Origin of the sequence: Amycolatopsis sp. NPDC049253, from assembly GCF_040678995.1 — a bacterium.
Classification (GTDB): domain Bacteria; phylum Actinomycetota; class Actinomycetes; order Mycobacteriales; family Pseudonocardiaceae; genus Amycolatopsis.
Genome location: NZ_JBFAQX010000009.1, coordinates 111688 through 337116 on the forward strand (window position 1 = coordinate 111688; position 225429 = coordinate 337116).

General features: G+C 70.5%; 219 protein-coding genes and 4 pseudogenes (2 of these 223 cut by a window edge). 102 read left to right on the forward strand and 121 right to left on the reverse strand.

The genetic code is table 11. The features are described from left to right. On the forward strand, positions 1 to 92 hold the 3' end of the coding sequence (locus tag AB0K15_RS21960; RefSeq protein ID WP_364053248.1) for an NBR1-Ig-like domain-containing protein. It extends 775 nt beyond the left edge of the window; only the last 92 of its 867 coding nucleotides appear in the window; its start codon lies off the left edge, out of view; its stop codon occupies positions 90 to 92. 161 nt (positions 93 to 253) lie between these two features. Here the strand turns inward: AB0K15_RS21960 and AB0K15_RS21965 are convergent, their stop codons facing one another. After that, positions 254 to 1237 carry a helix-turn-helix domain-containing protein gene (locus AB0K15_RS21965; RefSeq protein WP_364053251.1) on the reverse strand — a complete coding sequence of 328 codons (984 nt, stop codon included), beginning with the start codon at positions 1235 to 1237 and terminating at the stop codon, positions 254 to 256. Positions 1238 to 1307: 70 nt separating this feature from the next. Between AB0K15_RS21965 and AB0K15_RS21970 the strand changes: the two genes are divergently transcribed. Then, positions 1308 to 2006 carry an NAD(P)H-dependent oxidoreductase gene (locus tag AB0K15_RS21970; RefSeq protein WP_364053254.1) on the forward strand — a complete coding sequence of 233 codons (699 nt, stop codon included), beginning with the start codon at positions 1308 to 1310 and terminating at the stop codon, positions 2004 to 2006. Positions 2007 to 2144: 138 nt separating this feature from the next. On the opposite strand, the gene AB0K15_RS21975 is transcribed toward AB0K15_RS21970, so the two are convergent. Continuing rightward, the gene (locus AB0K15_RS21975; protein ID WP_364053257.1) at positions 2145 to 2693 is read right to left on the reverse strand and encodes an NAD(P)H-dependent oxidoreductase; all 549 of its coding nucleotides are present in this window, start codon (positions 2691 to 2693) and stop codon (positions 2145 to 2147) included. Positions 2694 to 2769: 76 nt separating this feature from the next. Here AB0K15_RS21975 and AB0K15_RS21980 point away from each other — a divergent pair, with 76 nt between their 5' ends. Continuing rightward, positions 2770 to 3186: a MarR family transcriptional regulator gene (locus tag AB0K15_RS21980; protein ID WP_364053260.1), complete on the forward strand. Its 417-nt coding sequence runs from the start codon at positions 2770 to 2772 to the stop codon at positions 3184 to 3186. A gap of 23 nt (positions 3187 to 3209) precedes the next feature. Here the strand turns inward: AB0K15_RS21980 and AB0K15_RS21985 are convergent, their stop codons facing one another. Next, positions 3210 to 4016, reverse strand: a complete 807-nt coding sequence (locus AB0K15_RS21985; RefSeq protein ID WP_364053263.1) for a GNAT family N-acetyltransferase — start codon at positions 4014 to 4016, stop codon at positions 3210 to 3212. Between the two features lie 70 nt (positions 4017 to 4086). Between AB0K15_RS21985 and AB0K15_RS21990 the strand changes: the two genes are divergently transcribed. Together AB0K15_RS21990 and AB0K15_RS21995 are read left to right on the forward strand one after the other, a co-directional pair. Beyond that, the gene (locus tag AB0K15_RS21990; protein WP_364053266.1) at positions 4087 to 5721 is read left to right on the forward strand and encodes an acyl-CoA carboxylase subunit beta; all 1635 of its coding nucleotides are present in this window, start codon (positions 4087 to 4089) and stop codon (positions 5719 to 5721) included. An 8-nt stretch (positions 5722 to 5729) separates the two neighbouring features. Next, complete coding sequence (locus AB0K15_RS21995) at positions 5730 to 5948, forward strand: acyl-CoA carboxylase subunit epsilon (protein ID WP_364053269.1); 219 nt, start codon at positions 5730 to 5732, stop codon at positions 5946 to 5948. Positions 5949 to 5954: 6 nt separating this feature from the next. Here the strand turns inward: AB0K15_RS21995 and AB0K15_RS22000 are convergent, their stop codons facing one another. Continuing rightward, entirely contained in the window at positions 5955 to 6560 is a 606-nt protein-coding gene (locus tag AB0K15_RS22000) for a TetR/AcrR family transcriptional regulator (RefSeq protein ID WP_364053272.1), read from the reverse strand. 97 nt (positions 6561 to 6657) lie between these two features. On the opposite strand from AB0K15_RS22000, the gene AB0K15_RS22005 reads away from it, so the two are divergent. Continuing rightward, positions 6658 to 7968, forward strand: coding sequence for an MFS transporter (locus AB0K15_RS22005; protein ID WP_364053275.1), 1311 nt, complete (start codon positions 6658 to 6660; stop codon positions 7966 to 7968). 581 nt (positions 7969 to 8549) lie between these two features. Here the strand turns inward: AB0K15_RS22005 and AB0K15_RS22010 are convergent. Further along, the gene (locus tag AB0K15_RS22010) at positions 8550 to 9035 is read right to left on the reverse strand and encodes a helix-turn-helix domain-containing protein (protein WP_364053278.1); all 486 of its coding nucleotides are present in this window, start codon (positions 9033 to 9035) and stop codon (positions 8550 to 8552) included. 192 nt (positions 9036 to 9227) lie between these two features. On the opposite strand from AB0K15_RS22010, the gene AB0K15_RS22015 reads away from it, so the two are divergent. The 7 genes from AB0K15_RS22015 to AB0K15_RS22045 all read left to right on the forward strand — a co-directional run bounded on the left by AB0K15_RS22015 (position 9228) and on the right by AB0K15_RS22045 (position 17350). After that, complete coding sequence (locus AB0K15_RS22015) at positions 9228 to 10082, forward strand: enoyl-CoA hydratase/isomerase family protein (protein ID WP_364053281.1); 855 nt, start codon at positions 9228 to 9230, stop codon at positions 10080 to 10082. Positions 10083 to 10223: 141 nt separating this feature from the next. Further along, positions 10224 to 11135: an alpha/beta hydrolase gene (locus AB0K15_RS22020; protein WP_364053284.1), complete on the forward strand. Its 912-nt coding sequence runs from the start codon at positions 10224 to 10226 to the stop codon at positions 11133 to 11135. 96 nt (positions 11136 to 11231) lie between these two features. Next, positions 11232 to 12080 (forward strand): MBL fold metallo-hydrolase, encoded by an 849-nt coding sequence (locus tag AB0K15_RS22025; RefSeq protein WP_364053287.1) that lies wholly within the window; start codon positions 11232 to 11234, stop codon positions 12078 to 12080. Positions 12081 to 12351: 271 nt separating this feature from the next. Continuing rightward, positions 12352 to 12972 (forward strand): helix-turn-helix transcriptional regulator, encoded by a 621-nt coding sequence (locus AB0K15_RS22030; protein ID WP_364053290.1) that lies wholly within the window; start codon positions 12352 to 12354, stop codon positions 12970 to 12972. Then, on the forward strand, positions 12953 to 14578 hold the full coding sequence (locus AB0K15_RS22035) for a DHA2 family efflux MFS transporter permease subunit (RefSeq protein ID WP_364053293.1): 1626 nt from the start codon (positions 12953 to 12955) through the stop codon (positions 14576 to 14578). The genes AB0K15_RS22030 and AB0K15_RS22035 overlap by 20 nt, the downstream gene beginning before the upstream one ends. Positions 14579 to 15303: 725 nt before the next feature. Continuing rightward, entirely contained in the window at positions 15304 to 15933 is a 630-nt protein-coding gene (locus tag AB0K15_RS22040) for a nucleoside triphosphate pyrophosphatase (RefSeq protein WP_364053296.1), read from the forward strand. 91 nt (positions 15934 to 16024) lie between these two features. Further along, positions 16025 to 17350 (forward strand): dicarboxylate/amino acid:cation symporter, encoded by a 1326-nt coding sequence (locus tag AB0K15_RS22045; protein ID WP_364053299.1) that lies wholly within the window; start codon positions 16025 to 16027, stop codon positions 17348 to 17350. Positions 17351 to 17393: 43 nt separating this feature from the next. Here AB0K15_RS22045 and AB0K15_RS22050 read toward each other — a convergent pair whose 3' ends face one another. Then, a complete protein-coding gene (locus AB0K15_RS22050) occupies positions 17394 to 18131 on the reverse strand; it encodes a hypothetical protein (protein ID WP_364053302.1) in 738 nt (245 codons plus the stop codon). 50 nt (positions 18132 to 18181) lie between these two features. On the opposite strand from AB0K15_RS22050, the gene AB0K15_RS22055 reads away from it, so the two are divergent. The 8 genes from AB0K15_RS22055 (at position 18182) to AB0K15_RS22090 (ending at position 24930) form a co-directional block, all read left to right on the forward strand. Beyond that, the gene (locus tag AB0K15_RS22055) at positions 18182 to 18472 is read left to right on the forward strand and encodes an SAV_915 family protein (RefSeq protein ID WP_364053305.1); all 291 of its coding nucleotides are present in this window, start codon (positions 18182 to 18184) and stop codon (positions 18470 to 18472) included. A gap of 93 nt (positions 18473 to 18565) precedes the next feature. Continuing rightward, complete coding sequence (locus tag AB0K15_RS22060; protein ID WP_364053308.1) at positions 18566 to 20365, forward strand: acetyl/propionyl/methylcrotonyl-CoA carboxylase subunit alpha; 1800 nt, start codon at positions 18566 to 18568, stop codon at positions 20363 to 20365. A 54-nt stretch (positions 20366 to 20419) separates the two neighbouring features. Continuing rightward, a complete protein-coding gene (locus AB0K15_RS22065; protein ID WP_364053311.1) occupies positions 20420 to 20989 on the forward strand; it encodes a DUF1707 domain-containing protein in 570 nt (189 codons plus the stop codon). Positions 20990 to 20999: 10 nt separating this feature from the next. Further along, positions 21000 to 21395: a DUF1707 domain-containing protein gene (locus tag AB0K15_RS22070; protein ID WP_364053314.1), complete on the forward strand. Its 396-nt coding sequence runs from the start codon at positions 21000 to 21002 to the stop codon at positions 21393 to 21395. Between the two features lie 72 nt (positions 21396 to 21467). Further along, on the forward strand, positions 21468 to 22694 hold the full coding sequence (locus tag AB0K15_RS22075) for a sensor histidine kinase (protein ID WP_364053317.1): 1227 nt from the start codon (positions 21468 to 21470) through the stop codon (positions 22692 to 22694). Then, positions 22691 to 23308: a response regulator transcription factor gene (locus AB0K15_RS22080; protein ID WP_364053320.1), complete on the forward strand. Its 618-nt coding sequence runs from the start codon at positions 22691 to 22693 to the stop codon at positions 23306 to 23308. Before AB0K15_RS22075 ends, AB0K15_RS22080 begins: the two co-directional genes overlap by 4 nt. Positions 23309 to 23379: 71 nt before the next feature. Beyond that, a complete protein-coding gene (locus AB0K15_RS22085; protein WP_364053323.1) occupies positions 23380 to 24372 on the forward strand; it encodes a hypothetical protein in 993 nt (330 codons plus the stop codon). 27 nt (positions 24373 to 24399) lie between these two features. Continuing rightward, positions 24400 to 24930, forward strand: coding sequence for a GNAT family N-acetyltransferase (locus tag AB0K15_RS22090; protein WP_364053326.1), 531 nt, complete (start codon positions 24400 to 24402; stop codon positions 24928 to 24930). A gap of 115 nt (positions 24931 to 25045) precedes the next feature. Here the strand turns inward: AB0K15_RS22090 and AB0K15_RS22095 are convergent, their stop codons facing one another. Beyond that, positions 25046 to 26758 (reverse strand): glycerol-3-phosphate dehydrogenase/oxidase, encoded by a 1713-nt coding sequence (locus tag AB0K15_RS22095; RefSeq protein ID WP_364053329.1) that lies wholly within the window; start codon positions 26756 to 26758, stop codon positions 25046 to 25048. A gap of 154 nt (positions 26759 to 26912) precedes the next feature. Here AB0K15_RS22095 and AB0K15_RS22100 point away from each other — a divergent pair, with 154 nt between their 5' ends. Beyond that, complete coding sequence (locus AB0K15_RS22100; protein WP_364053850.1) at positions 26913 to 27863, forward strand: MIP/aquaporin family protein; 951 nt, start codon at positions 26913 to 26915, stop codon at positions 27861 to 27863. 49 nt (positions 27864 to 27912) lie between these two features. Further along, the gene (gene glpK / locus AB0K15_RS22105; RefSeq protein WP_364053332.1) at positions 27913 to 29418 is read left to right on the forward strand and encodes a glycerol kinase GlpK; all 1506 of its coding nucleotides are present in this window, start codon (positions 27913 to 27915) and stop codon (positions 29416 to 29418) included. Between the two features lie 88 nt (positions 29419 to 29506). Here glpK and AB0K15_RS22110 read toward each other — a convergent pair whose 3' ends face one another. The 5 genes from AB0K15_RS22110 to AB0K15_RS22130 all read right to left on the reverse strand — a co-directional run bounded on the left by AB0K15_RS22110 (position 29507) and on the right by AB0K15_RS22130 (position 33944). Beyond that, entirely contained in the window at positions 29507 to 30301 is a 795-nt protein-coding gene (locus AB0K15_RS22110; protein ID WP_364053335.1) for a VOC family protein, read from the reverse strand. 99 nt (positions 30302 to 30400) lie between these two features. Next, the gene (locus AB0K15_RS22115; protein ID WP_364053338.1) at positions 30401 to 31003 is read right to left on the reverse strand and encodes a class F sortase; all 603 of its coding nucleotides are present in this window, start codon (positions 31001 to 31003) and stop codon (positions 30401 to 30403) included. A 100-nt stretch (positions 31004 to 31103) separates the two neighbouring features. Further along, positions 31104 to 31742, reverse strand: coding sequence for a hypothetical protein (locus tag AB0K15_RS22120; protein WP_364053341.1), 639 nt, complete (start codon positions 31740 to 31742; stop codon positions 31104 to 31106). A gap of 232 nt (positions 31743 to 31974) precedes the next feature. Further along, a complete protein-coding gene (locus AB0K15_RS22125; protein WP_364053853.1) occupies positions 31975 to 32442 on the reverse strand; it encodes a hypothetical protein in 468 nt (155 codons plus the stop codon). Positions 32443 to 32540: 98 nt separating this feature from the next. Beyond that, a complete protein-coding gene (locus tag AB0K15_RS22130) occupies positions 32541 to 33944 on the reverse strand; it encodes an NAD(P)H-quinone dehydrogenase (RefSeq protein ID WP_364053344.1) in 1404 nt (467 codons plus the stop codon). Between the two features lie 130 nt (positions 33945 to 34074). Here AB0K15_RS22130 and AB0K15_RS22135 point away from each other — a divergent pair, with 130 nt between their 5' ends. Next, the gene (locus tag AB0K15_RS22135; protein WP_285970451.1) at positions 34075 to 34527 is read left to right on the forward strand and encodes a gamma-glutamylcyclotransferase; all 453 of its coding nucleotides are present in this window, start codon (positions 34075 to 34077) and stop codon (positions 34525 to 34527) included. 396 nt (positions 34528 to 34923) lie between these two features. Here the strand turns inward: AB0K15_RS22135 and AB0K15_RS22140 are convergent, their stop codons facing one another. The 3 genes from AB0K15_RS22140 to AB0K15_RS22150 all read right to left on the reverse strand — a co-directional run bounded on the left by AB0K15_RS22140 (position 34924) and on the right by AB0K15_RS22150 (position 38158). Next, on the reverse strand, positions 34924 to 36225 hold the full coding sequence (locus AB0K15_RS22140; RefSeq protein ID WP_364053347.1) for an amidohydrolase: 1302 nt from the start codon (positions 36223 to 36225) through the stop codon (positions 34924 to 34926). Positions 36226 to 36419: 194 nt separating this feature from the next. Continuing rightward, positions 36420 to 36734 carry an LPXTG cell wall anchor domain-containing protein gene (locus AB0K15_RS22145; protein WP_364053350.1) on the reverse strand — a complete coding sequence of 105 codons (315 nt, stop codon included), beginning with the start codon at positions 36732 to 36734 and terminating at the stop codon, positions 36420 to 36422. 452 nt (positions 36735 to 37186) lie between these two features. Next, positions 37187 to 38158 carry a zinc-dependent alcohol dehydrogenase family protein gene (locus tag AB0K15_RS22150; RefSeq protein ID WP_364053353.1) on the reverse strand — a complete coding sequence of 324 codons (972 nt, stop codon included), beginning with the start codon at positions 38156 to 38158 and terminating at the stop codon, positions 37187 to 37189. Between the two features lie 119 nt (positions 38159 to 38277). On the opposite strand from AB0K15_RS22150, the gene AB0K15_RS22155 reads away from it, so the two are divergent. Continuing rightward, on the forward strand, positions 38278 to 38862 hold the full coding sequence (locus AB0K15_RS22155) for a CGNR zinc finger domain-containing protein (RefSeq protein ID WP_364053356.1): 585 nt from the start codon (positions 38278 to 38280) through the stop codon (positions 38860 to 38862). A gap of 229 nt (positions 38863 to 39091) precedes the next feature. Here the strand turns inward: AB0K15_RS22155 and meaB are convergent, their stop codons facing one another. Genes meaB through AB0K15_RS22170 form a run of 3 tightly spaced genes read right to left on the reverse strand, consistent with a single transcriptional unit; the run spans position 39092 to position 44121 of the window. Further along, on the reverse strand, positions 39092 to 40087 hold the full coding sequence (gene meaB, locus AB0K15_RS22160; RefSeq protein ID WP_364053359.1) for a methylmalonyl Co-A mutase-associated GTPase MeaB: 996 nt from the start codon (positions 40085 to 40087) through the stop codon (positions 39092 to 39094). Positions 40088 to 40090: 3 nt separating this feature from the next. After that, on the reverse strand, positions 40091 to 42259 hold the full coding sequence (gene scpA / locus AB0K15_RS22165) for a methylmalonyl-CoA mutase (protein ID WP_364053362.1): 2169 nt from the start codon (positions 42257 to 42259) through the stop codon (positions 40091 to 40093). Then, positions 42256 to 44121, reverse strand: a complete 1866-nt coding sequence (locus AB0K15_RS22170) for a methylmalonyl-CoA mutase subunit beta (protein WP_364053365.1) — start codon at positions 44119 to 44121, stop codon at positions 42256 to 42258. Before AB0K15_RS22170 ends, scpA begins: the two co-directional genes overlap by 4 nt. 209 nt (positions 44122 to 44330) lie before the next feature. Here AB0K15_RS22170 and AB0K15_RS22175 point away from each other — a divergent pair, with 209 nt between their 5' ends. After that, positions 44331 to 46043 carry a serine/threonine-protein kinase gene (locus AB0K15_RS22175; protein WP_364053856.1) on the forward strand — a complete coding sequence of 571 codons (1713 nt, stop codon included), beginning with the start codon at positions 44331 to 44333 and terminating at the stop codon, positions 46041 to 46043. A 4-nt stretch (positions 46044 to 46047) separates the two neighbouring features. Here the strand turns inward: AB0K15_RS22175 and AB0K15_RS22180 are convergent, their stop codons facing one another. Further along, entirely contained in the window at positions 46048 to 46674 is a 627-nt protein-coding gene (locus AB0K15_RS22180) for a MerR family transcriptional regulator (protein WP_364053859.1), read from the reverse strand. 153 nt (positions 46675 to 46827) lie between these two features. Between AB0K15_RS22180 and AB0K15_RS22185 the strand changes: the two genes are divergently transcribed. The 3 genes from AB0K15_RS22185 (at position 46828) to AB0K15_RS22195 (ending at position 49296) form a co-directional block, all read left to right on the forward strand. Continuing rightward, positions 46828 to 47778 (forward strand): hypothetical protein, encoded by a 951-nt coding sequence (locus AB0K15_RS22185; RefSeq protein ID WP_364053368.1) that lies wholly within the window; start codon positions 46828 to 46830, stop codon positions 47776 to 47778. 310 nt (positions 47779 to 48088) lie between these two features. Next, the gene (locus tag AB0K15_RS22190; protein ID WP_364053371.1) at positions 48089 to 48514 is read left to right on the forward strand and encodes an ABA4-like family protein; all 426 of its coding nucleotides are present in this window, start codon (positions 48089 to 48091) and stop codon (positions 48512 to 48514) included. After that, on the forward strand, positions 48511 to 49296 hold the full coding sequence (locus AB0K15_RS22195) for a purine-nucleoside phosphorylase (protein ID WP_364053374.1): 786 nt from the start codon (positions 48511 to 48513) through the stop codon (positions 49294 to 49296). The genes AB0K15_RS22190 and AB0K15_RS22195 overlap by 4 nt, the downstream gene beginning before the upstream one ends. Before the next feature lie 40 nt (positions 49297 to 49336). Here the strand turns inward: AB0K15_RS22195 and AB0K15_RS22200 are convergent, their stop codons facing one another. From AB0K15_RS22200 to AB0K15_RS22230, 7 genes are all read right to left on the reverse strand, one after another. Next, the gene (locus tag AB0K15_RS22200; protein ID WP_364053377.1) at positions 49337 to 50488 is read right to left on the reverse strand and encodes a glycosyltransferase; all 1152 of its coding nucleotides are present in this window, start codon (positions 50486 to 50488) and stop codon (positions 49337 to 49339) included. A gap of 540 nt (positions 50489 to 51028) precedes the next feature. Further along, positions 51029 to 52180, reverse strand: a complete 1152-nt coding sequence (locus tag AB0K15_RS22205) for a DUF993 family protein (protein WP_364053380.1) — start codon at positions 52178 to 52180, stop codon at positions 51029 to 51031. 38 nt (positions 52181 to 52218) lie between these two features. Further along, positions 52219 to 53445, reverse strand: coding sequence for an MFS transporter (locus AB0K15_RS22210; RefSeq protein WP_364053383.1), 1227 nt, complete (start codon positions 53443 to 53445; stop codon positions 52219 to 52221). Between the two features lie 122 nt (positions 53446 to 53567). Continuing rightward, positions 53568 to 54290, reverse strand: coding sequence for an SDR family oxidoreductase (locus AB0K15_RS22215; protein ID WP_364053387.1), 723 nt, complete (start codon positions 54288 to 54290; stop codon positions 53568 to 53570). Next, positions 54287 to 55555, reverse strand: a complete 1269-nt coding sequence (locus AB0K15_RS22220) for a CoA transferase (RefSeq protein ID WP_364053390.1) — start codon at positions 55553 to 55555, stop codon at positions 54287 to 54289. Before AB0K15_RS22220 ends, AB0K15_RS22215 begins: the two co-directional genes overlap by 4 nt. Beyond that, positions 55552 to 56025 carry a MaoC/PaaZ C-terminal domain-containing protein gene (locus AB0K15_RS22225; RefSeq protein WP_364053393.1) on the reverse strand — a complete coding sequence of 158 codons (474 nt, stop codon included), beginning with the start codon at positions 56023 to 56025 and terminating at the stop codon, positions 55552 to 55554. Before AB0K15_RS22225 ends, AB0K15_RS22220 begins: the two co-directional genes overlap by 4 nt. A gap of 125 nt (positions 56026 to 56150) precedes the next feature. Then, positions 56151 to 57086: a LysR family transcriptional regulator gene (locus AB0K15_RS22230; RefSeq protein ID WP_364053396.1), complete on the reverse strand. Its 936-nt coding sequence runs from the start codon at positions 57084 to 57086 to the stop codon at positions 56151 to 56153. Positions 57087 to 57182: 96 nt separating this feature from the next. On the opposite strand from AB0K15_RS22230, the gene AB0K15_RS22235 reads away from it, so the two are divergent. Continuing rightward, complete coding sequence (locus AB0K15_RS22235) at positions 57183 to 58814, forward strand: phospho-sugar mutase (protein WP_364053399.1); 1632 nt, start codon at positions 57183 to 57185, stop codon at positions 58812 to 58814. Here AB0K15_RS22235 and AB0K15_RS22240 read toward each other — a convergent pair. Further along, entirely contained in the window at positions 58774 to 59097 is a 324-nt protein-coding gene (locus AB0K15_RS22240; protein WP_364053402.1) for a hypothetical protein, read from the reverse strand. The genes AB0K15_RS22235 and AB0K15_RS22240 overlap by 41 nt on opposite strands. A gap of 85 nt (positions 59098 to 59182) precedes the next feature. Here AB0K15_RS22240 and AB0K15_RS22245 point away from each other — a divergent pair, with 85 nt between their 5' ends. The 8 genes from AB0K15_RS22245 to AB0K15_RS22280 all read left to right on the forward strand — a co-directional run bounded on the left by AB0K15_RS22245 (position 59183) and on the right by AB0K15_RS22280 (position 66350). Next, complete coding sequence (locus AB0K15_RS22245) at positions 59183 to 59635, forward strand: NAD(P)H-dependent oxidoreductase (protein ID WP_364053405.1); 453 nt, start codon at positions 59183 to 59185, stop codon at positions 59633 to 59635. A 346-nt stretch (positions 59636 to 59981) separates the two neighbouring features. Then, a complete protein-coding gene (locus tag AB0K15_RS22250) occupies positions 59982 to 60386 on the forward strand; it encodes a helix-turn-helix transcriptional regulator (protein ID WP_364053408.1) in 405 nt (134 codons plus the stop codon). After that, entirely contained in the window at positions 60383 to 60907 is a 525-nt protein-coding gene (locus AB0K15_RS22255; protein WP_364053411.1) for a hypothetical protein, read from the forward strand. The genes AB0K15_RS22250 and AB0K15_RS22255 overlap by 4 nt, the downstream gene beginning before the upstream one ends. Further along, on the forward strand, positions 60904 to 62007 hold the full coding sequence (locus AB0K15_RS22260; protein WP_364053414.1) for an MAB_1171c family putative transporter: 1104 nt from the start codon (positions 60904 to 60906) through the stop codon (positions 62005 to 62007). The genes AB0K15_RS22255 and AB0K15_RS22260 overlap by 4 nt, the downstream gene beginning before the upstream one ends. A 3-nt stretch (positions 62008 to 62010) precedes the next feature. Then, positions 62011 to 63159 (forward strand): amidohydrolase family protein, encoded by a 1149-nt coding sequence (locus AB0K15_RS22265; RefSeq protein ID WP_364053417.1) that lies wholly within the window; start codon positions 62011 to 62013, stop codon positions 63157 to 63159. A gap of 110 nt (positions 63160 to 63269) precedes the next feature. Beyond that, positions 63270 to 63890, forward strand: a complete 621-nt coding sequence (locus AB0K15_RS22270; RefSeq protein WP_364053420.1) for a TetR/AcrR family transcriptional regulator — start codon at positions 63270 to 63272, stop codon at positions 63888 to 63890. A gap of 1 nt (position 63891) precedes the next feature. Further along, positions 63892 to 65559 (forward strand): FAD-binding dehydrogenase, encoded by a 1668-nt coding sequence (locus AB0K15_RS22275; RefSeq protein WP_364053423.1) that lies wholly within the window; start codon positions 63892 to 63894, stop codon positions 65557 to 65559. Further along, on the forward strand, positions 65556 to 66350 hold the full coding sequence (locus AB0K15_RS22280; protein WP_364053426.1) for an alpha/beta hydrolase: 795 nt from the start codon (positions 65556 to 65558) through the stop codon (positions 66348 to 66350). Before AB0K15_RS22275 ends, AB0K15_RS22280 begins: the two co-directional genes overlap by 4 nt. A 529-nt stretch (positions 66351 to 66879) precedes the next feature. Here the strand turns inward: AB0K15_RS22280 and hisS are convergent. Both hisS and AB0K15_RS22290 read right to left on the reverse strand, forming a co-directional pair. Then, entirely contained in the window at positions 66880 to 68175 is a 1296-nt protein-coding gene (gene hisS, locus AB0K15_RS22285) for a histidine--tRNA ligase (protein WP_364053429.1), read from the reverse strand. Between the two features lie 30 nt (positions 68176 to 68205). Beyond that, on the reverse strand, positions 68206 to 68589 hold the full coding sequence (locus tag AB0K15_RS22290) for a hypothetical protein (RefSeq protein WP_364053432.1): 384 nt from the start codon (positions 68587 to 68589) through the stop codon (positions 68206 to 68208). A gap of 158 nt (positions 68590 to 68747) precedes the next feature. Here AB0K15_RS22290 and AB0K15_RS22295 point away from each other — a divergent pair, with 158 nt between their 5' ends. Continuing rightward, positions 68748 to 69584, forward strand: a complete 837-nt coding sequence (locus AB0K15_RS22295) for a class I SAM-dependent methyltransferase (protein ID WP_364053435.1) — start codon at positions 68748 to 68750, stop codon at positions 69582 to 69584. A gap of 91 nt (positions 69585 to 69675) precedes the next feature. Here the strand turns inward: AB0K15_RS22295 and AB0K15_RS22300 are convergent, their stop codons facing one another. From AB0K15_RS22300 to AB0K15_RS22340, 9 genes are all read right to left on the reverse strand, one after another. Then, positions 69676 to 70854: a HAMP domain-containing sensor histidine kinase gene (locus AB0K15_RS22300; RefSeq protein WP_364053438.1), complete on the reverse strand. Its 1179-nt coding sequence runs from the start codon at positions 70852 to 70854 to the stop codon at positions 69676 to 69678. A gap of 2 nt (positions 70855 to 70856) precedes the next feature. Next, positions 70857 to 71504 (reverse strand): response regulator transcription factor, encoded by a 648-nt coding sequence (locus AB0K15_RS22305; protein ID WP_364053441.1) that lies wholly within the window; start codon positions 71502 to 71504, stop codon positions 70857 to 70859. An 87-nt stretch (positions 71505 to 71591) separates the two neighbouring features. Further along, entirely contained in the window at positions 71592 to 72872 is a 1281-nt protein-coding gene (locus tag AB0K15_RS22310) for a cation:proton antiporter (protein ID WP_364053444.1), read from the reverse strand. Continuing rightward, positions 72872 to 74239, reverse strand: coding sequence for a cytochrome P450 (locus tag AB0K15_RS22315; protein ID WP_364053447.1), 1368 nt, complete (start codon positions 74237 to 74239; stop codon positions 72872 to 72874). Before AB0K15_RS22315 ends, AB0K15_RS22310 begins: the two co-directional genes overlap by 1 nt. Then, positions 74236 to 75279: an alpha-hydroxy acid oxidase gene (locus tag AB0K15_RS22320; RefSeq protein ID WP_364053450.1), complete on the reverse strand. Its 1044-nt coding sequence runs from the start codon at positions 75277 to 75279 to the stop codon at positions 74236 to 74238. The genes AB0K15_RS22315 and AB0K15_RS22320 overlap by 4 nt, the downstream gene beginning before the upstream one ends. A gap of 3 nt (positions 75280 to 75282) precedes the next feature. After that, positions 75283 to 76839 carry an NAD(P)-binding domain-containing protein gene (locus AB0K15_RS22325; RefSeq protein ID WP_364053453.1) on the reverse strand — a complete coding sequence of 519 codons (1557 nt, stop codon included), beginning with the start codon at positions 76837 to 76839 and terminating at the stop codon, positions 75283 to 75285. Positions 76840 to 76996: 157 nt separating this feature from the next. Continuing rightward, positions 76997 to 77998, reverse strand: a complete 1002-nt coding sequence (locus AB0K15_RS22330; protein ID WP_364053456.1) for an aldo/keto reductase — start codon at positions 77996 to 77998, stop codon at positions 76997 to 76999. A 66-nt stretch (positions 77999 to 78064) separates the two neighbouring features. Then, positions 78065 to 79045 carry an aldo/keto reductase gene (locus tag AB0K15_RS22335; RefSeq protein ID WP_364053459.1) on the reverse strand — a complete coding sequence of 327 codons (981 nt, stop codon included), beginning with the start codon at positions 79043 to 79045 and terminating at the stop codon, positions 78065 to 78067. Then, a complete protein-coding gene (locus AB0K15_RS22340) occupies positions 79042 to 79443 on the reverse strand; it encodes a MerR family transcriptional regulator (protein ID WP_220246259.1) in 402 nt (133 codons plus the stop codon). Before AB0K15_RS22340 ends, AB0K15_RS22335 begins: the two co-directional genes overlap by 4 nt. 214 nt (positions 79444 to 79657) lie before the next feature. Here AB0K15_RS22340 and AB0K15_RS22345 point away from each other — a divergent pair, with 214 nt between their 5' ends. The 4 genes and pseudogenes from AB0K15_RS22345 (at position 79658) to AB0K15_RS22360 (ending at position 80900) form a co-directional block, all read left to right on the forward strand. Next, entirely contained in the window at positions 79658 to 80248 is a 591-nt protein-coding gene (locus AB0K15_RS22345; protein ID WP_364053462.1) for a TetR/AcrR family transcriptional regulator, read from the forward strand. A 29-nt stretch (positions 80249 to 80277) separates the two neighbouring features. Next, a pseudogene (locus tag AB0K15_RS22350) lies at positions 80278 to 80586 on the forward strand (SAM-dependent methyltransferase); the annotation flags it as partial. Then, positions 80544 to 80738, forward strand: a pseudogene (locus tag AB0K15_RS22355) (class I SAM-dependent methyltransferase); the annotation flags it as partial. The pseudogenes AB0K15_RS22350 and AB0K15_RS22355, both read left to right, overlap by 43 nt. Positions 80739 to 80750: 12 nt before the next feature. Continuing rightward, entirely contained in the window at positions 80751 to 80900 is a 150-nt protein-coding gene (locus tag AB0K15_RS22360; RefSeq protein ID WP_364053892.1) for a hypothetical protein, read from the forward strand. Positions 80901 to 81009: 109 nt separating this feature from the next. Here AB0K15_RS22360 and AB0K15_RS22365 read toward each other — a convergent pair whose 3' ends face one another. The 4 genes from AB0K15_RS22365 to AB0K15_RS22380 form a co-directional block, all read right to left on the reverse strand. Further along, entirely contained in the window at positions 81010 to 82248 is a 1239-nt protein-coding gene (locus AB0K15_RS22365; protein WP_364053465.1) for a hypothetical protein, read from the reverse strand. Then, a complete protein-coding gene (locus AB0K15_RS22370) occupies positions 82245 to 82820 on the reverse strand; it encodes an RNA polymerase sigma factor (protein WP_364053468.1) in 576 nt (191 codons plus the stop codon). The genes AB0K15_RS22365 and AB0K15_RS22370 overlap by 4 nt, the downstream gene beginning before the upstream one ends. 77 nt (positions 82821 to 82897) lie before the next feature. Beyond that, positions 82898 to 83521 carry a uracil phosphoribosyltransferase gene (gene upp / locus AB0K15_RS22375; RefSeq protein ID WP_360597295.1) on the reverse strand — a complete coding sequence of 208 codons (624 nt, stop codon included), beginning with the start codon at positions 83519 to 83521 and terminating at the stop codon, positions 82898 to 82900. A gap of 5 nt (positions 83522 to 83526) precedes the next feature. Next, on the reverse strand, positions 83527 to 83859 hold the full coding sequence (locus AB0K15_RS22380) for a hypothetical protein (RefSeq protein ID WP_364053471.1): 333 nt from the start codon (positions 83857 to 83859) through the stop codon (positions 83527 to 83529). Here AB0K15_RS22380 and AB0K15_RS22385 point away from each other — a divergent pair. Next, a complete protein-coding gene (locus tag AB0K15_RS22385; protein ID WP_364053474.1) occupies positions 83846 to 84715 on the forward strand; it encodes a helix-turn-helix transcriptional regulator in 870 nt (289 codons plus the stop codon). The genes AB0K15_RS22380 and AB0K15_RS22385 overlap by 14 nt on opposite strands. Further along, complete coding sequence (locus tag AB0K15_RS22390) at positions 84712 to 84951, forward strand: DUF397 domain-containing protein (RefSeq protein WP_364053477.1); 240 nt, start codon at positions 84712 to 84714, stop codon at positions 84949 to 84951. Before AB0K15_RS22385 ends, AB0K15_RS22390 begins: the two co-directional genes overlap by 4 nt. Here AB0K15_RS22390 and AB0K15_RS22395 read toward each other — a convergent pair. Then, the gene (locus AB0K15_RS22395; RefSeq protein WP_364053480.1) at positions 84935 to 85381 is read right to left on the reverse strand and encodes a protein tyrosine phosphatase; all 447 of its coding nucleotides are present in this window, start codon (positions 85379 to 85381) and stop codon (positions 84935 to 84937) included. The genes AB0K15_RS22390 and AB0K15_RS22395 overlap by 17 nt on opposite strands. Before the next feature lie 107 nt (positions 85382 to 85488). Between AB0K15_RS22395 and AB0K15_RS22400 the strand changes: the two genes are divergently transcribed. The 5 genes from AB0K15_RS22400 to AB0K15_RS22420 all read left to right on the forward strand — a co-directional run bounded on the left by AB0K15_RS22400 (position 85489) and on the right by AB0K15_RS22420 (position 90190). After that, the gene (locus tag AB0K15_RS22400; protein ID WP_364053862.1) at positions 85489 to 86115 is read left to right on the forward strand and encodes a DUF1707 domain-containing protein; all 627 of its coding nucleotides are present in this window, start codon (positions 85489 to 85491) and stop codon (positions 86113 to 86115) included. After that, positions 86112 to 86765, forward strand: coding sequence for a hypothetical protein (locus tag AB0K15_RS22405; protein WP_364053483.1), 654 nt, complete (start codon positions 86112 to 86114; stop codon positions 86763 to 86765). Before AB0K15_RS22400 ends, AB0K15_RS22405 begins: the two co-directional genes overlap by 4 nt. Before the next feature lie 156 nt (positions 86766 to 86921). After that, positions 86922 to 87896, forward strand: a complete 975-nt coding sequence (gene deoC / locus AB0K15_RS22410; protein WP_364053486.1) for a deoxyribose-phosphate aldolase — start codon at positions 86922 to 86924, stop codon at positions 87894 to 87896. A gap of 1 nt (position 87897) precedes the next feature. Continuing rightward, complete coding sequence (locus AB0K15_RS22415; protein ID WP_364053489.1) at positions 87898 to 89331, forward strand: aldehyde dehydrogenase family protein; 1434 nt, start codon at positions 87898 to 87900, stop codon at positions 89329 to 89331. Beyond that, on the forward strand, positions 89324 to 90190 hold the full coding sequence (locus AB0K15_RS22420) for an aldehyde dehydrogenase family protein (RefSeq protein ID WP_364053492.1): 867 nt from the start codon (positions 89324 to 89326) through the stop codon (positions 90188 to 90190). The genes AB0K15_RS22415 and AB0K15_RS22420 overlap by 8 nt, the downstream gene beginning before the upstream one ends. A 69-nt stretch (positions 90191 to 90259) precedes the next feature. Here AB0K15_RS22420 and AB0K15_RS22425 read toward each other — a convergent pair whose 3' ends face one another. Both AB0K15_RS22425 and AB0K15_RS22430 read right to left on the reverse strand, forming a co-directional pair. Beyond that, positions 90260 to 90829 carry a DUF4232 domain-containing protein gene (locus AB0K15_RS22425; protein WP_364053495.1) on the reverse strand — a complete coding sequence of 190 codons (570 nt, stop codon included), beginning with the start codon at positions 90827 to 90829 and terminating at the stop codon, positions 90260 to 90262. Positions 90830 to 91050: 221 nt separating this feature from the next. Further along, positions 91051 to 91683, reverse strand: coding sequence for a helix-turn-helix domain-containing protein (locus AB0K15_RS22430; RefSeq protein ID WP_364053498.1), 633 nt, complete (start codon positions 91681 to 91683; stop codon positions 91051 to 91053). 200 nt (positions 91684 to 91883) lie between these two features. On the opposite strand from AB0K15_RS22430, the gene AB0K15_RS22435 reads away from it, so the two are divergent. From AB0K15_RS22435 to AB0K15_RS22455, 5 genes are read left to right on the forward strand one after another with little or no spacing between them, the layout of a single operon-like run. Next, positions 91884 to 93095: a cytochrome P450 gene (locus AB0K15_RS22435; RefSeq protein WP_364053501.1), complete on the forward strand. Its 1212-nt coding sequence runs from the start codon at positions 91884 to 91886 to the stop codon at positions 93093 to 93095. A 10-nt stretch (positions 93096 to 93105) separates the two neighbouring features. Next, on the forward strand, positions 93106 to 94302 hold the full coding sequence (locus AB0K15_RS22440; RefSeq protein WP_364053504.1) for a cytochrome P450: 1197 nt from the start codon (positions 93106 to 93108) through the stop codon (positions 94300 to 94302). Between the two features lie 10 nt (positions 94303 to 94312). Next, positions 94313 to 95518 (forward strand): cytochrome P450, encoded by a 1206-nt coding sequence (locus AB0K15_RS22445; protein ID WP_364053507.1) that lies wholly within the window; start codon positions 94313 to 94315, stop codon positions 95516 to 95518. Continuing rightward, entirely contained in the window at positions 95519 to 96679 is a 1161-nt protein-coding gene (locus AB0K15_RS22450) for a cytochrome P450 (RefSeq protein WP_364053509.1), read from the forward strand. A 40-nt stretch (positions 96680 to 96719) separates the two neighbouring features. After that, entirely contained in the window at positions 96720 to 96914 is a 195-nt protein-coding gene (locus AB0K15_RS22455) for a ferredoxin (RefSeq protein WP_204091560.1), read from the forward strand. Position 96915: 1 nt separating this feature from the next. Here the strand turns inward: AB0K15_RS22455 and AB0K15_RS22460 are convergent, their stop codons facing one another. The 5 genes from AB0K15_RS22460 to AB0K15_RS22480 form a co-directional block, all read right to left on the reverse strand. Beyond that, positions 96916 to 97689: a class I SAM-dependent methyltransferase gene (locus tag AB0K15_RS22460; RefSeq protein WP_364053865.1), complete on the reverse strand. Its 774-nt coding sequence runs from the start codon at positions 97687 to 97689 to the stop codon at positions 96916 to 96918. A 1078-nt stretch (positions 97690 to 98767) separates the two neighbouring features. Further along, the gene (locus AB0K15_RS22465) at positions 98768 to 99613 is read right to left on the reverse strand and encodes a carbohydrate ABC transporter permease (protein WP_364053511.1); all 846 of its coding nucleotides are present in this window, start codon (positions 99611 to 99613) and stop codon (positions 98768 to 98770) included. Next, on the reverse strand, positions 99610 to 100548 hold the full coding sequence (locus tag AB0K15_RS22470; protein WP_364053513.1) for a sugar ABC transporter permease: 939 nt from the start codon (positions 100546 to 100548) through the stop codon (positions 99610 to 99612). The genes AB0K15_RS22465 and AB0K15_RS22470 overlap by 4 nt, the downstream gene beginning before the upstream one ends. Then, positions 100545 to 101885, reverse strand: a complete 1341-nt coding sequence (locus AB0K15_RS22475; RefSeq protein WP_364053515.1) for a sugar ABC transporter substrate-binding protein — start codon at positions 101883 to 101885, stop codon at positions 100545 to 100547. The genes AB0K15_RS22470 and AB0K15_RS22475 overlap by 4 nt, the downstream gene beginning before the upstream one ends. Then, positions 101878 to 102882, reverse strand: coding sequence for a zinc-dependent alcohol dehydrogenase family protein (locus AB0K15_RS22480; protein ID WP_364053518.1), 1005 nt, complete (start codon positions 102880 to 102882; stop codon positions 101878 to 101880). Before AB0K15_RS22480 ends, AB0K15_RS22475 begins: the two co-directional genes overlap by 8 nt. Before the next feature lie 131 nt (positions 102883 to 103013). Here AB0K15_RS22480 and AB0K15_RS22485 point away from each other — a divergent pair, with 131 nt between their 5' ends. Then, positions 103014 to 103997 carry a sugar-binding domain-containing protein gene (locus AB0K15_RS22485; protein ID WP_364053521.1) on the forward strand — a complete coding sequence of 328 codons (984 nt, stop codon included), beginning with the start codon at positions 103014 to 103016 and terminating at the stop codon, positions 103995 to 103997. Between the two features lie 174 nt (positions 103998 to 104171). Here the strand turns inward: AB0K15_RS22485 and AB0K15_RS22490 are convergent, their stop codons facing one another. Both AB0K15_RS22490 and AB0K15_RS22495 read right to left on the reverse strand, forming a co-directional pair. Beyond that, positions 104172 to 104786 (reverse strand): LysE family translocator, encoded by a 615-nt coding sequence (locus tag AB0K15_RS22490; protein WP_364053524.1) that lies wholly within the window; start codon positions 104784 to 104786, stop codon positions 104172 to 104174. Positions 104787 to 104863: 77 nt separating this feature from the next. Next, a complete protein-coding gene (locus tag AB0K15_RS22495; RefSeq protein ID WP_364053527.1) occupies positions 104864 to 105175 on the reverse strand; it encodes a helix-turn-helix domain-containing protein in 312 nt (103 codons plus the stop codon). A gap of 66 nt (positions 105176 to 105241) precedes the next feature. Between AB0K15_RS22495 and AB0K15_RS22500 the strand changes: the two genes are divergently transcribed. After that, on the forward strand, positions 105242 to 105835 hold the full coding sequence (locus tag AB0K15_RS22500) for an NAD(P)-binding domain-containing protein (protein ID WP_364053530.1): 594 nt from the start codon (positions 105242 to 105244) through the stop codon (positions 105833 to 105835). A 55-nt stretch (positions 105836 to 105890) separates the two neighbouring features. Continuing rightward, positions 105891 to 106517: a hypothetical protein gene (locus AB0K15_RS22505; protein WP_364053533.1), complete on the forward strand. Its 627-nt coding sequence runs from the start codon at positions 105891 to 105893 to the stop codon at positions 106515 to 106517. 15 nt (positions 106518 to 106532) lie between these two features. Here the strand turns inward: AB0K15_RS22505 and AB0K15_RS22510 are convergent, their stop codons facing one another. Continuing rightward, positions 106533 to 106664, reverse strand: coding sequence for a hypothetical protein (locus tag AB0K15_RS22510; RefSeq protein WP_364053536.1), 132 nt, complete (start codon positions 106662 to 106664; stop codon positions 106533 to 106535). Between the two features lie 94 nt (positions 106665 to 106758). Beyond that, positions 106759 to 109266 carry a DUF3516 domain-containing protein gene (locus AB0K15_RS22515; RefSeq protein ID WP_364053539.1) on the reverse strand — a complete coding sequence of 836 codons (2508 nt, stop codon included), beginning with the start codon at positions 109264 to 109266 and terminating at the stop codon, positions 106759 to 106761. A 155-nt stretch (positions 109267 to 109421) separates the two neighbouring features. Between AB0K15_RS22515 and AB0K15_RS22520 the strand changes: the two genes are divergently transcribed. Further along, positions 109422 to 110669 carry a primosomal protein gene (locus AB0K15_RS22520; protein WP_364053542.1) on the forward strand — a complete coding sequence of 416 codons (1248 nt, stop codon included), beginning with the start codon at positions 109422 to 109424 and terminating at the stop codon, positions 110667 to 110669. A gap of 68 nt (positions 110670 to 110737) precedes the next feature. Here the strand turns inward: AB0K15_RS22520 and AB0K15_RS22525 are convergent, their stop codons facing one another. The 3 genes from AB0K15_RS22525 to AB0K15_RS22535 all read right to left on the reverse strand — a co-directional run bounded on the left by AB0K15_RS22525 (position 110738) and on the right by AB0K15_RS22535 (position 113846). Beyond that, complete coding sequence (locus tag AB0K15_RS22525) at positions 110738 to 111241, reverse strand: hypothetical protein (protein WP_364053545.1); 504 nt, start codon at positions 111239 to 111241, stop codon at positions 110738 to 110740. 187 nt (positions 111242 to 111428) lie between these two features. Then, positions 111429 to 112643, reverse strand: coding sequence for an MFS transporter (locus AB0K15_RS22530; protein WP_364053548.1), 1215 nt, complete (start codon positions 112641 to 112643; stop codon positions 111429 to 111431). Between the two features lie 111 nt (positions 112644 to 112754). Next, positions 112755 to 113846 carry an adenosine deaminase gene (locus AB0K15_RS22535; protein WP_364053551.1) on the reverse strand — a complete coding sequence of 364 codons (1092 nt, stop codon included), beginning with the start codon at positions 113844 to 113846 and terminating at the stop codon, positions 112755 to 112757. A gap of 211 nt (positions 113847 to 114057) precedes the next feature. On the opposite strand from AB0K15_RS22535, the gene AB0K15_RS22540 reads away from it, so the two are divergent. Continuing rightward, positions 114058 to 115185, forward strand: a complete 1128-nt coding sequence (locus tag AB0K15_RS22540) for a PA containing protein (protein WP_364053554.1) — start codon at positions 114058 to 114060, stop codon at positions 115183 to 115185. A gap of 177 nt (positions 115186 to 115362) precedes the next feature. On the opposite strand, the gene AB0K15_RS22545 is transcribed toward AB0K15_RS22540, so the two are convergent. The 7 genes from AB0K15_RS22545 to AB0K15_RS22575 form a co-directional block, all read right to left on the reverse strand. Continuing rightward, positions 115363 to 115752: a hypothetical protein gene (locus AB0K15_RS22545; RefSeq protein WP_364053557.1), complete on the reverse strand. Its 390-nt coding sequence runs from the start codon at positions 115750 to 115752 to the stop codon at positions 115363 to 115365. Positions 115753 to 115909: 157 nt separating this feature from the next. Further along, entirely contained in the window at positions 115910 to 117187 is a 1278-nt protein-coding gene (locus tag AB0K15_RS22550) for a thymidine phosphorylase (protein WP_364053560.1), read from the reverse strand. Then, positions 117184 to 117573 carry a cytidine deaminase gene (locus AB0K15_RS22555; protein WP_364053563.1) on the reverse strand — a complete coding sequence of 130 codons (390 nt, stop codon included), beginning with the start codon at positions 117571 to 117573 and terminating at the stop codon, positions 117184 to 117186. Before AB0K15_RS22555 ends, AB0K15_RS22550 begins: the two co-directional genes overlap by 4 nt. Next, on the reverse strand, positions 117573 to 118811 hold the full coding sequence (locus AB0K15_RS22560; protein ID WP_364053868.1) for an ABC transporter permease: 1239 nt from the start codon (positions 118809 to 118811) through the stop codon (positions 117573 to 117575). The genes AB0K15_RS22555 and AB0K15_RS22560 overlap by 1 nt, the downstream gene beginning before the upstream one ends. 41 nt (positions 118812 to 118852) lie before the next feature. After that, a complete protein-coding gene (locus AB0K15_RS22565; protein WP_364053566.1) occupies positions 118853 to 119950 on the reverse strand; it encodes an ABC transporter permease in 1098 nt (365 codons plus the stop codon). Then, complete coding sequence (locus tag AB0K15_RS22570; RefSeq protein WP_364053569.1) at positions 119950 to 121515, reverse strand: ABC transporter ATP-binding protein; 1566 nt, start codon at positions 121513 to 121515, stop codon at positions 119950 to 119952. The genes AB0K15_RS22565 and AB0K15_RS22570 overlap by 1 nt, the downstream gene beginning before the upstream one ends. A 78-nt stretch (positions 121516 to 121593) precedes the next feature. Further along, positions 121594 to 122739 (reverse strand): BMP family ABC transporter substrate-binding protein, encoded by a 1146-nt coding sequence (locus AB0K15_RS22575; RefSeq protein ID WP_364053572.1) that lies wholly within the window; start codon positions 122737 to 122739, stop codon positions 121594 to 121596. Between the two features lie 694 nt (positions 122740 to 123433). Here AB0K15_RS22575 and sdhC point away from each other — a divergent pair. The 5 genes from sdhC to AB0K15_RS22600 all read left to right on the forward strand — a co-directional run bounded on the left by sdhC (position 123434) and on the right by AB0K15_RS22600 (position 127953). Continuing rightward, complete coding sequence (sdhC, locus tag AB0K15_RS22580; RefSeq protein WP_360597353.1) at positions 123434 to 123877, forward strand: succinate dehydrogenase, cytochrome b556 subunit; 444 nt, start codon at positions 123434 to 123436, stop codon at positions 123875 to 123877. A gap of 2 nt (positions 123878 to 123879) precedes the next feature. Then, entirely contained in the window at positions 123880 to 124296 is a 417-nt protein-coding gene (locus tag AB0K15_RS22585; RefSeq protein WP_364053575.1) for a succinate dehydrogenase hydrophobic membrane anchor subunit, read from the forward strand. Between the two features lie 33 nt (positions 124297 to 124329). Continuing rightward, positions 124330 to 126084: a succinate dehydrogenase flavoprotein subunit gene (gene sdhA / locus AB0K15_RS22590; protein WP_364053578.1), complete on the forward strand. Its 1755-nt coding sequence runs from the start codon at positions 124330 to 124332 to the stop codon at positions 126082 to 126084. Next, positions 126084 to 126854 (forward strand): succinate dehydrogenase iron-sulfur subunit, encoded by a 771-nt coding sequence (locus tag AB0K15_RS22595; RefSeq protein ID WP_360597357.1) that lies wholly within the window; start codon positions 126084 to 126086, stop codon positions 126852 to 126854. Before sdhA ends, AB0K15_RS22595 begins: the two co-directional genes overlap by 1 nt. Positions 126855 to 127071: 217 nt before the next feature. Then, positions 127072 to 127953: a hypothetical protein gene (locus AB0K15_RS22600; RefSeq protein ID WP_364053581.1), complete on the forward strand. Its 882-nt coding sequence runs from the start codon at positions 127072 to 127074 to the stop codon at positions 127951 to 127953. 228 nt (positions 127954 to 128181) lie between these two features. Here the strand turns inward: AB0K15_RS22600 and AB0K15_RS22605 are convergent, their stop codons facing one another. Next, positions 128182 to 128436 (reverse strand): hypothetical protein, encoded by a 255-nt coding sequence (locus AB0K15_RS22605; RefSeq protein ID WP_364053584.1) that lies wholly within the window; start codon positions 128434 to 128436, stop codon positions 128182 to 128184. Positions 128437 to 128524: 88 nt separating this feature from the next. Here AB0K15_RS22605 and AB0K15_RS22610 point away from each other — a divergent pair, with 88 nt between their 5' ends. After that, on the forward strand, positions 128525 to 129706 hold the full coding sequence (locus AB0K15_RS22610; RefSeq protein WP_364053871.1) for a serine hydrolase: 1182 nt from the start codon (positions 128525 to 128527) through the stop codon (positions 129704 to 129706). Positions 129707 to 129713: 7 nt separating this feature from the next. On the opposite strand, the gene AB0K15_RS22615 is transcribed toward AB0K15_RS22610, so the two are convergent. The 5 genes from AB0K15_RS22615 to AB0K15_RS22635 form a co-directional block, all read right to left on the reverse strand. Next, positions 129714 to 130727, reverse strand: coding sequence for a YhjD/YihY/BrkB family envelope integrity protein (locus AB0K15_RS22615; RefSeq protein ID WP_364053587.1), 1014 nt, complete (start codon positions 130725 to 130727; stop codon positions 129714 to 129716). Positions 130728 to 130783: 56 nt separating this feature from the next. Next, positions 130784 to 131296: an AAA family ATPase gene (locus tag AB0K15_RS22620; RefSeq protein ID WP_364053590.1), complete on the reverse strand. Its 513-nt coding sequence runs from the start codon at positions 131294 to 131296 to the stop codon at positions 130784 to 130786. Further along, complete coding sequence (locus AB0K15_RS22625; RefSeq protein WP_364053593.1) at positions 131297 to 132529, reverse strand: hypothetical protein; 1233 nt, start codon at positions 132527 to 132529, stop codon at positions 131297 to 131299. It lies immediately after the preceding gene. Positions 132530 to 132573: 44 nt separating this feature from the next. Further along, on the reverse strand, positions 132574 to 133596 hold the full coding sequence (gene trpS / locus AB0K15_RS22630; RefSeq protein ID WP_364053596.1) for a tryptophan--tRNA ligase: 1023 nt from the start codon (positions 133594 to 133596) through the stop codon (positions 132574 to 132576). 83 nt (positions 133597 to 133679) lie between these two features. Then, positions 133680 to 134012, reverse strand: coding sequence for a hypothetical protein (locus tag AB0K15_RS22635; RefSeq protein WP_364053599.1), 333 nt, complete (start codon positions 134010 to 134012; stop codon positions 133680 to 133682). A gap of 462 nt (positions 134013 to 134474) precedes the next feature. Between AB0K15_RS22635 and AB0K15_RS22640 the strand changes: the two genes are divergently transcribed. Continuing rightward, positions 134475 to 135194, forward strand: coding sequence for a chitinase (locus tag AB0K15_RS22640; protein WP_364053602.1), 720 nt, complete (start codon positions 134475 to 134477; stop codon positions 135192 to 135194). A 96-nt stretch (positions 135195 to 135290) separates the two neighbouring features. Here AB0K15_RS22640 and AB0K15_RS22645 read toward each other — a convergent pair whose 3' ends face one another. Then, the gene (locus tag AB0K15_RS22645) at positions 135291 to 136106 is read right to left on the reverse strand and encodes an exodeoxyribonuclease III (protein WP_364053605.1); all 816 of its coding nucleotides are present in this window, start codon (positions 136104 to 136106) and stop codon (positions 135291 to 135293) included. A 343-nt stretch (positions 136107 to 136449) separates the two neighbouring features. On the opposite strand from AB0K15_RS22645, the gene AB0K15_RS22650 reads away from it, so the two are divergent. Then, positions 136450 to 137019, forward strand: a complete 570-nt coding sequence (locus AB0K15_RS22650) for a TetR-like C-terminal domain-containing protein (protein WP_364053608.1) — start codon at positions 136450 to 136452, stop codon at positions 137017 to 137019. A gap of 115 nt (positions 137020 to 137134) precedes the next feature. Beyond that, on the forward strand, positions 137135 to 137692 hold the full coding sequence (locus tag AB0K15_RS22655) for a permease (RefSeq protein ID WP_364053611.1): 558 nt from the start codon (positions 137135 to 137137) through the stop codon (positions 137690 to 137692). Between the two features lie 30 nt (positions 137693 to 137722). On the opposite strand, the gene AB0K15_RS22660 is transcribed toward AB0K15_RS22655, so the two are convergent. Next, a complete protein-coding gene (locus tag AB0K15_RS22660) occupies positions 137723 to 138037 on the reverse strand; it encodes an SH3 domain-containing protein (RefSeq protein WP_364053613.1) in 315 nt (104 codons plus the stop codon). Positions 138038 to 138274: 237 nt separating this feature from the next. Beyond that, positions 138275 to 139498: an NADP-dependent isocitrate dehydrogenase gene (locus AB0K15_RS22665; RefSeq protein WP_360597379.1), complete on the reverse strand. Its 1224-nt coding sequence runs from the start codon at positions 139496 to 139498 to the stop codon at positions 138275 to 138277. A gap of 229 nt (positions 139499 to 139727) precedes the next feature. On the opposite strand from AB0K15_RS22665, the gene AB0K15_RS22670 reads away from it, so the two are divergent. Genes AB0K15_RS22670 through AB0K15_RS22680 form a run of 3 tightly spaced genes read left to right on the forward strand, consistent with a single transcriptional unit; the run spans position 139728 to position 141245 of the window. Next, positions 139728 to 140216 carry a hypothetical protein gene (locus tag AB0K15_RS22670; RefSeq protein ID WP_364053617.1) on the forward strand — a complete coding sequence of 163 codons (489 nt, stop codon included), beginning with the start codon at positions 139728 to 139730 and terminating at the stop codon, positions 140214 to 140216. 32 nt (positions 140217 to 140248) lie between these two features. Next, entirely contained in the window at positions 140249 to 140611 is a 363-nt protein-coding gene (locus tag AB0K15_RS22675; RefSeq protein WP_364053620.1) for a DUF2203 domain-containing protein, read from the forward strand. Between the two features lie 34 nt (positions 140612 to 140645). Beyond that, complete coding sequence (locus AB0K15_RS22680; RefSeq protein WP_364053623.1) at positions 140646 to 141245, forward strand: class I SAM-dependent methyltransferase; 600 nt, start codon at positions 140646 to 140648, stop codon at positions 141243 to 141245. A gap of 60 nt (positions 141246 to 141305) precedes the next feature. Here the strand turns inward: AB0K15_RS22680 and AB0K15_RS22685 are convergent, their stop codons facing one another. From AB0K15_RS22685 to AB0K15_RS22700, 4 genes are all read right to left on the reverse strand, one after another. Next, entirely contained in the window at positions 141306 to 141821 is a 516-nt protein-coding gene (locus AB0K15_RS22685; protein WP_364053626.1) for a hypothetical protein, read from the reverse strand. A gap of 614 nt (positions 141822 to 142435) precedes the next feature. Continuing rightward, on the reverse strand, positions 142436 to 143020 hold the full coding sequence (locus AB0K15_RS22690; protein ID WP_364053629.1) for an HhH-GPD-type base excision DNA repair protein: 585 nt from the start codon (positions 143018 to 143020) through the stop codon (positions 142436 to 142438). After that, positions 143010 to 143588, reverse strand: a complete 579-nt coding sequence (locus AB0K15_RS22695; RefSeq protein WP_364053632.1) for a hypothetical protein — start codon at positions 143586 to 143588, stop codon at positions 143010 to 143012. The genes AB0K15_RS22690 and AB0K15_RS22695 overlap by 11 nt, the downstream gene beginning before the upstream one ends. Then, entirely contained in the window at positions 143570 to 144214 is a 645-nt protein-coding gene (locus tag AB0K15_RS22700) for a spermidine synthase (RefSeq protein WP_364053635.1), read from the reverse strand. The genes AB0K15_RS22695 and AB0K15_RS22700 overlap by 19 nt, the downstream gene beginning before the upstream one ends. 74 nt (positions 144215 to 144288) lie before the next feature. Between AB0K15_RS22700 and AB0K15_RS22705 the strand changes: the two genes are divergently transcribed. Beyond that, positions 144289 to 144471 (forward strand): DUF1918 domain-containing protein, encoded by a 183-nt coding sequence (locus AB0K15_RS22705; protein ID WP_364053638.1) that lies wholly within the window; start codon positions 144289 to 144291, stop codon positions 144469 to 144471. Here AB0K15_RS22705 and AB0K15_RS22710 read toward each other — a convergent pair. Continuing rightward, positions 144468 to 145667, reverse strand: a complete 1200-nt coding sequence (locus tag AB0K15_RS22710; RefSeq protein ID WP_364053641.1) for an MFS transporter — start codon at positions 145665 to 145667, stop codon at positions 144468 to 144470. The genes AB0K15_RS22705 and AB0K15_RS22710 overlap by 4 nt on opposite strands. A 108-nt stretch (positions 145668 to 145775) precedes the next feature. On the opposite strand from AB0K15_RS22710, the gene AB0K15_RS22715 reads away from it, so the two are divergent. Continuing rightward, positions 145776 to 146099: a metalloregulator ArsR/SmtB family transcription factor gene (locus tag AB0K15_RS22715; protein ID WP_364053644.1), complete on the forward strand. Its 324-nt coding sequence runs from the start codon at positions 145776 to 145778 to the stop codon at positions 146097 to 146099. A gap of 193 nt (positions 146100 to 146292) precedes the next feature. Continuing rightward, positions 146293 to 147477, forward strand: a complete 1185-nt coding sequence (locus AB0K15_RS22720) for an MFS transporter (protein ID WP_364053647.1) — start codon at positions 146293 to 146295, stop codon at positions 147475 to 147477. A 69-nt stretch (positions 147478 to 147546) separates the two neighbouring features. On the opposite strand, the gene AB0K15_RS22725 is transcribed toward AB0K15_RS22720, so the two are convergent. Together AB0K15_RS22725 and AB0K15_RS22730 are read right to left on the reverse strand one after the other, a co-directional pair. After that, the gene (locus AB0K15_RS22725; protein WP_364053650.1) at positions 147547 to 147852 is read right to left on the reverse strand and encodes a DUF3017 domain-containing protein; all 306 of its coding nucleotides are present in this window, start codon (positions 147850 to 147852) and stop codon (positions 147547 to 147549) included. 2 nt (positions 147853 to 147854) lie between these two features. Continuing rightward, positions 147855 to 148712: a bifunctional methylenetetrahydrofolate dehydrogenase/methenyltetrahydrofolate cyclohydrolase gene (locus AB0K15_RS22730; protein WP_364053653.1), complete on the reverse strand. Its 858-nt coding sequence runs from the start codon at positions 148710 to 148712 to the stop codon at positions 147855 to 147857. 275 nt (positions 148713 to 148987) lie between these two features. Here AB0K15_RS22730 and AB0K15_RS22735 point away from each other — a divergent pair, with 275 nt between their 5' ends. Then, positions 148988 to 152086, forward strand: a complete 3099-nt coding sequence (locus tag AB0K15_RS22735) for a glycohydrolase toxin TNT-related protein (RefSeq protein WP_364053656.1) — start codon at positions 148988 to 148990, stop codon at positions 152084 to 152086. 44 nt (positions 152087 to 152130) lie between these two features. On the opposite strand, the gene AB0K15_RS22740 is transcribed toward AB0K15_RS22735, so the two are convergent. The 5 genes from AB0K15_RS22740 to AB0K15_RS22760 form a co-directional block, all read right to left on the reverse strand. Beyond that, positions 152131 to 153546: a phenylacetate--CoA ligase family protein gene (locus tag AB0K15_RS22740; protein ID WP_364053659.1), complete on the reverse strand. Its 1416-nt coding sequence runs from the start codon at positions 153544 to 153546 to the stop codon at positions 152131 to 152133. 62 nt (positions 153547 to 153608) lie between these two features. Beyond that, complete coding sequence (locus AB0K15_RS22745) at positions 153609 to 154196, reverse strand: pentapeptide repeat-containing protein (RefSeq protein WP_364053662.1); 588 nt, start codon at positions 154194 to 154196, stop codon at positions 153609 to 153611. Positions 154197 to 154260: 64 nt separating this feature from the next. Continuing rightward, complete coding sequence (locus tag AB0K15_RS22750) at positions 154261 to 157602, reverse strand: error-prone DNA polymerase (RefSeq protein ID WP_364053665.1); 3342 nt, start codon at positions 157600 to 157602, stop codon at positions 154261 to 154263. An 83-nt stretch (positions 157603 to 157685) separates the two neighbouring features. Next, entirely contained in the window at positions 157686 to 159254 is a 1569-nt protein-coding gene (locus AB0K15_RS22755) for a DNA polymerase Y family protein (RefSeq protein WP_364053874.1), read from the reverse strand. Between the two features lie 349 nt (positions 159255 to 159603). Further along, entirely contained in the window at positions 159604 to 160326 is a 723-nt protein-coding gene (locus AB0K15_RS22760) for a hypothetical protein (RefSeq protein ID WP_364053668.1), read from the reverse strand. A 943-nt stretch (positions 160327 to 161269) separates the two neighbouring features. Between AB0K15_RS22760 and AB0K15_RS22765 the strand changes: the two genes are divergently transcribed. Further along, positions 161270 to 161776: a GNAT family protein gene (locus tag AB0K15_RS22765; RefSeq protein WP_364053670.1), complete on the forward strand. Its 507-nt coding sequence runs from the start codon at positions 161270 to 161272 to the stop codon at positions 161774 to 161776. Between the two features lie 45 nt (positions 161777 to 161821). Here AB0K15_RS22765 and purH read toward each other — a convergent pair whose 3' ends face one another. The 7 genes from purH to AB0K15_RS22800 form a co-directional block, all read right to left on the reverse strand. Next, positions 161822 to 163384, reverse strand: a complete 1563-nt coding sequence (gene purH, locus AB0K15_RS22770; RefSeq protein ID WP_364053673.1) for a bifunctional phosphoribosylaminoimidazolecarboxamide formyltransferase/IMP cyclohydrolase — start codon at positions 163382 to 163384, stop codon at positions 161822 to 161824. Continuing rightward, positions 163381 to 163998 carry a phosphoribosylglycinamide formyltransferase gene (purN, locus tag AB0K15_RS22775; RefSeq protein ID WP_364053676.1) on the reverse strand — a complete coding sequence of 206 codons (618 nt, stop codon included), beginning with the start codon at positions 163996 to 163998 and terminating at the stop codon, positions 163381 to 163383. The genes purH and purN overlap by 4 nt, the downstream gene beginning before the upstream one ends. A gap of 77 nt (positions 163999 to 164075) precedes the next feature. After that, on the reverse strand, positions 164076 to 165722 hold the full coding sequence (locus tag AB0K15_RS22780; RefSeq protein WP_364053679.1) for a DUF6350 family protein: 1647 nt from the start codon (positions 165720 to 165722) through the stop codon (positions 164076 to 164078). 326 nt (positions 165723 to 166048) lie between these two features. Further along, complete coding sequence (locus AB0K15_RS22785) at positions 166049 to 166759, reverse strand: DUF5336 domain-containing protein (RefSeq protein WP_364053682.1); 711 nt, start codon at positions 166757 to 166759, stop codon at positions 166049 to 166051. A 210-nt stretch (positions 166760 to 166969) separates the two neighbouring features. Further along, the gene (gene sucD / locus AB0K15_RS22790; RefSeq protein WP_364053685.1) at positions 166970 to 167857 is read right to left on the reverse strand and encodes a succinate--CoA ligase subunit alpha; all 888 of its coding nucleotides are present in this window, start codon (positions 167855 to 167857) and stop codon (positions 166970 to 166972) included. 1 nt (position 167858) lies between these two features. Continuing rightward, positions 167859 to 169028: an ADP-forming succinate--CoA ligase subunit beta gene (gene sucC / locus AB0K15_RS22795; RefSeq protein WP_364053688.1), complete on the reverse strand. Its 1170-nt coding sequence runs from the start codon at positions 169026 to 169028 to the stop codon at positions 167859 to 167861. A gap of 117 nt (positions 169029 to 169145) precedes the next feature. After that, positions 169146 to 171881 carry a hypothetical protein gene (locus AB0K15_RS22800; RefSeq protein ID WP_364053691.1) on the reverse strand — a complete coding sequence of 912 codons (2736 nt, stop codon included), beginning with the start codon at positions 171879 to 171881 and terminating at the stop codon, positions 169146 to 169148. Between the two features lie 694 nt (positions 171882 to 172575). Here AB0K15_RS22800 and AB0K15_RS22805 point away from each other — a divergent pair. Then, positions 172576 to 173259 (forward strand): M23 family metallopeptidase, encoded by a 684-nt coding sequence (locus AB0K15_RS22805; protein ID WP_360597819.1) that lies wholly within the window; start codon positions 172576 to 172578, stop codon positions 173257 to 173259. A gap of 347 nt (positions 173260 to 173606) precedes the next feature. On the opposite strand, the gene AB0K15_RS22810 is transcribed toward AB0K15_RS22805, so the two are convergent. Together AB0K15_RS22810 and pcrA are read right to left on the reverse strand one after the other, a co-directional pair. Further along, positions 173607 to 173789, reverse strand: a complete 183-nt coding sequence (locus AB0K15_RS22810; RefSeq protein WP_364053694.1) for a hypothetical protein — start codon at positions 173787 to 173789, stop codon at positions 173607 to 173609. 452 nt (positions 173790 to 174241) lie between these two features. Next, the gene (gene pcrA / locus AB0K15_RS22815) at positions 174242 to 176656 is read right to left on the reverse strand and encodes a DNA helicase PcrA (RefSeq protein WP_364053697.1); all 2415 of its coding nucleotides are present in this window, start codon (positions 176654 to 176656) and stop codon (positions 174242 to 174244) included. 125 nt (positions 176657 to 176781) lie between these two features. Between pcrA and AB0K15_RS22820 the strand changes: the two genes are divergently transcribed. From AB0K15_RS22820 to AB0K15_RS22850, 7 genes are all read left to right on the forward strand, one after another. Further along, positions 176782 to 177216, forward strand: a complete 435-nt coding sequence (locus AB0K15_RS22820; protein ID WP_364053700.1) for a DUF1707 domain-containing protein — start codon at positions 176782 to 176784, stop codon at positions 177214 to 177216. Between the two features lie 164 nt (positions 177217 to 177380). Next, positions 177381 to 177677, forward strand: coding sequence for a chorismate mutase (locus AB0K15_RS22825; RefSeq protein ID WP_220246175.1), 297 nt, complete (start codon positions 177381 to 177383; stop codon positions 177675 to 177677). Positions 177678 to 177740: 63 nt separating this feature from the next. Further along, entirely contained in the window at positions 177741 to 178046 is a 306-nt protein-coding gene (locus tag AB0K15_RS22830) for a hypothetical protein (protein WP_364053703.1), read from the forward strand. Between the two features lie 335 nt (positions 178047 to 178381). Next, positions 178382 to 180337, forward strand: coding sequence for a hypothetical protein (locus AB0K15_RS22835; RefSeq protein WP_364053706.1), 1956 nt, complete (start codon positions 178382 to 178384; stop codon positions 180335 to 180337). 290 nt (positions 180338 to 180627) lie between these two features. After that, positions 180628 to 181521, forward strand: a complete 894-nt coding sequence (locus AB0K15_RS22840; protein WP_364053709.1) for a hypothetical protein — start codon at positions 180628 to 180630, stop codon at positions 181519 to 181521. 212 nt (positions 181522 to 181733) lie between these two features. Beyond that, complete coding sequence (locus tag AB0K15_RS22845) at positions 181734 to 183374, forward strand: serine/threonine-protein kinase (RefSeq protein WP_364053712.1); 1641 nt, start codon at positions 181734 to 181736, stop codon at positions 183372 to 183374. A 13-nt stretch (positions 183375 to 183387) separates the two neighbouring features. Beyond that, on the forward strand, positions 183388 to 184518 hold the full coding sequence (locus AB0K15_RS22850; protein ID WP_364053715.1) for a serine/threonine-protein kinase: 1131 nt from the start codon (positions 183388 to 183390) through the stop codon (positions 184516 to 184518). Between the two features lie 22 nt (positions 184519 to 184540). On the opposite strand, the gene AB0K15_RS22855 is transcribed toward AB0K15_RS22850, so the two are convergent. Then, positions 184541 to 185443: a LysR family transcriptional regulator gene (locus AB0K15_RS22855; RefSeq protein ID WP_364053718.1), complete on the reverse strand. Its 903-nt coding sequence runs from the start codon at positions 185441 to 185443 to the stop codon at positions 184541 to 184543. Positions 185444 to 185547: 104 nt separating this feature from the next. Between AB0K15_RS22855 and AB0K15_RS22860 the strand changes: the two genes are divergently transcribed. Continuing rightward, positions 185548 to 186468 carry a DMT family transporter gene (locus AB0K15_RS22860; protein WP_364053721.1) on the forward strand — a complete coding sequence of 307 codons (921 nt, stop codon included), beginning with the start codon at positions 185548 to 185550 and terminating at the stop codon, positions 186466 to 186468. Here AB0K15_RS22860 and AB0K15_RS22865 read toward each other — a convergent pair. Continuing rightward, positions 186465 to 187172, reverse strand: coding sequence for a response regulator transcription factor (locus tag AB0K15_RS22865; protein WP_364053724.1), 708 nt, complete (start codon positions 187170 to 187172; stop codon positions 186465 to 186467). The two genes, AB0K15_RS22860 and AB0K15_RS22865, sit on opposite strands and share 4 nt — an antisense overlap. A gap of 7 nt (positions 187173 to 187179) precedes the next feature. Beyond that, the gene (locus AB0K15_RS22870; protein WP_364053877.1) at positions 187180 to 188424 is read right to left on the reverse strand and encodes a PspC domain-containing protein; all 1245 of its coding nucleotides are present in this window, start codon (positions 188422 to 188424) and stop codon (positions 187180 to 187182) included. Between the two features lie 302 nt (positions 188425 to 188726). Here AB0K15_RS22870 and AB0K15_RS22875 point away from each other — a divergent pair, with 302 nt between their 5' ends. Then, a complete protein-coding gene (locus AB0K15_RS22875; RefSeq protein ID WP_364053727.1) occupies positions 188727 to 190034 on the forward strand; it encodes a PspC domain-containing protein in 1308 nt (435 codons plus the stop codon). Further along, positions 190027 to 190239, forward strand: a complete 213-nt coding sequence (locus tag AB0K15_RS22880) for a hypothetical protein (protein WP_364053730.1) — start codon at positions 190027 to 190029, stop codon at positions 190237 to 190239. The genes AB0K15_RS22875 and AB0K15_RS22880 overlap by 8 nt, the downstream gene beginning before the upstream one ends. Before the next feature lie 63 nt (positions 190240 to 190302). On the opposite strand, the gene guaA is transcribed toward AB0K15_RS22880, so the two are convergent. Then, the gene (guaA, locus tag AB0K15_RS22885; protein ID WP_364053733.1) at positions 190303 to 191859 is read right to left on the reverse strand and encodes a glutamine-hydrolyzing GMP synthase; all 1557 of its coding nucleotides are present in this window, start codon (positions 191857 to 191859) and stop codon (positions 190303 to 190305) included. 130 nt (positions 191860 to 191989) lie between these two features. Between guaA and AB0K15_RS22890 the strand changes: the two genes are divergently transcribed. After that, positions 191990 to 192538 (forward strand): DinB family protein, encoded by a 549-nt coding sequence (locus tag AB0K15_RS22890; protein ID WP_364053736.1) that lies wholly within the window; start codon positions 191990 to 191992, stop codon positions 192536 to 192538. A 54-nt stretch (positions 192539 to 192592) separates the two neighbouring features. On the opposite strand, the gene AB0K15_RS22895 is transcribed toward AB0K15_RS22890, so the two are convergent. Continuing rightward, positions 192593 to 193204 (reverse strand): rhomboid family intramembrane serine protease, encoded by a 612-nt coding sequence (locus tag AB0K15_RS22895; RefSeq protein WP_364053739.1) that lies wholly within the window; start codon positions 193202 to 193204, stop codon positions 192593 to 192595. A gap of 137 nt (positions 193205 to 193341) precedes the next feature. Between AB0K15_RS22895 and AB0K15_RS22900 the strand changes: the two genes are divergently transcribed. Next, positions 193342 to 194376, forward strand: a complete 1035-nt coding sequence (locus tag AB0K15_RS22900; RefSeq protein ID WP_364053742.1) for an alcohol dehydrogenase catalytic domain-containing protein — start codon at positions 193342 to 193344, stop codon at positions 194374 to 194376. A gap of 73 nt (positions 194377 to 194449) precedes the next feature. Next, on the forward strand, positions 194450 to 195895 hold the full coding sequence (locus AB0K15_RS22905) for an aldehyde dehydrogenase family protein (protein ID WP_364053745.1): 1446 nt from the start codon (positions 194450 to 194452) through the stop codon (positions 195893 to 195895). Here the strand turns inward: AB0K15_RS22905 and AB0K15_RS22910 are convergent. Then, entirely contained in the window at positions 195876 to 196994 is a 1119-nt protein-coding gene (locus AB0K15_RS22910) for an MFS transporter (protein WP_364053748.1), read from the reverse strand. The two genes, AB0K15_RS22905 and AB0K15_RS22910, sit on opposite strands and share 20 nt — an antisense overlap. Between AB0K15_RS22910 and AB0K15_RS22915 the strand changes: the two are divergent. After that, a pseudogene (locus AB0K15_RS22915) lies at positions 196987 to 197154 on the forward strand (hypothetical protein); the annotation flags it as partial. The gene AB0K15_RS22910 and the pseudogene AB0K15_RS22915 sit on opposite strands and share 8 nt — an antisense overlap. A gap of 46 nt (positions 197155 to 197200) precedes the next feature. After that, a complete protein-coding gene (locus tag AB0K15_RS22920) occupies positions 197201 to 197365 on the forward strand; it encodes a hypothetical protein (RefSeq protein WP_364053895.1) in 165 nt (54 codons plus the stop codon). A gap of 19 nt (positions 197366 to 197384) precedes the next feature. Here AB0K15_RS22920 and AB0K15_RS22925 read toward each other — a convergent pair whose 3' ends face one another. The 5 genes from AB0K15_RS22925 to AB0K15_RS22945 are packed head-to-tail and all read right to left on the reverse strand — an operon-like array spanning position 197385 to position 202515. Continuing rightward, positions 197385 to 198842 carry an FAD-dependent oxidoreductase gene (locus AB0K15_RS22925; RefSeq protein ID WP_364053751.1) on the reverse strand — a complete coding sequence of 486 codons (1458 nt, stop codon included), beginning with the start codon at positions 198840 to 198842 and terminating at the stop codon, positions 197385 to 197387. 59 nt (positions 198843 to 198901) lie between these two features. Beyond that, on the reverse strand, positions 198902 to 199459 hold the full coding sequence (locus AB0K15_RS22930) for a hypothetical protein (RefSeq protein ID WP_364053754.1): 558 nt from the start codon (positions 199457 to 199459) through the stop codon (positions 198902 to 198904). A gap of 12 nt (positions 199460 to 199471) precedes the next feature. Then, a complete protein-coding gene (locus AB0K15_RS22935; protein ID WP_364053757.1) occupies positions 199472 to 200029 on the reverse strand; it encodes a hypothetical protein in 558 nt (185 codons plus the stop codon). Between the two features lie 54 nt (positions 200030 to 200083). After that, entirely contained in the window at positions 200084 to 200776 is a 693-nt protein-coding gene (locus AB0K15_RS22940) for a maleylpyruvate isomerase family mycothiol-dependent enzyme (RefSeq protein WP_364053760.1), read from the reverse strand. Positions 200777 to 200808: 32 nt separating this feature from the next. Further along, positions 200809 to 202515, reverse strand: coding sequence for a GMC family oxidoreductase (locus AB0K15_RS22945; protein ID WP_364053763.1), 1707 nt, complete (start codon positions 202513 to 202515; stop codon positions 200809 to 200811). 172 nt (positions 202516 to 202687) lie between these two features. Between AB0K15_RS22945 and AB0K15_RS22950 the strand changes: the two genes are divergently transcribed. Continuing rightward, the gene (locus tag AB0K15_RS22950) at positions 202688 to 203275 is read left to right on the forward strand and encodes a GNAT family N-acetyltransferase (protein ID WP_364053880.1); all 588 of its coding nucleotides are present in this window, start codon (positions 202688 to 202690) and stop codon (positions 203273 to 203275) included. Between the two features lie 45 nt (positions 203276 to 203320). Here AB0K15_RS22950 and AB0K15_RS22955 read toward each other — a convergent pair whose 3' ends face one another. Then, positions 203321 to 204460, reverse strand: a complete 1140-nt coding sequence (locus tag AB0K15_RS22955) for a GuaB3 family IMP dehydrogenase-related protein (protein WP_364053766.1) — start codon at positions 204458 to 204460, stop codon at positions 203321 to 203323. A 180-nt stretch (positions 204461 to 204640) separates the two neighbouring features. Here AB0K15_RS22955 and AB0K15_RS22960 point away from each other — a divergent pair, with 180 nt between their 5' ends. Beyond that, the gene (locus AB0K15_RS22960) at positions 204641 to 205918 is read left to right on the forward strand and encodes an MFS transporter (protein ID WP_364053769.1); all 1278 of its coding nucleotides are present in this window, start codon (positions 204641 to 204643) and stop codon (positions 205916 to 205918) included. Here AB0K15_RS22960 and AB0K15_RS22965 read toward each other — a convergent pair. Both AB0K15_RS22965 and guaB read right to left on the reverse strand, forming a co-directional pair. Beyond that, positions 205821 to 206318, reverse strand: coding sequence for a hypothetical protein (locus tag AB0K15_RS22965; protein WP_364053772.1), 498 nt, complete (start codon positions 206316 to 206318; stop codon positions 205821 to 205823). The two genes, AB0K15_RS22960 and AB0K15_RS22965, sit on opposite strands and share 98 nt — an antisense overlap. 250 nt (positions 206319 to 206568) lie before the next feature. Further along, complete coding sequence (guaB, locus tag AB0K15_RS22970; RefSeq protein WP_364053775.1) at positions 206569 to 208080, reverse strand: IMP dehydrogenase; 1512 nt, start codon at positions 208078 to 208080, stop codon at positions 206569 to 206571. A 129-nt stretch (positions 208081 to 208209) separates the two neighbouring features. Between guaB and AB0K15_RS22975 the strand changes: the two genes are divergently transcribed. Beyond that, positions 208210 to 208605: a DUF5319 domain-containing protein gene (locus tag AB0K15_RS22975; protein WP_220247349.1), complete on the forward strand. Its 396-nt coding sequence runs from the start codon at positions 208210 to 208212 to the stop codon at positions 208603 to 208605. A gap of 373 nt (positions 208606 to 208978) precedes the next feature. On the opposite strand, the gene AB0K15_RS22980 is transcribed toward AB0K15_RS22975, so the two are convergent. The 5 genes from AB0K15_RS22980 to AB0K15_RS23000 all read right to left on the reverse strand — a co-directional run bounded on the left by AB0K15_RS22980 (position 208979) and on the right by AB0K15_RS23000 (position 213456). After that, positions 208979 to 209911, reverse strand: coding sequence for an anti-sigma-D factor RsdA (locus AB0K15_RS22980; RefSeq protein ID WP_364053883.1), 933 nt, complete (start codon positions 209909 to 209911; stop codon positions 208979 to 208981). Between the two features lie 54 nt (positions 209912 to 209965). After that, on the reverse strand, positions 209966 to 210538 hold the full coding sequence (locus AB0K15_RS22985; protein ID WP_364053886.1) for a sigma-70 family RNA polymerase sigma factor: 573 nt from the start codon (positions 210536 to 210538) through the stop codon (positions 209966 to 209968). Between the two features lie 420 nt (positions 210539 to 210958). Then, entirely contained in the window at positions 210959 to 211555 is a 597-nt protein-coding gene (locus AB0K15_RS22990; RefSeq protein ID WP_020662719.1) for a response regulator transcription factor, read from the reverse strand. 131 nt (positions 211556 to 211686) lie between these two features. Further along, a complete protein-coding gene (locus tag AB0K15_RS22995) occupies positions 211687 to 212544 on the reverse strand; it encodes a hypothetical protein (RefSeq protein ID WP_364053780.1) in 858 nt (285 codons plus the stop codon). A 9-nt stretch (positions 212545 to 212553) separates the two neighbouring features. Then, positions 212554 to 213456 carry a MerR family transcriptional regulator gene (locus tag AB0K15_RS23000; protein ID WP_364053783.1) on the reverse strand — a complete coding sequence of 301 codons (903 nt, stop codon included), beginning with the start codon at positions 213454 to 213456 and terminating at the stop codon, positions 212554 to 212556. 229 nt (positions 213457 to 213685) lie between these two features. Here AB0K15_RS23000 and AB0K15_RS23005 point away from each other — a divergent pair, with 229 nt between their 5' ends. Continuing rightward, the gene (locus AB0K15_RS23005; protein WP_220246148.1) at positions 213686 to 214006 is read left to right on the forward strand and encodes a WhiB family transcriptional regulator; all 321 of its coding nucleotides are present in this window, start codon (positions 213686 to 213688) and stop codon (positions 214004 to 214006) included. A gap of 6 nt (positions 214007 to 214012) precedes the next feature. Here AB0K15_RS23005 and AB0K15_RS23010 read toward each other — a convergent pair whose 3' ends face one another. Further along, on the reverse strand, positions 214013 to 214669 hold the full coding sequence (locus tag AB0K15_RS23010; protein WP_364053786.1) for a TetR/AcrR family transcriptional regulator: 657 nt from the start codon (positions 214667 to 214669) through the stop codon (positions 214013 to 214015). A gap of 92 nt (positions 214670 to 214761) precedes the next feature. Between AB0K15_RS23010 and AB0K15_RS23015 the strand changes: the two genes are divergently transcribed. Then, positions 214762 to 215502 (forward strand): SDR family NAD(P)-dependent oxidoreductase, encoded by a 741-nt coding sequence (locus tag AB0K15_RS23015; protein WP_364053789.1) that lies wholly within the window; start codon positions 214762 to 214764, stop codon positions 215500 to 215502. Between the two features lie 181 nt (positions 215503 to 215683). Here AB0K15_RS23015 and AB0K15_RS23020 read toward each other — a convergent pair whose 3' ends face one another. The 6 genes from AB0K15_RS23020 to arsM form a co-directional block, all read right to left on the reverse strand. Next, positions 215684 to 216193, reverse strand: a complete 510-nt coding sequence (locus AB0K15_RS23020; RefSeq protein ID WP_364053792.1) for a PadR family transcriptional regulator — start codon at positions 216191 to 216193, stop codon at positions 215684 to 215686. Between the two features lie 26 nt (positions 216194 to 216219). Continuing rightward, positions 216220 to 216891, reverse strand: coding sequence for a hypothetical protein (locus AB0K15_RS23025; RefSeq protein ID WP_364053795.1), 672 nt, complete (start codon positions 216889 to 216891; stop codon positions 216220 to 216222). Positions 216892 to 216971: 80 nt separating this feature from the next. Further along, positions 216972 to 218588, reverse strand: coding sequence for a chaperonin GroEL (gene groL / locus AB0K15_RS23030; RefSeq protein ID WP_360597472.1), 1617 nt, complete (start codon positions 218586 to 218588; stop codon positions 216972 to 216974). 97 nt (positions 218589 to 218685) lie between these two features. Next, entirely contained in the window at positions 218686 to 218979 is a 294-nt protein-coding gene (gene groES, locus AB0K15_RS23035) for a co-chaperone GroES (protein WP_009072407.1), read from the reverse strand. A gap of 216 nt (positions 218980 to 219195) precedes the next feature. After that, positions 219196 to 219774 (reverse strand): cadmium resistance transporter, encoded by a 579-nt coding sequence (locus AB0K15_RS23040; RefSeq protein WP_364053799.1) that lies wholly within the window; start codon positions 219772 to 219774, stop codon positions 219196 to 219198. A 28-nt stretch (positions 219775 to 219802) separates the two neighbouring features. Next, positions 219803 to 220534 carry an arsenite methyltransferase gene (gene arsM, locus AB0K15_RS23045; protein ID WP_364053802.1) on the reverse strand — a complete coding sequence of 244 codons (732 nt, stop codon included), beginning with the start codon at positions 220532 to 220534 and terminating at the stop codon, positions 219803 to 219805. 85 nt (positions 220535 to 220619) lie between these two features. On the opposite strand from arsM, the gene AB0K15_RS23050 reads away from it, so the two are divergent. The 4 genes and pseudogenes from AB0K15_RS23050 (at position 220620) to AB0K15_RS23065 (ending at position 224486) form a co-directional block, all read left to right on the forward strand. Continuing rightward, positions 220620 to 220985, forward strand: a complete 366-nt coding sequence (locus AB0K15_RS23050) for a metalloregulator ArsR/SmtB family transcription factor (RefSeq protein ID WP_364053805.1) — start codon at positions 220620 to 220622, stop codon at positions 220983 to 220985. Between the two features lie 101 nt (positions 220986 to 221086). Then, positions 221087 to 221473 (forward strand): annotated as a pseudogene (locus tag AB0K15_RS23055) (arsenate reductase ArsC); the annotation flags it as partial. Between the two features lie 260 nt (positions 221474 to 221733). Beyond that, positions 221734 to 222216 (forward strand): hypothetical protein, encoded by a 483-nt coding sequence (locus AB0K15_RS23060; RefSeq protein ID WP_364053808.1) that lies wholly within the window; start codon positions 221734 to 221736, stop codon positions 222214 to 222216. A 350-nt stretch (positions 222217 to 222566) separates the two neighbouring features. Then, complete coding sequence (locus AB0K15_RS23065) at positions 222567 to 224486, forward strand: N-acetylmuramoyl-L-alanine amidase (protein ID WP_364053811.1); 1920 nt, start codon at positions 222567 to 222569, stop codon at positions 224484 to 224486. A 51-nt stretch (positions 224487 to 224537) separates the two neighbouring features. On the opposite strand, the gene AB0K15_RS23070 is transcribed toward AB0K15_RS23065, so the two are convergent. Beyond that, positions 224538 to 225429: the 3' portion of a glycosyltransferase gene (locus AB0K15_RS23070; RefSeq protein ID WP_364053889.1), read on the reverse strand. The gene runs 437 nt beyond the window's last position; the window shows 892 of its 1329 coding nt (coding positions 438–1329); its start codon lies beyond the right edge, outside the window; the stop codon is at positions 224538 to 224540.

The following is a 225429-nucleotide window of genomic DNA, read 5'->3' on the forward strand; positions in this document are numbered from 1 at the left end:
GCTGGATCGGCTGGAAGATGGTCGACGCGGCGGGCACGGAGTTCTTCTCGACGAAGCGTCCGGTGTACGTGCTGGTGACCGTCGTCCCCTGACGCTGTCAGATTCTGTAAGACCTGGTCAGGTCGGTACCGAACACCCCCGTGCCCGCCGGAAAATGGATCGCAGCGAAGGCGTCCCTCCCCCGTCTTCGACGGATTCTGGGGGTCGGTCCGTGGGGTGGCCCGGGCTCGGGGTGCCCCACGGACCGCCGATTTCACGCCGTGCGGCGGAACGTGCTCCGGTAGGCGCTGGGCGAAACCCCGAGCGCGCTCTGCAGGTGCTGGCGCAGCGACGCCGCCGTGCCGAAGCCGCAGTCGGCCGCGATGCGGTCGACCGGCAGGTCCGTCTCCTCCAGCAGCTGCCGCGCGCGTTCCACGCGCTGCTGCGTGAGCCACTGCAACGCCGAGACCCCGACCTCCTCGCGGAAGCGCCGCGTGAACGTACGCACGCTCATCGCCTCCTTCGACGCCAGGTCGCGCAGCGTCAGCGGCCGGTCGAGGTGTTCCAGCGCCCACCCCCGCGCGGCGCCCGTCGACGCGGTCTGCGGCTCGGGCACCGGGCGGCGGATGAACTGCGCCTGCCCGCCCTCGCGGTGCGGCGAGACGACGGTGCCACGCGCGACCTCGTTGGCCACGGCCGCGCCGAAGTCGCGCCGGATCAGGTGCAGGCAGAGGTCGATGCCGGACGCGACGCCTGCGGAGGTGAAGACGTTGCCGTCCTCGGTGTAGAGGACGTCCGGGTCGAGTTTCACCCGCGGGTACTCCAGCTGGAACTCGCAGGCCGAGCGCCAGTGCGTGGTCGCGCGGCGGCCGTCGAGCAGGCCCGCGGCCGCGAGCACGAAGGCACCGGTGCAGATCGACGCGATGCGGGCCTCAGGCCGGATGCGGTCGATGGCGCCGGCCAGCGGCGGCGGGTACTCGCGGCCCGTCGGTTCGTACTCGAGCGACGACGCCGGGATCACCACCGTGTCGGCCTCGTCGATCGCCTCCGGCCCCACCGCGACGGGGATGACGATGTCGGAGTCGGTGCGGACGTCGCCCGGCTCGGGTGTGCACGTGACCACCTCGTAGAGCGGCTCGTCCTCGGCCGTGCGTGCCTGGCCGAACAGGCGGTGCACGATGCCGAGCTCCATCACGAGCATGCCGTGGCGCACGAGCACCGCCACGTGGTGCCTCTCCGGGTGCCGGAAAACGGACATGGCCCGATTCTTGCACAGGTTGTCCATCGGGCCACTTTTTCCGGTTCGGCCCGCGAGCGACCCTGACGGCATGAACGTGCTCTGGCTCTTCGCCCACCCCGACCCGCACTCCCTCGGCGGCGCGCTGCGCGACGAGGGCCTGGCGACGCTGCGCACCCTCGGCCACGACGTGCGCGAGTCGGACCTGTACGCCATGCGCTGGAACCCGGTCGTCGACGAGATCGCCGCGGTCCCGGACGACGTCGCGGCCGAACAGGCCAAGCTGACCTGGGCCGATGCCGTGGTCTTCCAGTTCCCGCTCTGGTGGTACGGCACGCCCGCCATGCTGAAGGGCTGGTTCGACCGCGTCTTCGTGAAGGGCTACGCCTACGACGTCCGAGGCGCGGACGGCCGCACCCTCCGCTACGGCGAAGGCGCCCTCGCCGGCAAACGCGCGCTGGTCGTCGTCACCACCGGCTCGCCCGCCCCCGCCCTCGGCCCGCGCGGCGTCAACGGCAACCTGCCCGACCTGCTCTTCGGCCTCCAGCACGGCACGCTCTTCTACACCGGCATGTCGGTCCTGCCGCCCTTCGCCGTGTACGACGCGGATCGGATGACGCCGTGCGCCTTCGCTTCGGCCGTTTCGGCGCTGCGCACGCGCTTGCGGGACCTCGCGTGTACCGAGCCCCTTCCGTTCCGTCCCCAGAACGGCGGTGACTACGGCCGCGACCTGGTGCTGCGGTCAGAAGTCGCGCCGGGCCGTTCAGGTCTGGACGTCCACCTCGGCTGAGGCTGCCGGATCACCTCGACGAGGTGCACCAGCCCGAGCGCGTTGATGTCCACAGAGGACACTTCCGCGCGGTAGTCCCCCGACGCCACCGACCCGGGTCCGCCACCGCTCGCACCCGAGGCGTGCGGCCGCTGCCGCCTACCCGGTGAAGAACGACGCGGCCGACTTCATGGCCGTCTCGTCGGCCACCACGTCACCGGGCCTGCTGCCATTGCCCAGCAGCACGCCACCCCAGTTCATGCCGAGGTACGCGGCGGTCTTCTCCAGCGTGCCCACCAGCGGGTCGGCCTGCTCGGGCCCCTCGCTCAGCACGCTGACGCCCCACAGCGTCTTGCCCTTCATGCGCGCCTTGAACTCCGCGCCCGGCACCCGCAGCCACCCCGACCAGTAGTCCAGATACAGCTTCACGCTCGCTGCCACCGAGTACCAGTACACCGGCGAGGCGATCACCAGGTCCGTGGCCGCGAACGTCGCGTCCATCAGCAGCTTCTCGTTGCCCTCCGGCTCCGGGTGCTCGCCGTAGCCGTGGCGCCGGTCCTCGAACGCGGGCAGCGGCACCTCCGGCAGCCGGATCCACGTTTGCTCGTACTGCCGGGGGATCTCCCTGGCAGCCCGCCGGGCCAGCATCTCCGTGTTGCCCCCGGCGCGAGCGGCCGCCACCAGGAACAAGAAGCTCCGATCCGTCATGATCTCTCCCCAGTCATCTATGCATGTACATTCAAATGTTGTCACTGCATGTAGTCTGGCGTCAAGGGGAGGACCGATGAGCAACGACGAAGACGCCTGGGGCCGGCTGCTCACGCTCCACGCCCGGGTCGAGCAGGAGCTGGCGAAAGCCTTGCAGCGCAAGCACGGCATCGGGTTGTCCGAGTACCGCGCGCTCGGCAAGCTGGCCGCCGCCCCCAAAGGCGAGCTGCGGATGCAGGAGCTGGCCGAGGCGGTGGGGCTGAACCAGAGCTCGGTGAGCCGCATGGTCGCCCGCCTGGAGGACCGGGGCCTGAGCGTCCGCGATCTCTGCGAAGACGACCGCCGCGGTGTCTACTCCGTGATCACCGAAGCGGGCCGGGCCCGGCACGCCGAGGTCGAGGCGACCTACCGCACCACGCTCACGGCCGCGCTCGACAAGGCGGGCGCCGACCCTTCACTCGCGGCCGCGATCGCGTCGGTCCGAACCGCCTGACTCCGGCCCGGGCGCCCGGGAACTCAGCCCAGCGCGCGGTTGTACGGCGCGAACCGCCGCGCCGCGTCGCCCGGCAGCGGCCTACCGCCGCGGACCAGGCGGGGAGCCGGGGCGATCGGGAGCAGCCCCGAAGCGCGACACCACTCCGAGAGGCCCGCCTGGGTCAGATCCACGTCCACGCGGATCCGCCCGCCGGCCGCACGCGCGATACCGCGGATCAACGCCCGGGCCTGTTCCTCGTCGGGCGCGACCACCGGGCCGATCACGGTCACGCCGTCCAGCACCGTGCCCAGCGCGAACCCGTCGTCGGTCACGTGGACGTGCTCGGCCTCGAACAGCAGCCGGTCCAGCAGCGCCTCCCGCGCGAAGCCCTGCGCGCCGGCGTCGAGCGAGTAGACCCGAGCCACGTCGGCCGGCGTGATCGGCCGCGAAACCGGACCGCCGTCGTCGGTGAGCACGCCGATGTGGCCTTCGCAGCCGCCGTCGGCCACGAAGCCCAGTGACTCGTAGAGCCGCAGCCCGAAGTCGCTCGCGTGCAGGAACACCGTGGCGTCGCCGGCGGCCGCGACGGCCTCCGACGTCACCCGGCCGCCCAGGCCCTGGCGCGCGAAGCGGGCAGCGACCACGACCATCGAGATCGACGCGACCGGTCCCGTCTCGACCAGGATCGAGGTGGCGGCGAGACCGCCGTCGGGCGCGTCGATGCCGAAGCCGCGGCCGACGTCGAGCAGGATCGACCACTTGCGGTGCTCCCGCGGCCAGTCGCGATCGGCTCCGAGGTCGAGGCAGGCGGACAGGTCGGCGGGCCCCAGCGGGCGGACGGGAAGCACGGCGCCAGCCTATGCCCGGGGAGGCGTACGCCACACGCGAAGCGACCTGGCGGTAGCTAAGCTCCGCTTCATGAGCAGTGCGACGCAGCCGCTCGGGACTCCGCCCGAGGAAGAACCGGACATCCACACCACGGCCGGCAAGCTCGCGGACCTCTACCGCCGCTACGACGAGGCCGTGCACGCCGGATCCGAGCGTGCCATCGAGAAGCAGCACGCCAAGGGCAAGAAAACGGCCCGCGAGCGCATCGACCTGCTCCTCGACGAGGGGTCGTTCGTCGAGCTCGACGAACTGGCGCGCCACCGCTCCACGAACTTCGGGCTGGAGAAGAACCGCCCGTACGGCGACGGCGTGGTCTCGGGCTACGGCACCGTCAACGGGCGGCCCGTGTGCGTGTTCTCCCAGGACGTCACGGTCTTCGGCGGCGCGCTCGGCGAGGTTTACGGCGAGAAGATCGTGAAGGTCATGGACCTCGCGATCAAGACCGGCTGCCCGATCATCGGCATGAACGAGGGCGGCGGCGCGCGCATCCAGGAAGGCGTGGTGTCCCTCGGTCTCTACGCCGAGATCTTCCGCCGCAACACCCACGCGTCGGGCGTGATCCCGCAGATCTCGCTGATCATGGGCGCCAACGCCGGCGGGCACGTCTACTCCCCCGCGCTCACCGACTTCGTGGTGATGGTCGACGAGAAGTCGCAGATGTTCATCACCGGCCCGGACGTCGTGAAGACCGTGACCGGCGAGGACGTGACCTTCGAGGAACTCGGCGGCGCGCGCACGCACAACACCAAGTCGGGTGTCGCGCACTACCTCGGCTCCGACGACGAGGACGCGATCGCCTACGTCAAGGAACTGCTGTCGTACCTGCCGCAGAACAACCTGTCCGAGCCGCCGGCGTTCGAGCCGGGTGAGCCCGCCGGGTTCTTCGACGACGTGACCGACACCGACCGCGAGCTCGACACGATCATCCCCGACTCGCCGAACACGCCGTACGACATGCACGAGGTCGTCACCCGAGTGCTCGACGACGGCGAGTTCCTCGAGGTCCACGAGCTCTTCGCGCCCAACATCCTCGTCGGTTTCGGCCGCGTCGACGGGCAGAGCGTGGGCGTGGTCGCGAACCAGCCGACGCAGTTCGCCGGCTGCCTCGACATCGCGGCGTCGGAGAAGGCCGCGCGGTTCGTGCGCACGTGCGACGCGTTCAACATCCCCGTGCTCACCTTCGTGGACGTGCCCGGCTTCCTGCCCGGCACCGACCAGGAGTGGAACGGCATCATCCGCCGCGGCGCGAAGCTGATCTACGCGTACGCGGAGGCCACGGTCCCGCTGGTCACCGTGATCACGCGCAAGGCCTACGGCGGCGCGTACGACGTGATGGGCTCCAAGCACCTCGGCGCCGACGTCAACCTGGCCTGGCCGACCGCGCAGGTCGCCGTGATGGGCGCGCAGGGCGCTGCGAACATCGTGCACCGCAAGACGCTCGCGGCCGCCGCGGCCGAGGGGCGTGACGTCGACGCGCTGCGCGCCGAGCTGATCCAGGAGTACGAGGACACGCTGCTGAACCCGTACGCCGCCGCCGAGCGCGGGTACGTCGACTCGGTGATCGTGCCGGCGCACACGCGCGGCCACATCACGAAGGCGTTGGCACTGCTGAAGACCAAGCGCGAAACGCTGCCGCCCAAGAAGCACGGCAACATCCCCCTGTGAGGTCTCCCGTGAGCGATCGCCCTCTGCTCCGCGTCGTCCGCGGCAACCCGGACGACGCCGAACTCGCGGCTCTCACCGCCGTTGTCGCGGCGGTGGCGGCGGCGTCCTCGGGTGGCTCTCCCGCGCCCCGGCGTCGAACGTCGTGGTGGAACGACCGCGCGACGCGGCTGGGCACGACGCCGCAGCCGGGCGACGGCGCGTGGCGGGCTTCGGCGCTGCCCCGCTGACCCTGGCTATCGGCAGCTGTCCACGACGCGGTCGGCCAGCGCGTCGGTGAACTCGCGCGTGACCGGCGCACCCGTGACCAGCACGCGGTAGTGGACGGGCCCGATGGCCTGCTCCACCAGGCGGTCGAGCTCGGTGTCGGCGGGGAGCTCGCCGCGGGCGACGGCGCGTTCGAACGGCAGCCGGTCGCGTTCGTGCTGCCCATGGATCTGTTCCGCACGCAGGCGCGCGGCCAGCTCCGGGTCGTGCTGGGCCTGGCCGATCAGCGCGCGGAAGACCGCGCCCGCGTCGGCCGTGGTCAGGAAAGTGGCGACGGCCGCGAGGTGCTCCCGCAGGTCGCGGCGCAGGTCGCCGTGGTCGGGCGGCACGAGCTCCTCGGCGAGGTCGTCGCCCAGCGCGTCCAGCAGGATGTCCACTTTGGATGGCCACCAGCGGTAGATCGTCTGCTTCGCGACGCCCGCGGCGGCCGCGATCCGCTCGATCGTGAGCCCGGCGAACCCGTGTTCCACCAGCAGGTCGTCGGCGGCCTCCAGCACGGCGCGGCGTGCGTCTTCGCTGCGGCCGTAGCGGTTCCCGTGGTGCCGGCGCGTGTCCGGCGCGGTGGTGTTTCCCACGTCGGCGAGCCTAATCGGCTTCTAGACAAGACGCAACGTCGCGTCTAGCGTAGGCCGCGGCAAAAGGGGGTCACTCGACATGTGTTCCGCGTGTGGCGTGCCGACGCACGTCCTGGAGGAAGGCGGCGAGAACGGCGCGGTCGCGACCGCGCCGCGCAAGTTCGCCGCGCTGTACAACAAGGACTGCCGCCCGTATCTGTTCGGCGCGGCGCTGGCGATGATGGCCGACAACATCGAGCACGTCATCACGTACTGGGTGCTGTGGGAGAAGTTCCACTCGCCCGCGCTCACCGGCTTCGAGGTGATCAGCCACTGGGTGCCGTTCCTGCTGTTCTCGGTGTACTTCGGCGGGCTGGCCGACCGGCACGACTGCCGGCGGATCATCCAGGCCGCGCAGGCGTTGTTCATGCTCGTGTCGGCGCTGTGGGGCGTGCTGATCCTCACCGACACGCTGCAGGTCTGGAGCGCGTGCGTACTGCTGATCTTGCACGGCATCGCGGGCGCGGTCTGGGGCCCGGGTGAACAGCTGATGCTGCACGACTTCGTCGGCCCCGCCGAGCTGCCGAGCGCGGTGCGGCTCAACGCGACCTTCCGCAGCCTGGGAATCCTCTTCGGCCCGGTCGTCGGGTCGGCCCTGCTGCTCGGGCTGGGACCGGTGGCGGGGATCTTCGTGAACGTCGCCTTCTACCTGCCGCTCACGTTCTTCTTGTTCCGCACCAAGTTCACCGGCCACACGCGCGACGGCGGCATCGTGGCGCGGCCGCGCGTGGGGCTGTTCGACTCGGTGCGGGTGCTGCGCGAGGTCGGCGCGAACCCGACGATGGTCGGGATGATCATCCTGGCCGGGCTCGGCGCGTTCTTCGTGGGCGCTTCCCTGCAGAGCTCGATGCCGATCTTCGCCCAGGACCTGGGCGCAGGCAGCGCCGGCACGGCGTACGGCGTGCTGCTGTTCGCCAACGGCGCCGGCGGCGTACTCGGCGGCATCCTGCTGGAGGCGACGGGCCGGATCAAACCGAGCGTGTTCGCGGCGGTGGTCAGCACGGCGATCTACGGGTTGTCGAGCCTGTTCTTCGCGATGACGGCGAGCTACCCCCTCGCGCTGGTGCTGCTGGTGATCGGCGGCGTCGCGAACCTGGCGTCCATGTCGATCGGGCAGACGGTCGTGCAGCTGCTGGCGAAACCGGCCGAACGCGGCCGCGTGATCGGCGTTTACAACGTCTCCGCCAACGGCCTGCGCGCCGGCAGCGGGTTCACCGTCGGACTGCTCGGCGCGGCGGTGGGGGTGCACTGGTCCCTGGGCCTGAGCGCGGCCGCACTGACGGTCGGCACCGGGATCTCCGGCTGGTACTCCCTGTGGGGAAAGCGGGCGCGGGAGGCTCGGAAGCAGCTGCAGCACGTGGCTGATTGAGGTTCGGGCGGCGAGTGTTCCGGTTGGCGACGGGTCAGCGAGCGTGTTCCGGTGAAGCTTCCCCCACCTTTTCGTGGTTCCCGATCAAGGAGCAGCGGTCGCCAGGTCCGGCATGACGGGTCACAAGTCTGATCCGGGGGCGTGGACCCCTCGGTCTGAATTTCGCTGTTGCGCGCTGGCCCGTCAGGCAGCCGCTTCCCATCCGGGTCCCACCGACCGCGTGGGCTTGGTGATCGCGGCAAGGTTGCGGCGGCCGGCCTGAGCGATGCCGGTCGGTCCGCCGCGGCGGGACAGGATCTCGAGCACTCGTCGTCGCGCCGAGGTGACCGGTTGCCGCCCTTGGAGGCAAGGTCGACCGCGACCCGAACGCCGGGATCGGGGTCGCCGTTCGCAATGATCGCCTTTGCCGCACACACTGCGACGGGTCGACATCGGCGACGACGCGTTTGCCGAGTAACCGGTCCCCGGGCGGATGCCGGTGAGGAGGCCGCGGATGCGGTTTGCCGAGGCGGGTGGCTTCGCCGGCCAAGTCGTCGTCGAACCCGGTCAGCACTTCCAGCTCGGCCAAGGTCCCTCGCCGGTCACGATGCGGCGGGTGCTTCGTCGCCAGCAAGGCGGACCGCACCAGCGGCCGACTGGATCCCGACGTCGTCGACCGAGAGCACGCGCCCGTCGTGGGCCCGCAGCTCGAGTGGAGCCACCGGCTCGCCGTCGCGGACGTCGACCAACTGCAGGCGCTCCTCCCGGTCGTCGAACAGATGAGCCTCCCCCCACTGACGCAGGGCGACCAGGACGATCCGAAGGGCTTTGCCCTTCTCCGTCAGGCGGTACTCGTGGTAGGGGCTTCCGTCGGAGGCCGGCCCGGTCGTCATCACCCCGGCCTCCACCAGCTTGGCCAGCCGGGTGCTGAGGATGTTTCGCGCACATCCCAAGCTGCGCTGGAAATCACTGAACCGGCTCACCCCGTTCAAGGCGTCTCGGACGATCAGCAGCGACCACCAGTCGCCGACCTCGCCGAGCGACCGGGCGACCGGGCAGGTCTGACCGCTGAAATCCGTCTTCCGCATGGGCGCGTCCCTCCCTCACCCGCATGAGAGTTTCAAATTTAAACCATACCGGGCGCCGCCGCGCGCCGCTGCCACCCCCGCTCCAGGAGCCCCCGGCATGCGACACATCTCGTGTGGTTGCATCTTTAAACCGACTCGGTTTACGCTGACTTCCGACGGCGCCCACCGGGGCCCGCCCAGGGAGGATGTGAAATGCCCGAAGAGCTCCCGCCTCAGCCGAAAACGATCCGCCTGCGCGCCGACGGCGGTGTCCTGTACGCAACGCTCGACGCCCCACCGCTCAACCTGATCGGACCGGAATTCGTCCGCGACCTGGTCCGGCTCATCGACTACCTGAGCGGGCCCACCCCCTTCTCCGTGGTCGTGTTCGACAGCGCCGACCCGGACTTCTTCATTCCGCACGTGGATCTGACGAAGATCGCCGAGTACACCGCCGAAGCCGCCAAGGCCGGCGGCCCCGGCGACGCCTCGCTCGGCATGCTCTTCCAGCGCCTGAGCCGACTGCCGGTCATCACAGTCGGCAAGCTGCGTGGCCATGCCCGCGGCGGGGGCAGCGAGTTCCTGCTCGCCTGTGACATCCGCTTCGCCTCACAGGAAAAAGCGATCCTCGGCCAGCCCGAGGTCGGCATGGGAGCCCCGCCCGGCGCCGGCGCCGTACAGCGGCTCACCAGACTCCTGGGCCCCGGCCGCGCTCTTGAGGTCATCGTGGGCGCCGACGACTTCACCGCCGACGTCGCCGAGCGCTACGGCTGGATCAATCGCGCCGTACCCGACAGCGAACTCGACACCTTCGTCGAACGCTTCGCCCGCCGGGTCGCGGGTTTCCCCGCGGACGCGATCGCCGCCGTGAAGCCGGCTGTCCACCTCATCAGCGCGCCGTCCGACGAGGAGATCCGCGCCGCAGCCGTCGTCTTCCAGGACCTGGTCCGCCACGGATCGGTCGGCTCCCGCGCGGCGTGGCTCCTCGAACAGGGGCTGCAGACGCGCGGCACGACCGAGCTTCAGCTGGGCGAGATCGTTGCCGACATCACCCCCCACCAGACCTGACGCACGGCGCTGCCTGCCTCAGCGCGACGACGCGCCGCCCGCCCCGACCGCCGTGCTCTCGAAGCCCTGGCGAGCACCGAGCCACCCCCCGATCCCCAGCCGCGACCTGACAGCAACCCGGCCACAACTCAAGGAGTCACCATGACCCGACGCATCGACGTGCGCATCCCCCTGCCCGACGGTATCGAGCTGGCCGCCTGGCTCTTCCTGCCCGACGAAGCAACGCAGCCCCTGCCCGCCATCACCATGGCCCATGGTTTCGGCGGCACCCGCTACCACGCCATCGAGCCCATCGCCCGCCGCATCAGCGAAGCCGGCTACGCCGTCCTCCTGCACGACCACCGCAACTTCGGCGACAGCGAAGGAACCCCCCGCCACGACATCGATCCCCACCAGCAGCTCGCCGACTGGCGCTGGGTGATCACCTACCTCGGCACCCGAGAGGAAGTCGACGAACAGCGCATCGGTATCTGGGGATCCAGCTACGCCGGCGGCCACACCCTCGTCCTCGCGGCCACCGACCGCCGCATCAAGGCGGTCTTCGCGCAAGTCCCCACCGTCAGCGGCTACGAGACCGGCCTGCGCCGGGTGCCGCCACACGAAGTCCGTGCCCTTGAAGCGCGGTTCAACCAGGACGAGCGTGACCAGCTGGCCGGCAAGCCGCCCGTCTACGTGCCGTTCGTCGATGCCGACCCCGGCAACCAGGCCGCCTACCGCCAGCGCGACGCGGTCGACTTCTACCTGAACTGGGCTCCCGAGGACAAGTGGACCAACGAGGTCACGCTCCAGTCCAACCGCCGCGCCCGCGCCTACGAGCCCGGCCTGTGGCTGCCACGCATCGCGCCCACTCCGCTGCTGATGCTCGTGGCCACCAACGATGACGTCGCTCCCACCGACCTCGCCCTCGACGGCTTCGAGCGCGCCCGTGAACCGAAGAAGCTCGTCATCATGGACGGCAACCACTTCTCGCCCTACGTCCAGCAGTTCGAGTTCTCCTCCTCGGTCGCCATCGACTGGTTCGACACGCATCTCAAGGCCGGGCACCAACACTGAGAACCGGAGCTCGCTCGAACGGACCGCCGCAGTGCAGCCCGCCGCGAGCGGACCCCGCAGAACCGTCCTGCCCTTCGGCTCAAGGAGCACGATCCGATGACACTCGCCTACGACGTCCTGGTGACGCTGCCACCGAGAGCGGTGCTGCCGGACGGCACCTCGGTGCGGCCCTTGCCGGCGTGGTCGCCGATCTCCTCGACCCTGATCCACGGCGAACGGGACGCCATTCTGGTCGACGCTCCGCACACCACCGAAAAGGCCCGCGAAGTCGCCGACTGGGTGGTGGCCTCCGGCAAGAACCTCGTCGCCATGTACGCCACCCACGGCCACGGTGACCACTGGTTCGGCTTCGCCGAAGTCGCCCAGTGCTTCCCCGGTGTGCCCATTCTCGGCACCGAAGGAACCGTCGCGCTCGCCCAGTACCAGGCCACCGGCCGCATGGACTTCTGGACCAGCCAGTTCCCCGGCCAGATCGTCGAAAACGTCATCGTGCCCAGCGTGATCGACAGTCACACGTTCCTCCTCGAAGGGCACGAGGTCCGCTTCGTCGAAGCCGGGGACAGCGACACCCAGGACACCACTTTCGTCCACGTCCCCGACCTCGGTCTCGTCGTCGCCGGCGACATCGTCTACAACGGAGTCCACCCCTTCCTCGCCGGAGGAGACGCACAACGCCGACGCGACTGGATCGCCGCGATCGACAAGATCGCGGCGCTGGACCCCGCGGCCGTCGTTGCCGGGCACAAAGCGCCCGGCAGCGACGACGATCCCCGGCACCTCGACCGCACCCGCGACTATTTGCGCGATGCCGAAGAGATCCGCGCGACAGCGCGCGATGCCAAGGAATTCGCGGACCTGATGACCTTGCGGCACCTCGCTCGCATCAACCCCACGATCCTGGCTCAATCCGCGGAACACCTGTTCCCGGGAACCACCGTCACCTGAGACCGGGAACCGGCGTCAGTTCGCCGAACTCCGTCCACGTTCGGATCGATCGTTTCATCGTTTGCGCTGGGCACACGCAGCGAGCGCGGTTTTTGTCGGTATCCGCCGCTAGCGTGTTCTCCTCGGGTCCCAGCGTTGCCATCACCGTGCGCGACAGCGTGCTCACCAGCGTGAATCGCACTGGACCCAGCCGTACTCGAAGCCGTACAGTCCTGCTGCATATAGTCCACATGGAATAACCACACTGGATCACTCGAAAGGATCAACAGCCATGGTTGCGGCGAAGCTGACCGCTCTGGGGGTGGCTGTACTGGAGCTCCTTCACGAAAAGCCGATGCACCCCTATGAGATGGCTCAGCTCATGCGCGAGCGCTACGTGGATCAGCGCGTGAAGCTGAAGGCCGGGTCGCTCTACCACACCGTGGAACGGTTGCAGCACAACGGTTTTGTCGAGATAGTCGACACTCAGCGCGACGGCAGGCGGCCCGAGCGGACCGTGTACGCGATGACGGCGGCCGGCAAGGACGTGTTCGAGCAGCGAGCGCGGGAGATGCTGGGCGACGTCGCCCAGGAGTACCCGGAGTTCCTCAGCGGGCTGGCGGTCATCGACGACCTCGGCCGGGACAAGTCGCTGGCCGAGCTGGAGCACCGCGTCACGCTGCTGCGCGCGAGCGTCGCGGCGGATCAGGTCATGTTCAAGCGCGTCCGTGACGACGCGGTCCCCGAGATCTACTGGCTCGACTTCCGGTACGCGGCCGCCCACCGGGCTTTCGAGCTCGAGTGGTGCGAACGCCTGCACGCCGAGCTTTCCTCAGGGCGCATCCGGTTCCAGGACGAGAAGCCCTCCCTCAGCCTCATCACCAAGGAAGACCATGAACGCAAGACAAGCTAACCCGTGGGCCGCGCTGAGCGCGCTGTGCCTGGGGTTCTTCATGATCCTGCTGGACACCACCATCGTGTCCATCGCCGTGCCGAATATGCTGAGCAAGCTCAACACGGGCTTGAATTCCGTGGTGTGGGTGATCAGCGTCTACCTGCTGACCTACGCCGTGCCGATGCTCTTCACCAGCCGCCTGGGTGACCGCTTCGGGCCGAAGCGCGTGTTTCTCGCCGGCCTGATCGTGTTCACGGGCGCGTCGCTGTGGTGTGGCCTGTCCGGCAGCGTCGAGATGCTGATCGCGGCGCGCGCCGTGCAGGGTCTCGGCGCCGCGCTGATGACGCCGCAGACGCTGGCGTTCATCACGCACCTGTTCGCGCCCGCCAAGCGCGGCCCGGCGATGGGCGCATGGGGCGGCGTCGCCGGCCTGGCCACCATCGCGGGCCCGCTGCTCGGCGGCGTGCTGGTCGACCACCTCGGCTGGGAGTGGATCTTCTTCGTCAACGTGCCGATCGGCGTGATCGCCATCGTGCTGACGGTGCTGCTCGTGCCCGACTGGCAGCCGAAACACGCGCACGCGTTCGACTTCATCGGCATCTTCCTGTCGGCGGCGGGCCTGTTCTGTCTGGTGTTCGGCGTGCAGAACGGCCAGCAGTACGACTGGGGCACGGTCTTCGCCGGCATCACCGTGTTCGAGTTCATCGGCGCCGGCGTGGTGCTGCTCGTGGCGTTCGTGCTGTGGCAGAAGTACAACCGCCGCGAACCTCTCGTGCCGCTCGCCGTGTTCGGCAACCGCAACTTCTCCGCGGGCACGCTCACGGCCACGACGGTCGGCTTCACGATGACCGGCATGTTCCTGCCGCTGATCATCTACATCCAGACGGTGCTCGGCCTGAGCCCCACGCTCGCCGGTGTGCTGACCGCGCCGATGTCGCTGCTGTCGGGCGTCATCGCGCCGTTCGTGGGCCGCGCGTCGGACCGCATCAACGGCAAGTACCTCGTGATGGGCGGGCTTTCCCTGCTCGCGCTGGGCATCGGCATCATCGCCGTGCAGGCCCGCCCGGACACCAGCCCGTGGGCGCTGATCCCGGCGCTGCTCGTCTGCGGTCTCGGCATCGGCTGCATCTTCTCGCCGATGAGCAACCTGACCATGGCCTCGGTCCAGCCCCAGCTCGCCGGCACCGCGTCGGGCATCTTCAACACCGCCCGCCAAGTCGGCGGCGTCCTCGGCAGCGCGGCCATCGGCGTGCTCCTGCAGGCCCGCATCAGCGCCTCCATCGCCGACGAGGCCACCACCGCCGCGACTCAGCTGCCCGAGCAGTACCGCCAGCCCTTCGCCGACGGCATCGCCCACGCCGCGGCCTCCACCGGCGAGTTCGGCTCCTCCGCGGGCCCCGCACCCATCCCGGGCCTCCCCGCCGACATCGCCGCCCAGGCGGGCCGCCTCGCCTCCGAAGCCGTCCACAACGGCCTCACCGACGCCGCCCGCGCCACCCTGATCCTGCCGATCGCCGTGCTGATCCTGGGCGTCGGTTCGGCCTCCTTCCTGCGCCGCGTCACCCCCCGCCCCGCCCCGACGCCGACCAGCCCGACCTCATCGGAAACCCCGGTCACCGCCTGACATGGCAGCCAAGCCTCGCGAGCCGGGCTTCAACTGGCGCTCGCGAGGCTTGGCGGGGTATGGCAATAGCACCGCGGCTCATTCGATCGGGTACCGGCGGCACGGCACTCAGGCGCAAGGCCACACGGCGGCGAGGCTGCCCCGTCAGCAGCGGCGATCGCGGACAACCGGATGCGCGTACCGGCCTCGCTGCATCGGCAAACCAACTCGACCGACGGCTGGCCGCTCCGGCAGCGCCGCTCGTGAGTGCGCATGGGCCTCAGGCCGCGGCACGAAAAAACATGCTGCCCCTCGGCCACCGGTGCGGGAGCCGGGGCCGAGGGGCGGCACGTTTACCGCGGGAGAGAAAGTCGAGGAGGTCAACGTCGGATCAGGCGGGCGTCGGGGAGCAACAGCCAGGTGGGACCAGCCGCAGCCGGTCATCGGCACAGCTCACCCGCGCAAAGGTGGGGAGCCCTTCGAAGCCTCAGCACTACCAGCACGAACAGGGTCGCGGTGTTTCGGCGCGCGCAGGCGTGCCCACCACGCGGAACGCAGCCTGGTCGGCGGCGTGGATTCCGTCACCCGGACCGTCATGCGGCACCGTGGTCCCTTCCCGGCATCTGCCTTGATACCGTCGAGGCGAGCTGAGGCCGATATGTTGCGAGCAACAACAAACTAGCTCCACGATCGGGTGTTGCAGGTCACAATTCGGCAACTCTCGCTACGCGCGGTAGCTTTCACCCGTGCGTCTCGTACTTGCTTCCCAGTCCCCCGCCCGACTCGCCTTGTTGCGCGCCGCCGGGGTTGAGCCGAGTGTCGTGGTGTCCGGTGTCGATGAGGACGCCGTGGCGGCGGCGCTGACCGATCCGGCGCCCGACGAGCTGGTGATGGCGCTCGCCGCGGCGAAGGGCAACGCCGTGTTCGCCGAGGTGGCCGGCATCCACGCCGACGCGGTGATCGTGGCCTGCGACTCGATGCTGTCGATCGGCGGCGAGATGGTCGGCAAGCCCGGCACGCCGGAGGTCGCGCGGCGGCGGTGGGAGGCGATGGCCGGCAACTCCGGCGAGCTGCTGACCGGCCACGCCGTCATCCGCGTCGAAAACGGCCACCGCACCAAGGAAGCCGCCGGCACACAGCGCACCACCGTCCACTTCGGACGGCCCAGCGCCGAGGAGCTCGACGCTTACATCGCCACCGGCGAGCCGCTGCAGGTGGCGGGCGCGTTCACGCTCGACGGGCTCGGCGGCTGGTTCGTCGAGGGCATCGAGGGTGACCCGTCGAGCGTTATCGGGCTCAGCCTGCCGCTCGTGCGCCGCCTGTTGACCGAGGTCGGCGTGAGTGTCGTGGATCTCTGGAAGCCTCCCACATCCTGAGAAGACTTTCACCCCACCGAGTGATCGAAGAAAGTTCATGTTCGGCCCGGTTCGGGCCCGAACGGGAACTTTCGACCTCTGGGGTGGCTTCGTGTCCTTCCTCCGCGCGTACACCAAACCTCGAATCTTCGCGGCCGCGGTGATCGGCTCGCTCGTCGTGGGCGCGGCGCTCGGCGTCCTCGCCCGGACGACGGGCGCCGCCACGCTGACCAACGTCCTCCACGAAATCGGCGAAATCTTCACGACGCTGCTGCAGATCGCGGTGATCCCGCTGGTCTTCACGGCGATCGTGGTCGGCATCACCAGCCTGCGCGGCCTCGGCGGCGGGCGCACGGCCGCGCGGCTCGGCGGCCGCACGGTGCTGTGGTTCGCCATCACGTCGTTCATCGCCTCGCTCATCGGCATCGCGATCGGCAAGCTGTTCAACCCGGGCTCCGGCGGCCTCGGCGCCGGCATCGCGGCCACGGCGAAGAACGCCGACAAGGCCGCCAAGAGCGTGAGCAGCTGGGGCTCCTGGGACGCCTTCATCGACGGCCTGCTCCCCCAGAACTTCTTCTCCGCCTTCGCCGAGGGCAACACCCTGCAGGTGCTCTTCCTCGCCGTGCTGATCGGCGCCGCCGCCTACAGCCTCGGCGACAAGGCGAAGCCGTTCGTCGACTTCACCACGAGCGTCTTCGAGATCATCCAGCGCTACCTCGGCTGGATCGTGCGCCTCGCCCCGCTCGGCATCGCCGGCCTGATCGGTGCCGCCGTGTCCAACTACGGCGACGCCCTCTTCCGCCCGCTGCTCTCCACCACGGCCGCGGTCTACGTCGGCTGCCTGCTGGTGCTGTTCGTCGTCTACCCGATCCTGCTGAAGTTCGTCGCCAAGATCAGCCCGGCCACGTTCTTCGCCAAGGCCGGCACGGCGATCCAGTTCGCGTTCGCCTCGCAGTCCTCCGCCGCGACGCTGCCGCTCACCCGCCAGGCCGCCGTGAACCTGGGTGTCGAACCGTCCTACGCCGCCTTCGCCACCCCGCTCGCCAGTGCGACCAAAATGGACGGTTGCGCGGCCGTTTTCCCGGCCATCGGCACCATCTTCATCGCCAACCTGGCCGGTGTGCAGCTGAGCATCGGGCAGTACGCGGGCATCGTCGTGGTCGCCGTGCTCGGCGCGCTCGCCACCGCGGGCACCACGGGCTGGCTCACCGCGCTCACGCTCACCACCGCGTTCATCGGCCTCGACGCCAAGCAGGTGGCGCTGGGCATCGCGCTCATCTACTCGGTGAACCCGATCATGGACATGATGCGCACGGCCACCAACGTCGCCGGCCAGATCGTGGTCCCGACCATCGTGGCCCGCGTCGAAGGCCTGCTCGACGACACGGTGCGCGACACCCCGGCCCCCAGGGCGAAGGCCCAGCCGGTCAGTGCCTGACCGACCCGCCTGATCCGACGCGACGGCGGCTGGGACGAACAGCTCAGCCGCCGTCCGCACACGGCCGCAGCTCCGAGGCCCGCACCTCGACCTGCGGCCACCCCCGCAGATCCGAAGGCGACACCACCGTCCGAGTGCAGCCGAGCTCCGTACCGCTGAGCTGGTAGACCTCGGCGAGCACCGGCGCGGCCTGGCACTTGGGCGTGCCCGGTGTCGCATCCGGACACTCGTGCCGGACGACGATCACGTCGGGCCGGCCGTCGGTGTCGACGTCGAACAGCGAAAGCGTGCCGGCATCGGCGAAGTAGGGCTTCCCGAAGTCCCGCCACACTCCGCCCGAGCCGATGAGCAGCTCGCCGTACGCGCCGCCCGCGCCGTCACCGCCGCCGACGTCGCCGGTTACCAGGCACGCCGACGTCTCTCCCGCAATGCAGTGCAACGACTGCGCGGTGAGCTTCGCCCCCATCGTGGTGATCGCGAGCTCGAACTCCATGCCCGGCTGCGGCCCCACCTGCACCCGCCCCCAGCCGCCGGACGCGTCGGAGAGCAACACGACCGGGGTACCGCCCACGGTCATCGCGGCCAGCTGGCGGCACGCGCCGCTGCCGCAGGTCGCCATGGTGGGTGCCGCCGGCTCCAGGCTCACGGGCGGAACGCCGGGCGCACCGTCGGGTTTCGGGCGCAGCACGACGACGACCACCAGCGCCGCCACCGTCACCACGGCGGCGAGCACCGCCGTGAGCAGCGCGGACCACGGGGTCCGGGTCGGCGAAGTCCGCATATCCGAGACTGTAGGCGACCTTGCAGACGGTGGCCGTCTATGTTGTTCCCGTGACGAACCCCAACCTCCCCCCGGCCTTGTACCTGCCGACCGGCCCGGTCTCCGCGACCACCGACGGCGGCACCGGTGCCAACATCGAGCTGCGCCGCACGCCTGACGGCCGCGTGGCCCTGGTCGCCTTCACCGCGCTCGACCGGCTGATCGACTGCTGCGGCGAGCACCAGCCGTGGATCATGATCAACACCGAGCACCTGCCGAAGATCCACCAGGTCAACCCCTACGACGTGATCGTGCTCGACTCCGAACTCCCGGTCGAGCTGCGCCACACCGCGCGGGTATAACGAAACCACCGGGTGGTCCAGCTCTCATCCCAGCGGGTAGTGCGGTCCGTAGACTCCGGGACACCAGGCAGTGGAGCTCACGGGAGGTACCGGGTGACCGAGCAGGACGTCGCGAGCACGGGTGGTCCGGTGACCAAGATCCTCGTCGCCAACCGCGGTGAGATCGCGGTCCGCGTGATCAGGGCGGCGAAGGACGCGGGTCTCGAAAGTGTGGCCGTGTACGCCGATCCCGACCGCGACGCACCCCACGTGCGCCTGGCCGACGAAGCGTTCGCGCTGGGCGGCACGACCGCCGCCGAGAGCTACCTGTCCATCGACAAACTCCTCGACGTGGCCAAGCGATCCGGCGCCGACTCCGTCCACCCGGGATACGGGTTCCTGTCGGAGAACGCCGATTTCGCCCAGGCCGTACTGGATGCCGGGCTCACGTGGATCGGCCCGAGCCCACAGTCCATTCGCGACCTCGGCGACAAGGTGACCGCGCGGCACATCGCGACGCGCGCCGGCGCGCCGCTCGTGCCCGGCACCAAGGAGCCGGTGAAGAACGCGGACGAGATCATCGCGTTCGCCGACGAACACGGCCTGCCCGTGGCGATCAAGGCGGCGTTCGGCGGCGGCGGGCGCGGCCTCAAGGTCGCCCGTACGCGTGAGGAAATCCCCGAGCTGTTCGAATCCGCCACGCGCGAAGCGGTGGCCGCCTTCGGCCGCGGCGAGTGCTTCGTGGAGCGCTATCTCGACAAGCCGCGCCACGTCGAGGCGCAGGTGCTGGCCGACCAGCACGGCACCGCGATCGTGGTCGGCACGCGCGACTGCTCGCTGCAGCGCCGCCACCAGAAGCTCGTCGAAGAGGCGCCTGCACCGTTCCTCACCGACGACCAGCGCGCCCGGATCCACGAGTCGGCCAAGGCGATCTGCAAGGAGGCCGGCTACTACGGCGCCGGCACCGTCGAGTACCTCGTGGCCACCGACGGCACCATCTCGTTCCTCGAGGTGAACACCCGCCTGCAGGTGGAGCACCCCGTCTCGGAGGAGACGACGGGCCTCGACCTCGTGCGCGAGATGTTCCGCATCGCGCGCGGCGAGAAGCTGCGCATCACCGAAGACCCCGAGCCGCGAGGGCACTCCATCGAGTTCCGCATCAACGGCGAGGACGCCGGTCGCGGCTTCCTGCCGGCGCCGGGCACCGTCACGAAGTTCATCTCGCCCAATGGCCCCGGCGTGCGCGTCGACTCCGGCGTGGAGTCCGGCAGCGTGATCGGCGGCCAGTTCGACTCGATGCTCGCGAAGCTGATCGTCACCGGTTCCGACCGCAACAACGCGCTCGAGCGCAGCCGGCGCGCGCTGGCCGAGTTCGTGGTGGAGGGCATGGCGACCGTGCTGCCCTTCGACCGTGTGATCGTGGACGACCCGGCGTTCGTCGGCGACGAAAACGGCTTCTCCGTGCACACGCGCTGGATCGAGACCGAGTTCGACAACAAGATCGAGCCGTTCGACAACAACACTGTGCCTGATTCCGAAGAAGAAGCGCCGCGGCAGAACGTGGTGGTCGAGGTCGGCGGCCGGCGGCTCGAGGTGTCGCTGCCGGGTGGCTTCGCGCTCGAAGGCTCCGGCGGCGGCGCGACGGCCACGAAGGCCAAGCCGCGCAAGCGCTCTGGCGGCGCGAAGGCAGCGGTGAGTGGCGACGCCGTCACGGCGCCGATGCAGGGCACGATCGTGAAGATCGCGGTGGAGGAAGGCCAGCACGTCGAAGCGGGCGAGCTGATCGTGGTCCTCGAGGCGATGAAGATGGAAAACCCGGTCACGGCGCACAAAGCGGGCACCGTCACGGGTCTTTCGGTCGAGGTCGGCGCCGCCGTGACCCAGGGCACGCAACTTCTCGAGCTCAAGGACTGAAGTTGTGCCGAATGTCGTGGGTCCGCGGACCCGCGGCGGCATACCATCATCGGTGTGACAGAGGTGCCGTCTCCGCAACTGCGGATCAGCGACCAGGAACGGGAATCCGCGCTGAATGCGCTCGGTGAGCACATGAGCGCGGGGCGGATCGACATCGACGAGTACGGCGAGCGCTCGGCGCGCATCACCGCGGCCAAGACGCGGGGTGAGCTGGCGGGTCTGTTCGACGACCTGCCCGCTCCGCACCCGGTGTACGGCGGTGCGGCGCCTCTCGCGCCCGCGCCTGTTCCCGCTGCGCCTCCGGTTCCCGCCCCTGCTCCGCAGACGGCGGTGGCCCGGCCGCAGGGCTGGAACGGTGGCCAGCGAGCGGCGGCGGCGTTGGTGCCACTGGTGTGGATCGCGACGATCGCGCTCATCGCGAGCTCGACGCTGCCGGCCTTCCCGCTGATCCTGGCGCCGATCGCGCTCACAGTGGTCGGCCGGGCGTTGTGGGGCCACGGCTGGGACCACCGCGGCGATCGCGACCGGGTCCGGCGCGAACACCGCATCGACCACCGCGAAGCCCGGCGCGAGATGCGTGACGAGATGCGCGACGAGTTCCGTCGCCGACGAGACCGCTGGTAAGGCGCACCCCGTGCCCGACATGCGGCTGAGCGACGAGGAACGCCAGGACGCGCTCGACGTGCTTTCCGAGCACGTCCGCACCGGCCGCCTGGACGTCGACGAATACGGCACCCGTTCGGCCAAGGTCACGGCCGCCAAGCGGGTCAGCGACTTGGAACCCCTGTTCGACGACCTGCCCTCACCTCGGCCGAGCGCGCTGCTGGCGATTCCGCGGGCCGGGGCCACGGCCGTGCCCGCCCCGAGCCCTGCCGGCGACAGCGCGTTGATGCGGTTCGCCCTGCGGTTCGCCGTGCCGATCGCGGTGGTGGTGGCGATCGCGGTGTTCGTGCTGTCGCGCGGGCGGCTCATCCTGGTCTTCGCGCTGCCCTTGGCCATCCTGCTGATCACGGGTTGGCGCCGGCGCTGATCCACCGATCGGTGGAGGCCGGCGTCGAACGGTGGACCCCGGCGTGCGCTTCGAGCTGCGAGAATCGCGCCCATGATGGGTGTGGTGCCGGGTGCCGTGCACGCGCGCGGGGAACGGCTGGCCGGGCCGCTGTTCGCCGCGATCGGGATCGTGGCGCTCGCCGTGTGCACGATCTGGGCGGCGACGGGTGGCCACGTCGGTTCGGTGACGCTCGTCGTCGCGGGCCTGTCGGCGGCGTGGCTGCTGCTGCTCGTGCCGCTGTTCCCGCGGCGGGAGCAGCACCCGTGGCTCGCGGTCGGGTTCTTCGCCGGCCTGCTGGCCGGGGCAGCCGCCCTCACGACGCTCGACACCACGTACACGGCGTTCGCGTCGGTCGGCTACCCCATCGCGTTCGTGCTGTTCGCCGCGCGCTGGAGCATCTTCGCCGTGACCGCGACGGCCGTGGTTCCCTTGCTGGCCAAGGGAATCTGGGGCACGGACACGCCGACGCCGGCCTGGGTGTTCGTCGCCTCGGTGGTCGGGCCGATGCTGTACGCCGCGTGGTTCGTCGGCGCGGAGAACGACAAGCGCCGGCGCGCCAACGCGGCTCTCGCCGAGGCCAACGCGCGGCTCGAAACCGCGCTCGAGGAGAACGCCGGGCTCCACGCGCAGCTGCTCACGCAGGCGCGTGAGGCCGGCGTGCACGACGAACGTCAGCGCATGGCGCGCGAAATCCACGACACGCTCGCGCAGGGGCTCACCGGCATCGTCACGCAGCTGCAGGCGGCGGACCGGGCCTCGTCCGCGGAGTCCCGGCAGCGGCACCTCGCCCAGGTCCACACCCTCGCCAAGGACAGCCTCACAGAGGCCCGCCGCGCCGTGCAGGCGCTGCGGCCCGAGCCGCTCACGGACTCGCGGCTGCCCGACGCGCTGGCAGAGCTGGTGCGGCGCGTCACGGACACTTCGTGCGTCGCCGTGACCGCGGAAACGAGTGGCGAACCCGTGCCGCTGCTGCCGGAGCTGGAGGTGACGCTGTACCGCGTGGCGCAGGAAGCCTTGGCCAACGCGGAAAAGCACGCGCGCGCTTCGCGGATCGCCGTCTCCCTCACCTACGCCGGCGACGTCGTCCTGCTCGACGTCCGCGACGACGGCACCGGCTTCGACCCCGCGGCACCGGCGCGTGGTGACGGCACCGGCTTCGGCCTGCAGGCGATGCGCCAGCGCGTGCGGCGCGTGGCGGGGACGTTCACGCTCGAATCGGCACCCGGCGAAGGCACCGCGGTCAACGTGCAGCTCCCGGCCATCCCGGCGGACCGATGATCCGCCTGCTGCTCGCCGACGACCACCCGATCGTCCGCGACGGCCTGCGCGGCGCGTTCGAGGGCTGCCCCGACATCGAGGTGATCGGCGAGGCCGCCACGGGCGTCGAGGCGCTGGCCTTCGTCGCGCGCCACCACCCCGACGTCGTCCTCATGGACCTGCGCATGCCCGAGCTCGACGGCGTCGGCGCGATCCGCCGGCTCGCCACCGAGCACCCCGCCGTGCGCGTCCTGGTCCTCACCACGTACGACTCCGAGGCCGACGTCCTGCCCGCCATCGAGGCGGGCGCCACCGGTTACCTGCTCAAGGACGCGCCCGTCGCCGACCTGCAGCACGCCGTCCGCGCCGCCGCGCGCGGCGAGTCGGTGCTGGCGCCCGCGGTGGCCGCCCGCCTGATGGCGCCCCTTCGGCGTCCTGCGCCGGGCGCGCTGACGTCCCGCGAGCTCGACGTGCTGCGCCTGGTCGCGGCGGGCGCGACCAACCGCGCGGCGGCGAACCAGCTGTTCATCAGCGAGGCGAGCATCAAGACCCACTTGCTGCACGTCTACGCCAAGCTGGGCGTGAACGACCGCGCGGCCGCCGTCGGCGAGGCTTACCGGCGCGGGCTGCTCTGACCTTCACCCATTTGCCAGGCAACGTCCGGTTCGTCTGCTTCGTGAACTCTCCGACAAAGGGGAGGAATCACATGAAGCTCAAAGCACTGGCGGTCGCGGCGGCCGCTGTCGTCGTGACCGGCCTGGGGGCGGTCCCGGCGAGCGCGGACACCTGGCACGCGACCCTGCTGCCCCTGCCCGAGGGACACGAGGACGCGACCGGCTTCCTCACGGGCACCGACGGCCACGGCGGCTTCGCCGGCGAGTTCGCCATCGACGGCACTTCACAGGTCGTGACGTGGACCAACGGGCAGCCCACCGTGCGTGGGCTCCCGGCGGGTTACGAGTTCGCCTCTGTGCGCGACGAGAACAGCTCCGGCGTGGTCCTCGGCGACGCGGTCGACTACGACACCGGCCTCACCCGCGGGTTCGTGCTGGACGGCAACGGTTTCCACCTCCTGCCGACCGTTCCCGGCTATGTCAGCACCCAGGTCACCGCGCTCAACAACCGCGGCGACGTGCTGGCGCGCCTCTTCGCCGGCGACCCGGCCAAGGACGCGGTCGCGCTGTGGCCCGCCTTCGGGCAGGGCCCGATCATCGTCGGCCACACCGGCGACTGGCCCAACGAGGTCGACCTCGACGAAGACGGCACGGTGCTGTTCACCGATCACCTCTGGCGCGACGGGACCGTGCTGCCGCTGGCGGTTCCGGACGGTTACTCCTCGGTGTTCGGCAGCGCCATCCGCGACGGCGTGGTCGTCGGGTCCGGGATCTCGGAGTCCGCCACGCCCAACCAGGCGCTGCGCTGGACCAGCCCCGGCCACCCCGAGGCGCTCCCGGACGGCGACGAAGCCACCGACCTCAACGGCTCCGGGCTGATCGGCGGCCAGCTGCCGAACCGGGAGATCCCCAACGCCGGAGCGCCTTTCGTGTGGCAAGGCACCTCTCCCGTCGGCAAGCTTCCGCTGCCCGACGGCTACGGCAGCGGCAACATCCACGCCGTCGGCGAAGACGGCACCGTCGTGGGAATCGTGTCCAACCGGCCGCTCGACGAGGGTGGCGCACCCGTCATCTGGGCGCGCTGAGGGCCCGACTCTGGTTACGCTCGTGGCGTGGAACCCGTGGAGATCAACGCGGGCGCGTATTACCTGCGCCAGCTGCGGGCGGACCGGCACCTCGACGACCGGGCCGCGCTGATGGAGGCGTTCGCCGATCCGGAGCACCGGCGGTACGTGCTGAACTACCGGCTGCGAACGCTCGACGAAGCGACCGAGTACATCGCGCTGCGCACGGCGCAGTGGTCGTGCGACGAGCGGTGCTCGTGGGCGGTCGCGGAGCCGACGACCGGGCGGCTGCTCGGGGAGGTCGGGTTGCGGGACCTGGACCTGACGTTCGACACGGCCGAAGCTTCCGTCTGGACGCATCCCACTGAGCGGGGCAAGGGCGTGGCGAGCACGGCGCTGAGCGCGGCTCTGCGCTACGGCTTCGGCGGGCTCGGGCTGCAGGAGATCAGTTACCGCCACGAGGAGAGCAACGTCGTGTCGGCTTCGGTCGCCGCGAAGTGCGGGTTCACCTACGTGGGGCCGGAGCGGACACCGGCGCCGACGGGTGAGCCGTTGATCCGATGGATCCGCAAGGCCTGAACCAGCGGTGAAAATTCAGCGAAGGGCGCCGCGGCCGAGCCAGGGCTCCCTCCGGGCAACGCCGTGAAGGGCATCTCGAGGAATTCCGAGTCCCTCGAGGTGCCCTTCACGGACCTCAGCTCACCGGCTCGATGATCCCCGACCGAGCCTCGGGCGCCGAAGCGCGCAACGCGTCCGCCGACTCGTCCGTCGGCTGCGACTGCGATTCGCGTTCGGCCTGCACACGGGCCGTGTAGACGTCGACCTCGCGCTTGATCGTCTCCGCGGACCAGCCGAGCACCTCGCCGACGAGGCGCGCGACCTGGTCGGCGCAGTCGGCGCCGCGGTGGGCGTACTCGATGGAGATGCGGGTGCGCCGCGCGAGCACGTCTTCCAGGTGCAGCGCGCCCTCGTGGCTGGCGGCGTACACGACCTCGACGCCCAGGTAGTCGGGCGCGGAGTCGATCGGCTTGAGCAGCTCGGGACGGCCGTCGGCCAGCGCGAGCACCTCGTGGACCAGCGAGCCGTAGCGGTCGAGCAGGTGCCGCACGCGGTACGGGTGCAGGCCGTGCTGCGCGGCCAGGTGGTCGGCCTGGTTCACGAGCGCGTGGTAACCGTCGGCACCGACGAGCGGCACCTGGTCCGTGATGGACGACGGTGGCCGGCCCGGCAGATCCACCACGGCGGCGTCGACGGCGTCGGCTGCCATCACGCGGTACGTCGTGTACTTGCCGCCCGCGATGGCCACCAGCCCGGGCGCCACGCGCGCGACGGCGTGCTCGCGGGACAGCTTCGACGTCTCCTCGCTTTCGCCCGCCAGCAGCGGACGAAGGCCGGCGTACACGCCCTCGATGTCATCGTGCGTGAGCGGCGTGGCCAGCACCGTGTTCACGTGGTCGAGGATGTAGTCGATGTCGTGCTTCGTGGCCGCCGGGTGCGCCAGGTCGAGGTGCCAGTCGGTGTCCGTCGTCCCGACGATCCAGTGGTTGCGCCACGGGATGACGAAGAGGACGGATTTTTCAGTGCGCAGGATCAGCCCCGACTCCGAGACGATCCGGTCGCGCGGCACCACGATGTGCACGCCCTTGCTCGCGCGCACGCGGAACCGCCCGCGCCCGCCCGAAAGGCGCTGCAGCTCGTCGGTCCACACGCCGGTGCAGTTGATGACCGCGCCGGCCTGGATCTCCGTCTCGCGCCCGTCCTCGACGTCGCGCACCCGCACGCCCGAGATGCGGTCGGCCTCGCGCAGGAAACCCACCACCTGCGTCGACGTGCGCACCACGGCGCCGTAGTGCGCGGCGGTGCGGGCGACGGTCATGGTGTGGCGGGCGTCGTCGGACTGCGCATCGTAGTAGCGGATGCCACCGATCAGGGCCGACCTTTTCAACGCGGGAACCATCCGCAAAGCACCCGCGCGGGTGAGGTGCTTCTGCCCCGGAACGGACCGCGCGCCGCCCATCGTGTCGTACATCAACAGACCCGCGGCGGTGTAGGGCCGCTCCCACCCGCGGTGGGTCAGCGGGTACAGGAAGCTCACCGGCTTCACCAGGTGCGGGGCCAGCTTGGTCAGCATCAGCTCGCGCTCGTGGAGCGCTTCCCGGACCAGCCCGAACTCCAGCTGTTCCAGGTAGCGCAGACCACCGTGGAAGAGCTTGCTCGACCGGCTGGACGTGCCGGATGCCAGGTCACGGGCCTCTACGAGGGCCACGCGCAGGCCGCGCGTCGCCGCGTCGAGTGCCGTCCCGGCACCCACGACCCCGCCACCGATCACGACCAGGTCGAAGGTCTCCTTGCCGAGGCGCTGCCAGGACTCCTCACGCGCCGCCGGTCCCAGCTTCGCTTCCGTCACAGCGCCTGCCCTCCTTGCAACTTACGGTTGTACACACTCCCAGCATCGCACGAGGACCGAGCGTTCCGCCCGGCCGGAAACTTGTCCGTTCCGGCGAGGCAGAGCAGCATGGTAGGTCTCGACGCAAGGAGGCGTCGAATTGAGAGGGGAAGCGATGAGCGAGCAAAACTCTCAGAGGTCAAACGCTTGGAGCCGATTACGCTCGAACATTGGCGGCGAAATGCTCGCCGAGTTTCTCGGGACAGCCGTCATCATCCTGCTCGGCTGTGGCTCGGTCGCGGTCGCGGTGGTCGGTCTCCCCGGATCCGGCCGGCAATCGGTCGATTTCGGTGCGTCCAACTGGCTGATCATCGCGTTCGGCTGGGGCTTCGCGGTGATGTTCGCGGTCTACATGACAGCCGGCGTCAGCGGCGCGCACCTCAACCCGGCGGTGACTCTGGCCTTCGCCGTGCGGCGGAAGTTCGCCTGGGCCAAGGTGGTGCCGTTCTGGGTCGCCCAGGTACTCGGCGCGCTGGCCGGCGCCGCGGTGGTCTACGCCGTCTACCACGACGCCATCGACGCCTTCAACGCAGCGCAAAACCCACCGCTGTCGCGACCGGACTCATTGGGCACGTTCTCGATCTTCGCGACTTTCCCGGCCGAGTACTTCGGCGGCGGGGTGTGGGGACCGCTGATCGACCAGATCGTCGGCACCGCGATCCTCGTCGGGATCATCGCGGCGTTGATCGACAACCGGAACAACGCCCCGGAGAGCAACCTGGGGCCGGCCCTGATCGGCTTCGTAGTCGTGGGGATCGGGCTGTCGTACGGCACGAACGCCGGTTACGCGATCAACCCCGCGCGTGACTTCGGACCGAGGCTGCTGACCTTGTTCGAAGGGTGGGGGAACAAGGCTTTCCCCGGCAACGGTGACTGGTTCAGCAACTACTGGTGGATCCCCATCGTCGGGCCACTCGTCGGTGGTTTGGTCGGCATCCTGATCTACGACCTGCTCATCGGCCAGGTCCTCACGGCGCGGGAGAAGGCTCCCGGTGAGTTCCTGCCTGAGCCGGGACGGGTCCCTGCCGACCAGTCGGCGGAAGGCCAGCGGACGGCCGCCGAATGACCGGCAAGATCGCCGTTCCGACGGATCTCGCCAGAGCGAGGGAGCAACGATGACTTCGTACGTAGCCGCGATCGACCAAGGCACCACGTCGACCCGCTGCATGATCTTCGACCACTCCGGCCGGGTGGTCGCCGTCGACCAGCGCGAGCACGAGCAGATCTTCCCGAAGGCCGGCTGGGTCGAGCACAACGCCGAGGAGATCTGGGAGAACACGCGCGCCGTCGCCGCGGGCGCGCTCGCCAAGGCGGACCTGACGTCGAAGGACATCGCCGCCGTCGGCATCACCAACCAGCGCGAGACGGCGCTGGTGTGGGACCGGACCACGGGCAAACCGGTGTACAACGCGATCGTCTGGCAGGACACGCGCACGGACAAGATCGTCGGCGAGCTCGGCGCGCTGGGCGGTGGCCAGGAGCGCTATCGCCAGAAGGTCGGCCTCCCGCTCGCGACGTACTTCTCCGGCCCGAAGGTCAAGTGGATCCTCGACAACGTCGAGGGCGCCCGCGCGAAAGCCGAGGCCGGTGACCTGATCTTCGGCAACATGGACACCTGGGTGCTGTGGAACATGACGGGAGGCTCCGACGGCGGCATCCACGTCACCGACCCGACCAACGCGTCTCGCACGCTGTTGATGGACCTCGACACGCTGCAGTGGGACGCGGACATCGCCGCGGAGATGGGCATTCCGCTCTCGATGCTGCCGGAGATCCGCTCGTCGTCGGAGGAGTACGGCAAGGTTCGCGAAAAGGGCGCGCTCGCGGGTGTGCCGATCGCCGGGATCCTCGGCGACCAGCAGGCCGCGACGTTCGGGCAGGCCTGCCTCTCGCCCGGCGAGGCCAAGAACACCTACGGCACCGGCAACTTCGTGCTGCTCAACACCGGCACTGAAAAAGTCATGTCGGACAACGGGCTGCTCACCACGGTCTGCTACAAGATCGGCTCCAACGACACGGTGTACGCGCTCGAGGGTTCGATCGCCGTCACCGGTTCGCTGGTGCAGTGGCTGCGCGACAACCTGGGCATGATCGCTTCGGCCGCGGAGATCGAGGAGCACGCCCGCACGGTGGAGGACAACGGTGGCGCGTACTTCGTGCCGGCGTTCTCCGGTCTGTTCGCGCCGTACTGGCGCTCGGACGCGCGCGGCGCGATCGTGGGCCTCACGCGGTTCGTCAACAAGGGCCACCTCGCGCGGGCCGTGCTCGAGGCGACCGCGTTCCAGTCGCGTGAGGTCATCGACGCGATGAACGCCGACTCCGGCGTGCCGCTGAAGTCGCTGAAGGTCGACGGCGGCATGGTCGTGAACGAGCTGCTCATGCAGTTTCAGGCCGACATCCTCGGTGTGCCCGTGATCCGGCCGGTGGTGGCCGAGACCACCGCGCTGGGCGCGGCCTACGCGGCCGGGCTGGCCGTCGGGTTCTGGGAGTCGGAGGACGACATCCGCACGAACTGGGCGCAGGACAAGCAGTGGGACCCGTCGATGGACGAGTCGCGCCGCGAGTCGGAGTACCGCAACTGGAAGAAGGCCGTGACGAAGACGTTCGACTGGGTCGACTGACCGCGCTTTCGTTTCGGCGAACGGCCCCCGTCCGGCTTCGGACGGGGGCCGTTCGCCTTCCTGGCTACGGCACTACGGCTGGTTCGGCTCAGGCGCCCCAGCCCTCTTGGGTGCCGGACTGCTCGTTGGGCGCCATGAGCTGGAAGGACGCGCCCTGGTTGTCCTTGGCCATGAGCATCCGCCCGAACGGCGTGTCCACCGGGTTCTCGGTCACGGTGCCGCCCAGCTCGGGGATCCTGGCGGCGGCGGCGTCGACGTCGGCGGACCAGAAGTAGGTCATCCAGCCCGGTTCGTAGTCGCCGTTCGCCTGGCCGAGGCCACCGGTCGGGCGGCCGTCGATGTCGAGGGTGGCGTAGGTGAACTCGTCGTTGGAGATGTCGTTGAACGAGTAGCCGAAGACGTTGCCGTAGAAGGTCTTGGCGGCGGCGAAGTCGCGGGACATGTTCTCGTTCCACGCGATCGCGCCCGGTGCGAGCGTGACCTCCGTGCCGTAGTGCCGACCGGCCTGCCAGAGGCCGAACACCGAACCCGTCGAGTCCGTCGCGATCGCCATGCGGCCCTGGGTCATCACGTCCATCGGCGGTGCGACGACGTGGCCGCCGGCCCCGGTGATGGCGGCCACGGACTTGTCCACATCGGACACCGCCAGGTACGTGGTCCACGCGGCCGGCATGCCCGCCTGCTCGGCCGGGATCTCCCCCACGCCGGCCACCGGACGCCCGGCGAGCTGCGCCATGCCGTAGTAGCCGGTTTCGGCGCCGCCGAACTGGATATCCCAGCCCAGCAGGCTTTCGTAGAACTTCGCGGCCGCGGTTCTGTCGGGCACCATCAGGTCGACCCAGCACGGCGTGCCGTCGGGCCAGCGTTCGTCGCGGAACAACATCTGCACTCCCCATGATCAGTTGCGATGCGGATTGTGTCTGCGGCCACAGTCTTGCACCGGCCACCGACAAACCGGAGAACCGTCACGAACGAGCAGCGATCAGTGACCGTCGGCGACGAGCCGCGCGTAGACGATCACGTTGTCCTCGTAGTTGTGCGCCGCGCGGTCGAACGCGCCACCGCACGTGATGAGCCGCAGCTGCGCGTCGGGAGTGTCGCCGTACACCGCGTCGCTCGGGAACACGTCCTTCGGCACCTGGTCCACCTTGGTCACTTCGAACCGCGCCGTGGTGCCGTCTTCCCGCTTGATCGACACCTCGTCCCCGGGCGCCATTTCCTTGAGGTGGAAGAAGATCCCCTCGTGCTTGTTGCCGTCCACGTGCCCGAGCACCACCGCCGGCCCGCGCTCCCCCGGCGTCGGCGAGTACTCGTACCAGCCGGCCTGCAACGGTGTGCTCACCGGCGGTACCTGCACGGTGTTGTCGGCGTTGAGCCCGAGCGGGACGAGCGTGGAGTGCGCGTCGATCTTCGGGATGTCCAGCGACACCGGTCTGGACTTCGGCAGCACCACGGCCGTCTCGGGCGCCGGCAAGGTCACGGAATGCCCCACCGGCGGTGGCGGGGACGACGCGGACGGCGCGGCGCAGCCACCGAGCACGGCCAGTGCCGCCAGAGCCACCGCGGCGAAAGTCTTTCCGAGCATGTCTCCCCCTTCGGGTCCCGAGGGCGCACTGAGCACCCAACCAGGTGACCGAGCGCGGTCGCCGGAGGGGCCACGACTCCCCTCCGGCGACCGGGTTTCGTCAGCCGCGCGAGCGCCGCCGCGCCAGCACCATCCCCGCGCCGCCGACGGCGAGCACGCCCATCGCACCCGCGGCCACCGCGAGCCCGGAGGACGAGTCGTCGACCGGACCGTCGGTGCCACCGGTCTGCGGCGCCCCCACCGGCACCTTGGTGACCTGCTTCGGTGCCGTCGGCGTGGTCACCGCGGCGTCCTCGGCCGGCAGGACCTTGAAGCTCTGCCTGAGCGCGGCCTTGCCGCAGAGGAACGTGACGGTGTAGGTCCCCGGCTTCGCGTTCTTGTTCACGTCCGCCAGCGTCTGGTGGACGTACGCGGTCTCGGGCGGCTGCTCGGTCCCGACGGCTTCGAGCTCCCCGAACGTGACCACCGGCGAAGACAGCTTCATGCTCGTCTTCGGCGGGCACACCACGCGCGCCGTGACCGAGTCACCGGCTCTGGCCGCGCGCGGCAGGACCGTCAGCGACGGCTTGGGCGGCCGGTGGTCGCCCGTCGGCGGCGTGGGCTTGTCCGACGTGGACGGGACCGGCGTCGAGGTGCTCGACGGCGGCTGCTCCGGCGTGGCGGACTCGGCCGCGAAGGCGGGCGCCGCACTGAGCAGGCCGACCGCGAGAATCGACGAAAAAACGGCAATGCGTTTCATGGAATTTCCCCTCAGCTGATTTTCCGCAACGGAGAACAGTGGATTCCGCAACCTCGCGCGTACAGTTCCCCCTGCCGCGCGGCCGTGCTCCTCCGACACCATGAAGACGTCTCTGACCTGCACCGGGCTGTCAGGCAGGGTAACGATTGGAGCACGTCGGGAACTCGGGCCGGCGCGCACGAAAAAGCCGCCGGAAATGGTTTCCGGCGGCTTTTTTGTGGGACTGGCTGCGCTATTCGGCGAGGCTTCCGTCGCCCGCCTTGGCGGCGCCCGCCGGAACCGTCGCGACCTGAGCGGCCGGCACGGTGAACGTGGCGGTGTAGGTCTTTCCGCCGCACGCCACCGTGAGCGGGTAGTCACCGGCGGCGGTGCCGGACAGGAGGTCGGCGTCGGCGGAGACCGTGGCGTGCACGCCGAGGAAGGGGCCGAAGTCGTAGTTCGCGAACTTCAGCACGGGTGAGCTGAACGTGGTCGAGCCGGCCTTGGCGCCGGGGCAGTCGGCGAGAGCCACGTTGGACTCGCCGCGCTGGAAGTGGTTCACCAGCCCGTGCAGGGCCGCCGTGTCCTGGTTCAGCTGCACGGTCACGGCCGGCGCGGGCGCCGCCGCGGGCGCGGGCCCTCCGGTCGCCGCCACCGCTTGGCCCGCCACGGCGACCGTCCCGATCGCCACCGCCGCAACGAAAACCGCCCTCTTGCGCACCCTCGGCCCCTTGTCCCGCTCAGTCATCAGCCTGTCACCGCACAAGACGCGGCGAGCCACGTGGGGTTGCGCGGGAACGGAAAAACCTTCGAACCAGATCAGTCGAGGTCGTCGTGGCGCATCAGCTGGCGCCCGGCCTCGGTGATCGAACCCGACAGCGACGGGTACACCGAGAACGTCAGCGCCAGGTGGTCCACCGTCAGCTGGTTCTGCACGGCCAGCGCGATCGGCAGGATCAGCTCGCTCGCCGACGGCGCCACGACCACACCGCCGACCACCACACCGGTGGCGGGGCGGCAGAAGAGCTTCACGAAACCGCGGCGCAGACCTTCCATCTTGGCGCGCGCGTTGGTGGCCAGCGGCAGCATGATCGTGCGCGCGGGCACCTCACCGGAGTCGATGGCGTGCTGGCTGATGCCGACGGTCGCGATCTCCGGGTGCGTGAAGACGTTGGCGGCCACGGTCTTCAGCTTGATCGGCGCGACGCCCTCGCCCAGCGCGTGCCACATCGCGATGCGGCCCTGCATGCTCGCCACGGACGCGAGCATCAGCACGCCGGTGCAGTCACCCGCCGCGTAGATGCCGGGGACGGTGGTGCGCGAAACGCGGTCGACGGTGATGAACCCGCCGGGGCCGGGCTCGATGCCCACGCGGTCGAGACCGATGTCGGAGGTGTTCGGGATGGACCCGACGGTCATCAGCGCGTGGCTGGCCTCGATCACGCGGCCGTCGGCGAGGTGCACCTCCACGCCCTTCTCGGTGCGCTCCACGCGCTCGGCGCGCGCGTGCTTGGCGACGGTGGTGCCGCGCTGGGAGAACACCTCTTCCAGGACCGCGGCGGCGTCGGCGTCCTCGTGGGGCAGCACGCGGTCGCGGCTGGACACGACGGTGACCTTCACGCCCATCTCGGTGTAAGCGGAGGCGAACTCGGCGCCCGTGACACCCGAGCCGATCACCGCGAGGTGCTCGGGCAGCTCGGTGAGGTCGTAGAGCTGGCGCCAGTCGAGGATGCGCTCGCCGTCGGGCACGGCGCCGGGCAGCACGCGCGGGGTGGCGCCGGTGGAGATGAGGACGACGTCGGCCTGCAGGGCCTCGGTGGTGCCGTCGGCGTGGGTCACGGCGACCTTGTGCGTCGCCAGACCCGGCTCTTCGTCGCAGAAGCGGGCGGTGCCGTTGACCACGCGCACGCCCTCGCGCTGCACGCGGGCGCGGATGTCGGCCGACTGCGCGAGCGCGAGGCCCTTCACCCGGCCGTGGACGGTCGGCAGGTCGACGCTCGTGTCGGCCAGATCGGTGTTGATGCCCAGCTCACCGAGGTCGTGCATCTTCGCCAGCGCGCCGGACGACGCGATGAACGTCTTCGACGGAACGCAGTCGTAGAGGACACAAGCGCCGCCCAGGCCGTCACGCTCGACGATCGTCACGTCGGCGCCGTGCTGCGCGGCGACCAAGGCGGCTTCGTAACCCGCCGGGCCCCCGCCCATGATCACGATCCTGGTCACCTGAGGTCCTCCTCGATACGCGTGTGGCCGGTGGTCACAACGTTACGCGGAGGGGTCCGCCACCAGCGAAGTGGCCGGACACGGCATGCGCATCCGCTTGCGCGTGGAGCGGGTCGCTAGGCTGTCGCCCGTGCCGTTGTATGCCGCTTACGGATCGAACATGGAGCCCGCCCAGATGCTGGAGCGCGCCCCGCACGCACCGATGGCCGGCACCGGCTGGCTGGAGGGCTGGAGGCTGACCTTCGGGGGCGAGGACCTCGGCTGGGAAGGCGCGCTGGCCACCATCGTCGAGGACCCGGCGTCCCGGGTCTTCGTGGTGCTCTACGACGTGACCTCGCTCGACGAGGCCGGGCTCGACCGCTGGGAAGGCGGCGAGCTCGGCATGCACAACAAGATCCGCCTGCGGGTCCAGACCATGGACGGCTCGGTGCTCGCCTGGCTGTACGTGCTCGACGCGTACGAGGGCGGCCTGCCGTCTGCGCGCTACCTGGGCGTGCTCGCCGACGCGGCCGAGGCCGCCGGAGCCCCCGCCGACTATGTGGATGACCTGCGCACCCGGCCGTGCTCCGGGATCACCGGCTGACCACCGCCCTGTGGACAACTCGGCCGATTCACGCGCCCACCTGGGCATCATGAACGGTGTTCACCATCAGCCGGTAAAGCTCTGACACCGCTCCACGTTTTCTGCTTGCGACGCTTTGTTTTGCGGCCGTCGCGCGAGTTGTCAAAGGTGGCTATAGGCAGCGTGAATCCACTGGGGTGCAAGTAAAAACGCTCGTTTCAAGCACTTTCCCGGAAGCGCCCCGGTGACTGTCGATCACCCGCTGTGAATAGGCGGCCCGGCGGCTCGATGAGGGTTCACGAGACCGGGTGAAATAGGTGTTCACAGGGCTTTGCTCACACGCAAAAACCACCCGCTTGAGTTATCCACAACTTGACTGGGCTGTGGATAACTCAAGCGGGTGAGGCTGTGGACAACTTAGGCCAGAGCGGCCAGTGCGGTGTGGACCAGCGTGCGGACACCGACCATCAGCGCCCGCTCGTCGAGGGTGAAGGTGGGGCGGTGGATGTCGGCCTGAGGGGCCGGCGGGCCGGGCCACACGCCGAGGCGGGCGAAAGCGCCCTGGACGTGCTCGAGGTACCAGCCGAAGTCCTCGCCGCCGGAGGACTGCTCCGTGCCGGCAAGGCCTTGCTCGCCGAGAGCGGCTTCGACGCCCGCGCGCAGCAGTGCCGTGGACTCCGGGTCGGAGACGACCGGGGGCACGCCGCGGCGGTAGTCGAGCGAGAAGCCGACGCCGGTCGGCGCTAGCAGCGACTCCACGGACGCCGCGACGAGCGGTTCGAGCGCCGTCCACACCTCGTGGTCGGCCGTGCGCAGGGTGCCGCGCAGCACGCCGTCCTGCGGGACCGCGTTGGCGGCCTGGCCGGCGTGCACCGCGCCCCACACGAGCACCGTGCCCGAGCGCGGGTCGACCCGGCGGGACAGCACCGACGGCAGCGACGTAATGACCGTGCCCAGCGCGTACACGAGGTCCGCGGTGAGGTGCGGCCGCGACGTGTGGCCGCCGGGCGAGGTGAGGCGCAGCTCGATCAGGTCGGCGGCCGAGGTCAGCGCGCCCACGCGGGTGCCGATCTTGCCGACCTCCAGCCGCGGGTCGCAGTGCAGGCCGTAGATCCGCTCGACGCCTTCGAGCGCGCCCGCCGCGATCATGTCCAGCGCGCCGCCGGGCATGACCTCCTCGGCGGCCTGGAAGATCAGGCGCACGCGGCCGGGCAGCTCGGGAGCGCCGGCCAGCGCACGGGCCGCGCCCAGCAGGATGGCCGTGTGGGCGTCGTGCCCGCACATGTGGGCCGCGCCCTCCGTGGTGGAGGCGTAGGGCAGACCCGTGTCCTCCGTGAGCGGCAGCGCGTCCATGTCGGCGCGGAGAGCGACGCAGCGCTCGCCCTGGCCGATGTCGCACACCACGCCGGTGCCGCCGGGCAGCACCCACGGCTTGAGACCGACGGCGCGCAGCAGCGACACGACCAGCTCGGTCGTCGCGAACTCGTGCCGCGACAGCTCCGGGTGGGCGTGGATGTGCCGACGCCACGCGAGCACGTCGGTGACGTTGGCCCGCAGCCAGTCATCCAGCCAGAACGGGCCGCGGCCCGCACCGAGATCCTCCACAGGTGCCATGCTGACGCCGGCTTCGGTGATCAGCGCGGTGGGCGCCTCGATCGGGTTGGCCATGCGCCCCTCGGAATCACCTGGAACGTCCGGACGTGAATCAAGCACAGTCACGCCGCACCTCCTCCCGCAACACGGGTGGTGCCTGGGGACCCGCACCGTGCCGTTCGATCTGTCATACGCATTTGCAGATGATCGTGCACCATGCAGGTGGCAAGCCGCTCGCCGCGACCGGGGACCCGAGACGGCCGGTACCGGATCTGCGTTGAACGGCCCGACGGAATTCGGTCAGGGTGAACCGGGCCGATTCAGCCGTTGCCCTTCTTCCGCTTCCGGCGCCCGAAGAACACGATGGCGAGCAGCACGATGGCGATGCCGCCCGCGATCAGCTTGTTCCGCGTCTTCTGCGCGTTGGCCTTGTCGGTCTGCGTCGGGTCCAGCACCGGACCCGGCGCCGCTTGCTGCGGGGCCGGGAGCAGCGCTTCCGCAGGTGCCGCGGTCTGCGCCTGGACCTGGACGCCGGCCTGGGCCGGCGCCTCGACGACGGCCGCCTGCGCCGGAGCCGCGCAGTAGAACAACGCGCCCAGCAGGCCGACCAGCAGCAGTCCCCGCACCTTCGCCATGACATCCCTTCTACGGCACTGCGTCGCATTCTGCCCGCCGAACGGCCGGGACGTCAGCCGCCACGCGGTGGAGCCGCTCCGCTCGGCCCGCGCCACCGCCCGCCGACCGCATCTCCACACGGTGACCGGTCGTCACGGATCGTGGAGCGGTCGTGAGGTCAGACCAAAGTCACTTCGAGGGGCCGTTCGTCAGCCGAACGGGGCCGGTGGCCCACCGAGGGTGGGTCCGGTGGGCTTTTCTTCGCTTCGCCGGCTCTAACGGGGGTTGGCGGTGGTTCGGCATTCATCCACACGGTGCGTGCGGCCGGCGGAGTTGTCCCCCAGGTTCCGTTTTGGCCGTTTTTCAAGGTCGGGGCCGAGGCACCGGGGGCGGGGACGGCCGGAACCGGCGACGCCGGCACGTCTCGCCACGATCCCGCACGGCATGGATCACGGCCGCCCCGGACGCGTCTTCAGCCGGCCGCCTTCACCGCGAGCAGGATCTTTCCGGTACCGCGGTGCAGGTGGTCCAGAGCGGCGCCGATCTCGTCCAAGGGGTAGACCCCGGCTACCGGAACGGTCAGTTTCCCGGCGGCGATCAGCGGGGCAACTTCGCGGATGGCGGGCGCCACCTTGGTGGCGTAGTCCCACTCGCCGGCGAAGAACCCGCGGGCCGTCAGGTGCTTTCCGGTCAGGTGGGCATACGGCACCGACAACGCCGAGCCGGACTCGGCGGAGTACGCGACCAGCGCACCGCCGTCGGTCAGCAGCGCGGTCAGGTTCTCGGTGGAGGGCCCGCCCACGGCGTCGATCGCGACGCGAACCGGTGCGTCGCCGATGAACTTCCGCGCGGCGTCCACGGATTCCGGCCGATCTGGCAGAACGAGGTCAGCGCCGGCCGCGGTCAGTTCGGCGAAGGTCGCCTCGTTGCGCGCGAAGCTGACCGTGCGCAGGCCACGCGCGTGCGCGACGGCGATCATCGAGCGACCGACCCCTGAGTTGCCGGCGTTCTGCACGACGAACGAGCCGGGCCGGACGTCGACGAACTCGGTCAAGGCGAGGACCGCGGTGGGCGGGTTGCTGCCGATCATCGCCAGCTGCCGCGGGTCCGCCGCCGGCAACGGGAACATGCCGTCGGCCGGGACCGCCAGCTGTTCGCGCCAGGTGCCGCGCATGAGCGGCAACGCCACCCGGTCGCCGACCCCGACGTCGGTCACCCCCTCCCCCACGGCGGACACGATGCCGGTTCCTTCATTGCCGGGAACCCACGGCGGGGACGGCACCGGCAGGTAGCCGCCGATGGCCAGCAGGTCGTGCTTGTTCAGCGGGGCGTACTCCACATCGACGACAACCTCGCCGGCCGAAGGGCCGGCCGGCGGTTCGAGGTCGGTGACGCGGAGGACCTCACGCGCGTCGCCCGCGGCGACGGCCTGCACAGCTTTCACAACATGCTCCAGTGGGGTTCGGCGGGTTTTCAGCACTCGATCTTGTTACGACCATAATCAGTATGGTTGTAACTGTCCAGTGATCGTATGCTGGCCGTCGGGCCGAGGAGGTGAGCGGGATGACGAACGAGCCGACGTGGCACGACGTGAACGACCGGTACGGCGCGCAGCTCGCCCCGCCGGATCTGCGCATCACGCAGACGCTGGCGAACTCGTCGGCCCGCACGCCGGAGGACTACGACCCGCTGCACGATCTCGCCACGGCCCAGCCGTGGCTGGACGCTCTGACGCGCGAATGGACCACCGTCCACGGTGGACCGGAGCCACGGATCAAGCTGAGCCGATCGGGACTGGAGGACCTGCGCCGGCTGCGGACCACTGTGCGAGCGATCCTGCTGCGGGACGACGAAGCCGATCCGGTGAGCCTGCGCGTCCCGGTCGACGCGGCGATCGCCGGCGCACGAGCCGAGCTGGTCCCCACCGGCACCGACGGGCACTGGCTGGAGTCCGCGGTCGGCGCCGAGCTGGTCCTGGCCCACCGGGACGACACCCTGCGCCGCCTGAAGCTGTGCCGCGAGCCCCTCTGCCGCACCGCGTTCTACGACCTGTCCAAGAACAACAGCAAGGTGTGGCACAACCTGGACACGTGCGGCACCCCCCAGCGCATGCGCGAGTACCGGCAGCGCCTCCGCAACGCCGACTGACGGCCCTACCGGACCGGACCCCACCCCACCGGAGTCCCGGCCGACGGGCCATTCGACACCCCGCGATCCCCTGGCCCCGGGCCGGTGACGTCGTGCTCGTGACGTCGTGCTCGTGCACACCCCCGGTCGGCCGCGGCGGCCCGCCGCTGGGCGACACCTACCCCGCCCGCGGGATGGCTGCCGGGCGGCCGGCAACGCCAGGTGGCGGCCACCCGAAGAGGAAGGCGGTTCAGCCGTCCGTCGGCTCCGCGAACGCCGTCAAGATCCGCTCCGCCGCCAGAGTCGCCGTGAGCTCACCCTCGCGGACCGCCCGTTCGACGTCCGCGACCTGCGCCCGCACCGACGGGTGCGAGGTCAGCCGGTCCAGCAGCTGTTCGCGGACCATGGACCACGTCCAGTCCACCTGCTGCTGGCGGCGGCGGCCGGAAAGCTCGCCCGACTCCTGCATCAGCGTGCGGTGGCGGCCGATGGTTTCCCAGACCTCGTCCAGGCCGGAGCCCTCCAGGGCGCTGCAGGTCAGCACGGGCGGCGTCCACGGCGCGTCCTTGCCGTAGATCATGCGCAAGGCGCCCGAGAGCTCGCGCGCGGCGCGGGCGGCGTCGCGGGCGTGCGGGCCGTCGGCCTTGTTCACGGCGATGACGTCGGCCAGTTCGAGCACGCCCTTCTTGATGCCCTGCAGCTGGTCGCCCGTGCGGGCCAACGTCAGGAACAGGAAGGAGTCGACCATGTTGGCCACCGCGACCTCGGACTGCCCGACGCCGACGGTCTCCACCAGCACCACGTCGAAGCCCGCGGCCTCCATCAGCACGATCGTCTCGCGGGTGGCCCGCGCGACGCCGCCCAGAGTCCCCGACGTCGGAGACGGCCGGATGAAGGCGCGGGGGTCCACGGCGAGCCGCGACATGCGCGTCTTGTCGCCGAGGATCGAGCCGCCCGTGCGGGTGGAGGACGGGTCCACGGCAAGCACGGCGACGCGGTGACCGGCCGCCGTGAGGTCCGTGCCCAGCTGGTCGATGAAAGTCGACTTACCGACACCGGGCACGCCTGTGATGCCGACCCGCTGGGCGCCCCCGGCGTGCGGCAGCAGCTCCACGAGCAGCTCCTGCGCCTGCGCCCGGTGGTCCGCCCGGTGCGACTCGACCAGCGTGATCGCCTTGGACAGGGTGCCACGGTCGCCCGCGAGCACACCCTTCGCGTACGCGGCGACGTCGATCCTGCGCGGCAAGGCTCAGGACTCCTGGTGCGCGAGCTGCTCCAGCAGGCCGATCGCCGCGTCGGCGATGACCGTGCCCGGCCCGAAGATGGCGGCGGCACCGGCGGCGCGCAGCTCGTCGTAGTCCTGCGGCGGGATGACACCACCCACGACGACCATGATGTCCGACCGCCCGAGCTCGGCCAGCTCGTGGCGCAGCGCCGGCACGAGCGACAGGTGCCCGGCGGCCAGCGAGGACACGCCGATCACGTGCACGTCGGCCTCCGACGCCTGCCGCGCCACCTCGCCGGGCGTGGAGAACAGCGGGCCGACGTCGACGTCGAAGCCCAGGTCGGCGAAGCCGGTGGCGATCACCTTCTGGCCGCGGTCGTGGCCGTCCTGCCCCATCTTCGCGATCAGGATACGCGGCCGGCGCCCCTCGTCCTCGGCGAACTTCTCGACCAGCGAGCGCGCCTTCTCGACGTTGTCCGACTTCCCCACCTCTTCCCGGTACACGCCGGAGATCGTGCGGATCTGTCCGGAGTGGCGGCCCCAGATCTTCTCCAGCGCGTCGGAGATCTCGCCGACGGTGGCCTTCGCGAGCGCCGCGTCGATGGCCAGCGCGAGCAGGTTGCCGCCGTTGCCCGCCCCCTCGGTCAGCCGCCGCAACGCGTCCTCGGTGGCCTGCGAGTCCCGCTCGGCGCGCAACCGCCGCAGCTTCTCCAGCTGCTGCGTGCGCACGCCGGCGTTGTCGACCTTGAGCACGTCGATCTGCTCGTCGTCGGTGACCTGGTACTTGTTCACGCCGATCACGGGCTGGCGGCCGGAGTCGATGCGCGCCTGCGTGCGCGCGGCAGCCTCCTCGATGCGCAGCTTCGGGATGCCCTCGTCGATCGCGCGCGCCATGCCGCCCGCGCTCTCGACCTCCGTGATGTGGCCCCACGCCTTGCGCGCGAGGTCGTAGGTCAGCTTCTCGACGAACGCGCTGCCGCCCCACGGGTCGATCACGCGCGTGGTGCCCGACTCCTGCTGCAGCAGCAGCTGCGTGTTGCGGGCGATGCGCGCGGAGAAGTCGGTGGGCAGCGCGAGCGCCTCGTCGAGCGCGTTGGTGTGCAGCGACTGCGTGTGGCCTTGGGTCGCGGCCATCGCCTCGACGCAGGTGCGCGCGACGTTGTTGTACACGTCCTGCGCGGTCAGCGACCAGCCCGACGTCTGCGAGTGCGTGCGCAGCGAAAGCGACTTCTCGCTCCGGGGATCGAACTGCTTCACCAGCTTCGCCCACAGCAGCCGCGCCGCCCGCAGCTTCGCGACCTCCATGAAGAAGTTCATGCCGATCGCCCAGAAGAACGACAGCCGCGGTGCGAACTTGTCCACGTCCAGCCCCGCGTCGACGCCGGCGCGGATGTACTCGACGCCGTCGGCCAGCGTGTACGCCAGCTCCAGGTCGGCGGTCGCCCCCGCCTCCTGCATGTGGTAGCCGGAGATCGAGATCGAGTTGTACTTCGGCATGTTCTGCGAGGTGAACGCGAAGATGTCGGAGATGATCCGCATCGAGGGCTGCGGCGGGTAGATGTAGGTGTTGCGGACCATGAACTCCTTGAGGATGTCGTTCTGGATCGTCCCCGCGAGCTGCTCCGGCTTCACCCCCTGTTCCTCCGCCGCGACCACGTAGAGCGCGAGCACCGGCAGCACGGCGCCGTTCATCGTCATCGACACGCTCATCTTGTCGAGCGGGATGCCGTCGAAGAGCTGGCGCATGTCGTAGATCGAGTCGATCGCCACGCCCGCCATGCCGACGTCACCCGACACCCGCGGGTGGTCGGAGTCGTAGCCGCGGTGGGTGGCCAGGTCGAACGCGACCGACAGGCCCTTCTGCCCGGCCGCGAGGTTGCGGCGGTAGAAGGCGTTGGACTCCTGCGCGGTGGAGAACCCGGCGTACTGGCGGATCGTCCACGGCTGGTTCACGTACATCGTGGGGTAGGGCCCGCGCAGGAACGGCGCGATGCCAGGGTACGTGCCCAGGAAGTCCACATCGGACAGATCGTCGGCCGTGTACACCGGCTTCACGCCGATGCCCTCGGGCGTCTCCCAGGCCAGCGCGTCGGGGCCCTTGCCGGTGGCCTCCTGCACGGCCTGCGCCCACGCGGCGCGATCTCCCGGCTCGGGGGTGCCGAGCGGCACATCGGCGAAGTTCGGGATGCTCATGCGGACACTCCCAGCTTGACGTGGATGCCGGTCAGGACTTCGAGCGCGTCGCAGCCGGCGAAGACGTTGCCGCTCACTCCGGGGTAACTCGCCTTGCCGGCGAGCAGCACCGTCTCGGCGCCGAGCGACGCGGCGACGTCGGCCGCCTGCTCCTCGTACGCGGCGTCGGTGCCGCAGAGGCACGCGACGCGCGCACCGCTTTCCCGGAACGCGGCGGGCAGATCGTCGGTCGCGCCCGGGTTCACGGCCTCGAGGCCACCGGCCTGGAACAGGTTCGCGGCGAAGCCGGCGCGCGTGGTGTGCGCGGCAACGGGACCGAGCGTGGCCAGGAAGACCTTCGGCCGTTCGCCGTGCTCGGCCAGGTACTTGTCCGACGCGTCGCGCAGCTTTTCGAACGCTTCGGCGTAGCGGTGGCGCGGCAGGCCACCGTCCGAAGTGGACGGCAAAGCGGCGCGGCTCACGGGTTTCTCCGCCAGGTTCGGAAACTCGCTCACGCCCGTGATCGGGTCACGGCGCGTGGCCAGGCGCTTCGCGCGCTTGTCCCACGTCGCGGCCAGCCGCGCGGCCAGCGCGCCCGACGCCAGCTCGGCCTCGACGCCGCCCGCGCCCTCGATCGCGGTGAACTCGGCCCACGCGGCTTTCGCCAGCTCGTCGGTGAGCTGCTCGACGTACCAGGAGCCGCCGGCCGGGTCGATCACGCTGCCCAGCTTCGACTCCTCCAGCAGCACCGCGTTGGTGTTGCGGGCGATGCGCGCGGAAAACGCGTCGGGCAGGCCGATCGCGGAGTCGAACGGGAGCACGGTCACGGCGTCCGCACCGCCGACGCCCGCGGCGAAGCACGCGACGGTGGTGCGCAGCATGTTCACCCACGGGTCGCGCTGGGTCAGCATCGCGGGCGAGGTCACGGCGTGCTGGTGCATACCACGCGCTCCGGCGGGCGCGCCCGAAACTTCGAGCACGCGGTCCCACAGCCGGCGGGCGGCGCGGAACTTGGCGATGGTGAGGAACTGGTCGGCCGTGGCGGCCAGACGGAACTCCAGCTGCGCGGCCGCGGCGGAGACGTCCAGACCGGCTTCGGTCAGCGCCCGCAGGTACGCGACGCCGACGGCGATCGTCGCGCCCAGCTCCTGCGCGTCGGATCCACCGGCCTCGTGGAACGGCAGGCCGTCGGCCACGAGTGTGCGCACCTTCGGGTACTTCGCGACGACGCGCGCGGCCAGCTCGGCGGCCGGGGCGACGGGCAGCGCTTCGCCGGTGCGCGCGCCGACGCCGATCGGGTCCGCACCGAGCACTGCGACGGCCTCACTGGGCGGAATTTCACGCTCGGCCAACACGTCCAGCAGCGCTTCGGCAGCGGCGGCGTACTCGGCGCCGGCGTCGAGGACCACCGGCGCGAGGTCGAGGTAGACCTCGTTGAGCGCGTCGGCCAATGCGTCGAGCGCGAGCGCTTCCCCGCCGACGCGCAGCCATACGGAGGTGGCGCCGCCTTCGAGGTCGGCGAGGATCGCGGTGTTGGTGGCCTTGGCGTCGGCTCGCAGGTGGCGCACGCGCACGTCCCACCCGGTGCCGATCACGCCTTCGGGCCGCGCGCCGCGGACGAACGGCGGCAGCCCCGGGTAGCCGGGCTCGCCGACGGCGTCTTCGCGCGTGTACAGCGGCTGGATGTCGATGCCGTCGTACGTGTGGGTGACGAGTTTGCTCTCCGGCGCCCCCGCGAAGTCCTCCGGCAGGCGGCCGCTCTTGCGCAGCACTCCCGCCACGAGTTCCTGCCACCGGGCCCGGTCGGCGGCCGGAAACTCGGCCGCCAGCGCGAGCTCGGGTTCGGAGATCGGCACCGACTCCGGCCCAGCCACGTTCGTCATACCCAGTGATGGTAGAGGCACGCCAGTGCCGGCACCTGTGACTCTAGTCGCCCCACCAGAGTGTTCAGGGGTATCCGCGGAACACGGGTGGGCAGGTCTTGCACACTGGGTCGAACAGTGTCGGTGCCTTACGACACAATCAGGGGGTGTCCTCCTCGAAGGAAGAGCCGACCCCAGCAGAGTCGGGTGCGGCCGAGCCGCGGTCCCGTGTGGTCGCCGGGCGCTACCGGCTGCGATCCGTGCTCGGCTCGGGGTCGATGGGCACGGTGTGGTCGGCCTACGACGAGTTCCTGCACCGGCCGGTGGCCGTCAAGGAGATGAAGCTGCCGCCGGGCGTCCCGGCGTCGCAGGCGGACGAGTTGCGTGAGCGGACGCTGCGCGAGGCGCGCGCGATCGCGGTGCTGTCCCACCCGAACGTGATCATCCTCCACGACGTCGCGCGCGACAACAACGAACCGTTCGTGGTCATGGAGCTGCTGCCCTCGCGCAGCCTCGCGCACATCCTGCGCGACCACGGGCCGTTGAGCGTGGAGCAGGCCGCCGCCGTCGGCATCGCCGTCGCCGCCGCGCTCGAAGCGGCGCACGACGCGGGCATCACGCACCGCGACGTCAAGCCGGGCAACGTGCTCGTGGCCGGCGACGGGCGGATCAAGCTCACCGACTTCGGCATCGCGCGCAACGTCTCCGAAGCCACGATGACGCGCACCGGGATCATGCTCGGCTCGCCCGCCTACATCGCGCCGGAAGTCGCGTCGGGCGGCGCGGTCACGCCGGCGGCCGACCTGTGGGGGCTGGGCGCGACGCTGTTCGCCGCCGTGGAGGGCGCGCCGCCGTACGACGCGGACGGCGATCCACTGGAGACAGTCGGCAAGGTCGTGAACGGCTCGGTGCCCAAGCCGAAGCCGGGCCCGCTGGCCGACGTGATCGCCGCGTTGATGAAAAAGGAGCCGGAGAAGCGGATCTCGCTGCGCGAGGTGCGCCACCGGCTGTACCCGTTGCAGGGCAAGACGGCGCTGGACCTGTTCGGACCGGAGCTGTTCCGCACGCCCGACGGCAAGAAGACCTCGGCGCAGCTCGACGCGACCGACACGCAGGTGCTGGAGACGGTGGCGCCGACCGACAAGAAGTCGGAGGCCAGTGGCGCGCTCGCGGCGGACCCGGGTCCGTTGCCGTTCCTGCGGCAGGGCGTGGCTCCGGCTCCTGCTGTCGCTGTTCCGGTTGCTTCCGCTTCGCGGCGACGCAGCCCGCGGGCGTCGGCGTTGCTGGCCGTCGCGGCGGTGGTGCTGTTCCTCATCGCCGGCGTCGGCGGGTTCGCGCTGGCGCGGCTGATCAGCGGGCAGTCGCTGATCCCGCCCACCGGCAGCGCGGCCTCCGCCGGTGCACCGGGCACGACGGCGCCGCCACAGGACCTGAAGCTGGTGGAGCAGCGCGGTAACGCGAGCGAAACGGCCAACGCCACGCGCGAAACCGAGTACGTCGTCTCGGTGCCGGAAGGCTGGCAGCGCTTCATCGCCGCGCGGTCCTCGACCATCGTCGGCGCGTCCACGGTCGTGCAGTACGTGTCGCCGGACGGGCACCAGTCGCTGCGCATCGAACGCTTCCCGAACTTCCTCAAGAAACACGACGTCTCGAACTACGAACTGAGCCTGCGGGCCGGCAGCGACCCGGGCGGGTTCGCCTTCGCCAAGGTCCCCGCGCAGACCGACGCCGGGACCGAGATGATCTACCGCACCGTGGAACACGGTGATTCCGGGCGGCGCGGCGCCGACTCCTCGATCACCCGCACGACCTTCGCCTTGCTGAAGACCTCGGGCGAGTCGCTGTGGGCCGTCTCGCTCACCGTGCCGCCGGAGATCGAGCCCGACGGCGCCGCGACGTGGGACCGGATCAAGCAGACGCTGTCGTTCCCGGGCGACCAGTAGCGCCTCAGCCCAGCCCGCCCGGGTAGCGCCGGCCCGACTCGGCCGCCTGCGCGAAGCGGCGCAGGCCCGCGAACAGCCGGTCGCCCAGTACCGTGCCGACCACGGCCGCCTCCACGATCCGGTCCAGCGACGGATGCGCGGCGAGCGTGTCGAGGTCGACCTCGGCGATGCGGTCGGCGAGTGTGGCGTAGTCCTCGATGCGGTCGAGCAGAGCGGGGTGACCGAGTGCGCGGATCGTGCACAGGGTGGTGATCAGCCCGGGCGCCGCGGGGTGCTCGGGACCGAACTTCCAGCCGTGGGCCGCGGCCAGCTTGTGCAGCAGGTCCAGCGCCCACGCGCGGGCCTCCTCGTCGACGTCGCTCGCGCCGCCGACGAGGGCGCGCTGGGTGACGCCGAGGACCTCGTTGGTGGGCTCGCGGGCGTCGATCGCCGCCAGCACGCCGCCGACGGTGGCCACCGACAGACCGCCGACGTCGAGCAACGCGCGGATGAGCTTGAGCCGCTGCACGTGGTCGTCGCCGTAACGCGCCTGGTTGGGGCTGGTGCGCTCGCCCGGGTGGAGCAGGCCTTCGCGCAGGTAGTACTTGATCGTCGCGACCGGCATGCCGGACTCGGCGCTCAGTTCGGCCATCCGCACGGCCGCATCAACTCCTTGGTGTTCCACGTTCCGGGACCCCGGCTTTTCAGGACCGGGTCAGTTCAGGGACATCCCTGAGGACTTCTCAGCTTGGATAGTCTAGCTTCCCATAATGGATACTGTGACTATCCATCCTGGGAGGGCATCATGACCTTGCTTCCGAGCCGGACGAACACCTGGCACCGGCCGTCGACACTCTTCGCGGCGGGACTCGTCGTCACCGCGCTGGCCTGCGTCGTCGCGATGGTGGTGGACCAGCGCACGGTGCTCGGCGCGCCCGTGTGGGCGAAGCTGCTGAAGTTCGCCATTTCGGGTGCGCTGTACTTCTTCACGTGGGGCTGGCTGGTATCGCTGCTGCCCCGCTTCCGCCGGACCGCCCACGTCGCCACCAACGTGGTGATCGTGCTGTTCGCCGCCGAGTACGTGGTGATGGTCTTCCAGGCGGTGCGCGGCCGGCCCAGCCACTTCAACAACGCGACACCCCTGGACAACAGGCTGTTCCAGCTCATGGGCGGCATGGTCGCCACCATCTGGGTCGCGACGCTCGTGCTCACCGTGCTCCTGATGTTCACGCGCCTCGAAGACCGCGCAACCCACTGGGCTGTGCGCACCGGCGCGGTGATCTCGCTCATCGGCATCGGCCTCGGCGCCCTCATGACTGGCCCGACGGCCGCCCAGCAGCAGGCCTTGAACACGACCGGTGTGTCGGCCCTCGTGGGCGCCCACAGCGTCGGCGTCCCCGACGGCGGTCCCGGCCTGCCCATCGTCGGCTGGAGCACCACCGGCGGCGACCTGCGCATCCCGCACTTCACGGGCATGCACGCGCTGCAGCTGCTGCCGTTGGTGGCCCTGGGGCTGGGCCTGCTCGCGACGCGGGTGCCGCGTCTTCGCGACAGCGCGGTCCGCGTCCGCCTGGTGTGGGTCGCGACGTTCGGCTACGCGGGCCTCGTCGCCCTCGTGACCTGGCAGGCGCTGCGCGGTGAGTCGCTGATCCACCCCACCGCCCCGACCCTCGCGGCCGCCGGGATCCTGCTCGCGGCGGTGACACTGGGCGGATTCGCCTCGGTGTACCGCCCGACCCGGGAGCTCGTGCGATGACCGCGCGTACGGACGCCCGGGCCGCCGGGGATCACGCGATCGGGTGGTCTCGGATCGCAACGCCCGCGGCTCTCGGCTGCTGGACCGGACAGCGGCGTGGCCCCACCACGCGAAGCGGCGCGCGAACTCGCGCAAGGGCCGGGACCGCGTCCGTAGCCGGCAGGCCTTCCCGCGCGCCGATCCGGTCAGGAACTCGTGCGATGCCCGCGCTCACGGTCGCCCTCGGCGGCCGGGGCGCGCGACCGCTCACCATCCCGCCGCGGCGCGAGGCCAGTGCCGCCACCCACCCACCCCACCGGGAGCCCGCGCGATGACCCAGCAGCTGTTCACCTGGACCTTCCCGCTCGCAGCGCCGTTCTGGGCGCTGATGATCTTCGCTCCCGCCTGGCGGTGGACGCGGCGAATCATGGCGTCGCCGTGGGTGCCGTTGCTGCCCTTGATGTGCTACTTCGCCATCGCTATCCCGCACTTCGGAGACCTGTGGCAGGCGGTGAGCCGGCCGGATCTGTCCCTGCTGCAAGCGTTTGCGGGGTCGTCGGCGGGGGCGGCGTTGCTGTGGGCGCAGCTGATCGCGTTCGACCTGTTCCTCGGGCGGTGGATGTTCTTCGAGGCGCGCGAGCGGGGCATCCCGTGGTGGCAGGTCAGCCCGGTGCTGGTGCTGACGATCTTCCTGTCCCCGTTCGGGCTGGTGGTGTTCCTGGCGCTGCGCAGTGCCCGGATACGCTCGGCGCCATGACCAACCACGAGGAAGCGGCCGCGGCCGCCATCGCCGAGCGGACCGGCGTCGACAAGCACGACATCGCCGTGGTGCTGGGCTCGGGCTGGCGCCCGGCCGCGGACGTGATCGGGACGGCCGAGGCGGAGATCCCGTTCGGCGAGCTGCCCGGTTTCACCACTCCCGGCGCCGTGGGGCACGGCGGGACCGTCCGGTCGCTGAAGATCGGCGACAAGCGCGCACTGGTGCTGCTGGGCCGCACGCACTTCTACGAGGGCAAGGGCATCGACCCGGTGGTGCACAACGTGCGCACCGCCGCGGCGGCCGGCGCGCGCACCGTGCTGCTCACCAACGCGGCCGGCGGCCTGCGCGAGGGCTTCAGCGTCGGGCAGCCGGTGCTGATCTCCGACCACCTCAACCTCACGGCCCGCTCGCCGATCGTCGGCGCCAAGTTCGTGGACCTCACCGACCTCTACTCCGCCCGCCTGCGCGGCCTCGCGAAGGAGATCGACGCTTCGCTGGAGGAAGGCGTCTACGCGGGCCTCACGGGTCCCCACTTCGAGACGCCCGCCGAGATCCGCATGCTGCGCACGATGGGCGCGGACCTCGTCGGCATGTCGACGGTGCTGGAGGCCATCGCGGCCCGCGCCGCCGGGGTCGAGGTGTTCGGGCTGTCGCTCGTCACCAACCTCGCCGCCGGCATGACGGGCGAGCCACTCAACCACGAAGAGGTCCTCGAAGCCGGTCGCCAGGCGGCCACGCGCATGGGTTCGCTGCTCAAGGAGCTCATCGCCCGCGCGTGACGAGTGACGGGCACCTCGACCGGGTGCCCGTCACCGATCGTCAGACGTAGTCGGGCAGCTGCGCGGCAACCTCGTCCGGTGACGGCATCGCCGCCACCTCCGCCGCCAGCGCCCGCACGGCATCGGCCACGGCCGAGTCGGTCAGCAGCCGCTGGGCCTTCTCGCGCACGGCTTCGGTCGTCACCGCGTCGCCCACCAGCTGGTCACCCACCCCCGCCGCGGTCACGGCCTCGGCGTTGCTGAACTGGTCCGCCCCCTGCGGCAGCACGAGCTGCGGTACCCCCGCGGTGAACGCGCCCAGCGTCGTGCCGCTGCCGCCGTGGTGCACCACCAGATCCACGTGCGGCATGAGCTCCGACTGCGGCACCCACGCCTCCAGCCGGACGTTCGCGGGCACCTCACCGAGCGACGACACCTCGACCGACGGCCCGGTGGCCACGAGCACGTCGGCCTCCAGCGCCGCCAGCGCGGTGATCGCCGAGGTGAGGATGTGCGCCTGGCTCATCGGCGTGGTGCCCAGCGTCAGGTAGACCAGCGGACGGCCGCGGTCACGGCCCGCGACCCCCACCGGCAGGTCCCCCGGCTCGCTCCAGCCGACCGGCCGCAGCGGCAGCCGCCGCGCGCCCGCCAGGAACTCCGGCGACTGCACCGACGGCGGGCAGATGTCCACGAACGGGTTACCCCAGGACAACCGCTCCTCCCCGGCGATGCCGAGTTCGACGGCGTGTTCTTCGACCGACTCGCGGATCCCGTCCGCGATCCCGCCCGTCGCGACCCGACCGAAGCCGTGGCCCATCGCGGGAATCCCGGCCCTCATCGCCGCGAACGCGCCGCCGGGATTGCCGATTTCGTAGACCACCAGGTCGGGCCGCTGCTTCGCGAACACCGCGTCGAGATCCGCGATGAAGCGATCGGGCAGCACCCGGCTGAACACCCGGGCGATGGTCGCCTCGAGCGCGGCGGGCGGCACGTCGTTGCGCTTGCGCAAGTCGCCGTCGTACTGCGCCATGAAGGCGTCCTGGATGGTGAGTCCGACGTCGACGGGCTCCAGCCCGGCCTTCTCCACCGTCGGGTGGAAGTCGGCCGCCGTCGCGAACACGACGTCGTGCCCGGCCTTCCGGGCGGCGACGGCGAGCGGGAGCAGCGGGTAGAGGTGGCCGTAGGACGCGAGGGAGGTGAAGATCAGTCGCACTTTCCCGAGGGTAACGACTTTCCCCGCCACCGCGAGGCAGTTTCCGGCAGAACCTCGACGGTTCTCCGTTGCGCGGCGACAGGTCGTTGGGGCGAAAAGAAGAATTCGGTCACGCCGGTGTCGTGCAGCCGCGCCACCGGCGTGGCCAGGGCTTCCTCGCCACCCACCACCGCCACGTCGCCCGCCCCGGTCACGTGATCCTCGCGCCGGCGTCAACCGGCGAAGGCGAAGCAGTTTCCGGCGGGCGCGCAGCAGGCGGGCGAGGCGCACGAAGCCACCGGCATCGAAGACCCTTTTGCTGCTCGTCGACGCGATCTCGCCGGCTGGAGAGGACGACGCGGGCCGCGCCGACGCCCCGCTCGCGCCCTCGTCGTGGCCGGAGTGCGCCGGGCGAAACCCGTCGGCTGACCGGTGCAGAACACGACGAGGTCGCCGACCGAATGGCGGGACCGCTCGAGTTCGGCACGGCCGGCGTGCGCGGCCGCGAGGGCGAAGGCGGCGCAGATCCCGACGGAACCTCGACAGTTCTTCGCTGCTGGTCTACACGCCGTGCAGAGCCAGCAAGGCGTTCCACCGCGCGGCGGCCAGGTCTGGGCGTTCCAGTGCTCCGGCCGCGTCGGCGAGGGCGACCGTCGCCGAGAGGTGCGGAAGGCTGCGGGCGGCGTGCATGCCGTTGAGCATGGAGAAAGACCGCTGGTGGCCGTTGAGCCACGACAGGAAGGCGATGCCGGTCTTGTAGTGGTAGGTGGGCTTGGAGAACAGGTGCCGGGACAGCGGAACCGTCGGCTCCATCAGTGTCCGGTACCGCGCGGGTGACGGGGAGCCGAGAGCGTCGAGGGCGGCCGCGGCGACCGGTGCGAAGGCGGAGAACGCGCCGAGCAGGGCGTCGGAATGCCGGGTGCCGTCGCCTTCGATCAGTTCCGCGTAGTTGAAGTCGTCGCCGGTGAACATGCGGACGCCGTCGGGGAGCCGGGCGCGCAGCCGGCGCTCGCGGTCGGCGTCGAGGAGGCTCAGCTTGATGCCGGTGACCTTGTCGCGGTGCTCGGTGATGATCCGGACGACCGTGTCGGCGGCCGCGTCCAGGTCCGGAGAACCGAAGTAGCCGTCGAGGTTCGGGTCGAACGCCGGCCCGAGCCAGTGCAGGACGACGGGTGCCGCGGCTCGCTTCAGCACCTCCCCGAGCACGTGCTCGTAGTCGGCGGCCGACGTCGCAGCCCGGGCCAGGTGCCGGCTCGCCATCAGGACCGCGTCGGCGCCGTGGTCCTCGGCGTGGTGGAGCTGGAGCAGATAGGCGTCGATGATCTCGGGGAGCGGCACCGATTCGTCCTCGACATGATCGGTGCCCACCCCGACCAGCAGCTTGCCGCCGACGGACTTGGCCTCGGCCGCGCTCCGGGCGATGAGTTCGCGGGTGGCGGCCGGGTCCAGCCCCATGTTCCGTTGCGCGGTGTCCATGGCGTCGGCCACGCCCAGCCCGCAGGCCCAGAGGTGGTGGCGGAACGCGAGGGTGGTGTCCCAGTCGATTTCCGCGGGGGCGCCCGGCGTGTTGTCGCCGGAGACGACGGGGACGACGTGCGGGGCGGCGAAGGCGATCCGGGATCGGATTCGGCGGTCCGGCGCCGCGGGGAGTGGTTCTCGCAGGTCCAGTTGCGACACTCCGCCGTCGGCGGCGAGCAGGGTGACGGTGTTCACCGGTCAGCTCCGGGTTTCTCGAAGGGTGGTGCCGCGCCTCACGGATGGACGGTTTCGATGCGGCGGTGCAGGTTCGGATCACGCCGGAGCGTCAGGATGGTGATGATCCCGATCAGGCAGGTCGCGAACACGAACCACGCCGGCGACAGGAGGTTGCCGGTGATCCGGACCAGCCAGGTCGCGACGTAGGGCGCCGAGCCACCGGCCACGACGACGGAGATGTTGGTCGCCAAGGCCATACCCGTGTAGCGGACGGACGCGTCGAACAGCAGCGGCGAGAGCGTGTACGAAGCGACCTGGAGGAAGGCGATGGGCACCATCAGCATCAGGTAGCCCACGACGACGAGGCCGAAGCTGCCCAGCCCCATCAGCACCAGCGCCGGGAAGACGAGGACCGCGTAGCCGGCGATGCCGATCACGGCCACCGGCAACGCGCCGATCCGGTCGGTCAGCCGCCCGGTGAACGGCATGAGGGCCACGGCGAAGACGGTGACAGCGGTGGTCAGCCAGTACACCGGCTGCTTGCCGTAGTGGAGGTTGTTGACCAGGTAGATGGTGATGTACGTCAGGCTGATGTACGCCCCGCCCTGCACGGCGATGCCGATGCCGATGCCCTTGAGCAGCGCCCGCGGATACTTGCGGATGACCTGGAGGATCGGCACCCCGGCGTGCTTGTGCGCACCCGCCACCGGCTCCTCGACCGGCACCGAGCGCCGGGCCAGGAAACACACGATGGTCAGCGGAAGTCCGAGCAGGAACGGAATTCGCCAGCCCCACGTGGACATCTGCTGGTCGCCGACCGCGAAGGCGACGAGGCCGGCCACCGCCGAGGCCACCGCGAACCCGGCGTTGGTCCCCATCGGCGTGAAGGCCGACCACTTGCCCTTGCGGCCCGCCGGAGCGGCTTCGGAGATGATCGTGGCCGCTCCGCCGACCTCGCCGCCGGCGAAGAACCCCTGAGCGCACCGGACCAGCACGAGCAGCAAGGGTGCCGCGACCCCGGCGGCCGCGAACGTGGGCAGCAGCCCGACCGCGGTGTTGGCCAGTCCGATGCCGACCACGGTCACGAGCAGGGCGGTGCGCCGGCCGAACCGGTCGCCGATGTGGCCGAACGCGATGCCGCCGAGCGGCCGGATGACGTAAGCCAGGGCGAACACGGCGAGCGTCGACAGCAGTGCCGCCGTCGGATCGCTGCCGGGGAAGAAGATCGGCGCGATCACCACCGCGAGGTAGCCGTAGAGCGCGAAGTCGTAGTACTCGATCAAGGTTCCGATACCGCCCGCGAGGGCGACTCGGCGTACGGAGGACGTTCTGTCCTCGACACGAGCAGGTGCGGTGCTGGACAACGTTGTCCCTCTCTATCGGGAAACAGCTCGGCTCTGCCTGGTCACAACATGACTCCGCCCCCGTTGGGGGACAGGGTCTGCCCGGTGAAGAACGACGCCTCCTCCGAGAGGAGGTACGCGATGGCACTGCTGACCTCGCCCGGTTCGCCGAACCGGCGCATGACCTGGCGCGAGGTCTTCTGTTCCACCCAGCCCGGGACGTCGGCGAAGGCCGCGGTCATGGGGGTGTTGATCGGGCCCGGCGCCACGGTGTTGACGCGGATCGCCGGCCCGAGATCCCGCGCGAGCGCCCGGGCGAACCCGAGCAGCCCCGCCTTGGACGCGCTGTAGGCGACCGCGTTCGGGCCGCCGGAATAGGCCAGCTGCGAGGTGAGCAGCACGATCGCCGCCGAGGGAGAGCGGTCGAGCAGCGGCAGCGCACCGGCGACGGTGCGGTACGCGCCGTCGAGGTTGACGCTGAGGGTGCGCCGCCACCCGTCCTCGCCCAGCTCCCGGAACGGGACGTCCTCCAGCACGCCCGCGGCCACGACGAGCCCGTCCAGCCGGTCGGTGACCTCGCCGACGCTTGCGAACAGGTCCGTCACCGAGCGCGTGTCGGTGACGTCGACGCCGAACGAAGCGACGGCGGGAGAGGCCTCGTCGGCGGCTTCGCCGGCCGCGATCGCCGCGATGACACGGTGGCCCCGGCGGGCGAGATCGGCGACGACACAGCGGCCGATGCCGCCCGAGGCCCCGGTCACCAGAACCGCCGGCTGGTCGCTCACCACTGCCGGTCCTGCCCCGCCACGTGGTTCCGGTTCTCCGAACCCACGACACCCGCGTCCTGAAGCTCGCCGATCAGCTCGGCCGAATATCCGAGCTCCCGCAACAGCGCCTCGTTGTCCTGGCCGACCGGCGGCGGTGCTTTCCGCAGCGTCCCCGGCGTCTCCGAGAGCCGCACGGGCATGCCGACCAGCTGGATCTCCCCGACGTCGGGGTGCTCGGTCCGCAGGACCATGCCGTTGTGCAGGATCTGCGGATCGGTGAACACCTCGTCGTACTCGTTCACCGGCGCGGCGAGGACGTCTTGCTCGGCCAGCCTCGCCAAGGCCTCGTCACGGGTGAGCCGCGCGAACGCGGTCTCCAGGATCCCGACGGTCTCCGCGGTGTGGGCGAGCAGGCCGTCCTGGGTCTGGAAGCGGGGATCGTGACCGATGCTGTCGGGCAGCTCCAGCGCCTTGCAGACCCGCTGCCACGGCGTGTCGACGAAGAGCTCGCCGACGAGCACGAGCTGCCGGCCGTCCGCGGTCTGGTAGGTCGCGTAGAGCGCGCTCGTGTTGGCGTGGGCGATGCCGTGCTCCGGTCGCGGATACGCCCGGCCGGTGTTGAGGTGCGTCGTGCCCTCCTGCAGGTGCAGCGCGACCGCGGAGCTGAGCAGGTTCGCGTCGACGAGCTGCCCGCGCCCGGTCCGCTCGCGAGCCGCCAGCGCCGCCATCATGCCCTGCGCGAAGTGCATCGCCGCGACGTAATCGACGGCGTAGGTGCCCAGTGCCACGGGCCCGGACTGCGTGTTGCCGGTGAGGGCCATCAAGCCGCCGAGGGCCTGGGCCACGAGATCTTGACCACGACGGTCGCGGTAGGGCCCGTCCTGGCCGAAGCCGGAGGCGTACGCCGAGATGATCCGGGGGAAGCGCGCGGAGAGCTGCTCGTGCCCCAGGCCGAGCCGCTCCATGACGCCGGGCCGGAAGTTGCTGGCGACGATGTCCACCGTCGGCAGGATCCGGTCGAGGATCTCGCGCGAACGCGGATCCTTGAGATTGAGCGACAGGCTCAGCTTGTTGCGGTTGTTCGCCGCCCAGTGCGGGCTCATGCCGCGCACCCGCGGGTGGTGGTCGCGGCCGATCTCGCCGACGTCGATCCGCTCCACTTTGATCACTTCGGCGCCGAAGTCGGCCAGTACCTGCGTGCCCGAAGGCCCCTGCTCCAGCTGCGTGAAGTCCAGGACGCGCACGCCGGCGTAGGCGGCCGGATTGGTGGTCGCGCTGCTCATTCCTCGCTCTTCCCGTTGCTCGTGGACATGAACAGGACCTTGCGGCCCCGCTGGACGAGCACGTCGTCCTGGTTGAGAACCTCGACCTGAAAGGCCAGAATCCCCTTTCCCGGGCGGCTGCGGCTCTCTCGCTTTTCGACGACCGAGAAATTCACTTTGATCGTGTCGCCGAAAAACACCGGAGCGACGAATTTCCAGTCCGATATCCCGGCGAAAGCGTCGACGGATCCGCGCAGCAGGCCGTCGCCGAGCATCAGGCCGTGGGCGCACGAGAGGACGAGCAGACCGTGGGCGATCTGCCGCCCGAAGGCGCCTTGAGCTGCGACGACGGCACTCGTGTGGTGCTCGGCGTGGTCACCGGTCAAGCCGGCGAACGTCCCGACGTCTCCGGCGGTAATGGTCCTGGTCGGACTCGAAAACGTGGTTCCGTTCTCGATTTCGTCCCACGTCAGACTGAGCGTTGTCCGCAACTGTTCCACCTTTGACTGGGATGCGTTGCGAACAAGCTATTTGCCGGACATCGCTCCTTCAAGACCTGCCGGACGAGGCGTCGATGCGCTTTGCGCAAGGACGGTTCCACCTGGCGCAAAGCGCCTCAGCGGGGCTGAACACCCGCCGGGAGCCGAGCGTCCTGCCGCAGCGCCGTCCGGACGGCCGCCACGAACACCGTCGCCGCCGGCGACAGGCTGTGTTCGGCGAGGTGGACGATGCCGAGCGTCCGCTCGGCGACGGGCTCGGTCAGCGCGACGGCGACCAGGTCATGGAGCCCGTACCCGGCCAGCTCCAGCGCCGGTAGGACCGAAACCCCGATCCCGCTGCGGACCAGGCCCCCGACGGTGGCCACAGTGGACGCCTCCGCCGCGAGCTCACCCTCGGCACCCGTCACCGCGGCCCTGGTGACGTCCACGATCGACCGGATGCTGGTCCCCCGGCGCGTGGTGATCAGCGGCTGGTCGAACAGCTCCTGCCACGTCACCGAGTCGCGCTGCCCCCACGGCGACGGAGCCGCCGACACCGCCACCAGGCGCTCGCGCAGCAGCGGGATCTCGGTCAGGTCCTCGTCGTCACCCGTGCAGGCGGTCAACGCCACCTCGGCCTTGCCCTGGCGCAGGTGGGCGAGGACCTCGTCGGCCGGGCCGTCCCACGTGCTCAGCCGGAGCCCGGGGTGGCGAGCCTGCAGGTCGGGCAGCACCAGCGGCAGCACCACCGCCGCCACCGACGGCAGCATCGACAACCCCAGCACTCCCCATTCGACCCGCAGGAACGCGTCGACCGTCGACATCCGGCTGGTGTGCACCTCGAGCACCGTGTCGATCGCCTCGAGCAGCCGTAACCCCGCCGGCGTCGGGACGACGGTACGTGACGTGCGATCGAGCAGTTGAGCCCCGACGATCCGCTCGGCTTCCTTGATGAGGCGGGTGAGAGAGGACTGGGACACGAACAGATGCCGCGCAGCCGTCGTGAAACCGCCACACCGGGCGACCTCGCGGATGGCCCGCATGTGCCACAACGTGAGCTCGGCGGCCGACATCCGGTCAGTCTAAGCGGGCCGGGGCGGCCGGGCCCGGGGTCGAGCCGAGGGCCGTCGTGGCCGGAGCGCGACGCCCGAAACCCGTAGGCTGACCCGGTGCAGAACACGATTACCCCCGAGCTGCGCGACGCCGCCCACCGGTGGATCGCCGAAGACCCCGACCCGTCGACGCGCGAAGAGCTGCAGTCGGTGCTCGACCGCGCCCTCGCCGGTGACGCCACCGCGGCCGACGAGGTCGCCGACCGGATGGCGGGACCGCTCGAGTTCGGCACGGCCGGGCTGCGCGGGCCGGTGCGAGCGGGACCGAACGGGATGAACGTCGCCGTCGTCACCCGGACCACCGCGGGCGTGGCGCAGTGGCTCACGGGCAAGGGCCTCGCGGGCGGCGTGGTCGTGGTCGGGCGCGACGCGCGGCACGGATCGGAAGCCTTCGCGCAGGCGGCCGCCGAGGTCCTCACCGCGGCGGGCTTCGCCGTGAAGACGATGCCGCTGCCGCTGCCGACACCCCTGCTCGCGTACTCGGTGAAGCACTACGGCGCGATCGCCGGGATCCAGATCACCGCGTCGCACAACCCGCCCGCGGACAACGGGTACAAGCTCTACGACAGCACCGGCGGCCAGATCGTGCCGCCGTCCGACGGCGAGATCGAGCACGCGATCCAGGCCGCGCCCGCCGCGGTCGACGTGCCGCGCGCGCCCGGCGCCGAGGTCGTCGACCCGCGCGCCGCGTACCTAGCCGACGTCGCGAACCTGCCCCAGAGCCCGGAGCGCGAGCTGCGGATCGCCGCCACCGCGCTGCACGGCGTCGGCGCGGCGACGCTGGAAACGGCGCTCACGCAGGCCGGGTTCACCGACGTGCACTTCGTCGCCGAGCAGTCGCGGCCCGACGCCGACTTCCCCACCGTCTCGTTCCCCAACCCCGAGGAGCCCGGCGCCACCGACCTGCTGCTGGCGCTCGCGTCCGAAGTGGACGCCGACCTCGCCGTGGCGCTCGACCCGGACGCCGACCGCTGTGCCCTCGGCGTGCGCGGCCGCGACGGCGAGTGGCGCATGCTGCGCGGCGACGAAACGGGCGTACTGCTCGGCTCGCACCTGCTGTCCACAACGGACAATCCCGACCCGCTCGTGGCCACCACCATCGTGTCGTCCTCGCTGCTCGGCGAGCTGGCGAAGGCCGCGGGCGCGCGCTACGCCGAGACGCTCACGGGCTTCAAGTGGCTGGTGCGCGCGGGCGAAGGCCTGATCTTCGCGTACGAGGAGGCGCTCGGCCTCTGCGTGAACCCGGGTTTCGTGCGGGACAAGGACGGCATCGCCGCGTCCGTGTTCGCCGCCGGGTTCGCCGCGGCACTCAAAGCCGAGGGCCGGACACCGCTCGACGTGCTCGACGACATCGCCACCCGCCACGGCGTGCACCTGACGGACCAGGTTTCCTTGCGCGTCACCGACCTCGCCGTGCGCGGCAAGCTGATGGCGGGCCTGCGCGCCGAACCGCCGGTGACACTCGGCGGCACTCCTGTCACGCAGGAAGACCTCCTGCCCGACGCCGACGTGCTGCGGCTGCGCGGCGACGGCCTGCGCGTGGTGATCCGCCCGTCGGGAACCGAGCCGAAGCTGAAGGCCTACCTGCAGGTGGTCACGCCGGTGACCGGCGACCTGGCAGCGGCGCGCGAAACCGCGACCGCGCGGCTCAGCGCGGTGCGGGAGGACATAAGCACACTGCTGAGCTGATCGGGACCGGGATCCCGGGTTCGACGTCGCGGCCGAGCAGGCTCGGTCCGAGCAGGCCGACGACGTCGACCAGCAGCAACACCACGAACGCCGCGATGTACTCCCGCCGCCGCAAGACGATGGCGACGAGCAGGCCGACCACCGCGGGCACCATCCACGGCCACAGCCGGTCCACCTCACTGGTCCAGCCGCCGGGCGCGAAGATCGCGTCGGCGAACGCGGCGAAGACCAGCGACAGCGTGCTGACGAGCCCGGCCAAGCCGAGCAGTACGAGTGCGGCCACGGCAAGACGGGGCCGCAGTCTCTCCCCCATCACCGGACCCAGCCTGCCCGCGCGTGAGCACGGGCACAAGTGGCAGGCTGCGCTCATGGCCACGCTGTTGTTCGTGCACCACACCCCGTCGCCGTCGATGCAGGCGATGTTCGAAGCCGTGCTCGCCGGTGCGAAGCACCCGGACATCGAAGGCGTCGACGTCGTCCGCCGCCCCGCACTCGGCGCGACCGCCGCCGACGTGCTGGCCGCCGACGGTTACCTGCTCGGCACACCCGCGAATCTCGGCAGCATGAGCGGCGCCCTCAAGCACTTCTTCGACACCGTCTACTACCCGTGCCTCGACTCGACGCGGGGCCGCCCGTTCGGCGCGTATGTCCACGGGAACAACGACACGGCCGGCACCGCACGCCAGCTCGCGTCGATCACGACGGGGCTGGGCTGGACTCAGGTCGCGGACCTCGTCCTGCTCACGGGCGAACCCGACAAAGCGGCACTGGAAGCGTTGCAGGAGCTGGGCGCGACGGTGGCCGCGACACTCATGGACTGACCGGCCGCTCATCGGCTGGCCCCGACACGACAGACCCCGGAAAAGGCAGACCCCGGAAAAGTAAGGGGCCTGTCACCGGAAGCCCTGGGGGTCGACCTCCGGCAACAGGCCAGATCAAGGGTTCGCTACGAGGCGATCAACCTTGACCACGCAAGCGTACTACAAATGGCTGATCACGGCGAGCCAGGCGCAGGACAAGATCCCGCTCCGGGTTCCGAACACCCCCAGAGTGCGGACGTGTCCGAAGCGGGACGCGGCCACTGTAAACCACTGCATACAGGTGGTGTCAACAGGTGCGTACAGTGGACACGGCGCTAGTATCCGGACAACGGAGAAGGGGGCGGTGATGCCACGGCAACGCACCTTCGCGGAGAAGCTGAGCTCGCTCATCGACTCGTCCCGGGCCGACGGCCGCGCACCGCACAGCTACCGGGAGATGTCGGCGGCGATCGAGCGCGCGGGTGGGCCCGCGATGTCGCCGGCGTACCTGCAGCAGCTGGCCACCGGCAAGCGGATCAACCCGAAGATCCACTACGTCGAGGCGTTGGCGAAGCTGTTCGGGGTGCCGGTCACGTACTTCTTCGACGACGAGGACGAGCGCACCGCCGGTGACGCGCCGGCCGTCGAGGCCAAGCTGATGGCCATGCGCGCGCAGGAGCTCTCGCCGCAGGGCCGCCGTCAGGTCATGGACCTGCTCGATCTCGTCGAGCGCTACGAGCGTGCCGAACGGGAAGGCCACAGCGGACCGTGAAGGAACGCGAACTGCGCAAACGCTGCCGGCGACTGCTGAAGGACCTCGACATCAGCCCGCCGCTCGACGTCGGCCAGCTCTGCGAACGCCTCGGCGAGCGCCGCGGCCGCCCGATCCGGCTCATGGCCTACCCGCTCGAGGTGCCCGGCCCGTTCGGCTGCTGGATCGCGACCGCCGTGGCCGACTACGTCTTCTTCCAGCAGGAAACCACAAAAGCCCACCAGGACCACATCATCCTGCACGAGCTCGGCCACCTGCTCGCCGACCACGAACCCGGCGGCGACGCGGAACCGGCCGACTTCCTGCGGGGCCCGGCCGTGGAGAGCCTCGACGGCGACGCCGTGCGCCGCGCGTTGCGGCGCACCTCCTACGACGAGGCCCACGAGTGGGAGGCCGAGACAGTCGCCACGATCATCCTCGAGTGGGCGTCGGTGCTGAACTACACGATCCCGCGCGCCGCGGCCGACCACGGCCTGCGGCGCATCCAAGGCACGTTGGGCGACCACCAGGGCTGGCTGTGACCGCCGCGTTCTTCGTCCTCTTCACCGCCGCGCTCGCCTGGCGCAGCTACCAGCTGGTGCGCTCGCCGCGGCTGCCGAACTGGGCCGTCACGGTCACCATCGCCGCGTTCGCACTGGCGTTCCTCGTGCAGCAACGCGCGGTCACCGCGTGGTTCGACGGCCTGACCGCGCCGGGCGGCGCGCGGCTGGCGAACAACGTGCTGCTCTCCTGCGGCGTGTGCGCACTGCTGATCTTCTTCCTCGGCTCCGCGCTCGGGCCGCGGCAGGCGCGCCGCGTTGCCCTGGAGCTCGTGCCGCCGGCCGTCGCGATCGCCGTGATGACGTTCGCGCTGGCGATCACGCCGGTGCCGCTGCGGGGCGCCGCACTCGGGCCGGACACGGTGCACGAGCCCGGGATCGCATTGTTCTTCTTCGGTGGCGGGGCGTACCTGATCTACGCGATCACGGCGTGCGTGGTGTGGATCGTGCGCTACCAGCGCGTGGCCGACCCGCACCTGCGCACGGGCCTGCGTATCGGTGCGGCGAGCCTCGTCGCGGCGGCCGTCGGCAGCGTGTTCCGGGCACTGTACCTGGTGGTGGCGTGGGTGTTCGACGTGACCGTGCCGGCATTGCTGTGGCTCGGCGTGCCACTGGTGATCCTGGGCAGCGTGCTGTTCCTCGCGGGCATCACCTACCCCGGCGTGCGAGCACGGATCGCCGCCGTGGTCCGGCGGCGCCGGCACCGGGCCGACCACCACCGGCTCGCTCCACTGTGGACGCTGCTGGTGACCGCGTACCCGAGCATCGTGCTGCGCACCCCGTCGGGCAACGGCCTGCGCGACCGGTTCGCCGTGCACCGCCGCTACTACCGGCGCGTGATCGAGATCCGCGACGGCCTGGTGCAGCTGAGCCCGTACCTGGAGACGGACCTGGCCGCGCTCGCGGCCGACGATCCCTCCGCCGCGGCTGCCGCGCTGCGGGCCGCGCTGGCCCGGCAGGCGTCGGGTGCGGTGAGCGACGGGCGGGCCAAGCTCGTGCTGCCGGCCGGCGGCACGGACCTGGAATCGGACGTGCGGCCGCTGCTGTCGCTGTCGGTTTCGTTGGCGGGAAAGGAAAGCTGAACGTTGGACACCCTCATCACGGCCGCCCGGGTGCTGCCCCGGCCCTCGACCCCGATCGACGGCGGCGCCGTGCTCGTGCGCGACGGCGAGATCGTCGCGGTCGGCCGGCCGGACGACGTGGCGGCGGCGGCCGTCGACCCCGTGGTGCGCGACTTCCCGGACGCGACCGTGCTGGCGGGGCTGTTCAACTCCCACGTGCACCTGTGTTTCGACGCCACGCGAGAGATGCTGCCGAACTTCCTGGCCGCCGACGACGCCGATGTCTCGGCCGGTGCGGAGGAACGGCTCGGACAGCTGCTGCGCAGCGGCGTCACGACCGTGCGCGACCTCGGCGGCCGCACCGTGGTGAAGCCGGCAGGCGGACCGCGGGTGCTCGCGGCCGGGCCGCCGCTGACCGTCCCGGATGGACACTGCCACTTCTTCGGCGGCGTGGTCTCCTCCGACGCCGAGATCCGCGCGCGGATCGACGCCAACGCGGCCGCGGGCGCCGACGTGATCAAGGTGATGGCGGGCGGCGGCCAGATCACGCCGGGCGGCGCCCAGATGTGGGAATCGCAGTTCGACGCGCGGCAGCTCGGCGTGGTCGTCTCGCAGGCGGCGCGCCGCGGCCTGCCGGTCGCCGCGCACGCCCACGGCGCCGCCGCGATCGCCGACTGCGTGGAGGCCGGCGTCTCGACGATCGAGCACTGCACGTTCATGACCGGCCCGCAGCAGACCGACCTGCGTCCGGAGGTCGCGCGGCGCATGGCCAAGGGAGGCGTCGCGGCGTGCTCCACGAGCAGCCGCAACTGGCGGATGATGGTCGAGCGCATGGGCGAGGAGCTCGCGCGGCGCGTCTACGGGCGACTGCCGTGGCTGGAGGAACACGGCGTGCGCCTGCTCTCGGGCACCGACGCGGGCCTGCCGGGCTCCACGTTCGACGACCCCGTGGGTGCTCTCGAACTGTACGAATGGCTGGGCTTCTCGCGGCGGCGGATCCTCGAGATCGCCACCGAGGACAGCGCGGCGGGCCTCGGGCTGGGCTCGGTCACGGGACGGCTGGAGCCCGGGCTGGCGGCCGACCTGCTGGTGGTCGACGGTGACCCGCTGGCCGAGCTGTCGGCGCTGGGCAAGCCGCTGCTGGTCATGGCGCGGGGCGTCGCGGCCGCCTGAGCTGCTCGTTCACTGAAGTACTGAGCAGGGTCCGGTCTTGACCTTGATCACGCTCCCTTTCGATACACGGACGTATTGAGTACGCTGATGTATCGAAAGCGGGAGGCCTGATGATCGAACCGACGGCGGACCGCGTGCCGCGCCGTCGCGCGGAGACCCGCCGGCGCCTGCTCGAAGCCGCGCTCCCGGTGTTCGCCGAAGAGGGCTTCGGACGGTCCACAGTGGAGCAGATCTGCGAGCGCGCGGGCTACACACGCGGTGCGTTCTACTCGAACTTCGCCTCGCTCGACGAGCTGTTCCTGGCCATGTGGGAAGGGCGGTCGGCGGCGATGATCACGGCCGTGCGCGCGGCGTTCGACGCGTTCACGCCGGTCGAGCTGCCCGACGTGCGGGCGGTCGTCGAGCGCGTGCTGCCCGCGATCCCCGTGGACGACGCGTGGTTCCGCGTGAGCGCCGAGTTCACCGCCCACGCCCTGCGCAACCCGGGCCTGCGGCGCGTGATGACCGCTCGCGAGGAAGCGATCGCCGAGGCGCTGATGCCGCTGATGGTCGAGCTGCTCGCGCGGGCCGGCCGCTCGATTCCCGACCCCGTGGCGCTGGGCCAGGCGCTCGTCGCGACGCACGACGGCACGAGCGTGCAATGCCTGATGGCCCCCGACAACCCGCTCGTGTGGCAGCGGCGCCGTGACCTGTACGTGCAGGTGATCACGGCTTACACCGAGGAGACTTGAGTTGGACGCCTTCGAAGCGGACGCGATCGTGGTCGGCGCGGGTCTGGCCGGGCTCGTCGCGACCCACGAGCTGGTGAAGGCCGGGCGCCGTGTGCTCGTGCTGGACCAGGAGAACCGCGCGAACCTCGGCGGCCAGGCGTTCTGGTCGCTGGGCGGCCTGCTGTTCGTGAACAGCCCCGAGCAGCGCCGGCTGGGGATCAAGGACTCCTACGAGCTGGCGTTGCGCGACTGGCTCGACTCGGCCGGCTTCGACCGTGCGGACGAGGACCGGTGGGCGCGCAAGTGGGCCGAGGCGTACGTCCGCTTCGCCACGTACGAGAAGCGCGACTACCTGCACGAGCTGGGCCTGCGCGTGACACCGCTGGTCGGCTGGGCCGAGCGCGGCAGTGGCAAGGCCGGCGGGCACGGCAACTCCGTGCCGCGGTTCCACCTGACGTGGGGCACCGGGCCCGAGGTGGTGCGGGTGTTCGCCGAGCCGGTGCTGGCGGCGGAGCAGCGCGGTCAGGTGCGCTTCGCGTTCCGGCACCAGGTCGACGAGCTGGTGGAGACCGACGGCGTGATCACGGGCGTGCGCGGGACCGTGCTGGAGCCGAGCGATCTGCCGCGGGGCAAGAAGTCCTCGCGCGTGGCAGCCGGTGAGTTCGAGCTGTCCGCGCCGGCCGTGCTGGTGAGCTCCGGCGGCATCGGCCACAACCACGAGCTGGTGCGGCGGAACTGGCCCGTCGACCGGCTGGGTCCGGCGCCGCGGACGATGATCCCCGGCGTTCCGGCCCATGTGGACGGTCGCATGATCGGCATCAGCGAGGCGGCGGGCGCGCGCGTGGTGAACCGCGACCGGATGTGGCACTACGTGGAGGGCATCCACAACTGGGACCCGATCTGGCCGGACCACGCGATCCGGATCATCCCCGGACCGTCGTCGATGTGGTTCGACGCCAACGGGGTGCGGCTGCCCGCGCCGAACTTCCCGGGGTTCGACACGCTGGGAACGCTGAAGGCCGTGCTGTCGACCGGGTACGACTACTCGTGGTTCGTGCTCACGCAGTCGATCCTCGAGAAGGAGTTCATGCTGTCGGGCTCCGAGCAGAACCCGGACATCACGAGGAAGGACCTGAAGCAGACGTTGCTCAGCCGCGCCGCGAAGGGCGCGCCGGGGCCGGTGGACGCGTTCAAGCGTCGCGGCGTCGACTTCGTGGTGGCTGACGACCTGGCGACGCTCGTCGACGGGATGAACAAGATCGCACGCGGGCCGGCGCTGGACGTCGCGACGCTGGAGCGTCAGATCGTGGCGCGGGACCTGGAGGTCGGGAACCGGTACTCGAAGGACCTGCAGCTGATGGCGGTGGCCAACGCGCGCAGGTTCGTCGGCGACCGTGTGGCGCGCGTGGCGAAGCCGCACCGGATCCTCGACCCGGCGCACGGGCCGCTGATCGCCGTGCGGCTGAACATCCTCACGCGCAAGACTTTGGGCGGCGTGCAGACCGACCTCGACTCGCGCGTGCTGCGGGCCGACGGTGCGCCGCTGCCCGGCCTGTACGCGGCGGGCGAGGTCGCGGGCTTCGGCGGCGGTGGCGTGCACGGCTACAACGCACTGGAGGGCACGTTCCTCGGCGGCTGCATCTTCTCCGGCCGCGCGGCCGGGCGCGCCATGGCCCGGGCGGTGGAGTGACGCGCCGCCCGACCGGCACGGTGCTGGACGTCGGCGGGACCGCCCTGCACCTGCGCGAGGACGGCCCCGCCGACGCGCCGGTGGTACTGCTGGTGCACGGCTTCAGCGGCTCGCTGCACTCCTACGACCGCCTGGCGCCCCTGCTGGCCGACCGCTTCCGCGTGCTGCGCCCCGACCTGCGCGGCCACGGCTGCACGGGCGGCCACACCGGCCTCGACGCCGTTTCCCAGGCCACGACCCTGGCCGGCGCGTTGAAGCTCGTGGGCGCGGAACGCATGACCGCCGTCGGGCACTCCTTCGGCGCCGACGTGGTGCTGGCGCTGGCATCGCTTTCGGGGGCGGTGACCCGGACCGTCCTCATCGGACAGGCGCCGGACTACCGCCACGCCACTTTCCCGCCGGGCAACGGTTTGCTCGCGGCACCGTTCATCGGGCGTTCGCTGCACCGTCTGGTTTCCCTGGCCCCGCTCGGTTTCGTGCTGCGCCCGACCCCGCTGCGCCAGGCCCACGCCGACTTCTCCGCCACCAGCCCGGCCATGGCCCAGGCCATCCTCACCGAACGGCGCCGCCTCCTGGCCACCCACCCGCTCGACGCGCAGGTCTCCGCGCTCGGCCTGCCCACCCTCGCCATCCTCGGCCGCCGCGACCGCCTCTACGACCACACCGGCAGCGCGACCCGCTACCGCGCCGCCGGTGCCGATGTCACGTTCCTCGACGCCGGCCACACCCCGTTCGCCGACCAGCCGGCCGAAGTCGCCTCGCTGGTCGCCTCCTTCTCCCGCCAGCCCTGACCCGGCCCCGCCGAGGGGGCGGGACCGCTGCGGCGGCTGCACGGGAGACACGGAACAGCCCCGCCGGGCTTTCGCCTGGCGGGGCTGTTTCGGTTTCGGTGGAAAGGAAGGGCCCGACGAGGTGAGCCGTGTCGCCCGGCGGGATTCCCTGCCGGCCGACCCGAGGCCGGACTCGCGGCAATGCTGTGCGCAGCAACCTCCACTGGCGGGACTTGCCTGCAGGCGAGGTGGCCGCACGCACCAGCGTGAGCGACGATCGACCCGGCTAGCGCGGGCCGCAGTCGGCCCGCCGAGGAAGCGGCCGCCGCTCATGCACGCGGGTGAGCAGCCCGCCACCAGCCCGCGAGGTTGCCCTTCCCAGGAATCAGCGCAGTCCATGGACTCAACGTGCCATCGGCGGCCAAGCGCACCGCTGGTGCCGGCGCAGGGCGGCCGAACCCCGGAGTGGCGTTTCGCCGGCCTCGAAACGGAACAGCCCCGCCGGGCTTTCGCCTGGCGGGGCTGTTTTCGATGATCTACCACGAGAAACTCAAGCCGGCGTGACCAGACCACCGACCGTCGCGGCGACGTCCGCCAGCGCGACCTGCTGCTGTTCCCGCGTGGCGAGGCTCCGGACGGTCACGTTGCCCGCGTCCCAGTCCTCCTGGCCCACGATCACCACGGCCGCCGCGCCGGCCTTGTCGGCGCGGGTCAGCTCCTTGCCGAGCTTGCGGTGCTCAAGCGGGGTCGACGTGCGGAGGCCGGCCCGGCGCATGGAAGTCGCGACCTGGCGGGCGGCGTCGGCGAGCTCCTCCGTGACCGGGATGACCATCACATCCACCTCGTTGCGCGGGGCGGGCGTGAGGCCGTGGGTGTCGAGGAAGTCGATGAGCGTGACGTCGCCCATGCCGAAGCCGATGCCCGGGATGCGCTCCTTGGTGAAGAGCGACGCGAGGTCGGCGTAGCGGCCGCCGCCGAAGAGGGCGCGGCGGTTCTTCGGCGAGGTGTCGAAGACCTCGAACACGGTGGACGTGTAGTACGCCAGCCCGCGCACGATCATCGGCTCGAACTGCACCAGGCTCGCGGCCGAGCTGGACAGCACGCGCACCAGGTTGGACTGCTCCTTGACCTCCGCGGGCAGCTCGTCGAGCAGCGCGGCGCCGGAGCCGAGGGCCTCGGTGAGCTTCTCGAACTGCTTGTCCGTGAGCCCGATCTCCTCGGCCGACGTCGCGTGTTCCTCCGCCGACGTCTTCTCCCAGCGGTCCACCAGGCCGAACACGGCCGGCAGGTGCTCCGGGGAGACGCCCACGACGTCGGTGAGCGCCGACGTCAGCAGGTTCCGGTCGTTCACCCGCACGGCGAACATGTCCGAAGACGCGCCCACCGACTCCATGAGGTCGTGGATGAGCTCGAACATCTCGATCTCGCAGTTCGCGCTCTCGGAACCGAAGATGTCCGCGTTGATCTGCCAGTGCTCGCGCACGCGGCCGCGCTGCGGGCGCTCGTAGCGGAAGCAGTTCGGGTGGCTGTACCAGCGCACGGGGAACGACAGCGACTTCGCGTTGCCGGCGATGATCCGGGCCACCGACGGCGTCATCTCCGGGCGCAGCGCGAGGCGCTCGCCGCCCTTCGTCGTCAGCGTGTAGAGCTGCTGGTCGGCGATCTCCTGGCCCGACTTCCGCTCGTAGATCTCGGCGGGCTCCAGCACGGGAGCGTCGTAGCGGAGGAAGCCGTAGCGCTCCAGGACGTCGTAGAGATGGCCGAACACCTGCGTGCGAACGGACATTTCGGCGGGGACGAAGTCTCGGGTCCCCTTGACAGGCGCGGTCGACAGGTATTCAGGCACGTCATCAAGCTTAACGACCGCGCCCAACCGTTAACGGAACGCCACCCCATACGCGGTGAGCAGCATCGCCGCACCCAGCAGCACGGCCCCGGCCGTGGTGATCGCCATGCCGAGGCGCGTGCGCAGCATCGCCAGGAAGAACCCGCCGGACTGCGCCAGCACGCCGAACAGCAGCAGGAAGCACGCGACCCACCGCCCGGTGTCACCGAGCCCGCTGCGGTCGAGCACCTGCAACGCCACCAGCGCGAGCACGAGCAGCACCCCGGCGTGCGCGTGGCCGGCACGGAAGAGGCTCTTCTGCCGGTCGTCGAGCACCCCGCGCTTGAGCAGCCCCATCAGGGCGTAGCCCCCGTACATCACGGTGGGCAGCGACACGAGCGCGATGACGGTGAACAGCTGGACCGGTCCGTGCATGGCTTTCTCCTCCCAGAGCGTTTCCGAACGTAACCATAACACTGTTTTAAAACACTGTCACACTACGTCCTTCGCAACACCCACCGGCACGCTCGGCCGACGTCGGCGGCGGCGCGGCGCCGAAATTCGGTCGCCGTCCCGGCGAATAGGGTCGACCGATGACTTCACGACCTTCCGTCGAGCGGTTCCTCCGGACCTTTCACGACCGTGACCCGGGCAAGCAGTCGGTGAGCATTCGCGCAGTCCTGACTTCGGACGGCCGCACGGCGTACGAGGCGTTCGCCGACCGTGTCGGCGACGCGGATCGGGTGCTCGACCTCGGATGCGCGGACGGGGAGCTGCTGTCCGTGTTCGCCGATCGCGGAGCGCGGCGGTTGGCGGGGATCGATCTTTCGGCGAACGAGCTCGCGTTCGCACGCCGGCGGCCGGAGCTGCAGTACGCGGATCTTCGCGTAGGTCGGGCACAGGAGCTGCTCTGGAAAGACGAGTCGTTCGATGCGGTGGTGTCGCACATGGCGTTCATGCTGATGAGCGAGCCGGAGCAGGTTGCCGCGGAAGCGGCGCGCGTACTGCTGCCCGGTGGGCGGTTCGCGATCGCGGTCGGAAGCGGTGGCGCCGAGGGAAGTGCCGCCCTCGAGGTGTTCCGATCGCTCGCCCTGCCGCTCTTCCGGGCTGCTCGCGAGCAAGGGCTGCTGCCGAGTTTCGGTGATCGGCGCAGTCGGACCAGGGAGGGGCTCGACGAGATCCTCGGGCCGGTGGGGTTCGCGCCGGTGACATGGGAACGGATCACCATCCGGCACCGCAGTACCCCGCTGGCGGTGTGGCAGGACAACGCGGAGACGTTCTACGAGTTGTCCGTGGTGGGAAAGGATGAGGTGGCCGAGTTACGGGAGAGGTTCCTGGCGCAGGTCGAACCTCTCGCGGTGGATGGCTTGGTGCCGTGGGCGATGAGGATCAACGTTGCTGCTACTCGGCTCGTGGGCGGTGGTGCGTAGTCGCAGACGGCTCGGGAACGAGCTCGACCACAGTTGCCGGGCGTGAGGTGGAGGCGGAGCAGCCGGGGGCCGGGGCGCCGGCCGCTCCGGCTCAGGCCCGCGTGAACCTCAACGTGAACGTCGCCCCGACACCCGGCACCCCGGCCGCCGCGATGGTTCCGCCGTGGCCCGTCACGACTTCGTGTACCAAGGCCAAGCCGAGTCCGAACCGGCGGCCTTCGCCCTGGCCGCCGTGGGCGAACCGTTCGAACAGCCGCTCCGCGTCCCGTTGCGCGAAGCCGACGCCGGTGTCGGCGACGCGGATCTCGACGTGCCGGTCGTCCGGGTTCTCCAGGGTCACCTCGATCGACCCGCCGGGCGGCGTGTGGCCGATCGCGTTGTCCAGCAACGCCGAGAGCACCCGCCGCAACGCCGCCGGCACGCCCGGCACCACGTCGAGCAGCCCCGGCGAGCGACGCACCTCGATCCGCACGCGCCGGTCCCCCGCGCGCACGGCTTCGGCCTCCACCGCCTGCTCCGCCAGCAGCCCCAGCTCCACCGGCTCCAGCAACGGCCGCTCGTTGCACGCCTGCGTCGACAGCAGCAGGTCCTCCACGACCTCACCCAGCTCGCGCGTGCCGGACACCAGCAGGTCCAGGTCGTCCGACGGCACCGGCGCCATCCGGGCCCGCCGCGCCAGCAGCTGCGCGCGCGTGTGCAGGCGGGTGAGCGGCGCGCGCAGCTCGTGCGACGCGTCGGCGACGAAGGTGCGCTGGCGCCGCAATGCCTCGCCCAGGGGCCGGATCGCGCGCGCGGCGAGGACGTAGCCGCTGAAGACGGAAACCAGCAGCACCACCAGTTCCGCGATCACCAGGCCCATCAGCAGCTGCTGCCGGTCGGCGGCCTGGTAGCGCTGGTCGACGAAGACCTGCCACACCTGGCCGCCGTGGTCCACCGCGCGGACCGTGTACGTCGAGCCGGCCAGTTCCTGTTCCGCGGTCACGGAACCGCCGGGCGGCACGGCGGGCGCGGGCGGCGGCGCGAACGGCAGCGCGGCGGGCACGTGCCCCGCCGGCGTCACCAGGAACACGCAGCCCGGCGGCGTCGCCGAAAGGCCCTGGCCCAGCGTGTATTCGATCTGCCGGTCGACCTCCTCGCGCTGGCCGTGCACCAGCACGCAGTACGCGATGGCGCCGGCGGCGAGCACGACCAGCGTGATCACCACGGCGATCTGGCTCGCGATCGTCCGCCGCGCGCGCCGCAGCGCCCGCGCGTCGGGATCGACGATCACCGTCACATGGCCCCGATCTGGTAACCCAGGCCGTGGACGGTCTTCACCACCTCGCGCCCCAGCTTGCGCCTCAGGTAGTACACGTAGGTGTCCACAATGGATTCCCCCGTCGAGTCGGCGAACACGTGGGTGCGCAGCGCCTCCCGCGGGTGGATGGCCTTCGGCCGCTGCGCGAGCGTGCGCAGCAGCTCGAACTCGCGCCCCGACAACGTCACACGCTCGCCGCGGGACAACACGACCTCGTGGCGCAGCAGGTCGAGCGCCGCGGTGCCGAGCGGCAGGCATTCGGCGCCGTCGAGGTCCCGCCGGCACAACGCGCGCAGCCGGGCCAGCAGCTCGTCGGTCTCGAACGGTTTCACCAGGTAGTCATCGGCGCCGGCGTCGAGGCCGTGGACGCGGTCGGCCAGCTCGCCCAGCGCCGAGAGCACCAGCACGCGCGCGGTCACGGCCCGGCGCCGCAGCCCGGCGAGCACCTCGAGCCCGTCCATCACCGGCAGCCGCCGGTCGAGGATGATCACGTCGTGGTTCCCGGTGAGGCCGCGGTGCAGGCCGCGCTGGCCGTCATGGGCGAGCTCGACCTCGTAGCCCTCGTCGGTGAGCAGCTCGGACAACATCCCGGCCAGTTCACGATCGTCCTCCACGAGGAGCACTCGGGCTGCGGTTCCTGCCTCTTCGTGCACGTGTCCATACTCGCAGTCAGAGCGTCGATTGAACCCTCAACTTTCGTAGGGAATCGATCATTTACCCGCCGGTTGAGCCGAAAGGAGGAACTCCGGCAGCTGATCGGCGGAGTACTTGCGCCGATCCCGGCGGTCGAGCCAGCCGAGCACCGACGAGGTCATGATCGTCGTCACCAGAGCCACCAGCACGAGCACGGTGAACAACGCGGGCGACACGATCCCCGCGGCCAGCCCGACGTTCAGCGCGATCAGCTGCATGAGGCCCCGCGCGTTCACGAGGACCCCGACGCGCAGCGCGATCGGCTGCGGCTCCCCCGCCAGCCGCGCCGCGCCCCACGAAGCGCCGAGCTTGCCGATCACCGCGACCACCACGCAGACCACCGCGAACAGCAACAGGTTCGGGTCGGCCAGCAGCGCGAACCGGGTGTTGAGCCCGGAGTAGGTGAAGAACAACGGCAGGAACACGATCTGCCCGAGCGGCATCATCTTCGCGAGCACCTTGTCCGCCGCCTCGCCGCGGGGGAACGCGATGCCGATCACGAACGCGCCGAACACCGCGTAGAGCCCGATCGTGTCGGTGAACCACGCCGCCGCGAAGAGGATCATCGCCGTCACGAGGATGCGCTGGCTTTCGCTCACCCGCGGGCTCGCCATGGTCTTCACGAGCACCCGCCGCACCACGAGCCACACGAGCAGCGCGAACAGCACCCCGCCACCGATCGCCGTCACGACCGGTCCCGCGGAGCCGGCGTGCATGCCGAGCACGACCGCCAGCAGGATCCACGCCAGCACGTCGTCGAGCGCGCCGCACGCGAGCGCGAGCGAGCCGAACCGCGTGCTGCCGAGGCCGCGTTCGGTGATGATCCGCGCGAGCATCGGGAACGCGGTGATCGCGATGGCCACCCCGACGAACGCCGCCGACACCACGGGCGACACACCGGGCTTGAGGATCCCGACCCAGCTCGCGCCGAGCACGCTGACGCCGACACCGAGCGCGAGCGGCACCACCGTGCCCGCGGCCGAAACCGCCGCCACCGACCGGGCCGAGTCCTTGATGGATCCCACGCGGAACTCGTAGCCGGCCCCGAACATGTAGATCACGAGCCCGATCTGCCCGCCCAGGTACAGCAACGTGCGGACCGTGTCGGGGAACAGCGCCGCCTGCACGTCGGGCAGCACCAGCCCGAGCAGCGACGGCCCCAGCAGCACCCCGGAGATCATCTCGCCCACCACCGGCGGCTGGCCCACCTTCACCGCGAGCGCGCTCACCAGCCGCACCACGGCGAGGATCACCACCACCGCCAGGAAGAACGCCGGCGCGGCCTCGGTCGGGGTCATCATTCGCCTCCGTGGTTCGCGAAGTAGTTCACGCACAAACGCTTCTGCCGCGCGTCGAGCACCATGTAGGTGCCGAACACGAGCTGGGCGAGGCTGCGCCACACGTCTTCCCAGCGGTCGCGCACGGCGAGGTACGCCAGCGGGCCGCGGGTCGAGCGCGCCGAGCCGCGCGGAGTGAGGAACACCGGGCCGCGGTTGGGGATCGAGCGCGTGTGGGCCGCGCTCGACGCGACGGAGTAGCGGCGCAGGAACTCCCGCGTCACCACGCGCATCGTGATCGGCGCCAGCCCGCGGGCCGGGCACGCGCGGTTCTGCGCGACGCCGAAGGGCAGGAAGTTCGCGTCTTTCTTCGACAATCCCGCGTGCGCCGGGCAACCGGCCGGCGGCTCCCACCGCGACGGGTCGAACTCGTCGGGCCGCTCGAAGCCCGCGTGGTGGAAGTCGGGGTAGCTGAACAGGAGCACGGTGCCGGCGTCGATCGTCGTGTCGTCGAGCTCGATGTCACCAGTGGTGATGCGGTGGGCGATGCCGAACAGCGGGTACGTGCGCAGGCCCTCGTCGATCACGCGGTCGAGGTACTCGTCGTCGTCCGGGTTCGCCACCAGCCGCTGCTGCACGTCCGGGTGCTGGGCGATGATCATCAGCAGGTGCGCCATCGCCTCCGACATCTGCACCACGGCGGTGTTGAAGAACGTGCCCTGCAGGTAGAACACCTGCTCGTCGCGCGTGAGGCGGGTCGGCAGCGCGTGCGGGATGTCGCCGAGGCGGCGCCGCAGGTACTTCGTGAGCTTCGCGCGGCGGCGCATGTTGCGGGGCCGGACGCACTTCAGCGCCGAGACGACGTCGTCGGCGTGGCCCACGATGAGATCACGCGCCTCGGGCGGGCACGGCTCGCCGAACACGAGCTCGTAGTACAGCTCGGCCCAGATCGGCATCATCTCGTCGCGCAGCCGGATGTACTTGCCGTCGCCGATCTCCAGGCCGTCGAGCACGTGCTCGGTGACGCGGCGCGTGAGCTCTTCGGACTCCGCGCGCGTCTTCACGAGGATGTGGCGCGTGGTCTTGGCGACCTCGTCGTAGCGCGGACCGGCCTCCAGGTGCTCCTGGTGCACCTCCGGGCCGGGCGCGAGCCAGTACCAGAACAGGTCCGACAGCGCCGCGCCTTTGCTGCGGCCATTGGCCGCCGGGTCGGCGTACACGCGGCGGAAGTCCTTGACCCCGAAGCGTTGCCCGGGGATCGGCAGGCCTTCCTCGCCGTTGACCAGCGCGAAGATCTTCACCCGCAAGGCGACCACGCGGCCGGGCAGCCACTTCGGCAGCGAACCGACGAGCCCGGCGGCCAGCGCGGCCGTGAGCAGCCGCCTCATCGGACGAGGTCCGCGGTCAGGTCGGCCGGCGCGGCGGCCCCGCACAGCGCGAGCGTGTGGTCGGTCTCTTCCCGGAGGCGTTCCAGCACTTCCGTCACCCCTTCCTCACCCGCCGCGGCGAGGCCCCACAGCACGGGCCGGCCGACGCCGACGGCGGTGGCGCCCAGCGCGAGCGCCTTCACCACGTCGGTGCCCCGCCGCACGCCGCCGTCGAGCACGAGCGGGATCGCGCCCGCGACGGCCTCGGCCAGCGCGGGCAGAGCGTCCACAGTAGACACGGCGGTGTCGAGCTGACGGCCGCCGTGGTTCGACACCACGAGCCCGTCGACGCCCGCCTCGACCGCGAGCCGGGCGTCGTCCGGGTGCAGCACTCCCTTGAGCAGCACGGGAAGCGCGGTCGTGCGTTTCAGCCAGGCCACGTGCTCCCACGTGAACCCGGCCGACATCTCGATGTCGCGCACGCGGCCCGAGCCGTCGCGCAGGTTCTCCACGACCAGCCCGGGCGGCAGGTCGTGGAAACCGTTGCGGTGGTCGCGTTCGCGCCGGCCGAACACCGGCGAGTCGACCGTGACCACGAACGCCCGCACGCCCGCGCGTTCGGCCCGGCGCACCACGGACTCCGTGAACTCCAGATCCGGCTGCAGGTAGAGCTGGAACCACAGCGCCGGGTCGGCCGCGGCCTGGCGCGCGGCGTCGGCGATGTCCTCCACCGCCGTGGTCGCGGCCATGCTCACCACCAGCACCGTGCCGGCTTTCGCGACCGCTTTCGCCGTCGCCGCCTCACCGTCGGGGTGCGCGAGCCGGTGGAACGCCGTCGGCGACACCAGCACCGGCATCGACAGCGGCGAGCCGACCAGCTCCGTCGCCAGGTCGCGCTTGGCCGCGCCCCGCAGCACGCGGGGCACGAGCACGCGCCGGGAGAACGCCTCTTCGTTGGCCCGCAGCGTCAGCTCGTCGCCGGCGGCACCCGCGTAGAAGTCGTAGTGCACCGGGTCGAGCCGCTCGCGTGCCGCGGCTTCGAGCTCCGCGATCGTGCGCACGGCTCAGGCCAGCTGGTCGGTGAAGAACTTCGTGAGCGCCTCCACGTGCACGGGGCGATCCCACTCGTTCTCGAGGTTCTCCGTCACGTGGTGCGTGGCCACGAGCTCGCCGCGCCGGTAGTGGCGGACGATCGGGTGCAGGTAGTGGCCCTCGCCGTTGTCGTTGGCGACGTCCTGGCTCGCCCGCTTCACGGTGAAGTCGAACGGGTCGACCTTGTCGTGGTCGGGGCCGTAGTCGAGCGTGATGAGGAAGGCGTTTTCGGCGTCGCTGAGCGGGGTGTCGGCGAAGCGGGCCACCGGCATCTCTTCGAGGTAGCGGGCCTGGCCGCCCTCGACGACGAGGATGTCGGCGAGGAAACCGAACTGCTGGAACAACGCCGACGTCCGGTTGATCCGCTTGAGCACGGCGTCCACGAGCTCGCCGGTCTCGGCCTTGAGCACGGTCTGCGGCCACTCGTTGTCGTGGTAGCGCTCTTCGAGCACCTTCGACAGCGCTCGCACGCCGTAGCGGAAGCCGTGGATGAAGCCGCTGGTGGCCTTCTTGAAGTCGCGGGCCTGGGTGATCGTGCCGGCGAAGTAGAGGCCGGGCACGTTCACCGACTCCCACGACGACGTCTGAGCCGGGAAGCGGTCGTTGATCGTGAGCTCGGGGCGGCAGTCCTCGTCGAACATCGAGGCGTCGAAGCGGAAGCCGGTGGCGGCGATCACGCGGTCGTAGCGGATCTCCTTCACCACCTCGTCGGCACGGGTGAAGGCGAACTTCACGTGGTAACCGTCTTCGTCCTTGCGGATCTCGCGCACGTCGCCGTCGAGGATCGCGTGCTGCAGCTTGAGCTGGTACATGTCGAGCACGCCCGCGTTGAACGCGCGCAGGTGGCCGACGAAGTGCGTGCGCCAGGCGAGCTTCACCGGCCGCGGACCGGCGACGTGCAGCACGGCCGCGTAGGCGTTGATGCTGTCGGCGGTCTCGAAGGCCGAGTTGGCCTTGCCGAGGATGAGCACCCGCTTGTTGGTGAACTGCGCGGGGTCGGTGTCGAAGTCGGCGTACTGGTCGACGAGCTCCATGCCCGGAACGTCGGGGATGTACGGCTTGGTCACACCGGTCGCCATGATCAGGCGCTTCGTGGAGTAAGTGTTTCCGTCGCCGTCGGTGAGCGTGAAGAGAGCGCTTTCCACGTCACGGCTGATCCGCGTCACCCGGGTGTCGTAGCGGATGGCGATTTTGTGCTTCGCCGCGTAGTCGGCGGTGTAGCGGACGAACGTCTCGGCCGGCGGGAAGAGCTCGGCGCTGTAGTCGGTGAACAGCAGGGGGTCGGGACCGTCGTCGAGGAGTGAATTCCAGTCGACGCGCAGGTTGAGCTCCGGGTCCGTCCAGCCCGTGTGCTTCTTGTTGATCGAGATCAGCGTGCGGTGACGCGGGAACCTGGTGAAGAACGTGGCCGGCGTGGGACCCGCTTCGAGCAAGAGGTAGCGGTGACCCGCCCGTTCGAGCTGCCGGCCGAGCTGCAGGCCCGCGGGCCCCGCGCCGACCACCAGATAGTCCAGAACGTCGTCCACCACACCGGCCTCCAGCCTCGATCTTCGCCTGACGGCCGACAGCCTGAACCGGAGATCTCAGAAAAGGCTCAGAGATCCCGATCAGCGGGTGGGCGAAAATCCGGGAAGGGCACCTCGGGGGAATCCGCGTCCCTCGAGGTGCCCTTGCCGGTCGGGTGGCTCAGCGTGACAGGAGCTTCATCGCCGTCTCGGAGTAGCGCGGGCCGGCCACCTCGGCGGCGGGCACGGCGGTCTCGATCGCCCGGATGTCCTCTTCGGACAGTTCGAGCGCGACGGCGGCGACGTTCTCTTCGAGGTACTTGCGCCGCTTCGTGCCCGGGATCGGTGCCACGTCCTCACCCTGCGCCTGCACCCAGGCGAGCGCGAGCTGACCCGCGGTCACACCCTTCTTCTCGGCCAGCGCACGCAGCGCCTCGACCATCGCGAGGTTCTTCTCGAGGTTCCCCTCGGCGAAGCGCGGCTGCGTCTGACGGCGGAAGTCGTCCTCGCCGAAGTCCGCGGCCGAGGTGAACTTGCCGGTCAGGAACCCGCGGCCGAGCGGCGAGTACGGCACCAGGCCGATGCCGAGCTCGCGGCACGCCGGCACCACGGCGTCCTCGATGTCGCGCGACCACAGCGACCACTCCGTCTGCACGGCCGAGATCGGGTGCACCGCGTGGGCGCGCCGGATCGTCTCGGCGCCGGCCTCGGACAGGCCGAGGTGGCGCACCTTGCCCTGCCGCACCAGCTCGGCCATGGCCCCGACCGTCTCCTCGATGGGCACGTTGGGGTCCACGCGGTGCTGGTAGTAGAGGTCGATGTGGTCGGTCCCCAAGCGCCGCAACGAGTTTTCGACGGCTTCGCGCACGTACGCCGCGTCGCCGCGCACCCCGCGCTTGCTCGGGTCTTCGCGGTCGCGCACGAAGCCGAACTTCGTGGCGAGCACGACCTGGTCGCGCCGGTCGGCGATCGCGCGGCCGACGAGCTCTTCGTTGTCCCCCATGCCGTACATGTCGGCGGTGTCGAGCAGGGTCACGCCCAGCTCCAGCGCGCGGTGGATGGTGGCGATCGACTCGGTGTCGTCACCCTCGCCGTAGAACTCGCTCATCCCCATGCAGCCGAGGCCCTGCGCGCTCACTTCGAGCGTGCCGAGGCGGCGCACAGGCAGTGTCGATCCAGCCATGTTCTCTCCTGGAGTTCGGTCTGTGAAGGGCCCCGGAATGTCCTGGGGCCCTTCACGGAACGGGGTTTACTTGCCGGCCGCGCGCGCGAGCCGCTCGGGGTAGCGCGCCCCGGCCACGGCGTCGGCCGGCGCCGCCTGCTCGATCGCGGCGAGGTCCTCTTCGGACAGTTCGAGCTGCGCCGCGGCGACGTTCTCTTCGAGGTACTTGCGCCGCTTCGTGCCCGGGATCGGCACCACGTCCTCGCCTTGGGCCTGCACCCAGGCGAGTGCGAGCTGTCCGGCGGTCACGCCCTTCTTCTCGGCCAGCGCGCGCAAAGCGTCCACAATGGCCATGTTCTTCTCGAAGTTCCCGTCGGCGAAGCGCGGCATCCCGCGGCGCATGTCGTCTTCGGGCAGGTCCTTCATCGACGTCACGGCTCCGGTCAGGAAACCGCGGCCCAGCGGCGAGAACGGCACCACGCCGATGCCCAGCTCACGGCAGGTCGCGAGGATATCGTCCTCGATGCCGCGCGTCCACAGCGACCACTCGCTCTGCAGCGCCGTGACCGGGTGCACCGCGTGGGCGCGCCGGATCGTGTCGGCATTCGCCTCGGAAATCCCGGCGTAGCGGATCTTCCCGGCGGCCACCAGCTCGGCCAGCGCGCCCCACGTCTCCTCGACAGGAGTGTCCGGGTCCACGCGGTGCTGGTAGTAGAGGTCGATGTGGTCGACGCCCAGACGCTGCAGCGACTCGTCGCAGCACTGCTTCACGTACGCGGCGTCGCCGCGCGCGCTCATGCCGCCGTCCTTCCACACGATGCCGAACTTCGTGGCCAGCACCACCTGGTCGCGCCGGTCCGCGATCGCGCGGCCGACCAGCTTCTCGTTCTCCCCCGCCCCGTACACGTTGGCCGTGTCCAGGAGCGTCACGCCCAGCTCCAGCGCGCGGTGCACGGTGGCGATCGACTCGGTGTCGTCGTCCCGCACCCCGTACGCCTGGCTCATCCCCATGCAGCCCAGGCCCTGGGCGCTTACTTCCAGCTCACCGAGTTTCCTCGTAGCGATCACGCGGAGATCTCCTCCATGGCGGATACGTGGCCGAGGACCTTGCGTTCCACCTGGTCGTAGTTGCTGATCTTGTAGTCCAGAATGTCCAGGCACCCCTGGAGCTCGGCGATCCGGTCGGCCACCGACTGGCGTTGCTCGACGAGGATCGCCTTGCGGCGCCCGGCGCTCGCGACGCCGTGGCGCCGCAGTGACGCGTACTCGCGCATGCTCTTGATGGGCATGCCGGTGAGCCGCAGCTTGGTGAGGAACCCGAGCCAGTTCAGATCGTCGTCCGAATACGCGCGTCGCCCCGCCGCGTCGCGGGCCGGCGGGTCCAGGAGCTTGATCCGCTCGTAGTACCGAAGGGTGTCGATCGACAGGCCGCTACGTCGTGCGGCTTCCGCTATCGAGTAGCTCATACGCTCGACAGTACGACCTGGAGTGCGCTCCAGGTCAAATCCCGACCGGGTGGGGTGATGCCTGGATTGCGCAGGTCAGCAGGCGACGAGCGCCACAATGCCGGCCGCGTGGAGCGGATCGGCCGAGGCGTGACCGTCCCGGAACCGCTCCCCGAGTACCGGATCACCCTTCGAAGGGTCGCGTACCGTAACACCGTTGCGTTACGCTGAGCGCATGCCCCGTCCCCGTACGCACGACGAAGCCCTCCGGCTGAAGCTGCTGGACCGGGCCGGCGAGCTGATCTCCGCCGACGGCCCGAAGGCCCTGTCCCTGCGCAAGCTGGCCGCCGACGCCGGGACGTCGACCACGGCCGTGTACTCACTGTTCGGCAGCAAGCCCGACCTGGTCAACGCGCTGTACGTCGAGGGCTTCCGCCGCTTCGGCGAGCGGCTGAACGCCGTGGAGCGGACCGGCGACGCCGTCGCGGACCTGGTGCGCCTCGGCGTCGCCTACCGCGCCAGCGCGCAGGCCGATCCGCACCTGTACGCGATCATGTTCACCCGTTCCGTGCCCGGCTTCGAGCCCAACGCCGAGGCCGACCGCCTCGCCCGCGCGACCCTCGAGCCGCTCGAGGACACCGTCCGCCGCGGGATCGCGTCGGGGCAGTTCGCGGACGTCGCACCCGAGGCGATCATCGTCAGCTCGTGGGGACTCGTGCACGGGCTGGTGTCGCTGGAGCTGTCGGGGAACCTGCCGCCGGAGTTCAGCGTGAGCGGCGCGTACGAGGAAGCCCTGCGCGCCAACGCTTCCGGCTGGCTGAAGTGACCGAGCCCGGCGTGAGCGCCACGGCGCTGATGATCGCCGCCGCCCGCGCCATCGAGACCCACCGCCCCGACGGCCTCATCCGTGACGAATGGGCCGAACGCTTCGTCCGCGCGGCCGAAGACGTCCGGCTGCCCACCCGCATCGAGGACGTCGAAGGAGGCGACGCCGACCCGCTCTGGGGTCGCGGCGGCAGCTACTCCGGCCTGCGCACCCGCGCCTTCGACGACTTCCTCCTGGCCGCGAGCAAGACCGTCACCCAGGCCGTGCTCCTCGGCTCCGGCCTCGACACCCGCGCCTGGCGCCTCGACCTGCCCGCCGGCCTGCGGTTCTTCGAGCTGGACCGCGCGCCGACGTCCTCGGCTTCAAACGCCGCGTCCTCGCCGGAGCCCCGCCGCGCGTCGAGCACCGCTTCCTCGTCGCCGACCTGGCCGAAGGCTGGGCCGCCGTGCTCGCCGACGCGGGCTTCGACCCCGCCGAGCCCACCGCCTGGCTCGTCGAAGGCGTGCTGCCCTACCTCTCCGGCGCCGCCGAGGCCCGGCTGATGGCCGACGTCGACCGCCTTTCCGCACCCGAGAGCCAGATCGGGTACGAAATCGTGCTCGGCCAGGAAGACGACACCCTGCGCTCGCACGACCTCTACACCGCCATCTAGGCCGGCACCGGCACCGACATCGGCCGCCTCTTCGACGACGGCACCCGCCCCGGCCCCGCCGTCGTCGACCCGATCACCCGGATCCGCTGGGTGTTCGGGTCGAAGCCGCTCAGAACAGCTTGAGCGACGCCTCGATCACCACGTTGCCCGCGGCGTCGTAGGCCTTCACGTTCGCCCTCGCGTCCACAGTGGACGAATTGTCGGCGTCGCTGTGCCAGATCGCGAACGTTCCGTGCGCCACCGTCGCATCCTTCGGCGTCCCTCCCGGGTAGGTGACCGAAACCCTCGTCACGTTCTCGGGCACGCCCCCGGCGAACACGAGCCGCTCCGGCTCGCCCGTGTCCTTCACCGGCGCCAACACCGGGACAAGCGCACCGCCGGCGGCGCCCGCCTTCAGCTCCTGCGCCGAGGATGGGTCGATCGCGTAGTAGGTGGCTCCGGCCCTTCCCGGATACGGACGCGCCGAGCAGGTCAGCACGTGCTGCCCCAGCCGGGCGACGACCAGCTTGCGGTCGTTCCAGGTCAGATACGCCCCGGCGACGTAGGCACCTCGGTCGGGCACCTGCTGCGGAGCGGACGCGAGGCATTCGTCGAGGAACCGGCCGGCCTCGGACCGGCGCTCCGCCGGCACCGGCCGGTCGACCCTGACGGTGAGCGCGGCCGGGGCCGAGACGAGGGCGGACGGGTCCACCTCGCTGCCCTCCGGCCCCAAGGCGAGCCGCACCGCCGGGCCCGCGCCGGTGAACACCGCGAACTGGTGCGACAGCGGCGAGACCCACGCTGCCGTCGGCCCGTCCGGCTGCAGCGTCACGCCGGGCGTGACGGCCCGCACGCCCCGCCACATCGGGTCCGCCAACCCCGCCACCAGGCCATCGGCCGTGCGCAGGTACACCTTGGCCTGGGACCCGGGCACGGGCGAAGGAACCGCGTCGGGGTCCGAGACGGTCACCGTCGTGGCGGTCGTCTCGCAGAACAGCGGCCGGCCGTCGATCATCGCCGCCGTCACCGTCGCGCCGCCGTGGTTCAGGATGAACGGGATGTCCCAGGCGCTCGGATCGGCGATGGTCGGGTAATAGGGCTTCATCGCGTTCCGGCAGCGGTCGAGTATGTCGTGACCCGGGTCGCGCCTTGCGGCGGGAGCGAGCGGTCCCGCCGAGTCGCCGCGCGGTACGCCGGCCGCGAACACGACACCGGTGGCCACCACCACGACGGCCGCCGCGACGAGCCACGCGGAACGCCGCCGGTGAGCCGGCTGCTTTTCCTCGGCGAGCCCGGCCCGCACCCGCAGCCGGATGCGGTCGCGCACCTCGGGCGGGAGTTCGCGGCGCGGCGGGAGGTTGTCGATCATTTGTCCTCCAGAGTCTTCTCGTCGAGGAGGGCACGCAGGTGGGCTCGCGCCCGGGACAGGTGCGAGCGGACGGTGACCTCCGCGACTTCGAGCAGCGCCGCCGCATCGGCGGTCGGCAGGTCGCCCAGGAGGCACAGCTCCACGACCTGGCGCTGCGCCTTGGGCAACCCGGAGACGGCCGCGATGACTTCTTTCAGGCGTGCTTCGCCGTCGAGCTGGGCCGCGACTTCGTCGGCGTGGTCCGACACCGCCGGCGGCTCGGGAATGCGCGTCAGCAGTTTCAGGCGACGGCGCGCGCCGCGGTGTTCCGTGCGGGCGAGGTTGCCCGCGACGGTGTACAGCCACGGCAGCGCGCTGTCCCTGATCAGCTTCAGCTCGGCCCGCTTGCGCCAGGCGATCAGGAACGTGTTCGACGTCAGGTCCTCGGCGAGCGCCCACGACCCGGTCAGCCGGTAGGCGTGGTTCCACACCGCCTGCGCATGGCGTTCGAACAGCTCGCCGAACGCCCTCTCGTCCCCGCCCGCCGCGCGCCCGAAGAGCTCGGCGTCCACGGCTTCCCCTTGGATGGTCACACCGGGAAGTGGCCGGGAACGTCGGAAGTGTTGTGGGTGTTTTCTCGTGGTTCAGACCGCTGGGTCAGGCGGCTTGGTCAGACCGCGCCGTACTGGCGGTCTCCCGCGTCGCCGAGCCCGGGGACGATGAAGCCGGAGTCGTTGAGCCGCTCGTCGATGCTCGCGGTGACCACGCGCACCGGCAGCCCGGTCTTCTCCAGGTGCTCCAGACCTTCGGGCGCGGCCAGGGCGCAGATGGCCGTGACGTCGGTGGCGCCCCGGTCGGTGAGCAGCCGGATGGTGTACTCCATCGAGCCCCCGGTGGCGAGCATCGGGTCGAGCACCATCACGGGCCGGTCGGCCAGCGACTCCGGCAGCGACTCCAGGTAGGGCGTCGGCTTGAGGGTTTCCTCGTCACGCGCGAGCCCGACGAACCCCATCTGCGCGTCGGGGATCATCTTGTGCGCCTCGTCGGCCATGCCCAGGCCGGCGCGCAGCACGGGGACCAGCAGCGGCGGGCTGGCCAGCCGGTAGGCCTCCGTGCGCGCGACGGGCGTGTGGATCCGCTCGGTGCGCACCGGCACGTCTCGGGTGGCTTCGTACACCAGCATCACGGTCAGCTCGTGCAGCGCGGCCCGGAACGCCGCGCTGTCCGTCCGCGCGTCACGCATCGTGGAGAGGCGGGCCTTGGCCAGCGGGTGATCGACGACGTGCACATCCATGCCGCCTAACTTAGCTGCCTGGTGTCGTCCGCGTCTCGGCTCATCTCGTAGTAGTTCACCGCCTCGAAGAAATGCCCGACGACCGGAGCCAGCTTGTCGAACGGCCACGCCGGCACATCCGCGACGTTCGCATCATCCGGCGGCTCGATGCAGACGATCATCCTCCAGTTGGCGTACGATCCACTGATCTTCCAAGACTGGCGCATGGGTTTCCTCCTCCGCGAGAACACGAGCCAAACGTTCTCCCGATGCCAGAACCGCACGCAACCTTCCTTCAGGTGAGCGATCTTTCGTGCCACCATGGCAAGAGGACAAAGTGTGCCCATGACGAAGAACAAAGGGGTCTCCGTTCGGCAGCGGAGAGTTTCCGGAGAACTGCGCCGCCTGCGGTTGCTGCGGAAGATGACCTGCAAACAGGTGGCCGAAGGCGTGGACTTCTCGGAGAGCAAGATCTCCCGCATGGAAACGGGCGACCGCGGCCTGTATCCCGACGACGTCGCCGCGATCCTGGGTTTCCTGCAGGCCCCGTCGGATCTGCGGCAAGAGCTCATGGCCCTCGTGAGGGGCGGCGAGGAGCGCAACTGGCATGAAGTGAACGGGAAATTGCCACCGACGTGGAAGGACCTGATCCGGTTCGAGGAGCAGGCTTCGGCCATCAAGAACTATGAGACTCTGCTGATCCCCGGCATCGCGCAGATCCCCGAGTACACCCGAGCGCTGCTTCACGGTGGCGATCACAACCTGACCGACCCTGAACTCGAAGGACTAGTCGCCGCCCGGATCAAGCGCCAGCTGATTCTGAGCCGAAGAGACGCTCCTGCCTTCCATGTCATGGTCGATGAGATGGCTCTGCACCGACCGATCGGCGATCAGGAAACCATGCGCGCCCAGCTTCGCCACCTCCTGACCCTTGGGCGCAGATCGAACGTCACGTTCCAGATCGTGCCCTTTTCAACTCGTGCACATGCCGGGCTTCGCGGTCCATTCGTTCTCCTCGAGTTCTTCAACGAACCCACGCTGGCACACGTCGAGAGCCGAGGGACAAGCAGCTTCCTCGAAGAGGATGACTTTGTCGACAACGTCAAGGCCGCTTGGCGTGATATTCGCTCCATCGCGCTGTCAACTGGCGACTCGGCCCGGATGATTGCCGATATCATCGGCGAGCCGACACCAGCTGAGGAGTACGAACCATGATCGCCCCAGACTTCGCCCAGGCCGCGTGGCGCAAGAGTTCCTACACCACGAACGACTCCAACTGCGTCGAGTTCGCGGCCTGGCACAAGAGCTCGCACAGCACAGACCAGTCGATCTGCGTCGAGGTCGCCACCTCACCGGTCGAGATCGGGATCCGCGACACGAAGGACCGCGCGGGCGGCCACCTCACCGTGTCGCCGGCCGCGTGGACTGCGTTCCTCAGCTCCGCGCGCTAGCGAACCAGCGAACCCACCGCCGCTGCCAGGCCGTTTCGACGGCCCGGTGGTGGTGGTTCTCGCGTACCCACTCGATGGCGTCGTCCGGGGACAAGCCGGCAATGGTGGCAAGGCAGGCGAGGACCGTGCCGGTGCGGCCGACGCCTCCGTAGCAGGCCACCTCCACCGATTCCCCCGCCAGCGCGCGGGCGTGCAGCGCGAGGATCTTGCGCCGCGCGTCGGCCCAGTTCAGCGGTAGCAGGAAGTCCGGCCAGCGGATCCAGTCGTGGTCCCAGGTGAGACTGTCGTCGTGTTTGCGGCGCAGGCGGTTCGACCCCAGGTAGAGGCCGTAAGTCGGAGCCGGGCCCTCGGGCGCGGGCCGGCCGAGTCCGCGGCCACGGACCTGAGCGCCGTCGGGCAGTGCGAGGGTCCCCACCAGTGCAGATGCCATCGCCCCATCTTGGCCCTTATCCGTCGTTCGATGGACCCCGGACCACCCCCGATCGGGCTAGGCTGCCCCGGGTGAGTGACGACGCAGCCCTTCCGAGCCCCGACCAGATGCGGGCCTCCGACGCCGACCGCGAGCAGGTCGCGCAGGTTCTGCACCAAGCGCTGTCCGAGGGCCGCATCACGATGACGGAGCTCGAGGAGCGGCTCTCCACTGTCTACGCGGCGAAGACCATCGGCGAGCTGAAGCCCGTGACCCGCGACCTGCCGATCGGCGCCACGCCGTCAACGCCCTCTTCGGCTCTGCAGCCGGCCACCAGCCGCGCCCTCGGCCTCCCCGACAGCCGCATCGGCGGCCACCCGGGCTCGAACGTCTCGATCGGCGTCCTCTCCGGCGCCGTCCGCAAGGGCAGCTGGGTCCTCCCGCCGCAGCACACCAGCGTCGCCTTCTGGGGCGGCACGGAGATCGACCTCCGCAGCGCCCGCTTCGCCGACAAACAGTCAACCATCACCGCCGTCGCCATCATGGGCGGCATCGAGATCACGGTCCCCGACGACATCAACGTCGACGTCACCGGCCTCGGCCTCATGGGCGGCTTCGTCCTCGAAGACAAGTCCGGCGCCCCACCCGCCCCCCCCACCGCCCCCACCCTGACCATCAACGGCCTCGCCTTCTGGGGCGGCGTGGTCGTGTACCGCAAGAAGGCGAAGAAGGACAACCGGCAGATCGAGTCGTGAGCGCGTTGTCTAGAAGTGAGCATGTGAATCCGGGCATCGCCGCCGCCCGCCGTCTGGCCGAGCTGGGCTGCTGCACCATCGCGCCCGGTCTGACCGACGCCGAATTCGCCCGCATCGAGGCCGAACACGGCTTCGAATTCGCCGACGACCACCGAGCGTTCCTCGCGGCCGGGTTGCCGATGAACAGCCCGTTCGTCCCGGAACCGGATACCTGGACCACCTGGGAAAAACCGTGGCCCGAGTGGCGCGACGGCGACCCCGTCGAACTCCGCAAGCAGCTCGATTGGCCGGTCGACTACCTGCTGTGGGACGTCGAGAAGATCGGATACTGGCGCCCGGACTGGGGCACTCGGCCGGAGTCGCTCGAGGCAGCCCTTCAGGTGGCCCGCCTGGCCCTGGCCGACGTGCCGAGGCTGGTGCCTGTCTACGCACACCGCTTCCTCCCCGCCGGCCGCGGCACTTCCGGACACCCCGTCCTGTCAGTACGGGGCACGGACACCATTTACTTCGGCACCGACTTGGCCGAATACATCGACCGGGAGTTCGAAGAACCCACACCCGAACTTCCGGACGACTGGTCGCCCCAAGCCACGGTCCCGTTCTGGCGCGACTACGTCGCTCCGCCATTCACCGGCCGCACAACCACGTGATCCGAATTCCAGTCGCGCCTTCGATCTAGCCCGGTGGTTCACCGGCTCGGCAAGCCCCGGTCGGGATCTGTGGACAACTCCCCCGACCCCGGGTGGTCATCCCCAGATTTCCGTGAGTGACCCGGCACAGGACGTGGCCCACCTACACTCACAGGCATGACCACAACCACCAGCCCGAACGCGGCGCCGGACACCCCGGCGCCGCTGGCGGACGTGACTCGCGACGAGGCGAGCCTGCGGCGGTTCCTGCACGGGCTGCTCGGCGTCGACCAGGTCGGGGTCGAGCAGCGAGCGGCGGCCTTGGGCACACGCAGCATCAAGAAAGACGCCAAGCGCTGGGCGATCGACACCGCCATCTCGATGGTCGACCTGACCACGCTCGAAGGCGCCGACACACGGGGCAAGGTCCGCGGGCTCGCGGCGAAGGCCCTGCGCCCGGACCCGGAGCGGCAGGATTGCCCGCGCGTGGCCGCCGTGTGCGTGTACCCCGACATGGTCGAGGCCGCGGTCGACGCGCTCAAGGGCAGCGCCGTGCACGTGGCGAGCGTCGCGACCGGGTTCCCGTCCGGGCGCACCAGCCGAGAGGTCAAGCTGGCCGACACGCGCCTCGCCGTGGAGTACGGCGCCGACGAGGTCGACATGGTGATCGACCGCGGCGCGTTCCTCGAGGGCCGCTACATGGACGTCTTCGACGAGATCCGCGCGATCAAGGCGGCGTGCGGCGAAGCGCACCTGAAGGTGATCCTGGAAACCGGCGAGCTGGCCACGTACGACAACGTCCGCCGCGCGTCGTGGCTCGCGCTGCTGGCGGGTGGTGACTTCATCAAGACGTCCACCGGCAAGGTCTCCCCCGCCGCGACGCTGCCGGTCACCCACGTGATGCTGCAGGCGGTGCACGACTGGCACGAGCAGACCGGCGAGCTGCGCGGCGTGAAGCCCGCGGGCGGCATCCGCACGACCAAGGACGCGATCAAGTACCTGGTCGCCGTGCACGAGGTGGCCGGCGAGCAGTGGCTGACCCCGGACCTGTTCCGCTTCGGCGCGTCCAGCCTGCTCAACGACCTGCTGCTACAGCGGCGCACCCAGGTGGACGGCCACTACAGCGGCCCCGACTACGTGACGGTGGACTGACATGGGCATCTTCGAATACGCCCCCGCGCCCGAGTCGCGCGACATCGCGAACCTCAAGGACCACTACCGGCCGTTCATCGGCGGCGAGTTCGTCGACGGTTCGGGCGAGCCGCTCAAGACGGTGAACCCCGCCACCGAGGAGATCCTCGCCGAGGTCGGCACGGCGTCGGTGTCCGATGTGGACACTGCCGTGCGCGCGGCCCGCGCCGCCTACGAGACGGTCTGGTCGCGGATGCCGGGCAGCGAACGGGCGAAGTACCTGTTCCGCATCGCACGCCTGATCCAGGAGCGCTCGCGTGAGCTGGCCGTGCTGGAGTCGCTCGACAACGGCAAGCCCATCAAGGAATCGCGCGATTCCGACATCCCCACGGCCGCCGCGCACTTCTTCTACCACGCCGGCTGGGCCGACAAGCTGGCGTACGCGGGCTACGGCCCGAACCCGAAGCCGCTGGGCGTCGCGGGTCAGGTGATCCCGTGGAACTTCCCGCTGCTGATGCTGGCGTGGAAGATCGCTCCCGCGCTGGCCACGGGCAACACCGTCGTCCTCAAGCCGGCGGAGACCACGCCGCTCACCGCGCTGGTGTTCGCGGAGATCTGCCAGCAGGCCGAACTCCCGCCGGGTGTCGTGAACATCCTGCCGGGCGCCGGGGACATCGGCGCGGCCGTGGTGGAACACGGTGACATCGACAAGATCGCGTTCACCGGCTCCACCGAGGTCGGCAAGCTGATCCAGCGCACAGTGGCGGGCACGCGCAAGAAGCTCACGCTGGAGCTGGGCGGCAAGGCGGCCAACGTCGTGTTCGACGACGCGCCGCTCGACCAGGCCGTGGAGGGGATCGTCAACGGGATCTTCTTCAACCAGGGCCACGTCTGCTGCGCGGGTTCGCGGCTGCTGGTGCAGGAATCCGTGGCCGAGGAGGTCCTGGAAAAGCTGCGCTACCGCGTCTCGACGCTGCGGATGGGCGACCCGCTCGACAAGAACACCGACATCGGCGCCATCAACTCCGCCGAGCAGCTGGCGAAGATCCGCGGACTCGTGGAATCGGGCGACGCGGAGGGCGCGCAGCGCTGGACCAGCCCGTGCCCGGTGCCCGACCGCGGGTTCTTCTTCGCTCCCACGGTGTTCTCGGACGTGCACCAGTCGATGCGGATCGCGCGCGAGGAGATCTTCGGGCCGGTGCTGTCGGTGCTCACGTTCCGCACGCCGGACGAGGCCGTCGCGAAGGCCAACAACACGCCGTACGGGCTGTCGGCCGGCATCTGGACCGAGAAGGGCTCGCGCATCCTCTGGATGGCGAACAAGCTCCGGGCCGGCGTCGTCTGGGCCAACACGTTCAACCGCTTCGACCCCGCCGCGCCGTTCGGCGGCTACCAGGAGTCCGGGTTCGGCCGCGAGGGCGGGCGCACTGGGCTGGAGGCCTACCTCGATGTCTGACCGGATCTCAGTCGCCAAGACGTACAAGCTCTACATCGGCGGGGTCTTCCCCCGCTCGGAGTCGGGCCGGGTCTACCCCGTCACCGACCCGCAGGGGAAGTTCCTGGCCAACGCGGCGCACGCGTCGCGCAAGGACGTGCGCGACGCCGTGGTGGCGGCGCGCAAAGCGTTCCCCGGCTGGTCCGGTGCCACGGCCTACAACCGCGGCCAGGTGCTCTACCGCGTCGCCGAGATGCTGGAGGGCCGGCGCGAGCAGTTCGTGAGCGAGGTCGCCGCGTCGGAAGGTCTCGCGCCGAGCCGGGCGGAGTCCCTTGTGGACGCCGCCATCGACCGCTGGGTCTGGTACGCCGGGTGGACGGACAAGATCGCGTCGGTGCTCGGCGCGGCGAATCCCGTTGCGGGGCCGTACTTCTCGTTCACCGTGCCCGAGCCCACGGGCGTGGTCGGCGTGCTCGCGCCACAGGAGTCGTCGCTGCTCGGCCTGGTGAGCGTGCTGGCGCCGGTGCTGGCCGGTGGTTCCACGGCCGTCGTCGTGTCGAGCGCCGAGCGTCCGCTGCCGGCGATCACGCTGTCGGAGGTCCTGGCGACGTCCGATCTGCCGGGCGGCGTCGCCAACGTGCTGACCGGCCGCGCGGCCGAGCTCGGCCCGTGGCTGGCCTCGCACGGTGACGTCAACGCCCTCGACCCCACCGGCGCCACGCCGGAGGACCGCATCACGCTGGCGCGCGAGGCGGCGGGCACCGTCAAGCGGGTGCTCACGGTCCCCGACGCCGAACCCGACTGGACGCCGACGCCGGATCTCTCCCGGCTGCGGCGATACCTGGAGGCGAAGACCGTCTGGCACCCGCTGGGCGTCTGAGCCGGCCCGGACCAAGAGAAAGGCGGGCGGCACCCCCTGGTGTGCCGCCCGCCCCTGGAACAAGAGCTGTCACGCAGTCGGCGCGAGCCCCCGCGTCACGGCGCCGACGTCGATGGTGTGGCTGACCGAGTCGGCGTCGACCACGCCGAGGGTCCAGTCCACGGTGACGTTCGGGTTGATGTAGTCACCGTGCTGGTTGGAGTCGGACGGCGCCACGACGTTGACCGCGTTGGGCGTCTGCTGCTGCGCGTAGGGCTCGATGCCGGTCCAGTGCAGCGGCACGTAGGCCGAGGAACCGTCGACGAGCGCCACTGCGGGCGCGTCCGCCGGGGCCGTGTTGTTGATCAGCACGTTGTGCGCGCCGACGAGGTCCACCTCGAGGTTGCCGGGCAGGTAGCAGCGCTCGCCCGGGTTGGCGGTGAACTGCAGGGCGCCGTAGCGGTTGCCCGCGCCCGCACCGCCGTAGACGAGCTTCGAGGTGAACTGGTTCGACGTGCACGGCTGAACAGACGACGCAGGCGACGCAGACGAAGCAGGCGCGGCGCTCGCGGTCCCGGCGGCCAGAGCCGTTGCCCCGGCGGCGATCCCGGCCACGGCGACGGCGGCGGCAACGCGGCTGATGGTCTTGCGTGTGGTCATTTCGGACTCTCCCCTTGTTCGAACCCCGGGCGGCCTCTCCGCCCGGCAGAACGACCGTTTTGGTGATTCATTCCCCTCGGTCGCTCTCACCGGGAAAGACGTCCACGTCACAGTCGGGATGTCCGATTGTGGGATCAGCCGCAGAAACGCAACCCCAGCCACCCCGAAGCGTCACAAAGAGTGAACGCGCGCGCGGGCGCGGTTCAGTTGATCAGCGCGCTTCAGTTGATGTCGTGCCGCCCCAGCGGCCGGCCCGGCAACGGCGTCCCGGGCCGGGCCTGCAGCCCGTCGATCATGATCGCGATGCTGCGCTCGGTGGACATCCGGGCGACTTCCGGCGAACGAGACTCCAGCTGACGCAGCAGCAGCGCGAACAGCATGGCCACGTCGCCCTCCGCGACGTCCGGGCGCAACGTCCCCTCGTTCTGCGCGCCCCGCACCATCGCTTCCAGCTCGACCAGCAGCTCTTCGCGCAGCGTCGCGATCGCCGGGTCTTCCTTCAGGATCTCGTGCGCCTTCTTCGACAACATCGCCAGCTGCACGGAAAGGTGCAGCTCAACGGACTGGTGCAGCAGCCGCACCAGCGCGCACCAAGCGGTGGGCTCCTGCTCGGCCGCCTCACGCGCGTCGTCCAGCACCCGCGAGAAGTTGTCGACGGCCACCGCCCGGATCAGCGCTTCGCGGTCCGGGAAACGTCGGTACAGCGTGCCGACGCCGACGCCGGCCGCGCGCGCGATCTCCTCCATCGGCACCTCAGGCCCGAACTCCGCGAAGATCGTGCGCGCCGCGGCGATGATCTGGTCGCGGTTGCGCCGCGCATCCGCGCGCAAGGGGACCTGGGGATCCGCGCTCATGGCCCACCTTCCGCTCGCCGGGAACTCGTTACGCGCGCAAATTCTCGCATGGACAGCGCTCCACGCACTGCGACCACAGCCCGTCACCCCTTTGCTAGTGGACGAAGATCCTCCGTTTCGGTACCGTGGGCAATGAACCGGAATGTAATCCTCCACATACATTGCGTAAAGGTTCGAAACCACCAAAAGGGGATCCCACCATGACAGAAGTTGCCGAACCCGAGCTCGCCAGCTTCCCGATGGCGCGCACGTGCCCGTTCGCGCCGCCGCCGGAGTACAAGCGTTTCGAGGACGAGCGCGCGAAGCTCGTCGAGCTCGACTCCGGGCAGCGCGCCTGGGTGCTGTCGAAGCACGAGGACGTGCGCGCGATGCTGAACGACCCCAGGTTCAGCTCCAACCGCTTCAACCCCGGCTTCCCGGTCCTGTTCCGCGACGGAGCCCCGCGGCGCGAACGCAAGCTCAACCCGTCGCTGATCAACATGGACGCGCCGGAGCACGGCCCCGCGCGCCGCGAGGTCGTCGGCGAGTTCACCGTGAAGCGGATGAAGGCGCTTCAGCCGCGCATCCAGGAGATCGTCGACGAGCACATCGACGCGATCCTCGCCGGCGACAAGCCCGCCGACCTGGTTTCGGCGCTGTCGCTGCCGGTCCCGTCGCTCGTGATCTGCGAGCAGCTCGGCGTCCCCTACGCCGACCACGACTTCTTCCAGAAGCACAGCTCGCGCATCCTCAGCCGCGAGGTCTCCTCCGACGAGCGGCTCGAATCCGTGGTGGCGCTCGAGGAGTACCTCGACAAGCTGGTCGCGGACAAGGAGAAGAACCCCTCCGACGACCTGCTCGGCCGCCAGATCGCGAAGAAGCGCGAACAAGGCGAGTACGACCGCAACGACCTCACGTCGCTCGCGTTCCTGCTGCTCATCGCCGGCCACGAGACCACGGCGAACATGATCTCGCTCGGCGCCGTCGCGCTCCTGGAGAACCCCGACCAGCTCGAGGCGATCAAGGCCGACCCGGGCAAGACGCTCGACGCCGTGGAGGAGCTGCTGCGCTACTTCACCATCGCCGAGTTCGCGACCACGCGCGTCGCCACCGAGGACGTGGAGCTCGCGGGCGTCACGATCAAGGCCGGTGAGGGCGTGCTGGGCCTGAGCTACGCCGCCAACTTCGACGACGACGCCTTCCCCGAGCCCGAAAAGCTCGACATCACCCGCGGCGGGCGCAAGCACGTGGCGTTCGGCTTCGGCGCGCACCAGTGCCTCGGCCAGAACCTCGCGCGCATGGAGCTGCAGATCGTGTTCGACACGCTGTTCCGCCGCATCCCGACCCTGAAGCTGGCCGCCCCGGTCGACCAGCTGCCGTTCAAGCACGACTCCGCGATCTTCGGTCTCCACTGTCTGCCCATCACCTGGTGAGGGAGGAAGCATGAGCACGATGGAGGAACTCCCGGTCGCCCGGAAGTGCCCGTTCGCGCCGCCGGAGGAGTACACGGCCACGCGCGAAGAGGCACCCGTGCACCGGGTGAAGATCCCGGACGGCAAACAAGCTTGGACAGTCTCGCGGCACGAGGACGTGCGGGCCGTGCTCAACGACCCGCGGTTCTCCGCCGACCGCCTTCACCCCGACTTCCCGACGCTCGTCCCGGGCGGCAACGTCATCCGCCGCACCGAGGCCGAGCGCACGATGCTGGCGATGGACGCGCCGCAGCACGGCCCGGAACGCAAGGCGGTGCTCGGGGAGTTCACCGTCAAGCGCGTCGCGGAGCTGAAGCCGCGGATCCAGGAGATCGTCGACGGCCTGATCGACGACATCCTGAAGGCCGAGGGACCCGTCGACCTGGTGGAAAAGCTCGCGCTGCCGGTCCCCTCGCTCGTGATCTGCGAAATGCTCGGTGTCCCCTACTCCGACCACGACTTCTTCCAGGAGAACACCAAACAGCTGATCAACCGCGCGACCAGCGCGGAAGACCGGCGTGCCGCGTTCGAGCGCGTGCAGGCGTACATGGGCGAGCTCATCGCGAAGAAGGAAGCCGATCCTGGTGACGACCTCATCAGCCGGCAGATCGCGAAGCGGCGTGAAGACGGCACCTACGACCGGGCGAAGCTCGTCAGCCTCGCGTTCCTGCTGCTCGCGGCCGGACACGAGACCACGGCGAACATGATCTCGCTCGGCACCGTCGCGTTCCTGCGGAACCCGGAGCAGCTGGCGCTGATCAAGGCCGATCCGGCCAAGACGCTGACCGCCGTCGAGGAGCTGCTGCGCTACTTCTCCATCGTGGACAACACCACGCGCATGGCGAAGGAGGACGTCGAGATCGGCGGCGTCACCATCCCCGCCGGCGACGGCGTGGTGGTGATGACGTACGCGGCGAACTGGGACCCCGAGGTGTTCGAGGACTCGTCGGCGTTCGACATCGAGCGCGGAGCGCGCCACCACGTGGCGTTCGGGTTCGGGCCGCACCAGTGCCTGGGCCAGAACCTCGCGCGCACGGAACTGCAGATCGTCTTCGACACGCTGTTCCGGCGCATCCCGACGTTGAAGCTCGCCCAGGACGTCGACGACCTGCCGTTCAAGGACGACGCGCTCATCTACGGCCTCTACGAACTGCCCGTGACCCGGTGAAGGAGGAGCGATGACCACGGCCGAGGAACTCGAACTTCCGGTGGCGCGAAAGTGCCCGTTCGCACCACCCGCCGAGTACACGCAGATCCGCGAGGAACAGCCGATCACGCGCGTGAAGATCCCCGACGGCAAGGAAGCCTGGGTGGTCTCGCGGCACGAGGACGTGCGGACGGTGCTCAACGACCGACGCTTCTCCTCCGACCGCTTCAACCCGAACTTCCCCATCCTGGTCAAGGGCGGCAACGTCTTCCGCCAGACCAACGCCGAGCGCACGATGATCACGATGGACGCGCCGGAGCACGGCCCCGCGCGCAAGTCGGTGCTGGGCGAGTTCACGGTGAAGCGCGTCAACGCGATGCGTCCGCGGATCCAGGAGATCGTCGACGGGCTGATCGACGACATCCTCGCGTCCGAGGAGCCCGTGGACCTGGTCGAGAAACTGTCGCTGCCGGTCCCGTCGCTCGTGATCTGCGAGCTGCTGGGCGTGCCGTACTCCGAGCACGACTTCTTCCAGGAGAACACGGCGAAGATCCTCAAGCGCACGGTGAGCTTCGAGGAGCGGCGCGCGGCGTTCGAGCGCGTGCGCGGTTACCTCGACCAGCTGATCACGCAGAAGGAAGCCGACCCGGGCGACGACCTGCTCGGCCGGCAGATCGTGAAGCTGCGCGAGGAAGGCACCTACGAGCACGGCGCGGTGCTGGGCTTGGCGTTCCTGCTGCTCGTCGCGGGCCACGAGACCACGGCGAACATGATCTCGCTCGGCACCGTCGGCCTGCTGCAGAACCCTTCGCAGCTGGAGACGATCAAGGCCGACCCGGGCAAGACGCTCGACGCGGTGGAGGAGCTGCTGCGCTACTTCACGATCGTCGACACGGCCACCGCGCGCGTCGCGGTGGAGGACGTGGAGCTCGACGGCGTCACCATCCGGTCGGGCGAAGGCGTGCTCGCGCTCGGGTACACCGCCAACTGGGACCCGGCCGTGTTCGACGAGCCCGACAAGCTCGACCTCACGCGCGGCGCGCGCCACCACGTCGCGTTCGGGTTCGGGCCGCACCAGTGCCTGGGCCAGAACCTCGCGCGCGCCGAGCTGCAGATCGTGTTCGACACCCTGTTCCGGCGCATTCCTTCGCTGCGGCTGGCCGTCGACGTGGACGACCTGCCATTCAAGGAAGACGCGTCGATCTACGGGCTCTACCGGCTGCCGGTGACCTGGTAGATGACCACCCCGGAGCTGCCGGTGGCGCGGACGTGCCCGTTCGCGCCACCGGAGCTGCACCCGCGCTTGCGCGAGCACGAACCGGTCGCCCGGGTCCGCACCCCGAGCGGCCGGTCCGCGTGGTTCGTGACCCGCTACTCCGACGTGCGCACGGTGCTGAGCGATCCGCGGTTCTCCTCGGATCGCGCGAAACCGGGCTTCCCGAGCCTGTCGGCCGGTCAGACCGGGGAGTCCATGCGCACGATGCTCGGGATGGACGCGGCGGAGCACCAGGCCGCCCGCGGCGCCGTGCTCGGGGAGTTCACGCTTCGGCGGGTCGCCGCGTTGCGGCCGCGGATCCAGGAGATCGTCGACGGCCTGGTCGACGACATCCTCGCGGCCGGCGGGCCCGTGGACCTGGTGGAGAAGCTGGCGCTGCCGGTGCCGTCGCTGATGATCTGCGAGCTGCTCGGCGTGCCGTACGCGGACCACGGCTTCTTCCAGGAGAGCACCGCGACGCTGTTCGCGCGCGAGACGCCGGCCGAGGTCTCGGCGGCCGCGTTCGATCGGCTTTACGGCTACCTCGGTGAGCTGGTCAAGGTCAAGGAAACCGAGCCCGGCGACGACCTGCTCAGCCGCCGGATCTCAACCGGCACCCACGACCACACCTACCTGGTGGGGCTCGCGTTCCTGCTGCTCGCGGCCGGTCACGAGACCACGGCGAACATGATCTCGCTCGGGGTCGTCGGGTTGTTGCAGAACCCGCCGGCCGCCCTGCCGCCCTCCGCCGTGCCCGACGCCGTCGAGGAGCTGCTGCGGTACTTCTCGATCACGGACACGGTGCCGTTGCGCATCGCGGTGGAGGACGTCGAGGTCGCGGGGGTCACGGTCAAGGCCGGTGACGGGGTGCTGCCGTCGCTTTATGCAGCGAACTGGGACCCGGCGGCGTTTTCTTCGCCTTCGGAGCTGGACCTCACGCGCGGCGCCCGGCACCACGTGGCGTTCGGGTTCGGGCCACACCAGTGCCTGGGCCAGAACCTCGCGCGCGCCGAGCTGCAGATCGTGTTCGAAACGCTGTTCCGGCGCATTCCCACGCTGCGGCTGGCCGTTTCCGTGGACGACCTGGCCGGCAAGGAGAAGGCCTCGGTCTACGGGCTGCGCCGGCTGCCCGTGAGCTGGTAAACATCACAACGCTCCCACCACGAGCAAGGAAGAGGGAACCATGAAGATCATCGCGGACACCGGCAAGTGCGTCGGCGCCGGTCAGTGCGTGCTCACCGAGCCCGCCCTGTTCGACCAGAGCGAGGACGACGGCACGGTGATCGTGCTCAACGAGACGCCCGAGGGTGAGCTCGTCGACAAGGCCCGCGAGGCCGTCAACGTCTGCCCGAGCCAGGCCCTTTCGCTGCAGGAGTGAACTACTTCGCCGCGGTGAACAGCACCGTGGTGTAGTCACAGGCGAACTGACCGCCGCGGGCGTCGATGGCGGCGCCCACGGCGGTCAGCACTTCGTCCTGCTGGTGCTGGGGGAGGCGGGTGAGGCCGCCCTGGGTGGGGAGCAGGTCGAGGTACTCGTCGCGCGTGTAGTGGTGTTGCCATTCGTAGAAGTGCCGTTGCGGGCTGTGGAAGCCGGTTCTGAGCAGCGCCTCTTCGGTTTTGTCGATGATGGGTTTGTAGGCTTCTTTGTTCGGTGTTCTGTCGACCTTGATGGGGAAGTTCGGCGCCACCTTGCGGAACGCCTCGCCGAAGGCTTGAGCGATGTCGTCCGGCGGTAGGAACAGGTGCCAGAAGACGGCGAAGGTGCCTTGGGGCTTGAGGACCTGGGCGGCTTTCTCGGAGCCCCGCTGGGGATCGACCCAGTGCCAGGCTTGGCCGGCGGTGAGGGTGTCGAAGGTGCGGCCTTTCGGGTCCCAGTCTTCGAAGGTGGCTACCTCCACGTCGATCCCGGTGCTTCGGGCGAAGTCGGCCATGCGCTCGTCGGGCTCCACGCCGAGCACGTGGCAGCCCCTGCCTTCGAGTTGCCGCGCGACGATGCCCGTGCCGGTACCGACGTCGAGGACCTCTTTGCCGCCTTTCGTCACCTCGGCGATCAACGCTTCGGGATACCTCGGCCGCGCCCGGTCATAGCGCCCGGCATCGACCCCGAACGACTCGGCGGTCTTCCTCAACTCATGCGGCTCAAGTGCCCCCATCACGCCCACTCCCGTCAGACAGACCCCCGCCCTCCCTAGGGGGGCGCGCCCATGTCCAGTCTACTGGCCACCCCCGACGAAACCCGGGCCCAAGACCGAAGTGCGCCAAGCAGTGCACAACTCGACGGCCCTGTGGACAACTCCAGCCGAAACGCCAGAGCACCGCACAACCCAGCTGCGCGAAAGGCGTGCTGCACAAGCACTTCACGGACTTCGACGGCTTCCTGACCGAGCGGGTGCAGGACCGCATCGCTGCCGTCGAGTCCCGACACCCTGGTCTCCACCGCCGGCACCAGCTCGGTCGTCGACAACGTCTGCTCCGCCCTGCACGACGCCTTCACCTCGGTCGCCGTCTCCATCGTCGCCCTCATCACCTTCCGCGACGAACTCCGCACCCGCCTCCGCACCGCCCGCCCCGGCAGCGGCGTCCCCTTGGCGTCGGATATCGCAGTGATGCTCATCCGCTACCTGACAGTCGAACAACCCCTCGGCCGCCTCACCGCAACCGCCGACGTGACCGTCCTCGCGCCCACAGTGGTGGGCGCCGGCCACCTGCTCCTCGCCGACCGCACCGGCGACCGCGACACCGGCTCACTTCGCGCGATGGTGGAATCGGTCCTCTCGGGAGCGTTGACCCCGGCCGCCGCCAAGGCGTGGCTGGTCGAGAAGTTCGCCGGCTGGCCGGCGCGCGTGCTCATCGAGGCCTGCGACGACACGGTCCTGCTCCGGTCGATCACCACACTCCTCTTCGGCCTAGCCTGGATGTCGAGGCCGGACGTCACGCTGCTCGGCGACGCCGCGCATCTCATGCCGCCGGCGGGCCAGGGCGCCAACATGGCGCTGGTCGACGGTGCCCGGCTCGCTCTCACGCTGACCACGCGGCCGGACGACTTTCCCGCCGCCGTCAAGGATTACGAACATGAGATGTCCGAACGGAACAGCGCCGCCGCTCGCCTGTCCGGCGGACATACAGGAGTTGCTGGAGTCGCCGAACCCCGCCAGGAGAATGCTGGAGTTCTTCCAGCCACACTGAAAGGGTGGGCGTCCACAACGGAACGCCCACCCTTCGAAAACAAACCTACTTCACCGCTCCCATCGACAACCCGCGCACCAGGTGGTTCTGCGCGAACCACCCCACGATCATCACCGGTAGCGAAGCCAGCAACGCCGCCGCGGACAGCTGTGCCCAGTACAGCCCTTCACTCGTGATGAACCCGACCAGGAACACCGGCACCGTGCCGGCGCGGGCAGCCGTCAGGTTCACCGCGTAGAAGAACTCCGTCCACGAGAAGATCACGCAGATCAGCGCCGTCGCGGCGACGCCGGGGGCGACGACGGGCATGATGATCTTGCGCAGCAGCGTGGGGAGGGTGGCGCCGTCGATGTGGGCCGCCTCGATCATCTCGCCGGGGACCTCGAGGAAGAACGAGCGCATCATCCAGATCGCGAGCGGCAGGTTCATCGACGTGTACAGGATGATCAGCGCCCACACCGTGTCGAGCAGGTTGGTGTTCTGGGAGATCACGTACAGCGGGATGATGGCCGCGACGATCGGCAGCATCTTGGTGGACAGGAAGAAGCTCAACGCGTTCTTCGTCTTCTTCACCGGCGCCAGCGAAAGCGCGTACGCCGCCGGGATGCCGAGCAGCAGCACCAGCAGCGTGGACACCACGGTCACGAACGCCGAGTTCGCAAGGTACGGCAGGAAACCGCCCTTCAGGACGCCGGAGATCTGGTCGAACGTCGGGCTGAAGAAGAGCTTCGGCGGGTCGGTGTAGGCGTCGGACTCCTGCTTGAACGCCGTGAGGATCATCCACAGCAGCGGGAACACGAAGAGGATCGCGACGATCCACGTGGCGACGGTGAGCGAACCCGCCCCGTAGCGGCGCTTGCGCCCGGAAACCCCGGAAACAGCCGTGGTCATTTCGTCCCTCCGTCCACGGAGAACGCGCGGAACATCAGGCGCAGGGCGAACGTCGCGACGATCATCGTGATGATCACGACCACCACGCCCATCGCCGACGACTGGCCGATGTCGAAGCCCTCGAACGCGCGCTGGTAGATGTAGAACGGCAGGTTGGTGCTGGCCGTGCCCGGACCGCCCTGCGTCATGAGGAAGATCGCGTCGAAGCTGTTCACGATGTAGATCGCGCCCAGTAGCGTCGCGAGCTGCAGGAACCGTGACAGGTGCGGCAGCGTGATCGACACGAACGTGCGCCAGCGGCCCGCGCCGTCGACCGACGCGGCCTCGAGCACGTCCTTCGGCTGGCTCTGCAGGCCGGCGAGCGTCAGCAGCATCATGAACGGCGTCCACTGCCAGATGATCTGCGCCATCACCGCGGCGAGCGGGAACTGCGAAAGCCAGTCGACGTCGGTGCCGAACACGAAGTGCAGCAGGCCGTACGTCGGGTCGAACATCGTGGTCTTCCACAGCAGCGCGCCGGCCGCCGGCAGGATGAGGAACGGCGTGATCAGCAGCGTCCGCACGAAACCGCGGCCGACGAACTTGCGGTCCAGCAGGATCGCCAGGCCCAGCCCGAGCAGCAGCGACACGAACACGCACACCACGGTGAGCACCACGGTGTTGAGCAGCGCGCCGAGGAACGTGGTGTCGGTGAAGACGTCGGCGTAGTTCTGCAAGCCGACGAAGTGGAACGAGCCCGGCCGCACCAGGTTCCAGGACTGGAACGAGTAGTAGATGGTCAGCAGGAAGGGAATCTGCGTCACCGCGATCACGAAGATCAACGCGGGCAGCAGCGGCAGACGCCGCTTCCCGGCCGTGCCGGTGGCCTTCTTCTTCGTGGTCGCCGGGCGAGTGGTAGCCGGCGCCGTGCCGGCGGGGACCGAGATGGTACTCATCCCTGCACCTCCTGGTACGACTTACCGACCGTGGCGGCGTACTTCTGCGACTGCGCCAGAGCATCGGCGACGGACGTCTGGCCCGCGATCGCCGCGGACAACTGCTGGCTGACGCGCGTGCCGAGGTCCTGGAACTCCGGGATCCCGACGAACTGGATCCCCGGGTACGGCACCGGGCTCACCATGGCCTTCTGCTGGTTGGCGTCGGCGATCCCGTCGAGCGTCGGCTGGGCGTACGCCTTGGCCGCGTCGCGGTACTGCGGGATCTCGTACGTCGACTGGCGGGTGCCCGGCGGCACTCGGTTCCAGCCGTAGGTCTCGCCGACCTTCTTCGCGTACGCCTTGTCGGTCATCCACGCCATGAACTTCCAGGCGTCGTCCTTGTCCTTGGCGACGTTCGGGATGCCGAGCGCCCAGGTGTAGAGCCAGCCGCTGGCCTGGGTCTTCTCGACCGGGGCCGGCGCGTAGCCGTTCTTGCCGACGACCTTGCTGCTGCTGGGGTCTTCGGTGGTGCCGGTCATCGACGTGGCGTCGTACCACATGGCGGCCTGGCCCTGGGCGTAGCGCGTGCCGCACTCGGAGAACCCGGCGCTGGAGGCGCCGACCTCACCGTGGTCGCGCACGAGGTTCACGTAGAAGTTGGCGGCCTGCGTGAACTCCGGGCTGGTGAGCTTGGCGTTCCAGTCCTTGTCGAACCACTGCGCACCGAAGGTGTTGGCTACGGTGGTGAACGGCGCGAGGCTCTCGCCCCAGCCCGGCTTGCCGCGCAGGCAGATGCCCGCGATGCCGGCGTTCTTGTCGTCGAGCTTCGCCGCGTAGTCCGCGATCTGCTGCCACGTGGGGTGCGCCGGCATGGTGATCCCCGCCTTGGCGAACAGGTCCTTGCGGTAGACCACAAAGGACGATTCCCCGTAGAACGGCACCGCGTACATCTGGTTCTGGTACGACAGCGACTGCCGGATGCTGGGGATGAAGTCGTTCTCGTCGTAGCCGGGGGTGGCCTTCATGTGCGGTTCGAGGTTCTCGAGCCAGCCGTTGGCCGCCCACTGCGGGGCCTCGTAGTTGCTGATCATCACCACGTCGAACTCGCCGCCCTGCGTGGCGGTGGACGCGGTGATCTTCGCGCGCGCCTCGTTCTCCGGCAGGGAGACGAACTTGAGGTGCACGCCCGGGTTCGCCTTCTCGAACTCACTCGAGAGCGAGATGGCGTCCTTCATCTGGGGGTTGGAGACGATCGCGATGACGAGCGTCCGCCCACCGTTGCCGAACGACCCGGCTCCGGCGCATCCCGTGACGAACAACGCTGTTGCGGCAAGGAGGCACAGGAGCTTACGCACGGCCGCCTCCGGGGAGCACCTGGATCTTGAGGCCGGAGCCGCCGCGCATCTTGGCCAGCGCGTCGGGGTACTGCTCCAGCGGGAGAGTGTCGGTGATCAGTGCTTCGGTGTCGATGAAGCCCTTGCTGACGAGGTCCAGCGCGCTCGCGTAGCTGTTGAGCACGGCCATGGAGCCGACGATGGTGATCTCGTCGTTGTAGATGCGGAACGGCGAGAGCGCGACGCGGGCCTCGGCGGGAGCGACGCCGAACACGAGCAGGCGGCCGCCGCGGCGCAGCGCGTCGAAGGCCGACTCGATGGCGGGCGCGGCGCCGGTGCAGTCGACGGCGGCGTCATAGAGCTCACCGTCCAAAGCGGACACGTCCTCGGCCACGGCGGTCGCGCCGAGGTCGGTGGCGCGCGGCAGGCGGCTCGCGTTGCGGTCGACGACCGTGACTTCGGCACCCGCGCGCTGCATGAGCTGCTGCATGATCAGGCCCATCGTGCCGGCCCCGACCACGAGGAAGCGTTCGCCGGCCTCGACGCCGATGCGGCGCACGCCGTGCACCGCGCAGGAGACGGGTTCGACGAGCGCACCCTGCTCCCACGTCATCGAGTCGGGCATCTTGTGGCAGGTGTCGGCCGGCACGGCGACGTAGTCGGCGAACGCGCCGTTGACGGTGTCGCCGGTGGCGTTCCAGTTGGCGCAGAGGTTGCCGTGGCCGGAGCGGCACGGCGTGCAGTAGCCGCAGTACAGCGACGGGTCGACGGCCACGCGGTCGCCGATCTTCCACTCGCCCGGCACGTCGGCGCCGAGCTCGACGATCTCGCCGGCGAACTCGTGGCCGGGAACGATGGGGTACGGCGTCGGCGGGAAGTGCCCGTCGGCGATGTGCAGGTCGGTCCCGCAGATCCCGCAGGCGCCGACCTTCACGACGACCTGGCGCTCTCCGGGCTTCGGATCGGGAACGTCGCCGACCCGGATTTCCCCGGGCCGGTCCACGATCGCGGCACGCATGCCTCATCCCCTTCCTGGGCGCTCATCTGAGCGGTATTAACGTTTGGCGCAGCTAATGAGTGGAAGCATTACAGGTGTTTTCTCGGGGTTTCGTCAACCTTTTCCGCGGGATTCTGCGATATAGTGCTCATATGAGCAGGAAGAAGGCCCGGCCTCTGCTGACCGAGAGCTTGGAGCTGGCCACCATGGCCCGCCGCTTCTACGTGCAGGGCCGCTCGAAGCTGGAGATCGCCGAGGAGTTCGGCGTGAGCCGGTTCAAGGTCGCGCGCCTGCTCGACACCGCCCGCGAGACGGGCCTGGTCAGGGTGGAGTTCGACCTGCCCGCGCCGCTCGACGTGGAGCTGTCCGACGAGGTCAGGCGTGCGTACGGGCTTCGCCGAGCTTTGGTGCTCGAACGAGCGGTGGCGAAGGAGCCGCGCGAGGTCGTGCGCAAGAAGGTCGGGACGCTCGCCGCGCACCTCCTCGAGGAGATCGCTTGCCCGACGGACGTCATCGGGCTGTCGTGGGCGCGGTCGGTCAACGCGATGACCGAGGCCATCAGAACACTTCCGCGCTGCCCGATCGTGCAGTTGTGCGGCGTGCAGGCCGGCATGGACATGCGCGGGCGCTCCGTCGAGACCGTGAGCCGCGTGACCTCGGTCTCCGGCGGCGACGCGTACCCGATCTTCGGCCCGCTCGTCCTCCCCGACCGCCGGACGACCGAGATCCTGCGCCACCAGCCCGGCATCGCGGAGACTTTCGGGCAGTTCGGCAAACTGACCAAAGCCGTCGTGAGCATCGGCGCCTGGCAACCCGGCGAGTCCACCGTCTACGACGCCCTGGACGAAGCCGAGCGCGCCGCCATCGCCGCCCGCGGCGCGACGGCCGAGGTCGCGGCCCGGCTGTTCGACGCCTCGGGCAACGCTTTGTCGACCGGTCTGGCGCACCACGTCCTGGCGATCAGCACGGAAGAGCTGCTTGCGGTGCCTGAGGTGATCGCGATCGGCTACAGCGAACCGAAGGCGGCCGCCGTGGACGCCGTGCTGAGGTCCGGCATGGTCTCGACGCTCATCACAGACGCGGCGGCTGCGGTGCCGTTGCTGGAACTGGCGGAGAAACGGCCGCTGTCAGAGTGAAGTTGCCGTATCGCATGACCACCGCCGCGATGCCGAGGTAGCCGCCGCCCGGGTCTGCGAAGTCCTCGGGCGCGGCCGCCGCGGTCAACCGAGGCAGCAACACCGTGGCGCCCACTGACTACCGAACCGGCGGCTGCGGTGCCGTTGCTGGAACTGGCGGAGAAACGGCCGCTGTCAGAGTGAACTGTCGACAGCGAGCACCCCGGCCAGGATGACGAAGCAGATGCCGGAGCCGGCGTCGACCTTGCGCTGGGTCCTGGCCTTGACGCCGGCGACGCCGATGGCGCGGCCGACCAGCACGTAGGCGAGGCCCACGACGAGCTCCACCCCGAGGTAGGCGGCACCCAGCTCGGCGAGCGCTGTCGGGCTGCCGGTCGTGGTGAACTGCGGCAGGAGGGCGGCGAAGAGCAGCAGCGCCTTGGGGTTGCTGATGGCGACGGCGAACTCGTTGACCACCACGGCTCGCAGGTTCCTGCTCTTGGGCGGATCCTGCGTCTGGCTCATCTCGCGGCGGGCCTTGAGGATGCTGCTGATGCCGAGCCACAGCAGGTAGGCGACGCCGATCCACTTGAGGATCGTGAGCAGCTCGGCGGACGCGGCCAGCAGCGTCCCCAGCCCGGCCGCGACGAGGCCGATCAGGACCACGAACGCCACGAACCGGCCGCCGATACCGGCCATGGCGTAGCCGACGCCGTAGCGGGCGGCGTTGCGCAGGCCGAGCAGCTGGTTGGCGCCCGGGATGAGCGACACCAGGACCGCGGCGGGGACAAATCCGGCCCAATCGACCACGGCTCGCCTCCTCGGGTTTCGTCCCGGGGACGGTAACCCGGGTTTGTCCGGCTGGGGCAGGGTTTGTGACGAAGTCTTCAGGCGTTCTGAGCGTTGACCACTTCATCCCCGTGCTCGTCAGCCCATCGGCCGAACGCCTCGATCGGCCCGAGGAAGCTTTCGCCCAGCGCGGTGAGGGCGTAGCGACCGTCGACGCGGCTGACGAGCCCGTCGCGCTCGAGGCGGCGGACGGCCTCCGTCAGCACCTTCGCGCTGATCCCGCCGATGCGCGTGCGCAGCTCACCGTGGCGGCGCGGGCCGTGGCGCAGGGCCCACAGCACCACCGGGTTCCACGTGTTCGAGACGAGGTCGAACGCGAGGCGCGTGCGGCAGTCCGCGAGGAAGTCCATGTCCGGTTACCTTTCGATTCCTGCCGGGGTTCGTAGCGTGGGTGCCAGGTTACGAAAGGACTCGGCATGCGGATCGCATTGTTCGGCACGGGCGGAATGGCGCAGGCCCTGGGCGCGCACTGGTCTCGGCACTCACTGGCTGTCTCGGGACGGGACCCCGGCCGTGCTACCGCTCTGGCTCGGGAGCTGGGCGCCTCGGCTCTGCCCTGGGCTTCGGCCGCCGAGTGGGCCGACGTGGTGTTGCTGGGGCTGCCGGTTTCGGCGCTTTCGGTGGTGACGGGTTTGCCGCTGGCCGGGAAAGTGCTGATCGACTGCACGAACACACCGGGCGACAGCGATTCCCTTCCTCCGGGAACGCCTGTCGCCACCCGACTCGCCGCGGCTGCGCCGGGTGCTTTGGTGGTGAAGGCGTTCAACCTCGCACCCGTGGAAACTTGGCGGATGACGCCGCCGCTGTTCGAGGGGCGGCCGCTCGCGGTGCCGTTGTGCGGCGCTCCAGCGGCGGTCGACGTGGTGTCGGAGCTCGTCCGGGACGTCGGCTGCACTCCCCTGCCCGCCGGCGGCCTCGACCGCGCCGCCTTGCTGGAGGCGACCGCCGCGTTCGCGATCGGCCTGTGGCGCGCCGGCTTCGACACGCGGGCGGCGTTCGTCTCGGGGTGATCTCAGGGTGTTCACCGGATGTGCCCACGGTGGTGCCCAGGCGATGGTTACTGCCGTGACCAGGGTTTCGCCGCGGTGGCGACAGGCGGTGGTGTGGCTGCACGCGGTGTCGTCGATCGCGTGGATGAGCCAGGCGTTCGGGCTCATGACGCTGACGCTCGTGGCGCTCCAAGGCGACCGGGCCACGCGCGCCGCCGCGATGAACATGGCGCGGCACCTGGACACGGCGTTGCTGGCGCCCATGGCGAACGCCGCCGCGTTCACCGGGCTGGTGCTGGCCGGCGCGACGGCCTGGGGATTCTTCCGGCACTGGTGGGTGCTGGTGAAGTTCGGGCTCACGCTGGTGCAGCTCTACGCCGGGATCTTCCTGCTGTCGCCCGCTCTGGAGAACGCCGCCGCGACGGCCACCCCGACGTGGCAACAGGCCGCCGGCGCGGGGCTCATGGCGGGCGGGCTGGCCGTGCAGGCGTGGATCTCCGTGGCGAAGCCGTGGTCCCGCACGCCGTGGTCCCCCGCCGCCAAGCCTGCGGCGGCGCCCACGTGGGTGTTCGTGGCGGCGATCGTCGCGCCGGTTCTCGACACCACCGTGGGCCTGGTGCTGGGCTACCCGTTGCCCGCGCTGTCGCTGGTGATGCTGATCGTCCTGCTCAGCGGGCGGCGGCAGCGCCTGGCCGTGGCCTGACGCTGCCGCCGGTCGTCACTCGACGTCCCCACCGCTCGCGGGCTTGGCCTCGACGTCGCCGCCGCTCGCCGGCTTCGCTTCCACGTCCCCGCCGCCGGCCGGCTTCGCCTCGACGTCGCCACCGCTGTTGTTCTTGTCCTCCACCATGGTTCCCTCCTCCTTCTCGGCCCGCCCAACGCTAGGGCGAGCCGGAGGACCCCACGGCCACTCAGACAAACCTCACTCAAACGGACGCGCGTGGTCAGAGCTGGTTGACGTCCACGATGCGCACGACCGCCGAGCCGACCTCGTCCGAAGCCCGCAGGTCGACCTCCGCGCTGATGCCCCAGTCGTGGTCGCCCGCGGGGTCGTCGAAGATCTGGCGGACGCGCCACACGTCGGGTTCCTGCTCGATGAGCAGCAACGCGGGCCCGCGGGCGTCCGGCCCGATGCCCAGGGAATCGTGCTCGTCGAAGTAGTCCTCGATCGCGTCTTCCCAGGCGTCGGCGTCCCAGCCGGCCGCGGCGTCGAGCTCGCCCAGGGCGTAGTAGTTGCGGCGGGCGGCGAGCTCGACGCGGCGGAAGAGCTCGTTGCGCACCAGGACGCGGAAGGCACGCTCGTTACGCGTGACCGCGGGCGGTTCGGAAGGCGGACGCTGGGAAACCGGGCCGTCGGCGGAAGACGGGTGCCGCAGGGCCTCCCACTCGTCCAGCAGGCTGGAGTCGACCTGGCGAACGAGCTCGCCCAGCCACTCGATGAGGTCCTGCAGCGCCTCGGTCTTCGCCTCGTCCGGGACGGTGTGGCGCAACGCGTCGTAGGTGTCCGCCAGGTAGCGCAGCACCAGGCCCTCGGAGCGCGCCAGCTGGTAGAAGCCGATGTACTCCACGAAGTTCATCGCGCGCTCGTACATGTCGCGCACCACGGACTTCGGGGACAGCTCGTAGTCCGCGACCCACGGGTGGCCCTGGCGGTAGCTGGCGTACGCAGCGGACAATAGCTCCTCCAACGGCTTCGGGTACGTCACCGCCTCGAGCAGCTCCATGCGCTCGTCGTACTCGATGCCCTCGGCCTTCATCGCCTGCACGGCCTCGCCGCGGGCCTTGAACTGCTGCTGCGACAGCACCGGCCGCGGATCGTCCACAGTGGATTCCACAATGGTCACGACGTCAAGCGCGTACGAAGGCGATTCCACATCCAGCAGCTCCACCGCCGCCAACGCGAACGGCGACAACGGCTGGTTCAGCGCGAAGTCGAACTGCAGGTCGACGGTCAGGCGCACGATCCGGCCGTCGGCGTCCGGAGTGGACAGCCGCTCCACGACACCCGCGGCGAGCAACGCCCGGTAGATGGCGATCGCGCGCAGGATCAGCTTGCGCTGCGCCGGTCGGTCGGAGTGGTTGTCCTCCAGCAGGTGGCGCATGTGATCGAACGCGTTGCCCGGCCGGGAGATCACGTTCAGCAGCATCGAGTGGCTGACCTGGAAGCTCGAGGTCAGCGGCTCGGGGTCGGCCGCGATCAGGCGGTCGAAGGTGCTCTCCGTCCAGTTGACGAACCCCTCCGGCGCCTTCTTCCGGACGATTTTCTTCCTCTTCTTGGGGTCGTCGCCCGCCTTCTCCAGCGCCTTGGCGTTCTCCACGACGTGGTCGGGCGCCTGGACGACCACATACCCGTCGGTGTCGTACCCGGCGCGGCCCGCACGGCCGGCGATCTGGTGGAACTCGCGCGCCTTGAGGTGGCGCTGGCGCACGCCGTCGTACTTGGTCAGGGCGGAGAACACGACCGTGCGGATGGGCACGTTGATGCCGACGCCGAGCGTGTCCGTCCCGCAGATCACCTTGAGCAGCCCGGACTGCGCGAGCGTCTCGACCAGGCGCCGGTATTTCGGCAGCATGCCGGCGTGGTGCACGCCGATGCCGTGGCGCACGAGCCGCGACAGCGTCTTGCCGAAGCCGGCGGAGAAGCGGAAGTCGCCGATCAGGTCGGCGATCGCGTCCTTTTCGGCCTTCGTCGTCACGTTGATGCTCATCAACGTCTGCGCCCGCTCGATGGCCGCGGCCTGGGAAAAGTGCACGACGTACACGGGTGCCTGGCCGCCGTGGAGCAGCTCGGACATGGTCTCGTGGATCGGCGTGAGCGCGTAGCGGAAGGTCAGCGGAACCGGTCGCTGCGCCGACGTCACGACGGCCGTCGAGCGGCCCGTGCGCCGGGTGAGGTCCTTCTGGAAGAACGTGACGTCGCCCAGCGTGGCCGACATGAGCACGAACTGCGCACCCGTCAGCTCGATGATCGGGACCTGCCACGCCCAGCCGCGGTCGGGCTCGGAGTAGAAGTGGAACTCGTCGGCGATCACCTGGCCCACGGGTGCGTCGGCACCGAAGCGCAACGCGATGTTCGCCAAGATTTCGGCGGTGCAGCAGATGATCGGCGCGTCGGCGTTCACGCTGGAGTCGCCGGTCATCATGCCGACCTTGTCGGCGCCGAAGATCTCGATGAGCTGGAAGAACTTCTCCGAGACCAGGGCCTTGATCGGAGCGGTGTAGTAGCTGCGGCGGCCGTGGGCGAGCGCCGTGAAGTGGGCGCCGACGGCCACGAGGCTCTTCCCGGAGCCGGTGGGCGTCGAGAGGATCACGTTGGCGCCCGAGACGACCTCGATCAGCGCCTCCTCCTGGGCCGGGTACAGCTGGATGCCCCGCTCGGCCGTCCACGTGGAGAAGGCTTCGAACAGGGAGTCGGCGTCGGGATCCGCTGGCAGGAGGTCTGTGAGTGTCATCGCGCTGCCCATCGTGCCATCCCCGGGCCGTCAGTTCCCCAGGGGCGATCGCGGCTGCTTGCCCCAACCCGTAGGCTTCGCGGTACCGCGCACCGACCGGGGGATACTTTCGGGCGGGCGCGCGTACACGGGCGGTACTCCGGAGGGTTCGCAGAATGGCACAGGACATCATCCCGATCGAGCTCGGGCTGCCGCAGGGCGACGTCGTCACCCTGTGGGCTCCGCGGTGGCGGGAGGACGGCGAGGAGTGGGAAGCGTTCCTCGGCGACGAGGACGACCTGTACGCCTTCCCCGACGCCGCTCACCTGGCCGCTTTCGTGCGCACGTCCGACCAGCACGACCTGCTCGACCACCCGGCGTGGGACGCGGTGCCGGCGCTGAACGTGCCCGAGCTGATCCCGGACGACGACCACTCCTACGACCTCGTCGGCGTGCCCGAGCTGGTCGCCGAGGAGCCCGACTCGTGGACGATTTCGGAGCTCGCGGAGATCGTCGGCATCGTCCGTTCGCTCGCCGACGTCTGCGAGCTCGAGGAGGTGCACGAGGTCCTCGACGCCTACGAGGGCTTCTCGCTCCTGGAGCAGGGCCGGCTGCCGTTCACCGGCCGCGAGGGCGAGGCCCTGTGGAACGACCTGTCGAAGGCCGTGTCCGAGAAGTGGGACATCGTGCTCGACGCGATCGACAACCTCGTGACCGTGCCCGAGGTCGACGCCGCCGTGCTGGAGCAGACCGCCGAGGAGCTGGCGGCGTTCCACGAGGAGTCGGCCGAGGCCGAGGCCGCGCAGCCGGAGGACCTCGAAGCCGTCGACGCGCCCGAGTCCGACGAGGAGGAGGACGACGAACCGGTCGGTTTCTGGGGTGAGGTCGGCATCGACCCGATCAAGATCGTCACGGCCGGCGCCGAGTACTACACGCTGCGCTGCTACCTCGACGACAAGCCGATCTTCCTCGGCAGCGAAGGCGAGATCGACGTCTTCTCCTCCGAGAAGGCCCTGCTCGCCGCCCTCAAGGACGGCAAGGACGTGGCCGACACCGACCTCGCCGACGTGTCCACTTGGGACGACGTGCTCGAAAAGGCCAAGGCCGGCGAGCTCGAGGTCGAGGTCGACGCCGAAAACACCTACGTGCTCACCGGCCTCGACGACGACATCGCCGCGGGCGTCGAGTCCATCGACCCCAACCAGCTGGAACTGGCGGTCGAGCTCATCACCGACGCCGCCGACTGGGCCGAGGACGACTCCGTCGAGACGGCCCTGTCGCAGAACGAAAGCCTCGGCTGGCTCGTCTCGTTCGTGCTGCGCCCCGACCCGACCCGCCTCGAGCCGAGCGCGCCGTTCGACACCGAACAGAGCGCATGGCGCAAGCTGGTGGAGTCGTTCGAGAACCGCCTGACGGTGGTCTGAACCTCTTGGGCTGACGGAAGGCCATCTGCCGGGATTCCCGGTGGGTGGCCTTTCGTCGTTGATGCGGCCTATCCTTCGCCCGCAGCGAGTTGAGCGCTGCAGGCGGCCTGGATCTCGGGTACGAGTTGATCCTCCGGCCGACCCCAGCCCGCGTCCCACTCGTCGTCCAGCCCGAATACCTGGCCGAGCGGAAGCTCGATGACGCTGTCGGAGTAACCGGATCGGGACACGATCTCGCAAACCTTGTCCAGGACCCACCGCTCGGTGGCTCGCCCGTCTGCGTGCATCCGCGCAAGTCGGACGAACACCACCTGGGCTGCGGCGGCCTCCGAATCCGGGATGACTGCGCGGCAGTCGGCCAGCGCCGCGGGCAGCAGGTCGTGGACCTCGTAGGGATCCGCGCCGCTGAGACCGGCCAAGGCCCTGAGTGCCTCCCCGTCGTAACCCCGAACGAGCCAGTGCGCTGCCCAAAGGGGGATGCGCTCGGACGGTACCGTGCCGAGCGTTACCCACGCGGCGGCCAACTCCGGAGTCGGGAGCCAACCGGAGCTGGGGTCCGGCCAGTCGTGCATGCCCGACATGATGCCCGACCAGGCAGACGTGCCCCCAACGAAACTTCGAACCGACCCGACCTGGCGCCGCTGATGTCCGACGATGTCTCGGCTGATCCGCGAGTCCACCCCGGACACCCGGCACCGGCCCCTCGCGGGTCTTCTTGGACGGGCCGCGCGCCCGGTCCTCTTCGGACCCGCGTCCCGATCAGTGGTGCACCTCGGCTTCCGCGCGAACCGGTACCACCGCGATCGCCAGCGCCGGGAAGACGGCGACCACGCAGAACGCCAGCGCGTACCGGCTGTCCCCGATCAGGAGGCCGAGCAGCGGCGGCGTGAGGGCCCCGGCGATGTTCTGCGCGGTGTTCTGGGTGGCCATCGCGCGGCCGGACCAGGCGACGCCGGCCAGCTCGGCGGAGGCGGTGAAGCCGAGGCCGTTGTCGGCGACCGTGATGATCGCGGCGAGGACCAGGGCGAGCAGCACGAGCCACAGCCACGTCGCGTCGCCGAGGGCCACGAGGAGCATCACGACCACGCCGGCCACCGCGAGCTGCCGCATCGGGCGCAGCCGGCTGCCGACGCGGTCGGACCAGTAGCCCGACCCCAGCCGGCCCGCAGCGCCGAGCACCTGGGCCACCGCGAGGAACACGCCGGCACCCGACGGGCTCCAGTGCTGCTGCGACACGAGGTACACCGGCGCGAACGCCGACACCGTGAACTGCGGCACCACCAGCAGCGCGCTCGCCCCGTGCACGCGCCACAGCCACGGCTTGCGGTACGGCGACGGCGGCTTCTCGGCACCGCGCGCGGGGCGCGGCGGCCGCGGCGGGTCGGCCACGAACGCCGCGACCAGCAGCGCGACCAGGATCGACAGCACGGCCGGCAGCAGCATCGCGGCCTGGAAACCCCAGCGCGCGGCCAGCGGCGGCAGCCCCAGGGCGGCCACGCCGACACCCAGCGGCTGGGCCGTCTGCCGGATGCCCATCGCCATGCCGCGTTCGGACTTCGAGAACCAGCCCATCACGACCCGGCCGCTCGCCGCGTTGACCGAGGCCGTGCACGCTCCGGCAATAAGGAACACGCCGAAGAGAAGCCCGACCGGGTGATGCCACAGCGCGGCGTACACCAGGAGTAACCCTGAAACGCCCAGCCCGAGAGCCATGATCAGACGCTCTCCGTAACGGTCCGCAGCCGCGCCCCACACGATCAGGGTGAGCAGCAGGCCGATGCTCGGCGCGGCGACGACGGTGCCGGCCTCGGCGAGCGTCAGGTCGTCGGCGGCGCGCATGGCGGGGACCAGGAAGGGCAGCCCGTAGAGGAAGGAACAGCTCGCGGTCTGCGCGGCGAGGCCGAGCGCGAGGATGAGCCACCGTCGAGAACTGGGCTTTTCGCGTATCGACTCCCCGGCCGCGACCTGCGACATCTTTCCCACCGTCTCACATATTGAGAATTAGTTCCTACATTCTGAACTTTAGTTGGGCATGCTAACGAACGCAACCGCCTTGTCGGCGGTCGCGTCCGGGAGCGTCGGGGGTCAGGCCAGAGCGGCGTACCCGGGCTTGATCACGTCGTTGATCAGCGACAACCGGGCGTCGAAATCGAGGAACGCGGATTTCATGGCATTGATCGTGAACCAGCGAAGATCATCAAGACCGAACCCGAACGTGGTCGCCAGAGCGGTGAATTCACTGGTCATCGTGCACCCGCTCATCAGCCGGTTGTCGGTGTTCACCGTGACCCGGAAGTGCAGCCGGGCGAGCTGGGCGATCGGGTGCTCGGCGAACGACGAGACGGTGCCCGTCTGCACGTTCGACGTCGGGCAGATCTCCAGGGGTATGCGGCGGTCCCGAACGTAGCTCGCCAACCGTCCAAGGTGGACCGTTCCGTCCGAATCGGTCTTGATGTCCTCGACGATCCGCACGCCGTGGCCGAGCCGTTCGGCGCCGCAATACTGGATGGCCTCCCAAATGGACGGCAAACCGAATGCCTCGCCGGCATGAATCGTGAAATGCGCGTTGTTCTGACGCAGATATTCGAATGCGTCGAGATTTCGGGTGGGCGGAAAGCCGTCCTCGGGGCCGGCGATGTCGAAGCCCGCCACGCCGGCGTCGCGGTGGCGCACGGCCAGTTCGGCGATCTCGAGGGCGCGCGCGTGCTGGCGCATCGCGCAGAGCAACGTGCCGACCTTGATCGCACCGCCCGCCGCGGCCACGCGCTGTGTTCCCTCCTCGAGACCGGTCTGGACCGCTTCGACCACCGCATCGAGTGACAGCCCGCGTTCGACGAACAATTCCGGGGCGTAGCGCAGCTCGGCGTAGACCACGCCGTCGGCCGCGAGGTCTTCCACGGCCTCGGCCGCGACCCTGACCAGCGCTTCCTCGGTCTGCATCACGCCGCAGGTGTGGGCGAACGTCTCGAGATAGGACACGAGCGAGCCGGAGTCGGCGGCTTCGCGGAACCAGCGGCCGAGGGCCTCGACGTCGGTGGTCGGCAGTGCGTCGTAGCCCGTCGCTTCGGCGAGCTCGACGACGGTGGCCGGGCGAAGGCCGCCGTCCAGGTGGTCGTGCAGCAGGACCTTGGGGGCTCGGAGCAGGGTCGCTGCGTCGAGCGGGGTTACGTCTGACATGCACCAACGGTAGTCTCGTTGTCATTCCCCTACATGGCGGTAACTCTCAGCGTCGAGGCAACCCTCAGCTTTGACGATCAAGGAAGGAATCGGCCATCCGGGTAACGCCGCCGTTATCCCGTCTTAGCGGGGCCCACACGCACAGCAATTTTTCACTAGATAAGCTTCGGGCCACGTCCCTTCCATTTCCCCGCCGACGAAGGACACAGCAGTGACCACTGACAACCACATTGCCGCTCCGTCCTTCGACCGGATGCGCAACATGCTGGTGCGCGCGGCTGAAGTGCGCGAGAGCGAACAGCAGCAGATCTTCGACGCGCTGGACGACATCTACGCGCGCCTCGCCCCGGTCGACTCGCTGGGCGCCGTGCGCAAGCGGCTGTCCGAGATGCCCGACCGCACCGAGGTCGGTGTGATCGCGGAGCGCGTCGACGAGGCCATGACGCGCCTGGAGGCCCAGGACAACGCGATCGCCGCGCTGACCCACGCGGTCGAGAGCATCGTCGACAAGCTGGCCAAGCCGTTCGCGCAGCTCGACGGCCGGCTCGACGGCGTCGCCGCGCGCTTCGAGGGCGTCGCCGGCCGGATGGACGGGCTCGAGGACAAGCTGCAGAACATCCACCGCCGGCTCGACGAGCTGGGCGGTCACCTGGACAAGCAGGACGCGAAGCTCGACTCGATCCCGCAGACCACGCAGGGCCCGGTCCGCGAACGCATCGAGCTCGCGGAGGCCACCCTGCGCGAACGCATCGAGAGCGCCGACGCGAGCCTGCGCGAACGCATCGAGACGGCCGACCACGAGCTGCGCAGCCGCGTCGACGAGCTCGACCGCGCCACTCGCGAGCGCTTCGACAACACCGCCGACGCCCTCCGCACGGCGATCACCGAGACCGGCGAGATGGTCGACGCCTCCGAGCGCCTCGAAGGTCTGGTCAACCGCCTCGACACGGTCACCCAGCGCCTCGACGACCTGGGCAACCGCCTCGACAAGGTCGAAGACGGCTTCGTCTCCCAGCTGGGCGACCTGGACGGCTCCATCAAGTCCGGCCTCTCCAAGGTCGAGGGCACGCTGGCCAAGCAGCCCGACACCGACTCCGTCGACTCCCTGGTGCGCCGCTCGAACGACGAGTCCGTGCGCCGGATCGGTGGCCAGCTGGACGAGGCCATGGCCACCTTCGCCGAACTGATGCTGGGCGGCGGCCCGGCCGTGCAGCAGATCGCCCCGCCGGCCCCTGCCCCGCGGCAGCCGCGGCGCAGCTCGCGCAACGGCCGGTCCCCGAAGGCGGTGGACCCGAAGGCGAAGAACGGGTCCGAGCCGGAAGATGCCGCCGGTGAGTGAGGTCTGAAGCTCTTGTCGAAAGCCCCCGCCTCGGCGGGGGCTTTCGTCGTCTGGACCACCTGACGAACGTGTCCCGCAGGCTTCCTGCGGGACACGCTTGTGTTCAGGGCTGGGACAAACCCTGCTCTCCACCGACGGTGTCGAGATGGCGTGCTGTGCGGTCTTCGGCTTGGGCAACTACCGCGGATCGTCGGTGTGCCAGGGATAGCGGAACTGGTCGGGGTGCAGGTGCCAGGCTTCGAGAGTGGAGGTCAGGTCCGGCTCACCGACAGCGGTTGCGGTCTTGATCAGGATTGCTCCGACGTCGTGGTCGAAGCTGTCGAGGCGGTCAGCGGCGTAGTCCCAGTGCTGGACGGTGAAGGTGCGGGCGTGGTCGGCTCGTTTCCAGCCTTGGCCGCGGGCTTCGGTGTCCGCTGCGGTGATGAGCGGGCTGATGTCGATGAATGCTCGCCGCCCGGGTCGGGAGGCCGGCAGTTCGGCGACCAGTCGCTGGCCGAGTCGCAGCGCGGTCAACATGTCGGCGGGCCACTGGCGCGCGCGGCCGGTCGGGTGGGATGGCGTGCTCACGACACCACCCCCGCTCCCCGCCGCTCGGCGAGCCGGCCGTGGTCGAAGCACGCGCCCGCACGGACAACGGCGATGAGGTGAAGTGCCATCAGCGGCCAAGGCGAACAGGGGCCGAGTTGTCCCCACTCAGAGATGGTGTGAACAACTCGGCCACGAGTCACGATCGGATGGTCTCCAGGACGATCGGCCCCACCGCCGGCGCCGTGTCCGACACCGAGAACGCGCCCTCCAGCGCCGCCAGCGCGCCGGGCACCGCGTCGGGTGTGTCGGTGTGCAGTTCGAGCAGGGGGTCGCCCGCGGAGACCGCGTCGCCGGGTTTGGCCAGGCACAGCACGCCGGCGGCGGCCTGCACCGGGTCTTCCTTGCGGGCCCGGCCCGCGCCGAGGCGCCAGGCGGCGACGCCGACCGCGTAGGCGTCCAGGGAAGACAGGACGCCGGAGGCGGGGGCGGGAACCACGTGAACGTGCGCCGGCGTGGGAAGCGGGGCCGACGGATCACCACCCTGAGCGGTGATCATGCGCGCCCACGTTTCGTAGGCCTCACCCGAAGCCAGCACCGCCGCGGGGTCCACCGAGGACAAACCGGCCAAAGCGAGCATCTCGCGGGCCAGTGCGACCGTCAGGGAGACCACGTCGGCAGGACCGCCGCCCTGCAGGACCGAGACCGCTTCGGCGACCTCCACGGCGTTGCCGACCGCGCGGCCCAGCGGCACGTTCATGTCCGTGATCAGCGCCGTCGTCGCAACCCTGTGAGCCGCGCCGATCGAGACCAAAGTCGAAGCCAGCGAACGGGCGTCCGCCACTGTCTTCATGAAGGCGCCCGAGCCCGCCTTCACGTCCAGGACCAAGCCGGCCGCACCCTCGGCGATCTTCTTCGACATGATCGACGAGGCGATCAGCGGGATCGACTCCACGGTCGAAGTGACATCCCTCAGCGCATACAGCTTCTTGTCCGCCGGAGCCAAGCCCTCGGTGGCCGCGCACACGACCGCGCCCACCGAAGACAACTGCGCCGTGATCTCGTCCAGCGACAGAGCCGCGCGCCAGCCCGGGATGGACTCCAGTTTGTCCAGGGTGCCGCCCGTGTGGCCGAGGCCGCGGCCGGACAGCTGCGGCACGGCGGCACCGCAAGCGGCGACGAGCGGCGCCAGCGGCAAGGTGATCTTGTCGCCGACCCCGCCCGTCGAGTGCTTGTCCACCGTCGGGCGCCCGACCGGCAGCGACAACCGCGAGCCCGACGCGATCATCGCGCCCGTCCAGCGGGAGATCTCCGAAGGGGCCATCCCGCGCAGGAAGATGGCCATCGCCAGCGCGGCCATCTGCTCCTCGGCCACAACCCCGCGCGTGTAGGCGTCCACCACCCAGTCGATCTGCGCGTCGGACAGCTCGCCGCCGTCACGTTTGGCCCGGATGATGTCGACCGCCGCGAAAGTCACGGGAGGTCCTCGGGCCCGAAGGCGTCGGGCAGGACGTCGGACATCGGCAGGATCCCGCGCGGAGTGTCGACCAGGCAGGTGGACCCGCCCAGCTCGAACAGGATCTGCCGGCACCGCCCGCACGGCATGAGCAGCTCACCCGCGCCGCTGCGGCAGGCGACGGCCACCAGCCGGCCGCCGCCCGACAACCGCAGCTGGCCCGCCATCGTGCACTCAGCGCACAACCCCAAGCCGTACGAAGCGTTCTCGACGTTGCAGCCCGTCACCATCCGGCCGTCGTCAACGATGCCCGCGACGCCGACGTGCAGGCCGGAGTAAGGGGCATAGGCCGAAGCGGCGGCGGTGACCGCCGCCGCGCGCAGGGCGTCCCAATCGAACGAGGTCATCAGTCGCCCTCCCCTCGCCGATAAGGCGCACCGTCGGCCTTCGGTGGACGAAGCCGTTGCGACGCCACCGCGAGCACGATCAGCGTCACGAAGTGTGCGGTGTAGGGGATCAGGTCGCTCGGCAGCGTGTCGTTGGTCCAGTAGATCGCGTACAACGCCCCGGCGGCGATCACACCGAGCGCGGCCGACAGCCAGCGCTTCCGGAACAGCTGCACGATCACGATGATCGCCACGAGGATCACGGCGCCGTACAGCAGCGCGAGCACCGCGGTGCCACCGCCGGCGAGCTGCAGGCCGTCCGCATACCCGAACAGCGCCGCACCGCCGAGCAGGCCGCCCGGCCGCCAGTTGCCGAAGATCATCGCGGCCAGACCGATGTAGCCGCGGCCGTTGGTCTGGTTCTCCAGGTAGTCCGCGCCGCCCTTGAGCAGCACCAGCGAAGCGCCACCCATGCCGGCGAAGCCGCCGGAGATCAGCACGCCGAGGTACTTGTAGCGGTACACGTTGACACCGAGCGACTCCGCGGCGACCGGGTTCTCACCGCACGACCGCAGCCGCAGGCCGAACCGCGTGTGCCACAGGACCCAGTAGCTGACCGGCACCAGGACGATCGCGATCATCGTCAGCGGCGCGACGCCGGTGATCAGGCCACGCAGGATGCCGGCGACGTCGGAGATCCCCACGCGCTGCTCGTTCTCCAGCGTGCCGAGCCAGTCGGACAGGCCCGACGCGGAGTACGTGTCGAACTTCGGTACCGGCGGCGACTGCCGCGGGTTGCCCGAGATCGGCTCGAAGATCAGGTTCGCCAGATACTTCGCGATACCCAACCCCAGCAAGTTGATCGCCACACCCGAGACGATGTGGTTGACGTTGAACGTCACCGTCGCGACCGCGTGCAGCAGACCGCCGATGGCGCCGAACGCGATGGCCGAGATCAGGCCGACCCACACGCCGCCGTAGTACGCGCCCCAGGCCGCGCCGAACGTCCCGAGGATCATCATGCCCTCGAGGCCGATGTTGACCACGCCCGCGCGCTCCGACCACAGGCCGCCGAGCGCACACAGCAGGATCGGCAGCGCGAGCCGCAGCGCCGTCGACGCCGTGTTGCTCGACGTCAGCGCCGAGACACCGGTCGCGTACGACGCCGTGGACATCACCGCGATCGCCACCACGGCCCAGATCACGCCGCGCAGCCAGCCGGGGACCCGTCGGCGCGGCTCCACCACCGGCTCGGGCATGCCGGAGGCGGGCTCCGGCCTGGAGAACTCCGTCACCTGGCTCACACCGCACCGCCTTCTGCCACAGACGAAGCCTTGCGTCCGTTGCCGGCGAGCGCCCGGCCCACCCTGCGTTGTTCGGCCGCGAGGTCGGCGCGGCGCACGATCTCGTACGCGACGACGACCGACAGCACGATGATGCCCTGCATGATCGTCGCGATCTCCTTGGACACGTTGATCTGCTCCAGCGACACCGCCGAGGTGTCGAGGAACGCCCACAGCAGCGCGCCGAACGCGATGCCGCCGGGGTGGTTGCGGCCCAGCAGCGCCACGGCGATGCCGGTGAAGCCGTACATCTGCGTGGCCGTGATGCCGTAGCTGTAGTCGCGGCCAAGCAGCTCCGGCATGGCGACGAGACCCGCCACCGCACCGGAGAGCAGCATCGCGATCAGGGTCATCCGCTTCGCGCTCACGCCACCGGCGGCCGCGGCCGTCGACGACTCACCGCTCGCCTTGAGCTCGAAGCCGAACCGCGTGCGGTTGAGCATGAACCAGTAAGCGATGCCGATCACGATGGCGATGAAGAAGAACCCGAACAGCACACCCGAGCCGAGCGGGATGCCCGGGATCCGGCCCGACGGCGCGATCGTGCGCGTGCCGATGTTGTTGCCCGTCTGCACGCCGAACTGGTCGGCGTTGACGAGGAACGCGATGATGCCGGCGACGATCGAGTTCAGCATGATCGTCGAGATGACCTCGCTGACGCCCCGGGTCACCTTCAGCACGGCGGGGACCAGCGCGTACAGCGCACCAGACGCGACCGCGACGATCAGGATCACGAGGGTGTGGAGGACCGGCGGCAGCTGCAGCGCGCCACCGATGATCGCGGCGACCACGGCCGCGAACCGGTACTGGCCCTCGACACCGATGTTGAACAGGTTCATCTGGAAGCCGATGGCCACCGCGAGCCCGGACAGGTAGTACACCGTCGCGAGGTTCACCGTGTCCACGGCGGTGGAGCCCTTGAAGAGCTGCCCCACCATGGTCCCGTACGCCTCCAGCGGGTTGGCGCCGGAGATGACGAGCGCGATCGCCGAGAGCAGCACGGCGAACACGATCGCGAGCAGGGGCGGCAGCAGCCGCGTGCGCCACGAAGTCATTACGCTTCTTCACCTTCTTCGGCACCGGTCATGGCGGAACCGAGTTCCTGCGGGGTCACCGTGGCGGGGTTGGCCTCGCTCACCAGGCGCCCGCGCAGCATCACGCGGATCGTGTCGGAGAGCCCGATCAGCTCGTCGAGGTCGGCGGAGATCAGCAGCACCGCCAGGCCGTCGGCCCGCGCCTGCCGGATCTGCTCCCAGATCATGGCCTGCGCACCGACGTCGACACCCCGCGTCGGGTGCGAAGCGATGAGCAGCACGGGGTTGCCCGACAGCTCGCGCCCGACGATCAGCTTCTGCTGGTTGCCGCCCGAGAGCGCGGCGGCCGGCACGTCGATGCCCGGCGTGCGCACGTCGTACTCCCGCACGATGCGCTCGGTGTCGCGGCGCGCGCCCGCGATGTCGAGCAACTGTCCGCTCGAGACGGGTCTGCGCGTCTGGTAGCCGAGGATTCGGTTGGCCCACAACGGTTGCGTGAGCAGCAGGCTGTGGCGCGTGCGGTCTTCGGCGATGTAGCCGATGCCGGCTTCGCGCCGCGCGAGCGTGCCCAGCTTCACCAGGTCGTGGGTCTTGCCGTCGGCCTCGGCGAGCTCGATGTGCCCGCCGCTGGCCTTGCGCATGCCCATGATCGTCTCGACGAGCTCGGTCTGGCCGTTGCCCTCGACGCCCGCGATGCCGAGCACCTCACCCGCGTGCACGGTGAAGTCGATGTCGTCGAGCAGCTTCAGCTCGGAGTTCTCGGCCGTGAGGCTCAGCGCCTTCACCCGCAGCACGTCGCGGTCGGTCACCGTCGACTCGCGCGTCTCGGGGCTGGGCAGCTCCGAGCCCACCATCATCTCCGCCAGCTGGCGGCTCGTGATGGACTTCGGATCGACCGTGCCGACGGTGGTGCCACGCCGGATCACCGTGACCGTGTCCGCGATCGCGCGCACCTCGTCGAGCTTGTGGGAGATGAAGAGGAAGGTGTAGCCGTCGGCCTGCATCTCGCGGACCGTGCCGAACAGCGCGTCGACCTCCTGCGGCACGAGCACCGCGGTGGGCTCGTCGAGGATGATGATCTTCGCGCCGCGGTAGAGGACCTTCACGATCTCCACGCGCTGGCGGTCGGCCACGCCGAGCTCTTCCAGCAACGCGTCCGGCTTGGCGCGCAGGCCCGTCTGCTCGGAGAGCTTCTTGAGCCGGGCGCGCGCCTCGCGGCCGATGCCGTGCAGCGACTCCGCGCCGACGAACACGTTCTCGGCGACGGTGAAGTTGTCGGCGAGCATGAAGTGCTGGTGCACCATGCCGATCCCGGCGTGGATGGCGTCCTGCGGGTTGCGCAGTTTCACCTCGGCGCCGTTGATGGCGATGGTTCCCTCGTCGGGCTGCTGCATCCCGTAGAGGATCTTCATCAGGGTCGACTTGCCCGCGCCGTTCTCGCCGCAGAGGGCGTGGACCTCGCCCGCGGCCACGGTGAGGTTGACGTCGGAGTTGGCGACCACACCCGGGAAGCGCTTGGTGATCCCGGTCAGCTGGACGGCCGTCGTGCCCCGGTCGGGGACGGCATCGGCCTCGGCAGTGCTCATGGGAGAGGCATCCAGTTCTGTCGAAACGCGTGAGGGCTCGGAAGGAAGATCCTTCCGAGCCCTGGCACGTGGCGGCTGCTACTTGGTCGGCTTGTCCGAAACCTGGATGGCGCCCGAGATGATCTGGGCCTTGTACCCGTCCAGCACGTCCTTGATGTCGTCGACCTTGCCGCCGGAGGTGGCGTAACCGACGCCGTCGACCTTCAGGTCGAAGCGCTTCGGCAGCACGCTCAGGTCACCCTTCGCGTCGGCCTGCAGGAAGTCGAACACCGCGACGTCCACACGCTTCATCATCGAGGTGAGGATGATGTCCTTGTCGGCGGCGACCGTGGCCTGGTTGTACTGGTCGGAGTCGACCCCGATGGCCAACGCCTTGCCCGACGTCTTGGCGGCGTCGAACACACCCTTACCGGAGGCACCGGCGGCGTGGTAGATCACGTCCGCGCCGTTGTTGATCTCGGCAGCGGCCTTGACGTTGCCCTTGGCCGGGTCCTGGAAACCGGAGAAGTCACCGGCCGGCGTCAGGTACTCGTCCTCGATCTTGACCTTGTTCGACGCGGCCCGCGCGCCCTGCAGGTAGCCGGCCTCGAACTTCTGGATCAGCGGCGTGTCCACGCCACCGACGAAGCCGATGTGGCAGTTCTTGCTCTTGTAGACGGCGGCGACGCCGGCCAGGAACGAGCCCTGCTCCTCGGCGAACACCAGCGGCGTCACGTTGGGGAGCTTGATGGTGTCGTCGTCGACGATCGCGAACCGGGTGTTCGGGTGCTTCGGCGCGACGGCGGCGACCGACGGCGCGTAGGCGAAGCCGACCGCGATGATCGGGTTCAGGCCCTGCGACGCCATCTGCTCGAGCCGCTGCTGCTTGGCCGACTCGCTCTCGCTCGGGCTGGCCGTGCTCTCGCTGACGGTCGTGATGCCGAGCTCGGACTTCGCCTTGTCGACGCCGGCCGCGGCCGCGTCGTTGAACGATGCGTCACCCCGGCCGCCGATGTCGAACGCCAGGCCGACCTTGAGCTTGCTGCCGTCCACCTTCTCGCCGGACGAGCTGCTGGTGGCGGCTGCCGCCGGAGCCGCGGGCGGCTTCGGCGCGGTGACGCAGCTCGAGCCCGAGCTGCCAGCCGCGGCGGTGTTGCTGCTGCTGCCCCCGCCGGTGTCCTTCGCGCACCCTGCCAAGGTGAGGACCCCGGCCATGGTCGCGGCGGCCAGCGCGGTTCCACGCATGCGACGCAACGTGTGTCTCCCTCCCCGCTGATCCAGCGGACTAAGTGGAAGCGACCCGGCCCCTGTGTCTCCCCAGTGCCGAGTTCAACCGCCAGACCGTACCCAACCGCCAGACAAGCGCCATAGGAAAGGCACGCTACGTAACACAAACGTTTACTCAGCGGTCTGATCCGCGACCGATCGTGTACTTACGGTGATCAACTGAATCAGGCAAGTGCTCACCAGCTGTCACGGCCCGGGGTGCCGCGGCCCGTCGGCGCCGCGCGGTGAAACCCGTCCGGACGATCTTCGTCCACCGCCCGGCGAGGACCTCGCCGAACGGGCGTTGCGGACATCACGAAAACCGTTCGGACCCGCCTGGTTTTTCACCCGCCGCCGCAAGCGGTACCGGTCTGCTGAATCGAATCCACCGGGCCGGGAGCCGCAGGTCGGATTCGCCCTGGACCGCCCGTGCCGCGTGGCCGGGGCCACACGTCCGAGTGGTGCGGGACGCTCCGGGTGTCTGGTCCATCACAGAGACGAACCCGGAGGTGAGCCGGGTCCAGATGGCGGGTCTAGCATCCTTTCATCCACGCTCGATGGCCCTAGATCTCGGCACCGCTGCCGGCGTTGTCCCCAGTGGACCGACGCGGAAGCGGGTGCGGACCTCACCGGTCAGCCGGGCACAACAGATGACGTTGGAGGCCGTTCACCGATGTCCACCACGGCGAGCACTGCCACCGAGGCAGGAGCGAGCGATCGGGCGGGTGCCTCACGCCGGCAGGGGACCTTCTACCGGGGCGACCCCGGCATGTGGTCCTGGGTGCTGCACCGCATCACCGGCGTGCTGACATTCTTCTTCCTGTTCGTGCACGTGCTCGACACCGCGCTCGTCCGCGTGTCGCCGAACACCTACGACCAGGTGATCGACACGTACAAGACGCCGCTCGTGAACCTGCTCGAGGTCGGTCTCGTCGGCGCGGTCCTCTTCCACGCCCTCAACGGCATCCGGGTCATGCTGGTCGACTTCTGGTCCAAGGGGCCGAAGTTCCAGAAGACGATGCTGTGGGTGATCGGCGTCGTGTGGGTCGTCGTGATGATTCCCGGTGCGTTCTTCATGCTGAAGCGCACGGCCGAGATGCTCTTCGGGGGTAACTGACCATGGCCGACTCGCTCGTCATCGAATCGCCGCGCACCCCGAGGCGCCCGGCGGCCCGCCGCAGCAACTTCGAGCTCTACAGCTGGTTGTTCATGCGCATCTCGGGCCTCGCGCTGATCATCCTGGTGCTGGGCCACCTGCTGATCATGAACATCCTCGACGGCGGTGTGCACCGCATCAACTGGGGCTTCGTCGCCGGTCGCTGGGCTTCGCCGTTCTGGCAGTTCTGGGACCTCGCGATGCTGTGGCTCGCCGAGATCCACGGCGGCAACGGCCTGCGCACGATCATCGACGACTACGCCCGCAAGGACTCCACGCGGTTCTGGCTGAAGATCCTGCTGTACGTCTCGATGGTCCTGATCCTGGCCGTCGGCACGCTGGTGATCTTCACGTTCGACCCCGAGATGCCCGCCAGCTAGCGCACCCACCACACATGTAGCGGAGTCTTTTCCATGCAGTTCCACAAGTACGACGTGGTGATCGTCGGTGCCGGCGGCGCCGGCATGCGCGCGGCCATCGAAGCCGGCCAGCGCGCCCGCACCGCGGTCCTCACCAAGCTGTACCCGACCCGGTCCCACACCGGCGCCGCGCAGGGCGGCATGTGCGCCGCGCTGGCGAACGTCGAAGAGGACAACTGGGAGTGGCACACCTTCGACACCGTCAAGGGCGGCGACTACCTCGTCGACCAGGACGCCGCGGAGATCATGGCCAAGGAGGCCATCGACGCGGTCCTCGACCTCGAGAAGATGGGCCTGCCGTTCAACCGCACGCCCGAGGGCAAGATCGACCAGCGCCGCTTCGGCGGCCACACCCGTGACCACGGCAAGGCGGCCGTGCGCCGTGCCTGCTACGCCGCGGACCGCACCGGCCACATGATCCTGCAGACGCTGTACCAAAACTGCGTCAAGTACGGCACGGAGTTCTTCAACGAGTTCTACGTGCTCGACCTCGTGACCAGCGAAGACGAGAACGGCAACCCGATCGCGTCGGGCGTCGTGGCCTACGAGCTGGCCACCGGCGAGCTGCACGTCTTCCAGGCCAAGTCCATCGTGTTCGCCACCGGCGGCGCGGGCAAGATCTTCAAGACGACGTCGAACGCGCACACCCTCACCGGTGACGGCCTCGGCATCATCTTCCGCAAGGGCCTGCCGCTGGAGGACATGGAGTTCTTCCAGTTCCACCCGACCGGCCTCGCGGGCCTGGGCATCCTGATCTCCGAAGCCGTCCGCGGCGAGGGCGGGATCCTGCGCAACGCCGACGGCGAACGGTTCATGGAGCGCTACGCCCCCACCATCAAGGACCTCGCGCCGCGCGACATCGTCGCCCGCTCGATGGTCCAGGAGGTGCTGCAGGGCCGCGGCATGGGCCCGAACAAGGACTACGTGGTCCTCGACGTGACGCACCTGCCGGTGGAGGTCCTCGAGACCAAGCTGCCGGACATCACCGAGTTCTCGCGCACCTACCTCGGCGTCGACCCGGTGAAGGAACCCGTGCCGGTGTTCCCGACCTGCCACTACGTGATGGGCGGCATCCCGACCAACATCCACGGCGAAGCACTGCGCGACAACGAGAACGTGATCCCGGGCCTGTACGCGGCCGGTGAGGTCGCGTGCGTCTCGGTGCACGGCTCGAACCGCCTGGGCACCAACTCGCTGCTGGACATCAACGTGTTCGGCCGCCGGGCCGGCATCGCGGCCGCGGAGTACGCGCTGGCCCACGAGCACGTCGAGCTGCCGGAGCTGCCGACCAAGGTCGTCGAGGACCAGATCGCCGGCCTGCTGTCGGAGCACGGTGACGAGCGCGTCGCCGACATCCGCAAGGAAATGCAGCAGACGATGGACTCGCACGCCTCGGTGTACCGCACCGAGGACACGCTCAAGCAGGCGCTGACCGACATCCAGGCGCTGAAGGAGCGGTACACGCGGATCACCGTGTCGGACAAGGGCAAGCGGTACAACACCGACCTGCTCGAAGCCGTCGAGCTGGGCTTCCTGCTCGAGCTGGCCGAGGTCCTGATCGTGGGCGCCCTGGCGCGCAAGGAGTCGCGCGGCGGCCACGCCCGCGAGGACTACCCGAACCGCGACGACACGAACTTCATGCGCCACACCATGGCGTACAAGCAGGGTGAGGGCCTCTCGGCCGACATCCGCCTCGACTACAAGCCGGTGACCTTCACGCGTTACGAGCCGATGGAGCGGAAGTACTGATGACTGCGGCAACCACCGAAGAAGCACCCGCGGCCGCGCAGGACCACACGCCGATCACGGTCACGCTGAAGATCCTGCGCTTCAACCCCGAGGTCGACACCGAGCCGCACTGGGAGTCCTACGACGTCCCGGCGCAGCGCACCGACCGGCTGCTGAACCTGCTGTTCTACGTCAAGGACTACATCGACGGCACGTTCTCGTTCCGCCGGTCGTGCGCCCACGGCGTGTGCGGCTCGGACGCCATGCAGATCAACGGCATCAACCGGCTGGCCTGCAAGGTGCTCATGAAGGACCTGCTGGAGACGGGCGGCAAGAAGACCGTCATCACCATCGCCCCGATCAAGGGCCTGACGACGTTGAAGGACCTCTACGTCGACATGGACCCGTTCTTCGAGGCCTACCGGTCGGTCAAGCCCTATCTCATCAACTACGGCCACGAGCCCTCCCGCGAGCGCATCCAGTCCCAGGCCGACCGCGACCGCTTCGACGACACCACCAAGTGCATCCTCTGCGCCTGCTGCACGTCGTCCTGCCCGGTCTACTGGAACGACGGCTCGTACTTCGGCCCGGCCGCGATCGTCAACGCGCACCGCTTCATCTTCGACTCCCGCGACGACGCGGCCGAGGAGCGCCTGGACATCCTGAACGACTCCGAGGGCGTCTGGCGCTGCCGCACCACCTTCAACTGCACGGACGCTTGCCCACGTGGGATCCAGGTGACGAAGGCGATTCAGGAAGTGAAGCGCGCACTTTTGTTCAAGCGCGTCTGAGAAATTCGTTGCGGAGAGGCCCCCGTCCGGTTCGCCGGATGGGGGCCTTTTCGTTGCCGATTCGCAGCCGACACGGACAAAACTCCCCTGAACGGAGCTAGGGCGACTGTGCGTGATGGTACTAACCTGACGAGTTACCGATGACTCGGACGGTCGTGCGACGGGGAACGAGCAGATGAGTGCTGGTGCGGAACTACGTAAGGTGCTTTCCCAACGCTTGGCACGGTTCATCGCAGACGTCGAAGAACTCGTGTTCCGACATGGCTACTTGCGGGTGTTCGCGGCGACGGTCGCCATGCTCGGCAGCGTGGGCCTGCTCGGCGAGGTGCTCGGCATGGAGTGGTTGCGCACGACGTTCGCCAGCATCGCGGGTGGGCTGTTCGTGATCGCCAGTGCGATCTCCTTCGCCGGCACCCACAAACTCCGCACCCAGGCGCAGCACAGCGAGGAGCTGCTGCACCGGTACGCCGACGCGCTCGCCGGGCGCACGCGCAAGCCCATCGCCGTGCAGGAGTGGATGCAGGAAGTGACCATTGAGGACAACGGCGACGCGTTCTGCCGGCGCGTGCTCGTGCTCCACGAGGCGAACGACAACGTCCCGCGTTACCTGTCTGTGAACCTCGTATACTACGGAACCACGCCGATGTCTGAGCGGGACCGTCGATTGGTGCAGTACAAGGCTTTCCACGCCGGGCCCGAAGACATCGACCAGAAGACCCGCGCCAACGCGACTTCGATCTGGTCGACCTCCGCGAACGGGAAACCGAAACTGGACATCTACATCCACCTCGGCACGATCGTTCAGGAAGGCGACGTGGTCACCGTGGAATGGACTTGGCCGCGGTACTCGGTCGACCTGATGTCGGGCGCCGAGCCAGAATCATTCGACGTGATGTTCCGCAAAGAAATCAGCAAGTTCGAGCACCGGGTGATCTTCCGCAATGTCAAGCGCGACTCGGCCTTTGTCGTGCGAAACCAGGGCGCACAAGGACTGCGGCGGCTCCGGCAGGGCAAGGACGTGATCGTGGAGTTCTCCGCGGCGAACCCGAAAATGTCTCAGTACATGGGATTCATCGCCGACTATTCACCGGATTCGTGACGGGCGTAAAAAAACCCGGAGTGCGGACTCCGGGTTTTTCGGGTGCACGATCGGAACGACCGATCAGTTGCCACCCGTTTCGGAACCGCCGGACATACGAATTCCATTCGGGTAATGCGAGCCGACGCTGGAAGGGCTCGCGAGTTCGCTGACCATACTCCATTCGCGCCCCGCTGTCATACCGGCGGACGGGCGCATCCGGCGAACGCCGAGCCAACCCGCCCTTGATCAGGAATCGGCCGAAGGTCGTTCCTTCGATCGGGTGGAGCGCAGCGCCCGCCAGCCCAGGAGGCCGATGATCGTCCCCAGCACGAAGGACACCACCGTGAGCACCGCGTGCACGATGAAGTACGCCGTGGGGGAACCATCGGCTGACCAGGACTGGGAGCTGGCCCACAGGTTCTTGGCGAAGGTGATCCAGATGATCCAGGACCACACGCCGAACAACAGCAGGAAGACCGCAGTACCTCGCGAAATGCGCATGCCCCTGAGTATGCAACCGGGCTCGCGACGCTAGATTGCGTGGGTGCACAGCGTTTTCTCCCGGTCGCTCCCGGTCCTCGTCGCGTTGATGGTCATCGGGCTTTCCGGCGGCGGAATCGGCCCGACGGCAGCCGTAGCCCAGGCCCAGCCCTGTCAGGACCAGGCCGCGCCGCCGGCGCCGGTGGACACGTCGGAGAAGCCGGCGCCCGGGCAGCCGACCCCGCCGCCGTTGCCGGTGCCCGCTGAGCCCGTCGGGGGGCTGCGCATGGGCGGCTGCGGGATGATCCTGCCCGACGGCGCGCTCAACCCGCCGGACGGCAACACGGCCGCGTCGTGGGTGGTCCAGGACCTCGACACCGGCGACGTCATCGCGGCGAAGAACCCGCACGCGCGGGAGCGGCCGGCGTCGCTCATCAAGACGTTGCTCGCGCTGGTCGTCACCAGCGAGATGAAGCCCGACCAGATCGTGGTGCCCACGAAGGAGGATGCCGAGCAGGAGTGCACCTGCGTCGGCATCGTGGCGGGTGCGAGCTACACCGTCGACCAGCTGCTGCACGGCCTGCTGATGCACTCGGGCAACGACGTCGCCCACGCGTTCGCGACCGCGCTCGGCGGGGTCGACATCGCGACCACGAAGATGAACCTGCTGGCCAAGCGCATCGGCGCCACGGACACGCGCGCGGCGACCCCGTCGGGTCTCGACGGGCCCGGGATGTCGACCTCGGCCTACGACCTGAGCCTGATCTTCCACTACGCGATGAAGCAGCAGGAGATCGCGCAGGCCGTGGCCACCAAGTCGTACACGATTCCGGCAGCGGGCGGCAAACCCGCCATTCCGGTCTACAACGACAACAAGCTCCTCGGCGTCTACCCCGGCTTCCTCGGCGGCAAAACGGGCTTCACCGACGACGCCCGCCACACCTACGTCGGCGCAGCGGAGAAGAACGGCCATCGCCTCGCGGTGGTGATGATGCGCGCGGAGCAGCGGCCCACGAAGGTCGTCGACCAGGCGGGCAATCTGCTCGACTACGGCTTCGCGCTCGAAGCCGACCACGCCGAGCCCGTCGGGCGCATCGCGTACGAGGCCCTCGTGGCCACGGCGCCGCCCGCTCCCCCGGCGAACGTCGCCGCCGGCGCCGCGTCGTCGGCCGCCTCGGCGAAGGAAGACCCGTTCGGCACCACGGGCTGGATCCTCACGCTGGTGGTCGCCCTGATCATCATCGGCGGGTTCGTGATCGGCCACCAGCGCAAGAAGCAGGCCCGGCAGTAGATCAGGCCTAGTCCCGCCGTCGTCCCATCCAGCCGAGCAGCGCGCCCACGCTGAACACGCCCGCGGCCGTGCCCAGGCCGAACCCGCGCTGGACGGTCACGCGCGGCTCCAGCCGTACGGGCGCCGGCGGCCGCACGACCTTGCGCTGGTTCTCCTTCGCGGTGGCCGTCCACGCGGTGACCATGAGGATGAACCGCGAGACGAGGTTCGCGAACACGAGCAGACCGATGATCGGCCCGAAGATCGCCGCCGCCGGCGAGTTCGTCACGCTCGCCAGGTAGATCGACGCCACCTGCTGCAGGATGACGAACCCGATCGCGGCGACGATCGCGCCCTTCACCGCGCTGCGCATGGCCACGTGCTCACGCGGCAGCCGCGCGATGACCCACATGAACACCAGCGTGTTGGCCGCCAGGCCGAGGATGATCGTGGCCACCCGCAGCGCCCACACCGCCCAGGTCGCGTGCTCCAGGCCGACGAGCTCCAGCAGGTACTGCCCCACCCCGCCGCCCGCGGCCGTCACCGCGAACGACACGATCAGCGCCACGCCGAGACCCACGAGCGACAGCAGGTCCTTGATCGTGGTCGACACGATCGGCTGTTGTTTCTTCTCCTGACCCCACTGCGCCGTGAGCGCGTCGCGCAGGTTCGACATCCAGCCGATGCCCGAATAGAGCGCCAGGAGCAGACCGAAGATTCCGATGCCGCTTCCGGATTTGATCGCCGCGTCGACGATCTGCGTCACGAGTCCCTGGAGCGCGTCAGGCACGGAACTCTTGATGCCGGCGCTGATCTGGTCGATCACCGCCTGGTTGCCGCCCACGATCATGCCGACGACCGCGAACGCCACCATGAAGATCGGGAACACCGAAAGCACGCTGAAGTACGTGATCGCGGCAGCGTAGTGATTGCCGTAATGCTCGCCGAAGGATTCGTTGGCTCGGATCAGGTGATCCAGCCACGGGTACTTCCGCCGCAGCCGAGGCAGCAGCTTTTCCTGGTCACCAGTCTTGTTCGCCACCGTAAAACGCTAACCACGGTCAGTGATAGCCGCAACGCGAGCGGGTACCCCCGGGGTCAGTCCAGAGCGGCGAGCACCGCTCGGTAGGCGTCGTCGACGCGACCGGCCGACGTCGTGATGACACGCGCCCGCGGCCGGTCGGTGAGGAGGGCTCCGAGGCGGTCGTGGAACGCGGCGACGTCGGCCACGGTGGTGTCGTGGTGGTGCGGTCCGGGCGCGCGTGCGACGAAACGGGCCAGGACGTTTTCTCGGGTGTCCGCGAGCATCAGCTCGTGAAAGGAAGCGCCGACGTCACGAGCCAGTTCTTCCAGCTGCACCAGGAAATCCGCGCGTGCGAGCAGCTGCGGAACGATCACGTCGTGGCCCGCGCAGAGGTGCGCGCGGGCGGCCGCGAGGGCCAACGCGCGCGCCGCCGAACCGGACTCCTTCGGCTGCGCGCGCCAGCCGCCGACGAGCGAACGCACGCGGTCGATGTCGAGGTTCAGCGTCGGCGGATGGTCCTGGGCGAACCGCTCCGCCAGCGTCGACTTGCCGATGGCGGGCGGTCCGTTGAGGACGATCAGCCGCACCTACGTCCCCTGAAAACCCTGTGCGATCTTCTGCCCGGCGGGCACCAGCAGGCGGTTGGCCTCGGCGAGGGTGCTGCCGTCGGGGTGCCCATCGTGGTCGACCAGGTACAGCTCGAAGGCGAAGCGGCCCTTGCGGAAGATCAGCACGCCGTGGGTTTTCACCGACATCGTGTCGGTCATGATCCGCGACTCGTCGCCGACCGCGGCCGAGGGTGCCTGGCCGCCGTGCGCGCCCGCGGTGTTGTCGACGTACTCCTTGGCGGCGTCGGCGGACAGGAAGCTCGTGGCGGTCAGGGAGAGGGCCGTGCGCGAGAGTGGGTCGTCCTCGCCGGTGCCGCACTCGCAGGTGAGCTGCACGTAGTTGCGCTGCTGCGGGTCGTGCGGGAACGCGAGGTCGCCGACGGCCGTGCCCGGTGTCTCGGACACCAGCGGCGACGCGTCGGTGCCGATGGCGGGGCCCACCACATCGGCGGTGAGCAGCGGGCACGGCTGCGCGACCGGTTCCGGGAACACCGGGCTCGAGTAGTCGACGGTGCTCGGGCCGGCCGGCGCGTTGGTCTGCTTCTCGAGGTTCTGCATCACGCGCTTGGCGATGTCCTGCAGTTTGCCGGCGCTGCCGTTGCCCTTGAGGTCGAAGTCGAAGCTCGCCACGGTGTCGCCGAGGATCACGGTGGCCTGGCCCGACGCGTCGGGCGCCGGAACCGGGCGGCGCTTCGAGTAGGCGTGCACGGGGCCGAGGGTGATGCTCGCCGGTGCGCCCGCGAACGCCGCGGCCGCCTCGGCGACGGGCGGCACGTAAGCGGGCTGCGACACCGCGACCGCCAGGCTCTCCTGCAGCGTGCCGTCCGCGGACTCCAGGGCGTAGGCGCACTTGTTGAGCGCCAGCCCGGCGCCCATGGAGTACGTGATGGCCGAGGTGGCGAGCGGACCCTTGCCGTCGCCCACCAGGTAGACGCGCTCGAAGTTGACGGAGTTCGGGTCGGGCCGCGAGCCGACCTTCACGCCGAGGTCCGTCAAGTCGTTCAGCGACAGCAAGTTGCAGGCCTCGATCACCGGCTTGCCGCCGAGCCGCACCGCCTGCGGGTTCGGCTTTTCCTTGAGCAGCGCGGCATCCGGGTAGTCGGAGCCCTCGTAGCCGGGCCGCTGGGTGGTCTGGCCGTTGGCCACGGCCATGGCTTTCTGACTGTCCGGAGTGGACTCACCGCATCCGGCGAGCAGCAGCAGAACAGCCAAATGGACAGCCAGGTCTTCACTTTCGCCCCCCGGCAAGTGATTTTCTAGCGAGCGGCAGGCAGGAAGCCCAGCCGCTCGTACACGGTGGCGAGCGTGGGCGCTGCCACCTCCCGCGCGCGCTGCGCGCCGCGGGCGAGAACCTTGTCGAGCTCGGCCACATCGTCCAAATAGGACTGGACTTTGGCCTGCAGCGGCGTGACCCACTCGACGAGCACCTCGGCGAGGTCCTTCTTGAGGTCGCCATAGCCCTTGCCCTCGTACGCCGCTTCGAGGTCGGCGATCGAACGCTCGGTGAGGGCCGAGTAGATGCTCAGCAGATTGGAGACGCCGGCCTTGTTCTCCGCGTCGAACTTGACCTCGCGGCCCGTGTCGGTCACGGCGGAGCGGATCTTCTTGGCCGAGCGCTTGGGGTCTTCGAGCAGCTCGACGAGACCGTTGGCCGCGGACGCCGACTTGCTCATCTTCGCCGTCGGGTCCTGCAGGTCGTAGATCTTGGCGGTGTCCTTGACGATGTAGGGCTCGGGCACCGTGAACGTCTTGCCGAGGCGGTTGTTGAAGCGCTGCGCGAGGTTGCGCGTGAGCTCCAGGTGCTGGCGCTGGTCCTCGCCCACCGGCACGGCGTTGGCCTGGTAGAGCAGGATGTCGGCGGCCTGCAGGATCGGGTATGTGAACAGGCCCACACTGGCGCGGTCGGCGCCCTGTTTGGCCGACTTGTCCTTGAACTGCGTCATCCGGCTGGCCTCGCCGAAGCCGGTCTGGCACTCGAGCACCCAGCCGAGCTGCGCGTGCTCGGGCACGTGGCTCTGGACGAACAAGGCACTTCGGTCAGGGTCGACGCCGATCGCGAGCAGCTGCGCGGCCGAGCGGCGCGTGCGCTCCAGCAGCACCTTCGGGTCCTGCTCCACCGTGATGGCGTGCAGGTCGACGACGCAGTAGAAGGTCTCGTGCGTGTCCTGCAGCTTCACCCACTGCCGCAGGGCGCCGAGGTAGTTGCCGAGGTGGAACGAGTCGGCCGTCGGCTGGATCCCGGAAAGCACCCGCAGGCGCCCGTTCTGTTCGTCGGACACGTCAGCGATTCTTTCAGGAGCCGGAGAGGCGGGTCACAGGGAGGTCTCCCTGGGGCGCTCGGCGGGGGTTCCCAGGGCGTTTCTCAGGGGTGCCGAATCGGCGCGAGGGGCCGGGTGGGCTCCTCGGTGTCGGCGGACTCGGGGGCGGGCAGGGCCGTCGCGGTCGCCGCGCGCGCCTTGCGACGCTGGCGCAGGACGCCGAGGGCCATGCCGACGATGCCCAGGGCCACGGCGACCAGCCCGACCGGGCCGAGGATGCCGAAGCCCGCCGAAGGGGTCTCCGCACGAGCGACGCCGTCGTCGGCGAGCGCCGTGCCGCTGCCCGCGAGCAACAGGACGGCCGGCAGCACGACGAGCGTCGCCGACCGAGCCGAGCGCAGCGTGGACCGCAACAGGAGATGACCTGGGTTGCGCACCGGAGTGCCTCCCGCGAAGTGATGTTCCTGGCGAGATCTCTCACCCGTAAGGATGAGTCATACAGTGAAAAAGCTACCGAGCGTGTCAAGACCTGTCGGTTCTGATCAACTCGGGCGCCGAGACTAGCGCCCGTCCGGGGAGGGCGGGTGACCACCCCCGGGCTGACGGTGTCACTGGTGGTCAGCGCGCTACTGCCGGTTTTTCGGGCGCCTGAGGTCGCTCGAACGGCTGTCGCGAGTGCCTGCTTGGTCCGGTTCCGGTCGCACGGCGCGAGCAAAACGTGAAGAACGTTCACCCGTTTGGCCGCGACGAACTACAGACAGCAAGTTATTCACCAACTTCGTTGGTCTGATCGCGTCTTTTTGACCTGATCCCGGCTTCGGGCCCTGGTCTTCCCTCGGTTGATTGGTCTATACCTCTGTGGTGTAGACCACTTCAGGGGCGAACAAAGGAGTGAGCCCATGTCTCTCCGAAGGATCCTCACCGCCGTCGGGATGGCCGCCGCGGCCGCGATCACGGTGCTCGTGCCGGCCAGTACGGTCGCCAATGCGGCCCCGGCCGCGAGCTTCGTAGTCAGCGAGTCGCAGTTCAACCAGATGTTCCCGGGACGGAACTCGTTCTACAGCTACAGTGGACTGACCGACGCGCTCGGCGCGTACCCCGGCTTCGCGAATTCCGGCAGTGACACCGTGAAGAAGCAGGAAGCGGCGGCGTTCCTCGCGAACGTGAGCCACGAAACCGGTGGCCTGGTGTACATCGTGGAGCAGAACACCGCGAACTATCCGCACTACTGCGACACCAGCCAGTCGTACGGCTGCCCGGCGGGCACCGCCGCGTACTACGGGCGCGGCCCGATCCAGCTCAGCTGGAACTTCAACTACAAAGCCGCGGGCGACGCGCTCGGCATCGACCTGCTGAACAACCCGAACCTCGTGCAGAACGACTCGGCCGTCGCGTGGAAAACCGGCCTCTGGTACTGGAACACCCAGTCCGGCCCCGGCACCATGACCCCGCACGACGCCATGGTCAACGGCCGCGGCTTCGGCGAGACGATCCGCAGCATCAACGGCTCCATCGAATGCAACGGCGGCAACCCCGCCCAGGTCCAGAGCCGCATCGACGCGTACCAGAAGATCACCGGCATCCTGGGCGTCGACCCGGGTGGCAACCTCAGCTGCTGAGGCGGTTGCAGGTTGCCTGGCAGAAGGGCCCCTCAGTGGCGGCTGAGGGACCCTTCTGCTTGACAAGTAAGGAAATCAGCCCTGCTTCGGCGGGCGTCAGCGGGGGAACGGGACGTCGTACGTCGCCGTGACCGGCGCGTGGTCGGACCAGCGTTCGGCGTAGGTGGCGGCGCGCTCGACGACGACCGACTGCACGGCATCGGCCAGGGCCGGGGTGGCGAGCTGGCAGTCGATGCGCCAGCCGGAGTCGTTGTCGAAGGCCTGGCCGCGGTAGGACCACCACGTGTAAGGGCCCGGGCCTTCGTGGAGGCGACGTTGGACGTCGACGTAACCGGCCTCTTCGTAGACGCGGCCGAGCCAGGCGCGTTCTTCCGGCAGGAAGCCCGAGTTCTTGTGGTTGCCCTTCCAGTTCTTCAGGTCGACGGTGTCGTAGGCGATGTTCCAGTCGCCCACGACGACGACCTCACGGCCGGCCGCGGCGGACTTCGCGCGCAGCTCGCCGAGGTAGGGCAGGAAGGCCGCCATGAAGCGCTCCTTCTCGTCCTGGCGCTCGGTGCCGACGTCGCCGCTCGGCAGGTACAGGCTCGCGACGACGACGCCCGGCAGGTGCATCTCGAGGTAGCGCCCGCTGTCCTCGAACTCGGGCTCGCCGAAGCCGACCCGCACCTCGTCGGGCTCGACCCGGCTGTAGAGCGAGACGCCGTTGCGCCCCTTCACCACCGAGGGCGCGTGGGCGGCGAACCACCCCTCGGGCTCCACGACGTGCGGGGGCAGCTGCGCGGCCTCGGCCCGCACCTCCTGGCAGGCGACGACGTCGGCCTTCGCGGTGGCGAGCCACTCGACGAAGCCCTTCTTCACGGCGGCCCGCAGGCCGTTGACATTCACGGTGGAGACGGTCAGCACCCCGCGCACGCTACCCGCCGGGCCCGACAATCCTGTGCCAGACCGCGCGCACGGCGCGACTCACCGTGCTCGGCAGCTGCGACGCCCGGCCCGAACCCGGCCGCGGGTGCGCGGGATTCCTTCTGTCGCACGGAAATCACCACGTCGTGACTCAGCCGAGCCGGGCACTACACCGTCGAGGACCAGCACGGGCCCAATCGCGGCGTGCGGCTGAGCTCGCCGCACGGCACCGTCGCGTACTCCGGCGGCGCCGGACGGCAAGGCGCTCGTGGCCGACGAAAGCCTGACCGGCGAGCTTGACGACCGGTAGCTAATGAGATTAGCTTCAAAGCTATGACTGTTAGCCAGTGCGATGTCCCCTAGAGCCGGCCTCACACCGGACGCCGTCGTCACCCTCGCCCTCGAGGTGGTGGACGCCGACGGCGCCGGCGCGCTCAGCCTCGCCAAGGTCGCCGAACGCGCGGGTGTCGCCACGCCGTCGCTGTACAAGCACGTCGGCGGGCTCGCCGCCCTGCGCCGGCTGGTCGACCTGCGCGTGGTCGCCGAGATGACCGAAACGTTGCGCGGTGCGGCAACCGGCCGTTCCGGTGACGACGCGATCGAGGCCCTCGCCGACGCCTACCGCGCGTACCTGCGCACCCATCCCCACCGCGTCGCCGCGCTGGAAACCGCGCCCGACGAGGGCGACGAGGAGCTGGCGAAGGCCACCCACGGCGTCGCCGAAGTGGCCTTCGCCGTGCTTCGCCCGTACGGGTTCGACCAGGCGAAGACCGTGCACGCGACGCGGTGCCTGCGCGCGGCCGTCCACGGCTTCGCGAGCCTCGAAGCGTCCGGCGGGTTCGGCCGGCCCGAAGACGTCGACGCCAGTTTCACGCTCCTGAAAACCATGCTCGTCCGCGGCATCACCGACTACGCCAGCTGAGGAGAACCATGTCCTTCGTCCTCGCCGTTCTGCTGTTCACCGTCGCGCTCGGGATTCCCGACGCGCGTTTCCCCTGGCAGGCCAAGTCCGCGCCCGTCGAGAGCGAGGCCGGCAGATGATCGCCGGGCACTTCGGGCTCGCCGCCGCCGTCAAAGCCGGCCGGCCCGCCCTTCCCGTGTGGACGCTGATGCTGGCCACCGCGTGGCTCGACATCGTCTTCACGCCGCTCTACCTGACCGGCATCGAGACCATCGACCAGTCGGGCGGGACCGGCTACGGCGAGGGCGTGATCCACGCCGACTACACCCACTCGCTCGTCGGCGCGCTCGTGCTCTCGGCCCTGTTCGGCCTGGTCGCGGCGCGGTGGCTCGGCCGCGGCGCCGGCGTCACGCTCGGCGCGGTGGCGTTCTCGCACTGGCTGCTCGACCTGGTCGTGCACCGCGCCGATCTGCCCATCCTGCCCGGCAACGCGGGCCATCTGCCGACGTTCGGCTTCGGCCTGTGGCGGCTGCCGGCGGTGGCGATGACCGTGGAGGTCCTGCTGCTCGTGGCCGGGATCGGCCTCTACTGGCGGGCCGCGGCGAAACGCGACCGGCGCAAGGCACGCACGCTGGCGCTGATCGCGGCGCTTTCAGGCGTGGTCACGGTGGCGCTGGACTTCGCGGGCGTCTAGCCCTCCGAGCCGGTCATTGCCGAAAACCACTCAGCACTTCGAACCGTCGAGCGGCTTCACGAAGCTGCTCGCCACCCACTTGCCCTCGGAGACCTTGCGGAACCCGTTCTGCTGCACCGGAAGCGCGTCGAACTGGGCACCGTTGAGGTACTTGCCGACGATCTTCCCGTTGCCGTCCGGGGTTTCACGCGCGTTGAGCACGTCGGCGGTCACCGCGACCTTGCACCCGGTCGGGGAACCCTGGGCGTCGGCCTGGCCCTTCTGGTTCAGGACGTAGATCACGATCACGGCAACGATCACACCGATGATGATCAGGGTCTTCTTCGGTATCAACCCCAGGATCACGGCCGCTCCTCAGTCGCCAGAAACCTCAGTCGCGAAAAATCGCGCTTTACCAGGGTAGACACGGAGTAGGTCCGCCCGACAGGTCCGGCCGGGCAGACCACCCGGAGGCGCCAACAGCGTCACCCTCCGGTGACACCCGGTAGTCACGACGAAGGGGCACCTCGGAAGACTCCTCCGAGGTGCCCCTTCGCGGTGGTGGGAAAGGCAGCTCAGCCGGTGGCTGGTGCGGCCTTCGAATCAGCCCTGGGCGATCTTCTTGGCCAGGTTCTCGTCGAGCGTCCCGAGGAACTCCTCGGTGGTCTGCCACGCCTGGTCCTTGCCGACGAGCAGCGCCAGGTCCTTCGTCATCTTGCCGCCTTCGACGGTGTCGATGACCACGCGCTCCAGCTTGTTCGCGAAGCCGATGAGCTCCGAGTTGGAGTCGAGCTTGCCGCGGTGCTCCAGGCCCCGGGTCCACGCGTAGATCGACGCGATCGGGTTCGTGGAGGTCGGCTTGCCCTGCTGGTGCTGGCGGTAGTGGCGGGTGACCGTGCCGTGTGCGGCCTCGGCCTCGACGGTCTTGCCGTCCGGCGTGCGCAGCACCGACGTCATGAGGCCGAGCGAGCCGAAGCCCTGGGCCACGGTGTCGGACTGCACGTCACCGTCGTAGTTCTTGGTGGCCCAGACGTAGCCACCCTCCCACTTGAGCGCCGCGGCGACCATGTCGTCGATGAGGCGGTGCTCGTAGGTGAGGCCCTTGGCGTCGAAGTCGGCCTTGTACTCCGCCTCGAAGATCTCCTGGAACACGTCCTTGAACATGCCGTCGTAGGCCTTGAGGATCGTGTTCTTGGTGGAGAGGTAGACCGGGTAGCCGCGGTCGAGGCCGTACTGCAGCGACGCGCGCGCGAAGTCCTCGATCGACTTGCGGTAGTTGTACATCCCCATGGCGACGCCGCCGCCCTCGGGGAAGTTGGTGACCTCGAACTCCATCGGCTCGGAGCCGTCGGCCGGGGTGTAGGTCATGGTGACCGTGCCGGGGCCGGGGACCTTGAAGTCGGTGGCCTTGTACTGGTCGCCGTGGGCGTGACGGCCGATGATGATCGGCTTGGTCCAGCCCGGTACCAGACGCGGCACGTTCTGCATGATGATCGGCTCGCGGAAGACCACGCCGCCGAGGATGTTGCGGATGGTGCCGTTGGGGCTCCGCCACATCTTCTTGAGGCCGAACTCCTCCACGCGCGCCTCGTCGGGCGTGATCGTGGCGCACTTGACGCCGACGCCGTGCTTCTTGATGGCGTTGGCGGAGTCGATGGTGATCTGGTCGTCGGTGCGGTCCCGCTCCTCGATGCCCAGGTCGTAGTAGTCCAGGTTGACGTCCAGGTACGGGTGGATCAGCTTGTCCTTGATGAACTGCCAGATGATACGGGTCATCTCATCGCCGTCGAGCTCGACGACGGTGCCCTGGACCTTGATCTTGGCCATGAGCAGCGGTGCTCCTTCCGCGGATCTTCGCGTTACTTCTTCGACTCGTCGGTAGCGGTACAAGCGTACTGCTTGCCGGAGCTGGATGGTTCCAGAAGTGGTCGGTATCAAGTCTCCACCCCTGGCGCGAGGCTCCGACGGGTGGGCACACCACGCGTTCGCCGGTCGCGGAACCGGGTGAGGTCCGCGACCATCCCATCGGGGAACCAGCCACTCGGGAGGTCACGCTATGTCGTACTCCGACCCGTACACCACCTTTCAACCGCCCGCATACCAGCCACCGCAGCCGAGCCGGGTCCTGGCGCGGGTGTTCAGCGGGCTGCTGGGCCTCGTGATCACGCCCGTGGCGCTGGGCCTGCTCGCGGCCGGGGGCTACCGGCAGCAGGTGATCGTGATGGAGACCTTCGCCGCGCGGCGCGACGCGCTCGGCATCGCCCTGCTGGCGGCCGGCGCGATCCTGTTACTGGGTGTCGCGGCGCTGGGCGCGTGGTCGTCCTCGGGGCCGCTGCTCGGCGGGCTCGTGTGGGGCGTGCTGCCCGGCGTGGTCGCGCTCGCGATGCCGGAATGGGGCTTCGACCTGCTCAACGGTCTCCCGCACGGCGGGCTGTCGTTCGGGTTGACGTCGTGGCTGTTCTCCGGCGCGCTGCTGGCCGCCGGGTTTCTGCTGGTGGGCACGGGTCTGGCGACGACGGTGGCGCGGCGGCGACCTGGGCGGTGAGGGACTTCGGGCCGCAGTGAGAACATCGTCACATGGGTCTGTTCACCGTGGCCGAGGCGCGCGCCGAGCTCTCGCGGCTGCTCCCGGTCCTCGCCGAGCTCGTCCGGGTGCGCGCCGACGCCGCCGAGCTCGCCGCGTCGTTGCGCCCGGGCGGCCGCGACACCGACCTCGGCGGCCTGCCGGAGTGGAAGGCCGCGCAGGCCCGTCTCGACGAGCTGATGACCACCGTCCAGCGCACGGGCGCCGAGCTGAAGGGCTTCGCGCCCCTGCTGGTCGACTTCCCGGCGTCGTTGGACGGCGACGACGTGTTGCTGTGCTGGCTCGAGGGCGACCGCGAGCTCTCCTGGTACCACCGCGTCGACCTCGGCTTCGCGGGGCGCCGTCGGTTGAGCTGAAACTCGCTGGTCAGCGCCACTACCGTTGACCTTCGTGAGCTCAATCTTCGACGAAATGGCCGCCGAGTACGACGACGATCTCTTCCACCCGCTGGTGGCGGATACCTTGATCTCTTTCCTGCCTTCCCGCCCCGGTTTGCTGCTCGACGCGGCCACCGGAACGGGCGCCGCGGCGTTCGCTTCGCTGCGGCTGTCGCCTGGTTCGGTCGTGGGGGTGGACATCTCCGAGGGCATGGTCGCGCTGGCCCGCGCGAAGGCCCCCGAGCTGGACCCGGCCAGGGTGATCTCGTGGCAGGTGGGGCCGGCTGTGCCACTGCCTTTCGCCGACGGTGCCGCCGATGCCGTGGTGTGCGCTTCGGCCTTGCACTTCCTGGGGGCGACCGCGTTGACCGACTGGGTACGCGTCCTGCGGCCGGGCGGGGTGGTGGCGTTCAGCATCTCTTCGTCAGCCCGGTTCAACCCGTGCGGCTCGATGTCGGAGGTGATGGCCCACGACCTGCGGATTCCCGGCTCGGAGGCCGAAGCCGCGGCCCTGGCCACGGACGCGGGCTTCCACTCCGCGACGGCGCAGACGGTGCGGGCCGACATCGGCGGACGGGACCGGTTGGTGTTCGCGGTGCGGGCAGTTCGTTAAAAGGGCCGGCCCGACCGGCTCGGCGGCCACCCCCGCGGCGGCCGCCGAGCCGTTTCGGCGTCAGCCGTGGAAGTGCACCTCACCGGTGGCCGCGGGAGCGTCCGGCCCACCGCACCGCTCGACGAACGTGGCCTCCAGATCGACGATGCTGCCGTCACCGGCGCGGGTCAGCTGGGAAATGGTGAAGTCGGCCTGGTCGTCGATGCACCCGAGCGCACCACTCCGGGTTCCGCGCGCAACGAAGAAGCCCGGCGAATCGAGCTGCGGATCCGCCTGACCACGATGCCGCGCACCGACATACGTGCCTTCGTGCAACTGCTCCCCCGCCGGCGCACTGAGCTCCACGCGCGCCCAGTCCCACCCGTCGGCCGACGACGCGTCGACCTTGACGGCCCCGCCGGACTCCCACACCCCGACCTCGTCAGCCGGCGCCACCCATCTCGCCGAACCACTCAACGGCGTAGCCCCGGCCTCCGCCGCATACGCGAACTCACCAACCGGCGCGGCACTCGCGGACGTCGCCCCCACCCCGGCAACCGCGACCGCAACCCCAACAACGAACAGAACACGGCGCATATCGAATTCCCTCCCCTAAACGCTGCCGATTCGCAGCCACGCGAAGATCCTTCCAACGCCCACCCACCACGAAAATCCGCCGTTGGACGGATGCCACTCAGCGGGGCACTTTCACCGAGGTCCGGCCCAGCACCCCTGGCCCCACTAAAGACGGCCGACAACTAACCCCAAGCCCCACCAAGCCCCGCCGCCGCCCTTGCCCCCACCACACAGCCAGCCGGCAACCAACCCCAAGCCCCGCCCAACCCCACCGCCGCCCTTGCCTCGCCAAACAGGCCTCCGGCAACCCGCCCCAAGCTCCCCCAAACCCTCCCCCGACCCTTCCCCCGGCCACTCCCCGACGAGAAGCCACAACGCGGTTCGGGCCGCCTGTCAAGGTACTCTTTCCCGCCTTGACAGGCGGCCCGAACCGTCGTGACAATCGGGCTTCGGGGAGCACTTCCGCTTTGTCTTTTCGCCCAAAGGGCACTCTTTTCAAATACAGAAAACAAAAGACAAGCGACGGATCACCACCCCGTCAGATATCACAGAACAGACACCCCAAGCTCATGAAGCGCGCCCACGTACCCACCAGGCGACCACACACCCCAAACCCCAAACCCCAGCAAACCGAACTACTTCTTCCCAGCCGCCTCAGCCTTCGCAGCCTTCTTGAACGCCCGAACCTCCGCCAACGTCTTGGCATTCACCACATCGGCAATAGACCGCCGCGACCCACGATCCCCATACGCACCGGCCGCCTCGCGCCACCCCTTCGGCTGCACCCCATACTGTTTCCCCAACAGCGCGAGAAAAATCTTCGCCTTCTGCTCCCCATACCCCGGCAGCGCCTTCAGCCGCTTCAGTACCTCAGCGCCGTCGGGCTTGGGTCGCCCCTCGGTCCAGATCGCCTCGGCGTTGCCGTCGTAGTGCTCCACGAGGAACTGGCACAACGCCTGCACCCGGCGCGCCATGGATCCGCCGTAGCGGTGGATCGCGGGGGGCGTGACGCACTTCTCGACGAACTCCTCCGTGTCGGCCTCCGCGATGCGCCGCACGTCGAAGCCGCCCATGCGGTCGGCGATCTTGCGCGGGCCGAGGAAGGCGACCTCCATGGAGATCTGCTGGTCGAGGAGCATGCCGACGAGCAGCGCGACCGGGTCTTCGCTCAGCAGCTTGTCGGCCTCGGCGTCGCCGCTCAGGTGCACTTCACGCGTCATGCGGTCCATTTTGGCAGGTCGCGACCCAGACGCGCAGCTCCCCGAGCGGGGTGGCGCCGTACGCCAGCGCCGAGGCCAGCTCGTCGCCGTGTTCGTAGCCGACGATCGGCAGGCCCGGGAACGCGGCGGCGGCGCCGGCGACCGCGCCGGCCCAGTCGTCGCCGGTGAAGTTCCACAGGCCGACCGCGGCCGGGCCGCGGTGGGCGACGGTCGGGCCGCCGAGGTGGACGAAGGACGGGTCCGGCGACGCAGCCGCGGGCCACCCCGACGAGGACAGCACCGGGAAGTGCAACCAGGTCGCGGAAAACAGCACCTCGAAGCCCGGCAGGTCGAGGGAGGCGAAGCTGTCCTTCACGGAGCAGCCGGCCGACGCGTCCACGAAGGGCAAGATGTCGGCGGCGGTGGCGTCGGGCGACAAGGTGACCGCGTCGGGGTAGAACTGCGGCGTGGGCGCGGGCGCCGTCCACGCGTGCGGGCCGAAGACGCCGGAAACGCCGCTGATGCGGCAGAAGACGTCACACCAGGCCGCATTCTCCGCGACGGCCGCGCTCAGCAACGGGCGAACCACAGCACGTCCGGTTCCCCGCGCGGTACCGGGACCTCGACCACGCGTACGTCGGCGAAGCGCCCTCGCAACCGGTCCGTGAACGCAGGAGAAGCGCCGGCACTCCAGACCGCCAGGACGCCGCCCGGGCGCAGCAGGCGGGCCAGACCGTCCACTCCGGACTCGCCGTACAACGAGGCGTTGCCCTCCGTCACCGTCCACTCGGGACCGTTGTCGATGTCGAGGCAGAGAGCGTCGAAGGTTTCCCCCGAAGAACGCAGCCACGAAACCAGATCCGTCTCAACCAAGGACACCCGGTGATCGTCCAGCGCCGCACCGTGCACGTCACGCAGCGGGCCCGCGCGGTTCCACGCGATCACCGCCGGCTCGCGCTCCACCACCACAACCGACCCGACGTGCGGGTGATCCAGCGCCGCCCGCAATGAAAAACCCACCCCCAGCCCGCCGATGAGCACGCGGGCGCCCGGCGCGAGCAGGTCGGCGGCCCCGGTCACCAGAAGCCGTTCGGATTCCCCGTTTCGGGTGTCCATCAGGAACACACCGTTCTCGATCACCTCGAGCGCCGCGCCTTCACGGCGGAGCACGAGCTCACCGCCCAACCCGTGGGCCACGTCCAGAACCTCAGCCACACCGCCAGCTTTTCACAACTGCCCTGTACGCGGCCGCGAGGCGCTCCTACCCTGAACCCCGGAGGTGAAACCCCATGCACGCGACGGTAGGAGACGAGATCCAGGTCCACGGCCGCACGGTGGGGGCCGCCGAGCAGCGCGCCGAGATCCTCGAGGTGCGCGGCCCGGACGGCTCGCCGCCGTACGTCGTCCGGTTCGCCGACGGGCACGAGGCACTGCTGTACCCCGGGCCCGACTGCGAGGTCCTCACGGACTAGCCGACGGCCACCTCTTCCCGGGCCGCCACGCGACGAGTGCGGCGGGTCTCCCAGAAGAACACCATCACCGCGATCGCGACGGCGCTCAGCACCGCGGCGATCTCCGGCAGCACCGTCGGCCCGGCGGACGTCAGCACCGCGCCGCCGACGATGCCGGAGAGCCCGACGCCGAGGTAGATCGCCGACGCGTTGAGCGAGAGGGCCAGCCCGGCGTGCCCGGGCGACAGCTCGATGAGCCGGTGCTGCATCGGCGGGTTGATCGCCCACGTGATCGTGCCCCACACGAAGAACGTCACGCCCGCGCCGGCCACCGTCACCGAGGTGAACGGCAGCAGGGCCAGCACGACGGTCATCGCGCCCAGCACCAGGAGCACCGGCACGCGCGCGCCCCACCGGTCGGCCGCGCGGCCGCCGAGGTAGTTGCCCAGGGCACCGCCGATGCCGTAGCAGAACAACAGCACGGTGACGGTGCCGCCGGTGACACCCGCCGTCGCGGCGAGCAGGGGCGACGAGAGCGTGTAGACCATGAACGCGCCGAGGCACGCCAGCACCGTGGTGACGAGCAGCGCGACCACGCGCTTGTCGCGCGCCACCGCGAAGCGCTCGGCCAGCCGCACCGCGGGCGGCGGAGCGACCCGCGGCAGCACGAGCCGCACGGCGACCGCGCCGGCCAGCGACAGCACACCGACGAGCAGGAACGCGGCCTGGTAGTCCCACTGCTGCGAAACCAGGCTGCCGAGCGGCACCCCGAAGATCAACGCGACCGTGAGCCCGCCGAACACCATCGCGACGGCGCGGCCGCGGCGTTCGGGCGTGGTCAGCTCCGCGGCCACCGCGCTGGCGGCCGGGGTGAAGACGGCAGCACCAACGGCCGTGACAACCCGCGCGAGAAGCAGCGTGGTGTACCCCGGCGCGACCGCGGCGAACAGGTTGCCGAGACCGGTGACGACGAGCGCGGCCACGAGGAGCGTCCGGCGCTCCCAGCGCCCGGTGACGGCGGCGAACAACGGCGAGCCGATCGCGTACGCGATGGCGAACGACGTGACGAGCTGCGCGGCGGCGGTGGCCGACACGTGCAGCTCCGAGACGAGGGAAGGCAGCAGTCCGGCGACGATGTAGCCGCTGGTGCCGACCCCGAAGGCTCCGAACGCCAGCACGGCGTTCCGCGAGCTCCCGGTGGTGGAGACGCTGGACATGAAGGTGCCCCCAAGAGGTGAACGGGATTGGTTCGACGAACGTCGTAGTTCGATGACGACCGTACACCGCCGGCCTGACAATTTCGAGGAACGTCGTACTATGGACGCATGGCCGCCACCACGCACCTGACTCCGCTCGTCCACCCCGAGCGCGACGAGATGACCGTCGAGGCGGTGCTGCGCGCGCTCGCCGACCCCGTGCGCCTGGCGATCGTGCGCCAGCTGGCCCGGTCGGAGGCCGAGGTGTCGTGCGGCGGGCTCGAGGTGCCGGTGACCAAGTCCACACTCACGCACCACCTGGGCATCCTGCGCACCGCGGGCGTGATCGCCGGCCGCCAGGACGGCACGACGCGGTTCAACTCCTTGCGCCGCAACGATCTTGACGAGCTCTTCCCGGGTCTTCTGGACGGAGTGCTCGCCGCGCGCCGCTGACGGTCGCGTTGAGTGAAGAGCCTCACCCGGATACCGGGATGACAAACCCCTACCCCATCGGTTGAACTGGGTTGCAGACAGCACGACGGCGTCGGGGCCGCACACGGCTGTCTTGTTTTTTGCCCTTCGTCTAAAGCGCTTCAGAACGGGGTCGCCCCGGGCTGAGTAATCGATTTCTCACGAAAGGAGAGCCGTGCCCGTCGCGTTGCTCGCGCTCGCCATCGGTGCCTTCGGCATCGGGACCACCGAGTTCGTGATGATGGGTGTGCTGCCCCAGGCCGCCGCGGACTTCCACATCGACATCCCCACCGCCGGCTACTTCATCTCCGCCTACGCGCTCGGCGTCGTGATCGGCGCCCCGCTGCTGACCGCGGTGGCCGTGCGGCTGCCGCGCAAGACCATGCTGCTCGCGATGATGGGCCTGTTCACGCTGGGCAACGCCCTGTTCGCGCTTTCGCCGAACCAGGGTTTCGGCATCGCGTTCCGCTTCCTGGCCGGCCTGCCGCACGGCGCGTTCTTCGGCGCCGGCGCTGTCGTCGCGTCGAGCCTGGTGAAGCCGGGCGACCGCGCGAAGGCCGTGTCGATGATGTTCATGGGGCTGACGCTGGCGAACGTCGTCGGCGTACCGCTCGGGACATTGCTGGGCCAGCAGGTGGGCTGGCGGGCGACGTTCGGGGTGGTCGCGGTGATCGGCCTGTTCGCCATGGCCGCGATCGCCAAGCTGGTGCCGCACCAGGGCCGGCCGGCCGAGGCGACGCTGCGCGGTGAGCTGGGCGCGTTCCGGCGGCCGCAGGTGTGGCTGGCGCTCGCGATCGTGACGTTCGGCCTCGGCGGGGTGTTCGCGTGCCTGTCCTACATCGCGCCGATGCTCACCGACGTCGCCGGCTACTCGCCCGCGGACGTGACGCTGCTGCTGTCGCTGGCGGGTGTCGGGATGACCGTCGGCAACTACCTCGGCGGCCGGCTCGCGGACCGGGCGCTGATGCCTTCGCTGTACGCGGCGATGCTGTCGCTGGCCGTGGTGCTGGGGATCTTCACGCTCACGGCCCAGTCGAAGGTCGGCGCGGCGATCACGATCTTCTTCGTCGGTGTCGCGGGCTTCATGATCGGCCCGATGATGCAGACGCGGATCATGCAGAAGGCCGGCGGCACTCCGTCGCTGGTTTCGGCGGCCGTGCAGTCGGCGTTCAACATCGCGAACTCGATCGGCGCGTACCTCGGCGGACTCGTGATCGCCGGCGGCCTCGGGCTGGTGGCGCCCAACTGGGTCGGCGCGACGCTGGCCGTGCTCGGGCTGTCGATCGCCGCCGTCTCCGGCACGCTCGACCGGCGCGACGCCCGCGCGGCCGAGCAACGGGAGCTCGCTCTGGCTTCGTGACCCGGACCAGAGCCGAAAACACAGCGGCCCCGCACCTACCCGGTGCGGGGCCGCTGTCGTTTGCAGGCCTCAGGACGTGGCGTCGAACGGACCGCCGGTGATCGTGAAGGCGATGTACAGCACCGCGGCGCACAGAGCCGCGTACGTGACGACGTCCACGACCTTGCCGCGGATCGCCAGCAGCCCCACGCGGTCCTCCGGCAAGAGCAGCCGCAGCAGCCCGCCCACGAGCAGCGCGGCGCCGACCAGCACCGCCCCCTCGCGCCAGTGGTACTGCAGGATTCGCAGCGCCGCGGCGAGCAGCAGCAGCATGACCAGCCCGAACGGCACGTGAACGGTCCACGACCGTTTCGTGTGGGGCCGGTCGGCGGTCATGGTCACCGGCTCGCGGCCGTGCGCTCGGCGGCTTCGACGACGTTCGACAGCAGCATTGCGCGGGTCATGGGGCCGACGCCGCCGGGGTTCGGCGAGAGCCAGCCCGCGACCTCCGCCACGCCCGGGTCCACGTCGCCCGTGAGCTTGCCGTCGACGTGGGAGACGCCCACGTCCAGCACGGCCGCGCCGGGGGCCACCATGTCCGGCTTGATGATGCCGGGGACACCGGCTGCGGCGATGACGATGTCGGCGCGGCGGACCTCGGCGGCGAGGTCTCGCGTGCCGGTGTGGCAGAGCGTCACGGTGGAGTTCTCGCTGCGGCGCGTGAGCAGCAGGCCCAACGTGCGGCCGACGGTGATGCCGCGGCCGACCACGGTCACGTTGGCGCCGTCCAGCACCACGCCGTGGCGGCGGAGCAGCTCGATGATCCCGTACGGCGTGCACGGCAGCGGGCCGCGCTGGCCGAGGACCAGACGGCCGAGGCTGGTGGGGGCCAGGCCGTCGGCGTCCTTGTCCGGGTCGATGCGCTCGAGGACGCGGTTGGCGTCGAGGTGCTTGGGCAGGGGCAGCTGCACGAGGTAGCCGTGGCACGCCGGGTCGGCGTTGAGGTCGTCGATGACGGCCTCGAGCTTCTCCTGCGAGATGTCGGCGGGCAGGTCGCGGCGGATCGAGTTGACACCGATCTTCGCGCTGTCCGCGTGCTTCATCTTCACGTACGAGTGCGAGCCCGGGTCGTCGCCGACCAGCACCGTGCCCAGCCCGGGGACGATGCCCCGCTCGGCGAGTGCGGCCACCCGCGGGCGCAGCTCCGCGAAAATGGCGTCCTTCGTGGCCTTGCCGTCCAGAATCTTCGCCGTCACGGTGACCATTCTCGCAAAGCACCGCCCGCGCCCGGACCTCGCCCGGGGTGCACACGCAGCGTGCTCGCCGCACCACCCGATCGGCCTGCGCGTCGCAGCCGGACGCGCAGGGCCACCGGACGTAGACTCGTCGTCACCCCAACGCCGGAGCCCAGACCCAGCCCGCACGGGTGTGTGATCTTGAGCATCGTGCGTCGACCGAGGTCAGACCGCCCCTGAGTGGCAAAAGACCTATGCGGGGTGCGTTCGCGCGCGCGAACAGTCAAAATGTTCCCGTGGCACAACCGACGACGCAGCTGAACGCGACCGAGCAGGACACACTGGTCAAGCAGATCGGGCTCGCCCTGCTGCGCGCAGCACCGCGCGACTGGCGAAAGGTCACGGTCGAGTACCGGGCCGTCGGCAGGTACCACGAGCTGACGGGCGAGATCCGCACCGAAGACGGCACCGGGCAGGAGTGGGTCGCCACCCACGACATCGCGACGCTGTTCGGGCGGCTCCGCGCGGGCATGTACCGCGACGGCCGCGGCACGTGGTTCAACGCGCGCTACCAGCTCGACCACCCGTCCAGCTACAACCTCGAGTACAACCGCGAGGAGCCCACGTGGCACCTCGCGCCGCCGCCCCAGGCGTACCAGGACGAGCTGCGCATGTTCCCCCGTACGGAGGAGAACGTGCCGGAGTGGCTGATCCGGCGTCTGTCCGGCCTCGGCCCGGAGCAGCCCGGACCGCACTTCCGCATCGCGCGGATCTTCGACACGATCGGCCCCGCCGGGCGTCCGGTGATCAACCGGCCCGACCTCGACGTCGCCGAGCAGGACCGCCTGCTCGACTACCTCGACCACGCGCCCGTGGTGGTGCAGGACCGCGGCTACGACATCGACCGCCTCGCGCAGACGCCCGAGGCGACCGTGCCCGTGGCCTTCCACAGCGACGGCCAGTGGATCTGGCCCGCGGCCGTGAACTTCTACCTGCGGCAATACGGCGTATCGCCCGAGCCCGACCTGGTGGAGCACATCCGGTCCAACGGCTTCCAGCTGCCGCAGGTCGACGAAGGCGCGCTGCAGGGCGCCGCCGCCTACCTGACGCGGGGCAGCCAGCAGCAGCGTCCGGGCCCGCCGCCGCAACAGCAGCACCCGCAACAGCCGCAGCAGCCGCCGATGCCGCCCGCTCCCCCGGCCGCCCAGGCGCCGCCGGCCCCGGCTCCCGAGGCCGCTCCGCCCGCGCCGGTCGACGTGCCGCTCGCCGTGCACACGCCGCCCGCCGAGCCGGAGGCGCCGGCCGAACCGCCGTTCGAGCAGGTCTTCGACGGGTCCGGCCCGCAGCACGACGAAGGGCCTGGTTTCGAGAACGAGCAGTACCAGGACGAGCACTACGACGAGTTCGGCGACCGCTTCGCCGGCGACGACCACTTCGACGACCAGCAGCACGCGGACTTCGAACCCGCCCACGACCAGGCGTCCAACGGCGCCGGGTCGAACGCGGGGTCGCAGCCGAACGGCGCCGGGGCCGACAACCCGACGCCGGTGGCGGAGCGGACCGCGCTGTACGCGCCGGTGGACCCCAACGCGGCACCTCCGCCGCACGAAGAGCAGCAGCGCACGGCGATGTACGCGCCCGTCGACCCGAACTCCGCCCCTCCGGAGGAGGACGCCGAGCAGACCGCGCTCTACGCGCCGGTCGACGCCGCCCCGGTCGAGCAGCCGCTCGAGGAAGAGCCGGTGCTGTTCACCCACACCGATGAACCTTCGCATCACGAAGAGCCGGCCGAGCAGCACACCGCGCTGTACGCCCCGGCCGACCGCGGCCAGGAGCAGTACCAAGACACCGCGCAGTACGAAGACGCCGAGCAGTACGAAGACGCCGAACCGTTCGAGGACGCGCAGTCGTTCGAGGGTGGCCAGCCGCTCGAGAACACGCAGACCTTCGAGAACGGCCCGCACTTCGAAGACGGCCAGTACGACCAGGCGGGCCAGTACCAGGACGAGCAGTACGAGGACGACGAGAACTACGGCGAGTCCCAGTACGGCGAAGGCCAGTACGGCGACCAGCCGCGCGACGGTGGCGCCCCCGCCGGCCGGCAACCGGACTTCGACTCGGGCCCGCCGACCGCGATGATCACTCCCGACGAGGGTGTGCCGGGTGTCCTGCCGGTGCCCGAGATGCCCGCGCCGCCGCGCGCCGCCGCCCGGCCGGAGCCGGCCGCCGAACCGCAGGCTCCGCAGCGGCCGGCCCAGCAGCCGCCGAGGCGGCCGCGCCGCGAGCTGCCGGCCGAGCCCGCGCTGGCGAAGCTGCAGACGCGCCTCGACGAGCTGGACGTGCCGGACGCCGCCTATCAGCTGGGCACGCCGACCGAGCGCGGCTGGACCGTGGAGCAGGTCGACGAGGGCTGGCGCGTCGGCTGGTACGACGGCGAGCTGATCAACCCGGCCGTGTTCGGCGACTCCGACGACGCCGCCGCGTTCATGCTCGGCAAGGTCCTGCTGCACCCCGACGGCCACGAGCCCGCCGAGGAGCAGCCGCCCGCGCCGCCGGCGGAGCCCGTGGCCGAAGCGCCGAAGCCGCCGGTGGTGGCGACGCTTTCGCCGGAGGTCGCCACGGGGTCGTTCCCGGTGCGCCCGCGCGAGGCCGTGCCGCCGCAGGAGCAGACGGCGTTCACGTCGGCCGAGGAGTTGCTGGGCGACGAGCCCGAGGCCGAAGAGCCGCCGCAGCGACAGGTCCCGCCGCCCCCGCCCCCGCAGCCGCCAACGCAGGTGACGCCGCCGGTTCAGCCGCTGCAGCAGCGCCGGGAGCCGCCGACGCCGCCCGCGCCCCCGGTGGGTGGCGGGCTGGGCCTGCCGCCCGGGCCCGGGGTGCCGCCGGGTGGTCCCGTCGGCGGACCGGGTGGGCCTGGCGGTCCTGGTCTCGGTGGCCCGGCCGGTCCCGGTGGACCGGGTGCGCCCGTCGCACCGCCGCGTCGGGAAGAGGCGGCGCGGGCCAACGGCGCGCCGCGCGCGGCCGCCGGTGGCGGTGGCAACAACCAGTGGCCGATCGGGCCGCTGTCGGGTGAGCCGCCGCTGACGTTGTTCCGCGGCAAGGAAATGCGCGAACTGCCCGCGGGCAGCGAGCTCGACCGCTTCGGCGGCCCGAGCGGCAACCTGACCTACGCCGCGGGGACGCCGTTCGAGGAGCGTTCGCTGGTGCCGGAGTGGGTGAACCGGCCGTACCACGTGTACCGCGTGCAGCGTCCGCTCGAGACGCTCGCCGGTGTCGCGATCCCGTGGTTCAACCAGCCCGGCGGGGGTTCGGCGTACCTGCTGCCCGCGTCGATCGAGGAACTGCTGGCCGAGGGCGATCTGCTCGAGCTGGAGCCGGGCGAACCGCCGATCGACTGAGGTGTTTTGGTGAGAAGGGGCGGGGCCTGCGGGTCCCGCCCCTTTCACGTGCCGCGGGTGTAGCGGTGCTTGACGCCGACCGGGAAGTACCCGGGATCGCCGGCGGGCCGCAGGACGACCTCGGGCAGCTGCCGTTCGGCGGGCACGTAGTGGGCGAACTCGCTGTTGAGGCGCAGGAGCTGGTCGCGGATCGAGGTGGCGAGCAGCGCGGCGTCGCCGTCGCGGCCCGGCGCCAGCTCCACGGTGATCCGCAGTCGGCGGTCGCGGTCGGCGTCCTCGTAGGTCTCGAGCACGAACTTGCCGGTGACCCAGCCGCTGACTTCGGGCTGTTCGAGGCCGACGGTCACGTTCTCCGGGTAGATGTTGGCACCGAAGAACGACACCGTGAACAGCGAGCGGCCGAAGAGGTAGACGAACGGCAGGTCCGGGCCGTCGGCGGGCGTGAAACCGTTGCGGGAGCAGAACTCCAGCAGTTCGGCATGGGAGAGGACGCCGCCTTCGTCGGCGATGTGGTAGCGGATCAGGGGCACGCCGTTGTCACCGGAGAAGAGCAGGGTTCCGTTGTCGGCCTCGAAGAAACGGCTGGCGGGGTCGTACTGGACGAGCGTCGGCAGGCGGGATTCGCCGAAGAGCTCGCGGGCGAGCTCCGGCCGTCCCGCGAGGAAACGGCGGATCGACACGGACGTCGGGGTTTCGGTGCCGAGCACGCCGGCGTCGGCGGTGCCGTAGAGGGAAACCATGTCCGTCACGGGATCGGCGACGCCCGCGCGTGCGGCGACGAGGTCGCGCCACTCCTCGCTGAACACCTCGCCCGCGAACACCATCTTGATCGCGTGTTCGGCCCAGCCGGTGCCGCTGTCGACCACGTCCTTGACGAACGGCGGGTAGCCCAGCAGCACGACCTGCTCGAAGTGCGGCGCCAGCTCCGGCAGCACGCGCAGGATCTCGGCCTTGTTGTTGCCCGGCGCGACGGTGGTGATCGGGAAACCCTTGGCGGCCAGGTGCCGCACGCACGCGGTCGTGAACAGGCCACCGACCCACGTGCCCAGCGGGAAGCAGACGACGGCGAGCGTGCTGCGGGTGTCGGCTTCGAACGTGCGGAAGACCTGTTCGAAGCGCTCGGCGACGTGCAGCTCGTCGGCCAGGGACCGCGGCCAGATCGTCGGGGTGCCTGACGAACCCGACGAGACGGCGATCATGTCGCACGTGTCGAGCCGGCCGCCGCGGCAGAGCTCGGGCAGCGGGTACCGGCTCTGGTAGGTGGCCTTCGACGTCAGCGGGAGCCGCCGGAAGTCGTCCTCACTCCGGACGGTTTCGGGGTCCACCTCGGCGTCCGCGAGGAACTTCCGGTACGCGGGCACGCTGGCGGCCACCTCGCGGAAGAAGCCGACGACGTCGAGGGGACGCCGCTCGCCTGCGAAGAACGCCTGGTAGGCCTGGATCACGTCGTCGGGTTGCACCCGACCATCATGTCCCGGCTCCGGGCAGGCGGCCAGCGCCGGCGGCTCGTTCGTGCCCGGTTCTACTTGACGATGAGGCCGTGCGCGGCGGCGAACCCGATGGCCGTGTCGACGTCGACGTAGGCGCCGCGCAGGTCGGCCTGCACGAGCGCGTTGGCGTCGAGCCGGGTGCCGCGCAGGTCGGCGCCGGAGAGCTTGGCGCCGAGGAGGCGGGCGCCGGTGAGGTCGGAGTCGCGCAGGTCGGTGTCGGTGAGGTCGGCCTCGGTGAGGTTGACCTCGCGCATGCGCAGGCCGGACAGGTGCAGCTTGCGCAGCCGGCCGTGGGCGAGGGAAGCCAGCGACAGGTCGCACTCCGTGAGCGCGATGCCGAGGAATCGGCAGTCCACAAAGGACGAACCGAGCAGCGAGCACGAGGACCACCGGCTGTCGGCGAGCACCGCGCGGTCGAAGGTGCAGCTGCGGAAGGCCGAGGCGTCGTGGCGCGAGCCGGCGAGGTCGGCCTTGGTGAAGTCGCAGTTGTCGAACGTGCAGCCCCGCGTGCGCAGGTCACGCAGGTCGGCCTCGGTGAAGTCGCAGCCCGCGAACTGACGCTTTTCCCACCACTGTCCGGAAAGCACGGCGTCGCGGTAGTCCTCACCGGTCTCGATCACCTCGACAGGATGTCACACGACTTCAGCGAGCCTGGCTCAGCGCCCTCGCCGGGGCTCTGCCGGGTCAGCGGAAGTCCCGCGACTTCGCCGTGATCCGCAGGGGCAACGGCTCCAGCTTCTGAGCCCGCACGCTCGCCACGCCGTCCGCCTTCTCGACGACGCCGCGGACCAGCAGGGCGGTGCTGGAGCGCGCGACGCGGTGGAAGCGTTGCCAGAGGCCGAGGGTGCAGACGACGTTGACCATGCCCGTCTCGTCCTCGAGATTGATGAAGGTGACGCCGCCGGCGGTGGCGGGGCGCTGGCGGTGCGTGACGGCGCCGCCGACGAGGACGCGGGCGCCGTCGGGCTGGTCGAGCAGGCGGGAGGCCGGGACGACACCCAGGGTGTCGAGGTGGTCGCGCACGAACTCCGTCGGGTAGCTGTCCGGCGAGAGGCCCGTGGCCCACACGTCGGCGGCGGCGAGGTCGAGCTCGTCCATCCCGGGCAGCGTCGGGGCGTCGACACCGGGGGCCGTCCCCGGCAGCTTCTCCGGGCGGTCCTGCGCGACGGCGCCCGCGGACCACAGCGCCTGCCGGCGGTCACCGCCGAAGCAGCCGAACGCGCCGGCCGTGGCGAGGGCCTCCAGTTGCGGCGCGGTGAGCCGCACACGGCGGGCGAGGTCGGACATGTTCGTGAACTCCCCGCGAGACCGTTCGGTGACGATCTTCTCCGCCAGCTCGTCGCCGATCAGCCGCACGGTGCCGAGGCCGCCGCGGACCGCGTGGATTTTTCCGTTGCCCGGCAACGGTTCCAGCGTCGCATAGGACAGGCTGCGGTTGATGTCGGGGCCGAGCACCGTGACGCCGTGGCGCCGTGCGTCGGCCACCAGCGACTGCGGTGAGTAGAACCCCATCGGCTGCGCGCGCAGCAGCCCCGCGCAGAACGCGTCCGGGTGGTAGTACTTGAAATACGCGCTCGCGAACACCAAGTAGGCGAAGCTCAGCGCGTGGCTCTCCGGGAAGCCGAAGTTCGCGAACGCCTTGAGCTTCAGGAAGATCTTCTCCGCGAGCTCCTGGTCCAGGCCCTTGGCGGTGGCGCCGTCGAGGAACCGCTGCCGCAGCAGCTCCATCTTCCGCTCGGACCGCTTGGACCCCATCGCGTGGCGCAGCTGGTCGGCCTCCGCGGCGGTGAAGTTCGCGACGTCGAGCGCGATCTGCATCAGCTGCTCCTGGAACAGCGGCACACCCTTGGTCTTGTGCAACGCGTTCGCGAGCAGCGGGTGGTCGTACTCCCATTCCTCGCGCCCCTGCTTGCGCCGGATGTACGGGTGCACCGAGCCGCCCTGGATCGGCCCGGGGCGGATGAGCGCGACCTCCACGGCCAGGTCGTAGAACTCCTCCGGCCGCAGCCGCGGCAACGTGGCCAGCTGCGCGCGGCTCTCCACCTGGAACACACCGATCGCGTCGGCGCGGCAGAGCATCCGGTAGATGTTGGCGTCTTTGAGGTCCAGGTCGGCCAGGTCGATCTTCTCGTCCTTGTAGTCCTGGACGAGGTCGAGCATGTAGTGCAGCGCCGAGAGCATGCCCAGGCCCAGCAGGTCGAACTTCACCAGCCCGGCCGCGGCGCAGTCCTCCTTCTCCCACTGCACCACGCTGCGGTTCTCCATCCGCGCCCACTCCACGGGCACGACCTGGCTCACCGGCTCCTGGCAGATCACCATGCCGCCGGAGTGGATGCCGAGGTGGCGCGGAAAGTCTTCGAGCGCGAACGCGAGCTGCACGACGTCGTCGGGGATGTCGTGGTCGTGGTCCTTCTCGGTGCTGCGCAGCGCTCCCCAGCGGTCGATCTGCTTGCTCCACGCGTCCTGCTGGCCGGGTGAGTAGCCGAGCGCGCGGGCGGCGTCGCGGATCGCGGATCGAGCGCGGTAGGTGATCACGTTGGCGACCTGCGCGGTGTTGAGGCGGCCGTGTTTGGCGAAGACGTACTGGATGGCCTCTTCGCGGCGGTCGGACTCGATGTCGAGGTCGATGTCGGGGTAGCCGTCGCGGTCGGGGGCGAGGAAACGTTCGAAGAGCAGCTTGTACTTCACCGGGTCGACCTTGGTGATGCCCAGCGCGTAGCAGACGGCGGAGTTGGCGGCCGAGCCCCGGCCCTGGCAGAGGATGGTGTTGTCGCGGCAGAAGCGCACGATGTCCCAGACGATCAGGAAGTAGCCGGGGAAGCCGAGGTCTTCGATGATCTTCAGCTCGTGCTCGATCTGGGCGTACCCGGCGGCTTCGTCCGCCTTGCCGAGGTAACGCTCTTCGGCGCCCTTCATCGTGAGCTCGCGCAGGTACGTCGTCTCGGTGTGGCCCTCGGGCACGTCGAACGGCGGCAGCTCGGGCGCGAGGAGCTCCAGCTTGAACGAGCATTCGACGCCGAGCAGCGCCGAGCGTTGGACCGCGCCGGGGTACCGCCGGAAGCGCTCGGCCATTTCCGTGCCGGAGCGCAGGAAAGCGGCGCCGTCGCTGGGCAGCCAGCCTTCGAGGTCGTCGATGCTGCGGCGCGCGCGGATCGCGGCGACGGCGTCGGCGAGCCGGCCGCGTTCGGGGCGGGCGTAGTGCGCGGCGGTGGTGGCGACGGTGGGCAGGCCGAAGTCCTTCGCCAGTTCGGCGAGGAGGTCGTTGTGGGTGCTGTCCAGGGGCTGGCCGTGGTCGAAGAGCTCGACGTAGACGTTGTCGCGGCCGAAGAGCTCGACGAGTTTTCGCAGCTGCGTGGCCGCGGCGGCCGGGCCTTCGCCCAGCAGCGCGTGCCGGACGGAGCCTTTGCGGCAGCCGGTGAGCACGGCGCACTGGCCGGTGACCTCTTCGGCGACGGCGCGCAGGTCGTAGACGGGACGGCCCTTTTCGGCCCGCTCTTGGTCGCCGCCGGTGCTGTCGTAGCCGCGCAGCTGGCCGGAGGTGATGGCGCGGCACAGGCTGCGGTAGCCGTCGTCGCCGCGCGTGAGCAGGAGCAAGTGCTCGCCTTCGGGGTCGGCGACGCCGTTCTGCGGGGCGGAGAGGCCGAAGCTCAGCTCGGTGCCGAAGACGGTGGCGACGCCCAGCTCCTTGGCGGCTTCGGCGAAGCGGACGACGCCGTACATGCCGTCGTGGTCGGTGAGCGCGATGGCGTCGAGGCCGAGCCGCGCCGCCTCCTCCACGAGCTCCTCGGGGTGGCCGGCGCCGTCGAGGAAGCTGAAGTTGGAGTGGCAGTGCAGCTCGGCGTACGGCACACGCGGGCCGGACTCGACCTCGCTGCTCGGCAGCGGCACGTCGGCGGGGCGGCGGTAGACGTCGCGCTTGCGGCCCCACGCCGGGCTGTCGCCGTGGTCGCCGGGTGGCACGTCGCCGTCTCCGGACAGGGCCCGCGCGAGGTCCTGCCAGGGGACGGGTGGGTTGTTCCAGCCCATCTAGTCGTTTTCGGGGGAACTGCGGGGCCCCGGGATGAGCGGGGGCTCGCGGCGCACGTACACGATTTCGGTTTCGTCGTCCATCAGTCGTAGATCCCTTCCACTGTCCACACAGGATTTTCGGTGCCGGAGCACAGGACGAGCACGGCTTCGTCGGCGTCGTCTCGTCCGGAGGCGGCCAGGAGCAGCTGCAGGCGGGCCTGCTGCGGTGTGGCCGCGCGGCGGCTGGCCGCGACGGGCCACGGGCCGGCCCAGTCGAGGACCGTCCGCGGCGGGCCGCCCGCGACGCTCAGCCGGCACGGCGGCGCCGTGAGCTGCTTGCGGCTGGTGATGCCCACGGGCACGCCTTGCTCGTCCACGACCCGCACCGGCACCGGCTGTTCGAGCACCGTCGCGGGTGACGGCGCCGGCAGGCGGCCCGGCCACGTGGCGTCCGGCGGCGAGACGGGCTCGCGCGGGTCGCCCCACGGGATGAGGCGGACGCGGCCGGCGGGGTCGCGGCCGCCGTCGAGGATCGGGGTGACGACGCCTTCGGGGCCGAGCAGGCCCTGCACGCGCACGAAGGCGCGGGCGGCGCGTTCGGTGGTGAGCTCGTCGTCCTCGCTGCGGTTGCCACCGTGCCAGAGGCCGAGCTGCAGTGACTTGCCCTCGACCGTTTCCTCCGGCTCCAGCCGCAGCCGTGCGACGCCCGAGGTGGGCCGGTTGCCTTTCAGCCAGCCCTCGAACTGCCACCGCACGCGGTCGGCGACCCCTTGGGGCGTCAGGGGTTCCGCGCACCGCCAGACGCGGCCGAGCTGCTCGCCGTCCTCGGTGGTGGCGTAGATGCCGAGGCGCGTGCACGCCAGGCCGCGGCCGGCGAGGGCCGCGTGGAACCGCGCGCCGAGGTTCTTGGCGAGGAACGCCGCGACGTCGATGCGTTCCAGCACCGGGTCGAACTCCTCGGTGAGCGTGAGGTCGGCCGGCGGTTTGCGGCGCAGCGGGGGGCGCTCCGACAGCCCGCGCGCCAGGCGGTGGGCGAGCACACCGTCGAGCGCGAAGCGGGACATCACGTCGCGCTCGGTCAGCTCCGCGAACGCCCCGAGCGTCTTGAGGCCCAGGCGCGTGAGCAGGTCGACGAGCTCCTTGCGCTCGACGTCGGGCTGGTCCAGCTCGGTGATACGCAGGGGCGCGAGGAACCGTGCCGTTTCCCCGGGCGGCACGAACTCACCGTGCCGGGCCGCGATCGTGGCCCCGAACAGCCCCTCCGCCACCCCGACCTGGCATTCGACGCCCGCCACCGCGGCCACCTGGTCCAGCAGCTTCTCCGCGAGCGGATGCTCGCCGCCGAAGTAGCCCGCCGCGCCCGCCACGGGCACCGCGATCAGCCCCGGCCGCACCACCTCCAGCCCGACGACCAGCTCCTCCACGGCGCGCGCGACGTTCTCGAACAGCCGCGCGTCCCGCCCGTCGTCCACGCCGAACACGCCCAGCTCAGGACACTTCGACTCCGCCTCCCGCCGCCGCATCCCCCTCCGCACGCCGTTCTTGCGCGCCACCGCGGTACACGCCACGACCCGGTTGGCCAGGAACACCGCGGCCGGCCTGGTGAGCGGCGCACCAGCCGCGGCGACCGCCGCGACGGCGGGCCAGTCGGGACACCAGAGGACGAGCATCCGAGTGGGGAGAGTGGTGGTTCTGGCGGGTTCTCCGGTGATGGTCATCCGGCCACCTCGGTGTGTCCGATGTGGACGCACGTCACGCGCGTTCCGCGGCCTGCTGTGGAACGACCTGCTGCGGCGGACCACGATCCGGATCCGGGCGCACGCCAGCGCAAAGCCGCCCTGCGCGGCACACCGGCGAAACCCGTGCGGGCGGCGATCCCTTCCGGCTGCCCGCCGGCCTTCACCCGACCAACCCGCGCAAAGCCCGGCGCGGCACTGCGACCGAAGCGACGTGAATCGCGAAGTCGCCGCCCCCGCGATCCGCGTGGTGAAGCGGGCACGGAACCCGTGCGGGCGGCGGTCATCCCACGGCCTCCTCGTCAAGCCGCTGCAGCGGGAGACCCACCGGCACCGCGAGGGGCTCGGCCGGAAGCGCACGGCCGTCGGGGCCGGGCAGAACGACGGAAATCGACCGGGGCCGGGCAGCGGAACCCCGCCCGCGAGCGTGGATCTCGGCGGGCCGGGAGCGCAGAAACCCCGCCCCGGAGCCGAGAAACCCCGTCCACTCGCCCGGGACGCAGTGGAGTTCCACGTCGGCCGCGGGCCAGGGGCCGAGGGTGAGCAGAACGGTGCCGCGATGGCGGGCGCGGGCGGAGAGGCGCCGGGCGACCGCGGGGCGGACGGAGCGGGGCTCGGTGACCACGAGGTCGACGCCGTCGAGCAGGGCGGCGACCACGGACGGGTACTCGGCGCCCGGGCGGGGCACGAGGGCGAGGCGCGACACCTCGACACCGTGTTCCGCCGCCGCGGCGATGCCCAGGGAGGGCACGCCGACCACCGCCGCCCACGACCCGGCGGCGGTGGCCTCGGCGAGCAGGGCGAGGAGCAGCGACGGGGAGCGGTGGACCGCCACGGTGCTCCCGCGCCGGAGCCCCGCGTCGGGCAGCAGGCCGGCCAACGCCGGGGACACCGGGAGCACCCTTCCCGTCGTCCTGGCGTGCTCAGCCTGCTCCGCGACCCGGCTCGCCGTGCTCACACCGGGCAGCGCAGCGAGCCGAGCCACCGGCTCCACCACTGCCGTCACCGCACACCCCTCCCCTCCACGCACACGCCGGCGCCCACCCTCACCGCAGGCCCAGGCCAGGGCCCCACAGGACGAGCACCGACGCACCGCGGGGAAGGCGGCCCTCGACACCCTGCATCGAACATTTGTTCGATGCCTCAAGTACACCGGGATCCGGCAGCCGTGTCAAGCCGGACGTGCGCGAGAGCCGGACTTGTCCACAGCGGAGTCGAGTTGTGGACAAGTCAGCGCCCCAGTGGCTTGATCGCCGGTTTTGTCGGGGGTGGCCGATAGAATGGAGGCGGGACGCCCCCTAGCGAGGGCGGGGGTTTTGCCTCGGCCGACGGGGCGGAGGCTTTGCCACGCCAGTGCGGCGGCACTGGATTTCGAACTCTCACCTGGCTGCTGGAGCGCGGCCATGAACGCGAGCACCCGAGGACACGGACTGGGGTGAGCGCAGCGGGAAGCCGCAGCCGAAGACCGAGAAGTCACGCAGCCGAAGTACTCGCCAGTCCTCGCCGACCGAGCGGAACCACCCTGCACTTCGTCCACGCCAAGCGAACCAGGTCCCCCGGCCGTTCCCGCTGCCGCGCTCGGCAGGCCGGGCTTGATCTTCGAAGGAATCGCCCAGATCACTCCGCCCCATTGCGCACGCCCCAGGTCCCAGCCGAAGCGGTCGACGTCGTCACCTCGAGCCGGCCGGCCAAGCCCACCCGCGGAGGGGTGCACCTTGACACGGCTCACCCGATTCAACGACGGTCGCCACTTCGCAGCACCGGAGCGACCGGACGGCCTCGGCACCGAGATCCACGAGTCCTTCCGCCCGCGCCGCCCACAACCGTCCTAAGTAGACTCCGCGGAACCCGAAGCGCGACAACCACAACACCCTCAGTGTCCGCGATACACTGGGCCGACTGGGGCCACCGGCCCGCACCACGTCCGAGCGAAGCTGGTGGAGACAAGCATGAAACACCTCGCCCTGCGGCCGTTCGTCGAGGAAGATCTGCCGGTGCTCGATCGGTTCGCGGCGGAGCCCGAGGTTCTGGGCGCGTTCCAGTGGGCCGGGTTCACCAACGCGCAGGCTCGCCGGCGGAGGTTCGCCGAAGACGGGTTCATCGGTGACGAGTCCACGGCCCTCGCGGTGACCGTGGACGGCGTCGTCGCCGGGATGGCCAGCTGGGAGGCCGCCGACCGCGGCGGGCCGGCGGGGGGCTGTTTCGAGATCGGGGTGACGCTGCTGCCCGACCACCGCGGTCGCGGCCTCGGCACGAAGGCCCACCGCCTGCTGGTCGAGCACCTGTTCCGCTTCACGCGCGCCCATCGGCTCGAGGCGTTCACCGACAGCGAGAACCTCACCGAGCAGCGCGTGCTGGAGAAGGCGGGCTTCCACCGGGAGGGCCTGATGTGCCAGGTGACCTGGCGAGACGGCGCCTACCGTGATGAAGTCGTGTACGCGCGCCTTCGCGAATAGAAAAGGGGCCGGCCCCCGAAACGAGAGCCGGCCCCCGAAAAAACCTCAGTGCGCGAAGTGGCGCGTCCCCGTCAGGTAGAGCGTGATGCCCGCCTTTTCGGCCGCCGCGATCACCTCGGCGTCGCGGATGGACCCGCCGGGCTGCACGACGGCGCGCACGCCGGCCTCGAGCAGCACCTCGAGCCCGTCCGGGAACGGGAAGAACGCGTCGGACGCGCCGACGGAACCCTTCGCCCGGTCGCCCGCACGCGCGACCGCCAGCCGCGACGAGTCGACGCGGTTGACCTGGCCCATGCCGACGCCGACGGTCGCGCCGTCGTGGGCCAGCAGGATCGCGTTGGACTTCACCGCACGCAGCGCGCGCCACGCGAATGCGAGGTCGGCCAGGGTCGCCGAGTCGGCCGCCGCGCCCGTGGCGAGCTGCCAGTTGGCGGGGTCGTCGCCGGGCGCGTCGATCGCGTCGACGGTCTGCACGAGCACGCCGCCGGAGATCGGCCGCAGCTCGACGGGCGCCGGGTTCTCGATCACGGGCAGCTTCAGCAGCCGCACGTTCTTCTTGCGCTGCAGGATCTCCAGCGCCTCCGGCTCGAAGTCGGGCGCCAGCACGACCTCGGTGAACACCTCGGCGATCTGCTCCGCCGCGTCGACCGTCACCGGCCGGTTCGTGGCGATCACGCCGCCGTAGGCCGAAACCGGGTCGCACGCGTGGGCCTTGCGGTGCGCCTCGGCGATGTCCGCGCCCACCGCGATGCCGCACGGGTTGGCGTGCTTGATGATCGCGACGGCGGGATCGGCGAAGTCGAACGCGGCGCGGCGAGCGGCGTCGGTGTCGACGTAGTTGTTGTACGACATGGCCTTGCCGTGCAGCTGCTCCGCGTGCGCGAGGCCCGGCGCCGTGCTGCGGTACAGCGCGGCCTTCTGGTGCGGGTTCTCGCCGTAACGCAGCACGTCGGCGCGGTCCCAGGTGGCGCCCAGGAAGTCGGGGAAACCGGAGTCGTCCGCCGGCGCGTACACGTTGGCGAACCACGAAGCGACAGCCGAGTCGTACGCCGCCGTGTGCGCGTACGCCTGCGCCGCCAGCCGCTTGCGGTCGACGAGCTCGAAGCCGCCCGCCGCGACCTGCTCCAGCACCCACGCGTAGCGCGCCGGGTCCACGACCACCGCGACACTGCCGTGGTTCTTCGCGGCCGCGCGCACCATCGCCGGGCCACCGATGTCGATGTTCTCGACGCAGTCTTCGGGGCTCGCACCCGACGCGACCGTCTGCGTGAACGGGTACAGGTTCACCACGAGCAAGTCGAACGCCGCGATCTCCAGCTTCCGCAGCTGCTCGACGTGGTCGGGGTTGTCCTGGTCTGCCAGCAGCCCCGCGTGCACGCGCGGGTGCAGCGTCTTCACGCGGCCGTCGAGCGACTCCGGGAACCCGGTCACCTGCTCGACCGGCGTGACGGGGACCCCGGCGTTGGCGATCACCTTCGCGGTGCCGCCGGTCGACACGATCTCCACGCCCGCGGCGTGCAGACCGGTCGCGAGCTCGAGCAGGCCGGCCTTGTCCGAGACGCCGATCAGCGCGCGCCGGACCGGGCGTCGTCCCTCTGCAGTGCTCACGAAAACCTCACCTTTCGTCCGTCCACGGTGCAGCCACCACGGCCGAGTCGCTCGATCGTTTCAACCAGCAGCCTGCGTTCCACGGCCTTGATCCGCTCGTGCAGGACGTCTTCGGTGTCGTCGGCCTCCACGACCACCGCCTCCTGGGCGATGACGGGGCCGGTGTCCACGCCCGCGTCGACGAAGTGCACGGTCGACCCGGTCACCTTCACGCCGGCCGCCAGCGCGTCGGCGACCGCGTGCATCCCCGGGAACGACGGCAGCAGCGCCGGGTGCGTGTTGATCACCCGGTTCGCGAACCGGGACAGGAACTGCGCGCCGAGAATCTTCATGAACCCCGCCGACACCACCAGATCGGGTGAGTACGCGGCGACGGCCTCGGTGAGCGCCTTGTCCCACGCGTCGCGGTCGGGGTGGTCGGCGACGCGAACGGTGAACGACGGCACGCTCGCGCGCTCGGCGCGGGCCAGCGCCTCGATACCCGTGCGGTCGGCACCCACGGCCACGACCTGAGCCGGGAACGCGGGGCGCGCGACGGCGTCGAGCACTGCCTGCAGCAGCGTGCCCGAACCGGACGCGAGCACGACGATCTTCACCGGGGTCGGCAGGTCCAAGCGGCTGGCCAGAACGGGCTCCTTGCACGGCGGCGGCGCACCTCGGGCGCACCACGCTTCACCAGGTCACCCCAACCCTAACGGTCGCGCTCGCGGCCCTCGTCCTCGCCGGAGCCGTCGGTGGACTCCGTCACAGCTCCGGGCCCGTCGGAGGCCCGCTCCGGGCCGGTTTCCGGCTCGTCGAGCGAGACGTCTTCGGGCAGCTCAAGGCCCAGTTCGGCCTCGGCTTCGGCGTCGAACTCGTCGTAGTCGGGCTCGGGCTGCCGGGGCCGGGGAGCGGTTCCGGGCTCCGGGTCCGGCTCGGTGAACTCGGCCTCGAACTCGTCGGTGTCGAGCTCCTCCGGGTCGACGTCGGCCAGCGTCTCTTCGGGATCAACCTCGGCGGGATCGACCTCGTCGACGTCTTCCTCGCCGGATTCGTCGGTGTCCTCTTCGGACTCGTCGGAATCTTCGGCCTGGTCGTCTTCGGCCAGGTCTTCGTCAGCCAGGTCCTCTTCGTCGACGAACTCGTCCTCGACCTCCAGCGTGTCCGGCGGCGCGGCCGGCGCGTGCGCACCGGCGAAGAACGCCACGAACCCACCCGGGATCACGATCCAGCAGAACGCCACGATCGACGCCACCCCGACCGGCACGCTCACCGGGTCGAACGGACCGTCGGCGAGGCGTCCGCCCGCGAGCGTCCCCAGCACCACGCAGCCGAACCCGACCACGGCGCCCGCGACGGCGACGATCCGGATCCGGCCGGCCGGGTCGTCGTCCGCGTGGCGCACCGACCAGCCGACCAGCGCGCCGACGGCCGCCGGCAGCACCAGCAGCACGGGCCACCACGCGGCGGTGTGCTCGGGGATGCCACCGAGCAGCGGCACCGCGGGCACGGAACCGCCGCGGTAGCCGACGAGGCTGACGTCGAGCGAGCCGATCGTGAAACCGGGTCCGCTGACGAACGAGAGCGCCGCCACCACGGCGTTGGGCAGGTAGGCCACCGAAAGGAGGAGCAGCCCGAAGCTGTTGCCGAACGAAGGCTCGAACAGATCGTCCACAGTGGACATCGAGGCCACCGTCGCGACGGTGAACACGATCGCGCCCACCGCCAGCAGCGACGCGAGCCCCAGCGCACCCGCGCGCAGGCCGCGGATGGCCAGCGGGTCGAGCCGGTCGGCCACCGCCGCGGGCAGGCCGCAGCGCCGCACCGCGCCGCCCGTGGCCGCCAGCACGGCGAACACGCCGGGCACCACGAACGCCAGCAGCGGGTTCACCCGCACCGGCGCGCTCAGCGAGAGCAGCCCGATCAGGAGGCCGAACAACGCGTGCGCGGCGCCGATCACGGAGATCAGGGGGACGGCCTGGCGCAGCGTCGTGCAGCCCAGCCGCAGGGCCGCACCGGACGCGGTGCGCGCAACGAGTAGCACGGCGCCGATCGTCGGCAGCAGCGGGAGCACACCCAGCGGGTGGCCGCCGATGCCGAGCTGCACCTGGAACCCCGCGAGCCAGCCGGGGCCGGCCGAGAGCAGCACCCCGGCGGCGGAGAACGCGGTGCGTTCGGCGGTCAGCGCGACGAGCGCCACCAGCGTCGCGACCACGGCGTACTCCGTGATCAACGGGCCGAAGGCGGCGGTGAGCAACACCCGCACCCGGGTGGCCGGAGCGACCTCGGCGTCGAGTTCGACGGTGTCGCCCACCGGCTCGCCGCCCGGGGGGCGTGGAGAACTGGTGAGCAGCTGCATGCTTCGCACCTTGACACCCGGGCTGGGCCGTCCGAGTGAGGCACGCCGCCCGGCCCAGGCGGAGCGAAGCTAACCCACCCGGTCGGGGGCACCCGGACAACAAAAAACACCCGCTGTGACACGGAGAGTCACAGCGGGTGTTTTCACGAGGTGACAAGCGCCCCCACGCGGCATGCGGTGTGCTCAACGCACCGAACGCCACATTGGGTGCACCCGACCCGAACGCCACATTGGGGGCTCTCGACGCACCGAATGCGGCGTTGGGTGCATCCAGCGCACCGAACGCCACATTGGGGCGCGTTGGGGCGGTCGGGCCGCGCGCCGGGTCAGCTCTGCTGGCCGAAGCCGCCCGGCGGGGTGCCCGGGGGCTTGCCCTGCTCCCCCTGTGGCTGCTGGAAGAACTGGCCCTGCTGCGGCGCGTACGTGGTGGCCTGCTGCCCCGGCGGCGTAGCGCCCGGCTGCTGCGGGTACTGGCCCGGCTGCTGCTGTTGCTGCTGCGGCTGGAACGGCCCGGCCTGGCCGTACTGCTGGTAGTGCGGCACGGCGGGCTTGGGCGCCGGCGGCTTGAGCACGCCGTACTCCATCAGCAGCGCGGCCACCGCGACCAACATCTGCACGATGCCGAGGATGAGCACCACCGTGACGATGCCCGGCGTGCTCCGCTCGGCCACCACCGTGTCGAGCGCGCCGAGCGCGCCGACCACGCTGAACAGCGCGGCGAAGGGCAGCACCCGCGGCGCCTTCGGCAGCGCGTGCAGCGCCGCGAGCAGGCCACCGGTGAGCAGGAAGATCGTCTCCTGGCCGACGTCACCCGCTTCGTCGGAGAAACCGATGAAGTACTGGACGACGCCCAGCACGGTCACTACGAGCGCGAGGACGAGCGGAAGGTTCTGCGGCAGCACCGGCCCGGCCGAAGGCGGCGGTCCCTGCTGCGGCTGCTGTTGCGGGAACCCGCCCGACGGGGGCGGTCCCTGAGGGGGCTGCTGCTGGCCACCGCCCTGCTGGGGGTAGCCAGGCCCGCCGCTGGGGAAGGTCATCGGAAGCTCTCCTGTCGTTCGCCGGCAACTCCGGGGGAAGGTGGCACCCGGACGAATCACGTGACGGCCGCGTCGCCGAACGCTAGCGCATCCGAGGGTCCCCCGTCCGGGCCGTTGGACGCACGGGATGCCCGATCGGTTGCGGCCGGAAACGCCGCGGGCCGGGCACCGATCCCGGTGCCCGGCCCGCGTTGACCGCGTTTATGCAGGTCAGAGGTTGTTGTACAGCTCGCGCGCGAGGACGGCGGTCTCGCTCGGGGTCTTGCCGACCTTCACGCCGGCAGCCTCGAGGGCCTCCTTCTTCGCGGCCGCCGTGCCGGAGGAACCGGACACGATGGCACCCGCGTGACCCATGGTCTTGCCCTCGGGGGCGGTGAAGCCCGCGACGTAGCCGACCACCGGCTTGGTGACGTGCTCCTTGATGAAGGCCGCGGCCCGCTCCTCGGCGTCGCCACCGATCTCACCGATCATCACGATGACCTTGGTGTCGGCGTCCTTCTCGAACGCCTCGAGGGCGTCGATGTGGGTGGTGCCGATGATGGGGTCACCGCCGATGCCGACGGCGGTGGAGAAGCCGATGTCGCGCAGCTCGTACATCATCTGGTAGGTCAGCGTGCCGGACTTCGAGACGAGGCCGATGTGGCCCGGGCCCGAGATGTCGGCGGGGATGATGCCGGCGTTGGACTTGCCGGGGCTGATGACGCCCGGGCAGTTCGGGCCGATGATGCGGGTCTTGTTGCCCTTGGCGACGGCGTGGGCCCAGAAGTAGGCCGAGTCGTGCACCGGGATGCCCTCGGTGATCACCACGGCGAGCGGGATCTCGGCGTCGACGGCCTCGAGCACGGCGTCCTTGGCGAACTTCGGCGGCACGAAGATGACCGACACGTCGGCGCCGGTCTCCTTGATCGCCTCTTCGACGGTGCCGAAGACCTTGAGGTCCTTGCCCTCGATGGTCACGGTCTGGCCGGCCTTGCGGGCGTTGACGCCACCCACGATGTTCGTGCCGGACTTCAGCATCTTGGTCGCGTGCTTCATGCCCTCGGAGCCGGTGAGCCCCTGCACGATGACCTTGCTGTTCTCGTTCAGGAAGATCGACATCTCACGCACCTGCCGCGGCGAGCTCGGCAGCCTTGTCGGCCGCGTTGTCCATTGTGTCCACCACGGTGACGAGCGGGTGGTTCGCGTCGGCCAGGATCTGGCGACCCTCGACGACGTTGTTGCCGTCCAGGCGGACGACCAGCGGCTTGGTGGCCTCGTCGCCCAGGATCTTCAGGGCCTCGACGATGCCGTTGGCCACCGCGTCGCACGCGGTGATGCCGCCGAAGACGTTGACGAAGACGCTCTTCACGTCGGTGTCGTTGAGGATGACGTCCAGACCGGCCGCCATGACCTCCGCCGACGCGCCGCCGCCGATGTCGAGGAAGTTCGCCGGCTTCACGCCGCCGTGCTTCTCACCCGCGTACGCCACCACGTCCAAAGTGGACATGACGAGCCCGGCGCCGTTGCCGATGATGCCGACCTGGCCGTCGAGCTTGACGTAGTTGAGGTTCTTGGCCTTGGCCTTCGCCTCGAGGGGGTTCTCGGCGTCCTTGTCGACCAGGGCTTCGTGCCCGGCCTGACGGAAGGAGGCGTTCTCGTCCAGGGTGACCTTGCCGTCGAGGGCGATGATCTTGTCCTGGGGGTCGCGCACCAGCGGGTTGACCTCGACGAGGGTGGCGTCCTCGGAGACGAAGGTCTCCCAGAGCTTCACGACCACGTCGGCGGCCTCGTCGATGATCTCGGCGGGGAAGTTGCCGGCCTTCAGGATCTCGAGCGCCTTCGCCTTGTCGACACCGGCGATCGCGTCGACCGGGATCTTCGCGAGCGCGTCGGGGCGCTCCACCGCGAGCTGCTCGATCTCCATGCCGCCCTCGGAGGACGCCATCGCCAGGAACGTGCGGTTCGCGCGGTCCAGCAGGAAGGAGAAGTAGTACTCGGACGCGATGTCCGACGCTTCCGCCACGAGCACGCGGCGCGTGATGTGGCCCTTGATGTCGAGACCCAGGATGGCTTCCGCCTTCTCCTTGGCCTCGTCCGGCGTCTGGGCCAGCTTGACGCCGCCGGCCTTGCCGCGGCCGCCGACCTTCACCTGCGCCTTGACGACGACCTGGGTGCCGATCTGCTCCGCGGCGGCCTTGGCTTCTTCGGGGGTGTTTGCCACCGAGCCCGGCAGAACCGGTACTCCGTGGGCGGCGAAGAGATCCCTCGCCTGGTACTCGTAGAGGTCCACTACTCCAGTCTCCTGACGACACGCCACTGTGGTGGTCCGTTACCGAACCGCGCTGTCGGACCAGTCGAGGTTAGCGACCAGCGCAGAAGCAGGGGACTCCGCACCTGGTGAAGTCGGTCACCGTACGCGGTCAGGGGGTGTGAGTCCGCCCACCGGGGCCGTTTTTCCGCCCCCTGCGGCGGCTGTCGCGGCGGCTGTTGCCGTGACGACGATCGCGGCGAGGCCGAACCAGAACCCGAGCGCGGGTGTCCGTCCGGCGATCCCGACGAGCGGCAGCTGTGCCACGTGGACGGCCAGCACGAGCACCGCCCCCGTGAGCGCGGCCGCGGCGGCGCCGGGTCGCGAGCGGACGCTCAGCGCGAGCACGCCCAGGACGACCAGGAGCGCCGTGAGCAGTCCCCACGACGGAGTGTCGAAATCGGACCAGAGCCCCGGCGAGGGGTAGTCGGGCGCGGTGAACACCGGCGTGCCGAAGGCGAGGACGGACAGGATCGCGGCCGCGGCGACCGGCAGCAGCACCCGCGGGCGCGGGCCTTCGGTGCCTTCGTCGTCGCGCTCGACAACGCCGGTGATGATGGCCGCGAGGGCCGTGAGCCCGGCGAGGCCGAGCGCGATCGCGGTGAACACGGCGCCGGCGCCGAGGTGGTAGCTGATGGTGCCGCCGAGACCGTCCAGTCCCGTCAGCCCGGTCGCTTGTGAGGCGGTGATGGCGGTGCTGAGCACGGCCGTGCCGGCGAGGACGACGCCGGCCCAGAGGACGGCGAGGATGCCGCGGGCGGTTTTGTACGCGAACAGGAACGGCGCCGGCAGGGCGACGAGGATCGCGGCCGTCAGCAGCAGCCAGCGGGCGGGGCTCTGGGTCGCGGTGGCCGCGTCGAGCTGGGGCGCGAGGGCGCCCACGACTCCGACGACTGCCGTCAGCAAGGCGAGCAGGGCCGTGGCGGTGCGCCACAGCGTGAGGCTCGGGACGCGTGCTTCGCCGGCGAAGTCGGTGCGTTCGACCTGGGCGGTTTGAGGCGTCGCCAGGGGTGCGAGAACGAGGACGAGGAGCATCGCCACGACGGCGACGACCGGTCCCCACGCGAAGTGCAGCCCGCCCACCGCCAGCCCGCCGACCAGCGGCGGCATCGCCACGGCGAACGTCGCCGCGGCCGCGCCGCCGAGCGTTCCGCGCGCCACGCCGTCGGACGCCGCGCCGAGCCCGAGCACGACGGCGAGCAGCAACGCGCCCGCCATGACGACGTAGCCGGTGAGCGCCAGGCCGGGGCCTTCGAACGCCGAGTGCGCCGGGAAGAAGGGGTTGTCCGAGATGACAGGCGCCATCAACAGGCCGACGCCCGCGGCGATGGTGAGCAGCGGCACGACGAGCCGCCAGCGCCGTCGTCCGCCGTCGTCGCCCGCGACCTCGTTGAGCTGCCGCGCCACCTGCCCGGCCGCGATCCCGGCGGCGATCGTGAGGACGTGGCCGGCCAGCAGCAGCCAGAACCCGGCACCGACCGCGCTGCGGTCCAGCAGGCGGTCGGGGAGATACAGCTCGGGGCGGACGGTTTTGGATCCGTTGGCGAAGAACTGCAGGTCGAGCAGGAGCCGGCCGGGGGCGAGGGCGGCCAGGCCCGCGGTGAGGCCGGCGGCCAGGCCGTGCCTGCCGCTGTAGGCCGCCGCGGCGACAATGCCCGCGGGGACCAGCGCGAGGAGGGCGAGAAGGGGCCAGGCGAGGTAACCCGGGTTCGCGTCGGGTGACACGGGGAGGATCGCGCCGGCCGCGAGGGCGAGGGCCCCGATGCCGAGGAGCACGACGGCGGTTTTGAGCTGCAGGGAGGGGGTGCGGTCGGCGTAGTCGAGGTCGGGGTTGGACTGCGGGCCGCGGGCCTGGCCCGGTTCGGTGGTCGTGGCTGGGCTGGGCTTGGTGCCGGTTCGGCCACCGTCGAAGTCGGGGTCGGACTGCGGGCCGCGGGCCTGGGCCGATCCAGTGGTCGTGGCGCCGCTGGGCTTGGTGCGGGTGACGCCACCGTCGAAGTCGGGGTCGGACTGCGGACCGCGGGCCTGGGCCGATCCGGTGGTCGTGCCGCCGCTGGGCTTGGTGCGGGTGACGCCACCGTCGAAGTCGGAGTCGGACTGCAGGCCGCGGGCCTGGGCCGATCCAGTGGTCGTGGCGCCGCTGGGCTTGGTGCCGGTTCGGCCACCGTCGAAGTCGGAGTCGGACTGCAGGCCGCGGGCCTGGGCCGATCCGGTGGTCGTGGCGCCGCTGGGCTTGGCGCGGGTGACGCCACCGTCGAAGTCGGGGTCGGACTGCGGACCGCGGGCCTGGGCCGAATTGGTCGTCGTGGCGGCGCTGGGCTTGGTGCCGGTGCGGCCACCGTCGAAGTCGGAGTCGGACTGCAGGCCGCGGGCCTGGGCCGGTCCAGTGGTCGTGGCGCCGCTGGGCTTGGTGCTGGTGAGGCCACCGCGGGTCGCGGCGTTCTCCTTGCTCTCCTCGCTACGGCTGCCTCGGCCCGTGGCGGCTTCGTCCACTGAACCGCGGTCCACGCTTGCTCCGCCGGGTTCCCCTGCGGTGTCGATCGCGTTGGCGGGGGCCGCGTCGTTCGTGGGGATGGTGCCGTTCGCGGGGACGTTGCTCTTCGCGCGGGACGAGACGCCGCCGGTGGCCTCGATGTCGGCCGCGGCGCCGTGGCTGCCGGCGCGCTTGCGACCGCTCGCGCGTCGAGTCTCGGCGCGGGCGCGTTCCCGAGCGGCGGCCTTGCGCTCGGCGAGGCTGGGCCGTCGGGGGCCGGCGGGCGGCCTGGGGCTGTCCGGGTCGGAACCGGAACGGGCCGGGGAGGGGTCCCCGTCGTGGGGTCCTTCGGACGAAGTCATCGGACGCGACGCTAGCAAGTCGGACACCGCGCGGCCCCCGCAGTGCGACCGCTGCGGGGCGGCAGGCGGCGGCGGGGCACGGCTTGGCGCGGGCCGCAACCGGTGGCGTCGGGGCGTCGGCCCACGTCGGCGGGTTGATCGGGCGATCGGGTGATCACCCGGGGAGGCGAGTGACCGGCGCCACACGCGCGAGCGTGGATTCCCTTCAACACGGCGCCGCAAACGTTTATTTCAACGGTGGGGCCGTTCGGTGGGGCGAGAGGGGGCCGTTTGGGGGTGTGAGTGCCCGAAAGTCCTGTAACGGAGATCACACTGATCGGAGTAGTTTCGGATTAACTTTGGGTAATCCATACAGCTAGCAGCGTGATGGGAGCCGCCCGTTCGGCCGAAACGTCGGTGGCACCTTGCTCACAACGGTGCCCCTTCGTTACTGTCCCCCGGTCCCCATTACAGTCAGGTCACGAAGCGCGACGCCGAGCGAACCACCCCCGAGGTTGGCTCAACGGGATCCCCCGCCCGTAGTCCGCGACGGCCCGGCTCCCCGACGATGGAAGGCCCTGTCTTGGCTTCACACCGCTCCCCCGGCGGCCAAGCCCCTTCCCCGGCGCTGAAGGACGCACTGGACGGTGCGGTCATCCGCGTGCGGGGTTCGCACCGCATCGCACCGCCGTCCTCCGCCCTGCGTGGGCGGGTCGTGGTCGCAGCTGTCGCGGCCGGCGCGTTCGCCGCTGCCGCCGCGGGCCAGACCCTCAAGACCGTGACGACCGACTCCGACGCCGCCGTCACCCCGCTCGCCAACGCCCAGGACGCGAGCGCCTCGTTCACCCTCGGCAGCGCGGGTTCAGGGGGAGCCCCCGAGCTGCTGCCCGCCGGCCACTCCATGGACGCCTCCGCCGAGGCCGCCCGCATGGCCGACAGCCTGAAGGTCACCGAAGCCCGCGAGAAGGCCGAAGCCGCGGCCGCGCAGAAGGCCAAGGAAGAAGCCGAGCGCCCCAAGACCTGCCTGCCGGCCCACGGCACGTTCACCTCGGGCTTCGGCGCCCGCTGGGGCAGCAGCCACCTCGGCATCGACATCGCGAACTCGATCGGCACCCCGATCTACGCCGCCTCCGACGGCACCGTCATCCAGGCCGGCCCCGCCAGCGGCTTCGGCCTCTGGGTCCGCATCCAGCTCGACGACGGCACCATCCAGGTCTACGGCCACATGAACAGCTTCTCCGTCCACGAAGGCCAGAAGGTCAAGTGCGGCGAGCAGATCGCCGAGATCGGCAACCGCGGCGAGAGCACCGGCCCGCACCTGCACTTCGAGGTCTGGCAGAACGGCACGAAGAAGATCGACCCGCGCCCGTGGCTCGCCGCTCGCGGCATCGTGGTCTGAGTTTCGGTCGACTCTCCTTACTGTTCTTCGGTTTCAACGCTTTTTGGCTTCACCACTGTTCACCCGGCCACGGTCAGCGCCTCCGCGCTCGCCGTGGCTGCGTGCTTTCCGGCCCCTGACGACGGCAACCGATCACTGCGGCGCGATGTCCGCGACAGTGCCGCCGAGAGAACCGACGGGTTTCCGCGAGCCGCCCGAGGCTCTGCGATCAGCCGCCCCGAGTGTTCAGCCGCGCCGGCCCGCTCGTGCATCCATCACGTGGCTGCGCGCCGCGTCCCCTAGCGCTGCCGTGGCCAGGCAAGCCAGGCGCGGGAAGCTACGGCGCCGCCCGAGTGGGTGGTGCAGAGCTAGCGTTCGCCGGTGGGCGTGCGGCGGATGAAGTACGCGACGGCGACCTGCCAGACCGTGCAGAGGCCGGCCGCGCGGCGGCGGAGGGGCCAGCGGCCCAGGCGGCCCGCGCCGCAGGTTTGGCAGTGGCCGTCGGGGCCGAGGTCGTGGTGGCGGAGCAGGGCGCGCCACGCGGCGGCCAAGCGGTGGGCTTCCCCCGAAGCGCACCCAGAGCCGGGTTCGGAAGAGCTGGAAGGACCGAGCCCCGACGAGCCCGCAGCACCGCTCCCCGAGTTGGCAGAGTCCGCAGCGGCGCTCCCCGAGCCGCCACAGCCTGCTGCGCCACTTCCCGAGCTAGCCGAGCCCGCAGCACCGCTCCCCGAGCCGGCACAGCCAGCGGCACCGCTCCCCGAGCCGGCCGAGCCAGCAGCGCCGCTCCCCCACCCGGCAGAACCGCCGACACCTCCTGCCGGCCCCGAAGTCCCCAGAACTCCCCGTAAGTAGTCCTGTACCCCCGCGGCCAGGACCCCGAACAAGATCGCGTCCACACCCTCGTGCTCCCTCCCGAGGTGGCCGGTGGACGAGCACCAGCTTACCTCATTCATTCGAACTCATGTTCGACTGGAGGGAGACTAACCGAGGGGTCCGACAAAAATCAGAGCTTCACCATCGGCACGCTGCCGATCAGCATGAGGCGGACCTTGCCGGACGCGCCGAAGTCGATGGTGGCCGTGGCGCGGGGGCCGACGCCGTCGCAGGAGATGACGGTGCCGAGGCCGTACTTGTCGTGGCTGACGCGGTCGCCGACGTCGAGCTTGAGAGCCACCGTGTCCTTCCAGCCCTTGCCGAACGGAGACGACGAAGTGGTCGTGGACGAAGTGGAGCGCCGGCCCCACGTCGTGGCCGCGCGCGGGCCCGAGGACGACGAGCCCGAAGACGAGCCGAAGTTGCCGAAGCCCGGCGAAGACGGCTCCAGCCGGCGCCAGTCGACCAGGTCCGGGGGCAGCTCGTCGAGGAAGCGCGAAGCCGGGTTCATCTGCGGCTGACCCCATGCCGAACGCACCAGCGCCCGCGAGACGTACAGCCGTTGCCGGGCGCGCGTGATGGCCACGTACGCCAGCCGCCGCTCCTCCGCGAGCTCCGTCGGGTCACCGAGCGCACGCATGTGCGGGAAGACGCCGTCCTCCCAGCCCGTGCAGAACACCACCGGATACTCGAGGCCCTTGGCCGTGTGCACCGTCATCAGCGTGACGACCCCGGCACCGCCGTCGCCCTCGTCGCCGCCGTCGGGTGACGGGATCGAGTCGGCGTCGGCGACCAGGGACACGCGCTCCAGGAACGCGGCGAGCGAACCGGGCGCGGGCACTCCGTCGTCGAGCACCAGCTCGGCGTTCTCGTCCTGCTGGACCTCGGCGGTGAACTCCGCGAACTCGCGCGCCACCGTGACGAGCTCCGTGAGGTTCTCCACGCGGGACGCGTCCTGCGGGTCGTCGGACTCCTCGAGCTCCGCGCGGTACCCCGTGCGCTCCAGCACGGCCTCCAGCAGGTCGTGCACCTCGGAACCCGACGCCGCCAGCTCGCCCAGGTCGTCGAGCAACGACACGAACCCGGTGATCGCCTTGGCCGAGCGCGGGTTCAGCAGCGCCACCTTGCCCTCGACGGCATCGCGCAACGCCGCCGCGAAGGTGATGCGCTCGCGCTCCGCGTGCGTGGCCACGACGGCTTCGGCACGGTCGCCGATGCCGCGCTTGGGCACGTTGAGGATGCGGCGCAACGACACCGTGTCGTCCGGGTTCGACAGCACGCGCAGGTAGGCGAGCATGTCGCGCACCTCGCGCCGCTCGTAGAACCGCACGCCGCCGACGACCTTGTACGGCAGGCCGAGCCGGATGAAGATTTCCTCGAACACACGCGACTGGTTGTTGGTGCGGTAGAAGACGGCGACGTCGGAGTAGTCCGCCTCGCCCTTCTCCGCCAGCGCGTCGATCTCGCCCGCGACGAACGCGGCCTCGTCGTGGTCGTTGTCCGACACGTAGCCGACGATCTTCTCGCCGTCGCCCGAATCCGTCCACAGCCGCTTCGCGCGCCGGTTGGGGTTGCGCTCGATCACGGCGTTGGCCGCCGACAGGATCGTCTGCGTGGAGCGGTAGTTCTGTTCCAGGAGGATGGTGTGCGCGTTGGGGAAGTCGCGCTCGAACTCCTCGATGTTGCGGATCGTCGCGCCGCGGAACGCGTAGATCGACTGGTCCGCGTCACCCACCACGACCAGCTCGGCCGGGTCGATGCCCGTGTCGGTGGCCTCGGTCCCGGCCAGCACGCGCACCAGCGTGTACTGCGCGTGGTTCGTGTCCTGGTACTCGTCGACGAGGATGTGGCGGAACCGGCGGCGGTAGTACTCCGCGACGTCCGGGAAGGCCTGCAGCAACGAGACCGTGCGCATGATCAGGTCGTCGAAGTCGAACGCGTTGGCCGCTTCGAGCCTGCGCTGGTACTCGACGTAGACCTCGGCGACGCGGCGCTCCAGGTCGTTGGCGGCGTTGGCCACCGCCGCGTCGGGGTCCGTCAGCTCGTTCTTGAGGTTCGAGATGTGCACCGCGAGCGTGCGCGCGGCGTACTTCTTCGGGTCGATGTCGAGGTCGCGCGCGACGAGCGTGATGAGGCGCTTCGTGTCGTCCGAGTCGTAGATGGAGAAGCTCGACGACATGTCCAGCGTCTTCGCCTCGCGGCGCAGGATCCGCACGCACATCGAGTGGAACGTGGACACCCACATCGCGTTGGCGCGGCGGCCGACGAGCGACGCGACGCGCTCGCGCATCTCGGCCGCGGCCTTGTTGGTGAACGTGATCGCCATGATCTCGCCGGGGTGCACCCTCCGCTCCGCCAACAGGTACGCGATGCGGCGCGTGAGCACGCGGGTCTTGCCCGACCCCGCGCCGGCGACGACGAGCAGCGGCCCGCCGGCGTGCATGACCGCTTCGCGCTGGGCGGGATTGAGGTCCTCGAGCAGCTCGGAGGCAGCCTTCCGGGCAGGCGCGGGCTTTTCTGCGGGGAGATCGAAGAGGGTGTCCATCGCCTGTCCACGCTACCCCTGGGGTACGACACCTTCTTCACAGGCAACTGCGCCTGTCGACGTACGCCGTGGTGTCGCCTCCCGTCCGACGCGCAGCGGCGTCCGCGCGCGGAGCATTGAACGGTATGGACGACAAGATTCCCGCCCGGTTGAGGGCATCCGACGGCGACCGAGAACGCGTCGCCGCGACCATCCAGTCCGCCGGTTCCGAAGGCCGGCTCACGCTCGAAGAGGTGGAGGAACGGCTCGGCGCGGTCTACGCGACGCGGTACGTCGACGAGCTCGGCGCGCTCACCACCGACCTGCCGCGCCCCGAGGCCGCGCGACGGCCGGGATCCGGCTGGCCGCTCACCCGCGCCGCGTTGCGCGAGCACCCGGCACTGCGGATCCACGCCGCGATCGTGGTGGCGCTGGCGGTGCTGCTGATCGTGCGGTGGGCGGTGCTGGGCGTCGGGTTCTTCTGGCCGGCGATGCCGTTGTTCTGGCTGTTCGTCACCCTCGTGGTGCACGCGCGGGTGCGGAGTTTCCGGCGGCGCGGTGAAACTCCTGTGCCATACTGACCGCGTGCGGCACAGCAGTGAGCGATTTTTCTACGGGACCCGGACTCCGGCTCCCGTGATCGCGTAGTGCCCCACCCGCCATCACCCGCAGCCCCGGAGTCCACGGACCCGGGGCTTTCGCCGTCCCAGGGGCCACTGGGAGTCCGGACTTCAGAGAGGTCCCGATGAACGCGCAGACTCAGAACGCCGACGGACAGCCCGCCGAGAACACCGCCGCCGGCGAGGACATCTCCTCGCTGCGCAAGGAGATCGACTGGCTCGACGCCGAAATCCTGCGGCTGGTCAAACGCCGCGTGGAGGTGTCGCAGACGATCGGCGCGGCCCGCATGGCCGCCGGCGGCACGAGGATCGTCTACAACCGCGAGATGGACGTGCTCGCGCGCTACCGCGAGCTGGGTCCGGAGGGCCGCCAGCTCGCCATGGCGCTGCTCAATCTGGGCCGCGGCCGCCTCGGTCGATGAACTTACGGCCACATCAGGGACTTCCCCGATCCGCCGGTCCGCGAAAACGGGCAGACTGGACCCATGATTAACGTCATCGCCGTCATCATCGCGATCGCGAGCGTGCTGGCGGCACTGGGCCATGTCGGTTACCTGGCGCTGCTCAACAACGCAGCGGGTAAGCGGGCCGGCGGTGCGCCTGTCGCGCAGTACGTGCGCAGCCGCTGGGCGGTCGCCGGTGGTACCACGGCGGCATCACTGCTCGCGTGGCTGCTCACTTCTGGGGGACCGACGGCCGACGTCATCGCCATTGTGATTGCTGTCGGTAGCGGTGCTGTCGCGACGAAGGCTCTCCAGACGACCCGGGAGAAGTACCGCAGCGGAGGGTGACCGGCTCTACCTGCGGCGATTGCATTGCGTAGCGTGATCTCACGCCCGTTCGGTCGCCCCGACAGAGTGAAACCTGTGCAAGTTGCAGGTTGCCCCGAGACTTTCGCCTGGCGGTTTTCTAGTCTTGGGTTCGTGAGGACCCATGCGTCTGGGTCGGGCGAGGCCCGGAGGACGCGCGGGAGCTGCGGCTCCGCGCGCCTACTGCCGCGTGCGCGTGCAGATGCGCGGGAGTTCGCAAGTGTGGACGCAAGTGACTCCGTTCGCGCCTCTGCTCCGATCGGGTTGATCGAAGTGCCGGTGCCGTCACGCCCACACCGGGGAGGGGTCGGACGGGCATGACGGGAAACGCGATGGGTGGGTCGAGAAGCTCGAACCACCCGGACACGGTGACGGCCGCGGAGGTCACGGTGCCGGGCAGGCACCGTGCTCGCAGTCTTCAGGACACGGACACGTGGACGCCCGTGGTCCCGCCGCACGGCGGAGGTCACCACCGCCACCGGCCCGGCGGCGAGCACGTCGACGCACCGGCCGGCGCCCTGCCATTGCCCCCGCCCCGCCGTCGGGCGGCCGATCCCCGCTCGACGTTCGCGCCGACGCACGGGACCCTGCCCGCGCCAGGGCCCGGAGTGCTCCTGCCGCAGCCCCAGCAGGCCCGGCAGACGCACCCGCGCCGCCCGATCGCGCTCCCGCAGCCGACGCGCAGGCCGGACGAGCCGCGCGAAGAGCACCGGGTCCACGAGGACTACCGCGCCTACGACGCGCTCCCCGAGCACGCGCTGAACGGACGCGGCCCGTACGCGCCGCCGCCGACGCGAGGCCGCACCGAGCTACCTCAGCCCGGGCACGGCGACCAGGGCTTCACCGCCGGTCGGCTCGACGAGGCCGGCCCGATCGACGGCCCGACGGCACCCGAACCCGAGCCGCCCTGGAGCGGGGCGCAGTCCGGCGACCTCGCCGACGCGGCCGGACCGGAGTTCACGCAAGACCCACGACGAACGCCCACCACACCAGCCGCGCCGCCGGCGTTCGGCGACCTCGCCGACGCGGCCGGGCCGGAGTTCGCGGACGACGAGCGGCGCGTGCCCACCGGGCAGGCCGTGGTGCCGGACCCCCAGCCCGTGAGCGAGATCGACCGCGCCTGGGCGGCGCCGGGGACCACGCGTTCGCTCGCCGACGTGCCGATGCGCGACGGGCTCGGCCGGCCGCAGATGCGCCGCAGCCGGCGCGAGCGGGTCGCGGCCACCGCGGCGACGCTGGCCCAGCCGCAGGCCCCGGAGCACGCCGAGGCCGAGCTCGCCCGCGAGCACGTCGACCTGAGCGCGGCGCCGGAGCCCGCCGCCGAGCAGCCGGCGAAGCCCGAGCCCCCGCGGCGCCAGCGCGTCACGCTGCGGGCCCCGGCCAAGCCGCGGGTGCGCGGTCCGTTCGACGACGCCTCGCTCGACGAAGACGACGAAGTGCGCGTGTACGCCGCTCCCCTGCTCGACGGGCTCGGCAAGTTCGACCTCGGCTCCGTGCCCGCGTCGGTGACGCCGCCCAAGACGTGGCGGAAGGCGGCGTGGTTCGCGACCGGCGCGTCGGGCGCGGTGGTGGTCGGGCTGCTGTTCGCCGGGACCTTCCTCGTCGGCGGCCCCACCACGACCACCGACGCGCTCGGCGGCGGCTGGCCGGGCCGGCAGAACGGCGGCAACCCGCTGATCCTCCCGAATCCGTCGCTCGGCCAGCAGGGCGGCACGGGCGGCGACTCGCCCGACAGCAGCCGCTCCGGCGGCGGCCGCCACACCACGAGCGACGAGGACGACCCGAACACGCACCCGCAGAACGCCGTGGGCTCCGAGACCAGCGAAGACCAGTCGCCGACGGACACCTCGTCCGCCGGCGACTCGTCGGACCCCGTCACCACCGGGCCGACGTCGACGCCGGCCCGGCCGCCCGAGAAGCCGCCGATCACCCCGGCGCAACGCGAGACCTCGCCGACCACCGTCTGGTACGCCGCCGGCCAAGACCCCAAGACCATGGGGGACAACTCCGAGAAGTTCTTCAACAACGTCACCACCGACCCCGACGAGGCCGCGGCGGTCACCACCGGGGACCTCAAGCAGGAGGGCCCGCAGGGGCTGCGCCAGCGCTACGCGAACGTCGCGTACTTCGAGGTCAAGAAGGTCGAGATCGACCCGGACAACAACACGACGGTCAACACGCTCGAGGTGACCCACACCGACGGCACCAAGACCATCGAGAAGCGCACGCTCACCTTCGGCGACGACGAGAAGATCGCCGACGACGGCGCCTGACCAGGCATGATCGTCCGGCCCGGGCGGAACGTTTCGTGCAGGTGCAGACTGCCCGTTCCGATGCACGTGCGGTGCGGTAAGCGGTTGAACTTGCTCCGGGTGGGTGACATAAGCTGCCGCTCGTCGTATGACGACGGCATTCCGGCGACTGAGCCTGGCGGGTGCCCGTCGCCACAGGGTTACCTGGCGACAGCGGGTCCGGGAACCGACCACGAATCGGCCGTCCGGACCAGCGGCGTACGACCGAACGGGCGTACCGCCGTCCCCCGAACCCCAGAGCGAGGACTTTCGTGCTTGATCGGCAGCGCACACGGCGTGAGACCCGCGAGGTCACTGCCGTCCGCGTCGAGGACGTGATCCCTCCCGACCTGCTCGACGGCGTCGGCGACGCGGACCGCGACTACCTCGAGCAGGTCTTCCGCGAGCCGCAGAAGTACCTGCCGCCGCGGTCGCACCGCGCGGAGGCCGCCAGATCCGCCGAGCCGGCCGAAGAGCCCGAGAGCCGCTTCGCCCGCCGCGCCAAGCAGGCGGGCCTCGTCGGCGCCGGCGCGCTCGTCGCGGGCGCCGTGGTCACCGCGGCCCTGCTCAGCGGCGGCCCCCGGCCGACCACGCCGGTCGCCGAGGACACCATCCCCACCGGTTTCAGCGGCGCCGCCGCGCTCGGCGGCCAGGCTGTGCCCGGCCCGCAGGAGCACGGAGCCGGCGGCACCACGTCCGGACACCGCGGGGGCACGCAGACCGAGTCCGGCGCCGGCACCACGCAGCCGGCACACGACACCGGCTCGAACACGCAGCAGACCGGCGCGCCCAGCACGGCCGCACCGAGCACCGCGCCGCCGTCGGAGCAGTCCGAGTCCGCGGGCGCGGAGACCACGTCCGACGCCGACAAGCTGCGGGCCGTGAAGGCCTTCTACTCCTCGATCGACAAGAACCCCGACAGCGCGCTGGCGCTGCTCGCCCCCAGCCTCGCGCAGGGCGAAGCCGGCAGCCTGGTCCGCGCCTGGAGCGCGGCCCGCTCGATCGACGTCCAGCAAGCGCGCGTGCAGGAAGACGGCTCCGTGGTCGCCATCGCGGTGCTGCACCAGGCCGACGGAACACTGCTCCGCGTCACGCAGTTGTTCGACGTCGTGGAGCGCGACGTCATCTCCGAAGCGCGACTGCTCTCCGCCGTCGCATTCTCGTGACCTGCGACGATCCTGTTCCGGGTAGACGATCAGACCGTGCCGAGTGTGTGTGCACAGAGTGAACGCCTAGCCTTGTCACGGGCCGGTCTCGGGAAAACCGGCACACGGCCCACGACAGGTGCCTACGCTGCGGTGCTGCGGCCGGTTCGAGGTCGCATCTGCGGGGTGGGCACGTCCCGCTCCGAGCAGTCGGAGCCCCAAAGGGAGGTCGCGTGAGCGACGAGGGTCGTCTGGTCGCCGGCCGGTACCGCATCATCGGCCGGATCGGCACGGGCGCGATGGGTGCCGTCTGGCAGGCACACGACGAGGTGCTGGGCCGCACGGTGGCTGTCAAGCAGCTGCTGATGCAGCCGGGCCTCGAGGAGCACGACGCCGAAGACGCCCGGCAGCGCACCATGCGCGAGGGCCGTATCGCCGCGCGCCTGCACCACCCCAACGCGATCTCGGTGTTCGACGTCGTCACCGACGACAACGGCCAACCGTGCCTGATCATGGAGTACCTCAACTCCACGAGCCTGGCCCAGGTCCTGCAGGAGCGCGGCACGCTGCCGCCGCTGGAGGTCGCGCGCATCGGCGCACAGGTGGCCGCCGCGCTGCGCGAGGCGCACGCCGTCGGGATCGTCCACCGCGACATCAAGCCGGGCAACATCCTGCTGGCCGGCAACGGCACCGTGAAGATCACCGACTTCGGCATTTCGCGTGCCAAGGACGACGTCACGGTCACCAAGACCGGGATGATCGCCGGCACGCCCGCCTACCTCGCGCCCGAGGTCGCGATCGGCGGCGACCCCGGCCCCGAGTCCGACGTGTTCTCGCTCGGCTCCACGCTGTACGCCGCGTGCGAAGGCCAGCCGCCGTTCGGGCTGTCGGAGAACACGCTGAGCCTGCTGCACGCCGTCGCCGCGGGGCAGATCAACCCGCCGCGCCAGTCGGGCCCGCTCGCGAGCGTGCTCGCCGTGCTGCTGCACCCCGACATCCACCACCGGCCCACCGCCGAGGAGTGCGAAGAGCTGCTGGCGGCCGTCGCGCGCGGCGAGACACCGCTGGGCGGGCCCGCCGACGAGACCGTGATGGCGCCTTCGTCCGGCACGCTGGGCGCCGCCGCCGTGGCCGGCGCGGCTGCCACGCACCTGTTCCCCGAAGAGGACATGGACGACGCCGCGCACTCGGGCACGCTGCTCGACGCGCCCGGTCCGGCGCAGCAGTACTACGACGACGAGGACGAGTACCCCGCGGCCGCCGCCTACCCGCAGAACGACTACGACCGGTACGACCAGTACCAGGCCGAGCCCCCGCTGTACGGCGATCCCGGTCGCAACGGCCTGGCCGCCACCCGCGCCGTCCCGACCCACGACGTCTACCACGACGACCAGTACGACGACGGATACGACGACGGCTACGACGAGCCGCCGCCTCCGCGCGCGCACACCAGCCCCACCGACGACGAGGACGAGAAACCCGGCGCGTGGAAGAAGCCGGCGATCATCGGCGCGATCGTCGTGGTCGGCCTGGTGGCGCTCGGCGTGTGGCTGCTGAGCTCGAACAACCCGCCGGACGCGTCGCAGCAGCCCGCGCCCCCGGCCACGTCGTCGAGCGTGGTGCCGACCACAGGTTCAGCGCCTTCGACCGAGGAAGCAACCACGAGCGAAGAAGAGACGTCCTCTTCAGAGGAGTCCTCTTCACGCGAGACGACGCCGTCTCGCCGGACATCCCAGCGGAACACTCCTTCGCGGGAGACCTCGTCCGAGCAAGAGACCCCGTCCACTACTTCGAGTTCGAAGACCGTCACGCCTCCGACCTCGTCGGGCGACCCCACGGACACCGGCGGCCCGACGGCGTCGAACAACCCTTGATCCAGGATCAGATTTGAGTTCAGAAGGCACCATCGTCGGCGGCCGGTACCGGCTCGACCAGCCGATCGGCCGTGGCCGCGCGGGCATCGTGTGGCAGGCGTTCGACACGCGGCTGTTCCGCACGGTCGCGATGAAGCGCATGTACCTGCCCGTCGGCCTGCCGCCGGACCGCGCCGAACAGGCGCGTGCCGCGGTGATGCAGGAGGGCAAGGACGCGGCGCGCGTGGATCACGCGAGCGCGATCACCGTGTACGACGTGCTGCCCGACGGACCTGACGTCTGGCTGGTGATGGAGTACATCCCGTCGCGCGGGATGGCGTCGTTCCTCGCCGAGCACGGGCGGCTCACGCCCGAGCAGGCGGCGTCGCTCGGGATCATGCTGGGCGACGCGATGGCGGCGATCCACGCGGCCGGCATCGTGCACCGCACGCTCGAACCCGGCACCGTGCTGCTGGCCGACGACGGCGGCGTGAAGCTCACCGACATCGGCATCACCGGCGGCGGGGCGCACCCCGCCTATCGCGCGCCCGAGGTCACCCGCGGTGCCCCGGCCTCGCCGGCCGCCGACGTGTTCTCGCTCGGCGCCACGCTGTACACGGCTGTGGAGGGCGTGCCACCGTTCGGTGAGGACGGCGAGGCGTCCGAGCGGCCACCGCAGAACGCCGGCGTGCTCGCCGGCGCGTTGCGCAAGATGCTGCGGATGGACCCGACGGCCCGCCCGACGATGGCCGACACGGTGGCCGCGCTCAGCGCCATCACCGAAGGCCGCGAGCAGACCGCGTTCATCCCGCCGACGGCGCCCGCGATGCCGACCATGCCCGCGTCGCGGCCGCTCCCCCCGCAGCAGCCGGGCCAGCCGGGGCCGTTGATGCAGATGCCGGTGCAGCAGGTGCCCTACGCGCCGGCGGCGCCGCAGCCCATGCAGCAGCCGATGATCGCCCAGCCCACGCAGCAGATCCCGCCCCAGCAGCAGCCGGTGCAGCCGCCGACCGCGCGGTTCGTGCCGTCGCCGGCTCAGCAGGCGGCGGCAGCCGCGGAGGTGCGGCAGAAGGCGGCCGCCCGCCGGAAGCTGATCCTCACGGTCGCCGCGATCCTGTGCGCGGTGCTCATCGGGATCGGCGTGTCCGAGCTGTTCTTCGTCTGAGTCGTCCGGGTCTTAAGAGCCGTCAGGCGACCTTCGCGGTCGCTTCACGCATCGCGTCGATCAGCGTCCGCACGGCCGGGTTTCCGACGGCCCGCGCGGCGATGGCAGCGTGGATGATCCGGCACGGCTCGGGGTTGCGGATCCGCCGCACGGCCACGCCCGGGTGCGCGGATCCGACGCCCAGCTCCGGCACCAGCCCCACGCCGAGCCCGGCCGCGATGAAGCCCTGCGCCGTGAGGTAGTCCTCCGACTCGACCACGATGTTGGGCGCGAACCCGGCCGAGGCGCACGCGCCGTCGAGGATCGCGCGGCACATCCCGGGCATCGGGTCCACGCCCACCCACGGTTCGTCGGCGAGGTCGGTCAGGTCGAGCACGCGCTTGCGCGTCAGCGGGTGGGTGCGGGGCAGCACCGCGCGGTACGGGTCGTCGAGCAGGTGCACGAGCTCGATCCCTTTCGCCGGCGGCGCGGGCCGCGGGAAGACGACGATCGCGACGTCGGCGCGGCCCTCCTCCACCTCGGGCATCGGGTCGTCGGGGTCGACGAGCTTGAGGTCGAGCCACACGCCCGGGTGCTCGCGGCGGACGGCGGCCACGGCGTGCGGAATCACCGACGCGCCGGCCGTGGCGAAGTAGCGGATGGCCAGCTTGCCGGTGCGGCCCTCCTTGAGCTCGGTCAACGCCGCTTCGGCCCGGGCCAGCTCCGCACTCAGCGTCTCGGCGTGCTCCGACAGCAGCACACCCGCGGGCGTGGCGCGGATGCCGCGGCCGACGCGTTCGAGCAGCTCGGTGCCCGCTTCGCGTTCGAGGACCGAGAGCTGCTGGCTGATCGCCGACGGGGTGTACCCGAGGTTCCGCGCCGCGGCGGTGATCGACCCGCTGGTGATCACCGCGCGGAGCACCTGCATTCGCCGCACGTCGAGCATGCCCGAATTCTACAGCTCTGCTTAAGCGTTCCTGCAGTTATTTTCGCTTGTCCTTACGTCTGGGCGGGGCCACGCTGGATCGTGGCCGTGAAGGAGGAACTGGGGTGGGCGAGACGAAGACCCTGCTCAGGATTGCCGCGCTGGCACTGATGTGGGGTTCGAGCTTCTTCTGGATCAAGCTGGGGCTCGCGGCGTTCTCGCCGGTGCAGCTGGTGCTGGCGCGCCTGGTGCTCGGTGCCGTGGTGCTCGTGGCGCTGTGCCGGCTCGGGCGCCGGCGGCTGCCGACGGACAAGCGCACGTGGCGTCACCTCACCGTCGCCGCGTTCTTCCACAACGCGTTGCCGTTCCTGCTCTTCGCGATCGGTGAGACCACTGTGGACTCCGGCATCACGGGTGTGCTGAACTCGACGACGCCGCTGTGGGTGCTCGTGGTGGCGCCGTTCCTCGGGGTCCGCCACCGGATGACGGCGCTGCGCGCGGCCGGGCTCGTCGTGGGCCTCGCCGGGATCCTGCTGATCTTCGCGCCGTGGGAGGCGTCCGGGCTGCTGAGCTGGGGCGCGCTGGCCTGCCTCGCGGCGGCGGCGAGCTACGGCTTCGCGTTCGTCTACGAGGGCCGCTACCTCTCGGACACCGGCGACTCGCCCTACGCGCTGTCGGGCGGGCAGATGATGATCGCCGCCGGGCTCCTCGTGCTGGTGATGCCGTTCGGCGGGCTGTCGCCGGTGCACCTGACGCCGCTGGCCGCGTTCGCCGTGGTGATCCTCGGCATCGGCGGGACCGGGATCGCGTTCGCCCTCAACTACCAGCTGCTGGCCAGCGAAGGCGCCGTCGCGGCTTCGGTGGTCGGCTACCTGCTGCCGATCGTGTCGGTGGCGCTGGGCGCGATCTTCCTGCACGAGCAGCTGAGCTTCCGCGTGATCGCAGGCATGGTCGTGGTGCTGGGCGGCGTCGCGCTCACACGGGTGCAGCGGAAGAAAAAGGCCGTGACCCCGCCGCCGCTGGTGGCCGCGGAGCCCGCCGCCTAGACGAGCCTGCGGTCGGAGGCCCAGCGGGACAGCTCGTAGCGGTTGGACAGCTGGGTCTTGCGCAGGACGCTCGACACGTGCGTCTCCACCGTCTTGACGGAGATGAACAGCTCCGACGCGATCTCCTTGTACGCGTAGCCGCGCGCGAGCAGGCGCAGGACGTCGCGCTCGCGCGGGGTGAGCAGGTCGAGCTCGGGGTCGTTGATCGGTGCCGAGCCGGGACGGTCGGCGAACGCGTCGAGCACGAACCCGGCCAGGCGCGGGGAGAACACGGCGTCGCCGTCGGCCACGCGGACGATCGCGCGCACGAGCTCCTTCGACGAGATGGTCTTGGTGACGTAGCCGCGCGCGCCGCCGCGGATCACGGCGATCACGTCTTCGGCGGCGTCGGACACCGACAGCGCGAGGAACACGACGTCGGGCAGCTCCGGGCGCACGCGGCGCAGCACCTCGGCGCCACCGCCGTCGGGCATGTGCACGTCGAGCAGCACGACCTGCGGCCGGGTGCGCGCGATGCCGGCGACGGCGTCGGCCACCGAGCCGGCCTCGCCGACCACCTGCACCTCGTCGGTGATCGAGTCGAGCTCCGTGCGGACCCCGGCGCGGAAGAGCGCGTGGTCGTCCACGAGGAACACCTTGACCGGCTCGCGCTGGGTCTCCGTCACCGTGCTGCTCCCTCGCTCGTTGTCGCCCAGCCCGAGCATAGCGACGTCACGCCGCGCCCTTGGCCGCTTTGAGCGGCATGGCCAGCTGGACTTCGGTGCCCTCGCCCGGCGCGGTGCGCAGCTTGCACGTGCCGCCGTGGCGTTCCATGCGGCCGCGGATCGAGTCGGCGAGGCCATGCCGGTCGGCCGGGACCACGTCGGGGTCGAAGCCCTTGCCGCGGTCGCGGATGAACACGGTGACCTCGGTGGGCTCGACCTCGGCGTACACGCTGACCTCGTCGACGCCGGCGTGCTTGGCCGCGTTGACCAGCGCCTCGCGGGCCGCCTGGACAAGGGCGGTCAGGGGTTCGTTGAGCTCGACGTCGCCGACCACGACCTGGCTGACGGAGATCGCGAAGGTGTCCTCGACCTCGCCGCACGCGGCGCCGAGCGCCTCGGACAGCGGGACGGCGCCCTCTTCCTGCTCCTTCGACTTCTTGTCGCTCGGCTTGCCGTAGCCGCCCGGGCCGTAGAGCCAGCCGCGCAGCTCGCGCTCCTGGCCGCGCGCCAGCCGCGCGACCTCGTGCGGCTGGTCGGACTGGCGCTGGATCAGGGCGAGCGTCTGCAGCACGGAGTCGTGCAGGTGCGCGGCGATCTCGGCGCGTTCGTCGGTGCGGATGCGGGCGCGGCGCTCGTCGCCGAGGTCGCGGACCAGGCGCAGCCAGAACGGGATCGTCAGCACGGCCACGCCGACCAGCGTGGCGAGCACGGCGATGAGCGCGAACTTGACCTGGTCGAAGCTGCCGCTGCGGAAGACCACGACCCCGATGCCGGTGGCCACGAGTGCCACCCCGGCGAGGATCCGGATGATCGCGGCGCTGCGGCCGCCGCCGCCCACGAACGCGCCTGTGACGCCGTCGCGCGCCCCCGTGCGCCAGCGCCGGCGTTGCGATTCGTCGGCCTCGCGCCAGACCACGGCCGCGCCGAGCATGGCGATGGCCAGCGGCACGGCGACCCAGCCGCGGATGGTGCCGCTGAGCGTGCCGCTCGCGATGGCGAGGCCGACGCCGAGCGCGATGAGGCCGAACGCCTGCTGCCGTTCCTTCGTGGCCTTCTTGCTGTCGACTTCGGCGGTGTCCTCGGCCTGCTGCGGCACGAACACCCACAGCAGCCCGTACGCGAGCAAGCCGGCGCCGTTGAGCGCCGCGAGCAGCGCGAACGCCGTGCGCACCCACACCACGGGCACACCGAGGTGGTCCGCGAGCCCGCCCGCGACGCCGGCCACGGCCCGCCCGCTGCGGCGCCGGTGCATCTTCGGCCGCCCGGCCTGCCCAGCGACCTCGGAAGCGCCGGAAGACCCGGAGGTCCCCGGGATCCCGGAAGCCGCGGCGGCCGTCATGACGGCAGGCGGCACCGGCCCGCGGGCCGGGTCGCTCACCTGCGCGGCGACGCCGAGGTCGAGGAAGTCCTGCACGTCGTCCATCGTCACACGCCGCGAGGAGTTCTGGCATCGGGGAAGCCCCTGATCACGACCCGGACACCGGCCGCACTCAGGGGAAACCTCAGGGAACGTCCCCGATGTGGCGCCACCGCGGGTCGCGCATGCTTTGCCGTATGAGTGGTGCGAACGAGGCGCCGAGCCCGAAGTCGAATTCTTTCAACGGCTTCGAGGAGACGGTGAAGGATTTCTGGGTGAGCCGGCCGCGCCGGCCGCACGTGGGACGCAAGGTCGCGGGGGTCGCGGCGGGGCTGGGGAACCGGTACGGCATCGACCCGGTCGTGATCCGGGTGGCGCTGGTCGCGGCGATGGTGTTCGGCGGCTTCGGGCTGGTGTTCTACCTGCTCGGCTGGCTGCTGTTCCCGAGCGAGGGCGACGAGACGTCGGGCTTCGAGGCGATGATCGGCCGCGGGCGCTCGACGATGTCGAAGGCGTTCGCCGTGGTGCTGACGCTGGCGTTGATCCCAGCCGTCGGGTGGACCTTCGGCAACGGCTGGTTCGACGGCGGTGGCCTCATCGGGTTCGCACTGCTCTCGGCAAGCCTCTACCTCCTGCACCGCAGCCGCGGGCAGGACAACCGCCCGGCGCCGGTCGTCGCGTACCCCGCGTACGAGACGGCCCAGGCCGTGCCCGGAACCGGAGCCTTCACGATGACGGACACCACGACGGAGCCCATGGGCGCCGCCGCTCCCGGCTGGGACCCGCTGGCCGCCGACCCGGCGGGCTGGGACCTGCCGGACCCGGCGGGACCGACGCCGCCGGAGAACCCCTACCACTACGAGTCCGACGACCCGACCCCGCAGCCGCGTCAGCCGCGGTCGAAGATCGGCGGCGTGACGATGGCCGCGGCCGTGGTCGTGGCCGGCGTCGGCGTGGCCCTGAACCTCAACGGCGTCGACTGGTTCTCGGTGCGCCACATCATCGGCCTGGTGCTGGGCGTGCTCGGCGTCGGCATGGTGGCGGGCGCGTTCGTCCGCGGGTCCCGCGGGCTGATCGGGCTCGCGGTGCCGCTCGCGATCGTCGGCATGATCATGACGACCAGCGCGTTCAACGGCATCGACCTGCGCGGCGGCGTCGGCGACCTCGACGCGACCCCGCACTCGGTGGCCGAGCTGCAGCCGGTGTACCGGCACGCGGCGGGCGACATCGACCTCGACCTGACGCAGCTGCCGGCCGGCGACCCCATCACCACCTCGGTCAACAACGGCGCCGGCGACACCCGGGTCACCGTGCCCGCGACGGCCGACGTCACCTACACCTGCAAGAACTCCGCCGGCGACGTCGACTGCCTCGACCGCTCCACCAGCGGCGTCGGCCAAGCGGCGCTGACGGGCACCGACTTCGGCGACGACGGGCCCGGCGGGCAGAAGATCACCCTGAACGTGACCAACGGTGCCGGCAGCGTGGAGGTGCTCCGTGGCTGACAACTCGAACATCCCGACCCGCCGCCGCGGCGTGGACGTGATCACCCTGGTCGTCGGCCTCGCGACCCTGCTGGTCTCGGGTTACGTGCTCTCCGACGGCGCGAGCTGGCTGCCCACCTTCGACTTCCGCTGGGTCGTCGCGGGCGGCGCGGTGTTCATCGGGGTGCTGCTGCTGGCAGCTTCCTTGCGGCGCAAGCGATACTGACGCCCAGCACCACTCAACGCGAAGGGCCCCGTCGAATCCCGACGGGGCCCTTCGCGTTGAAGCTCATTCCCACTCGATGGTGCCCGGCGGCTTGCTCGTCACGTCGAGGACAACGCGGTTGACCTCCGGCACCTCGTTGGTGATGCGCGTGGAGATGCGTTCCAGCACCTCGTACGGCAGCCGCGTCCAGTCGGCGGTCATGGCGTCCTCCGACGACACCGGACGCAGCACGATCGGGTGACCGTAGGTGCGGCCGTCGCCCTGCACGCCGACGCTGCGGACGTCGGCCAGCAACACCACCGGGCACTGCCAGATCTCGTGGTCCAGGCCCGCGGACGTGAGCTCCTCGCGCGCGATGGCGTCGGCCGCCCGCAGCGTCTCGAGCCGGTCGGCCGTGACCTCGCCGATGATGCGGATGCCCAGGCCCGGGCCGGGGAACGGCTGGCGCTGCACGATCGTCTCCGGCAGCCCCAGCTCGAGGCCCACGCGGCGCACCTCGTCCTTGAACAGCAGGCGCAGCGGCTCGACGAGCTCGAACTGCAGGTCGTCGGGCAGGCCGCCGACGTTGTGGTGGCTCTTGATGTTCGCGGTGCCCTCGCCGCCGCCGGACTCGACGACGTCGGGGTACAGCGTGCCCTGCACCAGGAACTTGTAGTCGCCCTGCGCCTTCAGGTCGCGCTCGGCCTGCTCGAACACGCGGATGAACTCGCGCCCGATGATCTTGCGCTTCTCCTCCGGGTCGGTCACGCCGGCGAGCGCGCCGAGGAAGCGCTCACGCGCGTCGATGGTCACGAGCTTGACGCCCGTGGCCGCCACGAAGTCCTGCTCCACCTGCGTGCGCTCGCCCGCACGCAGCAGGCCGTGGTCCACGAACACGCACGTGAGGCGCTCGCCGATCGCGCGCTGCACCAGCGCCGCCGCGACGGCCGAGTCGACGCCGCCGGACAGGCCGCAGATCGCCCGCCCGTCACCGATCTGCTCGGCGATGCGCGTGACTTGTTCGTCCACAATGGACGACGTGGTCCACTGCGCCTTGATGCCCGCGATGTCGGTCAGGAACCGGCGCAGCACCTCCTGGCCGTGGGGCGAGTGCGCCACCTCGGGGTGGTACTGCACGCCGGCGAACCCGCGGTCGACGTCCTCGAAGCCGGCCACGGCCGCGCCGTCCGAGCTGGCGGTGACCACGGAGCCTTCAGGCGCCTTGGTGACGCTGTCGTTGTGGCTCATCCACGCCGTCTGGTGGCCCGGCAGCCCGGCGTGCAGCCGTCCGCCTTCGCCGACCACGCGTACGTCGGTGCGGCCGAACTCGCGCACGCCGGTCGGCTCGACGACACCGCCGAGAGCGCGGGCGAGCAGCTGGTGGCCGTAGCAGATGCCGAGGATCGGCACACCGGCCTCGACCAGCTTCGGGTCCATGCCCGGGGCGCCCTCGGCGTAGACGCTCGACGGGCCGCCCGACAGGATGATCGCCGACGGGTTCTTGGCCAGCAGGTCCTCGGCGGTCGAGCTCGACGGCACGACCTCGGAGTACACCTGCGCCTCGCGCACCCGGCGGGCGATCAGCTGCGCGTACTGCGCCCCGAAGTCGACAACGAGTACCGGACCGGTGGGATTGGCCACCTACGACCTCCAGGCGAATGAGCGCTTTTGCCTCCATCGTCCCAGGTGGGCTGGGTCACGCCGCCCGCACCCCGTAACTGTGCCCCGAATGAGGACCGCACCTGTCCGCGAAGCGTCCTACGGTTCCCCCATGACTGTCGCATGGACCACCGAACTGCACGACCAGCTCGACTGGCACTGGCAGCACCACGTGCGCCCGCGCCTCGAGGGGCTCACCGACGACGAGTACTTCTGGCAGCCCGTGCCGAACTGCTGGACCGTGCGTCCGCGCGCGGAGAAGCCGGACGGGCCCGGGGCCGGCGACTTCACCGTCGACTTCACGTTCCCGGAGCCGGTGCCGCCGCCCGTCACCACGATCTCCTGGCGCATGTCGCACGTCATCGTCGGCGTGCTCGGCATGCGGGCCGCGTCGCACTTCGGCGGGCCGGCGATGAGCTACGAGACCTTCCCCTACGCCGGGACCGCGGCCGAGGCACTCGACCAGCTCGACTCGGCGTACGCGAGCTGGATCGGCGGGGTGAAGGCACTCGACGCCGAGGCGCTCGCGCGTCCGGTGGGCGAGGCCGAGGGGCCGTTCGCCAAGTACCCGATGGCGGCGCTCGTGCTGCACATCAACCGCGAGACCATCCACCACTGCGCGGAAGTGCTGCTGCTGCGGGATCTCTACCGCAACCGCTGACACCACGACGGCCCGGTCCCCCGACCGGGCCGTCGTACCCCCAGCACCCCCGGGCTAGGCGCGCACCTTCGGCACGAGCAGGAACCCGAGTGCCATGCCCAGCAACGCCGGCAGGCCGTGGTTGTCGTGCGCGAGCGTGTCGACGACCGCGAGCGGCGCCACGAGGATCGGCACCACGATCGCCTGCGTCGGCAGCTTCACGCCGTGGCGGGCCGGCGCCCGCAGCAGCGCCACGGCCAGCGCCCCGATGAGCCCCGCGACGCACATCGAGTTTCCGGCGCCGACGGGCTGCAGCCAGACGTAGCTCATGAACTGGCCGAACAGCCCGCACCCGAAGTACAGGACGAACGTGCGCACCCGGCCGAAGTAGCTCTCCGCCAGCGTGCCGAAGATCGCCAGGATCACCAGGTTGAAGATGCCGCCGAGCAGGCCGCCGTCCTGGAAGAACATGCCGGTGAGCAGACGCCACCACTGCCCGGCGTCGATCGCCGCGCCGTCGCGCCGGACGTGCTCCAGCAGCCCCGGCACCGCCAGCTGAGCGATGAGCGCCGCCGCCGTGACGAGGAACACCGCGCCCGTGAGAACGGGTGCTCGGCGCGGGCCGATCCGGTCGAAGACGGCCACGAACGGGTTGCTGTGCCAGCGTTCCGAGGTCGGGTTGGTCATGCTCTGAACCTAAGGGGAGACCCACCCGAGCACCCCGGACATTTGTCATGACACGGCCGGGGCATGCGTCATGAGGAATGAATTCCGGCCCGGATGACTCGGAACAGGGGAGACGCGAAAACCCGGAAAGGATCTTTATGCGAGCGACACTCATCTACGGCGCCGGCGACGTCCGGGTGGAGACGGTGGCCGACCCGAAGGTGGCCCAGGCGACGGACGCCGTGGTCCGCGTCGTGCGTTCCTGCATCTGCGGCAGCGACCTGTGGCCGTACGGCGGCATGCCCGCGCAGGAGAACGGCCGGCCGATCGGCCACGAGTTCCTCGGCATCGTGGAGGAAACCGGTGCCGACGTGACGAGCGTGCGCAAGGGCGACCTGGTCGTGGCGCCGTTCGTGTACTCGGACAACACGTGCGAGTTCTGCCGCGAAGGACTGCAGACCTCGTGCCTGCACGGTGGCAACTGGGGCGTCGACGGCGTGGACGGTGGCCAGGGCGAGGCCGTGCGCGTGCCCCAGGCCGACGGCACTCTCGTCAAGCTGCCGCACACCGAAGACGAAGACCTGCTGGCCTCACTGCTCACGCTGTCGGACGTGTTCTCCACCGGCCACCACGCGGCCGTGACCGCGGGCGTCGCGCCGGGCAAGGCGGTGACCGTGATCGGCGACGGCGCGGTGGGCCTGTCCGCCGTGCTGGCCGCGAAGCGCCTCGGCGCCGAGCACATCGTCCTCATGGGACGCCACCAGGCGCGCACCGACCTGGGCCGCGAGTTCGGCGCGACGGACGTGGTGGCCGAGCGCGGTGAGGAGGGCATCGCGCGCGTGCGCGAGCTGACCGGCGGCCACGGCACGCACACCGTGCTGGAGTGCGTGGGCACGAAGGCGGCGTTCGAGATGGGCCTCGGCGTGGTGCGCGCGGGTGGCGCGCTGAGCCGCGTGGGCGTGCCGCAGTATCCGGAGGGCCCGATCGGGCGCCCGGTGTTCACGCGCAACATCACGATCACCGGCGGCGTCGCCCCGGCGCGGCACTACATCCCGCAGCTGCTGCCGGACGTGCTCGAGGGCCGCTACCAGCCGGGTCGTGTGTTCGACCGGACGATCGGGCTGGCCGACGTGCCCGCGGGCTACCAGGCGATGGCTGACCGCGAGGCGCTGAAGGTGCTCGTGAAGCCGTGAGCGACGCGCCGCGTGAGCCCCGTAAGGGTGGGGGTTCACGCGGCGCGCACCGCGCCCCCATACCTTGGTACGCATGGACATGATCACCCCGGAGCCGCGGCCCGCGTGGGTCGCCGGACGGGCGGAACAGGGGGCCGAGACCCTCGTCGTGCGGCACCCGGTCGACGGCAGCGAAGTGGCGACCGTGGCGGTGCCCGGCGCGGAGCAGGTGGAGCGCGCCGTGGCGACCGCCGCGGGCGTCGCACGGGAACTCCGCCGCTCCCCCGCGCACGAGCGCGCGGCGGCGCTGGAGCACGTGTCGCGCGGGTTGCGGCTGCGGGCCGAGGAGATCGCCGAGGTGATCACCGCGGAGAACGGCAAGCCGCTCAAGTGGGCGGAGGCCGAGGTGAGCCGCGCGGTTTCGGTGTTCCGCATCGCTTCCGAGGAGGCCCGGCGGTTCAGCGGCGACGTGCAGCGGCTCGACGCCGACCCGTCGGGCGACGCGCGCCTGGCGCTCACGCGACGGGTGCCACGCGGGCCGGTGCTGGGGATCTCGCCGTTCAACTTCCCGCTGAACCTGGTGGCGCACAAGGTCGCGCCGGCGTTGGCGGTCGGCGCGCCGATCATCGTGAAGCCCGCGCCGCGCACGCCGTTGTCGGCCCTGATCCTCGGCGAGATCCTGGCCGAGACGGACCTGCCGGCCGGCGCGTTTTCGGTGCTGCCGCTGGGAAACGAGGCGACACAGGCGCTGGTGGCGGACCCGCGGCTGCCCGTGGTGTCGTTCACCGGCTCCGGCCCCGTCGGCTGGTCGATCGCCGACGCGGCGCCGCGCAAGCACGTGGTGCTGGAGCTCGGTGGCAACGCGGCGGCCGTGGTGCTGCGCGACTGGCCCGATCCCGAGGGCGCGGCGCAGCGGATCGCGACGTTCGGCAACTACCAGGCCGGGCAGTCGTGCATCTCGGTGCAGCGCGTGATCGTCGACGCGGCGGTGGCCGAGGAGTTCGTGCCCGCGCTCGTGGAGGCCGTGGAGGCGCAGCAGACGGGTGACCCGTACGACCGCAGCACCGACGTCGGCCCGGTCGTCGACGAAGCCGCGGCCGAGCGGATCATCGCGTGGGTCGAGGAGGCCGTGGCCGCGGGCGCGAAGGTGCTCACCGGCGGCACGCGCGAGGGCACCCAGGTCGCGCCGACGCTGCTCACGGACGTGCCACCGGACGCACGCGTGTGGGCGGAGGAGGTCTTCGGGCCGGTGCTGGCGGTGTCCGTTGTGGACGGTGTGGACGAGGCCTTCGCGGCGGTCAACGATTCCGCGTACGGGCTGCAGACCGGGGTGTTCACCTCCGACGTGCAGCTGGCGTTCCACGCGTCGGCGGAGCTGGAGGTGGGCGGCGTGATCATCGGTGACGTGCCGTCGTACCGGGCCGACCAGATGCCGTACGGCGGGGTGAAGGGCTCGGGTGCCGGGCGCGAGGGCGTGCCGGCGGCGATGACCGACCTCACCGAAGAGCGCGTGACGGTGTTCACCGGGGTGGATCTGTAGGCACCTTTTCGTTGCGGGAGGCCGGAGGCCGGTCGGTCGTGGCTCGTGGCTGCCCCAGGGCCAGGACCGACCTGGCCAGCAGCGCGACGGCGGTGACACCGGCGGCCAGGCTGGTCGTGTGCGGACCGGTCAGCGCCACGGGCAGGGCCAGCCCGTCCGGCGCGACGGCGAAAGTGATCTGTCCGGCTGCGATGAAAACGAGCCCGACGCCGATGGCCGAGGCCGCTGGCCGGGTACCGGCCCGGCGGGAGACGAACAGTCCCAGTTGGATGGTCGCCCGGTAGACGAGGAAGAGCGCGCCGACCACGAGCGGGGCGAAGCGTTCCTGCTGGAGTGAACGGCTGGCCGCCACGAAGGTGGTGATCGTGGCGACGCCCCACAGCAAGAGCCCGAGGTAGGCGACATGACGCGTCGGATCGCGGAACAGCGCGACTGGGATGAGCGGGGCGCGTGACTTCCGGTCTCCGGCGGCGAACGCCGCGATGATCGTGACACCGGCGAGGCCGAAGCCGGCGGCCTGGCCGGTGCGTCCACCACCGTGAGCGCCTGGATGACCGAGGCCGCGTCCGTGGCCCGGTGACCGTTCGACCCGGTCCCCCGCGACGATCGAAAAACCGAGCGCGACCAGGACGAACACGACATTGACCTCCAGGCAGGCGCGCCAGCTCGCGAGTTGCGTCAGCAGGCCGCCGAGCACGAGGCCGATGGCCGTGCCGCTGCCCATGATCCTTCCGTACGCCTTTTCGCGGCCTGCAGCGGGAAACGCGGCCGAAAGCCGGGCCATCGCGGCCGGGGTCAGGGCCGCCGCACCGATCCCCTGGGCGACCCGGGCGCTGATCAGCACCCACCCCGTGTCCGCCGCGCCGCCGGCCGCGGAAGCGACGCCGAAGATGACCAGGCCGAGGCTCATCACGCGGGTGTAGACGACGGCCTGCGCGATCCGTCCGGCGGCGATCATGAGCGAGCCGCCGGCGAGGACGTAACCGGCCATCACCCAGGCCGGCGCTCCGGAAGACAGGGGCAGATCGGCCACCGTGCCGGGAATCGCGAGCGCCAAGGTCGCCGCGTCGACGGCGACCATGAGCTGAGCCGTGACCACGGCCGCGAGAACGAACCAGGGTCGCCGGCTGAGCCGCGGGGTCTTCGACGCCGTCGGGTCCGGCCGCTACTACTACGCGATCCTCTGCGCCGTCGAGGAGTTCGGTCCGTGCAGCCAGGCCGAGATCGGCCGACGGCTGCGCATGGATCGGAAGGACGTGGCCCAGCGGGTCGTCGAGCTGGAGGACGAGCGCTGGGTCGAGCGCCGTGCGGATCCGGCGCAACCTCGTCCGGCTGGCCGCCCGAGGCCGCGAACGGCTGGACCTGGTTCACGCCCGGTTGGCGGTGGCCCAGGACGAGCTCGTGGCACCGCTCAGCGTCGAGGAGCGAGCCGGCCTCGTCGCGGCACTGCAGAAGATCCTCGGCCGCTAGGTGCTTTCTCCGCGGTTGGTCAGGCGCTCTGCGCGAACTTGAGGACGCCGTCCGGGTCGTAGGTCTTGGCGACCTGGTCGAGCCGGGCGGCGTTGTCGCCGTAGTAGGCGGTTTTCCAGTCGGGCATGGCCGGGTCGAGGTAGTTGACGTAGCCGCCGCCGGCGCCCGCGTCGGCGAGGCCGCTGACCACGGTGGACACCGACTTGGCGACGGTGGCGTGGTTGCCCGTGGTGGCGGGCGCGTAGACCTGGATGCTGGCGAGCGCCTTGCGGTGCGGGAACGCGGTGTCGGCCGGGGCGACGTCGGCGACCGCGCCGCCGAGGCCGTCGATGAGCAGGTCCATGCCCTTGTGCCCGGCGGCGAGGTCGCTGACCTTCGCGCCCGCCACCGGGTCGGTGATGATCCGCGACGAGGCGACGAACGTCTGGCGCGCGGAGCTGCCCGAGAAGTAGTTCATGGCGCCGCCGTAGCTGAGGCTCTTCATCGTGCGGCTGGACGGCGTCGCGTTGAGCTTGCCCAGCAACGCGGTGAGCTCGGCGGTGCCGCCGACGAACGCGCCGCCGACGCGGCACGACACCGGCGAGCCGCCCGACACGACGAGGTTCGACCAGAGCTCGGGCGGGGTCGTGGGGAGCCACTGCTGCCACGCGTCGAGGACGTCGCCCGCCGAACCGCCCGGGAAGTGCAGCGAGAACACCGTGATGCCGGGCGCCGGGTCGGTGCGGAAGGTGAACGACGTGACGATGCCGAAGTTGCCGCCCCCGCCGCCGCGCAGGGCCCAGAACAGGTCGGGCTCGGAGTCGGCGCCGGCGGTGCGCAGCTTGCCGTCGGGGGTCACGACCTGGGCGGAGACGAGGTGGTCGCAGGTGAGGCCGTACTTGCGCGCCACGACGCCGATGCCGCCGCCGAGGGTCAGCCCGGCGATGCCGACCGTCGGGCACGAGCCGGCGGGCAGGCAGCGGCCTGCCTTGGCCAGCGCCGCGTAGACGTCACCCAGCCGCGCGCCGGCGCCGATCACGACCTGGTCGCCCTGGACCTGGACACTCGACATGCTGCCGACGTCGACGATCAGGCCGCCGTCGGGCACGGAGTAGCCGGCGTAGCTGTGTCCCCCGCTGCGCGCGGCGATCGGCAGCCGTGACGCGGCCGCTTCGAAGCAGGCCTGCACGTCTTCGGGTTTCTGCACCTTCGCCACGGCGGCCGGGGTGTGGCCGTCGAACAGCGGGTTGAAGCCGCGCTTGGCGGTGGCGAAGCCGCTGTCGGTGGGCAGCACGAGGTCGCCGCTGAGCTTGCTCCTCAACGCGTTCCAGTCCGGCGGCCCGGACGGCTTCGTCGACGGAGGTGGCGTTGGCGTCGTCTTGGTCGGCGTCGCCGGCGGTTGCCCGGTCGGCGCGGACCCCGGCGCACACGCGGCGGCCACCGCACCGAGGGTGGCGAGCCCGGCGGCCCGCAGCAACGTCCTTCTCCCGACAGTCATGCTTGATCAGACGTTCCGGACAGCGGGGTGGTTCATCGGGTCGCCCGAGCGGGTGTCGGTCAACTCAGCAAGCAGGTGCCGGCTTGAGCCATGAACCGCTTGGTGGCCGGGTCCTCGGCGAGGGTCCCCCTGGCGGTTTGCAGCGCGGCTTCGACCTCTGCGCTGATCGCCTCGACGGCGTCGCCGAAGGTGCTGCGGTCCGTGGCCGGGAGCTGGTCCACGTGCCGGCGCGCCTCAGTGAGCGCGGCTTCGAGCTTGCGGTAAGGCGCGGACAGCCGATCGCGCGCGGGGCTCGCCGGGGCGGCGGCGACCTTGGCCGCGTTGTCGTGCACGATCCGGACCATGCTCGCCGTGAGCTCCGCTGCCGTCTGCTGGTCCCGCTGCCGTTCGGCGAGATCACCCTCCGTGTGGACAGTGTGGGCGCCGAGGTTCCCCAGCTCCGACCGCGAATCCCGGAGCCCGCTGCAGAAAGCGCCCACCCAGTGCCAGGCCAGCTCTTCGGCCGGGGACAAGGTCGGCGCCGCCGGCTTCGACGGCGCGGGAGCCGGTGGCGGGGCGGCCGAGCAACCCGACACCGTCAACGCGACCAGCACGGCCGCCAGTGAGTACCGCCGCATGGACCGGGCCCTTCACGAGCAGACCGGGTAGTCGCGCAGGAAGCGGCCCGTCGCCGGCTCCGCGGCGAAGACCTGGCGCGCGGCTTCGAAGGAGGTGTGGACCTGGCCGGCGTCGGTCTGGAGCTGGGGGCCGAAGGTCGCGGCGGCGGCCGGAGACAGCTGGGCGACGCGCTGCCGGATCCGGGTGAGGTCGGCCTGCAGCTGGGTGTACACGCCGGTCAGGCGGTCGCGGGCGGCGCTCGGCGGGGCGCTCGCGACGTGGGCCGCGTTGGTCTTCACCACCTGCGCCAGGGTGGTCAGGTTCTGAAGCGCGTCCTGCTGGGCCTTCTGCCGCTCGGCGACGGTGGCGTCGACCATCGCCGCGTACGGGATGTCGCTGTAGCCGGTGTTCTTCAGCGACAGCAACGCCGCGGAAGGGCCGCTGCAGAACTCGCCGACCCAGTGGTAGGCGGCGTCCGCCGGCGACGACGACGAGGACGGCGCCGGCGGAGGAGCGGGCGCAGGTGGCTGCGCCGAGCAGCCCGAAACCACCACGACGGCCAGCACGGCCACCACCGGAAACCAGCGCACGAAGTTGTCCCTTCCCCAGTACCTGGCAAAGCCAAGCACAACGGGAAAACCGCCTCACACCAGGGACTTGAACTCCGGCACGGGGCCCTCCAGCGCGTCGCCGGGGCCGCGGCCCGAGAGCCATGCCAGGAGGTCGCCGGGGGTGCCCGTGACGAGGCCGGCGGAGCCGTCGGCCATGGTCCAGGTGTGGGTGCCGTCGGTGAGGCGGATCGGGGGCAGCTCGCCGAGGTACATGCGGATCATGTTGGCCACGACGTCGTCGAGGTAACCACCCAGGAGCGAGCACGCGCTGGCGAAGTCGTGGCCGGCGTCGAGGTCGACGAGGTGGATGGTGGTCTCGGCGAGGCGCAGCGTCAGGGCGTCGGCGCCGGTGATGGGCTGGCCGCCGCGGCCGCGGACGGGCGCGGTCCACGCGTGGTCCGGCAGCGAGGCCGCCAGGTCCACGAGCCGCTCCCCCGACGCGACCACGTCGGCGAGGATCTCGGTCGCACCGCGGGAAGCACCGGCGGCGATGTCGTCGTCGCGGGCGGTGCCGGGGCCGTACATGGGGTGCTCGACGCCGGTGGCGGCCCAGGTCAGGAGGTTGCCGACAGCGTCGGCGTTGCGGGCGAGGTGCGTGAGCAGGTGCGCGCGCGTCCAGCCGGGCAACGCGCTCGGCGCGCGCACCGCGGTTTCATCGAGGGAGCCGATGACCAGGGCCCACTCGTCCTGCAGTTCCCGCACGCGGGTCAACGCCGTTGTCGTCACCCGGCGATCGTAGGAGCTCTCGGCAGGATGAGCTATCGGCGCAGTGCGGCGGGGGCGTCGGAGGGCACAGCGGGGTTCTTCGGCGCCACCGCCTCGAGCCGCGCGTACGGCGCGTCCTGAGCCGGGCGCTGGTCCGCTTCACCCTTGTTGGGCCAGAACGAGAACGCCCGCTCGGCCTGCGCCGTGATCGTCAGCGACGGGTTCACGCCGAGGTTGGCGGTGATCGCCGAACCGTCCACAACGGACAGCCCCGGGTAGCCGTAAACGCGGTGGTACGGGTCGATCACGCCGGACTCCGCGCTGTCACCGATCGGCACGCCACCGATGAAGTGGGCCGTGAGCGGGATGTCGAAGATCTCGCCCCACGTGCCGCCGGGCATGCCGCCGATGCGCTCGGCCGTGCGGACGTTGGCCTCGTGCCCGGCGGGGATGAAGCTCGGGTTGGGCTCGCCGTGGCCCTGCTTCGACGTGTATTTGCGCCGTCCGAAGAGCCCAGGCCGCGTGTACGTGGTGATGGAGTTGTCGAGGCTCTGCATCACCAGCAGGATCACGGTGCGTTCGCTCCAGCGGTAGCCGTTGAGCAGCTTCGCGGACTGCAGCGGGTGCTTGACCAGGAACGTCAGCGCCTGGCGCCAGCGCGGCACCGGCGAAGCGCCGTCGGTGGCGACGGTCTGCAGCAGGCTCATCGCGTTGCTGCCCTTGCCGTAGCGCACGGGCTCGATGTGGGTGTTCTCGTCGGGGTGGATCGACGACGTGATCGCGACGCCCCGGCTGAAGTCGCGCGCGGAGTCCACCGCGGTGCGCGCGGCGCCGATGATCGCCTCGGAGTTCGTGCGCGTCAGCTCACCCAGCCGCCTCGACAGGCGAGGCAGCGCGCCCGTGTCCTTCATGCGGTGCAACAGGTTCTGCGTCCCCCACGTGCCCGCGGCGAACACGACCTGGCCCGCGGTCACGGTGGTGCGGAAGCGCTTCGAGCGCGTGCCGGTCTTCTGCAGCGTCACGCGGTAACCGTCGCCCACCGGCTCGACCGACGCGACGGTGGTGAGCGGGATGACCTTCGCGCCGTCCTGCTCGGCGAGGTACAGGTAGTTCTTGACCAGCGTGTTCTTCGCCCCGACGCGGCAGCCCGTCATGCAGGCGCCGCACTCGGTGCAGCCGACGCGGTCGGGCCCGGCGCCGCCGAAGAACGGGTCGCGCACGGTCTCGCCGGGCTTGCCGAAGTACACGCCCACCGGCGTCGGGTGGAAGGACTCGCCCACGCCCATGTCCTGGGCGACGTCGCGCATCACCACGTCGGACGGCGTCAGCGTCGGGTTCGTGACCACCCCGAGCATCCGGCTCGCCTGGTCGTAGTGCGGCGCGAGTTCCGCCTCCCAGTCGGTGATGTGCGCCCACTGGCGATCGGCGTAGAACGGCTTCAGCGGGCGGTACAACGTGTTCGCGTACACCAGCGACCCACCGCCGACGCCCGCGCCGGCCAGCACCATCACGTCGTTGAGCATGTGGATGCGCTGGATGCCGTAACAGCCGAGCTGCGGCGCCCACAGGTACCGCTTGAGGTCCCACGACGTCTTCGCGAACTCGTCGTCCGCGAACCGCCGCCCCGCCTCCACCATGGCGACTCGGTAGCCCTTCTCGGTGAGCCGCAGCGCCGCCACGCTGCCCCCGAACCCGGACCCCACCACGACCACGTCGTAGTCGGGTCCGCCCTGCGCTGTGGTGGTGTTACTGGCAGTCACAGGTCCGAGCGTAACCCGGGGATGTCCTTCTGACCAGAGGTAAGTTACTCGCCGGTTACATCTCCGGACCGCGGATACCCAGCGCGGCCAACCGATACGATGCCCGCCGATGACGGTGAATTCGGTCCGAGCCCGGCGGCGGGCCGGCGCGGGGAGCCAGACCGGCTTGAAGGTGCGCCTGCGCGAGATCCGCCCCGCTGACCACCGCGTGCTCGCCGGGTTCGACCGCGACGCGGCGCGCGGCCACGACCTGCGGCTCGGCGGCTACCGGCACTGGGCCGCGCACCGCGGCCGCGCAGCCGATCCCGGCGACGACTTCCACTTCGCCATCGAAGCGGTGCACAGCCGGGCAGTGGTCGGGTCCATGTGGATCCAGGCCGATCCGGCGACGCGCCGCTTCAGCTACGGCATCGGGATCGGCCCGCAGCACCGCCGTTGCGGGTACGCCGCCGACGCGGTCACCGTGCTGCTCACGGTCATGTTCGAGCAGCGCGGCTACCGCGAGTGCGTGGTGAGCGTGAACGGCGCCAACTTCGCTTCCCTTGCGCTGCACGGAGAACTCGGCTTCCGCGAGGAAGGTCGGCCGCGCGACACCGAGCTGCGGCACGGAGAGGTGCGGTACCCCGTCCTGATGGGCCTCACCGCGGCCCGGTTCGCCGCGCACCGGCCGAACGTGCGCGGACCTCTGCGTCCCGAGCGCGGACGGCACTGGCGAACCCCGCGGCGCGGCCGGCACTGGGCGTCCCGCACGGCGTCGTGAGAGAGGCCCCCACGTCCAGGACGCGGGGGCCTCTCACTCTGACGATCAGCGGCGGACGGTCAGCCCGACCCGCTGGAACTCCTTCAGGTCCGAGTACCCCGTCTTCGCCATCGCGCGGCGCAGGGCGCCGAAGAGGTTCACCACGCCCTCGGCGTCCGACGAGGGGCCGAAGAGCAGTGTCTTCAGGTCCACCGCGTAGTCGGAGTCCGGGCCGGCCACGACGCGCGAGCGCGGCAGCGACGGGTGCGCCGCGGCGGCGGTCCAGTAGAGGCCCTGGCCGGGGGCGTCGGTGGCGGTCGCCAGGGGCGCGCCGAGCATCACGGCGTCGGCGCCGCAAGCGATGGCCTTGGCGATGTCGCCCGAGGTGGTCATGCCGCCGTCGGCGAGGACGTGCACGTAGCGGCCGCCGGTTTCGTCGAGGTAGTCGCGGCGGGCGGCCGCGGCGTCGACGACGGCGGTGGCCATGGGGACGCCGATGCCGAGCACGCGGTCGGTGCTGGTGACGCCCGGGGTGTAGCCGTGGCCGACGATCACGCCCGCCGCGCCGGTGCGCATGAGGTGCATGGCCGTGCGGTAGTCGCTCACGCCGCCGGCGATCACCGGCACGTCGAGGCGGCCGATGAACTCCTTGAGGTTGAGCGGTTCCGCGTCGCGCTGCACGTGTTCGGCGGAGATGATCGTGCCCTGCACCACGAGGATCTCGACGCCGGCGGCCAGCAGGTCGGGCGTGAGCTCGGCGGCGTGCTGCGGGCTCACGCGCGCGGCCACCGTGACGCCCGACTCGCGGACGGTCTTGATCGCCTCGGTCAGCAGGTCGAGCCGGACCGGAGTGGCGTGCAGCTCCTGCAGCTCGCGGACGACGGCCGTGGGGTCCTCGGTGTCCTCCGCGGCGCGGACCAGCCGGAAGATGGCGTCCTCGACGTTGGCGTGGCGCGCCCACAGACCCTCGGCGTTGAGCACGCCCAGGCCGCCCAGCTCGCCGATCGCGACGGCCGTGCCCGGCGACACGATGGCGTCGGTCGGGTGCGTGACCAGCGGCAGGTCGAAGCGGTAGGCGTCGATCTGCCAGGCCGTCGACACCACCGACGACGACCGCGTGCGCCGCGACGGCACGATCTCCACGTCATCGAGGTCATACGCCCGCCGCGCGGTGCGACCCATCCCGATCTCGACCAGATCCCGCACGTGATGTCCCTTCTCGCACCGACGACAACACCCTCCATTGTCGCTAGTCCGCGTGGGTGACCAACGCACGGGGCCCGTTTCGAGGGCGAACAACCGCAGGTTGTGCAGCGCGTCACGCGGTTGTTTGCCACCGCCCTTTCGTGCGCTGTTGGATGCGTCGGACGACGACAGGGGACGAGAGTGGCGCTGGGGCAGGACTTCCGACGGCTGTGGCTCGCCTACGCCACGAGCACCGCGGGCACGTGGCTCGCCCTCGACGCGTTCCCGTTCATCGCCGTGACGGTGCTCCACAGCAGCACCACGGAGGTCTCGGTGCTGGCCGCGGCTGGCCTGGCCGTGGGCGCGCTGATCGCGGTGCCGCTGGGGCCGTGGGTGGAGTTCCGGCGCAAACGGCCGGTGCTGGTGGCGATGGACGCCGTGCGCTTCGCCGCACTGTTGACCCTGCCACTCGGCTACGCGCTGGGCGGGCTCACGTTCGGGCAGCTCGTGGCGGTGTCGGTGGTCGTGGCGGCCGCGAACATCGTGTTCACGGCGGCCAGTGGTGCGTATCTCAAGGGCATGGCGACGGGCGAGGACCTGCTCGTCGCCAACGGCCGGTTCGAGACCACGCAGTGGACCGCCACCGCCGTCGGCCCGCCGTCGGGCGGCGCGCTGATCGGCGTGTTCGGACCACTCACGACGGTGGTGCTCGACAGCGTCAGCTACCTGCTCTCCGCGCTCGCGATCGGCGCCATCCGCACGCCCGAGCCGCCGCCCACCGCACGCCCGGCGACGGTCCGGACCAAAGACGTGCTCGACGGCTGGCACTACATCCTCGGCCACCCGCGGCTGCGCGCGTTGTTCCTCAACACGACGCTGGTGAACGGCCTGATCATGGCGACCTCACCCCTGCTCGCGATCCTGCTCCTGCGGGAGCTCGGGTTCGCCGCGTGGCAGTACGGGCTGGCGTTCGGCGTGCCGTGCCTCGGCGGGCTGCTCGGCTCACGGCTGTCGCGCCGGATCACCGCGCGGTTCGGGCCCGAGCGTGTGCTGCTGGTGACGGGGACGCTGCGCGTGATCTGGCCGGTGGCGCTCGCGTTCACGCCGCACGGGCCGGCCGGGCTCGGGTTCGTGATGCTCGTCGAGTTCGGGCTGATCCTCACGATCGGCATCTTCAACCCGGTCTCGGCCACCTACCGGCTGCAGGAGACGGAGACCTCGCGCGCCGCCCGCGTGCTGTCGGCGTGGGGCATCACCGGCGGCGCGACGCGGGCCGCGCTGACACTGGTGTGGGGTGCGCTCGGCGCGTGGCTCGGCACGCGCGAGGCGATCGGCCTGGCGGGCCTGCTGATGCTGGCCACGCCCGTGCTGCTGTGGCGGGTCAGAACAACGTCACGCCCGCCACGGCCCCCGCGACCGCGGAAAGCAGGCCCACCGCCAGCGACACCCGCAGCGCCCGCTTCCCGCCCCGCACCATGAGGAACACCGCGTAGGCCAGCACGATCACCCCGATCACGCCGCCCCAGACCGGACCGACGAACAACGAGGTGCGCACGATCGTCGTCTCGCCGCCGCTGCGCACCGCGCGCACAGCACCGGAGTGGTCGGCCCGGGTGAGCTCCACGGCGGCGCCGACGCCGGCGTCGAGACGCGGATCGTCGCCGGACACCTCGACGTCTTCGCCGATCTGCGTGGTGAACCGCACCACGTAGCGGAGGGGACGGTCGCCGGCGCCGGGCACTTCGCGGCAGCTCACGACCTGCGCGGCCTCGACGTGCGCCGGTCCTCCGTACTCCACCACGAGACCCGCCGCGACGGTCGCCGGCACGGCGAAGCCGACGACGACCACGAACAACTCGGCGAGACGATCCGCTTTCACCGCACCACTCAGCCAAACCTCGGCCGTCACCGTGAGGGGACAAATGCCGCTCAGTGCCCAGCGCCCCGAAAACCGCGTCAGAAGGAGACGCGCTCCACGGAATCCGTTCGCAGCACCGATTCCTGCTGGAAGAGCTGCTGGTAGTCGATGCGGGTCACGACCCGTCGTGAAATGGACATCCCGCCCGCCCCCCTTTCGAGAAGGATCAACGTCTCGAAGTGTGCTGGGGCGGACGGGATGTCCGGACGAGTTACCGCGCGGAGTAGTTCGGGGCCTCGACGGTCATCGTGATGTCGTGCGGGTGGCTCTCCTTCAGCCCAGCCGCCGTGATGCGGACGAGCTGCGCCTCCTGCAGCTGCGCGATCGTCTCGGCGCCCGCGTAGCCCATGCCGGCGCGCAGGCCGCCCACGAGCTGGTGCACGACGTTGGCGAGCGGCCCGCGGAACGGGATGCGGCCTTCGATGCCCTCGGGGACGAGCTTGTCCTCGTTGAGCACGTCGTCCTGCGCGTAGCGGTCCTTGGAGTACGACTTGCCCTGGCCGCGCGACTGCATCGCACCGAGGGAGCCCATGCCGCGGTAGACCTTGAACTGCTTGCCGCCGACGAGGATCAGGTCACCGGGCGACTCGGCGGTGCCGGCGAGCAGGCTGCCCAGCATCACGGTCGACGCGCCGGCCGCGATGGCCTTGGCGATGTCGCCGGAGTACTGGATGCCGCCGTCGCCGATCACCGGGATGCCGGCCGGGCGGCAGGCCTGGTCGGCCTCGTAGATCGCGGAGATCTGCGGCACGCCGACACCGGCGACGATGCGCGTGGTGCAGATCGAGCCCGGGCCGACGCCGACCTTCACGCCGTCCACGCCAGCGTCGACGAGCGCCTGCGCGCCCGCGCGCGTGGCGACGTTGCCGCCGACGATGTCGACGGTGTCGCCCAGCTCCTTCTTCAGCAGCTTCACGGTCTCGACCACGGCGCGGGAGTGGCCGTGGGCGGTGTCGACCATCAGCACGTCGACGCCGGCCTCGGCCAGCGTCATCGCGCGCTTGTGCCCGTCGGCGCCGACGCCCACGGCCGCGCCGACGATCAGCCGGCCGTCGGTGTCCTTGGTGGCGTTGGGGTACTGCTCGGTCTTCACGAAGTCCTTGACCGTGATCAGGCCGCGGAGCTTGCCCGCGCCGTCGACGATCGGCAGCTTCTCGATCTTGTGGCGGCGCAGCAGGCCGAGCGCGGCGTCGGCCGTCACGCCGACCTGCGCGGTGATCAGCGGCGCCTTCGTCATGACGTCGCTGACCAGACGCGTGTAGTCCACCTCGAACCGCATGTCGCGGTTGGTGATGATGCCCACGAGCGAGCCGGACGCGTCGGTGACCGGGACGCCGGAGATGCGGAAGCGGGCGCAGAGGGCGTCGACCTCGGCCAGCGTGTCGTCGGGCGAGCAGGTGACGGGGTCGGTGACCATGCCGGCCTCGGACCGCTTCACCACCTCGACGGCGGCGGCCTGCTCGTCGATCGGCAGGTTGCGCTGCAGCACGCCGATGCCGCCCTGACGCGCCATGGCGATCGCCATGCGGGCCTCGGTGACGGTGTCCATGGCGGCGGAGACCAGCGGGACGTTGAGGGTGATGTTGCGCGTGAGGCGAGTACTCGTGTCGACCCCGCTGGGCACCACGTCGGATTCGGCCGGCAGCAGCAGCACGTCGTCGAAGGTCAGGCCCAGCATCGCGAACTTGCTGGGCACGGGGGCAGTGATGCTTTCGCTGGTCATAGCGGGCGAAGGGCCTTCCTGGCGGGGGTGAGCGATCTGGCCGAGGGGCTGGCTGAGCCTTCCCCTCATGATATCCGGGCTCCGCCCCTGACCCGGGTGGGTGGGGACGGGCGCCACACGGCGGGTACCGTGCAGGCCGTGCCGCACGACGTGTTGCCCCCCGACCCCTTCGCGGACGACCCGGACGATCCGGCCCGGGCGTTCCTCGATCCCGAAGACCAGCTGGACGAGCCCATCAGCCCGGACGAACGCACCGAGCTGCTGGCCGACCTCTCCGACCTGGCGGTGTACCAGGCCCTCCTGGAGCCCCGCGGCGTCCGCGGCATCGTCGTGGACTGCGGCGAATGCGACGAACCCCACTACCACGACTGGCACCTCCTGCGCGCCAGCCTCGAACAGCTCCTCGCGGACGGCCGCATGCGCCCCCACGAGCCGGCCTTCGACCCGAACCCCGGCGACTACGTGAGCTGGGACTACTGCCGCGGCTTCGCCGACGGGGTGACGGCGAACGAGAGCGCGTACTGAGTTTCGGTGCTGCGATGAACGGCCCTGGTGAGACTGCTCACCAGGGCCGTTCTCGTCTCGATGAGTTGTCCCGAACGGCGCTGGTGATCTTCGGATCGCCGGGACCGGTTCGCGGTTCCGGGCGGCCGCTGCGGGTGGGTGCCCGGGGTTGCCGGCCGGACGCGGCGGCCAGGACGGCGCCCACCCTCCCGAGGGGGCCATCCCCAACCCAGTCTATCGGCCACCCCCGACAAAACCGCTGTTCAAGCCGCCGAAGCGCGAAGCTGTCCACAACTCGGCAACCCTGTGGACAACCGGCCGGCCGCACCCCGCCGGCAACACCGCGCGCGAAAAACGCCCCGGCCTGAGCCAGGGCGTTTTTCGATGCTGAGCCTTACGGGTTCTCCGACGTGTTGCCCTGGCCGCCGACGCTGTTCTGGCCGCCGACGCTCCCGCTCTCCGAGGATTCGTTGCGAGGGCTGCCACTGCCGCTGCCGGGGTCGTTGCCCGTGACGTCGGTGGGCGTCGTGGACGGCGGCGGCGTGACGGTGGTGGTGTCCGGGGGCGGCGGAGGCGGCGGCGGAGCGGCGCTGGTCGTGTCCGGCTGGCTGGTGGAGCCGGTGCCGGGCAGGGACGTCGGCTGGCCGCTCGACTGCTGCGACGCCGTGTTGGCCGGGTTGTTGACCGGCGGCGGCGTGGACGGGTTGTTGGACGGGATCTGGCCCGTCGAAGGCACGTTGGGTGCACCGAGCTGGGCGGCGAGCTGGCGGTGCTGCTCCAGCAGCTGGTCGCGGTTCTCGTCGTCGGTGACCTGGTTCAGGGCGGCCTGCGCGTCGTCGAGGGCCTTGCGGGCGTCGGCGAGGCGGTTGTCGGCCAGGGCGAGGTTGGCCTTCTCGAGGTCGAGCTTCGCCGCGGCGGCGGCTTCGACCGAGTGGGCGTGGTCGGTGTACAGGACCTTGGTCAGGCCCCACAGCGTGTCGCCGGGCTGGGCGTCGCGGGCGGCGAGGCCGGTGCCGGCGAACGCGATGGCCACCGCGGCGCACGCGGCGGCGACGGGCACCAGGATGCGGCGGCGGCGACTGCGGTCGGCGCGTTTGCGCGCCAGCGAAGCCGTCTTCACGGTGGTGACGGCGGTGTCGACGTCGACCAGCTCGGCCAGCGGCTCGCTGTCGATGTCGCGGCGCCAGGCGAGCAGCAGCGCGTTGAGCTCCTGGTCACCGAGACCGTCGGCGATGGCCGGGTCCGTGCCACCGAGCGCGTCGAGCAGTGCGTCGTCGGCCTGGATGGCCGTGAGGTCACCGTCGGCTTCCGGGTCGAAGGCCGTCATGCCGCTCGTGAACGCGGACGGCGACAGGTCACGATCGTCGTCGTGATCGGTCACTCAGATCACCTCCTCGGCGGCGAGCACCTTACGCAGGCGGGCAAGCGCTCGGTGCTGGGCCACTCGAACGGCACCCGGCGTCGACCCGACGGCCTCCGCGGTCTCTTCCGCCGACAAGCCCACCACGACGCGCAGCACGACGATCTCGCGCTGCTTCTCGGGGAGCACCTGCAGCAGCTGTGCCATCCGCTCGTTCAGCTCGCCCTGCAAAGCGCGCTGCTCCGGACCGACGCCGACCTCGACCTCGTCGGGGACCTCGGCCACCGGCTCAGCCCGGTTGCGGGCCGCCGCGCGGTGCGCGTCGGCCACCTTGTGCTGGGCGATCCCGTAGACGAAAGCCAGGAACGGGCGGCCCTGTTCACGGTACGAAGGCAATGCCGTGAGCACCGCGAGACACACCTCCTGCGCAACATCGTCTGCCGAAGCGAACGAACGCTCCTGCCTGCCAACCCGAGCACGGCAATACCGCACTACCAGGGGGCGGATGGCCGCCAGCAGCCGGTCCACCGCCTGAGGATCTCCCTCTACGGCAGCGGCGACCGGCTCATCCAGTCCATCCCCCACATTGGCCATCGCAGACAACAGTCCCAGTGTTACGTGTAGGCGTGCAAAGAATCCGGCGCGTGGTCATCGTGCCCCGCCCGCCGGTGACAGTTACCGTACCGTCGGCGACCTTTCCGACAACCGCCAGAGGTGGCCACCGGCGTGCCGCGTCCATGGACCCGGCCGCACCGCACACGTCGATCAGAGGACCAACGAACGGCTGACCTGCGGGGTACGGCTTGCTGCCCGGGCGGGTGGCGCCGGAGGGAGCCGGCCCGAGCGGTGGGGACGAAGGCGACGAACGTGACAGGTGACACATCTGTCACCGATGACACAGGTCAAGACCCGAGGACACAGGTACGGGCCAGGGCGGCAACCCTGGCCCGTCGTCACCGTGGCGTCAGAACGGACAACCTGTCACGCAGAGCGTGGTCTAGCGGTTTTTCAGCTTCAGGACACGAGGCCACGGCGGAAGCCGTGGGCCACAGCCTGGGCGCGGTCGCGGACGCCGAGCTTGCGGAACAGCCGCCTCGCGTGCGTCTTCACCGTGTCCTCGGACAGGTACAGCTCACGGCCGATCTGGCCGTTGCTCTTGCCCTGGCTCATGCCGCGCAGCACCTGCAGCTCGCGCTCGGTGAGCTGCACGCCGGGGTCCGACGGCTGGCGCGGTGCCGGCACCGAGGTGCTGGCGAGCGTGTGGGCCAGTGCGGCGACCAGCTCGGGGCGCGAAGCGTCCCAGCGGAGGTAGCCGCGGGCACCGCCGGCGATGGCGGCGGCGATGCTGCCGGCGTCGTCGGGGGCACCGAAGACGATGACGTTCGCCTGGGGGTTCGCGGAGACGAGCCGCCGAGTGGCTTCGACGCCCGTCGGGACCGCGCGCTGCGTCCCGACCAGCACGACGTCGACCGGCTGACGGGTGTACCGGGCCAGCAGCTCGTCACCGTGCGCTACGCAGTCGATGCGACTGACCCCTGGGACCGCGGACATCACACGGGTGAGCCCTTCACGGACACTGCGTCGGTCGTCGCAGATCAAGACCGTCGTCACGGGGTTTCCTTCCTGCAGCCGGGTGACATTCCACTTCCCCTATCGGACGCTTTAGCCCGAACCTTGACACGATCCGGTGGCTTTTTTTGAAGTTTCTTAGCCCGGATGCCGGAACGGCGTTTCCAGAGGGCTCAACCCGGCCCCTCGGGCACCCACGGTGAATCCTCTGCGATCCGCATCACGCAAGGATCTGCGTGCCGTAACACTGCGTGCAACACCTCGCGGCTTCTGAATCGATACTTCTCGGCGTGTCCGGGGTCCAGATCGGCCGCTACGCGTGTCGCGACCCACATAAGTGAATAGAGTTCGTATTTCTCGGCGGTCATGGCGGCATTTGTCACGACGTCGAGTGCAGTAGCGCGTTGGTCCGGTTCCCCGGCCGTCGCGAGTGCGACTCCAAGCACGATGTCGGATTTGACGATGTGCCGGCGCGAGCCGCGCACTCGCGCCGTTTCCGCAGCTCGCCGCGCAGGCGCGATCGCTTCACGCGGGCGGCCGGCGGCCAGCTCGATCTCGGCGCCGACCCAGCCGCCGCGGACGGTCGCGCGCCAGCGGTCGTCGGCCTCCGCCGCGCGGGCCGCCAAGCGCCGGGCGGCGGCGAGGCGACCCAGGGCGAGGTTGTCGGCAGCCAGGCCGAGCAGGGCGTCGGCTCGCGCGCCGGTCGCGTCGAGGCCGTCCGGGTCCGTCTGCGAGGCGGCGCCGTCCAAGGCCACCAGCGCCGCCCCGTCCAGCGCCCGCGCGGCGACGTGCCCGCCGAGCTGACGGCGGTGCGACGCCAGCGTGGTCGCGGCCAGCGAGGCCACCACGGGGTCGGCGGCCCCGCGCAGGTCGGCCAGCGCCGTGGCCGCGGCGGCGTAGCGGCCCTGGGCGCCGAGCACGACGGCGGCCAGCAGCCGCTGCCGGGGCTCGGTGGAGCGCGGCGCGGTGACGGGCACCGGCGGCGGCACGAGATCGCCGAACGCGAGCTCGGCGAGGGAGAGGGGGAGCACGGGACCTTTCTAGCGCCCCGCCCCGACAAGAACGTGCTCGACGCGGCCCGCGGCGGCGGGCAGGTCGGCGAGCAGCTCGACCTTGTCCGGCAGCGCGGTCGCGTCCCAGCCCGGCCCGCACGCGAACAGCCGGCTGCGCTGGCGGCCGCGGGACACGCGCGCGAACAGCCGCGGGTCCGCCACGTCGCGCCGGTGCGCCCACAGCACCACGGCGGCGGGCGCGCTGCGTCGCACGGCCACCGCCAGGACCTCCGCGGGCAGCGGCACGCCGAACAGCTGCGCGCCGATCCGCCGCCCGGCCAGCGCGGCCGCGAGCGCGTAGACGGGCATGGTGTCGCGTTCCTCCGGCACGCAGGCGAGCAGCACCGGACGCAAGTTGCGGGGCGCGTCGAGCACGGGCGTCGCGCGCACGAGCGCCGCGTAGACGCACTCGGCCAGCAGGTACTCGACCTCGGCACCGGCGCTGACCCCGCGCCAGCGCGCGCCGAGCGCCGTGAGCACCGGTTCGACCACACCCGACCACGCGGCGAGCACGCCGAGCTCGTCGAGAGCCTCGGCGAGCATGCGCTGCACGGCGCCGACGTCCATGGCCAGCGCGGCCGTGCTCAGGCGGCGGGCCAGACGAGACGGGACCTCACCGTCGGCGGGCGCGGGGTGCGCCGGGGTCGCGGGTTCGCCGACGGGCGGGACGATCTCCGTGCGCGGCATCTGCTGCAGCGCGTAGCGGGCGGCCTCGGCCGTCGACGCGCCGCGGAGCAGGGCGCGCTGCATGAGCTCCAGGCGGTCGATGTCGGAGCTGCCGTAGCGGCGGTGCCTGCCGTCGGTGTGGCGGCTGGGGCCCAGGCCGTAGCGGCGATCCCAGGTACGGAGGGTCGACGGGGCGACCCCGAGCCGGCGAGCGACCGTGGCCACCGGCAGGGTGGGTTCTCCTTCACGCGCTCCGGATCCCACCCGGCCAATATCCAGGCCCGCGAGAGTCACGGCAACCGGAGCCAAAACCCCTGCTCACCATTCCGGGGGATGCCTAACGGCTGAATCATCCCGAAGCCCTTGAACAACTATTGGCGCGCTTCTAACGTTACCGCCGTTGCACCGAATGGAGTATCGGCACCACAGCAGAGCAGCTAATGGCATCGACCGGATGACGGAGGCGGTCAGGATGGCAGACACGCGCAGGCTCCCCGGTCCCAACGCAGATATGTGGGACTGGCAGCTGGAGGGGTCGTGTCGGGGGATGGACAGCGCGGCGTTCTTTCACCCGGACGGCGAGCGGGGGCCGGCTAGGGCACGCCGTGAGGCCAGGGCCAAGGCGGTCTGCCTGGCCTGCCCGGTGCTGGACATGTGCCGGCGGCACGCACTGGCCGTGCACGAGCCCTACGGGATCTGGGGCGGACTGTCGGAGTCCGAGCGGGAGAACCTGATCAAGCAGGACAAACGAGCACTGAGCATGTCCGGCGGCTGAGCGCGCTCACGAACTCGCGGCAGGGGCGGTGTCCACTTCGGACGCCGCCCCTGCCGCGTCTTCCCGGTCGGTACCGGGCCAGCACAGCAGCGCCGCGTCGATGATCGCGGTGAGCCCGGGCAGGTCGACGCCGTCGCGGGCCTGCATCGACAGGCCGAACAGCACCGTGGCGTAGTAGGCGCCGAGCGCTTCGACGTCGACGGTCTCGGCGAGCTCACCCTCCTCGACCCCGCGGCGCAGGCGAGCGCGGACCAGGTCCCGGACCTCCTCGCGCCGCGCCTTGAGGTGCGCGCACACGCTCCGGTTCGAGGGCGAGCAGTTCGTGGCGGCGAGCACGACCATGCAGCCCGTCGGGTGCTCGGGGTCCACGTACGTACGGGCGTTGTCGCGAAGCATCGCTTCAACGGCCGCGCGTGCCGTCGGCTCTTCACGCAGCGCGCGGGGCGTGTAGCTGCCGTACGTCTCGCCGTAGCGCTCGACCGCTTCGCGGAACAGTGCCTCCTTGCCGCCGAAGGCCGCGTACAGGCTCGGCGGGTTGATGCCCATGGCGCCGGTCAGGTCAGCCAGCGACGCGCCCTCGTAACCGCGCTCCCAGAACACGAACATCGCCTGGGTGAGGGCGTGCTCCCGGTCGAACGCGCGTGGCCGGCCTCGCGGTGACATGGACCACCTTCTTTAGTGAGCGATACAGAAAAATTTGACGGCCCCATGGTACGGCGTCTTTTATGTAGTCATCGATACAGAAAGGGTGACCCATGGGTTCGCTTGACGGCAAGGTCGCACTGGTCACCGGCGGTAGCCGGGGCATCGGCGCGGCGATCGCGAAGCGGCTGGCCGAGGACGGCGCCGACGTCGCGATCACGTACGAACGCTCGGCGGACAAGGCGGCCAAGGTGCTCGCCGGGGTCGAGGAGCTGGGCCGGCGCGGCCTCGCCCTGCAGGCCGACTCCGCGGACGCCGCCGCGGTGACGGCGGCTGTCGACCGCGCCGCCGAGGAGCTCGGCGGGCTCGACATCCTGGTCAACAACGCCGGCATCTCCGTCGCGGCGCCGATCGACGAGCTCTCGCTCGCCGACATCGACCACACGCTCGCGGTGAACGTGCGCGCCGTGCTGGTGGCCACGCAGGCGGCGCTGAAGCACCTCCCCCGCGGCGGCCGCGTGGTCTCGATCGGCAGCGACCTGGCCGAGCGCGTGCCGTTCCCGGGCATGAGCCTGTACTCCGCGAGCAAGGCCGCGCTGATCGGCTTCACTCGCGGCCTGGCCCGCGACCTCGGCCCGCGGGGCATCACCGCCACCGTGGTCCACCCGGGCTCGACGAACACCGACATGAACCCCGTCGACGGCCCCGCCTCCGCCGCCCAGGTGCCCCACATCGCCCTCGGCCACTACGCGGACGCGGCCGACGTCGCCGCGACCGTGGCCCACGTGGCCGGCCCCGACGGCCGCTACCTGACCGGCACGGCAATCACGGTCGACGACGGCTTCACAGCCTGAGCCACGGGATGCCGGTTCCAACCGGCACTGCCGCCAGACCGGTCCAGAACCGCAAAGCGGCGCGGTCCAGCTACATGGTCGGACACGGCGCCCGCGGCTCCCACCTCACCGGCCCCGACGGCCGCCACCTGACCGGCACGGCAATCACGGTCGACGACGGCTTCACGGCGTAACGCGGCGCTCACACGGACCGCGCCGCCAGGGCGGTCCAGAACCGCATGGCGGCGCGGTCCAGCTCGAGGGCCAGCTGCGCGGCGTGGTCGGACGCGGCGGCGGTGCCGTGGCGCGCGATGCGGGTGCGGTGCTGCTCGGCCTGTTCGGTCGCGAGCTGCGAGAGGCTTTCGGGGTCGCCGAGGTCGCTGAACGCGAGCTTGAGCCAGGCCACGCCGCGGATCTCGGCCGGTTCGGCGTCGGGGCGGCTCAGCCACTGCCGCAATGCGCGGTGGCCGGCTTCGGTGACGCAGTAGGTCTTGCGGCGGCGGCCGGACGGCTCCTGGTCGCCGTGGAGCAGGCCTTGGTCCTGAAGCCGGCCGGAAATCGCGTACAGCTGCGCGTGCGGGATGGGCCAGTACTGCCCGATCGAGCGGCGCAACGCCTGCTTCACCGCGTACGGCGTGGTCACGCCGAGCTGGGCGACCATGCCGAGCACCACGTAGGCCGTGGCGGAAAGCTCTCGCGTTCCCGAAGTCATCGACGCCTCCAGTAGTCACACTGAGACTACTCGACGGCGCCCGGGTAACCGGCGGCCAAGATCTTGCTCGCGCGATCGGTCAGGCCGCGGCGACGGCTGACGGCGAGCTGCAGGTCGAGCGGTGCGATCGGCACGTCGTGCCCGCGCCAGTGCACGTGGTCGAGGCGGGCGGTGGGGCTTTGCTCGTGGGGTTCGTCCGTGTCGTGGACGCCGGCGATCCACTCCACCACGCAACCCGCGAACGCCCGCCCGCCGCGGTCGGCGACCCAGCCCGTGAACTCGGTGACGGGTTCGACGAGCAGATCTTCGAAGAGCTCGCCGGCGAGGTGGGCGTCGTCGACGGAGAAGTCGAGGTCGCCGGGACCGACGTCGATCCTGCGCACGGCCAAGGCGCCGGAGCCGTAGAGGAACCAGCTCAGACGGCTCTCTTCGACGCGGGTCAGGAAGATCTCCAGCGCGTCCTCCCACGGCACCGGGCGGTGGGAGGCGCTCTGCAGCAGCATTTCCTCGAGGTGGCGTGCGAAGTTGGCGTGCGTGCGCCGGACGTCGCCGCTGGCGGACGGCCGGCGGACGAACCGGCCGGTGCCCGCGGGAGCGAAACCCAGGTGCACCAGCCGATCCTGGTAGAGCGCGACGTTCGTGCGGACCTCGTAGGTCGCGTGGTCGCCGTCGAGGTCGAACGAGGTGGCGAGGTTCACGGGGCTCCCCGGGGCCGAAAGAAGCGGGGCGGCACCCCCTCGGAAGGGAGTACCGCCCCGGTTCGGCGTGCTGGGTGGAACTAGTGCGAGTGACCGTGGCCGTGGCCGGCGTCGGGCTCCTCGTCGACCGGCTTCTCGACCACGGAGCTCTCCGTGGTGAGCACGAGCCGGGCGATCGACGCGGCGTTGGCGACCGCGGAGCGGGTCACCTTGACCGGGTCGACGATGCCCGCCGCGATCAGGTCGGTGAGCTCGCCGGTGGCGGCGTTGAAGCCCTGGCCCCAGCTCTGCTCCTGGACCTTGTTCACGATGACCGCGCCCTCGTGGCCCGCGTTGCTGGCGATCCAGAACAGCGGGGCGGTGAGCGCGTCGCGCACGATACGGACGCCCGTGGCCTCGTCACCGGTCAGGCCGAGGTCGCCCTCGAGCTCCTTGACCGCGTGGACCAGCGCCGAGCCACCACCGGGGAGGATGCCCTCCTCGACGGCCGCCTTCGTCGACGCCACGGCGTCCTCGATGCGGTGCTTGCGCTCGTTGAGCTCGGTCTCGGTGGCCGCGCCGACCTTGATCACGGCCACGCCGCCGCCGAGCTTCGCGAGCCGCTCCTGCAGCTTTTCGCGGTCCCAGTCGGAGTCGGTGGTCTCGATCTCCTTGCGGATCTGCGCAATGCGGCCGGCGATGGCGTCCTTGGAGCCCGCGCCGTCGACGATCGTGGTGTCGTCCTTGGTGACGACGATCCGGCGAGCGCGACCCAGCGAGCTGAGGTCGATCTCCGACAGCTTCACGCCGATCTCGGCGGAGACGACCTCGCCGCCGGTGACGAACGCGAGGTCGTCCAGGAACGCCTTGCGGCGGTCGCCGAAGAACGGCGCCTTGACCGCGACGGCGGTGATCGTCTTGCGCAGCGAGTTCACCACGAGGGTCGACAGCGCCTCGCCGTCGACGTCCTCGGCGATGATCAGCAGCGGCTTCTTGGCCTCGACGACCTTCTCCAGCACCGGGAGCAGGTCGGCCAGCGCCGAGATCTTCTCGCGGGACAGCAGGATGTAGGCGTCCTCGAGGATCGCCTTCTGGTCCTCGGGGTTGGTGGCGAAGTGCGCCGACAGGAAGCCCTTGTCGAACTGCACGCCCTCGGTGATCACGAGCTCGGTCGCCAGGGTCGACGACTCCTCGATGGTGATCACGCCGTCCTCGCCCACGCGCTCGACGGCCTCGCCGAGCAGCTGGCCGATCGTGGCGTCGCGGGAGGTGACGGTGCCGACCTGCGCGATGTTCTCGCGGCCCTTGACCGGGGTGGCCTTGGACTTGAGGATCTCGACGACCTTCTCGGCCGCGGCCTCGATGCCCTTGCCGACCGAGGTCGGGTTGGCACCGGCGGCGACGTTGCGGAGGCCGTGCTTGACCAGCGACTGCGCCAGCACCGTGGCGGTGGTCGTGCCGTCACCGGCGACGTCGTTGGTCTTCGTGGCCACGTTCTTGGCCAGCTGCGCGCCGAGGTTCTCGAACGGGTCGTCGAGCTCGATCTCACGGGCGACGGTCACGCCGTCGAGGGTGATGGTCGGGCCGCCGAACTTCTTGTCCAGAACGACGTGGCGACCGCGCGGGCCGAGGGTCACCTTGACGGCGTCGGCGAGCTTGTTCACCCCGCGCTCGAGCGCGCGACGAGCGTCCTCGTCGAAACTGATCTGCTTGGGCATAGCGTGTTCCGCTTACCTTTCAGGGGTTTTTGAACGCAAGAACGCCCCGTCCCCCGGCTTGTGCGGGGCCCGGGGCGTCATGCGCTGCGAGCGGACGTCAGTTGATGACGGCCAGCACGTCGCGGGCGGAGAGGATGAGGTAGTCCTCGCCGTTGTACTTGACCTCGGTGCCGCCGTACTTGGAGTAGATCACGACGTCGCCCACGGCCACATCGAGCGGCACGCGGTTGCCCTTGTCGTCGATCCGGCCCGGGCCCACGGCCAGAACCTTGCCCTCCTGGGGCTTTTCCTTGGCGGTGTCGGGGATGACGAGGCCGGAAGCGGTCGTCTCCTCGGCCTCGCTCGTCTGGACAACGATCTTGTCCTCGAGCGGCTTGATGTTCACGCTCACCGGGTTGACCTCCACGGTCGTCGAAAGCGTCGGCAGGATGACTTACGGCTCCTACCACCCCCGCCGTCGCGGGTGCCGGGCGTGTTCGGGCCGTTCGATTAGCACTCTAGCCATGGGAGTGCCAGCATTGCAAGGAGGGTCCATCTGATGTGGGGGAATCCTCAGCGAGGCGGGCTGACCGGCGGTTTTGTTTCGCGCCGGTTCCGCCGCCCGCGGCTAGGCGCCGTCGATCAGGATGAGCAGGCCGATGCCGATCAGCACCACGGGCAGGACGACGTGGCCCCACCGCGCGAGCGCCCGCGCGACGGCGGGGCGTGTGGCGAGGTGGCCGCCGGCGGCGAGCCAGACGGCGACCAGCACGAGGAACACGACGGCGTAGCCGCTCGCGCCGCCCGGGCCCGCGGTGGCGAAGACGGGGACGTAGACGCCGATGTTGTCGCCGCCGTTGGCGAACATGACGGCGGCGACTTCGAGGGTCCGCGGGCCGCCGGGGCGCGGGGTTTCCGCGTCGTCGCCGCGGTGGCGCCAGGCCTGGACCGCGGCGCGGATCCCCAGCGCGATCGGCAGCAACCCGAGGCAGGGCAAGAAGCCGGCCGGCAGGAACGTCACCCCGAACGCGGCCGCCACGGCGACGGCGAGGATCGCCAGGAACCCGAGGTACTGACCGATCACGACGGCGCGGGTCGCACCGGGAAGGCCCGCGCCGCGGGCGAAGAACAGGGCCAGCACGAGGATGTCGTCGACGTTGGTCACGGCGAACAGGCCCACGGCCTGGCCGACGACGTTCGGCTTCACCCTTGCGACAATGCCAGGACCCGGTCGGTCAGACGGGTTTGGTGGCGCGGACGATCGCCGAGTGCATGCCGTCGGCGACGGGGTGGGTCGGGGTGAGCTCGATGTCGGTGAAGCCGGCCGCTTCGAGGCCTTGGCGGTATTCGGCGAAGGACAGGGCGCCCGCGATGCAGCCGACGTAGTCGCCGCGTTCGGCGCGCTGGGCCGGGGTGAGCGTGTCGTCGGCGACGACGTCGGACACCCCGATCCGCCCACCGGGCTTGAGGACGCGGAAGGTCTCCGCGAAGACGGCGGGTTTGTCGGTGGACAGGTTGATCACGCAGTTGGAGATGACGACGTCGACGGAGCCCGCGGGCAGCGGGATGGCTTCGATCGCGCCGCGCAGGAACTCGACGTTCGTGGCGCCGGCTTTCTCGGCGTTCGCGGTGGCCAGCGCCAGCATCTCGTCGGTCATGTCCAGCCCGTAGGCCTTGCCGGAGGGGCCGACTCGACGGGCCGACAGCAGGACGTCGATACCGCCGCCGGAGCCGAGGTCGAGGACGAGGTCGCCGGGCCGGAGGTCGGCCACAGCGGTCGGGTTGCCGCAGCCCAGGGAGGCTGCGACAGCCTCGGCGGGCAGTGTGTCGCGTTCGTCGGCGGCGTAGAGGCCGGAGCCGAAGTCCACCTCGACCGTTGCCGGGCCGCAGCAGGAGGTGCCACCCGAGGTGACTTCGAGGGCGGCCGCGGCGTAGCGCTGTCGCACGGTTTCGCGCAGGTCGGTCATCGTGCTTCTCCTCGCTGGATCAGCTTGTATCGATGTTTGTGGATACAACCTTGTGGCTTGGATCGGCAGATGTCAATATAGACGTATGTCGATGCAGCAACTGCCGGTGCTCGACCAGCCCGACGCGTGTTGCGCGGGGCTGGCCTCCGCGCCACTGGCCGAGGCCGAGGCAACCGAGCTGGCCCGCGTGTTCAAGGCACTGGGCGACCCGGTGCGGCTGCGACTGCTGTCGATGATCGCCTCCCGCGAGGGCGGCGAGATGTGCGTGTGCGAGCTGACGCCGGCCTTCGACCTCGCGCAGCCGACGATCTCACACCATCTGAAACTGTTGCGCCAGGCCGGTTTGATCGACTGCGAACGACGGGGGACGTGGGTGTACTACTGGGCTCTTCCGTCCACAATGGATAGTCTCGCGGCTGTTTTGCGTGCGCCGCAAGCAGCTCAGGCGTGAGCACGTCCGTTCGTCGCCGCCCAGGTCGGCGGAGCCGCTGTCGGCCTCGGGCTCGTCGCGCTGGTGTTCGGCGTTCCCCGCACCCTCCAGGAGGCTCGCTCATGACGCGGTCCGTGTTGTTCGTCTGCGTGCACAACGCCGGCCGGTCGCAGATGGCCGCCGCGTTCCTCACACACCTCGGCGGTGACCTCGTCGAGGTCCGCTCGGCCGGGTCCGCGCCGGCCGACAGCCTCAACCCCGTCGTGGTCGAAGCCATGGCCGAGGCCGGCATCGACCTCACCGCCGAGACGCCGAAGGTCCTCACCACCGACGCCGTGGCAGCGTCGGACGTCGTCATCACCATGGGCTGCGGCGACGCCTGCCCGGTGTTCCCCGGCAAGACCTACCGCGACTGGGAACTCGAGGATCCGGCGGGCAAAACCCTCGCCGAGGTCCGCGTGATCCGCGACGAGATCCGCAACCGCGTGCGGGCGTTCGTGCGGGAACTTTCCTACGGCGGCGGGCGGCCCAAGTTGTTGGAAGAGTGCCGGGATGTGCAGGACTTGCTCGACCAGGTCCGGTTGCGGCCGAGTATGTGGGTGCGGAAGGGGTCGTTGCAGGGTGCGCGGGCGGACCGGGTGGTCGATGTCGCTGGGATGGGCCGCGGCGATCGAGAAGCACGCCGGGGCCGAGGAACCGCTGGACGTGTTCTTCCGGTTCCTGGACGAGTACCGCCTGAGCACGGCCGAAGATCGCTAAGCTCGCGCCCGTGAGCAGCAGGATGGCCGACGGCAGCGCGGGCGACGCGGACTACGGCGAGATCGGCAAGGTCTACACCGGCTACCGCAACCCCGACCCGCGCATCGCGGCGCCGGTCGACGCAGCGCTGGGCGACGCGAAGACGGTGCTGAACGTCGGGGCCGGCGCGGGTTCGTACGAGCCGGCCGACCGGCTGGTGACCGCTGTGGAGCCGTCCGCGTCGATGCGGACGTTGAGGCACGAGGTCAGGCCAACAGCCGAGGATTTGCCCTTCCCCGGCAACAGTTTCGCCGCGGCTATGGCGACGTTTGTCCTGCTCCCCGCCGCCAGCCGTCGGTTGAACCGGCCATCCCGCTCCGGCTGGCAAAGAGCCGCCGTCGGCCGACGTGATCCGCATGTCGCCGGCCAGCGGCCACGAGGGGCAAGCCCCCGCCCTCCCAAGGGGGGCGTCCCCATCCCATTCTATCGGCCACCACCGACGAAAAGGGCCTGAGCGGAGCGGGAGGCCGAGGTTGTCCACAACCCGAAAGCGTGGTGATAGCGCGGGGCAGGGCTCGGCACAGCGAAACTCGGCGGCGGGCGGCAGCACTCCTTGGCCTCAGTAGGCACGAGGAAGCGCGGCAGCCGCTGAGTCTGTCGGCAAAGGCACGGGATCTCGCCGACGGGACCTGGGCCGCCAAATACCGAGCGCTCCAGGACCAGCCTGCGTTCGACGGTTCCCTCGTGCTCGTGACCGGCCGCTGACGACCGCTGGGCGAAAGCGCCGTCGCGGAGGCTTACCAGACGCGCGCGTTTCTGGTTAAGTTTCGCCGGAAAGGCACCGACACCTGGGGGTCCCCACCAATGGTCCACTCCGTTGCGCGGCGGCTGACCGTCGCGGGCGGGGCGGGGCTGCTGGCGGTCGCGTTGGCGACGTCGGCACCCGCCCAAGCTCAACCAGCGAACCAACAGCGCCAACAGGACTTCGCGAGCGCGGCGAGCGAGTTCGGCGTCCCGCTCGATGTGTTGCTCGGCGTCTCGTACCTGGAGTCCCGCTGGGACTACAACGCCGGCACGCCCAGCACCGCCGCCGGCTACGGGCCGATGCACCTCACCGACCTGCGCACGGCCGGCGTCGTGACCAGCGAGTTCGACCAGAACGGCGAAGACCCGCGCGGCGACGACGCCCGGCCGGCGCTGCACCCGAAGCCGACGCAGCAGCCCGCGGCGATCCCGCCCGGCCTGCAGACCGTGGACCAAGCCGCGGCCCTGCTCCACACGGACGCGGCGACGCTGCGCACCGACCCGAAGCAGAACATCCGCGGCGGCGCGGCGCTGCTCGCCCAGTACCAGCGCAAGCTCGGCGTACGCAGCGAAGACGCGAAGGACTGGTACGGCGCCGTCGCCGCGTACAGCGGCTCCGAGGACGTGACGGCGGCCCAGACCTTCGCCGACGAGGTCTACCGCACCATCGCCACCGGCGAGACCCGCACGACCGACGACGGCCAGGCCGTCACGCTCGCGGCGACCCCCGGCGTCACGCCCGACAAGGCGCAGGCCCAGCGGCTGGGCCTGCGCAACGACGCGCCGCCCGCCACCGAGTGCCCCAAGTCCGTGGCCTGCGAGTCCGTGCCCGCGCCGTACCAGGAGCTGCCGGGTGGCGACTACGGCAACCACGACATCGCGAACCGGCCGCAGAGCCAGAAGATCACCACGATCGTCATCCACGACACCGAGGGCTACTGGGACGACGCGCTCACGCTGGCGCAGGACCCGACCTACCTCGCGTGGCACTACACCGTGCGCTCGCAGGACGGCCTGATCGCCCAGCACGTGCCGACCAAGGACGTCGGCTGGCACGCGGGCAACTGGTACGTCAACGCGAAGTCCATCGGCGTCGAGCACGAGGGCTTCGCCGCGCAGGGCACCTGGTACACCGAGGCGATGTACCGCTCGTCGGCGAAGCTCGTCGGCTACCTGGCGAAGCGCTACGGCGTGCCGCTCGACCGCGCGCACATCATCGGCCACGACAACGTGCCGGGCACCACGCCCGCCACGATCGCCGGCATGCACTGGGACCCGGGCCCCTACTGGGACTGGTCGCACTACTTCGACCTGCTGGGCGCCCCGATCAAGGCCACCGGCCGGACCGGCTCGTCGATGGTGACGATCGCGCCGAAGTTCGCCGCCAACCAGCCCGTGTTCACCGGCTGCGACAAGATCGGTTCCGGCACGCCGTGCGCCGCGCGCGGCTCGGAGGCCGTGGTGCTGCACACCGCGCCGGACGCCGCGTCTCCCCTGCTGTCCGACGCCGGGCTGCACGGCACCGGACCATCCACTATGGACGTTTCCGACGTCGGCAGCCGCGTGGCCACCGGCCAGCAGTACGCCGTCGCCGGACGCCAGGGTGGCTGGACCGCGATCTGGTACCTGGGCCAGAAGGGCTGGCTGCCCAGCAACACCGTGGTCCCGGCGAGCGGTCTCGTCGCCACGCCGAAGCCGGGCAAGGCGACGATTCCCGTCTACGGGCGGGCGTTCCCGGAGGCGTCGGCCTACCCGGCCGGGATCGCGCCGCAAGCGCTGGCCCCCATGCCTTACACGTTCGCGGCGGGCCAGACGTACTCCGTCGGCGGCGTCGTCCCGTCGGAGTACTACTCGGCGACCACGTTCGACGTGTCGGACCACGTGGTGGTGCGCGGCAAGATGAAGTACGTGGAAGTCCAGTTCGGACACCGCGTCGAGTACGTGAACCTCGACGACGTGGTGCTGAAGCCGGCTTTCTGAGTCCGGGAAACGAGAAGGGCCCCTCCGGCGGAGGGGCCCTTCTTCGTTGCCTCAGCTGTCCAGCGCCACCTTCACACCGCTGGTGACCTCGGTGTTGCGCCGCGTCTTGGACCAGCCGTTGCGGCCGCGCACGAGGCGCGTCACGGCACGCCAGGACGTGATGTAGAAGGTGTAGATGTAGGCCGCGTACAGCAGGCCCATGCCAAGGCCGCGGAAGATGTTCTTGCTGCCCAGGCATTTCATCTGGTAGATCGGGCCCCACACCACGAAAGGCAGCAGGCCGAACGAGCCGTAGATGGCGAAGAGGATCCAGGCGCCGCCGGTGAACCACGTCCAGACCTGCGACGGGTCGCCGGCCGTGGTGGCCAGCAGGAGGATGAACGGCACCGGGTACAGGAGCGAGCCGAGCAGCTGCATCCACGGCTGCGCCAGGTAGTACATCATCTCCGCGGCGCCCAAAGTGGACACGTGCGGCGAGTCCCAGATCCGGCGTAGGTACCGCGAGCACTGCATCGTGCCCTGGCCCCAGCGCGTGCGCTGCACGAGGAAGCGCCGCAGGCTGTACAGACCTTCCTGCGCCACGTGGGAATCCGGGGTGAAGCCCGTGCGCCAGCCGGCCGTGAGCAGGTGGACGCCGAGCTCGAAGTCCTCCAGCAGGGAGCCGCGCCAGGGCTGGTGCTCGTCGCCGCCGATGGAGTCGAGGGCGGCCAGGCGCGTGAACTGGCCGTTGCCGCCCATGGAGATCGTGCCGGTGAAGCCGCGCGACGTCTGGATCGCGGCGATCGCCGTGCGGAACTCCAGGTCCTGCAGCTGCGCCAGCTTGAGCCCGAACGCGCGCGCGAACCAGGTGCGACCCGGCGGGCGGGTGCGGACGTTGCTCATGCGCACGTCGAGCTGCACGGCGCCGATCTTTTCGTCGCCGAAGAGGTGCTCGGCCGCGCAG

Excerpts from the sequence above, each read along its gene's own strand:
- AB0K15_RS22530 (WP_364053548.1), bottom strand. The coding sequence starts at position 112,643 with ATGTCGCAGGTCGCGGCCGGGGAGTCGATACGCGAAAAGCCCAGTTCT.
- AB0K15_RS22655 (WP_364053611.1), top strand. The coding sequence starts at position 137,135 with ATGATCGCCGGGCACTTCGGGCTCGCCGCCGCCGTCAAAGCCGGCCGG.
- AB0K15_RS22785 (WP_364053682.1), bottom strand. The coding sequence starts at position 166,759 with ATGACCTTCCCCAGCGGCGGGCCTGGCTACCCCCAGCAGGGCGGTGGC.
- AB0K15_RS22905 (WP_364053745.1), top strand. The coding sequence starts at position 194,450 with ATGGACATGATCACCCCGGAGCCGCGGCCCGCGTGGGTCGCCGGACGG.
- AB0K15_RS22110 (WP_364053335.1), bottom strand. The coding sequence starts at position 30,301 with ATGTTGTTCCGCGACGAACGCTGGCCCGACGGCACGCCGTGCTGGGTC.
- AB0K15_RS22015 (WP_364053281.1), top strand. The coding sequence starts at position 9,228 with ATGCCCGAAGAGCTCCCGCCTCAGCCGAAAACGATCCGCCTGCGCGCC.
- AB0K15_RS22870 (WP_364053877.1), bottom strand. The coding sequence starts at position 188,424 with ATGCACCGGCGCCGCAGCGGGCGGGCCGTGGCCGGCGTCGCGGGCGGG.
- guaB (WP_364053775.1), bottom strand. The coding sequence starts at position 208,080 with ATGACCAGCGAAAGCATCACTGCCCCCGTGCCCAGCAAGTTCGCGATG.
- AB0K15_RS22145 (WP_364053350.1), bottom strand. The coding sequence starts at position 36,734 with ATGGCGAAGGTGCGGGGACTGCTGCTGGTCGGCCTGCTGGGCGCGTTG.
- AB0K15_RS22315 (WP_364053447.1), bottom strand. The coding sequence starts at position 74,239 with ATGAGGCGGCTGCTCACGGCCGCGCTGGCCGCCGGGCTCGTCGGTTCG.
- AB0K15_RS22230 (WP_364053396.1), bottom strand. The coding sequence starts at position 57,086 with ATGTCGGCCGCCGAGCTCACGTTGTGGCACATGCGGGCCATCCGCGAG.
- AB0K15_RS22470 (WP_364053513.1), bottom strand. The coding sequence starts at position 100,548 with ATGAGTACCATCTCGGTCCCCGCCGGCACGGCGCCGGCTACCACTCGC.
- AB0K15_RS22715 (WP_364053644.1), top strand. The coding sequence starts at position 145,776 with ATGGCCGCCACCACGCACCTGACTCCGCTCGTCCACCCCGAGCGCGAC.
- AB0K15_RS22440 (WP_364053504.1), top strand. The coding sequence starts at position 93,106 with ATGAGCACGATGGAGGAACTCCCGGTCGCCCGGAAGTGCCCGTTCGCG.
- AB0K15_RS22460 (WP_364053865.1), bottom strand. The coding sequence starts at position 97,689 with ATGGGGGCACTTGAGCCGCATGAGTTGAGGAAGACCGCCGAGTCGTTC.
- AB0K15_RS22445 (WP_364053507.1), top strand. The coding sequence starts at position 94,313 with ATGACCACGGCCGAGGAACTCGAACTTCCGGTGGCGCGAAAGTGCCCG.
- AB0K15_RS22510 (WP_364053536.1), bottom strand. The coding sequence starts at position 106,664 with ATGGTGGAGGACAAGAACAACAGCGGTGGCGACGTCGAGGCGAAGCCG.
- AB0K15_RS22555 (WP_364053563.1), bottom strand. The coding sequence starts at position 117,573 with ATGACCTCGTTCGATTGGGACGCCCTGCGCGCGGCGGCGGTCACCGCC.
- AB0K15_RS22465 (WP_364053511.1), bottom strand. The coding sequence starts at position 99,613 with ATGACCACGGCTGTTTCCGGGGTTTCCGGGCGCAAGCGCCGCTACGGG.
- AB0K15_RS23005 (WP_220246148.1), top strand. The coding sequence starts at position 213,686 with ATGACGGAGGCGGTCAGGATGGCAGACACGCGCAGGCTCCCCGGTCCC.
- AB0K15_RS22535 (WP_364053551.1), bottom strand. The coding sequence starts at position 113,846 with ATGTCAGACGTAACCCCGCTCGACGCAGCGACCCTGCTCCGAGCCCCC.
- AB0K15_RS22270 (WP_364053420.1), top strand. The coding sequence starts at position 63,270 with ATGATCGAACCGACGGCGGACCGCGTGCCGCGCCGTCGCGCGGAGACC.
- AB0K15_RS22295 (WP_364053435.1), top strand. The coding sequence starts at position 68,748 with ATGACTTCACGACCTTCCGTCGAGCGGTTCCTCCGGACCTTTCACGAC.
- AB0K15_RS22595 (WP_360597357.1), top strand. The coding sequence starts at position 126,084 with ATGACTGCGGCAACCACCGAAGAAGCACCCGCGGCCGCGCAGGACCAC.
- AB0K15_RS22925 (WP_364053751.1), bottom strand. The coding sequence starts at position 198,842 with ATGACTGTCGGGAGAAGGACGTTGCTGCGGGCCGCCGGGCTCGCCACC.
- AB0K15_RS22495 (WP_364053527.1), bottom strand. The coding sequence starts at position 105,175 with ATGGACTTCCTCGCGGACTGCCGCACGCGCCTCGCGTTCGACCTCGTC.
- AB0K15_RS22245 (WP_364053405.1), top strand. The coding sequence starts at position 59,183 with ATGGCCACGCTGTTGTTCGTGCACCACACCCCGTCGCCGTCGATGCAG.
- AB0K15_RS22155 (WP_364053356.1), top strand. The coding sequence starts at position 38,278 with ATGACGAACGAGCCGACGTGGCACGACGTGAACGACCGGTACGGCGCG.
- AB0K15_RS22525 (WP_364053545.1), bottom strand. The coding sequence starts at position 111,241 with ATGCACGACTGGCCGGACCCCAGCTCCGGTTGGCTCCCGACTCCGGAG.
- AB0K15_RS22075 (WP_364053317.1), top strand. The coding sequence starts at position 21,468 with ATGATGGGTGTGGTGCCGGGTGCCGTGCACGCGCGCGGGGAACGGCTG.
- AB0K15_RS22640 (WP_364053602.1), top strand. The coding sequence starts at position 134,475 with ATGTCTCTCCGAAGGATCCTCACCGCCGTCGGGATGGCCGCCGCGGCC.
- AB0K15_RS22050 (WP_364053302.1), bottom strand. The coding sequence starts at position 18,131 with ATGCGGACTTCGCCGACCCGGACCCCGTGGTCCGCGCTGCTCACGGCG.
- AB0K15_RS22575 (WP_364053572.1), bottom strand. The coding sequence starts at position 122,739 with ATGCGTGGAACCGCGCTGGCCGCCGCGACCATGGCCGGGGTCCTCACC.
- AB0K15_RS22180 (WP_364053859.1), bottom strand. The coding sequence starts at position 46,674 with ATGGCCGAACTGAGCGCCGAGTCCGGCATGCCGGTCGCGACGATCAAG.
- AB0K15_RS22195 (WP_364053374.1), top strand. The coding sequence starts at position 48,511 with ATGACCAACCACGAGGAAGCGGCCGCGGCCGCCATCGCCGAGCGGACC.
- upp (WP_360597295.1), bottom strand. The coding sequence starts at position 83,521 with ATGGATGTGCACGTCGTCGATCACCCGCTGGCCAAGGCCCGCCTCTCC.
- AB0K15_RS22395 (WP_364053480.1), bottom strand. The coding sequence starts at position 85,381 with ATGGCATCTGCACTGGTGGGGACCCTCGCACTGCCCGACGGCGCTCAG.
- AB0K15_RS22185 (WP_364053368.1), top strand. The coding sequence starts at position 46,828 with ATGACCTTGCTTCCGAGCCGGACGAACACCTGGCACCGGCCGTCGACA.
- AB0K15_RS22450 (WP_364053509.1), top strand. The coding sequence starts at position 95,519 with ATGACCACCCCGGAGCTGCCGGTGGCGCGGACGTGCCCGTTCGCGCCA.
- groL (WP_360597472.1), bottom strand. The coding sequence starts at position 218,588 with ATGCCCAAGCAGATCAGTTTCGACGAGGACGCTCGTCGCGCGCTCGAG.
- AB0K15_RS22705 (WP_364053638.1), top strand. The coding sequence starts at position 144,289 with ATGCACGCGACGGTAGGAGACGAGATCCAGGTCCACGGCCGCACGGTG.
- AB0K15_RS22385 (WP_364053474.1), top strand. The coding sequence starts at position 83,846 with ATGACGAAGAACAAAGGGGTCTCCGTTCGGCAGCGGAGAGTTTCCGGA.
- AB0K15_RS22340 (WP_220246259.1), bottom strand. The coding sequence starts at position 79,443 with ATGAGCTACTCGATAGCGGAAGCCGCACGACGTAGCGGCCTGTCGATC.
- AB0K15_RS22690 (WP_364053629.1), bottom strand. The coding sequence starts at position 143,020 with ATGACGCGTGAAGTGCACCTGAGCGGCGACGCCGAGGCCGACAAGCTG.
- AB0K15_RS22835 (WP_364053706.1), top strand. The coding sequence starts at position 178,382 with ATGACGGGAAACGCGATGGGTGGGTCGAGAAGCTCGAACCACCCGGAC.
- AB0K15_RS21980 (WP_364053260.1), top strand. The coding sequence starts at position 2,770 with ATGAGCAACGACGAAGACGCCTGGGGCCGGCTGCTCACGCTCCACGCC.
- AB0K15_RS22800 (WP_364053691.1), bottom strand. The coding sequence starts at position 171,881 with ATGACTTCGTCCGAAGGACCCCACGACGGGGACCCCTCCCCGGCCCGT.
- AB0K15_RS22520 (WP_364053542.1), top strand. The coding sequence starts at position 109,422 with ATGGCACAGGACATCATCCCGATCGAGCTCGGGCTGCCGCAGGGCGAC.
- AB0K15_RS22420 (WP_364053492.1), top strand. The coding sequence starts at position 89,324 with ATGTCTGACCGGATCTCAGTCGCCAAGACGTACAAGCTCTACATCGGC.
- sdhA (WP_364053578.1), top strand. The coding sequence starts at position 124,330 with ATGCAGTTCCACAAGTACGACGTGGTGATCGTCGGTGCCGGCGGCGCC.
- AB0K15_RS22930 (WP_364053754.1), bottom strand. The coding sequence starts at position 199,459 with ATGCGGCGGTACTCACTGGCGGCCGTGCTGGTCGCGTTGACGGTGTCG.
- glpK (WP_364053332.1), top strand. The coding sequence starts at position 27,913 with ATGACTTCGTACGTAGCCGCGATCGACCAAGGCACCACGTCGACCCGC.
- AB0K15_RS23020 (WP_364053792.1), bottom strand. The coding sequence starts at position 216,193 with ATGACTTCGGGAACGCGAGAGCTTTCCGCCACGGCCTACGTGGTGCTC.
- AB0K15_RS22825 (WP_220246175.1), top strand. The coding sequence starts at position 177,381 with ATGAACGCGCAGACTCAGAACGCCGACGGACAGCCCGCCGAGAACACC.
- AB0K15_RS22890 (WP_364053736.1), top strand. The coding sequence starts at position 191,990 with ATGACTGTCGCATGGACCACCGAACTGCACGACCAGCTCGACTGGCAC.
- AB0K15_RS23065 (WP_364053811.1), top strand. The coding sequence starts at position 222,567 with ATGGTCCACTCCGTTGCGCGGCGGCTGACCGTCGCGGGCGGGGCGGGG.
- AB0K15_RS23010 (WP_364053786.1), bottom strand. The coding sequence starts at position 214,669 with ATGTCACCGCGAGGCCGGCCACGCGCGTTCGACCGGGAGCACGCCCTC.
- AB0K15_RS22980 (WP_364053883.1), bottom strand. The coding sequence starts at position 209,911 with ATGACGGCCTTCGACCCGGAAGCCGACGGTGACCTCACGGCCATCCAG.
- AB0K15_RS22010 (WP_364053278.1), bottom strand. The coding sequence starts at position 9,035 with ATGCGGAAGACGGATTTCAGCGGTCAGACCTGCCCGGTCGCCCGGTCG.
- AB0K15_RS22120 (WP_364053341.1), bottom strand. The coding sequence starts at position 31,742 with ATGAAACGCATTGCCGTTTTTTCGTCGATTCTCGCGGTCGGCCTGCTC.
- AB0K15_RS22415 (WP_364053489.1), top strand. The coding sequence starts at position 87,898 with ATGGGCATCTTCGAATACGCCCCCGCGCCCGAGTCGCGCGACATCGCG.
- AB0K15_RS22365 (WP_364053465.1), bottom strand. The coding sequence starts at position 82,248 with ATGATCGACAACCTCCCGCCGCGCCGCGAACTCCCGCCCGAGGTGCGC.
- AB0K15_RS22425 (WP_364053495.1), bottom strand. The coding sequence starts at position 90,829 with ATGACCACACGCAAGACCATCAGCCGCGTTGCCGCCGCCGTCGCCGTG.
- AB0K15_RS22190 (WP_364053371.1), top strand. The coding sequence starts at position 48,089 with ATGACCCAGCAGCTGTTCACCTGGACCTTCCCGCTCGCAGCGCCGTTC.
- AB0K15_RS22710 (WP_364053641.1), bottom strand. The coding sequence starts at position 145,667 with ATGTCCAGCGTCTCCACCACCGGGAGCTCGCGGAACGCCGTGCTGGCG.
- AB0K15_RS22780 (WP_364053679.1), bottom strand. The coding sequence starts at position 165,722 with ATGCAGCTGCTCACCAGTTCTCCACGCCCCCCGGGCGGCGAGCCGGTG.
- AB0K15_RS22665 (WP_360597379.1), bottom strand. The coding sequence starts at position 139,498 with ATGGCCAAGATCAAGGTCCAGGGCACCGTCGTCGAGCTCGACGGCGAT.
- scpA (WP_364053362.1), bottom strand. The coding sequence starts at position 42,259 with ATGAGCATCCCGAACTTCGCCGATGTGCCGCTCGGCACCCCCGAGCCG.
- AB0K15_RS22855 (WP_364053718.1), bottom strand. The coding sequence starts at position 185,443 with ATGCTCGACGTGCGGCGAATGCAGGTGCTCCGCGCGGTGATCACCAGC.
- AB0K15_RS22570 (WP_364053569.1), bottom strand. The coding sequence starts at position 121,515 with ATGAGCACTGCCGAGGCCGATGCCGTCCCCGACCGGGGCACGACGGCC.
- AB0K15_RS22820 (WP_364053700.1), top strand. The coding sequence starts at position 176,782 with ATGGACGACAAGATTCCCGCCCGGTTGAGGGCATCCGACGGCGACCGA.
- AB0K15_RS22435 (WP_364053501.1), top strand. The coding sequence starts at position 91,884 with ATGACAGAAGTTGCCGAACCCGAGCTCGCCAGCTTCCCGATGGCGCGC.
- AB0K15_RS22585 (WP_364053575.1), top strand. The coding sequence starts at position 123,880 with ATGGCCGACTCGCTCGTCATCGAATCGCCGCGCACCCCGAGGCGCCCG.
- AB0K15_RS22290 (WP_364053432.1), bottom strand. The coding sequence starts at position 68,589 with ATGCACGGACCGGTCCAGCTGTTCACCGTCATCGCGCTCGTGTCGCTG.
- AB0K15_RS22085 (WP_364053323.1), top strand. The coding sequence starts at position 23,380 with ATGAAGCTCAAAGCACTGGCGGTCGCGGCGGCCGCTGTCGTCGTGACC.
- AB0K15_RS22170 (WP_364053365.1), bottom strand. The coding sequence starts at position 44,121 with ATGACGAACGTGGCTGGGCCGGAGTCGGTGCCGATCTCCGAACCCGAG.
- AB0K15_RS22220 (WP_364053390.1), bottom strand. The coding sequence starts at position 55,555 with ATGAGCAGCGCGACCACCAATCCGGCCGCCTACGCCGGCGTGCGCGTC.
- AB0K15_RS22330 (WP_364053456.1), bottom strand. The coding sequence starts at position 77,998 with ATGGCTGGATCGACACTGCCTGTGCGCCGCCTCGGCACGCTCGAAGTG.
- sdhC (WP_360597353.1), top strand. The coding sequence starts at position 123,434 with ATGTCCACCACGGCGAGCACTGCCACCGAGGCAGGAGCGAGCGATCGG.
- AB0K15_RS22685 (WP_364053626.1), bottom strand. The coding sequence starts at position 141,821 with ATGCGCCGTGTTCTGTTCGTTGTTGGGGTTGCGGTCGCGGTTGCCGGG.
- AB0K15_RS22985 (WP_364053886.1), bottom strand. The coding sequence starts at position 210,538 with ATGGCCAATGTGGGGGATGGACTGGATGAGCCGGTCGCCGCTGCCGTA.
- AB0K15_RS22755 (WP_364053874.1), bottom strand. The coding sequence starts at position 159,254 with ATGCTCGTCCTCTGGTGTCCCGACTGGCCCGCCGTCGCGGCGGTCGCC.
- AB0K15_RS22560 (WP_364053868.1), bottom strand. The coding sequence starts at position 118,811 with ATGCCCGAGCCGGTGGTGGAGCCGCGCCGACGGGTCCCCGGCTGGCTG.
- AB0K15_RS22830 (WP_364053703.1), top strand. The coding sequence starts at position 177,741 with ATGATTAACGTCATCGCCGTCATCATCGCGATCGCGAGCGTGCTGGCG.
- AB0K15_RS22430 (WP_364053498.1), bottom strand. The coding sequence starts at position 91,683 with ATGAGCGCGGATCCCCAGGTCCCCTTGCGCGCGGATGCGCGGCGCAAC.
- AB0K15_RS21990 (WP_364053266.1), top strand. The coding sequence starts at position 4,087 with ATGAGCAGTGCGACGCAGCCGCTCGGGACTCCGCCCGAGGAAGAACCG.
- AB0K15_RS22400 (WP_364053862.1), top strand. The coding sequence starts at position 85,489 with ATGCGGGCCTCCGACGCCGACCGCGAGCAGGTCGCGCAGGTTCTGCAC.
- AB0K15_RS23050 (WP_364053805.1), top strand. The coding sequence starts at position 220,620 with ATGTCGATGCAGCAACTGCCGGTGCTCGACCAGCCCGACGCGTGTTGC.
- AB0K15_RS22080 (WP_364053320.1), top strand. The coding sequence starts at position 22,691 with ATGATCCGCCTGCTGCTCGCCGACGACCACCCGATCGTCCGCGACGGC.
- AB0K15_RS22895 (WP_364053739.1), bottom strand. The coding sequence starts at position 193,204 with ATGACCAACCCGACCTCGGAACGCTGGCACAGCAACCCGTTCGTGGCC.
- AB0K15_RS22455 (WP_204091560.1), top strand. The coding sequence starts at position 96,720 with ATGAAGATCATCGCGGACACCGGCAAGTGCGTCGGCGCCGGTCAGTGC.
- AB0K15_RS22100 (WP_364053850.1), top strand. The coding sequence starts at position 26,913 with ATGAGCGAGCAAAACTCTCAGAGGTCAAACGCTTGGAGCCGATTACGC.
- pcrA (WP_364053697.1), bottom strand. The coding sequence starts at position 176,656 with ATGGACACCCTCTTCGATCTCCCCGCAGAAAAGCCCGCGCCTGCCCGG.
- arsM (WP_364053802.1), bottom strand. The coding sequence starts at position 220,534 with ATGACCGACCTGCGCGAAACCGTGCGACAGCGCTACGCCGCGGCCGCC.
- AB0K15_RS22025 (WP_364053287.1), top strand. The coding sequence starts at position 11,232 with ATGACACTCGCCTACGACGTCCTGGTGACGCTGCCACCGAGAGCGGTG.
- AB0K15_RS22390 (WP_364053477.1), top strand. The coding sequence starts at position 84,712 with ATGATCGCCCCAGACTTCGCCCAGGCCGCGTGGCGCAAGAGTTCCTAC.
- AB0K15_RS22345 (WP_364053462.1), top strand. The coding sequence starts at position 79,658 with ATGCCCCGTCCCCGTACGCACGACGAAGCCCTCCGGCTGAAGCTGCTG.
- AB0K15_RS22900 (WP_364053742.1), top strand. The coding sequence starts at position 193,342 with ATGCGAGCGACACTCATCTACGGCGCCGGCGACGTCCGGGTGGAGACG.
- AB0K15_RS21965 (WP_364053251.1), bottom strand. The coding sequence starts at position 1,237 with ATGTCCGTTTTCCGGCACCCGGAGAGGCACCACGTGGCGGTGCTCGTG.
- AB0K15_RS22115 (WP_364053338.1), bottom strand. The coding sequence starts at position 31,003 with ATGCTCGGAAAGACTTTCGCCGCGGTGGCTCTGGCGGCACTGGCCGTG.
- AB0K15_RS22875 (WP_364053727.1), top strand. The coding sequence starts at position 188,727 with ATGAGTGGTGCGAACGAGGCGCCGAGCCCGAAGTCGAATTCTTTCAAC.
- deoC (WP_364053486.1), top strand. The coding sequence starts at position 86,922 with ATGACCACAACCACCAGCCCGAACGCGGCGCCGGACACCCCGGCGCCG.
- AB0K15_RS22750 (WP_364053665.1), bottom strand. The coding sequence starts at position 157,602 with ATGGGCTGGAACAACCCACCCGTCCCCTGGCAGGACCTCGCGCGGGCC.
- AB0K15_RS22250 (WP_364053408.1), top strand. The coding sequence starts at position 59,982 with ATGCCACGGCAACGCACCTTCGCGGAGAAGCTGAGCTCGCTCATCGAC.
- AB0K15_RS22765 (WP_364053670.1), top strand. The coding sequence starts at position 161,270 with ATGAAACACCTCGCCCTGCGGCCGTTCGTCGAGGAAGATCTGCCGGTG.
- AB0K15_RS21975 (WP_364053257.1), bottom strand. The coding sequence starts at position 2,693 with ATGACGGATCGGAGCTTCTTGTTCCTGGTGGCGGCCGCTCGCGCCGGG.
- AB0K15_RS22675 (WP_364053620.1), top strand. The coding sequence starts at position 140,249 with ATGGGTCTGTTCACCGTGGCCGAGGCGCGCGCCGAGCTCTCGCGGCTG.
- AB0K15_RS22725 (WP_364053650.1), bottom strand. The coding sequence starts at position 147,852 with ATGACCGCCGACCGGCCCCACACGAAACGGTCGTGGACCGTTCACGTG.
- AB0K15_RS22500 (WP_364053530.1), top strand. The coding sequence starts at position 105,242 with ATGCGGATCGCATTGTTCGGCACGGGCGGAATGGCGCAGGCCCTGGGC.
- AB0K15_RS22030 (WP_364053290.1), top strand. The coding sequence starts at position 12,352 with ATGGTTGCGGCGAAGCTGACCGCTCTGGGGGTGGCTGTACTGGAGCTC.
- AB0K15_RS22035 (WP_364053293.1), top strand. The coding sequence starts at position 12,953 with ATGAACGCAAGACAAGCTAACCCGTGGGCCGCGCTGAGCGCGCTGTGC.
- AB0K15_RS22485 (WP_364053521.1), top strand. The coding sequence starts at position 103,014 with ATGAGCAGGAAGAAGGCCCGGCCTCTGCTGACCGAGAGCTTGGAGCTG.
- AB0K15_RS22610 (WP_364053871.1), top strand. The coding sequence starts at position 128,525 with ATGGTCATCGGGCTTTCCGGCGGCGGAATCGGCCCGACGGCAGCCGTA.
- AB0K15_RS22605 (WP_364053584.1), bottom strand. The coding sequence starts at position 128,436 with ATGCGCATTTCGCGAGGTACTGCGGTCTTCCTGCTGTTGTTCGGCGTG.
- AB0K15_RS22480 (WP_364053518.1), bottom strand. The coding sequence starts at position 102,882 with ATGCGTGCCGCGATCGTGGACCGGCCCGGGGAAATCCGGGTCGGCGAC.
- sucD (WP_364053685.1), bottom strand. The coding sequence starts at position 167,857 with ATGTCGATCTTCCTGAACGAGAACAGCAAGGTCATCGTGCAGGGGCTC.
- AB0K15_RS21970 (WP_364053254.1), top strand. The coding sequence starts at position 1,308 with ATGAACGTGCTCTGGCTCTTCGCCCACCCCGACCCGCACTCCCTCGGC.
- AB0K15_RS22515 (WP_364053539.1), bottom strand. The coding sequence starts at position 109,266 with ATGACACTCACAGACCTCCTGCCAGCGGATCCCGACGCCGACTCCCTG.
- AB0K15_RS22020 (WP_364053284.1), top strand. The coding sequence starts at position 10,224 with ATGACCCGACGCATCGACGTGCGCATCCCCCTGCCCGACGGTATCGAG.
- AB0K15_RS22670 (WP_364053617.1), top strand. The coding sequence starts at position 139,728 with ATGTCGTACTCCGACCCGTACACCACCTTTCAACCGCCCGCATACCAG.
- AB0K15_RS22650 (WP_364053608.1), top strand. The coding sequence starts at position 136,450 with ATGTCCCCTAGAGCCGGCCTCACACCGGACGCCGTCGTCACCCTCGCC.
- AB0K15_RS23015 (WP_364053789.1), top strand. The coding sequence starts at position 214,762 with ATGGGTTCGCTTGACGGCAAGGTCGCACTGGTCACCGGCGGTAGCCGG.
- AB0K15_RS22310 (WP_364053444.1), bottom strand. The coding sequence starts at position 72,872 with ATGACCCCGACCGAGGCCGCGCCGGCGTTCTTCCTGGCGGTGGTGGTG.
- AB0K15_RS22865 (WP_364053724.1), bottom strand. The coding sequence starts at position 187,172 with ATGCTCGGGCTGGGCGACAACGAGCGAGGGAGCAGCACGGTGACGGAG.
- AB0K15_RS22565 (WP_364053566.1), bottom strand. The coding sequence starts at position 119,950 with ATGACTTCGTGGCGCACGCGGCTGCTGCCGCCCCTGCTCGCGATCGTG.